The following is a 212,749-nucleotide window of genomic DNA, read 5'->3' as shown; positions in this document are numbered from 1 at the left end:
CAGTCGTTGCTTCACCCCTGGCTCGACGTATCGCTAGACGGGAACCTGTGCCGTCGGTCGAGCGGACCTCTGCGCGCACGTCATTCGCGTCCGCACACCCCTGCTGCCCGGTAAAGTGGGCCTGATTGTCGGCGTCAGCGAGGCTTGCCGTCCGCTCGGGCGTGCCGCTGATCTGATCCGTGCTCATCCGACCGCTCCCTTCGAGGGGCCCGGGCCACAGGTGGGCCTGCGTGAATCCATGTGTTCGAGGGGCCGAGCGGAACCGAAAGCGTCTCGATTAACCCGTGGTGAGTGATTCTTGCTCGAGCCTCGGGGCCCTGAGTCCGCCTCCGCCTATCGTCAGTTTGCTTTGGGGCTGCCCGTGCGCGCCGCATGAAATAGAGAATGGGGATCATCATGGAGTTACGAGATCTGCTCAGCGCGCTGCGGGCGGGTTGGTGGCTGCCCATGCTTGGTCTGGTCGTTGCCGCCGGCGCAGCCATCGGCTTGAGCCTGGCCCAGACGCCGATGTACACGTCGAGCAGCCGGTTCTTCGTCTCCACCGCCGAGTCGACATCCCCGTCAGACGTGTACCAAGGAAGCCAGTTCTCTGAGCAGCGCCTTACTTCGTATGCGCAAGTCTTGGAGGGCGGCTTCTTGCCAGCCGGGTGATTGAGCGGCTTGATCTGACCGTCTCGGAAGCGGAATTGAGCGATCGCATCACCGCTACTCCGGTGCCCGACACCGTACTAATTGAGGTCTCCGTTACCGATCCCTCGCCTGATCGTGCCCGCGAGATCGCCGAAGTCCTGGCGGAAGAGTTCATTGACCGTGTCGACCAGCTCGAGACACCACGAGATGGCCGCCCCTCGCCGGTAAAGGTGGAGGTCAGTGAGCCGCCGCTGGTTCCTGCGCTGCCTAGTTCTCCGCAGACCGTCCGCAACGCCGGGCTCGCCGGGCTGGTTGGTCTGCTGGTAGGCGCTGGATTGGCGATTCTTCGTGCTCGCCTGGACCGTTCGGTCAAGAGTGCTGAAGTGGCCAGGGACCTCGTGCGAGCGCCTGTGATCGGTGCCATCCTCCGCGATCAAGAGTTAGAGAAGCGCCACATGATGGACCGGAGCGCATCCAGCCGCACGGCGGAGGACTACCGGCAGCTGCGGAACAACCTTCAGTTCCTGAACGTCGACGAACCACCCAAGATCATCATGGTGTCGAGCGCACTCCCGTCGGAGGGAAAGACGACGACGGTGGTCAATTTGGCCCTTGCGCTGGCCGATGCTGGCCAGAGGGTCACTGTGGTCGAGGCGGATCTGCGGCGGCCGAAGGTTACGCGCTATTTAGGCATGGTGGCTGGGGTTGGATTGACAAACCTACTGGCGGGAACCGCCGACCTGGAGCAGGTCGTCCAAGGCTACGGAGACGGGCATTTGCAGGTGATCGGGAGCGGGCCGACTCCGCCGAATCCAGGCGAGCTTCTCGCCTCCAGCCACATGGGCGAGCTGCTCGACAAGCTGCGGGGCTCAACGACTTTGTTCTCATCGATGCGCCGCCGCTCCTTCCCGTGGCGGACTCGTCCGGTCTGGCAGTGCACACCGATGGTGTGCTGCTGTCGGTTCGCTACGGCACTACGCGCCGGGACCAGTTGCAGCAAGCCGCCGTCATCCTAGACCGCGTCGGGGCGAAGGTGCTCGGAGTCATCCTCAACATCGTGCCGCCAAAGGCGGACATGGCGACGGCGACTGGCTATGGATACAGCTACGCGCACGACAAGAGCTAACAGCGAGCCGTGAGCCGACTGCCGCGATCGGTCTGCGCCTTTCCGAGTTGGCGGAGGGCACACCCCTGACAGGAGCTGCGAGATGATGCGCATCCGGAGCGGAACACAAGTCCGCGCCGGGGCTCGCCGCCAGAGATGTCGCACAGCAACGACATTCCACTGCTCATCGCATTCGACAGACCGCCCGCGCGCGCATGAGGTATCTTGACCACCGCGCCGAGTGGGATCGGTTGTCGGAAGCATCTACCCCAAGCGCCTGTTGCAATTCGAGCAAGAATCGGAGAAGCGCAATTCGCAGGATGGTGGATCGTCTTCGGCCCGTGCGCCTTCGCGCTCGGATCGTCCTGGCGGGTTGGAAGGGCAGGCGGTGGGAACGTTGTCTAGGTTCGCTCGTCGTAATCCCATAGTGGCCGCGCCGTCAACCCGCCGCAGGCGTCGGCTACTTAGGGAAGGCCTGTGGGGGCCATCGACCAGGCGGTGATTTCGGCAACGAATCTGGGCCTTGCGGTAGCCGTGGCTCGGAACAGCACTCAATCGGAATTTGGCCTCTTCGCACTATGCCTTACCGTGCATGCGGTGGTCATTACGGTAGGGCGCAGCGGAATCGCGACAATGATTCAGCTTTACACGGCCAATAAGAAGCTACAGCCGGATGTTGTGAAGTCGGGCGCGCTAACTCTCACCCTCGTGCTCGTCGCCCCCGTGGCGGCAGGAGCCCTGCTGGTAGGGGGTGGCTCGACGGCGATGCCAGGATCACAGTGCTCGCATTCTCCCTCGCATACACGACGGTTCCGATTCAGGACTTGACTCGATATTTGGTTCAAGGGCAATACTCGACGGCAAGGGTTGCGGTCGCGGACATCGCGTTAGCCGCCATTATGATGGCTGCGTATGTTGCAATTACCGCAGGCGGGGCGTTGAGCGCGGCGAGTCTTGTACTTGTATGGGGCTGCTCCGCCGGACTTGTCTCGGTCGGTACCTTGATTCAACTCCGAGTGGCTCCAGGATTCATCGCCCTTCGCACATACTGGAAGGCGTCACGTCAGACCACGTTGGCTCTCTCCCTAGAGGGTCTGATCGCCAGTAGCTCCGGACAAGCCGCCATTTTTGCAGTGACGGCCACAGCTGGCCTGCAGGCAACTGCCGCTATCCGGGCAGCACAGGTCGCTTTCGGACCTGTCAATGTAGCTAACGGCGCAATAATGTTGGCCGCGCAACCCGCAGCCTTCGGCGCAAGCGACGAGCCGAGGCGCCTCCTCAGACTGAGCGCGAGCATAGGACTGGCTCTCGTGGCGGTTAGTGTCTGCGTCACCGTAGCGCTACTCTTCCTCCCTCGTGATTTCGGAGTGGCACTGCTTGGACCGAGCTGGGACGCCGCCAGGAGTGTCGTCCCAGCGGTCGGCGCGGCATCTGCCGCGTCCGGTATTGCGGTAGCCGCTCTCGTATCTCTGAGAGCGATCGGTCGTGCCACGACCACACTCAGGCTCCGCGTCGTCCTTTACCCTCTGGTCCCAGCTCTCGCTACGACAGGAGCCCTTTTCTGGGGTGCTGTCGGAGCTGCCACCGGCCTCGCGATGGGCACATTGCTCACGGCGGGACTCCTGTGGATCGTGGCTTACAGGCTCATAGGGGCCGTGCCCCGTGGGGTGGTGTAGCTCGTCCGCGTGCTGCTCTGCGGTGGTGCTGACTATGCCGTCTGCAGGGCGGGCTGGTCGATCACCTCGCTGGAGTCGGTGCGGCGGGGCTCGAGAGCGGTCGGCTCGGGCGGGTTGAGCAGGGCCATGGAGGCATCGGAGAGGTAGCGGCGGTCGGTGACCTGCCACTCGTCGTGGGCCTCGATCAGCACGCAGCTGGCGAGCCGGAGCAGGGCGGTGTCGTCGGGGAAGATGCCGACGACGTCGGTGCGCCGCTTGACCTCCTTGTTCAGCCGTTCCAGCGGATTGGTGCTCCAGATCTTCCGCCAGTGCGCCTGCGGGAAGTCGGCGAAGGCGGTGACCTCCTCGCGGGCGTCACGCAGCAGCGTGGCCACGGCGGGGAACTGCCGTTCCAGGGTGGTCGCGACGTTCTCCACGGCCTCACGAACGGTGTCGGCGGTGGGCTGGGCGAAGATCGTGCGGATCGCGGCGGCGACCATCTCGGCCTGCCCCTTGCTGACGCGGGCGAGCACGTTGCGCATGAAGTGCACCCGGCAGCGCTGCCAGGCAGTTCCGGCCAGCACGGTGTCGATGGCGTTGGTCAGGCCGCGGTGGGAGTCAGAGATGACCAGCTGCACCCCGGTCAGGCCGCGGTCGCGCAGGCCGCGGAGGAAGTCGGTCCAGAACACCTCGTTCTCGCTGTCTCCGACGTCGCAGCCGAGCACCTCGCGGCGGCCGTCGGCGGAGACGCCGGTGGCGATCACGACGGCCCGGGAGACGACCCGGCCGTTGACTCTGGCCTTGCAGTAGGTGGCGTCGAGGAACACGTAGGGGAACGCCTGCTCGTCCAGCGGCCGGGCGCGCCAGGCGGCGACCTCGGTGTCGAGCTGGCCGCAGATCCGGCTGACTTCGCTCTTGCTGATCCCGGACTCCACGCCCAGCGCGGCGACCAGGTCATCGACCTTGCGGGTGGACACGCCTTCCACCCAGGCCTGCATCACCACCGCGTGCAGCGCGACGTCGATCCGCCGGCGCGGAGCCAGCAGCGAAGGGAAGAACGAACCGGTCCGCAGCTTGGGGATCTTCACCGTCAGGTCACCGCTGGTCGTCGCGACGAGCTTGTCGCGGGTGCCGTTGCGCTGCGTCGTGCGGGTCTCGGTGCGCTTGTGCGGGCCGGCGCCGATCTGCGCGGTCGCCTCCGCGTCGATCAACGCCTGCAGCATGGTGAGCAGCAGCCGGCGCATCACCTCGCCGCCGTCAGCGCTGCGCAGTGCGTCGGTCAACTCGAGCAGGGCAGACTGATCCAGGGCCATCGTGTGAGTCCTCTTCTGTGAGTTCCTTGGCGGGTTCTCACAGAGCCTCACGCGGTGGCCCTCAACGTCGGTGACCGACAAGGGGCCCGATCTACACCACTCCAGGGGACTCACCCTCATAGGACCACGGGCGTAGGAAGGATGCACTCGGCCGTTGAGTGGCACGCTAGTTTAAGGATGGTCGCCACTATTCGTGCCCGCGACGCACTCACGAGTCTGCGTAAGCAATTTACGCGTATCAGCCCACCGGAATGACGCACTAGCGCCATCTTGATGTCCCCGCTCGAGCATCCCCCGCTCTGCCCGACGCTAGTGCCCTGACCACAAAGGTTGGCGGTGAAGCCGATGCTTGGGGGCATGGCTGTACGAGTGAGAGTGCGACGGCTCTCCGATGAGGAGGGCCAGCGACTGCAGCGGCTGGTGCGCCGGGGAGAGCCGAAGGCGCCGGCGACCGTGATCCGCTTCCGCCGCGCGACGGTGATCTTGGCTTCGGCCGGGGGAACAGCGTGCCGGGGATCGCCCGGTTGGTCGCCGCCGACGAGGACACCGTGCGGGAGGTGATCCACCGGTTCAACGAGCTCGGGATGAGCGCGCTGGACCCTCGCTGGGCGGGTGGCCGTCCCCGCCAGATCAGCACTGAGGACGAGAAGTTCCTCGTCACGACGGCCAAGACCCGCCCCGCAAGCTCGGCTGCCCATTCACCCACTGGAGCGTGCGCAAGCTGATCGACTACCTGGCCGATAACCCGCGCCGGGTAGTGCGGATCGGTTGGGAGCGGGCCCGCCAGCTGCTGGCCGACCACGAGATCACCTTCCAGCGCACCAAGACCTGGAAGGAGTCCACCGACCCGGAGCGAGACGCCAAGCTGGCCCGCATCGAGCAGGTGATCAACGACCATCCCGATCGGACGTTCGCCTTCGACGAGTTCGGTCCGCTGGCCTGCGTGCCGACACCCGGCGTGTGCTGGGCGCCGGCCAGGCGGCCGCAGCGGCTGCCGGCGAACTATCACAAGACCCAGGGGGTCCGGCAGTTCCACGGCTGCTATTCCGTCGACGCGGACCGGCTGTGGGGTGTGGTCCGGAAGCGCAAGAGCGCCGCCAACACCCTGGCGGCGCTGCGGTCGATCCGCGCGGCACGACCCGACGGCGAGCCGGTCTACGTGATCTTGGACAACCTGTCCGCGCACAAGGGCGCCCGGATCCGCCGGTGGGCCGAACGCAACAACGTCGAGCTCTGCTTCACCCCGATCTACGCCTCCTGGGCCAACCCCATCGAGGTGCACTTCGGACCGTTGCGCTCGTTCGTGCTGGCCAACTCCGAGTACGCCAACCATGTGGCGCTAACCCGGGGACTGCACGACTACCTGCGCTGGCGCAGCGCCCACGCCCGCCACCCCGACGTCCTGTCCGCCCAACGCCGGGAACGGGCCCGTGTCCGCAGCGAACGACATCGGCGCTGGGGCCAGCCACGACAGCGCTCGGCAGCATGAATCACAGCCCTGTCATTCACTTCCCGGCCAACGTTCGTGGTCAGGGCACTAGCAGCACAGACGTGTACCAGTCGTGCAAAAGGCGAGGTAGCCGTTCGGCGCGCCATCGGTCGGGGTCGTGCGGGACCGAGGGGAGCTCAGCGCAGCACCAATGCGCCGCGGAAGATCGCGACCCCGATAGCTCACGACGGAGCCGCCGCTATGGCGAAGCAGGTCCTGCGGTCCCCCAGGTCCAGGCAAACAACCGGACACCCGAGGGTTAACGCTTCTGCCACCGCCCACCCGGCGGAGTCGTGAAAGCTGGGAAATAGTAGCGCCCGGGCCGACGTCAGGAGCGCGAACACCTGGTCGCGTGGAAGGTGTCCCGCGAAACGAACTCGGTCAGCCACACCACGCCGCTGCGCGCGGGCGCGAAGGCGGCCCTCATCGGGTCCCGTCCCTACGAGCAACAGTCGGCTCCTAGGTTCCGGCATCGATGCGATTGCATCGATCGCAAGTGCCCAGCCCTTCAATGGAGCGAGCGTGCCGACACCCACTATCCATTCGCCGTCAGCCACGTCCATCGCAGGGCCCACCCCTGAGCAACTCGGATTGCCACGTTTGGCTCGACGGCAACCTTTGGCGCTATACCGCGAAAGTAGTTTCCGACATCCGAGTTGTTCGCGATCATCAGCGATGATCTAATTGCAGTACGGCGACCGACGAGTTTCCGACCCACCATCCCTCCAATCTCCCGGGTCGCCTCCCCGATGGCCCCCTAAGGCCGAGGTAGCGGTAGAGCCGGAGCGGGGTACCAGTCACACCCCGACAGGACCCCATACGAACGGCACCCCTTTCAGCGCACGGGCCACTACCGGCTGGTAGTCGGTCGCGAAGGTCACGTGGTGCGCCAAGTCGAACCGGTTTTGTTCGTGCAAGCGACGCACGACCGATCGGGCGCGGATCTGCCAGGCAGCGTAGTACGCCTGAGTACCTAGAGGGAGCCGCTTTTTCCATTGCTTGGCGCCTAGGCCTAGGTCGAAGCCGATGAGCCGACACCGCACCAACTGCTCATCAGACAGAGCCTCCCGGATTAGCTGGACGTTCTTCTGCCGGGTCAGAACATCAACATGCTCACAAACGCTCAACGCAGCCTTGAGGAACTCCCAGCCCACACCGGGCTCGGATCCTCGATGCGGATCACAGGCGTAGGCGCTGAAAAGGAGCCGAATCGGCAGCCGAGGCAAGCCCTCACACAAGTCCACGATAAGTTCCCGTCAACTGCCCCCGAGTGAGCTCGACCATCCCCCGCCACACCTTCTCGAGGAGCTCGGGGTCGTCCGCCGAGACCGAGATTCCGCCGGCACAGTGCATCCCCGGCGGGCGCAGGATCAACACCGGCCTGCGCGAGTCGATCGCCAGGAGAACCCTTCCGCGAACCCCTCTCCCCGCTACGGACGGAGACCGGCCGAGAACGGGTGAGTAACTTTCAGTCAATTCGGCCATAGCGGCCGATACAGCACGATCGTCCCCAGCGATGTTGATGTGGTGCGCGATTGGGTGACGAAGGCGATGCAGACCTCTGCGCGACAACTGACTTTGAAGTCGTGTTGCAGAGTTGCCCCAGGCAACCGGCTTCTTGCCAGCAAGAGCCCCTCGGAGGCGCCGATACCCGCGCCGTTGCAAGACCCGTGGCGCCAGGGCGGTAAGCGCCTCACAGTCGGCCCTCGCCAGGATGCCGCGCAGAGCGGTCGTATCCCCCTTAGCCCAGCGTTTTGAGATTAGGTAAAGGTCTTCGGCACACTCAGACAACCGCGACCACCGCTCGCCACGCTCCACGTGCGCCAAGAGGGGACCAGTCCTCACGGCATAGCGGGCGCGGCCGTGGGGATCGAAGACTAGGTCGATCTGGGTTCCCGACGAACTACCACATCTTGCCCAGAAGGTGTTTAGGTTGTTGCGATCCGAGGGCCACAACATGATGGGTCCTACGCCCGAGGGCTCCAACGTGTCGGCCAGATCCAATACGACGCTTGAAGGCAAGCGGTCGACGACCAGATCGACATCTGATTCCACATCTCCGGATGCAATGCGCTGTTCACCGTGAAGCACTGCGTAGCGCATCTTGCTGCTGTCGAGTGCGTCGAGGATCATGGCAGCCAATGACGGGTCCGTCGTTGGCACTAGTTCCTCCTTGCCCCGCGCGAGGCGCGGCCTATATGCACTTCCGCCAAGCGCAGGCACTGATGGTAGGTGACAGCCTCCGAAGCCGAGGATGTCACCGGATCGCCCTTAGCCGTGCTTTGGTTCGTGCTCGCTCATACACGCCGCCGATGCGCTCCAGCCAGATCTGCTCAGAGTACTCGGATTCGTACAGGTGGCGAGCGCGACTAATGAACCCCGACGCGCCCGCTCTCAAAGCGTCGATGGCATGGACCAAGGAAGACGAACTCACCCCCGCCTCGAACGTGATTCCCGCGCCAGCCGCTTCGAGAAGGTCGCCTTCCGCGACGGCGTTAGAAAGGAGTACAGGCGTTCCTGACGCTAGCGCCTCCAGCATCACTGTCGGTTTGCCCTCCCGCCAGAGGCTCGGGAGAATAAGGGCTTCAGCTCTTGCCACTGCCTTGGCCAGGTCCGCCTGAGGAATCTGCCCCTTGAAGGATATGCCGGAATGAGCAGTGTTCGCAGCAGCGGCCACGAGGCCCTTCAGGGGTCCGTCACCGTAGATTGTTAGGGGCTCCCCGCTTGGCCAATGCTCAAGGAGCCACTTGATGCCCTTCTCCGGAGTTAGCCTTCCGGCGAAGACGAATCCCGATCGTATCCGAGGATCAAGCGTTGGTTTTGAGACTTCAGGAAGTGGTGCAAAATTTGGGACGACGTCGATGACCATAGACGGAAACTGGGATGAGTAGATCGCTGCGGCGTCGCGGTTCAACGCGATGTAATGATCCACCTCGGACGTAATGGGGTTCTTTCGTCCCCCACTCCGCGTCGCGATGGCCAGCGGCACCGTAGCCGCTCTGCTGTCGCGGTAACAGCTGTGTCGCACCGCTTGGAAACTGCCCATCGTAAGGCAGTCACTGCACGACTTCCCGTCTCGGAAGAGAGTCGCCGCCGAGCAGAAGGGCCGAAAGTTGTGAAGCGTCGCCACTTTGGCTCCTCGGTACTGGCCCAACCAACGGGACCCCCAATTAGGAAAGAGGTTGTGCACGTGCACGACGTCTGCCTGGAATCCGCGCAGTTGTCCTCTTGGGTCAGCTCCCCAACCCGTGGATACAGTCCATGCCCTCGCAGAGCGGGGGCGAGGCCGTTATCAGTCGACTGCCGTGCCACAACCACGACCTCGTGACCTTGCCGTCTTAACGCATCCACTTGCGCTTTGACCACAATGTTCTCGCCGCTAGGTTGGCCAGGCCTGTAGAAGCTATGAACGAAGGCTATCCTCACCTGGCGCCTCGTTTCCAATGGTTGAGCCGTCTGACGCTATTGCAGCTACGAGGCCCACAGGCAGGCCTTTCGACAGACGACCAGTCCGTGCCCACAAGGGATGCCAGTTGGCCGCGTCCCCCAAAGCCGGACACTCAGTCACCCCACCAGCGGAAGTCCGTTCCGCGCTGGCGGGCGAGGATTCTCTCCCGGATGTAAGCACCGTTGCTAACCTTTCTCAGTGCATGCTCTAGGTGAGCCCAACCCCTTAACACTCTGCCCGTCGCGCCAACATGTCGCCCATAGGCGGTGTCCAGATGCCGATACTCCACCGCCGATCGTGATCGTTCGACATTTGTAACGTTAGAATCGTGGATCCGGAATGCTCCTAGCGGCACGCCAACGTAGGCGAAGCGCGCCCGGCGCGAAAGTAGTTTGAGCCAAAGGTCCCAATCCATGACCCGTCGCAGTTCCTCATGCCAAGAATCTCGCTCCGTGAGGAGAGAGCGCCGGATGAAGGTCGCACACGTGGGCATCAGGGGACCGTAGTACTTCATCACAGTGCTCGACATCGAGTGGCCAGCGACGAGTTCGAGAAGTCGACCATCTGCGTCCACTTGAACAAAGTCGCCATAGATGACATCCGCAGTCTCAAAGTGGGGCTGAATGACATTATAGATGCTGGGGAGATAGAACTCGTCCGCGTTCAGCCAGCCGATCCAGTCCCCCGAGGCCAGTCCCAAAGCCTTGTTTAACGCGTCGCTTTGCCCCCTGTCCGACTCGGACAGCCAAGACGCAAAGGACTGATTTTCAAGCAGTCCGACGGTATCGTCCGTCGAGCCTCCGTCTACGACAACGTGCTCGAACCTTCCAGCCTGAGATCTGACGCTCGCCAGGGCATCGGCCAAGAAGTGGCCGTACTGGTACGACGGTGTAAGGACTGAGACAACTTCGCCTGCCATGCGTGCATAGTACGTGAGTCATCGTCCACGGACGACGGCGCGCACTTGCGATGAACCTATGGCCATTGGACAGCGACTCATAGGACGGGCTAGACGAGAGCGTTTCCGCGGTCGATTGCTGCTCCTAGGCGTTGCACGCCACGTTCCTCCATATTCTCGTGACCATGCGAGAGCGGCTGTGTAGGTGGAGGGCCAGACCCGCCTGCGGTGCCGGCTCGGGATGGGACCTTTAGCTTCCACGCTCTCTTCTCTGGGAGCTGATCGGCTAAGGGGCTTCCCTAGGTTGATGGCCGCATTCGCACACCGGCCCTCTGCAGCTCCGGTATGCAGATGAAGCGCCCGGCGCGCATGCAGCTCGACGCCATCTCTCTCGTTGCCCCATCTACACATGGTTCATCATGGGTCGCTGCACCCGTCGGTGGCCGCACTATGGAGCACATCCGCACACACTTCGGAAGTGAGTCGGCGAACAGTCGCTAGGCGTCAGCTCTGTTACGCTCGTGCCGTGATCCGGGGCCGGCACAGACCCATGACGCCCTCAGGGTCGGTTGGCATCAGAGAGAAGACTGTCGCATTCGGTCCATACGTTGTTGCAGTCTGTTGCGCCTCGGTCTTTTAGCTTCGCCGATTGTCCAATCGGGAGAGTTGGCGACTGGCCTAGGCGCGGTCGCCTTGGCGTGCGCGTTTCTCGTCCTGTCCGCTTCTCGTTCTTGGCGCGACGTCTACCACAGGGCAGTGGGCTTGACTCTTGTAAGCATTGCCGGGGGCTAGTCGAACTAGCACCAACGTGGGTGCCGTACGGGATCGTGGCGTTCCTTATCGTTGGACGGGTGACACTCCCCGGGATGGTGTCGAAAGCCGGTTCGACAAGCCCCTTGCGGCGCTTGTTGCGCTCGGACTATGTGGAGCACTAGTTGGGCGAGCCTTTCTCGGCGAGGGCGCGAATGGGCTCGTGTTTTTCTCCCCTGCCTGCTCGCACTAGCACACCGGCGATCCGTTCTATCCAGAACGCATAGAGACGTTAAACGTCTGATAACGTCACTTCAGCTTTCTGGGTTTGCATACTTGATCATGGCCAACCTGTATTGGTATGCATCGTTGGAATTGGTGCCTTACCAGGCCATTTCTCATGAACGTGCATACCTAGTTGTGTTAGCGATGATAGGTAGCGTGGCGAGGAGGCAGTGGTGGCTCGTCGCGACGGCCTTCGCGTTAAGCGTGATGCAGTTCCTGGCCTATCCAGCGTTGACCACGGTGATCGCGATAGCCGTAGGCTTCACGACTTCAATGCTATCCGGGTCAACAGCCAGGCGGCTTGTCGCATCGACGCTGTTGCTTTCAGGCGCGGCGATCGCCGCAGCGGCGATTTCCTTGGAGGAAGCAGAGGGCTGGTTTCTAGCTACTTCGCCGCGGTTGGTAAGACTGACAATTCAAATGCTCGCCAAGCGCTCTTCGACAAGGGTGAAGAGCTCTTCTGGGACAGCCCCTGATCGGCTCGGTTTTTGCCGCCAATGTCACTGTAGACGCCCCGAGTTACATTGTGGGATACGACCGCGTGCCGCTCCACAATGACTACTTGCAGGTCGCAGTGCTCGGCGGCGTTCTCGGGTTCATCTTATTCGTCTACGCGATTGTCGGGCCAGTGTGCGGGTACCTCGTGTCTCGTTTCCGTCGAAGCGGGCAGGTGGCGACTCCCTCCGACGAGGTGGCCCCGATCGTCGCATCTGCCCTTGCTGCGGCGCTCGTCACGGCCGCGTTCAATCCAGTGATGTTCGAGATCGCGAGTGCGCTTTTCGTATGCCTCTTGCTCGATTTGCTATTGTGCGCCACGGGGCTGGCAAGGAGGCTTCCGCATCTAAGCGGGACAGGCTACGTACCATTCCGCACAACCAGTTCGCCGACGGGCGACGGGGGCACTCGCTTCAAACCGCGAGCGCGCATCCATGACATTTCGGAAGGGTGAGATACGCAGCAGTCGTACTCATGTTCCGTCCGTCGGATGACGAGGGTTCAGTGCAGCAATGCGACGACTCGTCTACCGTTCGCGCCGAGCCGATCTGTTCGGTCGCACAGTCTGGACAAGTAGATCCTAACTGATCCGGCCAGAGTCGAGCTATGGGTGTGCGTGCGAGTGGCCAACTCGGCCAACCAAGGCGAGTCCGTACTGAGAATGCTAGCCGCACGTGCTGCTGTAACGCCCGGGATGACTCCAATCGAACTCACAACATAATGAGCGAAGTCGCGACCCGAAACGAAGTCATCGGCGTCCTCCCAATCCACTAGCCAATTAGGTCCTATCCCATCGCCAACAACGTTCCAGGGGCGAGGTCGCCGTGTGTAATGCCCCCGTCGACCGCATGGTGAAGGCCGACGGAGAGTTCAAGTCCGTCCCTCACGGTGAGTCGTAATGGACGGCTCGAAACTGGGGCAGCCTCCAGAACAAGCACTTGTACATCGTCGGAACTAGCGTAGCTCAAAACCCGCGGCGTGTAGAACTGGCGCCTTGGACCGTCCAGTTGGCGAAGAATAGTCGCCTCTTTGAAGATCCTCCGGTCATCGAGCCCTGCAACCTTCACGACTGACATCAGCACTCCCTCGTTCGAGAGAGCCACCACCCATCGGTCCCGACCATGCGACCGAATCATGGAGACCCCATCGAACGGCGCCGGGACGGTCTCGAGAACCTTCTTGAGGTCAAACGGCCTGGTGTACGTGCCTGATCCGCGCCCCTCAACGTGGTGACCCACGAGGCGCCCATCTCAAGCGCCATCTGCCCTCGTAGTCGACCGGGGCGATACAAGGTGCGAATCGTTACCGTGTCTCTAGCGTTGCTCGTTAGCTCCAGCCTACGGGGAACGAACGGGACGACCCTCATACGGCCAGCCTCATCCGCGCCACCGACCAAGGTGATTTCCTCGGCCGCCGCTTGTGGCCTTCCCTGTTTCGCAATCACCCGGCGAACTGCATCTGATGCCAGGTCACGCGTCGTCTCTTCCCCGCCTTCCGTCGTATCGATTCGTGCGCAAGATGCCGCGAGCCCACGCGCATCCCGCCAGCGGCGCTGTTGCTCTCGAATAGCCGTTGCGGTGAGCTCGGGCTTCCGTGCTCTGATCGCGTCAGGTTCCGCGAACAACATGATTGCCAAGTCGGCCCTCATGAGAGAGCTCAGCCACTTCACGAGGATTCGGGACCACATGTGAAGTCGATACCTGTGCGGATCGACGAACATGTCGTACCACCCGCGCTCAACCACCACGGCGCAGTCTCTCTGCCTCCAGACGAACTGTGCGACTTTCCAGTCCAGCAGAGTCGCGAATACCTTGAGAATGCTGCTCCCGAGTGAATGCGGTGCGCCCGCATGCGGCATCGACACAGGCCCGGTGGGTCGCCTGCGATATGGAATGACGAGTCCCGGGCGATGGTGTACATGAATGAAAGGCATGCGAGCGGAACGCAGTGCGTCGCAGGCGCCGGCCGTGGCAGCGGACTTTCCAGCTCCATCCACCCCGGTAATAAGGATCAGGGGCGGCCGCGACCGGCGCCGCGGAAGTCGGCCCCACGACGCACGATGCTCATCGATCGACCGCAGCGCCTCTGAGGCGGCGTCGAGCGACGAGGGGAGAACGCGCCACAGAAACAAGCTGTTGCCCAGGACGTACCGCCGCCACAGCCTTCGGGGGTCGGCGCCAAGACGCCACAACCAATCGAGGCCGGCTCGTCGTACCCATAAAGGCGAAATCTGCTTCGCGCCAGCGAGGAAGTCGAAAGCGGAACCCAATCCTATCGCCATACATCCGATCTCGCCGACAACATTGCTCATCCAACTCTCTTGCTTCGGACAGCCAAGTCCCACGAACAGGATATCCAGCCGTGCGGCTTTTATCCGTTCGACGCTCTCATCCTGTGCTAAGCGTTCGGCATCCGCAAAAGGAGGCGATTCCGCGAATGCGACCCGCAGGTCAGGAAACTCCGTCTTGAGGCGCCGCTGTAAGTCTGCCAAGACGGCGTCGCCGCCGCCATAGAGTCCCACCTTGAGTCCGGAGGCTTCGGCGCGGTGACACAGCTGCCGGAATATATCAACACCGTACGTCACAGGGCTCGAGTAGGAAAAACCCAGCGCTCCTACCGTTAGCTCGAGAATTCTGCTGTCCGTGGACACGTACCTCGCCCGGTCCAGGACCGCTCGAAAGTGCGGACCCTTCCATGCCTCGGTCAACTGGTGCACGTTTGCTACGCAGACATAGCCGTGCACCCCGTCAATCGCTTCGCGGTGGACGGCATCCACCAAGTGGTCGCCAGCGATTAGAGAAAGGCGGGCGCCGCGTATGCGCAGTTCTGCGATGTCCGGACTGACACTCACGGAAGTTGCCGCTTCACCGTCGAGTATGCGTAGTCAAAGAGTGAAGGCAAAGGAATCTTCTCGACCACTCCGGCCGGTTCGCCACAGTCGATGAAGGTCCCCACGGTAGAATGGATTGCATTCTCGATTGAGACGTGAACGAAAAGAGAGTCTACATCGGCGATCTTCGTACCGTTCACAGATGCAGTTAGCCCGGGCTGCATCTCCTTTATGTACGCTACCTTCACGAAGAGAGTTCGCCCTCGGTTATCCACGGAAAAGAGTGGCGAGCCGTCCTCCATCGTGACGGAGCTCAATAATGCGCCACCTCGGCGCGTTGCCTCTTCTGTATCAAACTCCACGAGAAAATCCCGGGACATTCGGGGCTCTACTTTTGTTACACCCTGAACATTCAGAAGCTCCATCAGCCGTGAATGGTCAAGCGGTCGGTAGTAGTAGATGATCTCCGGATTGGCGACCTGGCTAAGTCCTGTCATGACGAGGAGTCGCACTTGGTGGGCATCAACGAGCTTAAACAATTCCCCAAGTGCGGCATCGTAGACACGATAGATGTCTCCGACCGGGTCTTCGCCTTCGGCGACGTACCAGCCGGGGTTTCGGTGGACGCCATCGTAGTGTGGTGAGGAGAACATGTAGTGGTGCTGCACATGCGCTGCGGCATTCAGCATCAGCGTGGCGTAAGTAGGTCGATGCCGGTTCCATTGAGTGATGAAAGTGTCGGTCAAGAGGAAGTCGAGAAATGCCGCCCTGAGCCACTTTCGAGACAGCGATCTGCGCGCGAGGGTCGCATAGCGCAACAGGTTCTTCCATTGGATATTGAAGGCTGCGCCCACCGCTAGGCGGATAAGGCTACCGACGCTAAAAGATCCTTCGGCATTGTTGTTAACGCTCGCCCGGATTGCTTTGTAAAGCAGTCTGAGATCCAGCGATCCATGGACCTCGGTCGTCGTCCAGGGATCGGGCACGAAGAACGCCGGTTGCTTGGCTGCGAGGCTGGCGTTCATAGGCGACAGCGCGGCGACCGTAACGCCTAATTCTCGCTCCAGTCGTTCCCAAATCTGCTCATATGGCGCGTCCGTAATGTCACCCAGGCGAAAGACGCCATGCTCTGCGAAATCTAGACCGGTGTGGACCGTAACCCACTGAATCCAAGGCTCGACGTGAGAGAACTCGGACTCCGCCACGGTGTCATACCGCTTATAATCGGACAGGAGTCGCTGGAAATGCAGGAGCTTGCCTTGAGTCACGTAGTGCTCTAGCAGGTCAAAGTTGAGCTCGTTCAACTCCAAGGAGATAACGCCCGGCATCGTCCAACCTTCCTATTCAAACTTCGCGGGTCGGCAGGGCCCCCTTGCGCCCAAGAGCGCAGTCGTGATCGTGCACTCTAGCAAAGGCTCGAGACGGCCCAGCTCCGTGGTAGAGGACAGCCCCGGATGGGCAACAGGGGCTCTTCGATCCCGAGGGGGAGAAGGGCATGATCCTTGTAGGGATCGCGGCTTCGGGCGAAAAGGCCCGCGGCCTCTCGATGCTGGCGATGGTTCGAGCCGGCAGCAGAGGGACCACGAGTAGTTCAGACGGTACGACGATCCTGTTCGGCCTGCCCGAAGTTGTGGTGCTAAAGGTGGTCCGCGCCGCGGACGGCGCCCGTGTGGTGCACGTAGTGACCGACGACGAGACCGCGGCGGCGTGCCCTAAAGCGGGGTCGTCTCGATCCGGCAGCGGCGGGTGACCCGGCCGCGGGATGCGCCCTACGGCGAAGCGCCGCTGGCGGTCCGCTGGCACAAGGTCCAGTACGCCTGCCGGGAGACCGCCTGTACGCGGCGGGCGTTCACCGAGCAGATCGCCGAGGTGCCGGCCGGGGCCCGGGTGACCGGGCGACTGCGGCGGCAAGTGGCCGACCGGATCGTCGAGGGCTGCCGGCCTCCTGGTCGCCTGCGCGGAGCTGCTGGGCTCAACGGCCGCACACGAAATGTTCATCGCCACCGCCACCGCCACCGCCACCGCCACCGCCACCGCCACCGCCACCGCCACCGCCACCGCCCAGCTGCCCGCCCCTGGGCCGTGCAGTCTCGCGATGGACCTGTGCGCTACCTACGGGCCGCCGTCGCCGCCGCACGCCCTGCTCGTCGCCGACCACTTCCACCTCGTGCGGCTGGCCAACCAGGCGATCACCGACGTCCGCCGCCGGGTCACCTGGGATCTGCACGGTCGCCGCGGACGAGCCACCGACCCAGCGTGGGCGGCCCGTCAGCGGCTGCTGCGCGGTCGCGAACGGCTGTGGCCCGAGCGGTTCCGTCGCACTTGGAACAAGCTGGTCGACGCCGACCCGACCAGCAACATCCTCACTCACCGCCTGGATCGCGAAAGAGGAACTGCGCGCTGCTGGCCTGCGCCCGCTCCGGCGGCCACCGGCACGAGATCTCGGCCCGGCTGCACCGGTTCTACGCCTGGTGCGCCGACTTCCGGCTGCCCGAACTCGGACGTCCGGCCGGCACACTCGAAGCCTGGTGGCCCGAGATACTCGGCTTCCTGCAAACCTGCACCACCAACGCCGGCACCGAGGGAACTGGAGTTGGCCCGCTTGCGTGGACACCTCGCTTCTGCGGTCTGAGACTCAGGCCGCGGTGGTGAGAGTGTGCCGTGCTTCGAACGTCGTCGGGGCGATCTGGCCGAGAGCCGAGTGCCGCCGGCGCGGGTTGTAGAAGGTCTCGAGGTGGTCGAAGACGGCGAGCTTGGCCTCTCGTCGGGTGGTGAAGCGGCCGCCGGGCTGCTGGTCGAACAGCTCACACTCCAGCGTGGCGAACACGCTCTCGGCCAGCGCGTTGTCGAAGCAGTCCGCGACGCTGCCACTAGGCGCCATCAAAGGCCTGGGGAGACTCGTTGGTGGGAAGATCCGACATACTGCATGGCCATCGGTCTTCACCCTCCGGGTCAGGACGCGACCATGCGACTGGACCCGCGAACTCCGCAACCATCCGGCTCAGGGCATGACGGAGCCGATTCATTCGTTATGCGCGGCCATCCGCTCGCGCTGTGGGATGACGGTGTACTTGGGGTCGCGGGCGCTGGCCATGCCGGCGTCGAACACCCCGAAGCGGGTGAGCAGCGACCCGGCCGCCAATAGCGTTCCTGACGTAACTGCGCCCACCCGGGTCCGCCCGGCGACCACGGTCAACCCAGCCCCGCAGCGGTGCACGTCTTCGCGGCCCGCATCAGCTTCCCGGCCCGGCCCTCGTGGTACGGCTCGGAGACGATGCTCTCGTCGTTCTCCACCTGGTGCACCACAGCCAGCTCGAGCGCCGCACCGGCCACCGCCATCTTCCGCGCCGGGCCCGCCTCCTCGACCGGCGTGAACACCATGCACAGCCCTCCCCGGCCGCCATCGCCGAGCCGGCGAAGACGAACGGCAGCTTGGTGTGGAAGTCGTGCCACGACGGCACCGCCGTGTTGGTCAGCAGCACCGCGGTGTAGGTCGCCATCGGCCCACCGAACAGACCGGCCACGATGCCGCCGAAGCGCTTCAGCCTCGGGAACCAGCCCAGCAGCTCCACCGCCGCCGTCGCCCCCGCCGCCGCGCTGAACGGCGACAGGATGTACGTGCCCACCGACAGCGGCGACGTCGGTTTGAACACCCGCAGCATGTGCAGGAACCGCTCCGGCCGCCCCAGGTCGTGGATCAGGAACCCCACCGAGGCGATCGATCCGCCACCGGCCACGTAGCGCGCCACCCGGGTCAGCGCCGGTCGGCCGGTGAGGTCGGCCATCGCCCCCAGCACCGACGACGTGCCCGCCGCTCCCCGAGGAACAGGTACAGCGGCACGTCCGGCGTCTTCCACACCGGCGGCTTGATGATCGGCCGGCCGTAGTAGGAGGTGAACTCGGCCTCCTCGACCATGGCGATCTCGGCGTTGCGGCCGCGCCGGCCGCCCTTGCGCCGCCGCTTCTGGCTCTTCTGCGCCGCCGGGCCGTCCGCCCGCCGCCAGCCCGCCCCCGGAGTGGTGATGCCACTGGTCACGCCGTCACCGCTTCCGCGAGCCGAGGATCGCCGACAGCGCGACCCCGACGATCATGGCCGCACCCGTGGCGGCCGCCTTCCACATGGCCGGCAGGTCGCGGGTGGTCACGATCGGGTCCGGCGGCAGGCCGTAGACCTCCGGCTCGTCGAGCAGCAGGAAAAACGCGCCCGCTCCCCGACGCCGTCGTTCTCGTCGCGCCCGTACAGCCGCGCGGTCTCCACGCCCTGCTCCTGCAACGTCGCCAGCCGGGCGTCGGCCCGCGCCTGCAGCTCGTCGAGGTCACCGAACTGGATCGACTGAGTCGGGCACGCCGTCGCGCACGCCGGCTGCAGCCCGTCGGTCAGCCGGTCGTAGCACATCGTGCACTTGAAGACCCGGCCGTCGTCCTTGCGCTGGTCGATGACCCCGTACGGGCAGGAGGGCACGCAGTAGCCGCAGCCGTTGCAGATGTCCTGCTGCACCACCACGGTGCCGAACTCGGTGCGGAACAGCGCCCCGGTGGGGCAGACGTCCAGGCAGCCGGCGTGCGTGCAGTGCTTGCAGACGTCGGAGCTCATCAGCCAGCGGATCTGCTTGTCCGCGCCGCTCTGGCCGGTCTGCGGGTCGAACTCGGCGAGCGCCTCCGCGTTGAGCACGCTGGCCTGCGCCTTGGCGGTGGTGTTCACGTCGCCGGTGTCCGGCGGCGGCAGCTCCGTCGTCTCCGGGCGGTTCTTCGCCCCCGGCAGGCCCACGGCCGGCATCGGCAGGTCGACGACCCGCGTCTGCTCGATGAAGGCCACGTGCCGCCACGAGTTGGCGCCCAGCATGCCGGTGTTGTCGTAGGACATCCCCGACATCCCGATGGCGTCGCGCTTGCCGTCCGCGTCGTCCATCGGCAGCGTGTTCCACTCCTTGCACGCCACCTCGCAGGCCTTGCAGCCGATGCAGACCGAGGTGTCGGTGAAGAAGCCGACCCGCTTCGGGTGCTCCTCGACGTAGCCGGCCTCCGCCGACACGTCGGGCAGCGGCCCGAACAACCGGTTCTTCGGATCGTTCTGGGCGAGCCCCGGGCTCGCCGAGCTGACGGAGGTCATGCCGGCCTCCTCTCGAGAAGCGTGGTCACAGCGTGGAGCCCTCGCCGGCCTTGGCGTCCACCGGGTCGCGGCCGTTCACGCCCACCCGGCCCGAGGGCACGTCGGCCCGCCGGCGGTAGGACTCGACGAACTCCAGCAGCTCCGGCCCGCGGGGGCGCCGTCCCGGCCGGATGTCGCAGGTGGACACCTTCGACTCCTGGATGTGGGTGTTGGCGTCCATCACGATGCCCAGCAGGTCGTTGGCGGCGTCACCGGTGGAGATGCCGCTGTAGGACCAGTGGTACGGCATGCCGATCTGGTGCACGACCGTGCCGTCGCGCAGCCTGATCGGCCGCACCCGCTCGGTCACCAGCACCTTGGCCTCGATCGCCGTCCGTGCGCTGACCAGCGTGGCGTAGTCGTTGTGCGTCAGGCCGCGGAGCTGGGCGAGCTCGGGGCTCACCTCGACGAAGAACTCCGGCTGCAGCTCGGCCAGGTAGGGCAGCGTGCGGCTCATCCCGCCGGCCGTGTGGTGCTCGGTCAGCCGGTAGGTGGTGACGGCGAACGGGAAGACGTCGCTGCGGGTCGGGTTGGCCCGGTTCCAGGGCCCCTCGATCATCTCCAGCGTCGGGTTCGCCTGCTGCTTGTACAGCCCGTTCTCCACCACCGACTCGGCCGGCTCGTAGTGCGTCGGCAGCGGCCCGTCGACGACGCCGGCCGGCGCGAACAGCCACGCCTTGCCGTCGCCCTGCATGACGAACGGGTCGTTGCCGGCCAGCGCGTCCTGCGCGCGGGCGCCCTCGGGCGGCACGTAGTCCGGGCGCTTGTTCTTCTCGAAATCCGGGATGTCCAGGCCGGTCCACTCGCCGGCGTCCTCGTCCCACCACACGTACTTCTTGCGCTCGCTCCACGGCTTGCCGTCAGGGTCGGCCGAGGCGCGGTTGTAGAGCATCCGGCGGTTGAGCGGCCAGGCCCAGCCCCACTCCGAGGCGACGGCGCCCTGCTCCTTGGCGGGCTTGCGGCGGGCGGCCTGGTTGACCCCGTCGGCGTAGACGCCGGTGTAGATCCAGCAGCCACCGCTGGTGGAGCCGTCGTCCTTCATCTGCAGATAGGAGTTCAGCAGCTCGCCGTCAGCACCGAAGCCGTTGATCTCGCGCAGCACCGCGTCGGCGCTCGGCTCGTGGTGTTCACCCTCCACCGGGTAGTCCCAGGTGAGGTCGAGCAGCGGGCGATCCCGCGGATCCGTCGAGTCCTTCAGCCGCTCGCGCAGGATCCGGCCGAGGTGGAAGTAGAACCACAGGTCGGCGCGGGCGTCGTTCGGCGGCTCGACCGCCTTGTGCCGCCACTGCAGCACCCGCTGGGTCTGGGTGAAGGTGCCTTCCTTCTCCACGTGCGTGGCCGCCGGCATGAAGAAGACCTCGGTGCCGATCGTCTCGGGGACATCTCCCCGTCTCGTGCTCCGGGCCCTCCTTCCAGAAGGTCGCCGACTCGATCATCTGCAGGTCGCGGACGACCAGCCAGTCCAGGTTGGCCAGGCCGAACCGGTTCATCCGGCTGTTCGGGTGCCCGACCGTGGGGTTCTCGCCGACCAGGAAGTAGCCGGACACCTTCCCCTTGATCATGTCGGCGATGGTCCGGTAGGAGCTGTGGTCGCCGTTGATCCGCGGCAGGTAGTCGAAGGCGAAGTCGTTCTCCGCCGTCGCCGCGTCGCCCCACCAGGCCTTGAGCAGGCTGACCATGTAGGACGGCTTGTTGCCCCAGAAGCCGGCCTTGCCGGCCGCGTCGGCCACGTACTCGTCGAGGTCGTGGTGCTGGTGGGCGTGCGGCATCGGCAGGTAGCCGGGCAGCAGGTTGAACAGCGTCGGCACGTCGGTGGAGCCCTGGATGCTGGCGTGCCCGCGCAGCGCCAGGATGCCGCCACCGGGGCGGCCGATGTTGCCCAGCAGCGTCTGCAGGATCGAGCAGGTGCGGATGTACTGCGCGCCGACGCTGTGCTGCGTCCAGCCCACGGAGTACACCCACGCCGTCGTCCGGTCGCGGCCGCTGTTGCTGGTGACCCACTTCGCGACCTGCTTGAACACCTCCGGCTCGATGCCGCAGACCTCCGACACCATCTCCGGCGTGTAGCGGTCGAAGTGCCGCTTGAGGATCTGGAACACCGAGCGCGGGTGCTGCAGCGTCTCGTCCCGCTTGGGCTTGGCCGGGATTGGCGGCCCGCCGCTGCCGGCGGCCTGCGCCCGGTCGGAGTGCTTGACCGACGGGTCGTCCTCGAGCTTGTCCTGCTCGGCGGCCTCGGCCGGGTCGTCGGCGCCGGACTGCGGCGGGTCCTGCGGCTCGTACTGCCAGCTGTCCTCGTCGTAGATCCGGTTCTCGGCGTCGAACCCGGAGAACAGGCCGTCGAGGTCCTCGGCGTCGACGAACTCCTCACCGACCAGGGCGGCGGCGTTGGTGTACGCGGCCACGTAGTCCTTGAAGTACAGCTCGTTGTCGAGCACGTACTTGATCAGGCCGCCGAGGAACGCGATGTCGGTGCCGATGCGCAGCGGGACGTGCAGGTCGGCGATCGCGCTGGTGCGGGTGAACCGCGGGTCGATGTGGATGACCTTGGCGCCGCGCGCCTTGGCCTCGGTCACCCACTGGAAGCCCACCGGGTGGCACTCGGCCATGTTCGAACCCTCGATGACGATGCAGTCGGAGTTCGCCAGGTCTTCCAGGAAGTTGGTTGCGCCACCACGGCCGAACGAGGCACCCAGACCGGGCACCGTCGCAGAGTGCTATATCCGGGCCTGGTTCTCGATCTGGATCGCGCCCAGGGCGCTGTAGAGCTTCTTCATGAGGTAGTTCTCCTCGTTGTCGAGGGTCGCCCCTCCGAGGCTCGCTATCCCCATGGTGCGGTTGACGCGCTCGCCGCCGTCCTCGTCCTGCCAGCCCTTCTTCCGGGCCTCGAGGACGCGGTCAGCGATCATCTCCATCGCCGTGTCGAGGTCGAGGTCCTCCCAGTCCGTGGCGTACGGACGGCGGTACTTGACCGTGGTGACCCGGCTGGGGCTGGTGACCAGCTGCTTGCTCGCGCTGCCCTTGGGGCACAGCCGGCCCTGTTGATCGGCGAATCCGGGTCGCCCTCGATCTGGACGATCTTCTCGTCCTTCACGTACACGTTCTGCGCGCAGCCGACGGCGCAGTACGGGCAGACGCTCTTCACGACCTTGTCGGCTGTCGCGGTGCGGGACACGGTGGCATCGGTCGCCTTGCTGCGCGCGGCCTTGCCGCGGCCCAAGGGATCCGTGCCGGTCAGCTGCCGGTACACCGGCCAGGCGTCGAGCCAGGTCTTCACTCCCGGAACTCTGCCACCCGAAACTGGGTCTGGCACCACGGAGTCGTGCGCGTGTCCGCGGTCGGTGCGGCCGAGGTCAGACGCGGACGCCGTTCTCGGTGCGGTGCTTGGCGCCGCAGTCGCGGCAGAGGTCGTGCGTGCGGGGCGCCGGATCGAACCGCGGGTTGATCCAGGCGGCGCCGCGGCGCACGGCATGGGACCTCATGGCCACCACGTTCGCGCTGCCGCAGACGCCGCACGGCTGGTCGCTGCGCCCCATCTGGGTGGCCCGTCGTTGTCGCACGTCCACGGTGATCATCCTGTCAGCCGTCCGAGCCCGGCGGTACCAGGTACGCGCCATGACCTGGAGCGCCCGGCGGCATGCGGAATCGGGCGGTACCGTCCCGGATGTGGCAAGGGCGCCTGACGGGCCGGGATTCTTCGCGCGCCTGCCGCTCCCTCCCGCACCGAGGGCCTGGTCATCCTCGTCGTCCTGTTGGTGACGGCGATCGCCGTCGGCGCCTCCGCCTGGTACGCGAGCACCCGCACCCCGCCGGCCTTCGACCCGCCGACGGACGCGGCCGGATCGAGCGAACCGACCAGCTCCGCCGCCTCCACGGCCCCCGCGACCGAGGACACTCCGGTCCTGGCCTTCTACGGCGACTGGCACGTCTCCGGCACCGAGCTCGGCGGCCAGGGCGCGGCCGGCTGGCCGGCGATCGTCAGCGAGCGGATCGGGGCCGAGGCCACGGTGGCGCACGCCGTGCCCTCCGCCGGGTACGTGGCGACGGCGGCCACCACCGGAGACACCTTCCCCACCCTCGTGCAGAACGGGCCGGAGCCCACCGCCGACGTGACGATCGTCTTCGGCGGCCGCAACGACTACCCCTTCCCGCCGGAGGAGATCGCCGCCGCGGCCACCCGCACGTTCGAGGCCATCCGGGCCGCCGCCCCCGAGACCGAGCTGCTCGTCATCGGCCCGGCCTGGAGCGACGCCGCCGTCCCGCCGGAGCTGCCGCCGGTGCGCGACGCCGTCCAGCAGGCCGCCGCGGCCGCGGGCGCGACCTTCGTCGACCCGCTCGCCGAGGGCTGGTTCTTCGACGGCACCGGGCTGATCGGCGCCGACCTGATCAGCCCGACCGATGCCGGGCACGTCTACCTGGCCGACCGCATCGAGCCCGTCGTCCGCCGGCTGCTCGCCGAGGTCCCCGGCACCGCGGCGGCGGCAACCCCCTGAGCGACTAAGGGCGGGCTTCGGGTCACTGCAGGCGGCCGCCGAAACCGCGCTCATACGCATCGATGCGGCTATCGGGGCCGGCATTACCGCGTTCTTGCGCATCAGCGCGGTTGGTCCCTGCGCAGCCAGGAGGAACGGGGAGGGCCATGGAGGCAGCCCAGAGGGGCCGCTTCGAGACAGCCGCAGGGCAAGGGCCGGCCGGGGTCAGGGCCGACCGCGGTCAGACCGTGAGCACGCGCCAGGAGCACGGCGAACTGCGCGTAGTCGTCGACGGTCAGGTGGACGCCCTCGACGAACAGGTCGGGGTTCTCCCAGCAGCCCAGCAGGACCGGGTCGATCACGGGCACGCCGCGTTCGACCGCCGCCTCGGTGAGGGGCGTCGGCGCAGCGGGCGAAGCCGGCGAGGTCGTAGCTCGGGGCGGGCACCGTGGCGCGCATCGACCCGCCGTCCGACAGCTCCTGGCAGATCGACGGAACGCCGCTGCCACCCAGCGGGACTGAGCACGCCGCTAGGCCGGCACCTCCTGGAAGGCGCGGACCTCGATCCGGGCCCCGAGCGCCTTGGAGGCCTTCGCGGCCCAGGCGACGGCGGCGTCCTTGTCCGGTGCCTCGACCACCCACAAGCCGCCGAGGTACTCCGGCGCCTGCGTGTACGGCTCGTCGGCGAGGGCGAGTTCATCGCCGGTGTGGTCGACGGTGACCGCCGTCGACGGCGGGTGCAGGCCGCCCGCGAAGACCAGGGCGCCGGACGCCGTCAGCTCCTCGATGAACGCGCCGGCCGCCGCCATCACGGCCTCCAGCTCGGCGGGATCCATGGTCGCCATCGTCGGCTCCTCAGCCGAGTCGTGCGGCATGGACAGCAGGTACTGCGTCACGGTGGTCCTCCACGATCGTCGCGGCGGCCCGTCCGGCCGCACTCACGACGAACTGACCTCGTGCGCTGCCGGATCTCATCGGTCCGGCCGGGGCGGTCAGGACCGGCCGTCGACCTCGAGGTCGAGCCCCAGGACGGCGGAGGCGCCGGCGGCCAGCAGCCAGAAGCCGACGGTGAGGCACTTCCGGACCGCATCGACGGAATGGTGCTCCGTGCGCCAGGTCGTCGTCATGGGATTCCCTCTCGTCGGTAGGCATCGAAAACTACTGACGAGGGGAGCCGGACAACCGACGGATGTGACTCGCGGGACGGATGTGACGTGACGTCCGGCATCCGTTATGTGTGCGCCGGCGGGAGCCGATAACTCCTCCCCGGCGCGCCCGGGTCAGCGGCGGCGCGGTGGCAGGCGCGGCTCGTGCGGGCCGGGCCGGTCCCAGGTGCAGGTGCAGGTGTCGCGCACGTAGCGCTCGCCGTCACCGTTGACCGGCGCATGGGCCACGCGCCCCGCGCCACCGCAGCGACAGAGGACGACGCGGTCGGCGTCACGCTGAACTCGATCCAACACCTCGGCGTCACCGATCACGGGCGAAGCTTCCGCCGCCCGCGGCCCACCGGCACGCACCGCGACGGTCACGACTCGGCAACCACGCGATCGGGCAAGGCGCGGCGATGACGCGGGTCACCGCTGGGGGCGCATGGACCGCAGGGCGAGCACCCCGGCGGCCAGCGCGACGACGAGCATCACCGCACCCGCGACGATGGTGCCGGTCGCGCCGAACCAGAACAGCGCCCCGGCGATGCCCAGGATGAGCACCAGCTCCACGATCACGACCACCGTCAGGAACACGGCCAGCAGCTTCGCCACACCGGGGAGGTTGCCACATCCGACGGGGCTCGTCTGCCCATCCAACGGGTGGCCGGGCTGTGGGCGGGCGATCAGCCGGGGAGCTGGATCGGCAGCGACTCGCTGACCGGCGCGACCGGCAGATCCGCCGGTCCCGGCAGCGCCTCGGCTACCGGAGGTGCCGCCTCGGCCACGGGAGGTGCCGCCTCGGCCACGGGAGCAGCAGCCTCCGTGGCGACGGGGAGACCGTCTCGGTGGCGACGGGGGCGACCGTCTCGGTGGCGACGGGGGCGACCGTCTCGACCGCCGGAGCCACCACCGGGGCAGCCTGCTCGACCACCGGAGCAACTTCCTCCACCACCGGGGCCGCCTGCTCGACGACCGGAGCCACGTCCTCGACCACCGGAGCCACGTCCTCGACCACCGGGGCAGCCTGCTCGACCACCGGAGCAACTTCCTCCACCACCGGGGCCGCCTGCTCGACCACCGGAGCAACTTCCTCCACCACCGGGGCCGCCTGCTCGACCACCGGGGCCGCCTGCTCGACCACAGGAGCCACGTCCTTGACCACCGGGGCAGCCTGCTCGACCACCGGAGCCGCCTGCTCGACGACCGGAGCCAGCTCCTGAGTCACGGGCGCAACCGGCTGCGCGACCGCGGGCACCACGTCCTCGGCCACCGGAGCCACTTCCTCGACCACCGGGGCAGCCTGCTCGACCACCGGAGCCGCCTGCTCGACCACCGGAGCCAGCTGCTGAGTCACGGGCGCAACCGCCTCCTCGACCGGAGCTACCGCCTCAGTCACCGGGGCGACGACGCGCTCCACCGGTGCTGTCACCTTTCCGACGGCCTCGGCCGCGGGTTCCAGCACCTGAGTGACCGGCCCGGCAACCGGCTGCACGACACGGGTCACCGGCTCCACCACCCGGGTCACCGGATCGACGACGGGCTCCACCACCGGGGTCACCGGATCGACGACGGGCTCCACCACCGGGGTCACCGGATCGACGACGGGCTCCACCACCGGGGTCACCGGATCGACGACGGGCTCCACCACCGGAGTCACCGGCTCCACCACCGGCTCCACCACCCGGGTCACCGGCTCCACCACCGGCTCCACCACCCGGGTCACCGGCTCCACCACCGGCTCCACCACCCGGGTCACCGGATCGACGACGGGCTCCACCACCCGGGTCACCGGATCGACGACGGGCTCCACCACCGGGGTCACCGGCTCCACCACCCGAGTCACCGGATCGACGACGGGCTCCACCACCGGAGTCACCGGCTCCACCACCCGAGTCACCGGATCGACGATGGGCTCCACCACCGGGGTCACCGGATCGACGACGGGCTCGAACGGCTCGACAACTGGATCCACCACGCGTGGATCCCGTTCCCCGCCCTGCGGTACCGGTGCGATCACAGGGCCGGCAGCCGGGGCCGCGCCCACCGGCGGCGGGCCGGCTTCTCCCTCGTCGGGCTGCTGCGATCCGCTCGCCCCTGCGCCGGAGCGACCGGGCCCTGCGGTGCGACGACCGGGCCCTGCGGTGCGATGACCGGGGCCTGCTGCGTCCCGCCGGACGGTGCGCTCGCCTGCTGCGCCGGTCCCGCCACGACCGCGCCTGCCCGCGATGCCTGCGGCGCCGCCGTGAACACAGGCAGCGCACTGCGGAACGCCAGCTGCGCCGCGGGGCGCGCACCGTTCCCCGTCGTGCAAGGCGTCGTCGTGCCGGCCAGGGCCGACCGGCTCAGCGCCGCGGCCCAGTCGCCTCCCGACCAGCTGTCGCCCATGCCGCCGACATCCGGGGAGAACCCTCGGCCGACGGGCGTGACACCCGGCTCGCCGGCGCCCCCGCCGCCCGGCCCCGCAGGCCCGGCCTCCGACGGCCCCATGTCGTACGGAGGGTCGGCGAGCCATCCGCCCGACTCCGACTGCCCCACGACCAGGAGGAGCGCCAGGGCGGCAGCGGCCAGCGACCCGTTCGCCCCTGACAGCACCGGGATCGCCCTCTCCCGGACCATCACCTCGTGGGCCTCGTGGGCCTCGTCGTCCTCCGGAGCGCGGTGCCGACCTGGGGGCGGCGCGAAGGCAGGCAGCACGGCCGGGGCGCGATGCCGACCCCCGTGGATCTCGGCACCGCCCCCATCGGATGCAAGCCGGTGCCGTCCGCCTGGTCCGCTCATGGTCACCCCTACCGACACGACTACGGTGTCGCTCCGCCGCCCCGGGTCGCTGCGGACGCAGCCCCTGACAGGAAGCAGGCGCGCCCCGCAACGGTCACGCGGAACTGGAACGGCTGCTACCCGCCCCTCTGGCGGTAAACACGCGACTCTCGGCGCGTCCGGCGCCGGCCGACCAGGACGAGGCGTTCCCCGGACGGGTGACAGATCGATAACGGTGCTGCAGCAGTTCCCGGCGGATCCCGATCAGACCCTGTGACCTCCGCCCCCGGCCTGGGGCAGCCCGCGGCTGCGTTCCCGGTCGCGCCCCCAGCGGGCGCGCCGGGCTCCTCGCCGTTCCCGGAGCCGGAGTCGCCCTCCCCGTGCTCGCCGTCGTCGCCGTCGTGGTCGGCCTGCTGGCCGTGCCCGCCGCGGCCGGCGTCGTCCTCGCCGGCACGGGGCTCGCCGTCCTGGTCGGCTTCCAGGCCGCCCTCTGGTCCCGCCAGCGGCGGCTCACCGGGCGCTGCAGCGCAGCCAGTACTCGTTCCAGACGCTGGTGAAGAGCAGCGTCGACCCCGTCGTCATCCTCGACGGCCGGTTCCGCATCACCTTCGCCTCGCAGGGCATCGCCGACCTGCTCGGCTTCGACGCCGCCGCAGTCGTCGGGCTGCCGCTGCTCGCCGCCGTCCACCCCGACGACCGCTCCGCCCTCTCCGGCGCCCTGGACGCCGACCGCGCCCGCCCCGGGGAACTCGCCGTCCGCACCGCCCGCGTGCGGCACGCCGACGGCCGGTGGCGGCTCATCCAGGCCACCGTCCGCGACCTGCGCGCCGACCCCGACGTCGGCGCGCTCGTCCTGTACTGCCGCGACGTCTCCTCGCGCGTGCCCGCCGCCGGCATCGACCCCGACCTGTCCGAGTTCACCCTCACCGACCCCGTCACCGGCCTGCCCAACCGCGCCGCCGTCGTCCGCAGCCTCGGGGCCGTCCAGCGGGAGGCGCACCACCGGTCGTTCTCCCTCGCCCTCGTGCGGATCAGCGGCCTGGCCTCCGAGGTCCTCACCCCCGACACCGAGACCGCCGTCCTGCGCGCCCTGACCGCCCGGCTCACCCGGGCCCTGCGCGGCGAGGACTGGCTGGCCCGCGGCAAGGACGGCGACTTCGTCGTCCTCGTCGACGGCAGCATCGCCGACGCCGAGACCGTGGGCGCGCGGCTGGTGGATGCCGTCGGCCCGGTGCCCATCCCCGGCGGTTCGCTCCGGCTGTCCGCCGTCGCCGGCGTGACCGCCCTCCTCCCCGACCTCGACACCGGCGAGGCCCTGCGCCGCGGCGAGCTCGCCCTGCGCAGCGCGGCCACCGCCGGCCCGGGCGCCGTGCACCGCTACGACGACGCCCTGCGCGTCGAGAAGGACCGCCGCGCCACCCTGCGCGCCGACCTCGACGGCGCCCTCGACCGCGGCGAGCTGCGGCTGGTCTTCCAGCCCGTCGTCGACGTCGTCATGCACCGCACCGTCTCCGTCGAGGCGCTGCTGCGCTGGCAGCACCCCACCTTCGGCGAGGTCTCCCCACCGAGTTCGTGCCCCTGGCCGAGGAGTCCCCGCTGATCACCGAGCTCGGCCGGTGGGTGCTGCGCGAGGCCTGCGCGACCATCGCCGGCCTGGGCGATGCGGACCTGGGCGTGGCGGTCAACGTGTCCGCCCGGCAGGTGCGCAGCGGCGAGCTCGTGCCCGACGTCCTCGGCGCCCTGGAGTCCAGCGGCCTGCCGTCCTCGCGGCTCATTGTCGAGATCACCGAGTCGGTGCTGCTCGACGACTCGCACGTGATCGAGGACCTGACCGTGCTCCGCCAGCTCGGCGTCCGGGTCGCCATCGACGACTTCGGCACCGGCTGGTCGTCGCTGGCCTACCTGGTCGGCATGCCCGTCGACATCCTCAAGATGGACCAGTACTTCCTGTCCGACGTCGAGCACGACCCGGCCCGCCGGGCCATGTGCCGCGCGGTGCTGCAGCTGGGCTCCAGCCTCGACCTGCCCGTCATCGTCGAGGGCGTCAAGGACGAGGCCGTCCTCACCCTGCTCCGCGACATGGGGCACCGCTACCTGCAGGGGTACGTGTTCGCCCGCCCGCTGGAGGCCGCGCAGCTCGCCGCCGGCGCCTGGGACGTGCAGCACGCGGACACCCCGGCGGTGCCGTCGTGATCGCCGTCGGCAGCATTCCGCGCAGCGTCCGCTGGACCGTTCCGCTCGGACTCCTCGGCCTGCTGGTCACCGTGCCGTTCAGCGCGCCCGACGGCACCGGCATGCAGTGGGACGAGCTCGTCCTCGGCGGGGTCGCCGCGAGCTCGGCCCTGGCCGCCTTCCGGATCACCCGCACCATGGACCGCACCGCCGGCCGGCCGTGGCGCATCGTCGGCTACGCCGCGCTGCTCTTCATGACCGCCCAGTGGCTGGCGGCCGCCTTCCCCGGCCCGGAGCTCGACGGGTTCGGCTTCGACGACGTGTTCCTCTTCGCCGGCGCCGTCTCCCCGCTGGTGATCTGCGGCCTGCTCGCCCGCCGGGTCAGCCGCACCCGCTGGCCCGCCCTCGTCGTCGACGGGCTGGTCATCACCGTCGCCCTGCTCGTCGTCACCGAGGTGCTCCGCGCCCCGCTGGTCAGCCCGGCCGACGCGCCGGAGGACCTGCGCTCCCTGGTCCTCCTGTACGGCGGCTACGCCGCGGTGATGCTCGGCGGGGCCGGCGCCATGTGCACCGTCTCGACGGCGGCGCTGCGCCGCTCGGTCAGCATCCTGATCGGCGCCGTCGCCTGGCAGGCCACCGCCGGTGTCGCCGAGGCCATGGCGATCGTCGACCCGTCGTCGGTCTGGACGGCGATCTCCGACGTCTCGGTCGCCATGGGCCTGCAGACCGTCGTCGTCGCCGCGCACGTCGCGCCCCGCCGGTTCGCCGACCACACCGCCCGGGCCGCCGCCCCGTGGTGAGCCCGCTGGGCATGGTGCTCGTCGTCGGCGCCCTGCTCTCGCTGCCGGGCGCCATCGCCCTCATGGAGTGGAAGGACCACTCGCACTCCACCGCCGCCGAGATGGGCATCGCCGTCGTCCTCACGCTGATGGCGCTGCGGCTGGCCCTGCGCATCCGCGAGGACGGCCGGATGACCGAGGACCTCGTGCGGTCCGAGGAGGACTTCCGCGAGCTCATCGAGGCCAGCTCCGACGGCATCGCGATCATGGACCGCGAGTTCCACCTCCTGTTCACCTCACCGGCCGCGCGCAGCCTGCTCGGCCTCGGTGCCGACGCCGAGGACGAGGTGTCGCTGCTCGACCTGGTCGACCCCGCCGACCGGGACGCCGTCCTGAGCGCGACCGTCGACCTCCCCGCCGGCGACGGCCCGCCCCTGCACTTCCGGGTTGCGCCCGCCGACGGCGCGACCCGCGAGCTGGAGGCCACCTCCACCGAGCGCCCCGGCAGCGGCCGTCGCGTCCTCTACCTGCGCGACGTCACCACCCGCCGCCGCCGCGAGCGCGAGCTCGAGCGCATGGCCTACACCGACCACCTCACCGGCCTGCCCAACCGCGCCCTGCTCTTCCGGGAGCTGGACGCGCCGTCCGCCGACCTCCGGTGCCTGCTGGTCCTCGACCTCGACGGGTTCAAGGCGGTCAACGACGTCGCCGGGCACGAGGCCGGCGACCAGCTGCTGGTCGAGGTGGCCCGCCGACTGCACACCGTCGTCCGCGAGGACGACCTGGTCGCCCGCCTGGGCGGCGACGAGTTCGCCGTCCTGGTCACCGGCAACCAGGCCGAGGCCGAGGACGTCGCCCAGCGCGTCGTCGACACCCTCGGCATGCCGCACCGGGCCGGCGACGGCACGTTCGCCGTCGGCGCCAGCGTGGGCGTCGCCCCGCTGGGCCCGGCCGGGGGCAGGTCGCCTTCCGGGAGGCCGACGCCGCCCTCCGCGCCGCCAAGCAGGCCGGCAAGGGCTGCGTGCGGAGTTCCGACACCCCGGCCCCTCCGACGTGGAGGCCCAGCCGGACTTCGACGACGTCGTCGCCCAGGGCGTGTTCTCGCTGCGCCTGGACGCCGCGTGCGCCCCCGACGGCCGCATCGACCTCGTGCACGCCCTGCCGGCCTGGAGCCACCCGGACCACGCCACCGTGCGCGGCCTCGACCTCTGGGGCTTCGCCGAGCGCCAGGGCCGCGCCGCGGAGCTGCAGACCTGGCTGCTGCACGAGGCGTGCCGGACGGCGGCGGCGCTGCCCGACGAGCGGGTCGGCGTCGCGGTGAGCCTGCCCGCCGGCCTCGTCACCGGCGAGGGGCTGGCCGCCGAGGTCGGCGCCGCGCTGGCGGCGTCCGCGGTGAGCCCCTCCCGGCTGGTGCTGTCGTTCACCGAGGAGACGCTGCTGACCGGTTCGGCCGCGCTGGTGCCCGAGCTGGAGGCCGTCCGCCGCACCGGGGTCCGCCTCTGCCTGGACAACTACGGCATGGGCCACAGCCTCTTCGCCCTGCTCGCCCGGGTCGGCCTCGACGTCGTGCGGGTCGACCTCAACGCGCTGTCCACCCGTGACGACACCGCACGCGCCCTCGAGGTGCTGACGGCCATGGTGCGCACCAACAGCGACTTCGGTCTGACCACGATCGCCGGCGGCGTCGGCACGTCGGCCGAGGCACGCGACGCCGTCGTCGCCACGGGGGTGCCGCTGCTGCACGGCCGCGGCGAGCCGCACGACCTGACCGTCGACGCGCTCGTGGCGCTGCTGCCGGCCCCTTGCCGAGTTGATCATCGCCTGCGGGCTCGCCTGGACGGCGCGTCGTGCCGTGTCCCGCGCACGCAGCCGATGATCAACAGCACGGACGCCGACGAACCGTCAGGGTTTCCCCCATTTCCGGTCGCGGGGTCCCCCATCAGGGCCTAAACGCCTGGGAACTGTCCCCGGCCGGGCGTTTACTGACGCGGTGACGAGCCCGGCGCTGCACTTCCTGGGCCACTCGACCGTCCGCGTCGAGCTGGCCGGGCGCACCGTGCTCACCGACCCCTCCTCGCGCCCACCGTGGGCCTGCTCCGCCGCGTCGTGCCGCTCCCCGACCCGGCGACGTGGGCCGGGGTCGACGTCGTGCTCATCAGCCACCTGCACGGCGACCACCTGCACATCCCCTCCCTGCGCACGGTCGGGCCGCGCACCCGGATCGTGGTGCCGCGCGGCGCCGGCGCCTGGCTGCGCGGGCGGGGCTTCCCGCACGTCGACGAGCTGTCGGCCGGGGAGTCCGTGCACGACGGCGACCTGCGCATCACCGCCGTCCGCGCCGAGCACAGCGGCCACCGCTGGGGTCCCCGGTCCACCCACGGGCCGGCCACCGAGTCGATCGGCTTCCTGCTCGAGGGCGGCGGTTCCTGCGTCTACGTCAGCGGCGACACCGGGCTCTTCGACGGGATGGGCGCGCTGCGGCCGCGCGACGTCGACATCGCCCTGCTGCACGTCTGGGGCTGGGGCGCCACCCTCGGCCCCGGCCACCTCGACCCGGTCGGCGCCGCGGACGCCGCCGCCCTCATCCGGCCGCGGATCGCCGTCCCGGTGCACTGGGGCACGCTCACCGTCGCGGGAATGGCGTCGGTCCCTCCCCGTTGCGCGCCCGCATGCGGCGGTTGCTGGTCGACCCGCCCCACGCGTTCGCCACCGAGGTGGCCGCCCGGGGCCTGCCGACCCGCGTCGTCGTCACCCCGCCCGGCTCCGCCGTCGACCTGTCGGTGGCGGCGACATGAACCTCGACGTCCTCGCCAACGCCTGGGACGGCACCACGTCCGTCGGCTACCCCCTGCTGTTCGGGCTGGTGCTGCTCGGCTCCGTCGTCCCGGTGGTGCCGACCGGCCTGGTGGTCGGCACGGCCGCGGCCTTCGCCATGACCACCGACAACCTGGGGCTGCCGCTGGTGCTCGCCGTGGCCACCCTCGCCGCGCTCACCGGCGACCTGATCACCTTCGCCATCGCCCGGTTCGGTGGCCCGTCGGCGGTGCGGTGGCTCATCCGCGGCCAGCACGCCGAGCGCGTCGACGAGGTGCGCGAGCAGTTCCGGGTGCACGGCTGGCAGATCGTCGTCGCCGGTCGGCTGCTGCCCGCCGGCCGCATCCCGGTCCTGGTCGCGGCGGGCGCGCTGGCCTACCCGTGGCGGCGGCTGGTCCCGGCCTCGCTGCTCGCCGCCTTCCTCTGGGCGCTGGCCTACGCGCTGCTCGGCGTCGTCAGCGGCGGCATCTTCGACTCCCCGCTGATCGCGATGCTGGTGGCCACCGTGCTGGTGCTCGCGGTCAGCGCGGCCATGAACGTGGTCAGCAGCCGGCGCCGCCGCGTCCCGGCCGCTCCCGAGCCCGAGCCCTGCGAGTCGGTGTGAGCGCCTCCCCGCGCACGGCCTCCCTCGGGATGCCCTGGGCCCCCACGGCCGGCTGCTGCGCACCGGCCGCACCCTCGCCCGCGTCGTCGTCACCTGGGCGGCGGTCACCGGGGCGCTGGTCGTGCTCAGCGATCGGCTCGACGGCTTCGAGCTCACCTCCTGGTGGCAGCCGCCGGTGATGGCGCTGTTGCTCGGCCTCCTGTCGGCGCTCGCCTGGCCGCTGGTGATGCGGGTCGCGCTGCCGGTCGCGTTCTTCACCCTCGGCCTCGGCAGCTTCCTGCTCTTCGGCGCGCTGGTGCTGGCCGTCTCCTACGCCATCCCCGGCGTGCAGATGAGCAGCCTCCAGGTCGCCGTCTGGGTGGCGATCGTGCTCGCCGTCGTCTCCGGCCTGGTCAGCAGCCTGCTCGCCGTCGACGAGGACGAGATCTTCTTCCGCCGGGCGCGCCGCCGGGCCGGTGCGCTCGCCGAGGACGCCGACCGGCCGCCCGGCGTGCTATTCCTGCAGATCGACGCGCTCTCCTACGACACCGCCCGCCGCGCGGTCCGCGACGGCTGGATGCCCAACCTCGCCTCCTGGCTGCGCACCGGCAGCCACGCGATGACTTCCTGGCACACCGACTGGAGCTCCCAGACCGGCGCCGCGGTGAGCGGCATCCTGCACGGCTCCAACCACGACATCCTCGGGTTCCGCTGGTACGAGAAGGACCGCGACCACATCACCCGCGTCTCGCACCCCACCGACGCCGTCGAGGTGGAGCGCCGGCACTCCGACGGCCGCGGGCTGCTCGCCCCCGACGGCGCCGGCCGCGGCAACCTGTTCACCGGCGACGCCGCCCACGTCAGCCTCACGATGAGCTCGCTCTCGCACGTCGTGCCGGCCCGGGCCCGCCGCACCCGGCGCACCCCGTCCCGGGTGGGCTCGGGCTACTACGCCTACTTCGCCAACCCGGTGAACGCGCTGCGCACCATCGGCGTCTCGCTCGTCGACGTCGTCCGGGAGCTGGTCGCCGCGGCCCGGGAGCGGCGGGACGACGTCCGGCCCCGGGTCAGCCGCGGCGGCATCTACCCGCTGGCCCGCCCCGGCGTCACCGTCATCTCCCGCGACGTCGTCGTCTTCGCGCTGCTGGAGGACATGCTGGCCGGCCGCCCCGCCGTGTACGCCGACTTCCTCGGCTACGACGAGGCCGCCCACCACGGCGGGCTGGAGCGGGCCGACAGCCTGGCCGTGCTGCGCACCATCGACCAGCAGCTCGGCCGCCTGCGCCGGGCCGCCACCCTGGCGCCGCGCGAGTACCACCTCGTCGTCCTCTCCGACCACGGCCAGACCCAGGGCTGGGCCTTCGCCGACCGGTTCGGGGAGTCGATCGAGGAGCTGGTGGGCCGGCTGTGCGGTGGGCCCGTCGGCGCCCGCCGCTCCACCGGCACCCGTGACAGCCGCCGTCCCGTGGAGAGCTGGCAGGTGGCCACCGCCCTCGCCGAGAGCGGCGGGCCGATCGCGCGCCGGCTGCGCGACCGGGTGGAACGGGCCGGGGCGGTCCGTCACGACCACGACTTCGAGCCGGGGACGACCGGTGACGTGCCGCGGGTGGCACCCGGCGTGGTGTGCGTGGTCTCCGGCCACCAGGCGATGGTGTCCTTCCCCGACCTCCCCGGCCGGGTGTCGCTGGAGGAGATCGAGCGGCACTGGCCCGGCCTGCTGCCCGGCCTGGTCGACCACGACGGCGTCGGCTTCCTGCTCGTGCACTCCGAGGAGTTCGGGCCGGTGGTCCTCGGCCGCGACGGGCTGCACCGGCTGGCGACCGGCGTCGTCATCGGCGCCGACCCGCTGCTGCCCTACGGCGAGCACGCCGCCGCGCTCGTCGCCCGCGTCTCGACGTTCCCGCACTGCGCCGACGTCGTGATCAACAGCCGCTACGACCCCGACACCGACGAGGCGTCACCGTTCGAGCCGCACGTCGGCTCGCACGGCGGCCTGGGCGGGCCGCAGCAGCACGCGCTGCTGGCGTATCCGCGGGCCTGGACGGCGCCGGGCGAGGTCGTCGGCGCCGAGCACCTGCACCGGGTACTGCGCGGCTGGCTCAGCGACCTCGGCCACCCGGAGCCCACCGGCGAGGGCGCCGCGATCGGCGAGCACAGCCCGACCGCGCTCGACGCAGCGCAGGTGCGCAGCTAGAGGTGAGCCGGCCGGCAGTGCGCCGCGCGGTGGGTCGACTTCTGAGGGCAGCGCCCGGTTCTGGACGCGCGACGACGGCGCGGCGCGAACGGTGGCACGCACGACCGTCGCTCGCGGACAGCACGAGGCGGCTCGGCGGCCGGTTTCTCGACCACCGAGCCTGGGGTGTGTGGTCTGCCGGCAGATCACACGCCCCTGCTCTCGGGTCTGCCGCGCGGCCTAGGGAACCGGAGGACCACCGATCAGTTCTCCGGTCGTCACCAGCTCGTCGGCCACGCTGCGCAGCTTGGTGTTCCGGCGCATCGATACCCCGGCCAGGATCTGGAAAGCCTGATCCGCGGTGAGTTTGTGCCGCTCCATGAGGATGCCCTTGGCCTGGTCGATGACCGCGCGGCTCTCCAGCGCCACCTGGAGGTTGCCCGCGAGGTTCTGCGCGCTCTGGTAGGCGTGCATGTTGGCCACGGCGACCCCGGCGTACGGCGCGAACCGCTGGCCGGCGGAGCGGCTCTCGTCGTCGAAGGCGTTCGCCTCACGGCCGTAGACGTTCATCGCCCCGTGTATGCCGTCGCTGACCGGCAGCGGGATGGACAGCGAGCTGAGCGCACCGTGCTCGGCGGCCCGTTGCACGTAGTCCGGCCACCGGGTCTCGGTCCGGGCATCGGCGATCTCGACCAGCTCACCGGTGCTGGCGGCGTGCAGGCACGGCCCGTACCCGCGGCTGAACTGGCTCTCGTCGCAGTCGAGGGCCAGCTGCCCGGTGAACACCGGGGTGGACGGCCGGTCGTCGATCAGCAGCGTGATCGACGCCTCGAGGTGCCCGGGCAGAACCACCGTGGTGAGGTCGACGACCCGTTGCAGGAGGCTCTCCATCGAGTGCTCCTGCAGGAGAGCCGGCCCAGTTCCTCGAGCGCCTGGGCGGTGGACGTGCCTGAGCTCCGGTCGCTGAACACCTTCGGCCTCCGGTGGATTCACCGGGGGCGGGCGTCCTCGGTGCACGGCACCCACGAGGTGCCGTGCTGCGACGCCGTTGTTTCGACGCACGCTGCGTGCCGGGCGCACCCGGCAGCTGTCCCGAACCTACGCCCCTGTCCAGGCCGCGGGGTGCGTTCACCCGTCGCTGCCGGGCCGTCGGCCGCGTGGCGCCGTGCCAGCAGGACCGCGACCACCCGTTCGACCAGGTCGTAGGGCACCGGCCGGTCGTAGCGGAGCTGCATCGCGTCCTTGGCCCCGCGGTAGGGGCCACCAGGGCCGCCAGCTCGTCGTCCATCGGCGGCAGCGGGTACAGGCCCAGGTGCTTCGTCCAGGCCGCGACGTGCACCAGTGGCAGGCCGTCGAGGACGAACGTGGGCATCCGGTAGCTGATCGTCTCGTCGACCGCCGGCACCACGCGGCGGACGATGCGGCGGACCTCCTCGAGCACCGGCCGGACGTCCTCGGGCAGCGCCGCCACGTACTCGTCGACGGTCGCGGCCATGCGCAGTTCCTACCGCGTGCTGACCGCCTCAGACAGCTCCACGGTCGTGATCCCGGGAGCCACGTCCCCGGGGCACCGGAGAGGTCGCCGAAGGCGCCGAGCCCGGCGAGCGCGAGAGCGCCGCCCAGGACCGCGGAGACGACGGTCACGCGCGCACGGAGGACGCGGCGGGTCAGGGCTGCGTCGGTGCGGTCCATCGCGTGTTCTCCTCGGTTCCGGGCGGCGGTTCCCCTCGTGGTGCAGCACCGACTCTGAGGGCTCAACCGCAGGCGGACCGCTCGGCAGCCGCAAGGAATCCACAAGAACCCGGGGCGGCCGGGAGGCCGGCTGTCGGTGACGAAGGCGTGAATTCGCCGGCGCCGTCCTGGCCTGGAGCCCGAGCCTGGACGACAGTGGGGTGGTGAGACCCGACGCCCGAGCCTGGTTCGAGCACCGCACGACGAGCGCCTCCGGCCCGGCGTCGGTCGACCTCGACGCGCTGCTGCGCGCCAAGCGCCGCGGAGGGCACCGCGTCAGCGTCGTCCTCCCCGCCCGCGACGAGGAGACCACCGTGGGGCGGCTGGTCGCCGACCTGCGCGAGCACTGGATGGTCCGGGCGCCGCTGATCGACGAGCTGCTCGTCGTCGACTCCGACTCCACCGATGCCACCGCCCGGGTCGCCCGCGACGCCGGCGCGGACGTGGTCGCGGCCGCCGACGTCCTGCCCGCCTACGGCACCCGGCCCGGCAAGGGCGAGGCGCTCTGGAAGTCGCTGGCCGCCACGACCGGCGACCTCGTCGTCTTCCTGGACGCCGACCTGCTGGGCGACGTCGCCCACTACGTCCCGGGGCTGCTGGCGCCGTTGCTCACCGACCCGCAGGTGCTCTACGTCAAGGGCTGCTACACGCGGCCGCTGGAGATCGGCGGGCACGCCCAGCCGGCCGGAGGGGCCGGGTCACCGAGCTCACCGCCCGTCCGCTGCTCAACGCGCTGTGGCCCGAGCTGGCCGGGTTCGTCCAGCCGCTGGGAGGCGAGTACGCCGGACGCCGGTCGGCGCTGGAGCAGGTGCCGTTCGTCTCCGGCTACGGCGTGGAGGTGGGCCTGCTCATCGACCTGCTGCGGCTTGGCGGGCTGTCCTCGCTGGCCCAGGTCGACCTCGGCGTCCGCCGGCACACGTCGCAGTCGCAGCAGGCCCTCGGCGGGATGGCCGGGGAGGTCGTGTCCACGGTGCTCGCCCGCGCCACCGACGACCGGCCCGGTCAGCAGCCGCTCCCGGCCAGCGGGCTGCTCACCCAGTTCGAGCACGACGGGACCGGCTTCGTGCCCCGCAGCCGCGCCGTCGCCGTCGCCGAGCGGCCCCCGATGGCGTCGGTCGCCGAGTACCGCGTCCGCCGCGCCGGCTGACGTCCCGACCAGCCACGTCGTCGCGGAAGGTGAGTGCGGCGTCGCCCGGACGCGCGGCACGGCGACGGGCAGGGAGGATCCCTGCGTGCCGCGCACTTGCTCCGCCCCTCCGTTGACCGTCCCCGAGGTCGTCGCCCACCGCGGCGCCACCGCCGCGGCGCCCGAGCACACGCTCGCCGCCTACCGGCAGGCCGCGGCCGTCGGCGCCGACGCCGTGGAGTGCGACGTGCGGCTGACCCGTGACGGCGTGCTGGTCTGCGTGCACGACCGGCAGATCCGGCGCACCTCGAACGGGCGCGGCATCGTCTCCGCGCTGCACCTGGCCGAGCTCGAGCAGTTCCAGTTCGGCGCCCGCCGGCCCAGGGGCCGCAACCGCTGGGCGGACGACGAGATCCTCTCGATCACCGACGAACCCGATGTCGAGAACGGCCTGGTGCTCACCCTCGACCGGCTGCTGGCGTACATCACCGCCACCCCCGGCTCGCTGCGCCTGGCGATCGAGACCAAGCATCCGACCCGGCACACCCGCAAGGTCGAGGAGGCGCTGGTCGACTGCCTGCGCCGCTACGGCCTGCTCGGGAACGGGCGCCCCGTCGAGTGGGCCGGCAAGCCCGCCGTCCGGATGATGAGCTTCTCCCAGCTGGCCGTGCGCCGGATGGCAGAGCTCGCGCCCGCCGTGCCCACCGTGCAACTGATCGGCAAGCGGCTGCGCCCGGTCCGTCGCGAGCTGCTGACCGGCAGCGCCTCCGCCGTGGGCCCCGGCATGGCGCTGATCCGCTCGGACCCGGAGTTCGTCGCCGAGGCGCACGCCGCCGGCAAGGAGGTGCACGTCTGGACGGTGAACCGGACCGCCGACATGGACCTCGTGCGGGACCTCGGCGTCGACGCGGTCATCACCGACCACCCCGACGAGCTGCTCCGCCGCCTCGGCCGGGACGCCGCCGCCTCCTGACCCCGGGCTGCCCGACCGTTGTGCTCTGCCCCGCTCACCGGGGCAGAGCACAAGCGTCCACGACCTACCCTGCCCTGCCCCGGCCCCGGCCCCGGCCCCGGCCCCGATCAGGCCAGGTCGGTGTCGTCCAGGGCGGCCATGAGGTCGGCCGGGGTGTCGTAGATCCCGACCGCCCCGGCGTCGCGCAGCTCGTCGTCCCCGAAGCCCCCGGACCGGACGACGACCGCCGGCATGCCGGCGTTCCTGGCGGCCTCCACGTCGTAGACCGAGTCGCCGATGACGACGGCCGGCGCATCCACGGGTTCGCCCAGCTTCTCCAGCGCCACCTGCAGCAGGTCCGGCGCGGGCTTGGTGTTCTCGACGTCCTCGCTGGTGGTCCAGGCGTCGGCGAGGTCGCGGGCCTCGAGCAGGTCCAGCGCGCGGTCGACGTGGTGCGGCTTGCCCGAGCTGGCCAGCACCACCCGGTGCCCGCGCTCCTTCAGCGCCACGACGAGCTCACGGGCACCCGGCAGCAGCGCCGTCTCAGCCAACAGCGGATCGGCCTCCCGCACCCACCGCTCGCGGGCCGCCTCGCCGATCCGCTCCTCGACGTCGTCCCCACCGAGCGCGGCCACCAGCTGGTCGCCGCCCATCCCGATCAGCCGGTGGATGCGCCAGATCGGATAAGTCTCCCCAGCGACCGGAAGGCCCGGTACCACGCGAGGGCGTGCTGGTAGTTGGTGTCGACGAGGGTCCCGTCCACGTCGAGGACGGCGATGCGCTGCTCACCATGCGCCCGGGGCTGCCCACGCCTCGAACCGCCCAACCGACCCCGCGACGGGACTTCGCGCACCGGAAGCCCCGGGTTCAGGAGCCGGAGTGCTCCAGCAGGCCGCGGACCGTCTCGCCGGCTGCCTGGTCGCGGTAGCCCTGGTTGAGATGGTCGAGCGAGTACCGCCGGGTGATCAGCCGGTCCAGCTCGAGGCGGCCCTCCTCGTGCAGACGCAGCAGCATCGGGATGTCGCGGAACGGGTTGCACGAGCCGAACAGCGAGCCCTGGATGCGCTGCTCGAACACGGTGGCCAGCTGCCCGCCGAGCTGCACGTTCCCGTCCTCGGGGCGGTCGGCCAGCGCGGTGAGGACCAGCGTGCCGCCCTTGCCCAGGGACGCCGCCGCGCCGGCGTACGCCTCGGCCGACATCGTGCCCACCGTCACGATGACGACGTCGGCGCCGGTGCCGCGCGACAGCTCGCGGGCCAGGCCGGCGGCCTCGTCCGTGCCGGCGACCGTGCGGGTGGCGCCCAGCGACTCGGCGAACTCCCGCTTCATCGCCACCGGGTCCACACCGACCACGTGCATCGCGCCGGCGTGCACCGCGCCCTGGACGGCGTTCATCCCGACCCCGCCCAACCCGACCACGACCACCGTGTCCCCGGGCCGGACCCCGCCGGAGTACACCGCCGAGCCCCAGCCGGTCGGCACGCTGCAGGCGACCAGCGCCGCGGTGTCCAGGGCGATCCAGGGGTCGATCCGCACGCAGGAGAACTCGCTGAGCAGGGTGTGCTGCGCGAAGGCGCCGACCATGCAGAACCCGCCGAGCGGCTCGCCGTCCAGCCGGAACGGATAGGTGCCGGTGGGCAGTTCGCCGCGGGCGATCGTCGCGCCCTTGTCGCACAGGTTGGACCGGCCCTGCGCGCAGAACCGGCAGTGCCCGCAGGCGGGCAGGAAGCTGGTGACGACGTGGTCGCCCGGCGCCACGGAGCTGACCCCGGGGCCCACGGCCAGGACGACGCCGGAGCCCTCGTGCCCGCCGACGATCGGGTAGCGGCCACCCGGGTTGGAGTGCCGCAGGTGCTCGTCGGAGTGGCAGAGGCCCGCGTAGGCCATCTCCACCAGCACCTCGCCCGAGCCCGGGTCGAGAACCTCGAGCTCGACGATCTCGTACTCGGTGTCCGGCCGGCGCAGCACGGCAGCTCTGGTTCGCACGCCGGTCATGGTGCCTCCCTGGCACCGAGTGCCGCACCGACCCCCTATCGAAGGCCACCGGATCCGCGCTCCGCCATCCACCCGCCTGATCCGCGCAGCCCGCCGGGGTGGGGCACCATCGGAGGAGTGCCGTCCGACGCCCCGCCTTCCCGCACCCAGATCTGCCCCGGGTGCGGCGCCGTCCTCGCCCAGGCCGACGGTCGACCGTCGCACCCCGGCGCCTCGTCCTCCTGTGCCCGCCTGTTCGAGGTGACCCTCCGCGGCCTGCGCGAGGACGCCGGGACGCACCCGGCGACGGCCACCGCCCTGCGACTGGCCGACGCGGCCTACGACGCCCAGCACCCGACCGCCGAGGACCAACGGCTGCGCACCGCGCTGGAGCTCCTCGGCGTGCCCGCGGAGGTCGACCCGGCGCGGCGCCCGGCCGCCTGGCGGACCACGATCGCCGACGTGGCCGCCGACCTCGACGTCATCGACCTGCCGGTGCTCGTCGAGTCCTGGGCGCGTTCGGTCGGCCAGGACTGGGCAGTCGCACCCGTGCGCTCCGAGTGATGAAACGCGTCGGTCACTTCATCCGGCGCCATGCACGTTCCGTGCTTATGCTGCAACAGTGAGTGAGATATTGGACCGCCGAGCACAGAAGAAAGCGCGCACGCGCGTCCACGTGCGGACGGTCGCCCAGCGGATGTTCGCCGAGGGCGGCTTCGACGCCGTCACGATCGCGGACATCGCCCGCGGGGCAGACGTCGCCGTCCAGACGATCTTCAACCACTTCGCCACCAAGGAAGAGCTGTTCTTCGACGGCCGCATCCCCTGGGTCGACGGCCCGGCCGACGCCGTGCGCCGCCGCCCGCCGGGGACGTCGCCGCTGACCGCGCTGCGCCGGCACCTGGTGGAGGGGCAGGCCACTTTGTCTCGCAGCACCTGTCCGCCGAGGGCCGGGCATTCACCGCCGCGGTCTCCGCCTGCCCGACCCTGGCCAGTCACGAGCAGCGGGTGATCCAGGAGGCCGAGCGGGCGCTGTCCGCGGCACTCACCGAGGCCTGGCTGACCGACCCGGAGCCGGGTGCCGACCACCTGTCGGCCTCGAGCATCGTCGCCCCGCTGACCGCGGCCATCTGGCTGGCGGCCGCCCGGGTGGTGTTCGTCGAGCAGCGTCGTTGCGCCCCGGTGGACGAGGACCTCACCGAGCGGGTGGCCAGGGTCGAGCGGCTGGTCGACCGGGTGCTGGCGGGGATCCAGTCCCAGATCGACACCGCCCCCATCGACACCGTCACCACCCCCACCCAGCAGACGCGCGCCCGCTCGGACACCGGGTGGCCGCCGGCCGGGATCCGCCGGGCGGGCTGACGCGCCGACCGAGGCGTCAGACGCTCGCGGGCTCCGGGCGCGCCGCGCACGCCGGCGCAGCCAGGGGCACCAGCACGTCGTCGACCACGCGCTCGACCGCGTCGGGGGTCATCGCGCCGTCCCCGGCCGCGGTGTACCGCTGCCACCAGAACGCCTGCAGCACCGAGCCCAGCAGAACCAGCCGCTGCGGCTGGATCGGTTCGCCCCGGGCGGCCGACCGCCTTCCCAGCTCGGTGACGACCGCGGCCAACGGGCGCACCAGGGCGTCGTCCAGGCCGGCCCGGAGCAGCTCCTCGTGCCGGGCCGCGCCCACGATGCTGGCGACGGCCCGCTCCTCGCGGTCCAGCGGACGGCTCCACCCGCTCGCGAGGGAGACGAGGTCGGCCCGCAGCGAGCCGCCGTCCTCCGGCAGGGAGACGAGCCGGAACCGGCCGACGGCGTGCCGGGCGAGCGCAGCCATGGTGGGCCACCGGCGGTAGATCCCGGCCTTCCCCGCCCGGGCGCGGGCGGCGACCCGGTCGCTGTTGAGCCGGCCCCACCCTTCCTCGGCGAGGATGTCCACGGCCACCGAGAGCAGCTGCTCGGACAGCTCCGAGCTGAGCGGCCGCCCCGGCGTTCCACTCATGACCGAATTCCGTGACGCGACGTCATACGCACCGCGACATCCTGGCCTGTTGAACCCTTCACCACAATGCCCGGCGGCGCAGAAGTATGGGTGACCTAAGGCGCTTGAAGGTTGATGGACCGCCCGGCGGCGTCCGTGCAGGTCGCGACGGCGGTTCGGCTCAGGCCCCGGCGGCGCTCTCCACGTGGACCTGCAGCCCGGACCCGTCCGCCGACAGCCACCCCTTGCTGCGGGCGTGGGCGATCATCTCGTCCCAGCGGGTCTGCCAGTCCGGCGCCGTCGCCCGCGGCTCGGCGGCGGCCCTCAGCGCAGCCACGTCGAGGACGGCGGTCTCGCTGTCGGTGAACCGGCCCAGCCCGGCCCGCTCCAGCACGTCGGCGGCCTCGTCGTCGGTCACCTGCCCCAGCGCCAGGTGCAGCCGCCCGAGGTCGTCGATGTCCACGACCCGCGCCTCCGGACGCTCGTCGGCGCCCGTCACGATCTCCACGATCATTTCGTCCTCCTCAGTACGTTCGGCCGGCCCCTGCAGGGTGCCGCCGCGAGCTTGCGAGTGGTGGGGCGCAGGGCGTCCTTCAGACATGCCAGGGAAGCGGGTGAAGTCCGGTTCGCGCCTCTCGAGGAAGGCGTCACGGCCCTCGACGGCCTCCTCGGCCATGTAGGCCAGCCGGGTGGTCTCCCCGCGAACAGCTGCTGACCGACCAGGCCGTCGTCGATGAGGTTGAACGAGTACTTGAGCATCCGCTGCGCGGTCGGGCTCTTCGCGACGATCCTCCGGCCCCAGTCCAGTGCCGTCGCCTCCAGCTCGGCGTGCGGGACGACGCGGTTGACCATGCCCATCGCGTGCGCGTCGGCCGCCGTGTACTCCTCGCCGAGGAAGAAGATCTCGCGGGCGAACTTCTGCCCCACCTGCCGGGCGAGGTAGGCCGACCCGAAGCCGCCGTCGAAGCTGCCGACGTCGGCGTCGGTCTGCTTGAACCGCGCGTGCTCGGCACTGGCCAGGGTCAGGTCGGAGACGACGTGCAGGCTGTGCCCGCCCCCGGCCGCCCACCCGGGGACGACGCAGAGCACGACCTTGGGCATGAAGCGGATCAGCCGCTGCGCCTCGAGGATGTGCAGCCGGCCCTGTCCTCCCCGCCCGAACCGCCCCCGGCCGCAGCCCCGCCGTACTCGTAGCCGTACTTCCCGCGCACCCGCTGGTCGCCGCCGGAGCAGAACGCCCAGCCGCCGTCCTTGGGGCTCGGGCCGTTGCCGGTGAAAATCACGCAGCCGACGTCGGTGGACAGCCGCGCGTGCTCCAGTGCGGTGATCAGCTCGTCGACGCTCTGCGGGCGGAAGGCGTTGCGCACCTCGGGCCGGTCGAAGGCGATCCGGACGACGCCGGCGTCCACGGCCCGGTGATAGGTGATGTCGGTGAAGTCGAAGCCGTCGACCTGCCGCCACGCGGAGCTGTCGAAGATCTCGGAGACGTCGTCGCGGGCGCTCATGCCTGGAACCTAACGCGGCCCGCGGGGGCCGGCGCCGGTGCCGTCACGGACGGAGCAGCCCGCCGACCGGTTCGGTGACGTCCTCGAGGACGCCGGTGACCGGGTCGGTGACCGAGTCCAGGTCCTCGCAGAGGCAGTCCGTGGGGGTCGACGCCGGCGGCGTGGGCGACTGACCGCCACCGCCACCGCCACCCGGCTTGGGCGCCGGCGCGGGAGCGGGCTTGGGCGCCGGCGCGGGGGCGGGTGCGGGAGCCGCCGGAGCGGGGGCCGGAGCCGGGGCCGGAGCGGGGCGGCGCCCCCGGGCGTCCGCCCGCCCGTCGACCCGCCGCCCCCGGGGGCGGGCGCGCCGGCCGCGGTGCCGCGGGTGCCGCCGGTGCCGTCACCGGCCTGGCCCGCCGCGGCGCCTGCCGGCAGGGGCTGTCACCGCCGACCCCGGTCAGGCCCGCGCCGCCGGCGGTGGCCGCGTCCCCTGCCGTGTCGACCGGGGGAGTCCGGGCGCCGGGGACTGCGCGGACTCCGTGGCCACGCCGGTGCCGCTCTCCGGGATGCCGGGGCCGCCCGGCGCACCGGTGCCGGGTCCGCCGGTGAAGACGCCCTCGGGATCACGGGAACCGCCGCCGTCGCCGCTCGGGCCGCCGCTCAGGAAGAGGGCGAGGGGAGCGGCGATCAGCAGCGCGCCACAGGCCATGCCCAGGACCAGGATGATCCGGGCGCGGCTGCGCCGGAGCGCGAGGCGGGCGTTCGCGAGCCGGGAAGCACCCAGTGCTGCGGTGCCGGGGGCACGATGGCGGCGGGACAGAGCCGGCTCCTTCAGTGGCACGAGAAGATCCGTGACCGCCTACCCACGCTCTGCGACCTCATGCGCCGACACGCCCGACTACCGCGCCGCGTCCTCCAGCAGCGGTCGCAGCCGGGCCAGCGACGCCGCGAGTCCGGGATGCAGCTCCACCTCGTCCAGCGCCGCCACCGGATGCCACGCGACGCCGGTGCTCTCGCCGTCCAGCTGCAGGTTCGCGGGTTCGATCGGGCGCACCGGGCGGGCGAGGACGGTCGTGTAGGACCAGCCGCCGTGGTCGTCGACCGACCGGACGCCGAGGACGAGGTCGTCCGCGGTGAGGCCGAGTTCCTCGCGCACCTCGCGCAGCGCGCCGTCGTCGACCGACTCGCCGTGGTGGAGAGCGCCGCCCGGCGTTCCCCAGGTGCCGCCGTGGTGCGACCACCAGGCCCGGTGCTGCAGGAGCACCTCGGGGCCGTCGGCGCCGTCGCGGTGCACCAGCAGTCCGGCGGCCCCGGCGCGACCCCAGTGGCGATGGCCCTGGGCGCAGGTGGTCCAGCCGTCGGTCGAGGCGAGCACCCGACCAGTGAACCCGCTCCGGCCGGACGACGGCGACCGCGGAGGGTGTCCCGCGGATGCTTGTGCTCTGCCCCGCTGAGCGGGGCAGAGCACAAGCGTCGGCGGATGCACCGTCGGGGCGACCGTCGAGGACCCGCCGCACGCTCGTGCTCTGCTCCCCTGGTAAGCAGAGCACGAGCGCGCACCAGACCCCTGGTTCCCGGAGGACACCCGCATGACCACGACGACGACCATGGCCGAGGTCCCCGGACTCGTCGGCACCGAGCTCGGCAGCAGCGACTGGCACGAGGTCACGCAGGAGCACGTCAACCAATTCGCCGACGCGACCGGCGACCACCAGTGGATCCACGTCGACGTCGAGCGGGCGAAGGCCGAGAGCCCGTTCGGCGGCCCCATCGCCCACGGCTACCTGACCCTGTCGCTGCTGGCGCCGCTGTCCTCGCAGGTGCTCGTCGTCACCGACACCGTCATGGGCGTCAACTACGGCCTGAACAAGGTCCGCTTCCCTCGCCGGTCCCGGTCGGCGCCAAGGTGCGGCTGACCGCTTCCCTGAAGTCCGTCGAGGAGGTCACCGGGGGCCTGCAGCTGACGCTGGCCGCCGTCATCGAGCGCGAGGGCGGCGACAAGCCCGTCTGCATCGCCGAGCCGGTCTACCGCTACTACGGCGGCTGACGGCGGCGTGCGACCTGTCCTGGAGCGCGTCGCCGTCTTCACCGGGTCCCACGCAGGACCGCCCGCTCACGCCGAGGCCGCCGCGGCTTTCGCCCGCGGTCTCGCCGAGGCCGGCGTCGGCATCGTCTACGGCGGCGGGCGCGTCGGGATGATGGGCGTGGTCGCCGACGCGGCGCTGGCCGCCGGCGGCGAGGTCGTCGGGGTGATCCCGCAGCACCTGGTCGACGACGAGGTCGCCCACCCCGGCCTTCCGCGGCTCGAGGTCGTGCAGTCGATGCACGAGCGCAAGGCGGTCATGGCCGACCTCGCCGACGCGTTCGTCGCCCTGCCGGGCGCCGCGGGCACCCTCGAGGAGCTGTTCGAGGCCTGGACCTGGGGATGCTCGGCCTGCACGCCAAGCCGGCCGCGCTGCTCGACGTCGACGGGTTCTGGCAGCCGCTGCTCGGCCAGCTGCGCCGCATGGTCGACGACGGCTACCTCGACGCCGTCCGGCTCGACGCGCTCGGCGTGGTGTCCGGCACCGAGGAGCTCCTGGCGTTCGTGGCGGGCTACGAGCACCCGCCCCGGAAGTGGACGGCCTCGCCGCCCCGGCCGTGAGGGACGGCCGCCCCAGAGGCTCGGATTCCGGGACAGGAACGGCCCTACCGGGGGTAACCACCCGCACCAGGTCCGTGGTGCACTGGGGGATGCCGCCCCGCCAGGTCTCCGAGGTCCGCGTGGTCCACGGCCACCGACGCGCGTTCATCCGGGCGGGCGAGGGGCCGGCGCTGCTCCTCCTGCACGGCATCGGGAACAACTGCCAGACCTGGGCCGGCGTCATCGACCGGCTCGCCGAGACGCACACCGTCATCGCCCCCGACCTCCTCGGCCACGGCAACTCCGACAAGCCCCGGGGCGACTACTCCATCGCCGCCTACGCCAACGGGATGCGCGACCTCCTGTCCGTCCTCGACATCGAGCGGGCGACGGTCGTGGGCCATTCGCTCGGCGGCGGGATCGCGCTGCAGTTCGCCTACCAGTTCCCCGAGCGGTGCCAGCGGCTTGCGGTGGTCGGCAGCGGCGGCCTGGGCCCCGAGCTCTCGGCCGGGCTGCGCGCGGCGACCCTGCCCGGCGCGGAGCTCGTCGTCACCGCGCTGGCGGGGGTGTCCGGCCCGCTCCGGCTGGGTCTGCAGGCTGTCGAGCGGGTCGGGCGCACGGTCGGTTGGCGGCGGGTCGGTGATCTGGCCGAGGCCGCCGACGCCCTGCTCGCGCTCAAGGACGTCGAGGCCCGCCGCGCCTTCCTGCGCACCCTGCGCGGGGTCGTGGACGCCCGCGGCCAGGCGGTCACCGCGCTCGACCGGCTCTACCTCGCCGACTCGGTCCCGATGCTGGTCATCTGGGGCAGCCGCGACCCGATCGTGCCCGCGGTGCACGCGGAGACCGTCCGGTCGCTGGTCCCCAGCGCCCGGATCGAGGTGTTCGACGACGCCGGCCACTGGCCGCACCTCGACGACCCCGAGCGGTTCTGCGACGTGCTCCTGGACTGGATCGCGGGCACCGAGCCCGCCGCCCACGACCTGGACAGCTGGCGCCGCCTGCTGGCCCAGAACCGGGACGGCGTCGCGCGCCCCGTCCGGCGCTGACCGCCCGGGCTGCCTAGCGTTCGGGGCATGGAGCACTGGGACGTCGTCGTCGTGGGTGGCGGGCCGGCCGGCGCCGCCTGCGCCACCGCGGCCCGTCGCGCCGACCCGGAGGCATGCGTGCTGGTGCTCGACCGCGCCGACTTCCCGCGCGACAAGGTCTGCGGCGACGGCATCGCCCCCGAGGCGCTCGACGTCCTGACCGGCCTCGGCCTCGACGCCGCCGCGCTGACCGAGGGCTACGCCGTCGTGCCCCGGCTGCGGCTGCGCTCGCCCGGCGGGACGACCGTCGAGCGCACGATGCACCGCCCGGCGCGGGTCGTCCCCGCGCGGTGCTCGACGCCCGGCTGCTCGCCGCCGCGCTCGGCTCGGGCGCGCAGTTCCGGCGGCACGCCGTCCGCCGCATCGCGGTGCACCCGACGCACGTCGAGATCGACGGCGCGCTCACCGCGGGGTCGTGGTCGGGGCCGACGGCGCGGAGTCCGTCGTCCGCCGGGCGCTCGGCATCGGCCCCAACCGGCCGGACCGGCTGGCGATCGCGCTCCGCGGCTACGCCCCCGTCCCCCGGGGCTCGAGGACGTCCAGCTCATCGCCACCACCGAGCAGCGCTGGCCGGCCTACGCGTGGTCGTTCCCACTCGGCGACGGGCGGGCCAACGTGGGCTACGGAGAGCTCGTCTCCGGCGGGGTCAACCGCGCCGGCCTGCTCGACGGGCTGGCGCGGCTGCTGCCCGGCGTCGCGGCCACGGAGCTGAAGGCCCACCGGCTGCCGCTGTCGACCGGCCGGCCCCGCCACCCCGACGGCCGGGTGCTGCTCGCCGGGGACGCCGCGTCGCTGATCAACCCGCTGACCGGGAGGGCATCTTCTACGCCGTCCTCTCCGGGGCGCTGGCAGGGACGGCGGCGGTGCAGGGGCGGCGGCCGGTCAGCGGTACCGGGCGGCGCTGCGCCGTCGGCTGGGCCGGCACCTGCGGCACTCCTCGACCGCGTCGTGGGCCAGCCGGTGGCCGGCGGTGATGGACGCGGTGTTCCGGGCCGCGGCCGACGACCAGCGGGTGTTCGACGACGTCGTCGACCTGGGGCTGGCCGACGGGCGGCTGACCGTGCGCACGCTCACGTCCGCCGCCCGGCGGCTGCGCTGACCCGCGTCCCCCGGTCGGGGCAGTCCGGCGCGGGAGCAGTGGCGACTGTTCCTGTGGGTGTCGTGTCGCCGTCACGTCCCGGTCACCGCCGTCCCGGACGCTGAGCCGCGTCAGGGCCGGTCCCGGCCCTCCGCCCCGAGGAGCGCCGTGACCGCCGCCCCGCCTCGTCCCGCCGTCGTCCCGGCGTCCGGACCCGTTGCCCTCCCGCCGTCCTCCGGCCGCACCACGCCGGCCACCCAGCACCAGCGCCGGCTGCGCTACCAGGCCACGCTGGCCGGGATCCGCGCCCGCGCCGCCGTGACGCCCGCCGGCTCGGCGCCGCGGCTGCAGGTGTGCGGTGCGGCCAACCTGCTCACCGCGCTCGGCGTCCGCGTCGACGTCGTCCGGCCGGCGACGCCGTGGCCGCGCGAGCGGCAGCACCGGCTGCTCGTCGAGAACTCCGCCGGGGCGCTCGGCGACCTGGCCCTGCTGGTCGGCGTCCCCCGGACCGCCGGGGGCTGGGCCGACGTCGCCGACCGGCTGCTCCCGGTGCGGACGGCGTCCCGCGCACCGCTCCGGGACGTCACCGACGCCGTCGTCTGCCCCGTCACGATCGCCTACCGCTCGGCCACCGGCCCGCTGCTGGTCCCGCCGCGCACCCTGGACGAGGTCGTGCAGCGGCGCGACCTGGTCATCGAGGTCCGGCTCCTCCCGGCGCGCGGGAGCCGGCAGCGTGCGGCCTGAACCCGCGCCGTCCGGGCATGTCCGGCCGGTTCCCAGTGTTGGGCTCCGTAGGGTCCGCGACAGCTGGCACCGCCGCGACGCGCAGCCGCCCGACCTCCGCCCCGCCCCGACCTCCGCCGACCAAAGGCCTGTTCTCCCCTGTGAGCGTTCCCCCGCAGCACCCCGCCCGTCGCCCTGACCCCCGGCGCCGCAACCGCGCCGACGCCCGTGAAGGCTCCCCCGTGACAGGGCGCGCGACGACGACCGCGCCGCCGCGCGCGTGGAGACGCTCGCCCAGCAGAGCTGGGTCGACGGCGCCGAGCCCGAGCTCCCGGTCCGCACCACCCGCCCCGAGGACGTGGTCTTCCACCTGGGCCCGACCAACTCGGGCAAGACCTACGAATCGCTCCTCGCGCTGGAGAAGAACGGCCGTGGCGTCTACGCCGCGCCCCTGCGGCAGCTGGCCCACGAGGCCTACGCCCGGCTGTCGGCCCAGCTGCCCGCGGGCACCGTCGGCCTCTCCACCGGCGAGGAGGAGATCGACCCCGACGCCCCCATCGTCTGCTGCACCGTGGAGAAGGCGCCCATGCGCGGCGACCTGCTGGTGCTCGACGAGTCGCACTGGGTCGCCGATCCCGACCGCGGGCACCACTGGGCCCGGCTGGTGCTGACCGGCGACTACCGCGAGATGCACCTGATCTCCGCCGCCGAGGCCTACCTGCTGCTCAAGCCGCTGGTCTCGGACGCGAAGAAGATCACCGTCGTCAACCACAAGCGGCTGTCGCGGCTCGATGTGCTGCGCACCCCGGTCCGCCCGGACGGCGTCCGGTCGCAGACCCTCGTCGTGGCGTTCTCCCGCAAAGCCGTCTACGCCGTCGCCGCGGCGCTGGACCCGCAGCGGCCCGGGAAGGTCGGCGTCCTCTACGGCGCGCTGCCCCCGGCCACCCGCCGCGAGGTCATCGACCGGTTCACCCGCGGCGAGACCGAGGTGCTGGTCACCACCGACGTCATCGGCCACGGCATCAACGTCCCGGCCGCCACCGTCCTGTTCGCCGAGACCACCAAGTTCGACGGCGTCGAGCGGCGGCCGCTGCGCACCTGGGAGACCGCGCAGATCGCCGGCCGGGCCGGACGCTACGGGCTGACCGGGCACGGCAGCGTCGGCGTCCTCGCCGGGGTGACGGGCCTCCGGGCCGACGCCGGGCTGCTCAAGGCCGGCGCCGAGGTGGCCCGCGGCGACGCGATGAGCGACCTGCCCAAGCGCGCACCGCGGCTGCGTCCCGAGCTCGACGACCTCGGCGCGTTCGAGCCGGTCGACCTGCCCGAGGCGCTGACCCGCTGGATGGCCTGGGCCCGGGCGGCGACCCGCGACCACGCGATGACCGCCGACGACGTGACGAGCCTGATCGTCCGCGTGCACGCCCTGCTGCCGCTGCTGCGCGGCCCGCTCGGCGCGGCCGGCGACCTCTGGACGGTCTGGCGGCTGATCAACCTGCCCATCGACTACAACCCGCCGCGGCGCACCCGCTGGCTGGTGCTGGCCACGGCGGCGCTGCGCTCGATGGCCGGCCTCCCCGTCGCGCCGGAGACGGTGCTCGAGCCGGTACCCGCGAAGGGCACCGTCGAGGACTACGAGCAGGCCGCCGCGGCCGCGCGCGACGCCCAGACGCTGCTCCGCTCCTTCCCCGGCGTAGCCGGTCTGACCAGCGACGACGCCGCCGACGTCGAGGACGCCTGCGCCGACCGGATCACCGAGCTGCTGCCCGACGCGATCAGCCTCTCGGCGTCCGGCCGCTGCACCACCTGCGGCGCCGGCATCGCCCCTGGTTCAGCACCTGCCGCGACTGCTCGGTGCGCTCCGCCGGCCGGGGCCCCGGCCGCGACGGGCAGAGCAGCGACCGGCACAGGGGCGACCGGCACCACGACGGGCACGACCGGCAGCCGCGGTCGCCGCGCGCCGGTGGCCGGTCGACCGGCGGTGGCCGGGCGTCCGGTGGCGGCCGGGCGGCGGCGTCCGAGGGCGGACACCGGGGCCGCGGGACGTCGGCTGGCCGCACGGGCGGCCGCCCCGGCACGGGACGGGCCGGCCGCAGCCGCTGACGTGCGAGGCGGCCCTCAGTCCGCCAGACGCGCGCCGTCGGCGCCGAACAGGTGCACCGACCCGGCGCGCGGCCGCAGGTGCAGGACGTCGCCCTTCTGCGGGGGCGGCGGGCGTCGACCCGCCCGGTCAGCGGCTGCTCCTCGCCCGCGAGCACGACCCGCCCGTAGGCGTAGGCGTCGGCGCCCAGCTCCTCGACGAGGTCCACCTCCATCCGGAGCCCGGAGTCGGCGATCTCGAGGTCCTCCGGCCGGACCCCGAGCGTCACCGTGCCACCGGCACCGGCGCGGGCCGCCGGGTGGACGACGTCGCCGAAGGCCACCCCGCCGTCGACGACCGGCAGCGGGTACAGGTTCATCGCCGGGGAGCCGAGGAAGCCGGCGACGAACACGTTCGCCGGGCGGTCGTAGAGCTCGCGCGGCCGGCCCACCTGCATGAGCAGCCCGTCCTTGAGCACGCAGACCCGGTCGCCCATCGTCATCGCCTCGACCTGGTCGTGGGTGACGTACACGGTGGTGACGCCGAGGCGGCGCTGCAGCTGGGCGATCTGGGTGCGCGTCTGCACCCGCAGCTTGGCGTCGAGGTTGGACAGCGGCTCGTCCATCAGGAAGACCTGCGGCTGCCGGACGATCGCCCGGCCCATCGCGACCCGCTGCCGCTGCCCGCCGGACAGCGCCTTGGGCTTGCGGTCGAGGTAGGGCTCCAGGTCGAGCACCTTGGCCGCCTCGCGGACGCGGGCGCCGATGTCGGCCTTGGGCAGCCCGGCGATCTTCAGCGCGAAGCCCATGTTGTCGGCGACGGTCATGTGCGGGTACAGGGCGTAGTTCTGGAAGACCATGGCGATGTCGCGGTCCTTGGGCGCCATGTCGGTGACGTCGCGGTCGCCGATGAGGATGCGGCCGTCGTGGACCGGCTCGAGCCCGGCGAGCATCCGCAGCGACGTGGACTTGCCGCAGCCCGACGGGCCGACCAGGACCAGGAACTCGCCGTCCTCGACCCGGAGGTCCAGCGCGTCCACCGCCGAGCGTTCGGCGCCGCTGTAGACACAGGTCGCGCGGTCGTAGGTCACTGTCGCCATCGGGCGCCCTCCGGGCGGTCGTGAAATCGATGCGCGGCCGTCGGGCACGCATTTTCCGGTGCGGCGAAGATACCGCCGGGCACCTCCGATGGAAAGGGCGGGCGGCGGCCTCCGTCGACCATTTCCCTGATCGCGCACACCGTCGTCGCACAATGGTCGCGACGGGTGCTCTAGTGTCGTTCCACCCGGCGCGTCGGAAATGGCCGCACCGGTCGGGGAGGACAGCCTCCGCGCAGCTGGCGTCGACGAAGCAGAGGACCATGTCGGAACTGGACGAACTCGTCAATGCCTGCCTGATGCCGGGATTCGCCGGCACCACGGTTCCGGCGTGGGTGACCGACTCCCTCGACCGCGGCCTGGCCGGGGTCTGCCTCTACGGCGCGAACCTCACCGGCGGTCCGGACGGCTCGGCCGCCGGTCAGGTGCGCTCCTCGGCGAGGCCGTCGTCCGGGCCCGTCCGGACGCCCTGGTGGCGCTGGACGAGGAAGGCGGGGACGTGACCCGGCTGGAGTACCTCACCGGCAGCAGCTACCCGGGCAACCTGGCCCTCGGGGTGGTCGACGACCCGGCGGTGACCGAGGCCGTCGCGGCAGCCATCGGTGCCGACCTGCGCCGGGCCGGCGTCACGGTGGACTTCGCGCCGTCCGTGGACGTCAACAGCGACAGCCGGAACCCGGTGATCGGCGTCCGCTCGTTCGGCCCGGACCCGGACGCGGTGGCCCGGCACGGCGTCGCCTACGTCCGCGGCCTGCAGTCGGCCGGCGTCGCCGCCACCGCCAAGCACTTCCCCGGGCACGGGGCCACGACCGTCGACTCGCACCTCGGGCTGCCCACCATCGACGCGGACGCGGCCACCTTCCGCCGCCGGGAGCTGCCGCCGTTCGCCGCGGCGGTCCGGGCCGGGGTCGACCTGGTCATGACCTCGCACGTGGTGTTCTCGGCCCTCGACGCGCGACCCGCCACGCTCAGCCGCCGGCTGCTGGTCGACCTCCTGCGCACCGAGCTGGGCTTCGCGGGCGTCGTCGTCACCGATGCCCTCGACATGGCCGGTGTGCGGGCGGCGCACGGCGTGGCCGGCGCGGGGTGCGCGCGCTGGCGGCCGGGGCCGACCTGCTGCTGCTGGGCGCGGAGGACGGCGAGGAGCACTGCGCCGCCCTGCGCCAGGGCATCGGGGACGCCGTCCGTGACGGAACGGTCCCCGAGGCCCGCCTGCAGGAGGCGGCCGGGCGGGTCACCGCGCTGCGCGAGCGGCTGGCCGCCTCCGACGGCGCACCGCCGACGGCGGGCAGGGACGCCGGGCTCGCGGCGGCGCGCCGGGCCGTCCGGTACCGCGGCGCGGTCGCCCTGCCCGGCCCCGCGCTGGTGGCGGAGCTCCGCGCGGGCACGAACATGGCGGTGGGCGACGCCCGGTGGAGCCTGGCCGAGCCCCTGGAACGCCGGGGGCTGCTCAGCGCGGTGGTCCCGGTGCGGGAGGGCGAGGGCCCGGTCGAGGTCCCGGTGGACCAGCTGCTCGCCCAGGCGTCCGGCGTGCCGCTCGTCGTCGCCGTCCGGGACGCCTACCGCAGCGAGTGGCAGCGGGCCTGGCTGCGCCGCCTGACCGAGCAACGGCCCGACGCCGTCGTCGTCGCCGTGGGCATGCCGGACGACGCCGAGCTCGTGCCCGGGCCCGTCGTCCTGACGCACGGCGCCGGCCGGGTGAACACCGAGGCCGCGGCGGAGGTCCTGGCCGGGCGGGCGGCACCGTGAGCGTGCTGCTGCACCACGCCCGGGCGCTCGACGCCGGCGGGATCGCCGATGGCGCCTGGGTGCTCTTCGACGGGCGGCGGATCGCCGCCACCGGCACCGGGGAGCTCCCGCCCGCCGACCGGTCCGTCGACCTGGGCGGCGCCTGGCTGACCCCCGGGTTCCTCGACCTGCACCTGCACGGCGGCGGTGGGCACGCCGTCGACGACGGCCCGGCCGGCATCGTCGGCGCGCTCCGCGCCCATCGCGCCCACGGCACGACCCGGGCGGTGGTGAGCCTGGTCGCGAGCCCCTCGAGGTGCTGGAGATCCGCCTGGACGAGATCGCCGCGCTGGCCGGGGGCGACGAGGGAGTCCTGGGGGCGCACCTGGAAGGGCCGTTCCTCGCGCCGTCGCGGTGCGGAGCGCACGACCCCGGCATCTCCGCGACCCGGCGCCGGCGGACGTCGGCCGCCTGCTGGACGCCGCACGGGGCACGCTGCGCCAGGTCACCGTCGCGCCGGAGCTGCCCGGGGCGTTCCTGGCGATCGAGCTGCTGACCGGGGCCGGCGTCCCCGTCGCGGTGGGCCACACCGAGGCCGATCTGGCCACCACCGCCCGCGCGTTCGACGCCGGGGCCCGCCTGCTCACCCACGCGTTCAACGCGATGCCCGGGCTGCACGCCCGGGCCCCCGGGCCGGTCATGGCGGCCGTCGCGGATCCGCGGGTCACCCTGGAGGTGGTCCTCGACGGCGTGCACGTGCACCCGGCGCTGGTGGGCCTGCTCGCCGGCGCCGCACCTGGGCGGATCGCGCTGGTCAGCGACGCGATGGCGGCCGCGGGCGCCGCCGACGGCCGCTACCGCCTCGGCGGGCTGGACGTCGACGTGCGGAACGGGCGGGCCCTGCTGGCCGGCACCGGCACCCTCGCGGGCTCCACGCTCACGCTGGACACCGCGCTGCGGCTGGCCGTCACCGAGGCCGGCCTGGACCCGGTGGCGGCCGTGACGGCGCTGACGGCCACGCCCGCGCGCGTCCTGGACCTGGACGACCGGTTCGGCCGGCTGGCCCCGGGCTACGCCGCGGATGCCGTCGTCCTCGACCGGGACTGGACCGTCCGGTCGGTCTGGGCCGACGGGCAGCCGGTCGCTCCCTGACGCGCCGGCGTTCTCGGTGCACACCCTCGTCACGGGTGCCGAGGTCGAGCGGGTCGAGCCGCGCGCCCGGACATTCGGCCGGGTCATGGCGCGGCCTACCGGTCGCTGGGGCGGCTCGACGTGCCGTCGTCGCGGCGGCGGCCGGTCGCTCCCTGACGTCTCGCCGGGAGCCGGGTCAGGGCCGCTGCCAGCGCGGCTTGTGCTCGTGCGTGAAGCGGTAGTAGTCGGCCAGCCGGAGCCGCGTGGCCGCCGCCTCGTCGACGACGACGCTCACCCGCCGGTGCAGCTGCAGGGCCGACGCGGGCCACATGCTGGTCAGCGGGCCCTCCACGGCCGCCGCGACCGCGTCGGCCTTGCGCTCGCCCTGCGCGACGAGGAGCAGCTCGCGGGCCTCGAGGATGGTGGCCAGGCCCTGGGTGAGGCAGTGGGTGGGCACCTCCTCGGGCGAGGCGAAGAACCGGGCGTTGTCCGTGCGGGTCCGGGGCGCGAGCGTCTTGATGCGGGTGCGCGAGGCGAACGACGACGTCGGCTCGTTGAAGCCGATGTGCCCGTTCGTGCCGATGCCGAGGATCTGCAGGTCCACCCCGCCGGCCGCCGCGATCGCCCGGTCGTGGTCCGCGGCCGCCGCCTCGAGGTCGGCGGCGCGCCCGTCGGGCACGCGCACGCGGGCCGGGTCCAGGCCGAGGGGCGCACCACCTGCCGGTCGAGCACGGCGGCGTGGCTCTGCGGATGGTCCGCCGCGATGCCGACGTACTCGTCCAGGGCGAACCCGCTGACCCCGGACAGGTCGAGCGTCCCGGCGGCCACGCGGCGGGCGAGCTCGGCGTAGATGCCCGTCGGGGACGACCCCGTGGCCAGGCCCAGCACCGCCCGCGGCGCGCGGGCCACCAGGGCGGCGATCCGGTCGGCGCCGAAGCGGCCCACCTCGTCGGCCCCGGGCAGGATGATCACCTCCACGCGGTCACGATCCCACCGGTTCCACCGACGCCCGCCGCGCGACGGCGCCGCGGGCGGTCAGCGCCGCGCCGATCGGCGCGACCGGCACGTCGCCGGGCACCACCTGGACGCGGTCGGCGATGCGCAGGCTGCGCAGGAACGACGACCCCTCCGCCTGGCAGCGGACCTGCCGGCGGACGGCGTCCAGCAGGGGAGCGCCCACCTCGGCCACCCCGCCCCCGAGGACGACGTGCTCGACGTCGCAGGTGAGGACGAGCAACCGCACGGCCGCGGCCACGGCGTCGGTGAAGCTGTCCCGGATGCCGATGGCGACGCGATCGCCCTCGGACGCGGCGGCGAACACCTCGGCGGCGGCCGGCCGCCCGGTGCGGCTGGGCCAGGCGGCGTCGATCGCCGACCCGGACGCGTAGAGCTCCAGGCAGCCGCGCTGACCGCACGGGCACAACGGGCCGGTGGACGCGTACGGCAGGTGCCCGATCTCCCCGCCCCACCCCGGTGGCCCCGGCGCAGCTCGCCGCCCAGCAGGAGCCCCGCGGCCACCCCCGTCCCCAGCGCGAGGAAGGCCAGGTCGCCGCGCAGCCCGAGGACCCTCGCCGCCCCCACCGCCGCCACGTTCAGGTCGTTCTCCACCGTCACCGGGACGCCCTGCAGCCGGGCCGCGAGCAGCGGCGCCAGCCGCACCCCCGGTCGTGGATGTCGAGGTTGAGCGCGTGGGAGACCTCGCCGGTGACCGGGTCGACCAGCCCCGGCACCCCGGCGCCGACGCCGGTCAGGTCGGCCGGCCCGATGCCCCCGGCCGCGCACAACCGCTGCACCACCTCCGCCGCCGCGGCCACGACACCCTCGGTGCCCAGCCGGGTCGGCACCCGGACGGTGGCCCGCACGCCGGCCTCGTCGTCCAGGAGCACGCCCAGGACCTTGGTGCCGCCGATGTCCAGCCCGATCGACCACTCGCCGGCCGCGTGCCCGTCGGCGGTCACCCTTCACCGCGCCCGCGACGAGCCCGGAGCTCATCCGGTTCTGGACGAAGAGGAAGAAGACGATCACCGGGATCGTGATGAGGGTCGCGCCGGCCATGACCAGCCCCCAGTCGGTGGCCCGGTTGCCCTCGACGAGCCCCTGCAGCCACAGCGGGAGGGTCTGCTTCTCCGGATCGGACATGACGACCAGCGCGAGGGTGTACTCGTTCCACGCCTGCAGGAACCCGTACACGCCGGACGCGACGAGCCCGGGCGCCAGCAGCGGGAAGGTGATCCGGAAGAAGGCGCCGGTGCGCGACAGGCCGTCCACCATCGCGGCCTCCTCGAGCTCGATCGGGATGCCGCTGACGAATCCGCGCAGCATCCAGATGGTGAAGGGAAGAATGGCGGCCACGTAGACGATCGTCAGCCCGAGAACAGCATTCACCAGACCCCAGTTGTCGAGCACCTGGTACTGCGAGATGAACAATCCCTCCGCCGGGATCATCTGCACCACGAGAATGGTGACGATGAATGACTTCTTGCCGCGGAAACGGAATCTGCTCACCGCCAGCGCGGCGACGAATGCGAAGAGGATCGCGGCCACCAAGGTGAGCCCCGTGACCGCCAGGGAGATCTTGAAGGAGGAGTAGAACGTCGGGTCGGAGAACACCCGCCGGAAGTTGCCCAGCCCGCCCTCGAGGGGAAGAACGTGGGTTCCGACGTCCGGAGCTCGTTGGTCGGCAGGAAGGCGCTGCTGATCATCCAGTAGACGGGGAACACCCAGACCAGCGAGACGGCGACGGCCAGGACGCCCAGCAGCCGGCGGCCGGCTGTCGGCCCCGCGGCCCCGCGCCGCCCGCGGCCCACCAGCGCGGCGCTCACAGCTGCTCCTCGCGCAGCATCCGGCGGATGTAGAAGACGGTGAGCGCCAGGGTGATCACCAGCATGATCGTCGCCATGGCGCCGGCCATCGAGAACTCCTTCGCCAGCGAGTAGATGTAGGTGCCCAGCAGGTGCGTCTCCCGGGTGGGCGCCCCGGCCCGCTGGAGGACGTGGATCTGGGTGAACACCCGCAGGTCCCAGATGACCTGGAGCAGCGCCACCACGAAGAGCACCGGCTTCACCATCGGGATCGCCAGGCTCCACAGCCGCTGCCAGGCGTTGGCGCCGTCCAGCTGGGCGGCCTCCATGCACTCCTCGGGCACCTGCAGGAGCCCCGCGTACACGGTGAACGCCACGAACGGCACGCTCATCCAGACGACGATGACGGTCGCCACCCCGTAGAACGACAGCGGCTCGATGAGCCAGGAGTGGTACCGCATCGACTCCATGCCCAGCGGCTCGGCCAGCAGCCAGTTGACGACGCCGTACTGCGAGTCGAACAGCCACTGCCAGACGGTCATGGTGGCCAGGACCGGCGTGCCCCAGGCCAGCAGCATGCCCACCTGCAGGGTGACCCGGGCGGCCCGGCCGACCTTGGTCATGAGCACGGCCAGCGCGATGCCGATGGCCATCGTGAGGCCGGCGTTGACCAGGCAGAAGGCGATCGACCGCGCGATCACCGCCCAGACGTAGGAGTCCGTCAGGAGGGCGACGTAGTTGTCCAGGCCCACCCACTCCGCCGGCCGGCCGAACTGCTGGGCCAGCCCGTACTCCTGGAAGGAGATGACGAACTGGCGGACCAGCGGGTAGCCGAGCCCCACCGCGATCGCGGCGAGCGCGGGCACGAGCAGGAGGTAGGGGCCCATCCGCGACCGGAACGGGGCCCGGCGCCGCGCCGGCGGGGTCCCCGGCGCGGCAGGAGGGACGGGAACGGGTGCACGAGGGGGCGCCGGGGGCGCCACCGCGGCCGTGGACAGGCGTGGAGCGGGCATCAGGAGGCTCCGGGGAAGGGGCTCCGGGCCGGGGGTGCGGCAGCCGCACCCCCGACCGCGGAGTCGGGCGGTCAGTTGAGCGTCTCGCCGATGAGCTGGTCCGCCTTCGCCGCCGCCTCGGCGGGGTCGGCCCCGCCGGCGATCTCCTGGAAGAAGTCCTCCAGGATCCGGGCACCCTCGACGTCGGCCCACTTCTCGGCGGCCGGCGTCAGCTTCGCGTTCTCCGCGGCCGCGAGGGCCGCCTGGGCGTAGACGTCGTCCCCGAGCGCGTCGGCGTAGTCCCGGTTGCCGGGGATCAGCCCGTTCTCGGCGAGCATCGTCTGGTACTCCTCGCTGAAGATGATCCGCATCAGCTCGCGGGCCAGCTCCTGGTTGCCCGACTTCGCGGGGATCGCGATGTTCGAGCCGCCGGCGAAGACGGTCGCCGCCCCGCCGTCGGTGCCGGGCAGCGCGAAGACCCCGGTCTTCTCTTCGTTGCAGGCCTGCTGCTCGGCCAGGAGCGCCGTGGCCTCCGCCGACTCGTCCTCGGCGTCGACGCCCTTGTTGCACTCGGGCAGGTCGATGCTCCAGCGCGCCCACGTCGGCGCGGAGAACATCGCGGCCTCGCCGTTGTTGAACGGGATCCACGGCTCCTCGGAGTCGGCGTCCCGCGGTGCGCTGGTGGCGGTGGTGAACAGCTCCTGCACCTGCGCCAGGCCGGCCTGCGACTCGGGGCTGGACAGCCCGCCGACCCACTCCTCGCCGTCGGAGACGGCGAGGTCGCCGCCCGCCTCGTAGATCCAGGCGGTGCCGTTGTACCAGTCCTGGCCGGGCAGCCAGAAGCCGGAGAAGCTGGGCGCCCCGGCCGGGTTGGCGGCCTGGAGGGCGACCGCGGCGTCGGAGAACTCCGCCAGCGTCGTGGGCACCTCCACGCCCGCGGCCGCGAACATGTCCTTGTTGTAGAAGACCGCGCGGGCGCCGGAGTAGTAGGGCACCGCGTACACGGTGTCGTCAGCCGTGCCGGCCTCGACGAAGCCCGGCAGCAGCCGGTCGCCGCCGATCTCCTCGTAGAGGTCGCTGATGTCGGCGAAGGCGCCCGCGTAGGTGAACGTCGGGCTCTGGGTGTTGCCGACCTCGACCAGGTCGGGGGTCTGCCCTCGGAGGCGAGCGCCGTCTGCAGCCGGGGTACCAGGCCGCTCCAGTCCTGCTCCTCGATCACGAGGGTCGCGCCGGTCTCCTCCTCGAAGGTCTCGACGAGGTAGTCGCGCAGCTCCTGCGGGGTGTCGGTGCCGTTGAGCCAGAGGCGGATCTCCTCGTCCCCACCGCCGCCCGCCGCGGCATCCTCCCCGCCGCCGCACGCGCTCACCGCCATGAGCGCCGCGGCCATGACGGCCACTCCGCCCTTCCGTACTGTGGTCATGTTGGGGTTCCTTCCCGATGCGCGGACGGTGCCGGACAGCGCCGCCATGAGGGTGTGGGTTCTCCGACCTGCAACTGGTCGGCTCGGGGTCCTCACGAGACCCCGAGCTGACCGGAGAGCACGAGCACGGCGGCCCCGGACAGGGCGCCGTCCTCGCCGAGCGAGGTCATCCGCAGCTGCAGATCGCTGCTGATGACCGGCATGGTGCGCTCGCGGAGGGCCGCCAGCGCCGCGGAGCGCAGGGGGCCGTCCAGGAGCTCCCGGGGTCCGCTGACCACGACCTCGGAGAGATTGAGCGCGCTGACCACCGGGGCCAGCACGATGCCCAGCCGCCGGCCGACGGACGCCAGGGCGGCGTCCCGGTCCGCGGGCGCCAGGCCATCGATGCGGCGGCGGATCGAGGGAACGGACAGCACGGTCTCCAGGCAGCCGCGGCGTCCGCAGGCGCACGGCTGCGGCCGGCCGAGCGGGGCGCCGTCGATGTCGTCGCGCTCGTCGACGGCGGTGACGTGACCGAGCTCGCCGGCCGCGTGCTCGTGGCCCTGGACGAGCGCGCCGTCCAGGACGATCCCGGCGCCGACACCCCCGCCGACGGTGAGCAGGAGCAGTCCTCCGCCGTCGGCCCCGCCGTAGGTGAACTCGCCGAGCGCCGCGGTGTTCGCGTCGTTCGCCACGTGCACGGGCAGGCCGAGGGCGTCGCCGAGGTCGGCGGCGAGCGGCACGTCGTACCAGCCGCGGTTGGGCGCCTGGACGACCGTCCCCGCCGGGTCGATGACACCCGGCGACCCGACACCCACGCCGAGCACGGGGCAGGTGGCGGCGGCGACGAGGTCGCGGCAGAGGGCCAGGAGGGCGTCGACCGCCGCCTGCCCGGTCCGGCCGGCGACGGCGGCCGAGCGCCGCTCGCGCACCTTCCCGGAGAGGTCCAGCACCGCGCCGTGCATGCGCTCGTCGTCGGCGAGGTCGACCGCCACGATCTGGAAGGCGTCGGCGCGCAGGCCGATCGGCGTGCCCGGCTTGCCGACCTTGCCCTCCGCCCGGAAGTCGAGCTCGGTGACCAGCCCGTCGGCCAGCAGCGAGGCGACCAGGTCGGAGACGGTCACCCGGGTCAGCCCCGTGGCGCGGGCGAGATCCGCCCGCGAGCGCGGGCCCGAGTGGAAGAGCTGCTGCAGCACCATGGAGCGGTTGTGCGCGCGGGCGTGCTCGGGCAGCACCTTGGACGTCGGGCGCAGGAGGCGCCGCTGGTGCTGGGTGTCCGTGCCGGCCGTCACATTTGTTAGGACACCGTCCTTACAAACACCTGTCAAGGGGTCGGCCCCGCCGTGACCCCATCGTGACCTGCGGGCGACCACCGCGTGGCCGTCCTCGCCGTACGAGCGCCGACCCCGTGCGGGGACATGAGGCCGGCGGCCCGACGGTGAGGTTGCCGGGGTCGTCGCTGCGGTCTCCCGTGCGCGCGGGCCCCCGTATCCGCACGGCCGCTGGCATCCTCCTGCCGGTACTGCCGAGACCGAGGAGAGACGACATGGCGGATCCGAGCTGACTGCCCGACCCGAGCCGGATGCACGAGCTCCGGTACTGGAACGGCAGTACCTGGACCGAGCACGTCTCCGACCAGGGGAGGACGGGGCAGGACCCCTCCCCGCCGAGCTCCCGCCGCCGTCCGCGGCCGCTCCCCGCCGCCCGTGCCGCCGCCCGCCGGACCGCCCGCCGGCGGAAAGGTGAGCTGGAAGGACCGGCTCAAGCAGGTCGCCGACCAGGGCAAGGCGATCGCCGACCAGGGCAAGCAGAAGCTTGCCGAGCAGAACGCCAGGCGCACCGAGCAGTGGGCCAACGACCCGAACACCCTGTGGTTCGGCGAGAGCAGGAACGCCGCCACCAGCGCGGCCGGCGTCTCGAAGGCCCGATACCGGATCACCAGGGACCGCGTCTGGATCGAGAGCGGCCTGCTGGGCACCCGCACCGAGAGCGTGCCGCTGTGGGCGGTCAACGACATGGACGTCCGGCAGGCGGTCTGGCAGCGGGGCAACGACATCGGCGACGTCGTCCTCAACCTGGAGGACCCGACGTACGGCGCGACGACGGACATGTTCAGCGTCAGCGGCACCGTGGAGGGGACGACGACGGGCCAGGTCGTGCTCGACGACGTCGAGGGCCCCTACGCGGTCATGGACCTGCTCGCCCCGCTGATCAGCGAGGCCCGGCAGAAGAAGACCGTCGAGCGGCAGTCGCAGTACCTGCACGTGAACCCCGGCATGGCGGGGCTGCGTTCGGCGCCCCGGCGGCTCCCCGCCCGCGGCCGAGCCGCAGCCCGACCTCGCCGACCAGCTGCGCAAGCTGGCCGACCTGCGCGACGCGGGGATCCTCACCGACGAGGAGTTCGCCGCCCAGAAGGCCAGGTTGCTCGCCTGACCCGACCCTCTCCCGCGCGATAGGTTGCATCCGATAGGACAACGCGTCGGAGGAGGGGCCCCGGAGTGACCGTGCGCATCGCCGTGCTCGACGACTACCAGGGCGTGGCCCTCCGCCACGGCGCCTGGGAGAGCCTGCCCCCGAGGTCGAGGTCACCCCGTTCCGGGACCACATCGCCGATCCCGACCGATTGGTCCGCGCGCTCGAGGGCTTCGACGTCGTGGTCGCGATGCGCGAGCGCACACCCCTGCCCGCCACGGTGCTGGAGCAGCTGCCACAGCTGCGCCTGCTGGTCACGACCGGCATGCAGAACGCGTCGATCGACATGACCGCCGCCGCGGGACGGGGCATCACCGTCTGCGGGACGCAGAGCGACGCCTCGGGCCCGGCCGAGCTCACCTGGGGACTGATCCTGGCCCTCGCCCGGCACCTCGTCCCGGAGGACGCCGCCACGCGGTCCGGTCGCTGGCAGCAGACCGTGGGCACGGGGTTGCGGGGTCGCACCCTGGGGCTGATCGGGCTCGGCCGGATCGGCGGTCTGGTGGGCCACGTCGGCCTCGCCTTCGGCATGCGCGTGCTGGCCTGGAGCCAGCACCTCACGGCGGAACGGGCGGCCGAGGTCGGCGCCGAGCTCGTCGGCAAGGACCGGCTGCTCGCGGAGTCCGACGTCGTCTCGCTGCACCTGCGGCTCAGCGACCGCACCCGCGCCATCGTCGGCGCCGCCGAGCTGTCCGCCATGAGGCCGGGCGCCGTCCTGGTCAACACCAGCCGCGCCGGGCTGGTCGACCAGGCCGCGCTGATCGACGCGCTCTCCAGCGGCGGCATCGCCGGCGCCGGGCTCGACGTGTACGAGGAGGAACCGGTCGGGACCGGCGCGGCGATCCTCGCCGCTCCGAACACGGTGCTCACCCCGCACCTGGGTTACGTCACCGACGCGACCTACGACGTGTTCTTCGGCCAGGCCGTGGAGGACGTCGCCGGCTTCCTCGCCGGCAGCCCGGTCCGCGTGCTGGCCGCACCGGAACCGCCCCGGTGAGCCGCAGCGATCAGGCCGGGACGTCCGTGGTCGGCCGGTGACCGAACAGCAGGCTGGTCTCCCGGGCGCACCGCAGGAGCGGGGCAGCACCCGCTGCTCGACGTCCTGGTGCGACAGGCGGTGGCCGTGCGCGGAGATGTTCAGCGCGGCGACGCAGCGGCCACCCACCCCGAACACCGGCGCCGACACCGACGTCAGCCCCTCCTCGAGCTCGTGCTCCACCAGCGACCAGCCCTGCTCGCGGACCTTCTTCAGCTCCGCGCGCAGCGCCTCCTTGTCGGTGAGCGTGAACGGGGTGACGCGCTCGAGGTCGGCCTCGGCCAGGTACGCCTCGACGACCTCGTCGTCCTGGAAGGCCAGGATCGCCCGCCCGATGGAGGACGCCGACGCCGGCACTCGCCCGCCGACGTACACCGCGACCGTGACGAGTCGCCGCGAGGTGCGGGCGACACAGACGACGTCGCTGCCTTCCAGGACCCCGGCGAGGCAGTTCTCCTCCACCTCGTCGCTGAGCCGCTCCATCAGGGGAACGCCGCGTCCCACGGGTGCACCGAGGAGAGGTAGGCGTACCCCAGCTCGAGCACCCGCGGCGACAGCGAGAACTTGCGGCCGTCGGAGCGGACGTAGCCCAGGTGCTCGAGCGTCATCAGGAACCGGCGGGCCGCCCCCGGGTCAGGTGCGTGCGCTCGGCCACCTCCGTCAGCGTCATGCTCGGGTGCTTGGGCGTGAAGCTCTTGATCACGTCCAGTGCCCGCTGCACCGACTGCACGTACTCCGTCGGCCGTTCCCGCTCAGCCACCGGCGGTCCCCGGCCGGGGCAGGTCGCGATGAGCTCGGCACCGCGGACCGGGCGTCCGGCCCCCGACCAGCCGGGTGCGCTCGAGCACGAACCGGACATCGGGGCCTCCGCGATCGCTGCCGTCGGGCGCGTGCGCGCCCAGGGAATGCACTTCTACGGGCAGATCCTAGGGATCACCCCGTCCCGGACCGGCGGCGGACCGAGGAGTCCGCACCTGGCCCCGGACCCGGCCGTCGTACCCGGACCGGTGCCGCCGGTCGCCCTGGCGGCGGTCGCGGACCTCGCGATGGGCTCGGCCGTGCGGACCGCCGTGGGGCCGGGCCGGCGGCTGGGCACGGTGAGCATGACCCTCCACCACATCGCGACCGAGGTCCGCGCCCCGGTGGTCCCGGAGGCCCGGGTGGTCTGGCTGGACGACGAGCAGCGGCACGCCCTGGCCCGCGTCGACTGCACCGACGCCTCCGGCGCGCTGGTGGCCGCCGGGCAGGGCTGGTTCATGGCGCTGCCCGTGCCCGAGGGGTGCACCTGCGGCTGCTCCCGTGGGAGCTCGACGACCTCCCCCGGTGCCGCCGCTCTCCGCGGACGACCTGGACCCGCAGGAACGGGCAGCGGTCGAGGCGACGATCCAGGCCGCGGAGCGGGCCCGCGCGCGCGGGACCTCCGTCGGCGAGGAGCTCACCGCACCGCACTGGGACACCGGGGCCCCGGAGGGCACCGCCCGCGGCACCCTGCGCATCGGGCCGGAGCTGACCAACCGCGTGGGACACCTGCAGGGCGGGGCGCTGTACGGGATCGGGCTGGCGGCCGCGGACCGGGCGGTGCAGACCACCGGGGACCCGCTCGATCCGGCCGACGGTTCCTGGCAGTTCCTGCGCCCCGGTGACGGCACCGACCTCGTCGTGGAGGCCACCGTCGCGCGCCGCGGCCGGGAGGCGGCCTTCGCCACCGTGACCCTGACCGTCGACGGGCGCGCCGTGGGTGCCGGCCAGTTCGCCTTCCGACGCGGGGCCTCCGCCTGAGGACTCCCTGGACAGGGCTGCCGTCAGCCGCGGTTCAGTCGTTGGAGTAGGTGCCGACGACGCGGGCCTGGTTGATCACGTGCGCACCGATGCGGTCCAGCACCTCCCTCGCGGGAAGGCCCTCCGGCAGGCCGAGGTCCTCGTCGAGCGCGTAGAGGTGGAAGAAGTAGTGGTGGGTGCCGTGTCCCGGCGGAGGCGACGCCGGACGCCACCCCGGTTCGCCCCGGCTGTTGAGGCCCTGCCGGTACTGCGCACCGCCGCCCTGCTGGATGGACGTGGCATCGGCGGGGATGCCGTAGAGGACCCAGTGCACGAAGCCGCCGACGAGCGGCGCATCGGGGTCGTCCACGACCAGCACGAAGGAGCGGGTCCCCTCGGGCACACCGGACCAGGAGAGCTCCGGGGACACCCCCTCGCCGTTGGCGGAGTGCGCGTCGGGCAGGCGCCCGCCGTGCGAGAACGCGGGGCTCGTGACGACGAGCTCTCCGAGGTTGAGCTTCATGTGACCTCCTCGTGGACGGGACGAACGGGACGCGACCCGGCCGGGACACGCGTGCCTCCGGCGAGGCCGCAGCGCTGTCGAGCAGCGTCGCAGGGAACGCGGGATCCCGCGGGTCCGCTCACAGCCTGCTCACCGCGGCGCAGGCGTCGGCGAACCCCTCCCACTGCGGGGAGAAGGGAACCGGGGCGGGCACCTGCACGGTGGTGACCAGGCCCGCCCATCGTCGCGCCAGCGCCGGGGCGAGCTCCTGGTAGGTGCCGGTCGTGCAGAACTCGTCCAGCACCTCGTCGGGCACCACCGCGGCGAGGTCGCCCCAGCGCTCCTGCCGCACCAGCTCCCGCAGCTCCGCGCGCAGCCCGCCCCAGCCGTGGTGCTCCAGCACCGGCAGGTAGGCCAGCGTGGAGCCGTAGAAGGCGACCCGGGCCCGGGCCCGCTCGCGGGCCTGCTCGGCGTCGGCCGCCGTCGCGCCGGTGGCGACGAAGCCGCCGCCGTAGACCTCGAAGCCCGTGCCGAGGTCGCGCCCGGCGCACGCAGCGCCGGCCTCCAGCCGCGGCCGGACGACGTCGCGCACGTATCCGGGCGTGCTGAACACGTGCAGGCGGACGCCGTCGCACAGCTCGCCGGCGAGCTCCAGGTTGTAGGGGTTGACGGCGGCGATGTCGACGGCGATCGGCCCGTGCGGGGCCGGCCCCGGGCTGAACTCCGGAGTCATGAGGTCCAGCGAGTAGAAGGGCCCCCAGTGCGCCAGCGGCTCGCCGGTGTGCCAGCTGCGCCAGACGGCGCGCAGCGCCTGCACGTAGTCGCGCAGGCGGGGCCCCGGCGAGTCCCACGCCACACCGAAGCGGTGCTCCATGTGCCGTTTCACCTGCGTGCCCAGACCGAGCCGGAACCGGCCCCGGTCTGGTCGTGCAGCATCCGCGCGCCGTAGGCCACCACCATCGGGCTGCGCGGGAAGGCGATCGTGACGGCCGTGGCGAGCCCGATCCGCTCGGTGGTGACCGCCGCCATCGCCATGGTGAGCAGCGGGTCCCGCGAGTTCTCGGAGTCGCACACCCCACCCGCGCCGGCCCGTTCCAGCTCGGCGGCGGTGAGGGCGACCTCGCTGGTCGGCGTGGTCCGCAGGCTGGCCTCAAGTCGCACGGCGGCCCTCCGCGGGGCGGCCGGTCGAGCGGGTCACCACGGCACTCCGGACTTCAGGAGCTGGCGGGCGACGGTGACCCGGTGGATCTCCGACGCCCCCTCGACGATGCGCCAGATCCGGACCAGCCGGTAGTAGTACTCGATGGGCAGGTCCTTGCCCAGGCCGAGCGCACCGTGGCCCTGCAGGCACTGGTCGGCCACGCGCTGCATGAGCTCGGTACCCAGTACCTTCGCCGTCGAGGACTCGTAGCGGATGTCGGTCTGCCCGGCGTCGAGCTTGCGGGCTGCGTCCATCGTCACCAGCCGCAGGGCGTGCAGGCCCATCGCACCGTCGGCGATCCAGTTCTGGACCGTCTGCCGCGAGGCCAGGGGTTCACCGAAGGTCACCCGCTCCTTGGCGTGCGCCATGAGCATGTCCAGCAGCCGGGCGGTGGCCCCGGAGCAACGCGCGGCGATCTCCAGGCGGCGGATGGCCAGCCGGTTCTGCATCGGGATGAACGCCTGCCCCACGTCGCCCAGCACCTGGGCGTCGTCGACCTGGACGTCGTCGAAACGCACCTCGCAGGGCCGGTAGTTGGAGATGGTCGGCAGCCGTCGCTCGACGACGACGCCCGGTGTCCCCCGGTCGACCAAGAAGGACGTCATGCCGCCGCGACTGCCCTTCTCCGGATCGGTGACGGCGACGACGATCAGGAAGTCGGCCCAGTCGGCCTTGCCGATCCACTTCTTCCGGCCGTTGAGCACCCACCGGCCGTTCGTGCGCTCGGCGCGGGTGCTGATGCCCGAGATGTCCGAACCCGCCCCGGGCTCGGTGATCCCGACGCCGGAGGTGATCTCCCCCGGGCGTAGGGCTCGAGGTAGCGGGCGCGCTGGTCGTCGTCCACCGCACTGCTGAGCCAGTGCAGGTTCGGCGACTCCGGCGGCAGGATGAACGGGACGACGGTCTTGCTCATCTCCTCGGTCACCAGCAGCTTCGCCAGCGAGCCGTGCCCCTGGCCGCCGAACTCGGTGGGCACGTCGATGCCCCACAGTCCGCGGTCGCGAGCGCTGTCCAGCAGCCGCTGGTACGTCTCCGCGGGCAGGTCGCCGGCCGGGTCGAACTGGTAGGAGCGGCCGGGCTCGGCCTGGAACGGCTCCGTGCGCTGGCTCGCCTGCAGTTCGAGCCGGATGGCCTCGGGCTCCAGCGGCCAGAGCTCCTCCTGGACGAAGGCGCGGACCCGGTCGCGCAGCGCGAGCAGCTCGGCGGGGATGTCGGTTCCGGTCATGGTGTCTCCGGTCGGTCGGGGGGTCAGGGCAGGCGGCGGGCGAGGACCGAGCGGACCGGCTGGTCGGCCCAGCCGAACACCGCGTCGGCGAAGGTCGACGTGCGCACGCCCAGCCCGCCGCGGCCGAAGCAGTCGGCCACCTTCTCCAGCAGCTCGTCGTCGGTCAGCGGGGTCTCGGCGCTGCCGCGGAGGACCTCCGTGCGGCGATGCACCGTCCGCCCGTCGGTCAGGTGCACGGTCACCTCGGCGAACCGGGGGAATGCCGGCCCGTCGTCCTCCGTCGGCGTGACCCGTGGCAGGAACTGCTGGATCTGCGGGCGGCGCACCTGCTCGTCGTCGAAGCTGCGCAGCTTGACCTCGCCGTCCAGCAGCGCCGCCGCCACGGCGAACTGCATGCTGAACTTCGCCTGCAGCCCCGTGGACGGCCGGTCGTGGAGGAGCGGGGCCAGACCGCCGCGATTGGCCCGCACCTCGACGCGCTCGACGTCGGCGAGCGTGAGCCCCAGCTCGCCGCGGAGGTCCAGCAGGGTGTCGATGGTGCGGTGCGTCGCGTAGCACAGCGGGTACTTCTTCACGTCGATGCCGCTGGCGACCAGCTCACCCGGGGCCTGTCCGAGCGAGGCCAGCTCGTCGTGCAGCGACGCCGCGGCGTCCGGGGTGGAGTACAGGCGGAGGAAGCCGCCGGTGCCGCCGTCGAGCGCCTCCGGTGCGGCGGTCATCCCTCCCCGGCCAGCGCCACCGACCGCAGCGCGGCCACGCCGCACGCGCCGGCCTGGAACGACTTGGCCATCGTGCCGAAGTTCTGGCGGGTCCCGGCGGCCTGGGCCACGGAGAGCCCGAGCGCGTCGCGGACGGCGTCGCGGGGCAGCCCGGTGAGGTGCGCGACCGCCGCCGTCGCTCCCAGCAGGCCGATGGTGGTCGTGGAGTGCCAGCCCCGGGCGTAGTGGTCCAGCGCGCAGGCCCGGGACAGCTTGACGATCACCTCGAAGCCCACCGCGTAGGCGGCGCTCAGCCGCCGCCCGTCAGCACCGATGGCCTCCGCCGCCGCGACCAGCGGCGGCAGCAGGGCGATGCTGGGATGGCCGCGCATCGGGCTGTTCACGTCGTCGTAGTCCAGGACGTGCCCGACCGCACCGTTCACCAGGGCGGCGTGCTCGGTCGTCGCCGTCCCGGTCCCCGCCCACAGGCTGGCCGGGCCGGTCGAGCCGGTCGCGTAGCCGCGCAGGACCGCGTCCACCGGGTCCCCGGACGCCGCGACGGCGACGGCGAAGGTGTCGAGGAACGCGCGGGCGACCGCGTGCACGGTCTCCTCCGCGGTCGCCGCCGGATCGACGGTGACGACGAAGTCGGCGATGCGCTCGCTCGCGGTCGGTGCGCCGGTCATGCGAGCACCCCCTCGGCCCGCAGCCGGGCGATCTCGGCGTCGTCGAGCTCGAGGACCTCCCGGCAGATCTCCTCGGTGTGCTGGCCGAGCATCGGAGCCGGGCGGGTGAGCGTGGCCGGCGTGCCGGTCAGCTGGAACGGCGGCGCGTTGTACAGCGTCTCCCCATCTCCGGGTGCTCGAGCCGCACCCAGTGCCCCCGGGCCTGCAGGTGCGGATCCCGCTCCACGACGTCGGCCGCGTCCTGCACCACTCCCGCAGGAACCCCGGCCTCCTGCAGCCGGGTGAACAGCTCGCCGGCGTCCCGGTCGGCGGTCGCCGCGGCCAGCAGCTCGTCGAGCGCGTCACGGTCGCGGTGCCGGGCGGCCTCGGTGGCCCACTCGGCCGGGCAGGCGTCGTCGGGCAGCCCGAGGACGGCACGCAGCGCCGGCCACTGCCGGTCCTCGGCCACGGCGATCGCGATCCACCGGTCCTCCCCGCGCAGCGGTACACCCCGTGCGGCGCGTGCCGGAGGTGGCCGTTGCCCAGCGGCTGCGGGTCGCGGCCGTTGACCGTCGCCTCCAGGAACGCCGCGCCGAGGACGGCGATGGTGGGCTCGGTCTGGGCGATGTCGAGGTACTGGCCGCGACCGGTCCGGCGGGCGTGCCGCAACGCGGCGAGCACCGCGAACGCGGAGTGGCAGGGGTTCGGGATGTGGTCGGGGTAGTTCGTGCCGGTGCCGGCCGGCTCGTGGCCGGGCAGGCCGCTGAGGTGGTGCATGCCGACCAGCGCACCGATGGTCAGGCCGTACCCCAGGAAGTCGCGCTCCGGGCCGCTGTCGCCCGACATCGACATGGCCAGGTACACCGCCCGCGGGTTGATCTCCCGCACGTCGTCGTAGCCGAGCCCGAACCTGGCCATCGTGCCGGGCGTGAAGTTGTTGGCCACGACGTCGCTGGTCGCCACGATCCGACGGGCCAGCGCGCGGCCCTCCTCCGTGCGCAGGTCGATGGTGATGCTGCGCTTGCTGGTGTTGCGGTCGGCGAAGTAGCCGCTGCGGTTGACGCCCTTGACGCCGTCCTTGAACGGCGCCGAGAGCCGGATGCCGTCGATCTTCGCGCTGCTCTCGATCTTGATGACGTCCGCGCCGTGGTCGGCCAGCATCTTGGTCGTGTACGACCCGGCGCCGACCCAGGTGAAGTCCGCGATCCGGATGCCGCTCAGCGGGAGCCGGCCCATCAGATCACCCCTCCTTCCGCAGCCCGGCCACCCGCTCGGGGGATAGCCCAACTCGTGCACGATCCCGACGCTGTGCTCACCGAGCCGAGGGGCACGGCCCGTCGACCGCCAGGGCGTCCCGGAGAGCGCGTACGGCGCGCCGGGCATGACCGCGGGCCCGCCGTCCGGGCCCTCGACCGACACGAAGTAGCCGCGATGCCGCAGCTGTGCGCTCTGCAGGATGTCCGAGGGCTTGGACACCGGGCACAGCGGAACGCGCCACTTCTGCGCGTCGCGGTAGAGCTCGGCCTTGGTCCGGCGCTCGGCGAACGGCTGGAAGACGGCGGCGAACAGGTCCCGGTTCTCCTCCGCCTCGACGAACTCCCGCTCGCCCCACTGCTCGCCGCGCAACTCGTCCACGCGCGGAGTCGACTCGCTGTCCAGCCAGGCGACCAGGTTGGGCCAGAACCGGTTGCCACCGATGCCCCCGGCGAGCAGGTAGACGTAGCCGTCCGCGCAGGGAAGACCCCGGCACCGGCCCGCCACTGCCGGCCACCGGTCCGCCGCCGGACCCGTCCCTCGAGGTCCTGGAACTGGGCGGCGTTCTCCAGCCCCATCACCACCGACTCCTGCACCGAGACGTCGACGTGCTGACCCTGCCCGGTGGTCTCGGCGGCGGTGACCGCCAGCATCGAGGCGACCGCGCCGAAGAGGTTCCCCGCGACGTAGGCCTGCTGCAGGCCGGCCTGGACCGGCGGGCCGTCGACGTAGCCGCCGAGGTACAGCAGCCCGCCCATCGCCAGGCAGACCAGGTCGCCGGCCTCGTACTCCGCGTAGGGCCCGGTCTGCCCGAACGGCGTGATGCTCGTCGTCACCAGGCCCGGGTGGTCCGCGCTGAGCTCCTCGTGCCCCAGACCCCGGGCGGCCATCCGGCCGGGGCTGTCGGTCTCGATGAGCAGGTCGGCACCGGCTGCGAGGTCGCGCAGCACCTGCTGCCCCTCGGGATGGTCCAGGTCCAGCCGCAGGCTGCGCTTGCTGGTGTTGTTGTAGAGGTAGGGCAGGCTGCGCTCGGGGTCCGGCCGGTCACCGGCGAACGGTGGCTGGTGGCGCAGCGCCGTCCCGCCGGGAGGCTCCACGAGCACGACGTCGGCACCGAGCTCGGCGAAGAGCTTCCCGCAGTAGTTGCCCATCGGCCCGGACAGGTCCAGCACGCGCAGGCCCGCCAGCGCCGCCTCGCCGTGCGCAGCCCGGTCCGCTGCGGGGGCGGTCACTGCTCCTCCGGCGTGAACCGCGGGATGGCGACCTCCTCGGTGACCCGGTCGAAGACGACCCGCACGCGCGCGCCCACCGTCACCTCGCTGGGCGGCACACCGACCACGTTGCTGAACATCCGCGGGCCCTCGTCGAGCTGGACCAGCGAGACGTTGTACGGGACGTCGTCGGCGAAGGCCTTGTCGTAGACCTGGTGGAAGACGATCGAGGAGTAGACCTCTCCGCGGCCGCTCAGCGGGACCCACTCGTGGCCCGGCTCGAGGCAGTCGGGACAGATGCGGCTGATCGGGTAGCGGATGTGCCCGCAGCGGGAGCACTTCTGCATCCGCAGCTCCTCGCGGAGCGCGCCGTCCCAGAACGGCCGCGTCTCGTCGTCGATGTCCGGCAGCGGCTTGCTGTAGTCGCTCACTCGCCCTCCTCGCTGGCGCTCGTCGGCCGCGTTCGCGGCGCTGCTCTGCCCATCGGTTCGCTCGCAAGCTCGCTCACCCGCCCTCCTCGCTGGCGCTCGTCGGCCGCGTTCGCGGCGCTGCTCTGCCCATCGGTTCGCTCGCACGCTCGCTCACTCGCCCTCCTCGCTGGCGCTCGTCGGCCGCGTTCGCGGCGCTGCTCTGCCCATCGGTTCGCTCGCACGCTCGCTCACTTCTCCCCTTCGTCAGCAGCATCGCGTTCGAGCAGTTCAGGGTCATGCCGCGGCCGGTGACCAGGCAGGTCTCGGCGCCCTGCACCTGGCGCGCGCCACCCTGGCCGCGCAGCTGGCGCACGCCTTCGACGATGTGCAGCCAGCCCTCCATGTAGGACTCCGAGAGGTTGCCGCCGGCGGTGTTCACGGGGAGCTCACCGCCGAGCTGGATCCGGCCGTTCTCCACGAAGGGGCCGGACTCACCCGGCTTGCAGAAGCCGGCGTGCTCGAGCCACAGCAGCACGCTGATGGTGAAGTTGTCGTACAGCTGCGCCACGTCGACGTCCTGTGGTCCCATGCCCGCCATCGCGTAGGCGCGGTCGAGTGCCTCCTTCTGGTGGGGCACGTACCACCAGTCCTCCCGCTCCAGGGTGCGGGTGGTGTAGGCCTGGCCCATGCCGGAGATGAGCACCGGCGGCTGCTTGGCGTCCTTGGCCCGCTCCGCCGAGGTGACGATCACGCAGACGCCACCGTCGCTGATCAGGCAGCAGTCCAGCAGGCGCAGCGGCTCGACGATGAACCGGGACGCCTGGTGGTCGGCGACCGTGATCGGCTCGCGCATCACCGCGTCCGGATTCATCGAGGCGTGCTTCCGGCAGGCGACGGCCACCTCGGCGAGCTGCTCGCTGGTGGTGCCGTACAGCGCCATGTGCCGGCTGGCGGCGACGGCGGAGTTCGCGGCGGCGCCCATCATCCCCCAGATGCCCCAGGAGTCGCCCCATCCGGACGCGCGATTGAACCGCGACCCCCGGTCTTGGCGGCGTCCCCGAAGACGCAGGCGACCGCGGTGGCGTGGCCGGACTCCACGGCCATCGCGGCCATCTGGACCAGCGCACCGGCCGTGCCGCCACCCATCGCCATGCTGCCGGTGAAGGCCGGGTCGATACCCAGCGCCTCGCCGACCCGCAGGTAGTTCAGCGCCCCTCCGGCGCGGTGGTGCCGGGGAAGGTGAGCAGCCCGTCGATGTCGTCCTTCTCCAGGCCGGAGTCGTCGAGGGCGGCCGTGAAGGCGTCCACCGCGAGCGAGAGCTGGGTCGAGCCCGGCACCTTGCCCTGCGGTGTCGCCCCGACCCCGATGATCGCGGTGCGGTTCTTCAGCGAGTGCATGCGTGCGCCCTCTCCTCGTCGTGTGCGGGGCCGGTGTCCGTCGTCGGCCGGGTCATCGCCCGCGGTACTCGGGTGATCGCTTCTCCTGGAAGGCCCGACGCCCTCGAGCCGGTCCTCGGTGTCGCGCAGCAGGCCCCAGACGTAGTTCTCGAGCTCCATCGCGGTGTCGAGGGGCAGCGCGGCGCCCTGTTGCACGAGGCGCTTGACGGCCCGGACCGCCAAGGGCGCGTTCGCGGCGATCCGCCCGGCGATCTCCCGCGCGCGCGGCAGCAGGTCCTCGGGGGCGCACAGTTCGCCCACCAGTCCCACCCGCCAGGCCTCGGCGGCGTCGATGCGGTCACCGGTGAGCAGCATCTGCATCGCCGTGGACGTGTTGATCATCCGGGGAGCCGCTGCGTGCCACCGGCTCCAGGGATGCTGCCCACGCGCACTTCGGAGAGCCCGAACGAGGCGGTCTCGGAGGCGATCCGGATGTCGCACGCGAGCGCGATCTCCAGGCCGCCGCCGACGGCCACACCGTTGATGGCGCAGACCAGTGGCTTGTCGGTCCGCAGACCCGCGAGCAGGTGGTCCGAGGTCGCCTGGCCGAACGCCCGCTGGGCGTAGGACTCCGGTGGGGGCGGCGTCCGCTTCAGGTCCGAACCCACGCAGAACGCCCGGTCGCCGGCCCCGGTGAGCACGGCGACGTGGATCTCGTCGTCCTCGTGGACGCGGGTCCAGATGCGGCCCAGCTCCGCGCGCATGTCCGGGTCGATGGCGTTGAGCGCTTCGGGTCGGTTCAGCACGATCTCCGCGATCCCGTCGCGCACCGTGAGATCGATGGTCATGGGTGGTCCAGCCCTTCTGTGCGGCGCCGCGGCACGCGTCCCTCACGGGACGAGCGCGCGGATGGCCTCGAGGTTGCCGTCGGTGTGCTCGGCGGTGCGCAGGATGACGTCGTCGAACCCGAGGTCCCGGAGCCGGGCGAGCCGCTCGCGGGCCTGCCGCGGCCCGCACTCGAGGGAGAAGGGCGCCCCTGTGCGGGCGGTTCCTCGGGACGGCCGAGGTCGACGGAGATGTTGGTGACCATCGCGCGGCGACCACCCGCGGCGCGGTAGAGCGCGATGCCCTCGGCCAGCCGCCCGCCCTTGGCCGCCGAGCAGATCCAGCCGTCGAACTCCTCGGCCGCCCGGCGGATCCAGTCGCTGCCGGCCCAGGCGCCGATCAGCATCCGCGGGCCGCCGGCGGTGGCCGGCCAGGGGTGAGGTCGATGCCCTCGGGCGGATCGCCGCCGAGGATGCCGCGCAGCAGGTCCACGGAGTCGGCGAAGGTGGTGAATCGGTCCTCGTAGGAGGCGCCGCAGGCGAGGAAGTCGTTGCGCGTGGACCCGGCGCCGACGCCGAGGGAGAGCCGGTCGCCGCAGACCAGGTGGGTCGTCATGACCCGATGAGCCACCTCCACCGGCTGGCGGATGCCGAGCTGGAGGATGCACGTGCCCAGCTCGATCCGCTCGGTCACCGTGCCGGCGACGGCCAGCGCGGTGAGCGGGTCCGGGAGGACGAAACCCCGGTTGAGGGCGTCGAAGACCCACGCGCCGTCGAAACCGACGCGCTCGATCCGGCGGGCACCTTCGGCCAGGCTCGTCGAGGTGAGCGGCCCGCCCCCGGGTTCGTTGCGCGGAAGAATCATCCCGACCCGCATTGGTCTCCGTCCTCGTTCCTGCTGCGGTGCGCGCCGACCGGTGCGGCCGGGGGTGGGCGCGGTGCCCGGCCCCCGGCCGCGCCGGGATCACTCCCGATGATGTCCAGCAGGGGCTGGTACCGGTCCCGGTAGTCCTGGATGTCCTCGCGGACCTCGTCGGTGGTGATGGGGTCGTAGATGTAGCCCTGCGCCTCGGAGAAGGACTGGAACTCCTCGCTCGCCAGGACGTCCTCCGAGCAGGAGACCAGCTCCTCGAGGACGTCGTCCGGCAGGCCGTTCGGAGCGACCGAGTAGTAGCCGACCGGCAGCGCCGCGTTGTCGTAACCGGCCTCGCTGGTGGTCTGTGCGTCCGGGAAGGCGTAGTACTCCTCGTCGTAGAAGACGCCGATGACCCGCAGATCTCCCGCCTCGACCTGCGCCTGCACGCTGGGCGCGTACCCGGCGTTCGCCTCCACCTCGCCGCCGAGCAGTGCGACGAGGGCCTCACCACCGCCCCCGGAGAAGGGCACGCTGGTGAGCTCGATCCCGGCCGCCTGGTTCAGCTGCTGGACGTTGAGGTCGGGGGTCGTGCCGGCGCCGGAGACCGAGACACGGATGCCGCCGGGGTTCTGCTCGGCGGCCGCCACGAGGTCCTCGATGTCCTGCCACGGCGAGTCGGCGCGGACGGTGAGCACGGTGGGCAGGTCGGCCAGCTTGATCAACGGCTGGTAGTCCTCGGCCGTGTCGTAGGGCAGATCTTCCATGACCAGCGGCTGCAGCCCCACGGCGCTGCTGGTGGTCATGCCGATCGTGTACCCGTCGGGGTCCGCGGTCACGACGCCGCCGGTCCCGATCGTCGCCGAGGCGCCGGGGCGGTTCTCCACGACGACCGTCTGGCCCAGGCACTCCTCGAGCCCGGCGGCGTGCTGTCGGCCGATCGGGTCGGTCGAGCCGCCGGTGTCGTAGGGGATGATGTAGGCGACGTCCCGGGTGGGGTAGTCGCTGCCCCGCCGGAGGCGTCCTCCGAGCCGGAGCCGTCGTCGCTCCCGCAACCCGCGAGCAACAGTGCCCCCGTCGCCGTCGCGGCAGTCAGCAGGCGGTATCGAGTCATCAGGTCTCTCCTCATCGGGCCGCTGGCGGCCGTTCGCACGGATGCATGCTGATGGCGGCGAAGGGATGCCGGTCGATCACCCTCGAACAGCGATCGGTCCGAAATGTGGACTTTTGTCCGGTATTCGGACTATCTGTAGAGTAAAGGTGGTCCAAATCACGTGTCAACACCCGGTCCGGTCACGGTCCGGCAACGACGACGAGAGGAACCGGATGTCCCCGCTCCCTACTGGGTGGCCGGCCGAGCGGCCCACGGCGACCGGACGGTGACGGTGACCGGCCCGCACGGGGACGTGGCCGGGACGACGACGTCCGCGTCACCGGCCGACGTCGAGCGCGCCGTCGCTGCCGCCGACGCGGTGCGCGACGACTTCGCCGCGGCCTCGGCGGCTGTGCGGTCCGCGGCGCTCGACCACGTCTCCCGGCGCCTCGCCGAGCGGAGCGAGGAGTTCGCCCGGTTGATCACGGCCGAGTCCGGCAAGCCGCTGAAATGGGCACGGGTGGAGGTCTCGCGGGCGGTGGCCACGTTCCGGTGGGGCGCGGAGGAGGCCCGCCGGTGGTCGGGCAGCCTGCAGCGGCTGGACACCGAGCCCGCGGCCGCCGGGCGGATGGCGCTGCTGCGGCGCGTCCCCGGGGGCCGGTCCTGGGCATCGCCCCGTTCAACTTCCCCTCAACCTGGTCGCGCACAAGGTGGCCCCGGCACTCGCCGTGGGGGCCCCGATCGTCCTCAAGCCGGCACCGGCGACACCGCTGAGCGCGCTGCTGCTCGGCGAGCTGCTCGCGGAGACCGACCTCCCGGAGGGCTCCTGGTCGGTGCTGCCGGTGCCGAACGAGGTGGCGGGCGCGCTGGTCCGGGACCCGCGGCTGCCGGTCGTGTCGTTCACGGGGTCGGTCCCCGTCGGGTGGTCGATCCGCGAGGCCGTACCGCGCAAGCACGTCACGCTCGAGCTCGGCGGGAACGGCGCCGTCGTCGTCGGGCCCGACCAGGGCGACGAGCGCGCGCTGGACTGGGCGGCCCAGCGGATCGCCACCTTCGCCATGTACCAGGCGGGGCAGTCCTGCGTGTCGGTGCAGCGGGTCTACGCGCACCGGGAGGTGGCCGGGCCGTTGACCGCACGGATCGTCCAGGAGGTCGAGAAGCTCCGGACGGGCGACCCGGCGGACCCCGCGACCGACGTCGGCCCGCTCATCGACGAGGCGGCCGCCCGCCGGGTCGAGACCTGGGTCGGGGAAGCCGTCGCCGCCGGTGCGCGGATCCTGACCGGTGGCGTGCGCAGCGGATCCAGCTACGCGCCCACCGTGCTCACCGGCGTGCCCGCGGACGCCCGGGTGTCGTGCGAGGAGGTGTTCGGCCCCGTGGTGCTCGTCGACTCCGTGGACTCGGTCGACGAGGGCTTCGCCCGCGTGAACGAGTCCCGGTTCGGCCTCCAGGCCGGCGTCTTCACCGCCGATCTCCGGGTGGCCTTCCGCGCCGCGCGGGTGCTCGAGGTCGGCGCGGTCGTCGTGGGCGACGTCCCCACCTACCGCGCCGACCAGATGCCCTACGGCGGGGTCAAGGACTCCGGCGAGGGCCGCGAGGGCGTCCACGCGGCCATGCTGGACCTGACCGTCGACCGGGTGCTGGTGCTGACCGGCATCGACGTCTGAGCACCGCGTCGGAGGAGGCACCGAGATGACAGGACCCGCACCCGATCCCATGGAGCAGGTGCACCGCTACCTGCGCGGCGAGGTGGACGTCGCCGCCCCGCGGGACGCGGCCACCGTCGTCCTCCTCCGGGACGGCGCGGACGGCCCGGAGGTCTACCTCCTGCGCCGCCGCTCCTCCATGGCCTTCGGCGCCGGCATGCACGTCTTCCCCGGCGGCTCGGTCGACCCGCGCGACCGGGACGCCTCGATCGGCTGGGCGGGGCCGGCGGCGGCGGAGTGGGCCGAGCGGCTGTCCTGCGATGCCGACCTGGCCCGCGCACTGGTGTGCGCCGCCGTCCGGGAGACCTTCGAGGAGTCCGGCGTCCTGCTGGCCTCCACCGGCGACGGCGCCATGGTGCGCGACACGACCGGCGAGGCCTGGGAGGCCGACCGGCTGGCGCTGATCGACGGCGCCGTGTCCCTCGGCGAGTTCCTCGCCCGCCGGTCGCTGGTGCTGCGGGCCGACCTGCTGCGCCCCTGGTCGCAGTGGATCACCCCGGAGTGGGCGCCCCGCCGGTTCGACACCCGGTTCTTCGTCGCCGCGCTCCCCGAGGGCCAGCGCACCCGTGACGTCGGCGGGGAGGCCGACTCCGTCACCTGGCTCCCGGTCGCCGAGACCCTGGACCGCCACCGCGACGGCGCGCTGGAGCTGATGACGGCCACCGCGACCACCCTGCGCGAGCTGGCGGAGTTCGCTGACGTGGCCTCGGTGCTGGCCGCCCAGCGCCGGGTGCGCCCGATCATGCGGCGCGCGGTGGTGGTCGACGGCGAGGTGCGCCTGGTCCACGACCGGTCCTGAGTCAGTCGCAGCGCGCGGACATCCCGCCGTCGACGATCAGCTCCGTGCCGGTCACGAACCGCGCCTCGTCCGAGGCGAGGAACAGCGCCGCCGCCGCCGTGTCGCGGCCGTCGCCCATGAAGCCCAGGGGATGCGCTTCGCCGCGTGGCGAGCAACGCCTCGACGTCCCCGCCGGCGCGCTGGCCGGCCAGCCGGACCTCGACCATCGGCGTGTGCATCTGGCCGGGGACGACGGTGTTCGCCCGGATGCCGTCGGGCGCGTGGTGCACGGCCAGCGCACGGGTGAAGCCGATGACCCCGGCCTTGGACGCCGAGTAGCCGACCTGCGCGGCGCCGGTCCACCGGATGCCGGACGTGGAGGCGGTGTTGACGACGGCGCCGCGCCCGGCCTCCACCATGAAGGGCAGCACCGCCTTGCAGGTGAGGAAGGTGCTGGACAGGTTGAAGTCCAGCTGCTCGTGCCACAGCTGCTCGGACATGTCGATCGCGCCACCCGCCCGCGAACCGCCGACGTTGTTCAGCAGCACGTCCGGGACACCCAGCGTCTCGACGCAGGCCTGGGCCATGGCGGCGACCGCGTCGGCGTCGGTCACGTCGCAGATGTAGGGCACGGCCGTCCCTCCGCGCTCGGCGACCTTCTCGAGCGTCTCGACCAGCGACGCCTCGTCGCGGTTGACGGCGAACACCCGGGCGCCCTCCTCGGCGAAGCGCACCGCGGCGGCGCGGCCGTTGCCCCAGCCCGGCCCGACGCTGCCCGCGCCGGTCACGATCGCGACCTTGCCGGCCAGCCGGCCCGACCCACTCGCTGCGCTTCCCATGGTGGGGACCATACTCAACATCCTGTAGGAAACGATCCCCGGCGGGAGGACCGACAGCATGCGCGTGCCCCGCCCCGGTCGTCGCGCGCTGCGGCTGCTGCTGGTCGCCGTGGCCGTCGCCGGTGTGGCGCTGGCGCTCGAGCAGGTCGGTCTTCCCTCGCCGCACCTGTTCGCCGGGCTGCTCGTCGGGCTCGCCTACGCCTTCCTCGTCAAGGACGAGCTGCGGACGCCGACCTGGCTGAGCACGGCGGCACAGGCGGTCATCGGCGTCGTCATGGGCGTCCTCGTGCAGCCGGACACCCTCGCGACGGTGGCCGGCTACTGGCTGCCGATCACGCTGATCACCCTCGCCACCCTGCTGCTGACCGTGCTGGCCGGCGTGCTGCTCGCCCGGTTCGCGCCCGTCGACCGGACCACGGCGACCTTCGGGATGATCGCCGGCGGGGCCGCGGGCATCGTCGCCGTGAGCAACGAGCTCGGCGCCGACGGGCGGCTCGTCGCGGTGCTCCAGTACCTGCGCGTGCTCCTCATCGTGGTGCTCATGCCGCTGGCCGTGGTCGTGCTCTTCGACGGCAGTGGCGAGCAGGGGGCGCTGGCCGCGGGTGGCTCTACGCCGTGGCCGCTGTCCACCCTCGCCGTGGCCGCGGTCGCCGCGGTCGGCGCGCTGCTCGGCCGGCTGGCGCACCTGCCGGCGCCGTCCCTCCTCGGCCCGCTGATCCTCACCGCCGTGGTGGCCGGATTCGACGTCCCCCTGCTCGAGGGCGTGCCCGGGCCGATCACCGCCGCGGCGTTCGCCGTGATCGGCGCCCAGGTGGGGCTGCGGTTCACCCCCGACACCCTCCGCACGCTGCGCAAGGTCCTCCCGGCCGGCCTGGCCCTCATCGTCGGGCTGATCGTGGTGAGCGGCGGGCTGGGCGTCCTGCTCAGCGAGCTCACCGGGCTCAGTCCCCTCGACGGCTACCTCGCGACCACGCCCGGCGGGATCTTCGTCGTCCTCGCCGTCGCGACCGGATCGGGTGCCGACGGCACCGTCGTGCTCGCCGTCCAGGTGCTGCGCATGCTGGTCATGCTGCTGGCCGGACCGCCACTGGCCCGCCTGCTGCGCAACCGCTGAGGCCGCCCGAAGACCCACCCGACGCAGTCAGGCGACCACCGCAGACCTCCCGCAGCTGACGGTCTCCCGCACAGTTGTGCTCTGCCCCGCTGAGCGGGGCAGAGCACAACTGTGCGCGACGGGCCCTTCCCGGCGGCCCCTTCAGGTCGCCTGCGGTGGTCGCCCGACGCAGTCAGGCGACCACGCCCCGCTCCCTCAGCTCCGACAACCGGTCGGCAGGGATGCCCAGCTCTTCCCCGAGCACGGCGTCGGTGTCGGCCCCCAGGCGCCGCCCGGTCCACCGGATCGAGCCCGGCGTCTCCGACAGCCGGGAGATGACGTTCTGCATCCGGACCGGACCCAGGTCCTCGTCGGGCACCTCGGGGATCATGTCGGTGGCCCGCACGTGCGGATCGGCCATCAGCTCGGCCACGTCGTACACCGGGGCGGCCGCGGCCTCGGCCTCCTCGAAGGCCGCGACCACCTCCTCGCGGGTGCGGGCGGCGATCCACCCGCCGACGTACTCGTCGAGCAGGTCGGCCCGGAGCGCACGCTCGCGGCCGCTGTCGAACCAGGGCTCGTCGACGACCTCCGGATGCCCGACGAGGCGGAGCACCCGCTGGGCGATGACGGTGGCGCTCGTCGAGACGGCCACCCACCGGCCGTCGCTGGTGCGGTAGGTGTTGCGGGGCGCGTTGTTGCCCGACCGGTTCCCGGTGCGCGTCTGGACGTGCCCCAGCTGGTCGTACCAGATCGGCTGCGGACCGAGGGCCGTGACGATGGGCTCGAGGATGTTCTGGTCGATGACCTGCCCCCGGCCGCCCCGCGCGTCCCGGTGGTAGAGCGCCATCGTGATCGCCGACGCCAGGGCCATGCCCGCGATCCCGTCGGCCAGGCCGAAGGGCGGCAGCGTCGGTGGGCCGTCGGGGGCCCGGTGATCTCGGCGAAGCCGCTCATGGCCTCGGCGAGCGTGCCGAAGCCCGGCCGGTTCCGGTAGGGCCCGGTCTGCCCGAAACCGGTGACCCGGGCCAGGACCAGGCCCGGGTTGCGCTCGCTGAGCACGTCGTAGCCCAGTCCCCAGGACTCGAGCTTCCCCGGGCGGAAGTTCTCGACGACGACGTCGGCCGTCTCGACCAGGCGGAGGAAGATCGAGGCGCCGTCGGGATCCCCGAGGTAGCACCCCACCGTCCGCTTGTTGCGGGACAGCATCTTCCACCACAGCGGCACGCCGTCCTTGGCCAGGCCGTGGTTGCGGAGGGTATCGCCGCCCCTCGGATGCTCGATCTTGATCACGTCGGCGCCGTAGTCGCCCAGGATCTGGCAGGCCAGCGGTCCGGCGAGCACCGTCGAGACGTCCAGCACGCGCAGACCGGCGAGCGGCCCGGCCGGCGGGTCGGTGCTCACGCCCGGCTTCCGAGCTCGCGAACCACCGCGTCGGCGAACTCCGCCGTCCCCGCCGAGCCACCCACGTCGGCGGTGGCCACCCCGGAGGCGAGCACCGAATCGATCGCCCGCTCGATCGCGGCGCCGGCCCGGCCCGCGCCCGCGTCGTCGTGACGGGCGCCCAGCCAGGTCAGCAGCATCGCCGCGGAGGCGATCATGCCGACCGGGTTCGCGACGCCCCGCCCCGCGATGTCGGGAGCCGAGCCGTGCGCCGCCTGCGCCATCGCGTGCCGGTCACCGGCGTTCAGGCTGCCCGACATGCCCAGCGCGCCGGCCAGCTCGCCCGCGAGGTCGGACAGGGTGTCGCCGAAGAGGTTCTCCGTCACGACCACGTCGAAGGCCTCCGGGGAGCGCACCAGCCGTGCGGCCATCGCGTCGAACAGCACCGTCTCCAGCCGGACCCCGGGGTGCTCGCGGGCCGCGGCCGCGCACTCCTCCAGCCAGAGGCCGAACGACAGGTGGAGCACGTTGGCCTTGTGCACCACGGTGACGTGCCGGCGCCGTCCCTCGGCCAGGGCGAACGCCTGCCGCACGACCCGGCGCACCGCCTCGCGGCTGAACACGCCCACCACCAGCGCCAGGTCGGGCGTCGGCATGAACTCCCCGCTGCCGACCGCCATGTTGCGGTCGGCGTAGAAGCCCTCGGTGTTCTCCCGCACGATCAGCAGGTCCATCCCCGGAACGCGCCCGGTCACGCCCGGGCGGGTGCGGCACGGGCGCAGGTTGGCCCAGAGGTCGAACACGTGCCGCAGCTCGCCACCCGGCGCCCGCTCGCCCGACGCCCGCCACGAGGGCGGGTAGGACTCGTTGTCGTGCGGCCCGGCCAGCCAGCCGTCGCAGTCGGTCAGCGCGGCCTTGGTGGACGCCGGCACGGCGGCTCCGTGCTCGGCCAGCGCCGCTGCCCCCATCGGCAGGTCGACCCAGTCGACCGGCGGAGCGCCCGCCGCGGCCAGGGCGGCGTCGGCCACCCGGCGCGCGGCGGGCACGATCTCCGGTCCGATCCCGTCGCCGAGCAGGCAGCCCAGCCGGTAGGTGCGGGTCATCGAGCTTCCTCGTCGTCGGGCAGGTCGCGCCGCGGCGGACCGTCGTAGGGCGCGGTGAAGGACGGCGGCAGCGGCCCTTGATGCGGGTACCGGCCTGCGTCTCCTCCCAGGCGTGGGCGAGCACGCCGACCGAGCGGGCCAGCACGAACAACCCGCGGGCCAGCGCGGGGGCGAAGCCGAGCTCGCAGTAGAGCGCGGCGGTCACCCCGTCGACGTTCACCGGCACCGGCCGCCCGCGCCGCTGCGACAGCTGCCGTTCGACCTCGAGCAGGACGGCGAGGTGGTCCCCGGGCACGACGCCGTCGTCGACCGCGGCCGCTCCCAGCCGCACGAGCGGGTCGCGGCGGGGGTCACGGGCGTGGAAGCGGTGCCCGAAGCCGGGCACGTAGCCGCCCCGCTCGCGCACCGCGGCCAGCTCACCGGCCACCGCGTCGGCGAGCCCGGCGCCGTCGTCCGCGGCTCCCCGCACCCGCACCAGCAGCTCCATGCACTGCTGGCCGGCGCCGCCGTGCACGTCGCCGAGCAGGCTCACCCCGGTGGCAACCGCCGAGTTCAGCCCCACCCCGCAGGTCGCCGCCATGCGGGCCGCCGCGATCGACGGCGCCTGCGGCCCGTGGTCCACCGACGCCACCAGCGCCGCCTCCAGCAGCCGGGACTGCGCGTCCGTCGGCAGCTCGCCGCGCAGCAGCAGCCATGCCGTCTCCACGAGGGAGAGCCGGCCGATCAGCTGCTCGACCGGGTAGCCGCGGAACCGGATCACGTCCGGCGCGGTCTCCGACACCGCCGTCCGCCACCAGCCGGCGGCCTCCTCGGCAGTACCCGTCACAGCGCCGGTCGGTTCGCTCCCGCGGGGCGCTCCGCTCCTCGCGACGGCGCCCAGACCGCCTCCGCGGTCGGTCCGCTCCTCGCTCGTTCCTCGCTGCGATGCTCCCTCCCTGTCGCCGGCCGCCTCGCTGCGATGCTCACGCCCTTGTCCGCTCACAGCGCTCCCTCCGTGTACAGCTCGTCGATCTCCTGGTCGCTGAACCCGAGCCGGACCAGTTCGGTCCGCGTGTGCTCTCCGAGCAGCGGCGGCGGCCCGGCCGGGCCGACCGCGGCGCCGTCGACGTGCACGCTGCTGCCGAGCACCCGCACCGCGGTCTCCTCGACGCGCACCTCGTGCAGCAGACCGCGGTCGCGCACCTGGTCCAGGCCGAGCGCCTGGGGGACGGTCAGCACCGCCGCCGCGGGCACGCCGCTGCCCGCCAGCCGTCGCACCCACTCGTCGGTGCCGTGCTCGACGAGGGTCCCCTCCAGCGCCGTCCGCAGTTCCTCGCGGTGCAGCTTGCGCTGCTCGCGGACGCCGAAGCGCGGGTCGGCGAGGAGCTCCTCCCGGCCGAGCACCCGCAGCAGCGCCTCGAACTGCTCCTGCTTGTTCGCCGCGATGTTCAGCCGGCCGTCCGCGGTCCGGAAGGTGCCGGAGGGGCCGCGGTCTTGTTCTCGTTGCCCATCGGCACCGGCTCCTGACCGGCGATCACGTAGTCCGACACCACCCAGCCCATCGCGACCAGCGCCGTCTCCAGCATCGAGACGTCGAGGTGGCAGCCCTCGCCGGTGCGCTCCCGGCGGACCAGGGCCGCGGCGACGGCGAAAGCGGCCGCGAAGCCGCCGAGGGTGTCGCAGACCGGGAACCCGGTGCGCAGCGGCGCGGTCTCCGGTGTCCCGGTGGTGCTCATGACACCGGAGAGTCCCTGCACGATCTGGTCGTAGGCGGGCAGGTCGCGCATCGGCCCGGTCTGCCCGAAGCCGGACACGGCGCAGTAGACCAGCCCGGGCTGCAGCGCATGGAGCTCGTCCCAGCCGAAGCCGAGCCGCTCCAGCACGCCGGGCCGGAAGTTCTCCAGCAGCACGTCGGCGGAAGCGACCAGCCGCCGGAAGACCTCCTGCCCCGCGGGTGCTTGAGGTTCACCGTCACCGAGCGCTTGGCCGCGTTCTGCGCGAGGAAGGAGACGCCCAGCCCCCGGGCCGAGAGCGCGGGGTCCGCGCCCAGGTTCCGCGCCAGGTCGCCGGTCCCCGGCACCTCCACCTTCACCACGTCGGCGCCCATCAGCGCCAGCTGGTACCCGGCGAAGGGACCGGCGAGGACGTTGGTGAGGTCGAGCACCCGCACGCCGTCCAGGAGGTTCACGCCCCGCTCCCACCCGGCACCCGGTGGAACGCGAACTCGCCGGTCGCCACCAGCCGGTCGCCGGCGCGCAGCCGAGACTCGGCGAAGCTGGTCCGCCGGCCGTGCCGGAGCACCCGCGACTCGACGACGAGGAGGTCGCCCTCGGCGGGCGCGAGGAAGGACAGGTGCCCCTCGGCCAGCGACATCCCCTCGGCGACCACCCGCTGCGCGCCCAGGGCCGCGGCGCCGTAGAGGACCCCGCCCTGGACGTGTCCTCCCCGGTTGCCGTGCGCCGGCCCCATCGGCAGCTCCCCGCGCACCGCGTCGTCCCCGGCCGGCGTCCAGCGACCGCCCAGCAGCTCCTCGACCACCGACGTGCCGCCGGCGGCCGCGCGCCGGCCCGCCTCCTCGCACGCCGCGACGGCCTCCCGTTCCGCGGCGGTGAGCTCGGCGTCGGTCACCGGCGGGACGGGGACGTCGTCGGGAAGCTCCCACGGCACCGGGCCCAGGGTCCGGCCCGGTGGCGTGGGCATCGCGACGAACCAGGCCTCGACGGCGGCGACCACGACCCCGCGCGGATCCCGCAGGTCGCAGCGGGCGAAGCCGCGCTCCTCCTCGACCTCGACCCGCGTCGCGACGGCGTCGGTGGCGAGCGGCCCGTGCACGACCGGCTCCAGGTGGTGCAGCGCCATCGTGATCGTGCCCAGGCGCCGCTGGGGGCCGAGCACCGCCCGGATGGCGGCGCTCATCGTCAGGTCCGCGACGGTCGCGACGGCGGTCGGCGCGATCCGGCCGCCGGTCGGGTCGCCGGGCTCCAGGTCCAGGTGCAGCCCGGCCCGGCCGTCGACCGCGCCCGCGCCGCTGATGCCGACGAAGTTGCCGAAGAAGTGCGGGCCGACCGCGCGGGTGCGCGCCACCGATTCCAGGGCCCGCGCCCGGACGGCGTCCACCACCCCGCCGGCACCGTCCGACCGTGCCACGCGGGTCAGGCGCGCCGTCAAGACGCGGCGCCCTGGCGGAAGCGGGGGCCACCTCCCGGGCGAACAGCCGCATCCCGGTCAGCGCCGTCTCCAGCGGCATCCCGGGCCAGTTGGTCCGCAGGTGCATGCGGTCGACGCCGAGGTCCTGGTACCGGGCGATCTCGCGGGCGCAGTCGTCCGGGTCGCCGATGATGAACCGATCCCCGGCCAGCTCCTCGAGCGGGATCTGGAAGCTCTCGTCCCCCGGCAGCTGCTTGTCCTGACCCCAGCTGCCGTAGGCGGCGTACTTCTGGCCGAGGTAGGGGAAGGCCAGCCGGACGGCGTCCTCGCGGGTCTCGGCGCAGAAGACCTCCCGGCTGATCGGGAACGTCGGGTCGCCCTCGTGGCCGGCCTCGCGCCAGGCGTCCTTGTACAGCTCCACCTGCCGAGCCACGGTCTCGTGGGTGGCGTGCGGGTTGATGTTCCACTTCAGGCCCCACTGCGCGGCCCGGACGACGGCGGCGTCGGCGTTGGCCGCGATCCAGATCGGCGGGTGCGGCTTCTGCACGGGGCGGAGGGTGACCGTCTGCTTCTCCAGCCGGAAGTTCAGCCCTCGGCGGTGACGTCGTCCTCGGTCCACAGCCGGCGCAGCGTCTCGATGGTGTCCCGCTGCCGGCGGAGGCGGGTCTTCGGGTCCACCCCGAAGGCCGCGTACTCCTCGTCCCGGTAGCCCAGCGCCAGGCACATCCCGACCCGGCCCCCGGAGAGGACGTCGAGGCTGGCCCAGCTCTCGGCGAGCTCGACCGGGTTCTGCAGCGGGACGATCAGCGTGCTGTACATCTGCATGGACCCCGTCTCGGGGATCAGCCGCGCCAGCAGCGGAACGGGCTGGAACTGCTGGAAGGGCGCGGTCAGGTAGTGCTGCCCCATCGTGAAGTGGTCGTAGCCCGCATCCCGGACCGCGTGCACCCACTCGAGCAGCTCGGCGAACCGTTCCTGCATGTCCTGGTCGCGGGGCTGCTGGGCCAGGCCCAGCAGGTTGACGCCGAAATACATGCGTGCTCCGTTCTCGGGGGATCAGACGTGCGCGGCCATGCCGCCGTCGACGCCGATGGTCTGACCGGTCGTGTACGTGTTGCGGGGGAGCCGAGGAGGATCGCCACCGGGGCGAGCTCCTCGGCGGTACCGAAGCGGCCCAGCGGGATGTGCTGTGCGGCGAAGGCGGCCCGCGCCTCGTCGGAGTAGTTGCGGTCCAGCTGGCGGCTGCGCACCCGGCCGGGTGCGATGGCGTTGACCAGGATCCCGTCGGCCGCCCACTCCCGGGAGAGCGTCTTGGCCAGGGCCGTGACGCCGGCCTTGCCGACGTTCGACACCACGTGACCGGCCCGCGGCTCCGAGGCCGACAGCGCGCTGAGCAGCACCACCCGGCCGGCCGTGCTCTCGCGCAGCAGCGGCAGCGCGGCCCGCAGCAGGCGCACGGTGCTGCGCACGTTCAGCTCCAGTCCGGCGTCCCAGACGTCGTCGTCGAGGTCGTCGAACCGGCCGCGCACGGCGGCGCCGGCCGCCGCGACGACGGTGTCCAGCCCGCCGAGCTCGCGGACCGCGGCCTCGGCGAGCATCGTCCCCGCCTTCGGTGCGGTGAGGTCCAGCCGGACCTCACCGGCGACCCCGGGCGGGAAGGTGTGCTCGGGGCTGCGGCCGGCGGCCAGCACCCGCGCGCCCTCGGCCACGAAGCCGGCCGCGATCGCCGCACCCAGCCCACCGCTGGCACCGGTCACCAGCACGCGCCGGCCGTCGAGTCCCAGATCCACGGTCAGCGCCGCTCGAACGTCGGGGTGCGGCGGTCGAAGAAGGCGTCGAGGGCCTCGTGGTGGTCGCGGGTGGCGAGCATCTCGAGGAACTTCTCCTCTGCAGGGCGGCCAGCTCGTCGTCGTCCAGGCCGAAGGCCCGGTTGGCGCAGGCCTTGGTGTTCTCGACGCTCAACGGGGCCCGGGAGGCGATCCGCTCGGCCAGGGCCACCGCGGCCGGCAGCAGCTCGTCGGGCTCGTGGACGGCGGTGACCAGCCCCCAGCGCTCGGCGGTCGCGGCGTCGCAGGGAGCGCCGGTCAGCAGCAGCTGCTTGGCCCGGCCCAACCCGACGATGCGCGGCAGCCGGTACCAGCTGAGGATCAGGCCGACGTTGACGCCGGCCGCCACGAAGCGGGCGCCGGGCGCCGCCAGCCGGAGATCGCAGGCCAGCGCGAACTCCAGCCCGCCGCCGGCGACGTCGCCGTTGATCGCGGCGATCACCGGCATCCGCGCCTGCTCCATCCGCAGCATGGCGGCACTGAGGCTCTCGGGATGGGCGACGTAGGCCTCGTTGTCCTCGGCGGTCCGGAGCGACTGCTGCAGCTTGAGGTCGCCGCCGGCGAGGAACGCCGTCCCGGTGCCGGTGATCACCACGCAGCGGACGTCGAGGTCGGCCTCCAGCGGCTCGAACGCGGCGAAGAACGCGGTGCCGACGTCCCGGGTGAAGGCGTTGCGCGGCGGGGCGTCGACGGTCAGCACCGCCACGCCCGGCGCGGGGCGGTCCGTGCGGACGAGGGGTCGGTCGCTCACGTGGTCTCCTCCGCCGCGCGGACGCTGCCCCGGGCGAGCAGCCGGTCCACGCGGTCCTGGTCGTAGCCGAGCTCGCGGAGCAGCTCGACGGTGTGCTCGCCCTGCAGCGGCGCGGCCCGGCGCAGGCTGCCCGGCGTCCCGCTGAGCTTGGCCGGGATGCCGAGCGTGCGCACCCGTCCTTCCACCGGGTGGTCGAGCTCCTGCACCATGTCGCGGGCGAGGGTGTGCGGATCGGTCAGCGACTGGCCGTAGTCGAGGATCGGGCCGGCCGGCACGTTCGCCGCCAGCAGGGTGTCGACCCAGTCGGCCACGGTGCGCCCGGCCAGGGCGGCCTCCAGCTCGGGCACCAGCTGGTCGAGATTGCGCAGCCGGTCGGGGTTGGTCGCGAAGCGGGGTCCTCCTCCAGGTCGGGCCGGCCCAGCACCGCGCAGAGGTTGCGCCAGAAGTGCGGCTTGTTGGCCGCGACGATCAGGTGCCCGTCGGCGGCCCGCAGGGCCTGGTACGGAGCGGAGCCGCGGTGGGCCGAGCCGAGCGGGCCCGGCACCACACCGGTCGCCCAGACCTGGGCGCTCTCCCAGACCGACATCGCCATCGCGGCGTCGAAGAGCGAGGTGTCGATGTACTGGCCTTCGCCGGTGCGCGCCCGGGACAGCAGGGCGGCCAGGACGGCGTTCGCGCCGATCAGCCCGGCGGCGAGGTCCGCGACCGGCAGGCCGGCCTTCATGGGCGGTCCACCGGGGGCGCCGGTGACGCTCATGATCCCGGTCATCCCCTGCGCGATGATGTCGTAGCCGGGCCGCTGGGCGTAGGGGCCGGTCTGCCCGAAGCCGGAGATGCTGGCGTAGACCAGCCGGGGGTTGACGGCGCTGAGGGCGGCGAAGTCGATGCCCAGCCGGGTGGTCACGCCGGGCCGGTAGTTCTCGACGAAGACGTCGGCGGTGGCCACCAGGTCCAGCAGGGCGGCGCGGCCGTCGTCGTCCTTGAGATCGACGGTGAAGCTGCGCTTGTTGCGGTTGAGGGCCAGGAACGCGGCGCCGTCGTCGCCGGTCATGGCGAACCCGAAGCGGCGCGCGGTCCGGTCGGGGCCCTCCACCTTGATGACGTCGGCACCCATGTCGGCCAGCGTCATGGTGCAGAACGGCCCGGCCAGGACCTGCGTCATGTCGAGGACGCGGTAACCGTCCAGCGCCGGCACGGCACTCCCCCGTCGTTCTGGTTGTCGTCCTCGGTCCCGTCCTGGTGGTGATCCGTACCATAGTCCACATCCTGTAGGAAAAGACGCCGAAGCCGGACACCCCGAGGAGCACCCCATGGCCCGCCTGCCCGACGTCGACCCGACCGGTGAGGTCGCCGAGCGGGTGCGCGCCCGCCGAGGCGGCTCGCTGACCCCGCTGGACCGCATGCTGCTGCACAGCGAGCCGCTCGCCGACGGGTGGAACACCCTGCTGGGCGCCGTCCGGTCCCGGTTCGAGCTCGCCGCCGACCTGCGCGAGCTGGCCATCTGCCGGATCGCCGTGCTCAACGACGCGGACTACGAGTGGCGCGCGCACGCGCCGCTGCTGGTCGCGGCCGGCTTCCCCGACGACCAGCTCGACGCGCTGCGGAACGGCGGGGACCTCGCCGTCCTGACCTCCGAGCAGCGGTGCGTCGTCGCCTACACCGACGCCATGACCCGCGGCCTGCGCGTGCCGGATGCCCTGTTCGCGGAGGTGCGGGAGCTCCTCGGCGAGCGCGCGACGGTCGAGCTCACCGCGACCGTCGCCGCGTACAACATGGTGTCCCGGTTCCTCGTCGCCCTCGAGATCGGCGGCGACGAGCACTGACCCCGCGGCGCGATGGGAGCGTCCGCTCAGCCCGGCGGCGCGGCGGCGACGGCGCGTGCCATCTGTGCCGCCAGTCCGGTGTAGCGCAACGGGTCCAGGTGCTGGTCGATCGCTTCCGCGCCGAGGACGGAGGAGACCGTGGCGTCGGCCTTGAGCGCGTCGGCGAACGACATGCCCGTCTCCGCGCAGCGCATGGAGATGTCGTAGACCAGGTCGTGGGCCTTGTCGCGGCCCACCACCTCGGCCAGCTTCAGCATGATCGACTCGGCCATGATCAGGCCACCGGTCAGGCCGATGTTCTGGCGCATCCGGTCGCCGTTGACGACGAGCCCGTCGAGCACCTTCCGGCTGTCGGCGGTGATGCCCCCATGAGCATGAACATCTCCGGAAGGAACTCCCACTCGGTCGCCCACAGGGCCTTGTCGCGCTCGTGCTCCTGCATCATCACGTCGTAGCCGAGCTGGGCCTGCGCCTTGAGGATCGTCGCCTTCGCGGCGATCGACTCGCTGATCGACGGATTCCGCTTCTGGGGCATGGTGCTGGAGCCGACCTTGCCCTCGGCGAAGGGTTCCTCCAGCTCGCCGAACTCGGTCTTCTGCAGCTGGTAGACCTCCCGGCCGATGCGGCCCAGCGTGGTGCCGGCCATCGCCAGCCAGCCGGCCATCTCGGCCACCCGGTCCCGGGAGGAGTGCCAGCAGATCTCGGGCACCTCCAGCCCGAGGTCGCCCAGGGCCCGGGCCTGGACCTCCAGACCCACCTCCCCACGAACGCCATCGTCCCGACGGCGCCGTTGAGGTTGCCCACGAGCACACGGGGCCGCAGCTGGGCCAGTCGCTGGAGGTGGCGGTCCACCTCGGCGAGCCAGGTGGCGGCCTTGTAGCCGAAGGTGATCGGCAGCGCGTGCTGGCCGTGCGTGCGCCCGGGCATGACCGTCTCGGCGTGCTCCTCGGCGAGCTGCCGCAGCCGCTCCCGGATGGCGGCGAGGTCGTCGGCGATGATCTCGAGCGCGCGCTTCATCCGCAACGCCGTTCCGGTGTCGGCGATGTCCTGCGTGGTCGCGCCCCAGTGCAGCCAGCCGCGGGTCTCCTCGGAGCACAGCTCCTGGTAGCGCCGCAGGAACGGCATCAGGGGTGGGACGTCGCCTTGATCCCCGCCGCGAGCGACGCGAGGTCGAAGTCGTCGACGACGCCGCGTTCGGTGATGTCGTCGGCGGCCTCCTGCGGCACCAGGCCCAGGGTCGCCTGGGCGCGGGCGAGCGCGCTCTCGGTGTCGATCCAGGACTGCAGGACGCTGCGCGAGGAGAACACCTCGCGCATCTGCGCCGTGGAGTAGCTGTTGCCGAACAGCTCCGAGTCGATGACGTGCCCTGACATGGGGATCTCCTCCGGTCGGTGCGGGCGCTGATCAGACCGGCTCGCCCTCACCGGGCATAGGTACCTTTACCCCCGTTCTGGGGCGCCGGGACGGGGGTAAAGGTTCCTATGCCTGGGGGCGGGTCGGGAGGACGGGCTACCTGCGCTGGTCGAACCGCCGGTCGAACACCGTCTCGGCGATGCGATTGCGCAGCATCTCCAGAGAGCCACCGGCGATCATCCAGCCGCGGGTGCGGCGCAGGCAGTACTCCACCAGCGAGTCGGTGCTGTAGCCCAGCCCGCCCATCACCTGGAGCGCCTCGTTGGCGCACTCGAAGCCGGCGGTGTTGCACGCGAGCTTGGCCACCGACGTGTCGTAGGCCGAGGGCAGCCCGTCGTCGGCGCTCGTCGCGGCGCGGTAGAGCAGCAGCTGCGCGGAGTCGAGCTTGACCGCCATGTCGGCGAACTTCCACTGCAGGCCCTGGAACTCGCACAGCGCCTTGCCGAACTGCTCGCGGACCAGTGCGTGCTGGCGGGCCTCCTCGTAGGCGTAGCGGCCCAGCGCCAGGGCGCGCGCGGAGTTGCCGATCCGCTCGACGTTGAAGCCGGAGATCTGCTTCTTGAACCCGCCGGGCCCCAGCAGCACGTTCTCGGCCGGGATCCGGCAGTCCTCGAAGACCAGCTCGGACCACTCCTCGCCGCTCATGTACTCGTGCTTGGCGCCGACGGTGAAGCCCGGGGTGTCCCGCTCCACCAGCACCGAGCCGATGTTCGACGTCCCGGGACCGAACCGGACGTAGACCAGGTAGAGCGTGGCCTCGGGGCTGTGCGTCCCGAAGATCTTCGTCCCGTTGATGACGTACTCGTCGCCGTCCTGGACGGCGCTGGTACGCAGCTCCGTGACGGCGGAGCCGGCCTCGGACTCCGACATCCCCAGCGAGATGAGCTTCTCGCCGGACAGCAGGCCGGGGAGGAAGCGCTCCTTCTGCTCGGGGGTCGCGTACTCCGCCAGCGTCCGGATGGCGCCGAAGCTGCCGGCCTGCACGATGTCGGCGGCCTTCGGGGAGGCGTAGGCGACCTCCTGGATGGCGATCACGGCGTCCATGAGCGACGCGCCCTGGCCGCCGTCCTCCTCGCGCAGCGTCAGGCCGAGCAGGTTGTTCTTGGCCAGCTTCCTCGCCACGTCCCACGGGTAGCCGGGCGCGTGCGCGAGCTCCACGGCCGAGTCCCGCAGCTCGGAGCGGGCGAAGTCCCGCACCGCGGCGGCGAACGCCGCCTGGTCCTCGTCGAGCCGGAAGTCCACGATGGTCCCCTCATTCGATCGGTCGTCGATGTTCTGCGGAAGACGCCGGGGCGTCGGTCCCCGCCGACCGCCGACGGGCGGGTCGACGGGGCGGAGCTCAGTCCTCGACCTCGAGCTTGACCTTGTCGGCCTCCGGCGGCACCAGCCTGCGGCGGACGAGGTTCCACAGCGGCCCGCCGAACATCACGAGGAGCGCGACGCACCAGATGCCGATGGCGATGCCGCTGTGCCAGAAGAACGAGATGTCCCCCGGCTGAGGAACAGCCCCTCCCGGAAGTGCTTCTCGATGAACGGTCCGAGCACCAGCCCGACGATCATCGACGCGAGGGCGAAGTCGAGTTTTCGCATGATCCAGCCGATGGCGCCGAGCACGACCAGCACGTAGACGTCCAGCATGCTGAACCGCGTGCTGTAGGCGCCCAGCACCGCGATCACGATGATGCCGGGCATCAGCATGCTCTTCGGGATGCGCAGCACGCTGACCCAGACACCGACCATCGGCAGGTTCAGGATCAGCAGCATCACGTTCGCGACGTACATCGACGCGATGAGGCTCCAGAAGATGTCCGGGCGTTGCTCGATGAGCAGCGGGCCGGGCTGGATGCCCTGCACCACCATCGCCGCCAGCATGAGCGCGAACGTGGCCGAGAACGGCAGGCCCAGCGACAGCAGCGGGACCAGGCTGCCCACCGCGGCGCTGTTGTTGGCCGCCTCCGGGCCGGCGACGCCCTCGACCGCGCCGGTCCCCATCTCGTCGCGGTGCTTGGAGACCGACTTCTCCAGGCGGTAGGACGCGAAGCTGGAGAGCGTGGCGGAGGGCCCCGGGAGCAGGCCGAAGAAGAAGCCGACGAGCGATCCGCGGCCCCAGGGCGCGAACGACCGCCGCCACTCCTCGCGGCTGGGCAGCAGCTCCTTCAGCTTGACGCTGCGGACCTTCGCCGCCCGGTCGGGGTCCTCGATGATCAGGAAGATCTCGGCGATGCCGTAGAGGCCGATGGCCACCGGCACCAGCGAGAACCCGAGCGCCAGCTCCTGGATGCCGAAGGTGTAGCGGAAGATCCCGGTCACACCCTCGACCCCGACCGTCCCGAGCATCACGCCGAGCACCATCGGGAAGAACCCGCTGGCCGGGCTGCCGCCCGACACGCGGGCGAGGATCAGCAGACCGCCACCGGTGAGCGCCAGGTACTCGGCCGGACCGAACAGCAGCGCCACGTTCGACAGCAGCGGCGACATGAGCGTCACCAGGATGATGGCGATGGTGCCGGCGATGAACGAGCCCACCGCCATGATCGACAGCGCCGGCCCTGCCCGGCCCTTCCGGGTCATCTCGTAGCCGTCGATGGCGGTGACCACCGAGGCCGCCTCGCCGGGCATGTTCATCAGCACCGACGTCGTCGACCCGCCGTACATGGAGCCGGCGTAGACGCCGGCGATCATGATCAGGCCGGCCGCGGGGGCAGGCTGAAGGTGAGCGGCAGGATGAGCGCCGCGCCGGCCACGGGGCCGAGACCGGGCAGGACGCCGATGGCCGTGCCGGCCGCCGCGCCGATGAACGCGGCGAGCAGGAGCTCGACGGTGAAGACGAGCTCGAGCCCGTAGAGCAGCCCTTCCCACGAGTTCACAGGAACAGCCCCCGATCAGCCCCGTCGGCCCGAGCAGGCCCTCGGGCAGCCGCACCTCGAGAAGTTCCATGAAGAACGCCGAGATGCCGATCCCGATCGCCGCGCCGTAGACGACGTTCCGCAGCATCGACCGCGTGCCGAGGATGCTCAGCGCCGCGATCAGGAACAGCGACGAGGCGATGTACTGCCCCAGGACCTGGTACAGGGCGACGAACACGACCACCGCCGCCGCCATCAGCAGCACGGTGCGGAGCTTCGCCCCTTGGGCAGGTTCAGCTCGCCGGTGACCCGGTCGGTGAACCAGGCCTCCACGAGCGTGAGGACCGACACCGCGATCATCGCGATGCCGATGATGAGCGGGAACACCCCGGCACCGGGTCGCTCCCGGGTGCCCATGGGCACGTTCCCCACGTGTACCAGGTGAACCAGAGACCCAGTAGGAGGCCGAGGCCCCCGACCACGAGCCGGCCCTTGCGCTTGCTGTCAAGGGCCGGCCGCGTGGTGGGTGGGGCGTCGGCCGGACTCTGCCGGCTCATACGTTCCTTCCTGAGGTCGCTGGCGACGGATCAGGCGTCGGAGCCCTCGATCTCCTCGAAGACCGGCCGGTAGTTGTCGATCTCCTCAGCCAGCTCGTCGAGCTGGATCGGGTCGACCACGTAGCCGTTCTCCTCCGCGAAGGCGCGGTACTCGTCGGACTCCACGATCTGCTTGGACACCTCGACCAGCGTGTCCCGGCACTCCTCGTCGAGGCCCGCCGGTGCGATCGTGTAGTAGGCCGCGGGAGTCACAGCATCATCGATGCCCTCGCCGATCAGGGGCAGGTCGGGCAGGAGGTCGTACGCCTCGTCGTAGAAGACGCCCAGCGGCCGCAGGTCACCGGAGTCCACGAAGCCCTCCATCGACGGGTAGAAGGTGCCGATCGACTCGATCTCGCCGGCGACGACCGCGGTGAGCGCCTCACCGCCGCCCCCGCTGAACGGCACCCGGTTGAGCTCGATGCCCGTGCGGATCTCCAGCAGCTTGGCGTTGGTGTCCGGGGTGCCGCCGGCCCCCGAGGTGGCGTAGCCGATGCCGTTCGGGTCGGCCTCGGCCGCGGCGAGGAACTCGTCGAGCGTCTGCCACGGGGTGTCGGCGTTGACGGCGAGCACGACCGGGATGTCGGCGAGCTTGACGAGCGGGGTGTAGTCGTCCGTCGTCTGGAAGGGCAGGTCGGGGTTCAGGGCCGGCTGGTTGGCCAGCGCGGTGTGGTTGGACAGACCGAGGGTGTAGCAGTCGGGCTGGGCCGTGACGATGCCGGTGGTGCCGATCGTCGCCGCGCCACCCTCGCGGTTCTCGACGTTGACGTCGACGCCGAGGATCTCGGAGAGCTGGCCGGCGAACTGGCGCCCGATCGGGTCGGTCGAGCCACCCGTGCCGTAGGGGATGATGTAGGTGATGGGCCGGTTGGGCTCCCACGCCGCGGCGTCGCCGCCACCGGCGTCGGCCGTGTCGCCGCCGTCACTCCCACCGTCACTCCCACACGCCACCAGGGCCAGGGCGCTGACCGCGGCAATGGTGCCTCGCAGAGCGTGCTTCTTCATCGTCGAACTCCTCGTCGTCGAACAGGTCATCGGATGTGTCCAGGTGCTGTGCCGGTCCGCCGCCGGGGGCCCGGCGGCGGAAGGAGAGGTGCGGGGTTCACCCACCGGCGTCTCCCGGGGGCGTGCCGGGGAGACGTCGACGGTGACCGCCTCGGTCGTGCCGAAGGTCGGCACGAGCATCGAGTGCTTGCCGGGACCGCCGGCCACCATGACCAGCAGGCTCTCCGGCCCGTCGAGCATGGGGACGACGGCGTCGTCCGGGATGCCCTCGAAGACGTGCGGCGCGGTGCGCCGGTAGCGGTCGAGGTTGCCCGCGGAGACGCCGGCCAGGCTGACCCGCGCACGCGGATGGGCGTGCACCGCCTCCTGGATCTGTCGCCGGTCGTAGCCGTCGCGGGCCAGCACCTCGGCGTGCTCCGGGCCCAGCACGAGCAGCAGCTGACCCCGCAGGTACAGGTTGTTGCTGCCCAGGCTGGCCACCGTGCCGGCGATGGTGGTGAGGAGGCCGGCGGCGTCGGTGCTGCCGTGGTCGTTGATGTTGTGCGGCCCCTCGCCCCCGAGAACGGTCACCGCACCCTCGGGACCGCCGCCGCGCTCTTCGTGGAACGTGCCGAGCGGAGAGGTGGCGTCCTCGGCGATGCAGTACGCGTACTTGCCCGGCGTCCCGTGGGTGGCCCGGTCGGTCTCCCCGGTCGCGCCTCGCCGATGTTCTGCAGCACGAGCCGCAGCGCGCGCCCCACGCCGGCGTTGGCGCGGTTGCCCTGGCCGAACACGTTCGCGCCGCCGTTGAAGCCCAGCCGCTCGGCCACCGGTCCGTGCACGATCACGAGCGGCGTCACCGGGTGCGTCGTGGTGGTGAGCGCCTGCAGGTTGAAGCTCGGCACCAGTGCGGCCTCGACCGCGGCCACGACCACCGGCATCAGCTCCGGTGGGCAGCCGGCCATGACGGCGTTGGCCGCGACCGCCCCCACGGTGGCCCCGCGGTTGGACGGCGGGACGAGACCGAGCACCTCGCCCGCCGCGCGCCCGGTCGCGGCGACCGCCCGGGCCACGAGCTCCTCCGTGGGCGGCACGAGCGGCAGGCCGTCGCTCCACCGCCGCCCGTCGGCGAAGGCGAGGAATTCCAGCACGTCACCCGGGGCGTCGTGGACAGCCGGCACCGACACCGTCCGCACCTCCTCGGGCGAGGAGAGCAGGGCCTCGGCCACGCGGTCGACAGCGGCGGCGAGCCGCTCGTCGAGCACGTGCGGCTCCACGCCACCGACCGGGTGCGAGACGGTGACGACGGCCATCGACTCCAGCCCCTCCTGGCGTGCGACCGCACGCGCCAGAGGCAGGAACAGGTCCGTGGCGATCATGACGGTCGGGATTCCCCGGCGTTCGAGCTCAGCTGAGTCATGGACACTCCACGACGTGCAGGAGCCCTAGTCACCGACGCCGACGATCGCGGCGTCGAAGTTGCGGAACCGGTCCAGGACCTCCGGCTCGAACGGGCGCGAGGAGTTCGGCTTCTCGGCCGCCACCGGCTGCTCGGCGCCGAAGCGCTCGGCCAGGTGGCGGCCCAGCGTGCCCACGATGTGCGAGGCGTTGGGCTTGCCGTTGTCCAGCACGGCGATGCGGGCCCCGGCCAGCGACGACGGGCGCGGCGAGGTGGTCAGCCGTTGGGTGGGGGCTCACTGCCCGACGGGTCGACGATCCGAACGACCATCCCGGAGCTCTCCGTTTCCGGCGCGTGCGCCTGGCGGTTCATCGGTGATCGGCGCCACAGCGGGACGCCCGGAATGGACGGTATAGGATGTATGTGATGCCGACAACAGCCGACGACAGTCGATAGCAAGCCGTGATGCGGAGCCGCCCGGTGCCGATTCACCGCGCTCGCGTTCGTCCTGGCCGCCCCGTGCGGTCGGCCGGTCGGGGATCTCTCGTCCGTCGGAGCCTGTGCGCGCGGGCAACCCGTATCGTGTATAGCCTGCCGCGAGGCGTCGTTCGCGCGTTCGGCGCGCGCCGTGGCCCGCCGGCAGCTCCGGCCGTCGACTCTCCGGTCGGGAGACGGACGGCCCACGACCAGGACGGTGCCCGGATGACCGACGTCAGCACGATGCAGGACGAGGGACTCACCGGTCCCCCGCTGAGCAAGACCGAGTACGTCCTCAAGCGGCTGCGCGAGGACATCGCCAGCGGACTCGTCGTCCCCGGAACGTCGCTGCGGCAGAGCGAGATCGCGGCCCGCTACGGCGTGAGCGCCACCCCGTGCGGGAGGCACTGCGCCTGCTCGAGGCTGGCGGCACGATCAGCTATGCCCCGCACCGCGGCGCCACGGTCCGCGAGCTGTCCCCGAGCGCGTGCGGGACGTCTACCTGCTCCGCGCCGAGATCGAGGCGCTGGCCACCGCTGTGGCCTGCGAGCGGATGACCGACGAGCAGTTCGACCGCATCGAGGCGGTCCACGAGGAGATCCGCAACCACCGCGGTGGCGACGGCGAGGACCTCGCCGTCCTCAACCGCCGCCTGCACTTCACGATCTACCACGCCGGTTCGGAGCTCATCGCCTCGCACGCGTCCAGCCTGTGGCAGCTGTTCCCGCCCCGGGTGACCATCTGGGCCGACCCCGACGCGGCGCGGGCACTAGCCGCCGACCACGACGAGATCATCGCGGCGCTGCGCGACCGCGACGCCAAGCGGGCGCAGAACTGCGCCCGTGACCACGTGCTGCACGCGGCGAAGCTGCGCGAGCACCTCTAGGCACGAAGGAACAGGAGCAGTCATGGCCGCAGACGCCGCCCTCCCCACCGCCAAGGCCGAGGCCGAGGAGGAACTCACCGCGATGCTCGACGAGGGCGTCAGCGTCGAGCTCGCCGACGTCGAGGCGGGCGTGTACGAGCTGCGCCTGTCCTTCGACGACGCGGCCTGCGCGGACTGCCTCGTCCCCGAGCCCACCCTGATCGCGATCGCGACCGACGCGCTGGAGCGGCGCGGTGCCCCGGTCTCAGCGATGACGGTGCTCCGGCCCGCCTGACCGCAGCGCCGCCCATGATCAGCTGACCTGATCGTGGCGGGTCCTCCCTCAGCGTCGACGGCGAGGGAGGACCCGCCACGGTGAGGGAGGATGCCGCCGATCCGCCGCGTCCTCAGGCGCCCAGCGACCCCGGCCCCGCCCGGCGGGAGACCACCGCCGCCGTTGCCAGCACCACGCAGGACAGCCACCAGGCGCCCGCCGCCCCTGCCGCGCCCGCCACGACGCCGGCCGTGCCGGGCACCGCCACCTGCCCGACCCGGTTGGCGACCATGCGCAGCGCCAGCACGCTGCTGCGCGCGTTGCCCGGCACGGCCATGGCCAGCATGCTCATCGTGAGCGGCTGGCCGACGCCGAGCAGGAAGCCGCCGACCACCATCGCGGCAGCCATCCCGACGAGGCCGATCCCCTCGACCGGGACGACCGCGAGCGCGACCGCGGCGCCGCCGGCGCTGATCACGATCAACCGTTCCCGGCTGCGCCACCGGAGCATCACGTCGAGCAGCAGGCGGGAGGAGATGGTCGCGGCCGAGCGCAGCGCCAGCAGCACCCCGACCGCCACGGGCGAGATGCCCCGCTGCTCGCCGAGCAGGGGCAGGTAGGCGGTGAGGATGTCCACCGTCGACAGCAGCGCCATGCTGGCGTACATCGTCGTCTTCACGCCGCGGTAACGCATCAGGGTCAGGCTGGAGTCGATCGGCTCCCGGGTTTCGCCCTCGGGACGTCGAGGGGTCCGCGGCACGCGCAACGCCACGACCCCGCCACCGGGACCGACAGCAGGGCGATGCCGGCCGCGACCCAGAGCGCGACCCGGCTGGCCTGGAGCAGCGCGGTCCCGCTGGCGTCGCCGAGCAGCGCCCCGACCAGGAGCGGCCCCAGCAGCTGACCGACCGCGACCGCGGCGGTGAACAGGCCGAAGCCCCGGTCGAGCCGGTGATCGCCGGACCAGCGGGCGATGATGCCCTGGGCCGACAGCATGAAGACCAGCTGGCCGAGGCCCAGGATGGCGCTGGTCGCGGCGAGCGCGGTCAGGCTGCCGGTCGTCGACATGGCGAGCGTGCCACCGGCCGACAGGACCATGCCGACCGTGAGGATCCCGACCAGCCCGCGCAGCCGGTCGGTCAACCGGCCCAGGGGCATGGCCGCGGCCAGCGGCAGGATCGCGAACGCGGCCGCGACCAGCCCGACGGCGAGGGCGTCCCCACCGAGACCGATCACCCGGTAGGTGACCAGCGGCCGGGCAAGGTTCAGCGCGGTCTGCACGAGCACCGCGGAGAGGAGCAGCGGGAGCAGCCACCGCGGAAGGCGGACGTCCGTCACCGCGACACCACCGCTGATCTCCTCTCCCCGCGCCACCTCCCGCCGTCAGTCCCGTCGCGTGCTCAGGTGACCAGGAACTCGCCGCCGTTGACGTGCACGGCCTGGCCGCAGATGTACTCGCCCTCGGCCACCAGGAAGCGGACGGTGCGGGCGATGTCGTCGACGTCGCCCGCGTGCCGCACCGGGATGCCCTTCTCCCGCTCCTCGTAGGACAGCGTCGGGTACCACTCCGCCGGGCGCGTGGTGCGGATCAGCCCGGGCACGACGGTGTTCGTGGTGATGCCGCTGGGCCCGAACTCCAGGGCGAGGGCCTTGGTGAAGCCGTGGATGCCGGCCTTCACCGTCACGCCGTGGGCGCGGTTGAGGATGCCGGAGAACCCGTCGCGGCCCGAGATGTTGATGATCCGGCCCCAGCCGGCCTCGACCATGCCGGGGATGGCGGCCTGCGCGCAGTGGAAGGCGCCGGTGAGACCGACGCCGAGCACCCAGTTCCAGTCCTCGGGGGTGATCTCCAGGAAAGGCTGGTGCGGTCGGACGGCGGCGTTGTTGATCAGGATGTGCACGGGGCCGAACTCGGCGGCGGCGTGCTCGAAGATCGCGCGGACGTCCTCGACCTTCGCGACGTCGCCGGTGACGACGGTGGCCTTCCCGCCGAGGGCGCGCACCTCGTCGGCGGTCTGCTCGCCCTCCTCCTTGTTCTGGCGGACGTTGACCACGATGTCGGCCCCGGCCTCGGCGAGCCGGCGGGCCATCGCGCGGCCGATGTTGCGGCCGGCGCCGGTGATCAGCGCCGTCCTGCCCTCGAGCGGCTTTCCACTGTCTGCCATGACACTCCTCGTGCTCGAGGCCGGACCGTTCCGGCCAGGCCGATCTCATACTCTATAGGTTTGCTCGTCGCGGCGATCCGCCTCCGCGAGGGGTGAGGGGTCAGCTCGCCTTGACGGCCAGGACGGGCACGGTGGCGTCGAGCAGGATCCGCTGCGCGTTGCTGCCCATGATCAGTTTCCCGACCAGGCTGCGCTGCCGGAGGCCGATGACCAGCAGCGGAGCCTCGACCTCCTCGGCGAGCTCGACCAGGTGCTCGCTGGGGCTGCGCTGCGAGCCCAGCTGCCGCACCTCGAAGGGGACGCCGGCGGCGGCCAGCTCGGTCCGGAGCGCCGCGTCGTCCTCGTCGCCGATCCGCTTGGCATCGGCGAATCCGTCGGAGCCCGCGGAGTTCGCGACCAGCACGCCCGTGCCGCGCAGGCGGGCCTCGGCGATGCCGTGGTGCAGGGCGGCCCGCCCCTGGGCGTTCGGCACGTAGCCGACGACGACGGGCGGGGTGGTGAGCGGTGCGGTCATGGCGTGCTCCCGGTCAGGCGTCCCCGGTGCGGCACCGGGTGGCGGTGGATCCGGCCCGGCGTCGTCGCCGGCCCGGGCGGCTAGGAATCCCGCTGGCTCCCGTCCGCGGTTCCGCCGCGGCCGAGGCGGCGCCGGAACATCGTCAGGCGGACGTTGAGCAGTGTGGCGATCCCGAGCACGAGGAGTGCCCAGACCGCCTCGCCGGCCACGAGCAGCACGCCGGCGATCGCCAGCAGCGCCACGAGGATCCCGTAGACGACCCTGAGTCGAGGCTGTCGAGGTGCGGTCACGGGTCGATCCTGCCCCGGAGCACCGCCCGGCCCGGTCACGCCTCGCTCCACTCGTAGAAGCCCTGCCCGCTCTTGCGGCCCAATTCACCGCGCGCCACCTTGTCGACCAGCAGGTCCGGTGGGTGGAACCGAGCGCCCAGGGTCGCCGCCAGGTGGCGGGCGATGCCCAGCCGCACGTCGAGGCCGACCAAGTCGGTGAGCCGCAGCGGCCCGGTGGGGTGCTTGTAGCCCAGGGTCATGGCGGCGTCGATGTCCGCGGGCGAGGCGACGCCCTCCTCCACCATCCGGATCGCCTCCAGGCCCAGCGCCAGCCCCAGCCGGCTGCTGGCGAAGCCCGGGGCGTCGCGGACGACGACCGGCGTCTTTCCGAGCGTGGCCACCCAGCCGGTGGCCCGCTCGACCACCGCCGGGTCGGTGGCCTCCCCACCACGACCTCGACCAGCAGGCTGGCGGGCACCGGGTTGAAGAAGTGCAGCCCGAGAGCCCGGTCGGGGCGGCGCAGGGCACCGGCCAGCCGGGTGATCGGCAGGCTGCTGGTGTTGCTGGCGATCACCGCGTCGTCGCCTACGGCGGCCTCCACGGCGGTGAACACCCGCGCCTTCAGTTCGACGTCCTCCGGCACCGCCTCGACCACCAGGCCGCAGCCGGTGAGGGCGTCGGCGGCGGTGGCCACCTCCAGCCGGGCGACGACGTCGTCCACGGCGCCGTCGAGTGCGCCCCGCTCGGCGCTGCGCCGTACCGCGTCGACCACCCGCTGCCGGGCTGCCGGGGCCGCGCTCGCGTCGGCCTCCACCAGCACGACCTCGCTACCGGCGAGCAGCAGCGCGTGCGCGATGCCGGCGCCCATCCGGCCGCCGCCCACGACGCCGCTGCGCGCGGGCAGCGGGACCGGGGCGCTCACCGGGCCCGCCACCGCGGGGCGCGCTTCTCGGCGAAGGCCCGGACACCCTCGACCCGGTCCTCGCTGGAGTAGGGGTCGGGGCGGACGTCCAGGCGCAGCGCGGCCGCCGGCGCCTGGTGCAAGCTGCTCTGGATGATCTGCTTGTACCGCCGGATCGTCAGCGGCGCGTTGGCCAGCAGCGTGCGCAGATACTCGTCGGTCGCGCCCGGCAGGTCGGCCGCGGGGACGACGCGGTTGACCAGGCCCCAGCGCGCCGCCTCGTCCGCGGTGACCGTGCGGCCGGTGTAGAGCATGTCGTACGCGATGCCGAGCGGGACCAGACGCGGCAGCATGACCGAGCCGAAGATGGCGCCCATCCCGCGCAGCGCCTCCGGCAGCGCGAGCGTGGCCGTGTCCGCGGCGAGCCGGACGTCGCAGGCCAGGGCGAGCTCGAGGCCACCGCCGAGCGCCGCGCCGTTGAGCGCCGCGACCGTGGGCTTGCGGCACTCGAGGACGACCTCGAACGGATTGCGCATCGGCTCGCGCATCGGCGACGGCGGACGCGCGCCGGCCGAGTCCCGGCCCGCGAGCTCCTTGAGGTCACGTCCGGCGGAGAAGGCCTTGTCCCCGGCGCCGGTGACGACGACGGCCCACACGTCGTCGTCGGCGTCGAAGCGGACGAACGTCTCGACGAGAGCCGCCATCTCCGCCGAGCCCAGCGCATTGCGCCGTTCGGGCCGGTCGATCGTCACGTAGCCCACCCGGTCGCGGACCTCGACCCGCAGTCCGCCGGTGGTTGGCGCCTCGGTCATGCCCGGCCCTCCTGGACGGTGCTGGCCGCGTCCAGCGCCAGCGCGGCCGTCGGGTTCGCCACGGTCATCGTCTCGATGTCGGCCTGTGAGAAGCCGCGGTCACGCATCCCGGCGACGTACTGCTGCAGCCCCACCACGGGGAGACGTTGTGCGCCTGACCGAAGTCGGTCGCCATGACCGTGCTGTCGACGCCGACGGTGCGGATGTTCTCGGCGTACACGTCCAGGGGGACGTCGATGCTCGTGGGCAGCGTGAGCGCGAACACGCGCTCGAACCACACGCCGCCGAGCTCGGCGAGCTGCAGCTGGTCGTCGAGGCCCAGCCCGATGCAGTCGTGCTCGGGGTGCGTGATCAGCACGTTCGGGACGCCGCGGCGGCGGGCCTCGGGGACGACGGCCATGATCTCGGGGACGCCGATGTGCCCGGTCGCCAGCGTGGCCCCGGCGGCGGCGATCAGGTCCAGGACCGCGCACACGTCGTCGGTCGGCCGGCCCTCGTCGTCGATGCACGACAGCCCCGGCCCGCCGATCGAGCCCAGCGCCGTGAGGTTGCCGCTGCTGGTGCCCTTCTGCGCCACGTGCCGGACCTGGTTCGACGAGGTGATCGTGGGCAGCCAGATCACCCGGCCGCCGAGCTTCAGCACGGTGTCGACCGCGTGCGGGTTGATCCCGCCGGTGGCCTGCACGTTGAGGACGGCGCCACCGAGGATCTGCGTCGTCGCGGCGTGCTCCTGCGCCATCGTCGCGCGGGCCGCCGTGACCGTGTGGTGGCTCTTGAGCACCACGGCGCGGTACCCGGCCTCGTCGGTCGCCCGGGCGAACTCCGAGTCGGTCATCAGCCGCGGGATCACGTCCGGCGCGGTGTGCACGTGGGTGTCGACCACGCCTGCGGGCCAGGTGCGGTTCACAGCACACGCTCCTCGAGGGGCTGCCCGGACCAGAACCGCGCGATGTTGTCGAGCACGGCCTGCGCCTTGAGCGCGGCGGTCTGCCGGGTGCCGGCGCCCGCGTGGGCGGTGACCACCACGTTCGGCAGCTCGAGCAGCGGGCTGTCGGGGGCACCGGCTCCTGCTCGAAGACGTCGAGACCGGCGGCGGCGGGCCGGCCCGCACGGAGCGCGTCCACGAGATCGCTCTCGACGACGAGCTCGCCACGGGCGGTGTTCACGAACACCGCGTGCGGTCGCATCAGCGCCAGCCGGCGGGCGTCGACCATGCCGCGGTTCTCCGGCAGCAACGGACAGTGCAGGGTCACGACGTCGGACTCGGCGAACACCTCGTCGAGGCTCCCGGCGAGCCGGACGGGCAGGCCTGCCCATTCCTCCCCAGCGGCGTGTCCGTGCGCCGGTGGACCAGGACGTCGCTGCCGAAGGCGAGCACCGCCCGGGCCACGGCCTGGCCGATGCGGCCGAAGCCGACGATGCCGACCGTCGACCCGTCGAGGCCGAGGGAGATGTTGCGGTACTCCCACTTCGGCCAGAGCCCGCGCCGCGTGTCGTCGTGCTGGCGCACGAGGTGCCGGCTGGCCGCCAGTATGAGCAGGACGGTGTGCTCGGCCATGGTGGACGCGGTCCCCGCCGAGCAGAGGGCCACTGCCACGTCCCGCTCGCGCATGAGCTCCAGGTCGACGGCATCGAGGCCGACGCCCTGCCGGTGCAGCAGCCGCAGCCGGGGCGCCGCGTCCAGCTGAGCCCGGCTGAGCGGGGTGCTGTCGGTGTGCACGACGACGTCGGCGTCGGCCAGCAGCCGGAGCTTGCCCTCCTCGTCGTCCCGGTCCCGCGGGGCGCTGAGCCGCCACCCTCGGGCAGCCGTTCGCGGTACAGCGCGCTGATCGGGCCCTCGCCGCCCCAGAAGACGATGTGCGGCCCGGCCTGCGCCGTCACCGCCGGGCCTCCGTGCCCAGCAGCGCGAAGAGCCGGCCGGGATCGTCGAAGGCCCAGATGGCCGCGGCGATGTCGGCGACCCGGTCGGCGCCCACCACGGGATCGGCCAGCCGGTGCAGCTTGGCCTCGAGGTCCTCGTCGAGCACCGGGTTGCTGGGCTCGCCGTAGGGTTGGTCGATGCGCAGGGCGCGCTCCTTCCCGTTCGCCCGGACGGTGACGCGGGCGGGACGCATCGCCGGGAAGTCGCGGACGCAGTCCGCGGCCTCCTCGGTCTCGACCACGCCCACGATCCGGCGGAGCCGGGGTCGTCGCGGTACTCGTCGCCGAAGTGCTCGAGCCCGGGGATGCCGTGCAGCATCGTGACGGCGACCGCGTAGGGGATGCTCATCTGGGCGTCGAGGAACTCGTCGATCTTCTTCCCGCCGTGCCGGGAGGCAGCGGTGAACGTCTCCACCCGCACGGAATCGACGGCGTCCGGATCGATCGCCTCCTCGCGCTGCAGCGCCAGGATCGCGTCGATCGGGCCGTGCAGGTGCCGGCAGCACGGATAGGGCTTGACGTACATGCCGAGCATCCGCCACGTGCCGCCCAGGTCGCCGACGAGGTGGTCGGGGTCGTAGTCGTCGTCGGCGAAGGCCCGGAAGTAGCCGCTCGGCCCCTCGAGCACCGTCGTCGGGCCGGTGAGACCCCGGACGGCGAGCTCCGCGCTGACGATGCCGTCCCGGGCCGCCTTCCCCGGGTGCAGCCGTTTCACCTCGCCGCCGCCGTGCAGGAACTCGAACAGCCCCCGGCGTGCGACCCGGCCAGCCCGAGGGCGTTCGCCAGGTCGGTGCGGTCGCCCCCGAGCAGCCGGGTGACGGCCGCCGCGGAGCCGAAGACTCCGTTGAGGGGGTGTTGTGGAAGCCCCGGCGCCACGTGGCCGGGTGCCCGGCACCGCCGATGCGGCAGGTCAGCTCCAGCCCGATCGCCGTCGCGAGGAGGATCTCCTCCGGGCCGGATCCCCGCGCCTCGGCCACAGCGAGGACCGCCGAGCCGATCGGGCCGCCCGGATGGGTGCTGCCCGGCGTGTAGCCGTCGTCGACCTCCAGGCCGTGCGTCGCGGTGCCGTTCACCAGCGCGGCGCTCGGCGGGGAGACCCGCAGCGACGTGCCGATGACGGTGGACGGCCCGGGACCCTCGGTGTCGGCCACGTAGCGCCGCAGGATCTGCGCGGCGTCGGACGTGGTGCCGACGAGGGCTGCCGCGACGTAGTCGAGGAGCACCCGTTTGGCCTGGTGCACCACCTCGGGCGGGAGGTCGGCGAAGGTGACGTCGGCGGCCCAGTCGACCAGTTGGGCGGTCAGCGGAGGGCGGGTACCGGCGCTCATCGCGCGGCCGGCGCGGTCGGACGCCGCAGCTGGCGGGCGCCGGCCATGACGGCGGCGATCGCGAGCGTGGCCCGGTCCGGCGCGTCCATGACGTGCACGCCGGCCTCCCGGTAGACCGCCAGGGCCTTGGGCGCGAGCTGCTCGCCACCGAAGCGCGAGATGTACAGCGGGATGCCCAGCCGCCGGCGCATCTCGACCACCTTCTCGGCGAGCTTCTCGGCGTAGGGGTCGGCGTTGGTCGTGAACTGCAGCAGCAGCGCGTCGTACTCGCCGCGTTCGGTGAGCGCGATCAGCAGCCGCTCGAACGCCTCGGGCTGGGTGATCATCTGGTAGCTGCAGTCCAGGGGTTGCGGACGGCGGCGTAGGACGGGACGTGCGGCCGGACGGCCTCGCGGGTCTCCGGGGAGAGGTCGGGCAGCTCGATGCCGGCGACCTCGCCCTCGTCGGCGATGATCGAGCAGGCGCCGCCGGAGAAGGTGACCGCGACCAGGCGGTCGCCGGCCGGGAGCGGCTCCTGGGCGGCGAGTGCGACGGCGTCCTCGAGCACCCGCAACGACGGCACGCTGACCATGCCGGCCGCCTCGACCACCGCCTCGCGGACCGCGAACGACCCCACCATGGCACCGGTGTGGCTCAGCGCCGCCTCCCGGCCGCGGTCGGACCGCACCATGTTGTAGGCGAACATCGGCTTGCCGGCCTCGGCCATCCGCCGGCCGGCCGCGATGAACCGGGGGCCGTCCTTGATGTCCTCGAGGAGCAGCGCGACCGACCGGGTCTCCTCGTCCCCGGCGAGCCACTCCAGGTAGTCGGCGATGACGAGGTCGGCCTCGTTCCCCGCGTGGATCCAGTAGGAGAGGCCGATCCGCTCGCCCATCAGGCGGGTGCCGAGACAGCTCCCGAGGGCGCCCGAGCTGCTGAGCAGCGCCACGCCGCCCTTGACCAGCTCCTCCTCGAGCCCGCCGGAGATGGACGCGGTCAGTTCCCGGTACGGCGCCACGATGCCCATGTCGTTCGGCCCGGCCAGGGGATTCCGCCCTCGATGAGGATCTGCGCGAGCTCCTCCTGGGCCGCGCGGCCGGCCTCGCCCACCTCCGCGAAGTCGGAACTGTGCACGATCACGCCGCCGGCCTTCTTCTCGACGGCCTGCCGGGCGACGTCCGGGACGAAGCGCCCCGGGACTGTGACGCACACCAGGTCGGGCGAGCCCTCCACCTCGGCGAGGGAGGCGTAGCGCCGCCGTCCCCGGATCTCACCGCCGGACGGGTGCACCGCGTCCAGCCGGCCGGGGAAGCCGTGGTCGTCCAGGTACCGGAACAGCCGCGCGCCGACCTTGTGCTCGTCGTCGGACACGCCCACGACGACCACGTGCTCGGGCCGCAGCATCCGGTCCAGGTCGTGGCGCGGACGCGCCGCCAGCGCCGGCTCGTCGGTACGGATGATCCTGGCGTCGACGACGACGACGCCGTGCCCTCGACGCCCACCATCACGGGGTTCAGGTCCAGCTCCACGATGCCGGGATCGTCCTCCACCAGCCGGGACACCGCCACGATGGTCTCGACGAGGGCGCCCACGTCGCGCCCGGCGTCACCACGGAAGCCGTCCAGGAGGGGCCACGCCCGCAGCCGGCGCAGCGCGTCGAGGGCCTGGGACGGCGAGACGGGCGCCATCGTGGTCACGACATCGGCGTGCACCTCGGTGGCGACCCCCGAGCCCCACGACGAGCGCGGCACCGAGCTGCGGGTCGCGCCGCGCGCCGACGAGGATCTCGAGCCCGCTCACCTGCTGCTGGAGGAGCAGCGGGTAGGCCTCCGGGCCGACCTTGGCCACCATCTCGCGGGCCGTCTCCGCCGCGGTCTCCGCGTCGCGCAGCCCGAGGACCACTCCTCCTGCGTCGGTCTTGTGCAGAAGACCCCCGGCCTTGAGGACGACGGGCCGGACGCCGAGACCGGTGAAGGCTGCGGCGACGTCGTCCGCGGAGTCGACCGCGACGATCCGGGCCTGTGGCACACCGACTCCGTCGAGGAGAGCGGCTACCTGGGCGGAGGGTAGGGCCTGCATCGGCACGTCGGATCTCTTTCCCGTGGAAGCGAGCGGCGTAGAACACATCCTATACAGTGTGGCAATGCCGCCGGAACCGGAGACGCGTGCCGCGGATTCCCTGCCGCTGGTCGTCCGGGAAGGCACGGACGCCGTCACCGTGCTGTTCGACCGGCCGGAACGCCGCAACGCCCTCTCGGTGGACATGAGCCGCGCTCTCGGCGAGGTGGTCGACCGGTACGCCACCACTTCCCTCCCCTGGTCCTCCGCAGCGGCACACCGGGCATGTTCGTGGCCGGCACCGACATCGCCTCGCTCAAGGCGCGAACGGTCGACGACAGCCTCGGCCGCGTGAACAGCTCCCTGTTCCAGCGCCTGCACGACCACCCGTGGCCCACCGTCGCACTGGTCGAGGGAGCGGCCCTCGGCGGCGGGTGCGAGCTCGCGCTGGCCTGCGACTTCCGGATCACCAGCGAGGACGCGCAGTGGGGACTTCCGGAGGTCCGCCTGGGCATCATCCCGAGTGCCGGCGCCCTGACCCGGCTGGCCGCACTCGTCGGTACCGGTGCGGCGACCGATCTGGTCCTCACCGGCCGGCGCATCCGGGGCGTCGAGGCCGCAACCATGGGGCTGGCGTCGCGGGTCGTCCCCGCCGACCTCCTCGACGCCACGCTCGAGGAGCTGCTGGCGGAGCTGGCGAAGGGCGCCCCCTGGCCCAGCGCCTGGCCAAGGAGGCCATGCGGGTCGGGGGCGACCGGCACCGCCTGGTCGACGCGGCGGCCCAGGCCCTGTGTATCGCCACCGACGACGCCCAGCAGCGCCTCCAGGCCGTGCTCGACCACACGGGCTGAGGCCACCGAGCACGGGGCGGCGCACTCCAGCCGCCGAGATGAGGAGAGTCGTGGACGAGCGTCAGATACGGAACACCATCGTCATCGGATCGGGCCCGGCGGGCTACACGGCGGCGATCTACCTCGCGCGGGCCAACCTCGGGCCGCTGGTGTTCGAGGGCGCCGTCACCGCAGGCGGTGCCCTCATGACCACGACCGACGTCGAGAACTTCCCCGGCTTCCCGGACGGGATCATGGGACCGGAGCTCATGGGCCACCTGCGCAGCCAGGCCGAGCGGTTCGGCGCGGAGCTCGTCACCGACGACGTCACCTCCGTGGACCTGACCGGCCCGGTCAAGGAGGTCCGGGTCGGCGAGGAGACCTACCGGGCGAAGACGGTCGTGCTGGCCATGGGGTCGGCCTACCGGGAGCTGGGCATCCCGGGCGAGAAGGAGCTCTCCGGCCACGGGGTGAGCTGGTGCGCGACCTGCGACGGGTTCTTCTTCCGGGACCAGGACATCGCCGTCGTCGGCGGCGGCGACAGCGCCCTGGAGGAGGCCACCTTCCTCACCCGGTTCGCGCGGAAGGTGTTCCTCGTCCACCGGCGGGACACGCTCCGCGCGAGCAAGATCATGCAGGAGCGGGCCTTCGACAACCCCACGATCGAGATTGTGTGGGACACCGAGGTCGAGGAGGCCGTCGGCGAGGACGGCCGGCTGGCGACGGTGCGCACCCGCAACCGACGTACGGGTGAGGACGGCGAGCTGGCGGTCACCGGCCTGTTCATCGCCGTCGGACACGACCCGCGGTCGGAGTTGGTGCGCGGCCAGGTGGACCTGGACCCGGAGGGGTACGTCCGGACGACGACCGGCACCGCCACCGACCTCGACGGCGTGTTCGCCTGCGGGGACCTGGTCGACCACGTCTACCGGCAGGCGATCACCGCTGCGGGGACCGGATGCATGGCCGCCCTCGACGCGGAGCGGTGGCTGGCCGCACGCGAGGGCGAGACGGCCACCGATGCCGGCGCCGGCTCGACCCCGCAGGAGCTCGGCCACACCGAGCACCCGCACGAGCCCGGACCGCTGGAGCGCCTCCACCCCTGACCGCCCGGGTCAGCCCTGGGCGCGGTACCACCGCGGCGACGTGGTGAGCGGCGGCGTGAAGGCCGCCTCGAGCACCAGCAGCGACGGCCCGCCGGACGCGAGGCCGTCGGCCATGGCCGGCCCCAGTTCGCCGACGGTGACCCGGCGCGCCAGCACGCCGAAGGACCGCGCGAGGGCCACGAAGTCCGGCGATCCGAGGTCGCACCCCAGCGGCTCCTCGTCCCGGTGGGTGAAGTCGTACCGCAACATGCCGTACCCGCCGTCGTCCACCAGCACGACGGTCACCGGGAGCCGTTCCTGGGCAGCGGTGGCGAGCTCGCCGCAGGCGTAGAGGAACCCGCCGTCCCCGACCAGCGCCACCGTGGGCCGGCCGGACAGCGCAGCCCCGAGCGACGCGGGAAGCCGAAGCCGAGCGTCCCCCACCCGACCGGGTAGGCCAGCCCGCGGGCGGCGGCGACCGTGCCGAACGCCGCGTACCAGTACCCCGGGATGCACATGTCCGCCACCACGACGGCGTCCGGTGGCAAGCCGGACTCGAACGCCGCCAGGAAGTCGACCTCCGGGCCCGCGTGGGCCGACCGTCCCGCGGGCCGCGCCCACCACGCCGCCCGCGGCTCTCCGGGGAGCGCTGTGAGCAGCCCGCGCAGCGCGTCCGCGGCGTCCGCCTCGACCCACACGTCCGGCGGATAGGTCACCGGCCGGGCGAGGTCGAGCGCGATCAGCCGGGGCGGCCGCGGCTGCCGGAAGCCCTGGGTGTTCATCGCATCCAGGTCGCTGCCGACGACGAGCACCACGTCGGCGTCGTCCCACAGCCGCCCCGCCTCGGGGGCGTGCGGGGAAGGGGCACCAGCCAGGGTGAGTCCGGCGACAGGAGTCCACGCCCGCCGTAGGAGGTCAGCACCGGCGCCCCGAGCCGCTCGGCGACCCGCGCGACCAGATCGCCGGCCCCGGCCGCGGTGGCGCCGCCGCCGGCCCACACCAGCGGTCGACGGGCGGCCGCCAGCTCCGTGACGGCCGCGCCGAGGACACCTCGTCGAGGGACACCTCGCCTGCCCGGCCAGTCGGCTGCTCGGGCTCCGCGACGGGTTCCGGCACCTCGGCACCCAGCAGATCGGTGGGGATCTCCACGTACACGGGGCGCCGGGGGCCGTCATCGCCAGCCGGCCGGCGCGGAGAACCTCGGCGTGGATCCGGTCGGCCCGGTCGATCCGCACGACCGCCTTCGTGACCGGCCGGAAGAACCCCGCCTGGTCCGTCGTCTCGTGCAGCACCCCCGGTACTCGCCGGCGCGACGATCGGTCGTGGGGATGTCGGTGGCGATGACGAGAACCGGGGAGTGGCAGGCCCAGGCCTCACCGGTCGCCGCGACCGCGTTCGCCGCGCCCGGACCGGTCGTGGTCAGGGCGACCCCCAGCCGTCCGGTCGCCCGGGCATACCCGTCAGCGGCATAGGCGGCCGTCTGCTCGTGCCGGACGCCGACCAACCGGACACCGCTGCCGGGGAACGCGCGCCAGGCCGCGAGGTTGTGCACCCCGGGAGCCCGAAGGCGGTCTCCACTCCCAGTGCGCGCAACGCTTCGACGAGTGCTCGGCCGCCCGTGGGCATCGGACCTCCTGGTCAGGGCACGCGGTCGGCCCGGGCTGCTGGTGGGCCGGCGGGCCGCTGTCCTGGACCGGAGACTATCCACCGCTCTCCTCGGTCGAGGTCGGGCCGAGTCAGGACGGCGCGGCCGGTTCGGCCTCGGGGGACGGCGCGGAGGTGGCCGTCGGCGGCTCGGGGGCGGTCAGGAAGCTGGCGTAGTCGGCCGCGGTCAGCGGTGACGACGTCAGTTGCCCACCGGGCAGCGGCGCCTCCACCGGGTCGCCGGCGATGGTGAGCCGGACGGCGTCGACCCCGCGAATGCTCGTCGCCGTCAGCACGATCTGCGCGACCGCCCGTCGGCCCGCCCCACCGGAGGGCGCCGCCGACGGCTGCCCGAGGTCGATCGTCGCGACCCGGTCGGTCAGGTCGCTCACCGACAGCCGCACCTCCGGCGTCAGGACGGTGGACAGCTCGTCCTCGAGCTCCGCGGCCGTCGGACCCGCCTCCAGGGAGGCGAGGAGGTCGGCCAGCCGCTCGCGCAGCGAGCCCCCTCCACCTCCCGGGGACGACCGACCAGGACGTCGCCCGCGGCGACCAGGAACACCTGGGACGGCGCCTCGGCCGGGGCGGACGTGGTCGGACCGGTCGCCTCCGGGCTCGACTGCGCCAGCCCGTAGGGCACCTCCGACGACGGGATGGCCCGGGGCGCCCCCGGCGGGCACGCCGCACCCCCGACGCCAAGGACCACGAGCCCCACCAGGCCGATCAGCACGGCCCGCCGACGCCCGGTCACGACTGCGCCGCCGGGAGCGAGAGGGTGAAGCGCGCGCCGCCCTCCGGCGCGTCCGAGCACCACGCGGCGCCACCGTGCCGGGCCGCGGTCTCCGCCACGATCGCCAGCCCGAGGCCCGCGCCGGGCAGCGACCTGCGGGCGGCCCGCGGGCCCCGGGCGAAGCGCTCGAAGATCCGCTCGCGGTCCTCGGGGACGACCCCGGGCCGGCGTCGTCGACGGTCACGAGGACGGCGCCGTCGTGGCGTTCGACGCAGACCGCGCGGGCTCCCCTGCGTGCCGGTCGGCGTTGTCCATGAGGTTGCGGACCGCCCGCTCGAGGCTGGTCTTGTCACCCTGCACCGTCGTGTCGGCGTCGTCGTCCACGTCGAGCAGCTCCTCCGGCCGACCGCTGGCGGCCAGCACCTCGCGCACCAGCATGGTCAGGGACACCCGCTGGGCCGCCCCTCCACGGGCGCGCCGTCCAGCCGGGCCAGTTGCAGCAGGTCCTCGAGGGTGCGCTGGAAGCGCGTCAGCTCGCCCTCCACCATGGCCAGCGCCTCGCGGCCCCGGGGTGACAGCTCCTCGCGCCGGGCGCCGAGCACCTCGACGCTGGTGACCAGCGTGGTCAGCGGGCTGCGCAACTCGTGGCTCACGTCGCCCACGAAGCGGGCGTCCCGCTCGATCCGGGCGGCCAGCGCGTCGACCATGCTGTTGAAGCTGGCCACGATGCCGACCAGGTCCGGGTCGTCGGTGACCGGCAGCCGCGTGGTCAGCTCGCCGCCGGCGATGCGGGTGGCGGCCCCCGCCACCTGCTCCAGCGGCTGCACCGCGCGGCGGCTGGCCCACACGCCGAAGGCCGACCCGGCGGCGGTCGCGGCCAGCGCGCCGGCCCCGAGCACCGCCGCCAGGGTGTTCAGCACCTGCCGCAGCTCGGTCAGCGGGGCCACCTCGTAGAACTCGACGTCGGCGCTGGGGAGGGTGAGGCCGACGACCAGCCGTGGGCCGTCGTCGGTCTCGACGACGACGCTGGCGGCCGGCTCGGTCCCCACCAGCTCCTGGAGGTCCTCGGGGATGTCGCGGGCGCCGACGTCCAGGCTGGAGGAGTACCAGGCGTCCGCGCTGCGCAGCACGACGTCCGCGCTGCCCGACGGCACCAGCTCGCCGAGCACCTCGCCCACCTCTGCGCCCGCCGTCGCCAGCCGGCTGTCCAGCACGTTCGCGTCGGCGAAGGCCTGCCGGGTGAGCGAGGCCTCGCGCTGGTCCAGCAGGTAGCTGCGGGCCAGCAGGAACGTGACGACCACCAGGACGACGGAGACCAGCAGCGTGCCGGCGGCGTAGCCGAGGACGATCCGGGCCCGCAGTCCCTTTCCCCAGAACGTCGGCCCCCGGAGAGCCACCCCCGGAGGGCGGTGCTCACTGGGGGTCCAGCCGGTACCCCAGGCCGCGGACGGTGACCACCACACGAGGCGTGCTCGGGTCGCGCTCCACCTTCGTGCGCAGCCGGCGCACGTGGACGTCGACCAGCCGCTCGTCGCCGAAGAAGCCGTGCTGCCAGACCCGCTCGAGCAGCGCCTGACGGCTGAACACCCGGCCCGGGGCGGCGGCCAGCTCGCACAGCAGGCGGAACTCCGTCAGCGTCAGGGGCAGCTGCTCCTCACCGCGGTGCACCGTCCCGCTGGCCTCCCGCAGGACCAGGGGCGCCACCGGGTCGGCGTCCAGGACCACGGCCTCGGGCTGGGCGTCGGCCTGGGCGCCCGGTGTGACCCGCCGGCGCAGCGCCCGCAGCCGCGCGCTGATCTCCTTGACCGCGAACGGCTTGGTCACGTAGTCGTCGGCGCCGGCGTCGAGTGCTGCCTCGATGTCGCTGGTGTCGGCGCGGGCGCTCACCACGATGATCGGCAGGTCCAGGGTTCGGCGGACCTGCCGGATCACCTCGAAGCCGTCCATCGACCCGAGCATCAGGTCCACGATCATCAGGTCCGGCGCGCTCACCGCGACGGCCTGCAGCGCCTCCTCACCCGAGCCGGCCTCCGCGACGTCGTAGCCCTCGTCCTCGAGCGCCCACCGGAGCGCCGTCCGGATGTGGTCGTCGTCCTCCACCACCAGCAGTCGCAGCGCCATCGCAGGACATGGTGCCACCGCCGTCGCCGTGCCCGCGCAGCCACCGCAGTGCCGTCATCGAATCGCAAAGCCGCTCCCCGGCCCATCGCAATGTCGGCGGTCCACGCTCGGGGCCCGCCATCGACCGCCCGCAGCCAAGGAGATGCCGATGCCCGCAGCACCTGCGGTCCGCGCCGCCGCGCACAGCCGGCTGGACGCCGACCGCGACCGCGTGACGATCCGGCTCAGCGACGATCTCCTCGCCGACGGGCTGGCCGACGTCCGCTGGCTGCTGCACGACGCCCTGCTCGCCGGCGCGCGCCGGCTGGTCGTCGACCTCAGCGCGGTGCAGCACCTGTCCAGCCCCGCCGTCGCGAGCTTCCTGTCCGCGCACCGCACGTGCCGGGCCCGCGGCGGCTCCGTCGTCCTGCGCGGCGCCAACCGGCGCACCCTCGACCTGCTCCACCGGACCGGTCTGTGGCGGGTCCTGGAGCTCGAGACCGCCCGTCGGGCGGCTTGATGCTCCGCGAGACCATTGACCGCCGGACCGGTTCCATCCGCGCCAGCGGCCGTCTCACCCTGCTCGGCGCCGACCTGCTGCGGGGTACCGCCGAATCCCTCCACGAGGACGGCCACGTGCGCGTGGTCCTCGATCTGCGGGACGTCCGGGACGCCGACGCCGCCGGCCTGGACCTCCTGCGCGGGCTGGGGCAGGAGTTCGCGGCCCGGGGCGGAGAGCTCGTCGTCCGGCACGCCCCGGTCACCGTCTAGCGCGGGCTCACCCCAGAGCGGTCACGAGCGAGCTGCCCGTCCCGCCGCACGGGTGGACGACGAAGCCCAGGTTGGCGAGGACCTCGGCGATCGCGGCGTTCATGGACCGCTGCACGGTGGCGTCCGCCGCGGCGCCCCGCAGGTGGTGCATGCTCAGCCGGTCGTGGGCCCGCCAGCTGACCACCACGCCGCTGAGGTCGAGGTCGGGCACCAAGCACACCCCGCCCGCGGTCTGCGCGGCGTCGTGCAGCGGCAGGCCGGCCTCCACCAGCGCGGCCGCGACCTCGACCACCAGCGTGGTCAGCGGGTCGGTGTCGGACAGCAGCTCGTCCCAGTCCCGCGGGAGCCGATCCAGCTGGTCACCCAGCTCACCGAGCCACGCCCGCTCCTCGGGCGAGGGGCGCAGGGCCACGCCGTCGTCGGGACGCCGGATGCCGTGCACGGAGACGGCGGACAGCTCGCCGGACAGCGCCGCCCAGTCCGCGTCGACCCGGTCGGCGAACGGGCCGGCCACCACCTGGGCGCGGTCGTCGATCAGCCACCAGTGGGCACCGCCGGTGGGCTGCGCCGGTGCCGTCCGGACGGCGACATCGACAGCCTGGGGCCGCCCCTGCGCCGCCGCGCCACCGGCCGGCGCGGACGGGGCGGCCGGGGCCCGGCGTCCGGCGGGGTGCGTTCCGGACGAGCGGGCATGGGCACGCTCCTGGACCCGGGCACCGTTCCGTTCGAACTCGTAGCGGGCGGTCGAGCTCGCGCCCAGGACCACCACCAGACCGGTCAACAGCAGAAAACCCAGCACCGCCATCGCCGGCGAAGCCAGCGTCGCGCCCATCGTCACCCGTGGACTCCTCAGCACCCGTCGCCGCGGTGGGGAAGTACCGCGGACAGGTGCAATGGTCAGGTCCTGGGCCGGCGCTGCCGATGACTTCCGACTGCCGGAGCCGGGCCCGTCACCGGATCGTTGCGCGGGGCCTCCAGCGCGACCGGTGACGTGCCTCACGGGCCGCCGCCTTGTCGACATGCGGTGCGCTCACCTGCGCAAACGCGGGAGATCGGCGCTCGATCATCCCTCGGCGGGGTCTCGACGCGGCGTGTCGGGCGCCCGGGACGGGGCGATGTGCACCCATGGCGGGTTCCGGCGTCAGAACGCGCCACGGTCGCACATCGCCTCTGACGACCGGCTGCCCGGGACGGCACTCGGAGGCGAGCGGAGGGCGTGGGATTCGAACCCACGAAGAGGGGTTACCTCTTAGCGGTTTTCAAGACCGCCGCCATCGGCCACTAGGCGAGCCCTCCTGGCCCGGTCGAGGTTAGTGCGTCATTCGTCCACGCCGGCGGCCGTGTGTGCCACCCGGCCGCTGTTGCCCTGCCCCGGGACCGACCGGAGCGACTCCCGTGCCGCCTCCTCGGCGTCGTAGGAGTAGAGCCAGGAGTTGTGTGCCAGGGGTCGTCCGCGGCGAATGCGGCATCGCGGTCACGCTGCTCGGGGCCGTCCGGCAGATGGTGGTGACCGCGTCGTCCCCGGCTGGCCACCTGCACGCGGGCCGCCCGCCCACCGCGGACCGCCTCGTAGCGGGCCAGCGCGTCCGGCGCCGGCAGCCCTGGGTCGCTGAGGCAGACGGCAAGGGCCGCGGCATCCTCGATGGCCTGGCCGGCGCCCTGTGCGAAGAACGGGAACATCGGATGCGCGGCGTCGCCGAGCAGGGCCAACCGACCTGCGGTCCAGGTGTCGACGGGGTCGCGGTCGAGCAGTGCCCACCGGCCGACCTCGCCGGCGCCGGCCACGAGCGCCAGCAGCCGCGAATCCCAGCCCTCGAACTCGGCGGCGAGGTCCTCGACGCGGCCCCGGGACTCCCAGGATTCGACGTCGAAGTCGCCGGCGGGCGTGAAGGCGACCAGGTTGATCAGCCGGCCCCGGGAGACGGGATAATGCACGAGATGCCGGTGAGGGCCCAGCCACAGGGTCTGCACCGGCCGCCGGGCCAGGTCCGGCGCCGCCTCGGCAGGGACCAGGGACCGCCAGGCGCAGACGCCGGAGTACCGCGGCGGCTCCGGCCGCGTGACGACGCCGCGCAAGGCCGAGTGGATACCGTCGGCGGCGATCACCACGTCCGCGTCCACCGTATTGCCGTCGGCAAAGTGCAGCCGGATGCCGTCGGCGTCCTGATCCACACCGACCGCGCGGGCACCGAGGTGCACTGCGGTCGGCTCGACGGCCGAGCGGAGGAGCGCGAGCAGGTCCGCCCGGTGGACCACCCAGGTGTCCTCCCCGTACATCTCCGCGGAATCGTCGAGGCACTGACCGAACAGGACCTCGCCGTTCTGCCACCTGCGGAACTCCCAGCCCACCTCCAGCCGCACGCCCGACGCCGCCAGGCCCTCGTGCAACCCGAGGCGGCGCAACAGCCGTCCCATGTTGGGGGCGACCACCAGCCCGGCACCGATCTCCTCGAATGCACGCGCCTGCTCGAAGACCGACACCTCCAGGCCGGCCCGCCTGAGAAACGCGGCCGCGGCCAAGCCCCCGATGCCCCCACCGGCGACCGCCACCCGTCTGACCGCTCGCGGCACCACGGCTCCTCCCGTCGCAGGTTCCTGGCGGACCAGCGGACCGCCCGGTGCCAGCATGGCGCTCGCGCAGGGAAGAGTGATCCCCGTCTCTCGCCGGGTGAGAAGACCAGGCGCGCATGCGCAGGAGTCGATCGACACTCCCGGCATGAGGGGCACGGACGGCATTCAGACACACGAGATCGACGCGGGGGCTACCACACCCGCTACTGGGAGGCTGGTGATCCGGCTGCCGCACCGGTCGTCCTGCTGCACGACGGGGCATGGGGAGCCGACGGCTACGTGACCTGGTCCGACGTCATGGCCGACCTGGCCGCCGACCATCACGTCCTCGCACCCGACCTGCTCGGCTTCGGGGGCACCGACAAGGTCGTCTACTTCGACCGACCGCCCTACCCCTTCCGGATCACGCACGTCGGCGCCTTCTGCCGGGCCGTCGGGTTGACCCGGCCCGCTCATTTCGTCGGGACGTCGTTCGGTGGCTCGATGGTCCTGCGCGCCTGCCACGGCACCGACTGGGAGATGGCGTCGGTGACGAGCATCGGCGGCACCGGCGGGCCGTGGCGACTGGAGCTCGGCAAGCAGGTGCTCACCGAGTTGCAGCCGGGACGGGAGTACATCGAGCGGGTGGTGGAGCTGCTGACCAACGATGTCACGGGCTTCGAGGACAACGTCGACCGGCGACTGGCCAACAGCCTGCTCCCCGGCCACTACGGCGCCATGGTGTCGCTGCGCCTCCAGCATCCTCAGGCGCCGCCGGTGACCCGCGTGGACGACTATCCGGCCACCCTGGCCTCCGCGCGCTGCCCCGTCACCGTCGTCGAGATGAGCGAGGACCGGCTGATGGAGGCGGGCTGGACCGCGCACGTGAAGGCGACCGCTCCCCAGGTCGACGTCGTCCACATGGCAGGGCCGCACTGCCCCAACCTGACCGCCCCCGCCAAGACCGCCGACCTCTTGCGCCGCATCTTCGCCCGCGCCGCCTGACGCCCGCGTCGCCGGAGCCGCGGCCCCTGCGACGGGGACCGCGGCTGCGGCGTCACGGGCGCGATCAGTCGCTCTGCTCCGCGATCAACTGCTCCACGTCCACCTCGTCCTCGATGAAGCCGTGGGCGCGCATGAGCTCCTCGACCTGGCTGATGTCCTCGAGGTTGCTCTCGACGGCGAAGTTGATCGGGTTCAGCTGGGCCGCGACCTCGGGTGTGAGCTGGGTATAGGTCGGCACGATCTCGGCGACCATGGACGGGTCCTCGTCGATCATCTCCATGGCGGCGTCCATCGCGCGGGTGAAGGCCGCGAGCGTGTTCGGGTTCTCCTGCGCGAACTGGGCGCTCGTCGCCCAGCCGGCGACGGGGAGGTCCTCGGTGGACCCGGAGAAGACGTCCAGCACCGCGACGGCGTCGGTCGTGTTGTCCGCGATGGTGACGAACGGCTCCGCCAGCCAGGCGGCGTCCACGTTGCCCGTGCCCAACGCCGCCAGCATGTCCGGCGGTGGAAGCTCCACGAACTGGACGCTGTCCGGGTCGACGCCGGCCTCGTCGAGCGCGGCCCGGGCGGTGAGCTCCATGATGTTGCCCAGCCCGTTGATGGCCACCGTCTTGCCCGCCAGGTCGGCCGGCTCGGCGATCCCGCTGGACGGCATGGAGTACAGCGCCTGGGGTCCGGGGCGGTCGTTCTCCCGGACCATCTTCAGGGGCAGCCCTCGGAGGCGGCCTGCACGACAGAGACGTAGTTCGTGTACACGATGTTCAGGTCCCCGGACACCAAGCCGGCGACGAGGCCGGCACCCCTCCGGCACCCACCTGCGGGGTGACCGTCAAGCCCTCCTCGTCGAACAATCCCTCCTCGACGGCGACGTAGAGGGCGGCGACCTCGGCGAACGGCTGCACGCCAACGGTCAGTTCCGTGGTCTCGGGGGCACCGTCGCCACCGCCGCCCGCCGCCGGTGTCCCCTCCTCGTCGGATGACCCGCCGCAGGCGGCGACGGACAACGTGCACAGAGCGGCGGCCATCGACATGGCGGCCTTCGCCCGGAGGGATCTCTTCACGGCGTACCTCTTCCTTTTCTCGGGGTGAGGGTGCGGGGCGCACGTCAGCTGAGGGCGAAGCCCTCGTAGTCCTTCGCCGCCACGTCGTCGGCCTTCTGGCGGTAGGTACCGACACCGCCGACGTACGGCATGAAGACCCGCGGCTTGCCGGGGGTGTTCGCGCCGAAGAACCAGGAGTTGGGCGACCGCGGGTAGAGCGTCCGCTCGGCCACCTCGTTGACGTGCTCGATCCACTGCTGCTCGGCGTTCTCGGTGGCCTCGGCCCGGGAGAGGCCCCGCAGTGAGAGCTCCTCGATCAGCGTGGCGATCCACTCGACGTGCTGCTCGATGCTGTTGACCATGTTGCTGAACACCGAGGGACTGCCGGGACCTGCGACGATGAACAGGTTGGGGAAGCCGGCCGGTGCGACACCGAGGTAGCTCCGCGGCCCGTGTGCCCACTTCTCCTGCAGGCTCTGCCCGCCGACACCGTGGATGTCGATCTTCAGCATCGACCCGGTCATGGCGTCGAAGCCCGTGGCGAAGACGATCACGTCGACGTCGTACTGCGCCTCTGTGGTGGCCAGCCCGGTCGGCGTGATCCGCTCGATGGGTGCGCTGCGGACATCCACCAGGGTGACGTTGTCCCGGTTGTAGGTCTCGTAGTAGCCGGTGCCCGAGCACAGGCGCTTGGTGCCGAAGTGGAAGCCGCGCGGCGTGAGCTTCTCAGCCACCTCGGGGTCCCGGACGATCTCGCGGATCTTGCCGCGGACGAACTCGGCGCACTCCTCGTTCGCGACCGGGTCGACCAGGATGTCCGAGAACGCCCGCATCATGTACAGGCCGCCCAGTTGCCACCGCAGCTCGAACTCCGCCGACCGCTCCTCGGCGGATACCTCCATCGCCTTCTGCGGGTTGGAGAGCTGGTTGTGGCCGAAACCAGACACCCGGGCGAACGCGCGGCGCTGCGGATACTCGGCCTTCCACTCGCGCTCGACCTTTTCGATCATGGCGTGGTTCTGCGCGGGCATGCAGAAGTTCGGGGTGCGCTGGAAGACCGTCAGGTGTGCCGCCTGCTCGGCCACCAGCGGGATCAGCTGGGTACCGGACGAGCCAGTACCGATGACCGCCACCCGCTTGCCGGTGACGTCGACGCCCTCGTGCGGCCAGTCACCGGTGTGGTACCACTCGCCATGGAAGTCCTCCAGGCCGTCGATCGCCGGCACCTGGGCCACCGAGAGCACGCCGGTGGCCAGCACGCAGAACTGGGCCGACACCACCTCGCCGTCCTCGGTGCGGACCGACCACCGTGACGCGTCGGCGTCGAAGGTGGCGCTGAGGACCCGAGCATCGCAGCGGATGTCGCGGCGCAGGTCGAAGCGCTCGGCGACGTGGTGGATGTAGCTCAGCAGCTCCGGCTGAGAGGCGTAGCGCTCGGTCCAGTGCCATTCCTGCTGCAGGTCGTCGTCGAACGAGTACGAGTAGTCGAGGCTCTCGATGTCGCACCGCGCCCCGGGTAGCGGTTGTGGAACCAGGTGCCCCCGATGTCGCTGCCGGCCTCGAACACCTGCACCCTGAGGCCGAGCTTGCGGAGCCGATAGAGGGCGTAGACCCCGGCGAAGCCCGCTCCCACCACGACCGCGTCGACGTGCCGGGGCTCGCCCTCGTCCACCCCGAGCAGGTGCCTGTGCACGCGTTGGTCATCGCTCATCCGTCGTCCTCCCACCACGCCGCGCCCGTCGGCAGCTCCGTCGGGCCTGCTCGATCGACGGCTTCGACTGTGCGCGCGACGACATGACGAGGACCACGTCCTTTCTCACGCGGCGAGAGAAGTACCGTGCTCCAGATCACCCCTCGGGCCACCATGGACCCATGGACGCGCTGGTCACGGGGCAGGCTCATCGCAGCGGCAGCACTCCGAGGGACAACCTGCTCACCAGAGCGGTGCGAATCCTCGAGGCCTTCGACGCGGGGCACCCGAGCCTGCCGGTGGCGGCGATCGCGCGACGAGCCGAGATCCCGGTGCCCACGACGTACCGGCTGGTCGGCGAGCTCGTCGACCTGGGGCTCCTGGAGCGTGGCGCGGACCGCCGGGTACGCGTCGGGGTGCGCATGTGGGAGCTTGCCTCACGGTCGTCGGCAGCGGTCAGCCTGCGTGACGTCGCCATCCCGTTCATGGACGACCTGCATGCGGCCGTCCGCCAGCACACGCAGCTCGCCGTCCTCGAGGGGACGGAGGTGCTCTACCTCGAGCGCAAGTCAGCCCGGGGAGCCGAGGTCGTCAACATCACACGCACCGCCAGCCGGCTGCCGTGGCACAGCTGCTCGTCAGGGCTGGTGATGGTGGCCCACGCGCCGGTCGCCACGCAGGAGAAGCTGCTCGCCGGCCACCTGGAGCCCTTGACGCGGTTGTCGGAGACCGACCCCGCAGAGCTGCGCCGGCACCTCGCCGAAACCCGCTACCGGGGCTACGCGGTCGTGCACGGCTGGGTCCACGAGGAGGCCGCCGGTGTCGCCGTCCCGGTGCGCGGGCCTGGCGATCAGGTGGTCGCGGCGCTGTCGGTGATCATCGCGAACGAGGAGGGCCGGGTGGCGCCGATGGTGCCCGCCCTGCTGACCACCGCACGTGGCATCGGCCGCGCCCTGGGCGCGGGAGCCGTCGCGACGCCCTCCCCGGGGGCTGACGGGCCGGCACGCCCCCGCGCCCCGGCTGGACGTCGAGGCGGCCGGGTCAGGCTCCGGCGCCCGTGCGACCGTGGTCGGCCGACGGGGTCGCCGCGGTCGCCCCGGCCGCGACCGGCTCGTCGGCGGCCGCCGTCTTGGCGCGGTGGATCTGCTCGTAGACGCGGGCGCGCAGCTCGGCGAAGCGCGTCGAGGACCGGGTGGTGAGCTGGTCGCGCTCGTCGGGCAGGTCGATCGCCAGGTCGTCGCGGATCACCGTCGGCGAGTTCGACAGGATCAGCACCCGCTGGCCGAGGTAGACCGCCTCGTCGATGTCGTGCGTGACGAACAGCGTGGTGACCTTGAACTTGTGCCACAGGTCGCGGATCAGGTCCTCCAGGTCGGCGCGGGTCTGCGCGTCGACGGCGGCGAACGGCTCGTCCATCAGCAGCACGTGCGGCTCGTAGGCGACGGCGCGGGCGATCGCGACGCGCTGCTGCATGCCGCCCGAGAGCTGCCAGGGGTAGGCGGCGTGCGCCTCGGCGAGCCCGACCGCAGCCAGCGACTCGTCGACGAGCTCCTTGCGTCGCGCCGTCGGCAGCTTCTTCTGCTTGAGCGGCAGCTCGACGTTCTCGGCGACGGTCATCCAGGGAAGAGGCTGCGGCCGTACTCCTGGAAGACGACGGCCATGCCCGGCGGCGGGCCCTCGACGCGGTCGCCCTCCATGAGCACCTCGCCCGACGTCGGCTCCAGCAGCCCGGACATGATCTTGAGCAGGGTCGTCTTGCCGCACCCGGAGGGGCCGACCAGGCAGGCGAGCTCACCGGCCTGGAGGGTGAACGTCAGGTCGCGGACGGCCTCGACCGTGCGGTCCTTGCTCTCGTACACCTTCTTGATGCCACGGACGTCGAGCACGGGTCAACCTTTCGAGAGGGTCAGGAGGAGCGCTGGGCCTGGCGCAGGCCGTGGTACCAGCGCAGCTGGCGGTTCTCCACGAAGCGGAACAGCAGTGCCAGCAGGAAGCCGAGCAGACCGAGCATCAACATGCCGGCCCAGGTCTCGGCGATGGCGAAGCTGCGCTGGGCCTGCACGACGGCGAAGCCGAGTCCGTTGGTCGCCGCGAACAGCTCGCTGATGACCATCAGGATGATCGCCACCGAGAGCCCCTGCCGCAGCCCGGCGAAGATCTGCGGGCTGGCGCTGGGCAGCACCAGGTACCGCAGCCGGGACCAGCCCGCGACGCCGTACACCCGGCCGGTGTCGCTGAGCACCTCGTCGACGGCACGGACGCCCTCGACGGTGTTCAGCAGGATCGGCCACATGCAGCCGAAGGCGATGACGACGACCTTCATGCCGTCGCCGATGCCGAACAGGAGGATGAAGATCGGCACCAGGACCGGCGGCGGGATGGCGCGGAAGAACTCGAACACCGGCTCGGTCAGCCCACGCACCGTGCGGGAGGTGCCGATCAGCACGCCGAGCGCGAGGGAGACGGCGGCGGCGAGGGCGTAGCCGGCCGCCAGCCGGTACAGGCTCGGCCAGACGTCGTCGACCAGGCGGGGCCCGAACCACTCCTCCACCAGGCTGTCGAGGATCTCCGACAGCGGCGGGAAGAAGAAGTTGGTGCTGCCGGCGCTGAGGAACCACCAGGCGGCGAGCAGGATGACCGGCAGCCCGAGAACCATCCCGACGCGACGCAGCGCGCTCATGCCGGCACCTCCCCGCTGGGACGGGTGCCAGGACAGCGCCCGTCGCTCGACGGTCCGGAAGATGATGTTGACCAGCACGCCGAGGATGCCGGTCACCACGACGATCGCGTAGGTCGCTGCCACGGCGCCGCTGCTCTGCGCGTTGCTCAGCAGCTTGCCCAGCCCGGGGTTGCCGATGACCAGCTCCGCCGTCACCGCCAGGATCAGCGCGACCGCGGCCGCCAGCCGCAGCCCGGTCATGACGTAGGGAAGCGCCGTGGGCCAGGTGACGTGCCGGATCCTGGCCCACCGCCCGAGGCCGTACGCCCGCGCGGTGTCCTGCGCCACGGGGTCGACGTCCTGGACGCCGTAGAGGACCTGGATGAGCACCTGCCAGAACGAGGCGTAGATGACCAGCATCAGCTTGCTCTCGATGTCGGACCCGAAGAGCAGCACGGCGATCGGGATCAGCGCCACCGACGGGATGGGCCGCAGGAACTCGATGGTCGACGCGGTGAACTCCCGGGTGAACCGGGAGGTGCCGATCAGGATGCCCAGGACGACGCCCGCCACCGAGGCGATGGCCAGACCCAGCGCCCAGCCCTGCAGCGTGTCCAGCACCGCCGTCCAGAACTCCGACCGGCCCAGCTGCTCGGCCAGGGCCGACCCGATCTCCGACGACGTCGGGAAGTACCGCCGGGGCAGCACGCCGATCCGCGGCAGGATCTCCACGAGCGCCACCAGGCCGACCAGCCCGATCAGCCCCAGCACCGCCTGCGGCACACTGCGCCGGCGCGGGGTCCGGGGCGGGGCCGCGGGGTCGTCCACCGGTGCGCTCGGCCCGCCGGGTGGGGTCGCCACCGCCGGGGGCCGCTCACGGCAGCACCGTGCACGGACAGCATGCGTGCAGCGTCATCGCTCCGACCACCTCTTCGATCCGATCCGCATCCTGCCCCCGGGGTCGCGCTGCGGAGTGCACCGGGCGGTCGTGCAGCCCACCATCCAGAGCATCCGGTGTTCTCGCGCGATCCGCACCCTTGTGCAGAACAGTTCGCTCTGCGAACGTTTGTGTGCCTGGTGAACGTTTCCAGGTGGGGATCGTCACGTCAACCGGCCTGTAGATTGTCGATCGGATTGTGAACACTCGCCCGGCACCGGTGCTCCGCCAGCTGCCGCCGTCGAGCGGGCCGCACCGCGCCGGCACCCTGTCGCACCCGGTGGGATCGAGGAGCACATGGACCTGGCAGCTGCCGACGGGACGGCCGAGCCACCCGTCCGGGACGCCACCTTCGTGCAGTCCCTCGACCGCGGGCTCGCCGTCATCCGGGCCTTCGACGCGCAGAACCCACGGCTGAACCTGAGCGAGGTCGCCCGCGCGACGGGCCTCACCCGCGCGGCGGCCCGCCGATTCCTGCTGACCCTGGTGCAGCTCGGCTACGTACGCGTCGAGGGCGGGAGTTCTCGCTCCGGCCGCGGGTGCTGGAACTCGGTTACTCCTACCTGTCCGGGCTCACGCTGCCCGACGTCGCCCAGCCGCACCTGGAGTCCCTGGTGGGCCGGGTGGACGAGTCCTCGTCCATCTCGGTGCTCGACGGCGACGACGTCGTCTACGTGGGCCGCGTGCACACCAAGCGGATCATGACCGTGCTGATCACCGTCGGCACCCGGTTCCCGGCCTACGCGACCTCCATGGGTCACGTGCTGCTCGCCGGCCTGCCCGACGACGAGCTGGCGGCGTACCTGGGCCGGGCGCAGCTCGCGACGCTGACGCCGCGAACGGTGACCGATGCCGGCACCCTCCGGGACCGGCTGGACCAGGTGCGCAGCCAGGGCTACGCGCTGGTCGACCAGGAGCTGGAGGAGGGGCTGCGGTCGGCGGCCGCCCCCGTCCGCGACCGGACGGGCGCGGTGGTCGCAGCGGTGAACCTGTCGGTGAGCGCCAGCCGGACGTCGCTGCGCCGGCTCGAGGACGAGTTCCTGCCACCGCTGCTCGAGACGGCCGCCCAGATCTCCCGCGACCTCGGTCGCCCCGCCTCGGCGTGACGACGACCCGCCGACTCGGCTGGACGGTCGTCGCACCCGCGGCGGCGCTCGTCCTCACCGCGCTGTGCCTCCGGGGCCCGTTCGCCGCCGTCGGCCCGGTGCTGGGCGACGTCGGGGACGAGCTGGCCCTGTCCACCGGCGCCCTGGCCGTGGTCACCTCGCTGCCCCTGGTCTGCTTCGGCCTGCTCTCCCCTTCGCGCCGGCGCTCGCGGCCCGCATCGGGCTGCACCGCGCCGTCCTCGCCGGCGCCGTGGTGCTCGCGCTCGGCATCGGTCTGCGCTCGGCCGGCACCGTCGGCCTGTTCGCCGGCACCGTCGTCCTGAGCGGCGGGATCGCTGTCGCGAACGTGCTGCTGCCGGCCGTCGCCCGGGCCGAGTACGGCAGCCGCAGCGCCGCCGTCGTCGGCGCGGTCGTCGGGTCGATGGCGCTCTCGGCCAGCCTCGGCGCGGGCCTGGCCCAGCCGCTGACCGGCCTGACCGGGAGCGCGATGGGCGGACTGGCGCTCTGGCTGGCCCCCGTGGCGCTGGCCATCGCCGCGCTCGCCCTGCTGGTCCGCAGACGTCCCCGACCCCTGCTCCGCCCCCGGCCTCGGGTCGGCGCACCGCGATCCTGCGCGACCGGGTGGGCCTGGCCGTGATGGCGTTCTTCGGTCTGCAGTCGCTGTCGTTCTACGCGCTGCTCACCTGGCTTGCCGCGATCCTCGAGGACGACGCGGGCGCCAGCCCCGTCACCGCCGGAACGCTGGTGGCGGTCGCCGCGCTCGTCGGTGCGCCGCTGTCCCTGCTCGTCCCGCCGCTCGCCGCCCGCCGGCCGAGCCAGGTCGCCTGGGTCGTGGGGGCCGCCGTCCCCATCGCCGCCGGCATCCTGGGCCTCCTGATCGCCCCGCAGGCCGCGCCGGCCCTGTGGTCGGTCCTCTACGGCCTGGGCACCGGCGCGTCGTTCCCCCTGGCCATGACCCTGGTCCTCCTGCGCAGCCGCGACCCCGCCCAGACCGGGCGGCTGTCCGCCGCGTCGCAGAGCCTGGGCTACCTGCTGGCGGCGTCCGGACCGCTGTTCGTCGGCCTCCTGCACGAGCTGACCGGCGGCTGGACCGCCAGCCTCCTCCTGCTGCTGGTCGCGCTGGCCGGTCAGGTGGCCGCGGGTCTGGTGGCGGGCCGCCCCTCCTGGTGCGCGCCGACGCCTGACGCCGCACCTCGGGTCGAGTGAGCAGTTCCGGTCGTCGACACGCCCGGACGCGCCGGGACGAGCGACCGCAACCGCTCACTCGGCGGGGACTGCGTCCTTCGACGCGTCGGTGCCCTCGACGGGCGTGCCGACGACCCCGTGCAGGTGGCAGGCGGCCAGCTGCCCCGGCGCCCCCGCCGGCTGCAGCGCCGGGTCGACGGTCGGGCAGGGCTCGAAGGCGTGCGGGCAGCGGGTCCGGAACCGGCAGCCGCTGGGGACGGCGGACGGCGAGGGCACGTCGCCGGTGAGCACGATCCGCCGCCGCTCCCGCTCGAGCGCCGGGTGCGGGACGGGGACGGCGGACAAGAGGGCCTGCGTGTAGGGCATCTGCGGGTCCGATCCCACGGCCGCGGCAGGGCCGATCTCCACGACCCGCCCCAGGTACATGACCGCGATCCGGTCGGAGAGGTGCCGGACGGCGGACAGGTCGTGCGAGATGAACAGCAGGGTGAGCCCGAGCTGCCGCTGCAGCCGCCGCAGCAGGTTGAGCACCTGCGCCTGCACGCTCACGTCGAGGAGGCGATCGCCTCGTCGCAGACCAGGAAGTCCGGCTCCCCGCCAGCGCCCGGGCGATGCCCACACGCTGGCGCTGGCCGCCGGAGAACTCGTGCGGATAGCGGCCGGCGACCGCCGGGGCCAGGCCCACCAGCTCCAGCAGCTCGCCGACGCGAGCAGCGCGCTCGCGCTTGCCCGAGCGCAGGCCGTGCACCTCCAGCGGCTCGGCCACCGTCTGCGCGACCGTCCGCCGGGGGTCGAGGGAGGCGAACGGGTCCTGGAACACCATCCCGGCCCGGCGGCGCATCTCCTTGAGGCCGCGGCGGTCCAGCGAGGTGACGTCGCCGCCGTCGAACGTCACGGTCCCGCCGGTGGGCGGGACCAGGCGCAGCAGCGCGTTGCCGAGCGTCGACTTCCCGCAGCCGGACTCCCCGACCAGCCCGAGCGTCTCGCCGCGGAGGATGTCGAGGTCGACGCCGTCCACCGCCCGCAGCACCCTGGCCGGCTTGCGGCGGAGCCCTCCGCCGCCCACCGGGAAGTGCACCTCCAGGCCTCGCGCGGAGACCAGCACGTCGCCGGACGGCGTGCGGTCGGCGCCCTGCGCGCCCATCGCGGTGCTCATCGGCCCTCTCCCTCCGTGCACCAGGTTGCCGCCCGGTGCGGCAGCTCCGCCGGCCCGCTGCCGACCTGCACCAGGGAGGCTGCTCGGTCTCGCACCGCGCGTCCCCCGCACCGGGCAGCGCGGCCAGAACACGCAGCCCGGGGGCAGGTCGGTGGGCGGCGGCGGGAGGCCGGGCACCGTGGTGAGGTCGGGGATCTCGCCGTCGGGCCCGGCCGGCGCGGCCAGGTCGGGCAAGGAGCCCAGCAGCCCGCGCGTGTAGGGGTGCGCGGGGTGCTCGAGGACGTCGTCCGCCGTGCCGTCCTCCACGCAGCGGCCGCCGTACATGACCAACACCCGGTGGGCGATGCCGGCGACGACGCCGAGGTCGTGGGTGATCCAGATGACGCCGGTGCCGTGGTCGGCCTGCAGCTTCTCGATCAGGTCGATGATCTGCGCCTGCACGGTGACGTCGAGGGCGGTGGTCGCCTCGTCGGCGATCAGCAGGGCCGGCGAGTTGCTCAGCGCGATGGCGATGACCACCCGCTGCCGCATGCCGCCGGACAGCTCGTGCGGATACCGGTCCAGCGCACCCTCGGGATCGGGCAGCCCCACCTCGCCGAGCAGCTCGGCCGCGCGGCGGCGTGCCACCGCCTTGGACATGTCGGAGTGCGCGCGCAGCCCTCGACGATCTGCCGGCCGACGGTGAGCACCGGGTTCAGCGACGTCATGGGGTCCTGGAAGACCATGCCCGCTCCCGGGCCGCGCACCTGCCGCAGCCGGTCCGGGGACATCGTCAGCAGGTCCTCGCCCTGGAGCAGCGCGCGGCCGGTGACCGTGGCCACCCGCGCCGGCAGCAGACCGAGCAGGGCCAGCACCGAGACGCTCTTGCCGCTGCCGGACTCGCCGACGACGGCGACGGTCTCCCCTGGCCGACGCGGTACGTCAGCCCGTTGACCACGTCGGCCGGGCCGCGCGGGGTCCGCAACTGAACCCGCAGGTCCTCGACCTCGAGCACCGGCTCCGATGCGTGCACCGATCCGCTCCCGCCCGGCGGAGCCTGCGAGGCGGCTGAGTCGCTCACTTGCCCCTCCCGCCATCTGCGTCCGCTGCCGCGGATCCAGGACGTCGCGCAGCCCGTCACCGAGCAGGTTGAAGCAGAGCACGGTCAGGAAGATCGCGATCCCGGGGAAGAAGGCGATCCACCAGGCGAGCTCGATGTAGCTGCGCCCTCGGCGAGCATCAGCCCCCAGGACGGGTCCGGCGGCTGGGTGCCCAGCCCGAGGAAGGACAGGGCCGCCTCCGCGAGGACGGCGAAGGCCAGGCTGATCGAGGTCTGCACGATGATCGGCGGCGCGGCGTTCGGCAGGATGTGCCGGGTCAGGATCCGCCAGTCCGAGGCGCCCACCGAGCGGGAGGCGCGGACGTAGACCTCCTCGCGGACGCCCAGCACGCTCGCGCGGGTCACCCGGGCGAAGATCGGCGTGTAGACGATGCCGATCGCCAGGGCGGTGTTGCCCGAGCCCGGCCCCCGGACGGCGAGCACCGCGATGGCCAGCAGCACCGCCGGGAAGGCGAACAGCATGTCCATGAACCGCATGAGGACGTCGTCGACCCAGCGGCCGTAGTAGCCGGCGAGCAGGCCGATGAGGGTGCCGACGACGAGCGCGAAGCCCACGGCCAGGAAGCCGACCTTCAGCGACACCGAGGCGCCGAGGATGATCCGGCTCAGGATGTCCCGGCCGAGGTCGTCGGTGCCGAACGGGTGCGACCAGCTGGGCGACTGCAGCCGCTCGGCCACGTCGATGTCGTTCGGGCCCTCGGGCGCCAGCGTGTCGTCGAAGATCGCGATCAGCACGATGGCCAGCAGCAGCAGCGACGCGATCGCGGCGGTCGGGTTGTGCGCGAGGAGGCTCAGGGTCTCCCGCCACCGGGGGCGGGCAGGGCGCAGCGTCGCCTCCGGCGACGTGCCGGGAGCCCCGCTGGGGTGTCCGGGGAGTTGCCGGGCTCCGGGACGGGCGCGCCGGTCATGACAGCAGGACTCGGCTGGATGTCATCGTCGGATCCTCGGGTCGATCGCCGTGTAGAGCAGGTCGACCACCAGGTTGATCACCAGGAACACCAGTGCGAACAGCAGCACGGCCCCCTGCAGCACCGGGTAGTCGCGGGCCTCGACCGCCTGCAGCGCCAGCTGGCCCAGCCCCGGCCAGGAGAAGACGATCTCCACGACCACCACGCCGGACAGCAGGTACGCGAGCTGGACACCGGTCACCGTCACCAGCGGCAGCAGGGCGTTGCGCAGCACGTGCCAGGAGAACACCTGGCGGGTGGGCAGCCCCTTCGCCTGCGCCGTCCGGACGTGGTCGGAGCCCAGCGCCTCGAGCATGCTGGACCGGACGAACCGGGTGATCACCGAGCCGGAGACCACGCCGGTGACCACCGCCGGCATGACCAACCGCTGCAGCCAGCCGAGCGGGTCCTCGCCGAGCGGCACGTAGCCGCCCGACGGGAGCCAGCCCAGGGTCCCGGCGAAGACCAGGATGAGCACGATGCCCATCCAGAAGTCGGGTACCGAGATGCCGAACTGGCTGATCACCGTGGCGAACCGGTCGACGAGCGAGCGGGGGCGCAGCGCCGAGATCGTGCCGAGCGGCACGGCGATGAGCAGCGCCACCACGATCGAGGCGAACGCGAGGGTGAGCGTCGCGGGCAGCCGCTCGCCGATCAGCGAGGTCACCGTCTCCCCGCTCCGGAAGCTCACGCCCAGGTCACCGGTGAGCGCCCGGCCGAGCCAGCCGAAGAACTGCTCGATCAACGGCTGGTCCAGGCCCGACCGCTCCCGCAGGGCGTCGTAGGACTCCTGCGAGAAGCGCGTGCCCAGCGCCAACCGCACCGGGTCGCCGGGGACGAGGTGCACCAGGGAGAAGACGATGACGCTCACCCCGGCCAGCACCACCGCCGACTGCCCGATGCGGCGGAGCAGGTAGGTGGTCAGGGCAGCTCGACTTCCTCGAAGTTGATCGCCTTGTCGGCGCGGATCTGGTACCCCTCCAGCCCCGGCACCCAGGCCTGCACGACGTCGGGGTTGTAGAGGTACAGGTAGGAGACGTCGTCGACGATGAGCGTCGCCGCCTGGTCGTAGAGCTCCTTGCGGGCGTCCTCGTCGGTCTCCGTCGCCGCCTCGTTCAGCAGCCGGTCGACCTCGGGGTTGCTGTAGCCCTGGTAGTTGCTGGAGCCGTCGGTGATGTGCTGGGCGTGGTAGTAGTCGAACGGGTCGATGTTGCCCAGCCAGCCCAGCAGGAAGGCGTCGAAGTCGCCCTGCGCCTGGCGGTCGAGCCAGGTGGCGAAGTCGACGGTCTGCACGTCGACGTCGATGCCGATCGGGCTCAGCTGGCTCTCGATGACCTGCGCCGCGGTGACCGTCTCCGGGAACTCGTCGGTGACCATCAGGCCCATGGTGATCGGGGTCTGCACCCCGGCCTGCTGCATGAGCGCCGTCGCCGCCTCCGTGCTGGGGTCGAACGGCGCGTAGTCGTAGTGGTAGAAGCTGTCCTCGGGGATCGCCGTCTGGTTCGGCACCGCGGCGCCGAACCGGGCCGCCTCGGTGACCGCCTCGCGGTCGACCGCGGTGGCGATGGCCTGCCGCACCAGCGGGTTGTCGAACGGCGGCCGCGCGTAGTTCATGGACATGTACCAGTAGTCGACGCTCGGCGTGGTCGCGAGCTCGAGCGCGTCGTCGCCCTCGAGCGACTCGATCTGCTGCGGCGGGATGTTGTCGGTCCACTGCACTTCGCCGTTCTCCAGCGCCGTCAGCGCCGCGGCCGGCTCGGTGATGTAGCGGAACTCGACGCCGTCGATGCTCGGCGCGCCGCCCCAGTAGTCCTCGTAGGCGGCCAGTTCCGTGCTGCTGGCGTCGGAGCTCTCCAGCGTGAACGGACCCGTGCCCACGGCCTCGGTGGTGAGGTCGAACTCGTCGGCCGCGCCCTCCGGCAGGATCGCCATGCCCTTGAACCCGCCGATCAGGGCCGGCAGGTTGGGGGTCGGCTGGCTGACGGTGATCTCGACCGTCTGCGGGTCCACGGCCTCGACGCTCTCGACGGTGGCGAAGCGGTAGGAGTTGTTCAGCTCCTCGTCGATGATCCGGTTGTAGGAGTAGACGACGTCGGCGGCGTCGAACTCGCTGCCGTCGTGGAACGTGACGTCCTCGCGCAGGGTGAACGTCCAGGTCAGCCCGTCCTCGCTGGTCTCCCAGTCGGTCGCCAGGCTCGGCTCCATCGTGAGGTCCTCGGCGTTCGGGACCACGAGCGTGTCGTAGACGTTCTCCAGCACCTGGAAGCTCGGGTAGGCGCTGGTGACGTGCGGGTCGAACTGGTCGGGCTGCGCGGCCACCGCTGCGACGAGGACGTTGTCGCCGCCGCCACCGCCACCGCCGGTGTCGACGCTCTCGCCTCCCCTCCGCAGGCGGTCAGTGCGAGGGCGCCGGTTGCGGCGAGGGCGAGTGGTCGGGTGGCGCGCACGGTGGTCCTCCGGGGCTCGGAAAGCAGGTCCGCCCTCGACCCTCCCGCCGTCGGCACGCCTCGTCCACCCGAAGTGCCTGCTCAACGCGATCGTTGCCGCTTCGAGACCTCCCTCCGGTGCCCCTGCTCCCGCAGGAACTGCCGTTTCTGCGTCGGGACCGGCCGGCACCGGCAGACTTCCTCCCGTGGACCTCATCTGCCGGACCGAGACGTTGCACCTGCGGGACACCTTCGCCATCGCCCGGTCGTCGGTGGACACCGAGGAGGTGCTCGTCGTCACCGTCGACGACGGCGGCGTCCGGGGTTCCGGCGAGGGGGCACCGGTGGGCTACTGGGGCGAGTCGGTGGCCTCGATGGCCGACGCCGTGGCCGCCGACGGCGCCGCCCTCCTCGGGGACGACCTCCGGGACCTGGAGGCCATCGCCCGCCGACTGCGCGCCTGGGACGGTCCGCAGGGCGCCAAGATGGCCCTCGACGGCGCCGTCCACGACTGGGTCGGCCGCTCCTACGGACTGCCGGTGTGGCGGCTGCTCGGGCTGTCCCGGCGGTTGCCCCCGACGAGCTTCACCATCGGCATCTCGACCGTGGACGAGACGGTCGCCCGCGTGCGCCGGGCACCCGGGTTCGAGGTCTACAAGGTCAAGGTGGGCGGACCGGACGACGTCGAACGGCTCACCGGGGTCCGGTCGGTCACCACCGCCGCGCTGCGCATCGACGGCAACGAGGGCTGGACCCTCGACGGCGTCCGGGAGCTGCTGCCCCGGCTGCGCGAGCTGGGTGTGGAGATGATCGAGCAGCCGTTCCCCGCGGCCGACCTCGACTCCTTCGCCCGGTACCGGGAGCTGCCCGGCCGGCTGCCGGTCTTCGTCGACGAGGGATGTCGCGACCTTTCCTCGGTCGCCGACGTGGCGGGCTACGCCGACGGCATCGTGGTCAAGCTGGCCAAGTGCGGGGGCATCCGGGAGGCGCAGCGGATGCTGGCCGCGGCCGCCGCGCTGGACCTGCGGGTCATGCTGGGCTGCATGATCGAGTCCCAGCTCGGCATCGCCCAGGCCGCCCAGCTCGGCGCGCTGGCCGACCTGATCGACCTCGACGGCCACCTGCTGGTCACCGACGAGCCGTTCACCGGCCTCGGGCTCGCCGACGGGCGGGTGCTGCTGCCCGACGCCCCCGGCCTCGGGCTGCTGCCGGCGGGAGCCGCGGCGTGACCGGCGAGCGGCTGGCCGTCCTGACCGGAGGCCAGCTCACCGAGTCCTTCGCCAAGACCGCGCACGGCGTCTTGCGCTACGGCACCCGTGAGGTCGTCTGCGTGATCGACGCCGCGCACGCCGGGCAGCGAGCCGTCGACGTCGTCCCCTTCTGCGCCTCTCCGGCGCCCGTCGTCGCCGACGTGGGCGCGGCGCGCGACCTCGGGGCGACGACGGTGCTGCTCGGGGTGGCGCCCTTCGGCGGGCAGCTCACGGCCGCCTGGCGGGACACGCTGCTCACCGCGATCGGGCTCGGTATGCACGTCGAGGCCGGCCTGCACACCGACCTGCGGGCCGATCCGGAACTGGCAGCCGCCGCGCGGGCGGCCGGCGTGGAGATCCGGGACCTGCGTGCGGTGCCGGCCGATCTCGGCGTCCCGCTCGCCGCGCCGGTCGCAGCGCGGGTGGTGCACACGGTGGGCTCGGACTGCGCGATCGGGAAGATGAGCGTCGTCCTCGAGCTCGACCGCGCGGCGCGGGACCGGGGGCTCGGCTCGGTCTTCGTGGCCACCGGCCAGACCGGCGTGGCCATCTCCGGCTGGGGCATGGCCGTGGACCACGTGATCTCCGACTTCGTCGCCGGTGCCGCCGACCGCCTGGTCCGCGAGGGGCGACCCGCGGCGACCTGCTCTGGCTGGAGGGCCAGGGCTCGATCTACCACCCGGCCTACTCCGGGGTCACCCTCGGCCTGCTGCACGGGTCGTCGGCCGATGCGCTCGTGCTGTGCCACCGCGCGGGGCGCACCGCCGTCGTCGACTACCCCGGCACGCCGCTGCCGCCGCTGGCGGAGATCGTGCGCGGCTACGAGCAGGCGGCCGGCTGGGTCCGCCCCGCGCGGGTCGCGGCCGTCGCCCTCAACACCGCCGGGCTGGACGACGACGCCGCGCGGCGCGCGGTCGACGACGCCGCGGCGCAGACCGGGCTGGTCGCCGACGACGTCGTCCGCTTCGGCTCCGGCCGGGTGCTGGACGCCGTCCTCGCCGCGCTCCCGGGATGACCCCGCACCGGGACGGCCGACGGCGGGCAGCGCCCAGTGATCCACCCCACACTGAAGGGTGACCGCCCCGACGTCCCCCGAGGTGCCCCATGACCGACGTCCAGTCCCCGCACCGCACGCGCATCCCCGCGACCGCGAGCACGACTACACCGACGAGATGGCGCACAAGCGACAGGCCTTCGTCGCCGAACGGACCGGCGCGCACCTCGAGCACGTCGGCGCGTACTCCTTCGACCCCGCCGTCCTGCCGGGCAACGTCGAGAACTTCACCGGCGTCGCGCAGGTGCCCATCGGTCTCGCCGGGCCCCTGACCGTGCGCGGGGAACACGCTCAGGGCGACTTCTTCATCCCGCTGGCGACCACCGAGGGCACGCTCGTGGCCAGCTACAACCGCGGGATGCGGCTGATCGGCGAGTGCGGCGGGGTACGGACCACGGTCGTCGACGACCACATGCAGCGGGCACCGGCGTTCATGTTCGACAACGCCCTCGACGCCCGGGAGTTCGGCACCTGGGTGGACGAGCACCTCGACGAGATCCGCGCGGCCGCCGAGTCGACCACGAGCTCGGGGAAGCTCACCTACATCGGCCAGCACCAGATCGGCCCGCTGCGCTACCTGCGGGTCAACTACACGACCGGCGACGCGGCCGGCCAGAACATGACCGGCAAGGCGACGCTCGCCGCGTGCGAATGGATCAGGGAGAACCACCCCGACCACCCGCGCTACGTGCTCTCCGGCGCCATCGACACCGACAAGAAGCACTCGCAGATCAACATGCTCATGACCCGCGGCAAGCGGGTGGTGGCCGAGGTGACCATCCCGAACGAGGTGCTGAAGCGGATCACCGGCGTGGACACCCGGCAGCTGTTCGAGTACCGGCAGATCGGCATGGCCGGAGCCTTCATGTCGGGTGCCGCCTACAACGGCGCGCACGCCGCCAACGGCCTGACCGCGATGTTCATCGCCACCGGCCAGGACGTCGCCAACATCGCCGAGTCGCACTCCGGCGTCACGTACGCGCAGCTGCGGGAGAACGGCGACTACTACTGGTCGACCACGCTGACCTCGCTCATCGTGGCGACCTACGGCGGCGGCACCGGACTGGCCACCCAGCGCGAGTGCCTGGAGGTGCTCGGCTGCTACGGGGCCGGGAAGGTCGGCAAGTTCGCCGAGATCTGCGCCGGGGTGGTGCTGGCCGGCGACATCTCGCTCACCTCGGCGATCCTGGCCGGTGACTGGGTGACCAGCCACGACGCGCTCGGCCGCAACCGCTGACCCTCACCTAGGCATAGGTACCTATACCTGCGGCCTAGGCGCCGCGATGGGGGTAAAGGTTCCTATGCCTGGGCGGATCAGTCGACGGTCACGTCGTTGAAGGGCAGGTGGGGCTCCACCCACGGGAAGACGACGAACAGCAGCAGCGCCACGACGGCGAGCACGAGGACGAGCGCCTGCAGCGCCTTGACCCCTCTGCCACCGGGCAGGTGCTGCCAGATCCAGCCGTACATGCGGTGCTCCTTCCTCAGCGCTCGGACAGCGCGGCGGGCCCGTTCGGCATGTCCGCCTTGCTGATGGCCGCACCGTCCAGCGACGCGTGGATGATCAGCCGTTGCTCCGCGGAGTATCGGGGGTGGCAGGTCGTCAGGGTCAGGTAGGCGCCGGTGGGTGCTGCATCCTCGGCGCCGTTCGGGGTCGGGGAGATGACCTCGACGTCCTCGGGACGGACGATCTGCCGGCCGGGGATGCCGCTCGGGTCGGCAGCGATGTCGCCCGTCGCCACGTTCCCGAGCATCCGGTAGACGAACCAGCTGTCCGCCGTCTCGACGACGATCGGGTCGCCCGGTACGAGCAGGTCCAGCTCCAGGAACGGCGAGCCCTTGCCCACCCGGTGGCCGGCGAAGGACACGTTGCCCTGCTCCCCCGGCATCGCGGTGTCGGTGTAGTGCCCGGGGCCCTGCGAGAGCTGCTTCTCCTGCGTCCCCTCGAGGACGACCCGCTCGTAGTCCAGCCCGAGGCGCGGGATGTGCAGGACGGCGAACGCGTCGCCCAGCTTGCTCTCGTGCACGGGCACCACCTCCGCGGGCGGGCGGTTCCAGTCCTCCTGGAGCTGCTGGGAGAGCTCCCCTGCTTGCGGTCGGCGAGCAGGTCGGTCACGAAGAGCTCGTAGACGACGAACAGGAGCACCACCAGGCCGAGGGTCATCAGGACCTCGCCCGCGATCTGGAGAGCGCCGGGCCGGCGCGCGACGGCGCGTTCCGTCCCAGGCCCTGCCGGTGGCGGGGGCACTCGTTCCATGGGCTGCGTCATCGTCATGCGGCTGTCCGTTCGAGGAGCGGGTGACCCGGTGGAGAAAATGCAGGGACCCGGGATCCGAGCCGAATGGCTCGGATCCCGGGTCGGTTGGATCAGGCGGCGTTGCGGCGCCGCGCGGCGACGATGAGGCCACCACCGAGCGCGAGCACGGAGAGGCCGGCGATGGCCGGGACGGTGACGTCCGCACCGGTCGCGGCCAGCTTCGCCCCGGTGGCCGCACCGGACGCGGACACCGTGACCACCAGGTTGACGTACCGCGGGTTCCCGGCGTTGTCGACGCCGGCGGCGACGAGCGTGTGGTCACCGGCGGCCAGCCCCGCGGGCACCGTGACGGTGACCGTGAAGTTGCCGGAGGCGTCGGCGACGACGGTCGTCAGGACCTGCGGGGTGGAGTAGATCGCCAGAGTGACCGTCGAGCCGGGCTGGTAGCCCGAGCCGTTGACGGTGATCGTCTTGCCGGCGGCGACGGTGCTCGTGGCGCCGGCGGGGAGGGTCAGGTCGGCGGACTTGGTCGGCACGGTGGCCGGGACCGTAAGGGCCGGGACGGTGACCTGGGCGGACGCCTCCGACTCGTAGCCCCAGTTGTCGTCGGCGTCGTACGCGCTGACCAGCACCGTGTACTTCCAGCCGGGGGTGACCTTCGCGCTGCAGGTCAGGGCGCCGGTGGTGGTGCACAGGTCCACGGGGCCACCGTTGTCGCCGGTGTCGACGTAGGCCATGACGTCGTAGCCGGCGACGTCGAAGGTGCCCGGCTGGGTCGGCGCGGTCCAGCTGACGTCCAGCGTGCCGTTGCCTACCACGACGGTGGGCGTCCCGGGGGCGCCGACGGGCAGGAACGGGGTCCCCGTCCCCGCCGCCGACCAGGCGCCGAACTCGTCGTCGGCGGGGTCGTTCGCGTCCAGGCCCTCGCTCACGCCGCGGACGACGACCGAGTAGTCGTCACCGTTGATGAGGCCCTCGATGAGGAGGGCAGCGTCGAAGCCGTTGGTGTACCCGGGGTCCGAGGCGTCGTCGAGCGGGGTGACGCCGGCGTCGAAGGAGTACTGCCAGCGGTCGACGGCGGGCAGAGCGGCGTCGTACCCTCGGAGAGGAAGAGCACGAGCGACTCGTCGCCCCCTCGACGGCCTCGATGGTGGGTGCCGCCGGGCCGGAGGGCGCAGCCTGGGCCACGCCGGCGATGCCGACCAGTGCGGTGGAAAGCCCGACCGTGCTGGCGGCCAGGAGACCGAGCGCACGACGGGGTGATGACGTGAGCTGCACGTCGACTCCCTCAGGGGAACCCGGAATCGCCGGGGCGGTGGCCCGGTGGTCCGGACGCGGCAGACAAGACCACGCCTGGTCCGGTCGAAACGCGCCGCCGCGCGACTCGCGACCACTGGGGTGCGGCGTTACCTGTTCGTTATCGGGCAGGCGAAGACGCAGGTCAGCCATGCGGCGCGTACACCCTAAACCTCACAGATCATGGACCCGGTTGTTGTGTACAACCGTTGACGGCCCGCCGGCGGCGCCCGTCAGCGGACGTGGACTCCGGAGATCGTGCGGGCGATGACCAGCCGCTGGATCTCCGACGTGCCCTCGAAGATCGTGTAGATCTTCGCGTCGCGGGCCATCCGCTCCACGGGGTACTCGCGGGTGTAGCCGTTGCCGCCCAGGATCTGCATGGCCTTCTCCGTCACCCGGACGGCGGTTTCGCCGGCGACGAGCTTGCTCATCGAGCCCTCGGCGGCGGTGAACTGCTGACCGTTGCGGGCCATCCACGCCGCGCGCCACACCAGCAGGCGGGCCGCGTCGATCGAGGTCTTCATGTCGGCGAGCAGAAAGGCGATGGCCTGGTTCTCGATGATCGGCCGGCCGAACTGCACCCGCTGCTTGGCGTACTCGAGCGCGTAGTCGTAGGCGGCCCGCGCCACCCCGACGGCCTGCGCACCCACGGCGGGCCGGGTGCGCTCGAACGTGGCCATGGACGGCTGCGTGCGCCCACTCTTCACGCCTTCCCGTGCCCGGGCCAGCCGCTCCTCGAGCTTCTCCCGCCCGCCGAGGAGGCAGTCGCCCGGGATCCGGCAGCCGTCGAGGACGACCTCGGCGGTGTGCGAGGCGCGGATGCCGTGCTTGAGGAACTTCTGCCCCTGGCTGATGCCTGTCGTGCCGGGCGGGACGACGAAGCTCGCGTGCCCGCGCGCCTTCAGCTCGGGGTCGACCACCGCGGTGACGACGTGGATGTCGGCGATGCCGCCGTTGGTGGCCCAGGTCTTGGTGCCCGTGAGCACCCACTCGTCGGTGGCCTCGTCGTAGACCGCCCGGGTGCGCATCGCGCCCACGTCGGAGCCCGCGTCGGGCTCCGAGGAGCAGAACGCGGCGACCTTCGGCTCCGCCTCCGTGCCGAACATGCCCGGGACCCACTGGCCGACCTGCTCGTCGGTGCCGTTGGCCCGGACCGACGCCGCGGCGAGCGTCGTCCCCACGATCGCCAGGCCGATGCCGGCGTCACCCCAGAACAGCTCCTCCATGGTGAGCGGGATCCCGAGGCCGGACTCGTCGAACCACTGGGTGGCGAAGAAGTCCAGCGAGTACAGCCCGATCTTCGCGGCCTCCTGCAGGACCTCCCACGGGAAGGCCTCCCGCTCGTCGTACTCGTGCGCCGCCGGGCGGACGACGTTCGCGGCGAACTCGTGCACCCACTTCTGCAGCTCGAGCTGGTCCTCGGTCAGGTCGAACGAGACGGCCAACGGGCTCTCCTCTACTGCGGGGGTTCAGAGCGGGCGGACGGTCCCGACGAGGTGCTCGGTACCGCTCGTGGCGTTGCGGACGGCGACGTCCCAGCCGTCGTCCTGCTGCTCCGTCGCGAGGGCGACGGTCGACGGGAGGAACAGCGGCTTCGTGAACTGGACGTCGACGGCCACCGCATCGGGCAGCCGCCCGGCGAGCGCGCCGAGCACGCGGGCCTTGACCCACATGCCGTGCGCGATGGCCCGCTTGAACCCGAACGCCTTCGCGGTCAGGCCCGACAGGTGGATCGGGTTCACGTCGCCGGAGACCGTGGCGTAGCGGCGGCCGGCGTCGTCCGGGATGCGCCAGGTGGCCGCCACCCGCTCCAGGTCGCCGACGGACACCGCGACCTCGGCCTCCGGAGCTCCCTCCGGCGCCTTCGCCCCGCGGGCCAGGTAGCTGGACGTCGACCGCCAGACCTCCTCGGCCCCGGCGGTGACCGTGGCGCGCAGGTCGACGACGGCGCCGCTGCGGTGGCCGGCGAAGTGCTCCGCCCAGACCTCGAGGTCGAGCGGCTCGTCGGACCGTACGGCCCGCAGCACCTCGATCCGGTTGCGCACGTGCACCAGACCGGGCGTGGCCAGGGGGAACGAGCGGTCGGTCATCAGCGCCATCTGCAGCGGGAAGGTGAGCATGTGCGGGTACGTCACCGGCAGGACGTCGTTCAGCGGCAGCCGGCACACCCGCGCGTACCCGGCCAGGTGGTCGGCGTCGACCGCCACTCCCTTCCGCGCCAGGTGGGTCCCGGGCAGGTCGCCACCCCGGCCCCGCGCGGTGAGCGCTGCCTTCGCGTACAGCCTGCCGAGGTTCGGTGCGTCATCGAGAACCGTGACGGCCATCAGGCCCCCAGCATCGACTGGCCGCAGACCCGCACGGTCTGGCCGTTCACGCCGGCACTGCCCGGCTGCGACAGCCAGGCGATCGTCTCGGCGACGTCGACCGGCAGCCCGCCCTGCTGCAGCGAGTTGATCCGGGAACCGACCTCGCGGGTACCGAAGGGCATCTTCGCCGTCATCTCGGTGACGATGAAGCCCGGCGCGACGGCGTTGATCGTCGCGCCGCGCTCGGCGAACTGCGGCGCCCACGCGCGCACCATGCCGAGGACACCGGCCTTGGACGCCGCGTAGTTGGCCTGCCCGCGGTTGCCGGCGATGCCCGACTGCGAGCTGACGCAGACCACGCGGGCGTCCGGCTTCAGCACACCGTCGGCGTGCAGCAGGGCCTCGGTGATGTCCAGCTGCGCCTGCAGGTTCACCGCCATCACCGAGTTCCAGCGGGCGGCGTCCATGTTGACCAGCAGCTTGTCGCGGGTGATCCCGGCGTTGTGGACGACGACGTCCACCCCGCCGTGCCGCTCGCGCAGGTGCTCCACCAGCCGCTGCGGAGCGTCGGGGGCGGTGATGTCGAGCTGCAGCGCCGTCCCGCCGATCTCGTTGGCGACCTCGGCCAGCTTGTCGCCGGCCGCGGGGATGTCCACGGCGACGACGTGGGCGCCGTCCCGGGCCATGACCTTCGCGATGGCCGCACCGATGCCGCGCGCGGCACCCGTGACGACGGCGACCTTGCCGGCCAGCGGCCGCTCGGCGTCCGCGGCGGCCGGGATCTCCGCGGCGGAGACGCTCGTGACCTGACCGTCGACGTAGGCCGACCGGCCGGAGAGGAAGAAGCGGACCGGCGAGGCGATCGAGGCCTCGGCACCCTCGGGGACGAAGACGAGGTTCGCGGTCGACCCGTTCAGCAACTCCTTGCCGATGGAGCGGACCAGTCCGTCCAGCGCCTGCCGGGCCGCGGCCTGGGCCGGGGAGTCGGCGTCGGACGGCGGGTCGGCCAGGATCAGCACCCGGCCGGTGGCCCGGAGCCGCTTGACGGCGGGGCTCAGGAAGTCGTGCGCGCTGGCCAGGTCGGCCGGGGTGCGCAGGCCGGTGGCGTCGAGGATCACCGCGGCCGGCTTCTCGCCGTCCGTCGCGCCGTCGGCGGTGACCGGCGACTGCACCTGCACGCCCTCTGCCCGCAGGAGCTCGGTCAGCGCGTCGCGCAGCCGCCCCTCCCCGCCGAGCCGATGACCGCCGGGCCGGGCAGCAGGGGCTGACCGGGCTCGAAGCGGCGCAGCACGGCCGGGCGGGGCAGCCCGAGGTTCTTGGTGACGGTCGTGCCGAAGCCGGAGTTCGCGAAATCGCGGTACCAGTCACTCACTGCGTGTGCCTCCAGAAGGGATGTCGGGGTGGGCGCCGTCCGGGTCAACCCGCCGGACCGGACCTGTAGCCGCGCCACGGCCCGGCTCCACGTCCGGCGAACGGGGTGGAGCCGGACGGCGGCGACGGTCAGGACTCGAGGATGGCGACGACGCCCTGGCCGCCGGCGGCGCAGACGGAGATGAGGCCGCGCTTGCCGGGGCCGGCCTCGTGCAGCTGCTTGGCGAGCTGGGCCACGATCCGGCCGCCGGTCGCGGCGAACGGGTGCCCGGCGGCCAGCGACGAGCCGTTGACGTTGAGCTTCGCCCGGTCGATCGAGCCCAGCGGGGCGTCGAGGCCCAGCTTGGTCTTGCAGAAGTCGGCGTCCTCCCAGGCCTTCATCGTCGACAGCACGGTGGACGCGAACGCCTCGTGGATCTCGTAGAAGTCGAAGTCCTGCAGCGACAGGCCGTTGCGGACCAGCATCACCGGCATCGCATAGACCGGTGCCATGAGGAGGCCCTCGCCGCCGTGCACGTAGTCGACGGCGGCGGTCTGGGCGTCGACCAGGTGCGCGAGCACCGGCAGGCCGTTCTCGGCGGCCCACTCGTCCGACGCCAGCAGCACGGTCGAGGCGCCGTCGGTGAGCGGGGTGGAGTTGCCCGCCGTCATCGTGGCGCCCTCGCCCTTCCCGAAGACCGGCGTGAGCGTCGCGAGCTTCTCCACGCTCGAGTCCGGCCGCAGGTTGTTGTCGCGGCTCAGGCCCAGGAACGGGGTGACCAGGTCGTCGAAGAAGCCGCGGTCGTAGGCGGCGGCCATGTTCCGGTGCGAGCGGACGGCGAGCTCGTCCTGCTCCTCGCGGCCGATCGCCCACTCCTTGGCGGTGATCGCGGCGTGGTCGCCCATGGCCAGGCCGGTGCGCGGCTCGGCGTTGCGCGGGATCTCCGGCGCGATCATGCCGGGACGGATCTTCGCCAGCGCCTTCAGCCGGTCCTGCACCGTCCTGGCGTTGTTCAGCGAGATGAGCACGCGGCGCAGGTCGTCGCCGACCGCGAGGGGCGCGTCGGAGGTGGTGTCGACACCGCCGGCGATGCCGGACTCGATCTGGCCGAGAGCGATCTTGTTGGCCACCAGGATCGCGGCCTCGAGGCCGGTTCCGCACGCCTGCTGGACGTCGTACGCCGGGGTGGTGGCCGACAGCTTCGAGCCGAGCACCGACTCGCGCGTCAGGTTGAAGTCGCGCGCGTGCTTGAGGACGGCGCCGGCGACGACCTCGCCCAGCTGCTTGCCCTGCAGACCGAAGCGGGCGACCAGCCCGTCGATCGTCGCGGTCAGCATGTCCTGGTTGGACGCCTGGGCGTAGGCGGAGTTGGACCGGGCGAACGGGATCCGGTTACCGCCGACGATCGCGGCCCGGCGAACAGGGGTGGAGCGGGTCGGGGCTGCCATCGGGACCTCCAGGGTCGGGTAGGTGGCCGGCTTGGTCGGTACTCAGAGTACGCGGTACTCTGCTTCACATGAAAGCCGAGGCGGTGAGACGCTCGTCGCAGGTCACTGCAATGCCCGACCGGGCTGCGGACAACCTCCGCGCCCCAGAAGGGGTGACGCACGCACGTGACCGACGCGACTCGAGGTGGGACCAGCATCGGCAGGAGCGCCGGGAGCAACTCGTCCAGGCGACCCTGGCCGCCGTCAGCAGGCACGGGGCCGGGGTCGGCATGGACGAGATCGCGGCGGAGGCCGGCACCAGCAAGACCGTCGTCTACCGGCACTTCGCCGACCGCGCCGAACTCTACGTGGCCGTCTGCACCCGGGTCGCCGCACAGCTGCTGCCCAAGCTGCGGGACGCGATGGAGAGCAGCGGGCACCCGCGCGGGATGGTCGCCGCCGCCATCGACACCTACCTCACGTTCATCGAGGCCGACCCGGAGCTCTACCGCTTCGTCGTCGACCAGCAGACCCTCGACCGCCCGGCCACCGACCCGCTCACCAGCCTCTCCGAGCTCATCGGGGCGCAGGTCGCGGCCGCGATCAGCGTCACCCTGACACAGGCGGGCGCCGATCCGGGCCCCGCAGCACCCTGGGGGCACGGCGTGGTCGGGATGGTCCGCGCGGCCGCCGACTGGTGGCTGCGCGCCGAGCGCCCCATGCTGCGCAGCGAACTCGCCGCGCACCTGACCGATCTCGCCTGGGCCGGACTGTCCGGCGTCGTCAGCACCAAGGAGGACAAGTGACGAGCACCGTTCCCACCCCCGTGGACCCGCGGCAGCTCCGCGAGGTGATGGACGGCCGCTGGGCCCACGTCCGACGTGATGCCCGCGAGAACCTCCGGGACCCCGACTTCCTCCCGGTCTACGGCGAGACGATGCAGGAGGCCCGCGAGCGCGTCACGCGGGCGGCCAAGAAGCTGGCCGACTCCGGTCGGGTCGGCCTCGGGTTCCCCAAGGAGTTCGGCGGCGAGGCCGATTCCGGCGCCTCGGTGACCTCCATCGAGATGCTGGCCTTCGGCGACCTCTCGCTGATGGTGAAGGCCGGCGTCCAGTGGGGGCTGTTCGGCGGCGCCCTGGAGCTGCTCGGGAACCGCCGCCAGCACGAGAAGTACCTGCGCGACGTCATGAGCTTCCAGCTGCCCGGCTGCTTCGCGATGACCGAGACCGGCCACGGCTCCGACGTCCAGCAGCTGCGGACGACGTGCACCTACGACCCGGCCACCGAGACCTTCGACCTGCACACCCCGCACCAGGCCGCCCGCAAGGACTACATCGGCAACGCGGCCAAGGACGGCCGCATGGCCGTGGTCTTCGCGCAGCTGATCAGCCGGGGACGAACCACGGCGTGCACGCCTGGCTGGTGCCGATCCGGAACGAGGACGGCACCCCTGCGAGGGCGTCACCATCGGCGACGACGGCCCGAAAGCCGGCCTGCCCGGCGTGGACAACGGCCGGCTGACCTTCGACCACGTGAAGGTCCCGCGCGACATGCTGCTGGACCGGTACGGGCAGGTCGCGGCCGACGGCACCTACACGTCCTCGATCGAGAACGAGACCCGCCGCTTCTTCACGATGCTCGGCACGCTGGTGCGCGGCCGGGTCAGCGTCGGGGGTCGGCGTCCTCGGCCACCAAGCTGGCCCTCGACATCGCCGTCCGGTACGGCGACGTGCGCCGCCAGTTCGCCGCCCCCGGCGAGGACCGCGAGATCGTCATCAACGACTACCTGGTCCACCAGCGCAAGCTGCTTCCCGCGCTCGCCAAGACCTACGCCCTGCAGTTCGCGCAGAGCACGCTCGTCGAGACCATGCACGACGTCCAGACGGCGGTGCACGTGCACGGCCAGGAGGTCGACGAGGCGGCCCAGCGCGAGCTGGAGTCGCGCGCCGCCGGGCTGAAGGTGGCGCAGACCGCGCACGCCACGCAGACCATCCAGATGTGCCGCGAGGCCTGCGGCGGCGCCGGTTACCTGCAGGAGAACCGGCTGCCGCACCTCAAGGCCGACACCGACGTGTTCACCACCTTCGAGGGCGACAACACCGTCCTCCTTCAGCTGGTCGCCAAGGGGCTGCTCACCGGGTACCGCGACGCGTTCGGCTCGCTCGAGGGCTGGGGCAAGGTCGGCTTCGTCGCCGACATGGTCCGGGAGACGGTCCTGGAGCGCACGGCGGCCCGCGCGCTCATCGCCCGCCTCGTCGACGCCGTCCCCGGGGTGGACGACGTCCCGATGCTCGACCGCGGCTGGCAGCTGAAGATGTTCGAGTTCCGCGAGAAGCACGCACTCGAGGGCGCCATCCGGCGGCTGCGCAAGAACTCGACGACCGACGGCATGGCACCGTTCGACATGTTCAACGACGTCCAGGACCACGTGCTCAAGACGGCACAGACGCACATCGACCGGGTCGTGCTCGAGGCCTTCGTCGCCGGCGTCGACCGCACCGAGGACCCGGACGCCCGGACGCTGCTGGACACCGTCTGCGACCTCTACGCGCTGTCGACGATCGAGGCGGACAAGGCCTGGTTCCTCGAGCACGGGCAGCTCACGCCGTCGCGGGCCAAGACGCTGACCAGCACGGTCAACCAGCTGCTCAAGGAGCTGCGGCCGCACCTGATCACCCTGGTCGACGGCTTCGCCATCCCGGCGGAGTGGAAGGCCGCGCGGATCCTCGAGGAGGAGCCCGACCGCCAGGAGGCGATGGCCGCGCGCGACGCCGAGCTGAGGGCCGGCTCCGGCGAGGCCGCTCCGGAGGGCACCGCGACCGACCTGGACGTCGCCCCCGCCCAGTAGCAGGCCCGATCCCGCCAGGCATAGGTACCTATACGTGCGTTTCGGGCCCGAAAACGCATGCATAGGTACCTATGCCCCGGGGGTCAGGCTTCGGTGTCGGCCTCGGGGATGACGTCGGGCATGGGCCGGATGCTGGCCGGGACCACCTGCGGCCCGGCCTCCGGGGGCGCGGCTGGTCCTGTGGGTGCAGCCGGACGGCGAGGATGGCGACGTCGTCCTCCGCGTCGGGCAGGAACAGCCGCTCGAGCACCTCGTCGCACAGTTCGTCGAGGGACATGCCGGCGCAGGTCTCGAGGACGGCGACCAGCTCGGCGGTGCCGGTATCGACGTCCCGGTCGCGCCGCTCCACCAGCCCGTCGGTGTACAGGAACACCGTCGCACCGCGCTCCAGGACGATGGTGTGCTCGTGGCGCTCCCGCTCCGGGGCCACGCCCAGCAGCAGGTCGGCGTGCTCGTCGAGCAGGTGGGCCTTTCCCTCGGCGGTCAGCACCGCGGCCGGCGGGTGCCCCGCACTCGACCAGCGGAGCACGGTGCGGCCGGCCCGGAAGTCGGCGTCGTCCTGCTCGAGCCGGCCGACCAACGCCGTGGCCATCGTGTCCAGCGCCAGGCCCTCGACGGCGCGGTCGAGGCCGGAGAGGACGTCGGCCGGCCCCTCGCCGCTGGAGTACGCGATGCCACGGAGCAGGCCGCGCACCTGACCCATCGCCGCCGCCGCACGGGTGTCGTGGCCGACGACGTCGCCGATCGCCAGCACGGTCGCCCCGTCGGACTGCAGGAACGCGTCGTACCAGTCGCCGCCGATCTCAGCGCCTTCGGCGGCCGGCACGTAGCGGACGGCGATCTCGCTGTGGTCGGGCTCGGGGGTGCGGTCAGCATGCTGCGCTGCAGCGCGACGGCGAGGTCGCGCTGCTGCAGGTACAGCTGCGCCTGGTGCAGGGCGAGGCCGGCCCGGCGACCGATCTCCAGCGCGGTCTCGATCTCGTCGGCGGTGTGCGGCCCCGCTCGGCACCGTTGAGCAGGCACAGCACGCCCAGCGTCTCGCCGCGCACGGCCAAGGGCACGGCCACGACGGCGGTGGGCGCCAGCGACCGCAGAGCCTCCCGCGCGGCGGGATCGGACAGCGACCGGGCGATGCGCTCCGGCCGCAGCTCGGGGATGACCAGCGGCTCGCCGGTGCGGTAGACGATGCGCGGTGCGCTCTCGTCGGTGGCCGTCGCCAGCATGAGGCTGACGTAGGCGGCCACCTCGTCCGCCCGGGACGGGTCCCGGTGCGCCGACGCGGCCTCGCGCATCTGGCCGTGCTCGTGGCCGGCCACGATCCAGCACCAGTCGCCGAGGGACGGGACGACGAGGGAGGCCAGGCGCCCCAGCTGCTCGGAGATGTCCAAGGTGTTCGACAGCAGGCGGCCGGCATCGGCCAGCAGCTGCAGGCGCTGGTTGGCCGCGGTCATCGCCGCGACGGCGGCGGCCCGCTCGGCGGCGGCCTGCAGACGCGAGGCGGTGAGGGCGATCTGCGCGGCCAGGGCCTCGAGCACCTCGATGTCGTCGGCGGTGAACTGGTGGGGCGTGCTCCAGACCGCGACGAAGCTGCCGACCAGCCGGCCCTCGACGCGCAGCGGCAGTGCGGCCAGCGCCTCGACGTCGAGAACCGTCGCCCCTCCGCGCTCTCGGGGAAGCGCTCGATCAGCGCCTGCCGGTCGCTGAACAGCAGGCGCGCTCCGCGCCGGGCCACGTACTGGGTGGGCCCCGCATCGTCGAGCGGGATCGGCACGCCCTGCGGCGACACCTCCAGGTCCGAGTCCCGGTCCGCCGCCGCCGTCCGCACGGCGTCGGCCAGATCGCTGGAGAAGTGCATCCGCAGGTCGTCGTCGGAGGCGAACACGGCGAGGGCACTCGAGGACGCGCCCAGGACCTGGGCTCCTCGCAGCGTGACGCCGGCCAGCTGATCCACCCGGTTGGCGTTGGCCAGCTCCGCCGCGACCTCGGCGATCGCCGCCGCCCGCTGCACCGCCGACAACCGCTGCGCCGCCTGCCGGCGCGCGTCGGTGACGTCGAGCATCGTGCCGAGCATCCGCACCGGCTCGCCGTGGGCATTGCTGATGATGCGACCGCGGGCGACCATCCACCGTTCCGCCCCGTCGGCCCGCAGCGCGCGCAGCTCGCTGGTGTACAGACCGCCCTCGGCGCGCGCGGTCTCCATGGGCGCGACGACGGCGGCCCGGTCGTCGGGATGGACGTAACCCTCGAGCAGCTCGTCCAGGGTGGCGAACTGGGTGGCGCCGTCGAGCCCGAAGAGCGCAGCGCAGCGCCCGTCCCAGGTGACGGCGCCGGTCGTCAGTTCGCTCTCCCAGATGCCGATCGAGCTGGCCTCCAGCGCGACCTCCAACCGGGCCAGCGACGTGCCGATCGCGGACCGGGCGGCCGAGAGCTCGAGCTCGGCGGTGACCGACGTGGCGAACTGCAGGAGCAGCTCCGCGTCGTCGTCGGTCCACGACCGGGGCACGGGGTCGTAGACGGCCAGGGCGCCGATCAGGTGCCCGGATGCGGCGACGAGCGGTGATCCGAGGTAGGCGCGCACCTGGCCCGACGTCACGGCCGGCAGATCCGCGACGCGCGGGTCGGACCCCGCGTCGGGCATGTTCAGCGGGCTGCCCTGGCGCACGACGATGGCCGACAGAGCGCCGGTCAGCAGCGCCGGCCCCCGATCACGCCGGGAGGCAGCCCGTAGCCGCCGATGACGGTGTCCTGGTCGGTGAAGATCGTCACCTTGGCGTGGTCGGCGCCGACCAGCCTGGCGGCCAGCCTCGAGAGCCGGTCGAACGCCGCCGGCCCGGGCACCTCGACGAGGAGCCGGCGGGCGGCCGCCACCCGGTGCGGGTCGTGGAGCGGGTCGGTACCGGGCACGTCCCAGGCCACAGCCGTCGACATCGCGCCCCCCACCCCGCTCAGGACGGCCCCCGGACGGGCAGGCGTCGGACCTGATGCTGCCACGCCCCGCGCCTCGCGCCCGCGGAACGCCGCCTCCTGCGCGGGCGCGCCTCCCCGGCGGGATGAGGGCCGGAGCCGCGTGGCTCAAGGAACCGCCGCCCCGGACCGACAGATAACCCATGCTCGGCACGCGTACGGCGCGCCTCCCGGACTGCCGTCCGCTGCTGGCCGACCCCGACGACCTGACGCTGGTCTTCCAGCCGATCGTCGACCTCGCCGGTGCCACCATCGCCGGCTACGAGGCGCTGGCCCGGTTCCCGGGCACGGCGGGGCCCGACGTCTGGTTCGCGGCCGCAGCGGAGGCCGGCGTCGCCGCCGAGCTCGAGGCGCTGGCCATCCACAAGGCACTCGTCGCCGTCGACAGCCTGCCGTCGGACACCTTTCTCACCGTCAACGTCAGCCCGCACATCCTGGGCTCGGCGCCGGTGCAGGACGCGCTCTCCAGCCGCCCCGACCTGCGCCGCGTCGTCGTCGAGCTCACCGAGCACACCCCCGTCCACGACCTGGCCGCGCTGCGCCGCCAGTGCGACGAGCTGCGCGCCCGTGGCGCACTCATCGCCCTCGACGACGCCGGCAGCGGCTACTCGGGGCTGCAGCAGCTCGCCGCGCTGCGCCCCCAGGTCGTGAAGCTCGACCGGGCGCTGGTGAGCGACGCCGACACCGACCCGGTGCGCGTCGCCCTCGCCGAGATGCTCGGGGAGTTCGCGGGACGCATCGACGCCTGGTTGCTCGCCGAGGGCATCGAGACCCCGCAGAGCTCGCCGCGTTCGCCCAGCTCGGCGTCCCGCTCGCCCAGGGCTGGCTACTGGGTCGGCCCTCAGCCGGCTTCGCGCCGCTGACGGCGGAGGTCACCGACCTGGTCCGCGCGCAGGTCGCCCGGGCACGACTCACCGACAGCGTCGCCGGCCTCGTCCGCCCCGTCCGTCAGCACACCCATGACGAGGAACTGCCCGTCGTCCCGCCGGTCGTGCTGCTCGGACCGCAGGGCGAACCGACGGGGCTGGTCCTCCACGACCCGCGGACCGGCGAGGTCTACGAGGCGCCGGTCTCGCTCCGCGTGCACCCGACGACCGACGTCACGGAGGCGCTGCAGCGGGCCCTCACCCGGGTCCCCGCCGTCCGCTTCGACCCCGTGCTCTGCACCGACCCCTCGGGGCACGTGCTCGGGCTGATCCGCATCGAGGATCTCGCGTCCGCGGCCCGGAAGAGCCGCTGACCCCCACGACCCGGCCGCCCGCCGGCCGGACGCACGACCCACCCCCGACGACAAGGAGTCCACCCATGAAGACCTTCGCCTGCGGAGACGTCATCCCCGGCTGCGGCGCGCGGTTCTCCGCCGCCGACGAGAACGGCATCTTCAGCCAGGTCGCCGGCCACGCGGCCGCCGACCACGGCGTCACCGACATCACGCCCGAGCTGGTCCAGGCCGTCCGGGACCGCATCGTCAGCGTGTGACGAGAGATCCCCGCCCCTGGCAGGGAGCCGAACGACCACGGCCGGGCTGTCCGCAGCCCGGCCGTGGTCGTTCCGGCAGTGGTGCGGGTGTGGTCAGCGGGTCGCCTGGAGGCCTTGCGGGGACCCCTGGGTGGCCAGACCCGGGGGCGGCATGGCACGGTGCCCGGGGCCCGCTTTCCCGGAATCCCGGGGGACGAGCCCCGCCGCGCGCTCTGCGCACGGGCACCGGGAGATCCCCGCCGGGGACTGGAACCGGCCGCGTGCCGAGCCCTGGCACCTGCCACCGCACACACGAGAGGAACCTCATGAACAAGGCCGAACTGGTCTCCGCCATCGCCAAGCGCGCCGACGTCCCGGCCTCGACCGTGGACTCGGTCCTCGCCGGACTCCAGGAGGAGCTCGTCGAGGCGATCACCCGCGGCGAGAAGGTCGCCGTCTCCGGCCTCCTGACCGTCGAGCGCACGCAGCGCTCCGCGCGCACCGGCCGCAACCCCCAGACCGGTGAGTCGATCGACATCCCCGCCGCCAACACCGTCAAGGTGACCGCCGGCTCGAACCTCAAGAAGGCCGCGAGCTCCGTTCCGGTCTGAAAAGGACCCCTTGCCCCCACCGTGTAAGGACCCCGTCCTCCTCACGCCTCGCACGCTCGGCGCGAGCCTCTGGACGGGGCCGGCGGCGGGGCCCTGCAAGGGGCCGCGGTCCGCCGTCGGGCGGCTGCCTGACCCGTGTGGTCCGGCCCACAGCGTCGTGGGTCAGGATGCGGGTGCAGGCGCCGCCCGACGGCGGACGGCGTTCCAGGCACCGGAGGTCCCAGTGAGCAGTGATCTGACCGTCAGGACCGACCCGGCCGAGGTCGGCTTCGACCCGGCGCGACTCGGTCGGATCGACCGGCGGCTGGCCCGCTGGGTCGACGACGGGCAGCTGCCCGGGTTCCTGGTCACCGTCGCGCGGCACGGCACGCTGGTGCACGTCGGCCGCACCGGTCTCCGGGACGTCGAGAACGCCCTGCCGGTCGAGGATGACACCCGCTGGCGGATCTTCTCGATGACGAAGCCGGTCACCTCGGTCGCGGCGATGATGCTGTACGAGGAGGGCGCCTTCGAGCTCTCCGATCCGATCGCGAAGTGGCTGCCGGAGTTCGCCGAGACGCGCGTGTACGTGGCGGGCTCGGCGATGAAGCCGGTCACCGCCCCGCAGGTCGAGCCGATCCGGGTCTGGCACCTGCTCACGCACATGTCCGGCCTGACCTACGGTTTCCACCACGCGCACCCCGTCGACGCGATGTACCGGGCGATGGGGCACGAGTGGGGCACCCCGCCGGGTGCGGACTCCGCCGAGGTCGTCCGGCAGTGGGCCTCGGTCCCGCTGGTCTTCCAGCCCGGCAGCGAGTGGAACTACGGCGTCAGCACCGACGTCCTCGGCCGGCTGGTCGAGGTGCTCTCCGGGCAGCCGCTCGACGAGTTCTTCGAGCAGCGCATCTTCGCGCCCCTCGGCATGCGCGACACCTCGTTCGGCCTCCGCCCGCAGGACGACCCCGAGTCGCTGGCCAAGCTGTACCTCGCCGCGCCCGGGCAGCCCGGCGGGGCGGCGACCGGGATGACCTTCAACGAGCCGTTCGACGCGGCGGCGCGCAGCAAGCCCGCGTTCCTGTCCGGTGGCGGGGGCTCGTCTCCACCGCCGGTGACTACCTGCGGTTCATCGAGCTGCTCCGTCGCGGAGGTTCCTACGACGGCGGCCGGTTGCTGGGCCGGCGCACGATCGCGCACATGACCCGCAACCACCTCCCGGGCAACACCGACCTCGAGACGTTCGGCCGCCCACTGTTCGCCGAGACGCCGCTGCGCGGGGTCGGCTTCGGCCTCGGGTTCTCGATGATCATCGATCCGGTCCGCTACGGCGTGGTCGCCAGCCTCGGTGACTACAGCTGGGGCGGAGCGGCGTCCACGGCGTTCTACGTCGACCCGGTCGAGGACGTGACCGTCAGCTTCTACACCCAGCTGCTGCCGTCGAGCACGCTGCCGATCCGCAACCACCTGCGCCAGCTGGTCAACCAGGCGCTCGTCGACTGAGGAGAGAACGACGATGTCCACCGAACCCACCCCGCAGGCCGGCACCGACTGGCGGACGACGGGTATCCGCGTCGTCCGCGCCGGCGACCTCGACACGAACACGGCCCAGACCGAGGGGATGAACCGCGCCGCGGCGATCAACGCGGCGCGGGCCGGTGCCGAGAAGCTGTGGGCGGGCACCGTGGTGATCCACCCGGGCGCCAAGACGGGCGCGCACCACCACGGCGACCTGGAGAGCGTCATCTACGTGGTGAGCGGTCGCGCGCGGATGAAGTGGGGCGAGCGCCTGGAGTTCACGGCCGAGGCCGGCCCCGGTGACTTCATCTACGTCGCGCCGTGGGCGCCGCACCAGGAGCTGAACGCCAGCGAGGACGAGCCGCTGTCCTGCGTGCTGGTCCGCAGCGGGCAGGAGCCCGTGGTCGTCAACCTGGACCTGCCCGACGTCGAGGCCGCCCCCAGGAGATCCGCTGGGTCGACGACCTGCACCGCTGAGCGTCGCCCTGCCGTGTCAGAGGTAGCGGCGGGTGACGCTCGTCGCGACCATCGCCGGCTTGCTGCCGCCCTCGATCTCGATGGTCACGGTGACCAACATCTGGACGCCGCCGTCGATCGGCTTGGCCTCGTCCATGACGGCGCTCGCCCTCACCCGGCTGCCGACCGGCACCGGCGCGGGGAAGCGCACCTTCTCGGTGCCGTAGTTGACGCCCATGCGAAACCCGGTGATCTCGACGATCTGCGGCACGAGCATCGGCAGCAGCGACAGCGTCAGGTAGCCGTGCGCGATCGGACCGCCGAAGGGGCTCTCCTTCGTCGCCCGGTCGACGTCGACGTGGATCCACTGGTGGTCGCCGGTCGCCTCGGCGAACAGGTTCACCCGCTCCTGGGTGATCTCCACCCAGTCGCTGTGGCCGAGGTGCTGGCCGACCAGCCCCTGCACGCCCTCGATGCCCTCGACGGTGGTCTGCGCCATGTGGTCTGTCCCCTTCGACTCGGTCTGGTTGGCTGACTCCACCACATCGGCGCGGGCGAGGAGGGCACGGGTTGCTGCGGATCGGTGCGCGGGACGTCCCCGACGGCGCGTTCGTGCTGATGGCGATCGTGAACCGGACACCCGACTCGTTCTACGACCGCGGCGCCACCTTCGGAATGGCCGCCGCCATGGAGCGGGTGGACCGGGTGGTGGCCGAGGGCGCCGACATGGTCGATGTCGGCGGCGTGAAGGCGGCGCCGGGCGAGGACGTCTCCCCGGCCGAGGAAGCGCGCCGCACCGTCGACCTGGTGGCCGCGATCCGGGCCGCGCACCCGACGCTGCCCATCTCGATCGACACGTGGCGTGCGTCGGTCGCGAAGGAGGCGCTGGCGGCGGGCGCCGACGTCGTCAACGACGCCTGGGGCGGGGTGGACCCCACGCTGGCAGCGGTCGCCGCCGAGGCCGGCGCCGGCCTCGTCTGCACCCACGCCGGCGGCCTGCCACCGCGGACCCGCCCGCACCGCGTGCAGTACGACGACGTCGTCGCCGACATCGTCGGGCGGACGACGGCGCTGGCAGCTGCCGCGGTGGCCGCCGGTGTCGAGCGGGAGCGGGTGCTCATCGACCCCGGCCACGACTTCGGCAAGAACACCCGGCACTCGCTGGAAGCCACGCGGCGCCTGGACGAGCTGGTCGCGACCGGGTGGCCGGTGCTCGTGGCGCTGTCCAACAAGGACTTCGTCGGCGAGACCCTCGACGTCCCGGTGGAGGAGCGGCTCACCGGCACCCTGGCCGCGACCGCCGTCAGCGCCTGGCTGGGTGCCCGGGTGTTCCGCGCGCACGACGTCGCAGCCACCCGGCAGACGCTGGACATGGTGGCCTCGATCCGCGGCACCCGCGCGCCCGTCCGCACCGTCCGCGGCCTCGCCTGAGAGCCCCCTGATGATCAGGGAACCTGATCACCAGGGGTCCTACCTCGCGGTCGACCGTGGGGAGGTCCCTGAACGGTGAGGGGGACGTCGTCGGGCCGCCTCGCCACGGCCACACGGCCCCAGGGACGACGACGCTAGGTTGCCGGGCATGGCCGCCACCGGGTTCCACACCGCCGACGAGCTCAACGCCCTCCTCCCGGGCACCTTCCCCGGGCTCCTCGGCATCGTCATCGACACCCACGAGCGTGGGCGGCTGACCAGCCACCTCGACGTCCGGCCCGAGCTGCTCGCCCCCAACGGCTTCCTGCACGCGGGCACCGTCGTCACGCTCGCCGACACCAGCTGCGGGCTGCCCACGCGGGCACTGCTGCCCGAGGGGTCGAGCGGCTTCACCACCATCGAGCTGAAGAGCAACCACCTGGGCACGGCCCGCGAGGGACGGATCGACTGCACGGCGACGAACGTCCACGCCGGCCGGACGACGCAGGTCTGGGACGCCGTGGTGACCAACGCAGCGACCGGGAAGACCATCGCGCTGTTCCGCTGCACCCAGTCGGTGCTCTGGCCGCGCTGATCGATGTGAACCGGGCGAACCGGCGGGTAACCCCGTGTGGCGCCCGACACGCCAGGTGTGAGACTGGCGCCACACCTGCACTGAGGAGGAACCCCGTGGCCCTGGCCAGCCCGTATCCCGATGTCGAGATCCCGAACCTGTCGGTGCCCGAGTTCGTCCTGTCGGCCGGCAAGGACCGCCCGGACGCGCCCGCGCTGATCGACGGCCTCAAGGGCGACGTGATCACGCACGGCCAGCTGGCCGCGTACGTCGACCGCGTCGCCGCCAACCTGCACGCCCGCGGGCTGCGCAAGGGCGACGTCGTCGCCGTCTTCTGCCCGAACACCCCTGGTTCCCGGTGGTGTTCCACGGCATCGCGGCCGCCGGTTGCGTGATGAGCCCGATCAACTCGCTCTACACGCCCGACGAGATCGCCTTCCAGTTGAAGGACTCCGGCGCGAAGATCCTGATCACGATCTCGCTGTTCCTGGACCGCGCCACCGCTGCGGCCGAGAAGTCCCCGCTCGACGAGATCGTGGTGCTCGACGGCGCCGAGGGGCACGCCAACCTGTTCGACCTGCTGGGCGCCGACGCCCCGAGCGTGCAGGTCGACATCGACCCCGGGACCGACCTGGTCACGCTGCCGTACTCCAGCGGCACGACAGGACTGCCCAAGGGCGTCATGCTCACCCACCGCAACCTGGTGGCGAACGTCGCGCAGTGCCGGCCGCTGATCAGCCTCGGCGAGGACGAGCGGATCATCGCCGTCCTGCCGTTCTTCCACATCTACGGCCTGACCGTGCTCATGAACCAGGGCCTGGCGTGGGGCGGCGCGGTGGTGACCCTCCCCGCTTCGACCTCGAGGACTTCCTGCGCACCATCCAGGACCACAAGATCACCCGCGCGTTCGTGGCGCCCCCGATCCTGCTGGCCATGGCCAAGCACCCGCTGGTCGACTCCTACGACCTCTCGTCGCTGACCTCGATCCTCTCCGGCGCCGCCCCGCTCGACGAGCAGCTGGCCCTGGCCGCCCAGACCCGGCTGCGCAAGGGCGCCGAGGACGGCGTCACGGTGGGCCAGGGCTACGGCATGACCGAGCTGTCGCCGGTCTCCCACACCACCCCCGACCCCGGCTGCGAGCCGCCGGGCGCGCAGACCGACGTCCCCAAGGGGCGGTCGGCTACGCGGTGCCCAACACCGAGTGCCGGCTGATCGATCCGGGCACCGGCGAGGACGCCGCCCCGGGCGAGCGCGGCGAGCTGTGGATCCGCGGCCCGCAGGTCATGAAGGGCTACCTGAACAACGCCGAGGCGACGGCGAACACGGTCGACCCCGACGGCTGGCTGCACACCGGTGACGTCGCGGTCGTCGACGACGAAGGCCGCTACACGGTGGTCGACCGGGTCAAGGAGCTGATCAAGTACAAGGGCTACCAGGTGGCCCCGGCCGAGCTCGAGGCCGTGCTGATCGGCCATGACGAGATCGCCGACGCCGCCGTGATCGGTGTTTCGGACAAGGAGAGCGGGGAGGAGCTGCCCAAGGCCTTCGTCGTCCGCGCGCCCGGCTCGGAGCTGACGGAGGAGGCGGTCATGGAGTACATGGCCGTCAAGGTGGCCCCGCACAAGAAGGTGCGCTTCGTCGAGTTCATCGACGCCGTGCCGAAGTCGGCGGCCGGCAAGATCCTGCGCAAGGACCTCAAGGCCCGCTGAGGCCGACCGCGGCGCCGTGCCCTCACCGGGGCACGGCGCCGTCGTCGTCCGGGGTGGGCGGGGTTCAGCCCGCCGCCTCGCCCGCCCGTGCCCGGACCGATCCCGGGGACACGCCCACGACCCGCTTGTAAGCCCGCGCGAAGGCCGCCTCGGAGTCGTAGCCCAGTTGCCGGGCCAGTTCGCCCACCCGGGCGCCCCGGCCGAGCGCGACCGTCGCCAGGTGCATCCGCCAGCGGGTGACGTAGCGGAGCGCGGGCTCGCCGGCGAGCTCGGTGAACCGTGCAGCGAACGCCGACCGCGACATCCTGGCCTCGCGCGCCAGCCGGTCCAGCGTCCACGGGCCGCCGGGCTCGCGGTGGACCAGCGACACCGCCCGGCCCACCTGTGGATCGCGCAGGGCCCGCAGCCAGCCGGGACCGGTCCCGCCGGTGTCCAGCCAGCCGCGGATGGCCTGGACGACGATGACGTCGGCCAACCGCGTCACCACCGCCTCGGCGCCGGGGCGGTCCTCGCGCACCTCGTCGGCGATCATCCCGAGCAGCACGGTCAGCCAGCCGCCTAGCCCGGTGTCCCGGGACTCCACGACGAGCACCGGGGGCAGCAGGTCGAGCAGGTGCGCGGCACCGGCCCGCTCCGGCTCCACCACCCCGCAGACCAACCGGGACGTCGCCCCGCCGCCCGGCAGCCGCAGCACCGAGTAGTGCTCGCCCAGGTACTCCTGGGGCAGCACGTCGGCCCGCCCCGCGACCGCGGCGCCCGGGCCGCTGCGGAGGACGTGGCCGCGGCCGTGCGGGACGAGCGCGAGGGCACCCGCGCGCAGCTCGTGCACGGCGCCCGCCACCTCGAGCCGGCAGCCACCCTCGACGACGACGTGGAAGCTCATGCAGCCGAGGATCGCCGGCATCTCGACGCCCCACGGCGCACTGGCCTCGGCCCGGCAGTAGAAGGTGCCGCGCATCCGCAGATCGCCCAGGAGGACCCCGAGCGGGTCGACGGGCGACCACGGGGCGGGGGCGCGGTCACCGGACCAGCCTGGCCCAGTACCGATCCGTCGTCCAGGTCCGGTGGACGATCGGTCATGGAATGCGGATCCACAGCCCTTCTACGGCACCTGTCGTCCGCTGCAGGGTGGATGCACGCCGATCGACGGCATCGGCACACCGGTGAGGGAGCACGGTCATGCAGGTTCTGGTCATCGGCGCCACAGGCGGATCCGGGCGGGCGGCGGTCGACGCCCTGGCCGACGGAGGGCACGAGGTCACCGCGTTCGCCCGGCACGCGAGCGACGCGTTCGCCGGGCGCGACGCGGTCCGGGCGCTGGACGGCGACGCGACGAGGGCGCGGGACGTCGCGGCCGCGGTCCAGGGTCAGGACGCCGTCGTGGTGACGCTGGGCATCAGCGAGAGCGCCCTGCGGGTGCGGCTGCGCGGTAGCTCCGGCACGCCCCTGGACGTGCGGTCGCGGGGCACGGCCACGGTGGTCGAGGCGATGGCGCGGCACGGCGTGCGCCGGCTCGTCGTCCAGTCGTCCTACGGGGTGGGCGAGACGCGGGACCGGCTGCCCTTCTCCTCACGCGTGGTCTTCGCGCTCGTCCTCCGCCCGCAGATCGCCGACCACGAGCGCCAGGAGGAGATCGTGCGGGCGAGCGGGCTGGACTGGACGCTCGTGCAACCGGTCAACCTGACCGACGGCGACGAGGCCGCCACCGCGTCCCGTACGGGCGACGTGGACGGGATGAGGGTGTCCCGCCGCGCCGTCGGGGAGATCCTCGCCCGCCTGGCGACCGGGACCGGTGACGTCGGTTCCAGCGTCTCCGTGTCCGGCGCGGCGCGGGTCCCGGTCTGACGGGCCCTGGGCCCCGGAGCCGGCGGGCCCTAGGGTCGAGGTCATGCATGCGGTCACGATCTCCGAGCCCGGTGGTCCCGAGGTGCTCAGCTGGGCGGAGGTGCCGGATCCGGTCTGCGGCCCGGGCGAGGTGGTCGTCGACGTCGCGGCGACGGCGGTGAACCGGGCGGACCTCCTCCAGCGGCAGGGGTTCTACCCACCGCCGAAGGGCGCGAGCGAGATCCTCGGCCTGGAGTGCAGCGGCGTCATCAGCGAGGTGGGCGAGGACGTGGCCGGCTGGTCGGTGGGCGACGAGGTGTGCGCGCTGCTGTCGGGCGGCGGGTACGCCGAGCGCGTCGCCGTCCCGGCCGGGCAGCTGCTCCCGCGCCCGTCCGGCGTCGAGCTGGCCACCGCGGCGGCCCTCCCGGAGGTCACCTGCACGGTCTGGTCCAACGTCTTCCTGCTGGCCGGGCTGCGGCGGGGCGAGCTTCCTCGTGCACGGCGGGTCCAGCGGCATCGGCACGATGGCGATCCAGCTGGCCGCCCGCGCCGGTGCGCGCGTGTTCACGACCGCGGGGACGGCGGCCAAGCTCGACGTGTGCCGCGAGCTCGGCGCCGAGGTGGGCGTCAACTACCGCGACGAGGACTTCGTCGAGCGGGTCCGCGAGGCGACCGACGGCCGGGGCGTCGACGTCGTCCTGGACAACATGGGCGGCAAGTACCTGGGCCGCAACGTCGATGCCCTCGCCGTGGGCGGTCGGCTGGTGATCATCGGCATGCAGGGCGGCACCAAGGCCGAGCTGGACATCGCGAAGCTGCTGGGCAAGCGCGCCTCGGTGCACGCCACGACGCTGCGCTCGCGGCCGGCCACCGGCCGGGGCGGCAAGGCCGAGATCGTGGCTGCGGTCCGGCACGACGTGTGGCCCGACGTCGAGCGTGGCGTCATCCGCCCGATCGTCGACCGTCGGCTGCCGATGTCCCGGGCCGCGGAGGCGCACCGGGTGGTCGAGGCCAGCGAGCACATCGGCAAGGTGCTGCTGCTGCCCGAGGACTGAGCCCTCAGAGGTCCAGCCGGACCAGCTCCCGGCCGCCGTCACCGAGGAGCACCAGCTCGTCCACCTCCCCGGGCCCGACCGCGCCCGGCCCACCCAGCGGCCGCCCCCGTCGGACGACGCCGGCCACTCCCCGCCGGGTGCCGTACGCCGTCGTCGTCGACGGCGACCAGTGTGCAGGTCTTGCCGGGGCGCAGGCCGGCGACCGTCACGTCCAGCGCGCTGCCCTCGCCGTCCGCACTCGCCGTGACACTGGCCTGCACCGGCCCGGCGGTGGCCGAGCGGGTGAGCCCGTCGTCGCCGGTGAGCCAGGAGGTCACACCGGCGCCGAGGCCGAGGGCAGCGACCGCCGCCGTCACGAGCCACCGACGGGCGCGGTGCCGGGGCCGCAGGGCCGCGGCCGTCACCCGGTCGACCCTGTCCGGTCACGTCGCCAGATTCGGAGTCCCCGGCGTAGGTGTACCGGGGCAGTCCGCCGAGGGTCACCTGGCGCGTGCCGTCGTCCCGCTCGATCATGCCCACGTCCCCCTCACGCCGTCGTCGGATGCGCAGCCGGACAGTGGGAGCACGCCGACGGCCACGAGAGCCGTCACTCCCGTCGTCCTGCGCACGGTGCCGCTCCTCCCGGAGGGTCGACCGGCCCACCTTCCCCACATCACGGCGCCCGCCGGTCCGCGGTTCACCGGGACGACCGGCGACTCTCCATCGTCGTCTCGGGACCAGGCGTCCGGCGCGGAGGCCGGACGGGGAGGATGGGGTCATGACTGCACCCGGGAACGGCAGCGAGCGCCCCCAACAGGTCGTCGTCGTGGGCCCCGACGGGCAGCCGGTCGGCGCCCTCGCCCTGCCCCACGGCGACGACGACGGAGACGGTCCGCCCGGTGTCGGCGAGATGGTGGAGCAGCCGGCGAAGGTCATGCGGATCGGCACGATGATCAAGCAGCTGCTGGAGGAGGTCCGGGCGGCTCCCTGGACGACGCCAGCCGCAACCGGCTCCGCGACATCCACGCCGCGTCCATCCGGGAACTGGAGGACGGACTGTCGCCGGAGCTCCGGGAGGAGCTGGAGCGGATCACGCTGCCGTTCACCGAGGGCGAGACGCCGTCCGACGCCGAGCTGCGGATCGCCCAGGCGCAGCTGGTCGGCTGGCTCGAGGGCGTGTTCCACGGCATCCAGACCGCGATCTTCGCGCAGCAGATGGCCGCCCGCGCGCAGCTGGAGGAGGTCCGCCGCAAGGCCCTGCCCGGTGGTTCCGCGCCCGGGGGCCAGCAGCCGGACTTCCGCCCCGGCGGCGGCCAGTACCTATAGGCCCTCCGCAGTCGATCATGGGGCGAGAGAGGAGTGCTCGTGAGTTCACGCGACGGTGAGGTCCGTGCGTCGGACGCCGACCGCGAGGAAACCGTGCGCCAGCTCCAGCGTGGACTCAGCCAGGGTCGGCTCACCGTCGACGAGTTCGACGAGCGGGTGCAGGCGGCCTACGCCGCCCGCACCCTCGGTGAACTCGCCGAACTCACCCACGACCTGCCGCGGAGTCTCTGGTGACGGGGACGCCGTCCGCCTGACCGCCGGGTAGTCCGGGCGCCCCGCCGTCCGAGGCCGGCAGCTCGGCCGGCGACGTCGTCGGTCCGGCAGCCGTCGGCCGCTCCGCGCCCGCCGCCTCCGGGTTGCCGCCGGTGGCGTGCTCGAAGAAGCGCAGCAGCTCCACCGGAAAAGGCATGACCAGCGTGCTGTTCTTGTCCGACGCGACGTCGGCGATGGTCTGCAACAGCCGCAGTTGCAGCCCTCCCGGGGTGGCGCTCATGGCCGCGGCCGCCTCTGCGAGCTTGGCCGACGCCTGCAACTCTCCCTCGGCGTCGATGACGCGCGCTCGCCGGTCGCGCTCTGCCTCGGCCTGCCGCGACATCGACCGGCGCATCCCCTCGGGCAGGGATATGTCCTTCACCTCGACCCGATCGATCTTGATGCCCCAGTCCTCGGTGGGGCTGTCGATCACGGCCCGGAGCTCGCTGTTGATCTGCTCCCGGTCCGAGAGCAGCGTGTCCAGATCGGCCCGGCCGATGACCGACCGGAGCGATGTCTGGGAGACCTGCGACGTGGCGATCATGTAGTTCTCCACGTTGATCACCGCCCGGACCGGGTCGACCACGCGGAAGTACACGACGGCGTCGACGCCGACGGTCACGTTGTCCCGGGTGATGGTCCCCTGGGACGGCACATCGAGGACCAGCGTCTGCACCGGCACCTTCGTCATCTGGTCGACGAAGGGAATGATCAGGCGCAGCCCCGGTTCCCGGACATTCGGAAGCAACCGGCCGAAGCGCAGCACGATGCCGCGCTGGTACTGCTGAACCGCTCGGACGCTCGCACCCAGCACGACCACTGCGAGCACTCCGACGATCGCGAGAACGATGAGCAGGATCTCCATGCGGAGCCACCTCCACGGCCGGCGCGGTGGCGTCAGGACATTCCCACGGCACCTGCGGCGCCGACCCGTCCCCGACCACTCTCCCACCAGCGCCTCGCCGGCGCCGTGACCTGCTCTGGCCCCGGCCACCTGCACAACGGACGGCGGCCGGTCAGAAGGTGCTCATGGGCTGTCTCCGTGCTCACGTGAGCCAGGCCGGCCGCTGCGAGCCGGGCGTCCTCGACCCGCTGGTTGGTCTCCGCGACGGCGGATGGCTGTCGTTGTGGCGGCCAGTGCTCGAGAAGCGCAACTCGACGGTCCCCCGACCAGGTGAACAGGCCCACCTCCTGTTGCCGCTGACCACGAGCGATCCCACGTTCGTGATCACGGCCGGAGACGCCGGCCGCTCGGAAGCGGAGGAACCGTGACCACCGAACAGCACTCGCCCACTCCCGCGAAGCAGCAGAACGGCCTCGCGGTCGCCTCCCTCGTCACCGGCATCGTGGGCATCGTCTTCGCCGTCCTGTTCGCCGTCATCGGGCTGGCCCTCGGCGTGGTGAGCGTCGCCCTCGGTGCGGTCGCCCGCCGCAACGGCGCCCGCAGCGGGAAGGCGACCGCCGGACTGGTCACCGGTGCCGTGGCGATCGTCGTGGCGATCGTGAACATGGTGATCGCCTACAACGTCCTGACCTGACCCATGGACGCACGACGGCGCCGGCTCCCCGAGGGGTCCGGCGCCGTCGTGCGTGACGGGGCCTCATTGCAGGGCGTCCTCGCTCGTTCCTCGCTGCGATGCTCCCAAGGCTGTCGTCAGACGGAGCTGACGGTCTGACTCCGCGCGCCGGTCCGCTCCTCGCTCGTTCCTCGCTGCGATGCTCCCAGGGCTGTCGTCAGACGGTGAAGCGTGCCACCGCGTCCTCCAGCTCCCCGCTCATCCGCGCCAGCTCGCCGGCCGCGCGCTGGGCGTCGGCGACCCGCTGGTTGGTCTCCTGCGTACCGGCGGCGAGCCCGGTGATCGCCGCGGCGATGCCCTGGGTGCCGCTGGCCGCCTCGGCGACGTTGCGGTTCATCTCGTTGGTGGTCGCCGTCTGCTCCTCGACCGCCGCGGCGATGGTCGCCTGGAAGTCGTTGATCTCGCCGATCACCGTGCTGATCTGGCTGATCGCGTCCACGGCGCCCGCGGTGTCGGCCTGGATGGCCTCGACGCGCTTGGAGATGTCCTCGGTGGCCCGGGCGGTCTCCTGCGCCAGCTCCTTGACCTCGCTGGCCACGACGGCGAAGCCCTTGCCGGCCTCGCCCGCCCGCGCCGCCTCGATGGTGGCGTTGAGCGCGAGCAGGTTGGTCTGCTCGGCGATGCCGTTGATCAGCTTGATGACCGTGGCGATCTCCTGGGAGGAGTCGCCGAGCTTGCCGACCGTCCTCGTGGTGTTCTCGGCGACCGAGACGGCCTGACCGGCGACGCGCGCGGCCTCGGTGGCGTTGTGCGCGATCTCCCGGATCGCGGACTCCATCTGCGAGGAACCGGTGGCCACGGTGTCGACGCTGGAGGCGACTGCCCCGGCGGAGGCGACGACCTCGTCAGCCTGGCCGGCCGCGGTCTGCGCGTTCGTCCGCATGCCCTCGGCCGCTGCGTTGAGCTGCGTCGACGCCGCCGCCAGTCGGGTGGACGAGTCGTTGACCAGGACCAGCACGGTGCCGATCGCGTCGAGCGTCTCGTCCAGCGACTCGGCCATCTCGCCGAGCTCGCCGCCGCCGGTGCGGCCGGCGCGGACGCTGAGGTCGCCGGCGGCCACCTGGCCGAGGACCTCGCGGATCCGCTGAACCGGGCGGGTGACGCTGCGCGACACCAGGACGGCGAGGACGACGGAGACGACCAGGCCGACGACGATGATCAGTAGCGTGAGAGTGCGGCCGGTCTCGTACGCGTTCTGCGCCTCGGTGGTCGTCACCTGGGCGGTGGCGGACGCCGCCTCCGTGGCCGTGACGAGCGACTCGACGATGGTCGCCTCGAACTCGTTCATCGGCTGGATGATCGCCATCTGCTGGACGGGGGTCAGTGTGCCCGTGCCTGCGACGAGCTGGCCGAGCAGCTCCAAGTATCCCTGTGACGCGGAGGCGAACTCATCGAACGCGGCGCGCGTCTCCGCCGACATGGGCAGCTCGACGGCTGTGGCGGTGTTCTCCGCGAGCGCCTGCGCGGCGAGCCCGGCCTTCTCCTGCGACGACGCACGGCTCTCAGCCGGCAGCGTCTGGATGTTGGCCCGAGCGGTGTAGGCGGACAGCTCCCACCAGTTCACCTGGAGCTCGCGCAGAGCATCGACCGGCACGGTGCCCTCGGCGTAGACCTTCTCGGCCTGGTCGCTCAGGACGGACATCCGCTGGATCCCGAAGGCACCGACGCAGACGGTCGTGAGGGCGACGACCAGGATGGCGCCCAGCATCCGCGAGCGCAGTCCCCAGGAGCGGCCTCGGCCGGCAGGCTGCTCGCTGCTCACGTCCTCGGCCACCGTGAAGTCAGCTGCCTGCGTCGAATCCATCGTCGTGATCACTCTCCCGAGATCGGCACCGTCCGTGCCTGTCACATTCCTTTCGGCAACGAGCTGCCGAGGTTCAGCCGGACGTCAGCGGCCGGCCCGATCACTGATCGGGCCGGTCGCGTCGGTGCAGATGAGGGGCGCTCAGAAGCGGAAGCCGCCCAAGAGCTCTTGCAGCCGCCCGGACACCTGCGCCAGCGCGTCGGCGGTCTCCTTCGACGCCTCCACGTGCGGACGCCCCTCCGACCTGCGGCTTTACAGCGCCCGGAGGAATTGCGCCACGCCGTCGTCCTCGTTGGTGCCGGTGACATCCGTGGCCACGGCCATGAGATCGGGATGGGCGTGGGCCATCGCCACCGCCCGGCCGCCGGCGGCGCGCACCCACTCGAAGGCGGCGATGTCGTTGGGCATGTCCCCGAAGACGACGACGTCCTCCGGGCCGATCCCGTGCCGGGCGGCGACCGCGGCGAGACCTGACGCCTTGGTCACGCCGGCGGCGGAGATCTCGGCCAGGGCGTCGGTGGAGGAGTTGGTGACCGTGGCCCGGTCGCCGACGACGTCCTCCACCAGCGCCACGAACTCGTCCCGCGGCAGGTCCTCGTGGCGGGCCAGCAGCTTGGCCACGGGCTGGACGACCATCTCCGCCAGGGTGGCCTCGGCGACCCCGGGGGCGTCGACGTCCCACCGTGGCTTGTAGATCGGCTCGTGACGGAACTCCAGGCCGTACTCGACCGCGAACCACGTGTCCGGCTGTCGCCGGCGCAGCTCGGCCGTGACCGTCCGGAGGACGTCGGGGTGCACCGGCTCCTCGTGCAGGATCTCGAAGGTCCCGAGGTCCAGGAGCACCGCGCCGTTGCAGCAGACCGCCGTCCCGGAGCCGAGCACCTCGCGGATCCGGTGCATCCAGCGCGGCGGGCGGCCGGTGGCCAGCACGACCGGGACGCCGTCACCGCGCCAGCGGTCCAGCTCGGCGACCGTGGCCTCGCTGACGGTGTCGTCCCAGCGCAGCAGCGTGCCGTCCATGTCGCTGGCGATGAGGCGCGGCTTCCAGTCAGACATCCGCGATCACCGCTTCCAGGTAGCGCGCGACGCCGTCGGCGTCGTGCCCGCTGGTGACGCCGGTCGCCACCGCGTGGACGGCGGGGTGCGCGTTGGCCACCGCGATCGCCCGTCCCCGGCCTCGGCCACCGTGGTGAGCATCGGCAGGTCGTTGGGCATGTCGCCGAACACGAGCACGTCACCGAAGCCGACGCCGTACCGCTCCAGTGCGATCGCCAGGCCGGTGGCCTTGGTGATGCCCGGCGGCAGCACCTCGATGAAGCCCAGCCCCGCGTGCGTCACCTCGGCGTCCGCCGGATCCACGACGGCCTTCGCGCGGGCCAGCAGCTCGTCCTGCCCCAGGGCGGCCGAGCGCAGGAAGACCTTGAGGACGGCGCCCGGCGGCAGGACCTCGTGCTTGGGCAGCAGGTGGGCGGGCTCGGGGTAGGGCCAGTCGAACCCGTGCTGCACGCGGAGCGGGCCGGAGATCTCGCTCTGCTCCGAGGCGTCCTCGACCGCCATGATCAGGTCCCCCGCGACCGCCTCGATCCGGTCGATCACCGCCTGCGCCTGGTCGCGGGGCAGGCCGACCGTGCGCAGCACCTCGTCGCGCTCGAGGTCGACGACGAACCCGCCCTGGGCGAGCACCGCGATGCCGCGGCCGTCGAGCGCGACCCGGACGCTGTCGAACAGCCGGGGACCGCGGCCGGTGACGCCCACGACCGGGATCCCGGCGTCCCAGCAGCCCTCGAGCGCCGCCCGCGTCCGCGGGCTCACCTCGCCGTCGCTGTCCAGCAGCGTGCCGTCGAGATCGCTGGCGACCAGCTTGGGCCGCCAGGGGCCCAGCTCGCCGAGGTCGATCACCCGGTCCCTGTCGGGCAGGACGCCGTAGGCCTTGAGGGCCTTCGGTCGTTCCCGGCTCATGCGGGGGCACCGCGGCCGAGAGCGTCATCCCGGGGTGAGCTCCTCCACCCCGCCGAGCCACGGGCGCAGCACCTTCGGGACGTGCACGGCGCCGTCGGCCCGCTGGTGGACCTCGAGCAGGCACGCGATGGTGCGGGCGATCGCGCACAGCGTGCCGTTGAGCGTCGCCGCCGTCTGCGGCTTCCCGTCCTCGTCGCGGTAGCGGATGTTCAGCCGCCGCGCCTGGAAGGTGGTGCAGTCGGAGGTGCTGGTCAGCTCGCGGTAGGTGCCCTGCGTCGGGAACCAGGCCTCGATGTCGTACTTGCGGGTGGCACTGGTCCCCAGGTCGCCGGCCGCGATGTCGACCACCCGGTAGGGCAGCTCCAGCGCCTGCAGGAACTCCTCCTCCCAGGCCAGCAGCCGCAGGTGCTCGGCCTCGGTCTCCTCCGGCCGGCAGAAGCTGAACATCTCGACCTTGTCGAACCAGTGGACGCGGATGATGCCGCGGGTGTCCTTGCCGTAGGAGCCGGCCTCGCGGCGGAAGCAGGAGGACCAGCCGGCGTAGCGCCTCGGGCCCGCGGAGAGGTCGAGGACCTCCTTGGCGTGCATGCCGGCGAGCGCGACCTCCGAGGTGCCGACGAGGTACAGGTCGTCCCGCTCGATCTTGTAGACCTCCTCGTCGTGCTCGCCGAGGAAACCGGTGCCCTCCATCGCCTCGGGCTTGACCAGCGCGGGAGCGATGACCGGGGTGAAGCCGGCGGCCACGGCGCGGCTGATCGCCAGCTGGGCCAGCGCGAACTCCAGCAGCGCGCCCGGGCCGGTGAGGAAGTAGAACCGGGCGCCCGAGACCTTGGCCCCACGCTCCATGTCGATGGCGCCGAGTGCCTCGCCGATCTCGATGTGGTCGCGCACCGGGAAGTCGTAGGTGGGCACCTCGCCGGCGGTCCGCAGGGTCACGGCGTCGTCCTCACCGCCCGGCGGCACCTCGTCGGCGACGACGTTCGGCAGCTTGAGGTGCGCCTCGCGCAGCGCGGCGTCGGCGGCCCGCTGCTCCTCCTCGGCCTCCTTGACCTCCGCGGCCAGCGCCTTCGCCCGCTCGAGGACCGCGGGCCGCTCCTCGGGGTGGCCTTCTTGACCGCCTGCGAGGCGTTCTTCTGCTCCCCGCGCAGATCGTCGGCCCGCTTGACAGCCTCGCGCCGCGCGGCGTCGGCGGTCAGCAGCGCGTCGACCAGGGACTCGTCGCCGCCCCGGGCGCACTGGCTGGCACGGACGAGGTCGGGGTTCTCGCGCACGAGTCGCAGGTCGATCACGCCACGATCGTAGGTGGCGGGCAGGGGCCGGCCGCATGAGCGGACGTGGAGCCGAACCACGGCGCGGCTGCACGTCCGGTCCTCCGGCTGGACCGGCTCCGCGCATGGTCTGGTCAACCAGACCATGCGCTCCATACACTTGTGGCATGACTGGGACCGATCCGGTGAACGTGTACGAAGCGAAGACACAGTTGTCCCGCCTGATCGACCGCGCGCTCGCCGGTGAGGACGTCGTCATTTCCCGGGCCGGGAAGCCGATGGTGCGCCTGGTCCCCGTGCCGCCGAAGCCGGCACGACGAACGCCGGGAAGCGCGCGGAGCCAGATCCGGATCGCGCCCGATTTCGACGAACTGCCGGAGGACATTGCCGCGGCCTTCCGTGGCGGTCGGGCGTGAGGTTGCTCCTGGACACCCACGCCCTGCTCTGGTGGCTGGCGGACGACCCGCAGCTGGACCGGTCCGCCGCAGAGGCCATCGCGGAGGCCGACGTCGTCGCGGTCTCCGCGGCATCTGCGTGGGAAATCGCGATCAAGCAGGCCATCGGAAAGCTCAGCGGACCCGACGACCTGCCGGGTGAGCTGGTGTCGAACGGCTTCACCGAGCTGCCGGTATCCGTCGTGCACGCGGTGACCGCCGGAGCACTCCCACCGCACCATGCAGACCCGTTCGACCGGATGCTGATCGCGCAGGCCCGCATCGAGGCCCTGACGCTGGTCACCCGCGACCCCCGCCCGGTCGATTACGGGATCGCCTGGCTGCGCGCCTGAGACGTCGCGTACGCCGTCGCCCGCGCCGCGCGTCAGGGACAATGGGTTCCATGCGGTTCCTGCAGCGGCCTGACCACGACCTGACCTACGCCGACGTCTTCATGGTGCCGGCGCACTCCTCGGTCGGGTCCCGACTCGAGGTCGACCTGACCACGCCCGACCGGGTGGGGACGACGATTCCGATCGTCGTCGCCAACATGACGGCGATCTCCGGGCGGCGCATGGCCGAGACCGTGGCCCGCCGCGGGGGCTGGCCGTGCTGCCGCAGGACATCCCGGTCGACGTCGTCGGCGAGGTCGTCGCGTGGACGAAGTCCCGGCACCCGGTGTACGACACCCCGATCACCCTCGGCCCGACGTCCACCGTCGGCGAGGCGCTGGCGCTGCTGACCAAGCGGGCGCACGGGATCGTCGTGGTGGTCGAAGGCCGCGGCCCGGACGGCTTCACCCCCGTCGGCGTGGTCACCGACGGGCAGTGCCAGGGCGTGGACCGGTTCACCCAGCTGTCCGAGGTCATGACCCGCGAGCCGCTGACGGTTCCCGCGGGCACCGACCTCACCAAGATCTTCGACGTCCTCTCCGGTGAACGGGTGAGCGCGGCCCCGGTCGTCGAGGGTGACCGGCTGGTCGGCGTGATCACCCGCAAGGGCGCGCTCCGCTCCTCGCTCTACACCCCGGCGGTGAACGCCGAGGGCCACCTGCTCACCTCGGCCGCCGTCGGCATCAACGGGGACGTCGCGGGCAAGGCGGGCGCGCTGCTGGCCGCCGGCGTCGACGTCCTCGTCGTCGACACCGCGCACGGCCACCAGGAGAAGGCCATCGAGGCGCTGCGGGCGGTCCGATCGGTGGCCGGCTCCGTGCCGGTGGTGGCCGGCAACGTGGTGACGGCGGAGGGCACCCGCGACCTGATCGAGGCCGGCGCCGACGTGGTGAAGGTCGGCGTGGGCCCGGGCGCCATGTGCACCACGCGGATGATGACCGGCGTCGGGCGGCCGCAGTTCTCCGCCGTCGAGGAGTGCGCGGCCGCCGCGCGCGGGCTGGGCAAGCACGTGTGGGCCGACGGCGGCGTGCGGCACCCCGCGACATCGCCCTCGCGCTGGCCGCCGGCGCAGCCAACGTCATGGTCGGCTCGTGGTTCGCCGGCACCTACGAGTCGGCCGACGACATCCACGACGACGGGTCGGGCCGGCTCTACAAGGAGAGCTTCGGCATGGCCTCCGCGCGCGCGGTCAAGGCACGGACGGCGACCCAGTCGGGCTTCGAGCGGGCGCGCGCCGGGCTGTTCGAGGAGGGCATCTCGTCGTCCCGGATGTACCTGGACCCGGCCCGCCCGGGCGTCGAGGACCTGATCGACGGCATCGTGGCGGGCGTCCGCTCCTCCGCCACCTACGCCGGCGCCCGCACCATCGACCAGCTGCACGAGCGGGCGGTGCTCGGCGTGCAGAGCTCGGCCGGGTACGAGGAGGGTCGGCCCCTGCCGACGAGCTGGTGAAGCCGCTCCCGCTCCCGGTCTTCGAGCAGCTCGTCGCCGACGCGCTCGACGAGGTGCCGCCGGAGCTGATGGAGCTCGTCGACAACGTCGTGTTCCTGGTGGAGGACCGCAACCCCGAGGAACCGGACCTGCTCGGGCTCTACGACGGTTTCGCGCTGACCGAGCGCGGCTGGGAGTACGGCGGAGCGCTGCCGGACCGGATCATGATCTACCGCGAGGCCATCTGCGCGGTCTGCGAGACCGCCGACGACGTGGTCGACGAGGTCACGATCACCGTCGTCCACGAGATCGCGCACCACTTCGGCATCGAGGAGGAGCGCCTGCACGAGCTCGGCTGGGGATGAGGACCCTCCGGCCCAGCACGTCACCACGGGTAGCGTTTCGGGACGTGCCCGACGACACCGCCCCCGCGGTCGGCAAGCTGCCGATCAAGATGCTGCACGACCGCATCCTGGTGGCCCGGCGCACGGAGGACGGCGACCGTCGCTCCAGCGGCGGCATCCTGATCCCGGCGACCGCGCAGGTGGCCAAGCGACTGGTCTGGGGCGAGGCCCGCGGCGTCGGCGCCTCGGTCCGGCAGGTGAAGGTCGGCGACCAGGTGCTGTTCTCCCCGAGGACCAGCACGAGGTCGAGGTGCACGGCGAGGACCTGATCATCCTGCGCGAACGCGACGTGCACGCCGTCGCGGCCGAGCGCATCGAGGAATCGACCGGCCTCTACCTCTGACCCGGGCATAGGTACCTATACATGCGTTCTGAGCCCCGAGACGCACGTATAGGTACCTATGCCTCGGGTGGGCCGGGACGGCGGGAGTGCCGCATGGTCGCCTCGGTCATGTCGAGCAGGAACCGGCGGACGACGGCCAGCTCCTCCTCCGAGTAGGCCTCCATCGCGGCGCCGAGGTCCTTCGCCAGCCCGCCGAAGTGCTCCGCCCCCGCCGCCATCGCGGAGTCCGACATCTCCAGCGCCACCCGCCGCCGGTCCTCGACATCGCGCACCCGGCGCAGGTGGCCGACCTTCTCCAGCCGGTCGACCAGTGCCGTCACCGACGCCGACCGCAGCTCCACCGCCTCCCCAGCCGGCCGGCGGTCAGCGCCTCCCGCGGCGCGCGGCGTCCATGATCGCCACGAGCGCGCGGACGTCGGTGCGGTTGAGGCCGTGCAGCTGGGCGAATCGCTGGCCGACTGCATCCAGCTCGACGGTCAACCGGCGAAGGAGCAGTGCCAGCTCCTGTCGCTCACCCGCCTCCGCCATGTCCCTCCCCCATTCGCCCCGCGCCCGCTCCCGTCATAATCTCTCGACGATCGAGATTATCGAGCATCAAGGGAAATCATGCCTCGTCGCACCCCCGCCCTCCGCTGGCTGGTCCCGGCCTTCATCGCCGTGGCCTGGCTGGCCCTCGCCGGGCCGCTCGGATCGTTCAGCGGCAAGCTCGCAGAGGTCTCGGAGAACGATTCCGCCGCCTTCCTCCCCGACAGCGCCGAGTCCACGCGGGTCACCGAGCTCCAGCGGACCTTCCAGACCGAGCGCACGCTGCCGGTGATCCTGCTCTGGGAGAGCGAGGACGGCGCCCTCGACCCGGCCGCACTGGCCGGGGCCCAGGAACGCGTCGACGAGGCGGTCGGCATCGCCGAGGGCGCCGGCGCGCTCGAGGGCGAGCCGTCCCCGGCCATCCCGTCGGAGGACGGCGAGGCCGTGCAGGCGGTGCTGCCGTTCGACCCGGCCCTGGGGGATGCCCTGCCGGATGTGATCGGCGAGCTGCGCGCTCTCCCCGCCATCGACGGGACCACGGCCTACGTCACCGGCCCGGGCGCGATCTTCTCCGACTTCGCCGAAGGGTTCTCGGGCATCGACGGGCTGCTGCTCCTGGCCGCGTTCGGCGTCGTCCTGGTGATCCTGCTCGTCGTGTACCGCAGTCCGCTGCTGCCGTTCCTGGTCATCGGGACGGCGGGCATGGCGCTGGTCGTCTCCCTCGCCGTCGCGTACTTCCTGGCCGACCAGGGCTGGATCGCGGTCAACGGCCAGAGCCAGGGCATCGCCTCGATCCTGGTCGTCGGCGCGGCCACGGACTACGGCCTGCTCCTGGTCGCCCGCTACCGCGAGGAACTGCGTCGCGAGCAGTCGAGGTTCACCGCGATGCGGGTGGCGCTCCGGCAGTCGTGGGAGCCGATCCTGGCCTCGGGCGGGACGGTCATCCTCGGCGTCCTGTGCCTGCTGTTCTCCGACCTGGGCTCCAACCGGGGGCTCGGGCCGATCTCCGCGGTGTCCATCGCGTTCGCGATGCTCGCCGCCCTCACCTTCCTGCCGGCGGTGCTCGTGCTGTTCGGCCGCGCCGCCTTCTGGCCGTTCCGCCCGAAGCACGGGGAGGAGCACGCCTCCGGGCGCGGCTGGGAGGGCGTCGCGACCTCGGTCGGCCGCCGTCCGGGGCGGTACCTGCTCGGCAGCGTCGGCGCGCTCGTCGTCCTCGCGCTGTTCCTCCCCACCTTCGACTCCGACGGGATCCCGCTGTCGGAGGCCGTGCGCGGCGGCTCGGAGTCCGGTGCGGGGCAGGAGGCCCTGGCCCGGCACTACGAGGCCGGCGCCGCCAGCCCTGCGGTGATCATCACCCCGGTGGACGGCTGGGAGGACGTCGCCGACGCCGCGGCCGCCACCGAGGGCGTGGCGGAGGTCGAGCCGTTCACCGGCGAACGGGGTGGCCCGCCCGGCGCCGGCGCGACCCAGCCGGTCGAGGTCGACGGCCTCGTGCGGCTGGACGCCACCCTGGACGACGCCCCCGACAGCGAGGCCGCCCAGAGCACCGTCGCGGACCTGCGGACCGCCGTCGGCGACGTGGACCCCGATGCCCTCGTCGGCGGCTCCAGCGCCAGCGACCTGGACACCCAGGAGACGGCGGCCCGCGACCTGCTGGTGATCGTGCCGCTGGTGCTGCTGGTCATCACCGTCGTGCTCGCCCTGCTGCTGCGGGCGATCGTGGCGCCGCTCCTGCTCGTCGGCACTGTCGCGCTGAGCACGGCGGCGACCGTGGGCGTGGCCGCGCTGGTGTTCGACCACCTGTTCCAGTTCCCGGGCAGCGATCCGCAGGTGCTGCTGATCGGGTTCGTCTTCCTCGTCGCCCTCGGCATCGACTACAACATCTTCCTGATGACCCGGGCCCGGGAGGAGTCCATCCGGCACGGGGCGAGGGACGGCGTGCTGCGGGCACTGGCGGTCACCGGCGGCGTCATCACGAGCGCCGGGCTGGTCCTCGCGGCCACGTTCGGCGCGCTGACCGTGCTGCCGCTGGTGATCCTCATCCAGCTCGGGTTCCTGGTCGGCTTCGGCGTCCTGCTCGACACCTTCGTCGTCCGGACCCTGCTGGTGCCCGCCGCCGTCCACCTGATCGGCGACAGGGTCTGGTGGCCCAGCGCGCTGGCGAAGGGTCCGACGGCACCCGAGCCGGAGCAGCGCGAGCTCGAACGGGTGTGAGGGGCACCCCTCCCGCCGAGTGAGCAGTTGTGGTCGCCGACACGCGCCGACGCGCCGTGGCGAGCGACCACGACTGCCCACTCGGCCCGGGAGCGGGCGGGGCAGCGGGGCCGATGACGTCGCGACAGGATGGCGGCGTGAGCACTCTGCGCGTGGCCGTCCTGGGACCGGGTGGTGTCGGCGGGATGCTCGGCGCGCTGCTGGCGCAGGCGGGGTGCGCCGTCACCTGCGTGGCCCGGCCGGGGACGGCGGAGCGGATCGACGCGCACGGCCTGCACCTGTCCAGCGACCGGTTCGGGGAGGTCACCGCCCCGGCCCGCGGAACGACGCAGCTCGACGGCCCCGTCGACGTCCTGCTGGTCACGGCCAAGGCCCCCAGCTCGACGACGCCCTGGCCCGCGTGCCGGCCGACGTCCTGGGAACGGCGGTGCTGGTCCCGCTGCTCAACGGCCTGGACCACCTCCAGCTGCTCCGCGAGCGCTATCCGGCCGCGCGGACCGTGGCGGGCTCGATCCAGGTGGCCGCGCACCGGACCGAGCCCGGGAGCGTGCGGCACGAGGGCACGCTCGCCGAGGTGACCCTCGCGCCCGGCGCCGAGGACCTGGCCGCAGCGCTGAGTGGAACCGGGCTGACCGTGGCCGAGCACCCGGATGAGTGCCGGCTGCTCTGGGCCAAGCTCGCCTTCCTCGCCCCGCTGGCCCTGCTGACGACCGCGACGGGCGGGCCGCTCGGGCCGGCCCGCGAGCAGCGGGCCGAGCAGCTGCGCGCGGTCGTCGACGAGGTGGCCGCGGTGGCCCGCGCCGACGGCGCCGACCCCGATCCGGTCGCCGTCCTGCAGCAGCTGAACTCGCTGCCGGCGCAGATGCGCTCGTCCATGCAGCGGGACGTCGAGGCCGGGCAGCCTCCGGAGCTGGACGCGATCGGCGGCGCCGTGCTGCGGGCGGCCGCGCGCCACGGGGTCGACGTCCCCGTCACCCGGCAGCTGGTGGAGGAGATCCGCGCCCGGCCGAGTTGATCATCGCCCGTGTGCTCGGCCGGTCGGCGCGCCCGCGCGCGTCCCGTGCACGCAGCCGATGATCAACTGCAGCGGGAGCCGCGGATCCGCGCCAGCCAGTCCTCGGCCTCGGCGAAGGCGGCGTCGGCGGCGACCTCGGGCACCGGCACGTTCTCCCGCCCGTCGGCGCGCGCGTACGAGCCGAGGAAGCGGACGTCGTCGCAGACCCGGTGCAGCGCAGCCAGCGCCTCGCCCACGCGGGCGTCGGCGACGTGCCCCTCGCAGTCGAGGCTGAAGGAGTAGACGCCCAGCCGCTCCCGGGTCGGACGGGACTCGATGCGGGTCAGCGAGATGCCGCGGACGGCGAACTCGCTCAGCAGCGCGAGCAGCGCGCCGGTGCGGTCGCCGACGACGGCCACCAGCGAGGTCTTGTCGTTGCCCGTGGGGGCCGGCAGCGCACCCGCCGGCTCCACGAGCACGAAGCGGGTGACTGCGCCGGGGTTGTCGGCGAGGTCCTCGACCAGCGGCGCCAGCCCGTACCGCTCGGCCGCGATCGGGGCGCACACGGCGGCGTCGAAGTCCCCTGCCGCGACGGCCGCGGCGGCCCCGCCGTCGAGGACACCGGCAGCGGGACGACGTCCGGGAACAGCTCGGCCAGCCGCCCCGCGGTCTGCGCCAGGGCGTGCGGATGACTGGCCACCGAGCGCACCCCGGCCAGCGCGGTGCCGGGCCGGGCCGCGAGGACGAAGGAGACGTCGAGGAAGACCTCGCGGGTGATCACCAGCGGGGCGCCGTCGGCCAGTCCGTCCATCGTCGCGGGCACCGAGCCCTCGACGGAGTTCTCCAGCGGGACCAGCGCTGCGTCGACGTCCCCGTTCGGACGGCGGCCAGCGCCGCCGGAACACTCGGCTGGGGGTACCGGGCTCCCTCCGAGGAGGCAACGGCGGTGCGGAGCGCCGCCTCGGCGAAGGTACCCTCGGGCCCGAGATAGGCGAACCGCGTCGGAGACGTACTGGGTGGCATCCCGGGCATCCGACGAGGGTAGTGCGGTCGGGTCCGGGGCGTGTCCCGACCCGGGGAACCGAGTCGTCACCGACAGACCCGGCCGCGCGCAGGCTGGCCCGACGCGTCAGTGGGGAGGCAAGGGGTGAACCCCAGCCCGGCACGGGTCGCCGTCGGCGACCTCGCGGTCGTGCTCTGGCGCCTGCTGGACGCCAGCTCCCGGGAGGACTCCACCACCTTCGTCAGCCTCCTGGACGACGCCGACGCCGCGCTCGCCGAGTCCACGGATCCGCGGTGGACCGCCTGGCGGCACACCCTCGCCGCCCGGCGGGCGCTGTTCGAGAGCGACCCGGACGTCGCCGTCGACCGCGTCGCGGCCGCCCGCGAGGCGCTGGACACGTGCCCCCGTCGGCCGACACCGCGCTGACGCTGGCCTACCTCGCCCACGTGGAGGTCACCGCCGACCACTTCGACGCCGCGATGCTGCTCGCGGTCGACGCCAGCCTGCTCACCGAGGGGCCCAACGCCGGCGAGCCGAGCCGCGCCCTGCACCAGGCGCACCGCTGGCTGTCGCTGACCCTGTCGGGGCTGGACCTGGAGGAACTGGCCGTCTCGCACGCCGTCCGCGGGCACCGGATCGCCGCCGTCCTGCCCGACCTCGCCGACCAGTGGCAGCTGCTGCAGCTCTCGGCCCAGCAGCACGCCGAGCTGGCCCAGACCCTGCGCCGCCGCGGCGACTCCGAGCGGGCCCGGGCCCTGGCCGCCGTCGCGATCGCCCAGGCGACCGAGGCCCGCGAGATGGCGTGGGACCCGGACCCGGCCGACGCCGACCTGCTCGACGTCGTCCAGGCCTGGGCCATGAACAGCTCCGACGACCTCGACAGCGCCATGGGCCCGCTGCGCCGGGTCCGCCGGCGAGTGCAGGAGCACGGCGGCCTGTGGCTGCGCGGCTACACCGACCTCGTGCTGGCCCGCCTGCTGGTCCGCGTCGCCCAGCGGGACGAGGACGAGGAGTACGGCGAGGAGGCGATCGGGCTGCTGGTCGACGCCGCGGGCGCCTTCGTGGCCTCGGGTGACCGCCGCCGCTACCGGCAGTGCCTGCTCGAGCTGGGCCAGAACTCCGCCGACCTGGGCCGGCCCGCCGACGCACTGCACTGGCTGGAGGCCTACCGCGCCGACACCGGGCGGGCGCACTCGCGCGGCCGGGAGATGTGGGCGGAGATGTTCATCCGGCGCAGCCGGCTCCGCGAGGCCGAGCGCCAGGCCGCGCTGCTGCGCCGGCACGCGCTGGAGGACCCGCTCACCGGCCTCGGCAACCGGCGCAGCGCCGAGCGGCGGCTGGGGGCCATGCGGCTGGGCGAGGAGCCGCTGTCGCTGGCCGTCGTCGACGTCGACCGGTTCAAGCTGGTCAACGACGAGGCGTCGCACACGCACGGCGACGCCGTCCTCCGGCGGGTGGCCGACCTGCTGCGCGAGCACAGCCGCACCGGTGACGAGGTGTACCGCTGGGCGGGTGACGAGTTCCTCGTCGTGCTGCCGACGGCGACCGAGGCCCAGGCGGTCGTGGTGATGGAGCGGCTGCGCGCGGCCGTGGCCGCCGCGGACTGGAGCGACCTCATCCCCGGCCCGGTCACCGTCAGCATCGGCGTGGCGACCGCACCGGCCGTCGACGAGGACCAGCCGCCGGTCGATCCTCCCCGCGGGACATCCGGCTGGCGGGCGCTGTTCGACACCGCCGACCTGCACCTGTTCTCCGCGAAGCGCAGCGGCCGCAACCGCGTGCGCGCTCCCGGCGGCGAGCCCGCTCCGGAGACCGCCTCCGGGCCCGCCGCCGACGCCGGCGAGACTCCCGGGGACACCGCGTGACCCGCGCCGCCTGGGACGCGTGGGACGCGTCGGGCGGGGACGGCGCGTTCCCGACCATGTGCTCGACAGCGGTGCCGACGCGGTGCACAGTGCGCTGGTGCCGCCCGGAACCCTGCACCGCCGGGTGACCGCTGCGCTGGCGAACTGGCAGCTCGACGACGCCGAGGAACTCCTCGCCGACGTGGAGCAGGAGCCCTCGCCCTACGTCGCTGCGGACCCGGTGGCCGACGCCTCCGGGGACGCCCCTGTCTCGCTCGGCAAGGCGTGGGCGGACACCCTGCGCGCCGAGCTGCTCGTGCGCCGGCTCCGGGTGGCCGGCTTCACCCTCGTCGGCGACCCGGTCGCCTCCGACGACTCCGCGGGCGACCCGCTCGACCTGCACGCCGGCGTCGCCGACCTCATCGAGGGCACCGGCGGATCCGGGCAGGGGTCGGGCCAGCACGGGGAGGCAGATCCGCGGTCGGAGTCCGCCTCCCGCGCGGCCCTGGCCATCGCCCTGGTGCGGTCGGCGAAGGCCGCCTTCGACGCGTCCGACGACGACCTGCAGCGCGCCGCCGGTCTGGCCCGGCACGCCCGGATCGAACTGCTCTCGAGGCGCATCGACGCCGCCATGGACGAGGCCGTCGAGGCCGCCAGCCTGCTCGACCCCGTCCTGCCGCCGAGCGCGCTGCTGGTCGACACGCTCGGCACGCTCGCCGGCGTGCTCGCGGACCTCGAGCTGATGCCACTGGCGCTGGACTACCAGCGACGGGCCCACGAGGCGGCGACCATCGCCGCCGCGGACCCCGACGTCCTGGCGTCGACCGGCGAGGGCGACGCCGCTCTCGACGGCGACGTCCTGGTCGCCACCACGGCCACCTGTCTCGGCGAGCTCTGCGCGGAGCTGGGCGAGAGCCTCATGGACGACGGCGTCCCCGAGGCGGCCGGATCGCACTTCGCCGAGGCCCGCCGGCTGGCCGAGCAGGCCCTCGCGCTGCTCCCCGGAGAGCCGCGGGATCGTGACCGCGCAGGTCGTGCACGGCTGGGCGCTGGTGGGGCTGGGCGAGCACGCCGCGGCCATCGGTCCCCTCCGCGCCGCCGTCCGGATCACCTCGGCGACCGCCGACCGCGCGCAGCTGGCGTCGGCGCAACTGGCCCTCGGACGCGCGCTGCGCCGGCAGGGCGACGTGTCCGAGGCCGACGAGCACCTGGTCTCCGCGCTGAACCTGGCCACCGAGCACGGCCTGCCCGGCTGCGCCGGGCCGCGCTGCGCGAGCTGTGCACCCTGCACGCCGAGCTGGACGACGCAGGCCGGGCGCTGCCCTACCTGCAGGCCTACCTGTCCGACGAGCTGGACCGGGTGGACGAGCGACGCACCCGCTGGGTCGAGCTGTTCGGCCGGCGCAAGAGCCTGCTGGAGACGGAGCGGGCCGCGGGCCAGCTCCGCCGCCAGGCCTACGAGGACCCGCTCACCCACCTGCCCAACCGGCGCTACGCCGAGGCCCGGCTCGACGGGCTGCTGGCCACCGGCGGTTCGCCGGCGCTGGCCGTCGTCGACGTGGACCGCTTCAAGTCGATCAACGACGCCTTCGGGCACCCGGCCGGCGATGCCGCCCTGCGCACCGTCGGTGAGCTGCTGGTGGCCGGCGTCCGCGACACCGACGAGGTGTGCCGCTGGGCCGGCGACGAGTTCGTCATCCTGCTGCCCGACACGACCGCCGAGCAGGGCGAGCGGGCGCTGGAGCGGATCCGCCGGTCGGTGGCGACCTACGACTGGTCCTCGCTCGGGATCGAGGCGCCGGTCACCATCAGCGTCGGCATCGCGTCGGCGGCCCGCGGCGACGACCGGCGGACGCTGTTCGCGGCGGCCGACGGCGTCCTCTACGACGCCAAGCGCAGCGGCCGCGACCGCGTCGTCCGGCTGTCGGGCGTGACCCAGACCCGGGCGGCCGGCACCAGCCCCTCGATGCCCTGTTCGGCCCTCCGCCCGTGACGCCGGACGAGGGCGAGGTCGTCCGCGACGATGCTCCGGACGACGAGCCGGTTCGCGCCGCCGCGCCGCCCGCGCCGGCGGACGACCGGAACGACGGGTTCGCCGCGCTCCTGGACGCGCCTCGTCCGGCCGACCCGCCGCTGGGCCTCGGCAGCCCGCTCGAGCCCCTGCTGGGCCCGGCGATCGAGGTCGTCGTGCCCGAGCTCGTCCCCGTCGCCGAGCCGGTCCAGCCGACCGTCGTCGCGGAGCCGGCCCAGCCGACCGTCGTCGCGGAGCCGGCCGCCCCGGCCACGCGCCGCGCGGCCTCCGTGGAGCCGGAGGTCGTGTGGGCCACCGGCCGCACTACCGAGCAGGTCCTCGCGCTCGTCCGCGAGGCCCGTCGCGAGCACCCCGACCGCCCGGCGCTCGTGCTGCGCGCCGCCGCGGAGACGCTGGTCGCGCTCGCCTCGGAGCACGACGCCTACACGACGATGGACGCCGCCGCGATGGCCGCGGCCGTCGGGCCCGTGCCGGAGCCGGTGGGGCGCGTGCACGTGCTGTGCGCCGGCGGCGCCGACGGCCCCGTCGCGGCCGAGGTGGGCTTCGTCGCCCGGATCACCGGCACCCGGGTGGTCCGCGTGGACGACGTCGCCGGGAGCCGCCTCCAGGATCTGCTCTCCGACGGTTCGGCCCTCGCCGACGCCGACTGCCTGGTGGTCGTCGCCGGGATGGACGCCTCCCTCGCGGCGACGGTCGGCGCCATGGCCGATGTCCCCGTGGTGGCGGTCCCGACGTCGACCGGGGCGGTGAACGCCTTCGCCGGCCTCGGCGCGCTGATGACGATGCTGAACTCGGCCGCGCCCGGCGTCGCCGTCACCACCATCGACAACGGCTACTCCGCCGGTGTCTTCGCCGCCCGCGTCGCCCGCCGCTCCGGGCGCGGCTGACCCGCGCCGCCAGCCGCCCTCGACCCGCCCTAGGGGCAGGGCTCGCCCGCAGGAACGGCGTCCAGATGGACCCGGTCGGTCGCGGTGCCGCCGTCGGCCACCAGGGTCTGGGTGCACACGTCCCAGTCGGGCTGGATCTCCCGCCCTCGGCACGGGCATCGGACGCGCTCACCTGCGCGCCGGCCTCCTTCAGCCCGGCGATCGCCTCACCCAGCGGCAGCGCCGACAGGTCGGGGAACGCGACCACCTCCTCGACGGGGGACTCGACGGCGGTGGCCGGAGCGGCCGACGACGTGGCCGCACCGTCGGCCTGCGCCGTCGTGTCGTAGGACACGACCATCAGGACCGTGGCCGCGAAGGCCACGGGGATCGCAGCGCCGACGAGCAGGGCGGCCACCCCGGCGAACCGGGTGCGAGCCGGCTCCGGTCGACGGTCTCGGTTCCCTGCACTGCCGGTCATCCCACTCCTCCGCGATGGGGAGACCCGAGCGTATCGGCGCGTGAACGGCAGCGCTGACGTCGTCATCCAATCGTCGGACGTCGTCATCCGACCGTCGCGGACCTGCGCCCCCGCCTGTCCCGGCCCGGACGCCGGTAGGAGGATCGGCGGGTGACCATCGGCTGGTTGGATCTCTCGGCGGGTGCCTCGGGCGACATGCTGCTGGGCGCGCTGGCCGACGCCGGGGTGCCGCTGGAGGTCCTCGCCGGCGCGGTGGGGGCGCTGCCGGTGGAACGGATCCGGCTGGGAACCGAGCGGACCACCCGTCACGGGCTCGGGGCCACCCGCGTGCACGTCTCCGCACCGCCGTCGTCGGAGCACCGCACCTGGGCGTCCGTCCGCGCGCTGCTGACCGATGCGGACCTCTCCGCCCCCGTCCGGGACGGCGCGCTCGCGGTCTTCGAACGGCTGGCCGTGGCGGAGGGCCGCGTGCACCGGGTGTCCCCCGACGACGTGCACTTCCACGAGGTCGGGGCCCTGGACGCCCTGGCCGACGTCGTGGGCGTGGTCGCCGGCTTCGAGCACCTCGGCCTGACCCGCCTGACCGCCTCGCCGGTGACCCTGGGCAGCGGCTCGGCGCGCGGCGCGCACGGCGTCGTCCCGATCCCCGGCCCGGCGGTGCTCGAGCTCCTGGCCGGGGTGCCGGTGGTCGCGGGCCCCGTCGCCGCCGAGATGTGCACCCCACCGGGGCGGCCCTGCTCGCCGCCCGCGTGGACGAGTGGACGGCGCTGCCGCCGATGCGGGTCGCGCGCGTCGGCACCGGCGCCGGCGGCCGCGACCCCGTCGAGCTGCCCAACGTCGTGCGCCTGGTGCTGGGCGAGGCCGCGGACCCGGCGCCGGCCGGTCCCCTGGTGCTGGAGAGCCCCGTCGTCCTCGAGACCAATGTCGACGACCTGGACCCGCGGCTGTGGCCCGGCGTCCTGGAGGCGCTGTTCGCGGCCGGCGCGTCCGATGCCTGGCTGACGCCGATCCTGATGAAGAAGGGCCGCCCGGCCCACACGCTCTCGGCCCTGTGCGCGCCCGACGACGTGGCCGCGGTGCAGGCGGCGGTCTTCGCGACGACGTCGAGCATCGGCCTGCGGATCGTCCCGGTCGGGAAGGTCGCGCTGGAGCGGGTGCACAGCTCGGTCGAGGTGCTCGACGGCGCCGTCGGGGTGAAGATCGCCGTGCACGGCGGGCGGGTGGTCAACGTGAGCGTCGAGTACGCCGACGTCGCGGCGCTGGCCGGCCGGCTGGGCCTGCCGGTCAAGGAGGCGCTGCGGGCCGCCACCGCCGCGGCGGAGGCCGCCCATCCGGTCGGTCGGCCCGCCCGGTGACCGCGACCAGGCCACTGGGGGCCGGTGGCCTGCCGCGGCCGGGCAGGTGGTGGCGCAGGATGGTGCCGTGCTCGCCCCTCCCCCGGAACCACGTCCGGGAGACGGCTCCCCCGCCGGCTGACCCAGCTCTCGCCGGCCTGCTGCTCTACGGCGTGTCCATGGCCCTGATCATCCGGTCGGCGCTGGGCAACATGCCGTGGGACGTGCTGCACCAGGGGCTCGCCGACCGGCTGGACCGCTCGATCGGCACCGTCGCCATCGCCGTCGGGGCGCTGGTGCTGCTGGCCTGGATCCCACTCCGCCAGCGGCCCGGGCTGGGCACCGTCAGCAACGTCGTCGTCCTCGGGCTGGCGCTGGACGCGACGCTCGCCGTCGTCCCGGCGCCGTCGTCCCTGCCGCTGCGGGTCGGTCTGCTGCTGGCCGGCGTCCTGCTCAACGGGGTCGCCACGGCCGCCTACATCGGTGTGCAGATGGGGCCGGGCCCGCGCGACGGGCTCATGACCGGCCTCGTCCGCCGCACCGGCCGCTCGGTGCGACTGGTGCGCACCACCATCGAGGTGGCCGTCGTGGCCTGCGGCTGGCTGCTCGGGGGCACGCTCGGGCTGGGCACCGTGCTGTACGCGGTGGCGATCGGCCCGCTGGTGCAGGTCCTGCTGCCGGGGCTCTCCGTCGGGCCGGCGGTCAGCCCTGCTGCGCGCCCCACTCCGCCAACCGTCGCTCCTGCTCCTCCGGGCTGACGTCCTCCACCTTCGTCATGACCGCCCAACGGTGGCCGAACGGGTCGTAGATCGAGGCGAAGCGGTCGCCGGTGACGAAGGTGTCGGGCTTCTCCCGGACCGTCGCCCCGCGCTCGACCGCCGTCGCGAAGACGGCGTCGACGTCGGGTACGTAGATGCAGGTGGAGCCGCTGACCGCGTCGGTCGACCGGTCGGGGACGACGAGGCCGTACTGCTCGTTCGGGTCACTGAGCTGCAGCCGCCCGTCGCCGAGGTCGAGCTCGGCGTGCAGCACCGTGTCGCCGGGCCCGTCCATCCGGCTCACGACGGTCGCGCCGAAGACGTCGGCGTAGAAGCGGATGGCCTCGGCGGCGGGCGAGCAGACGAGGAACGGCGTCAGGGTGGTGTAGCCCGCAGGCTTGCCATGCGTGATCGTCATGTCGCCCAGCCTGCCTAGGCTGCGGGGGTGGCGTCTTGGAAGAACGCGACAGTCCTCGACCGCGCGGCCACCCTCCGCGGGGTGCTGCGGCCGGCCGAGACCGCGCAGCGGGCGGGCCTGCGCCGCGACGCGCCGGTCAGCGAGGCGTTGCGGCCCTTCGTGGAGCGGTACTGGTCGGTGCGGTGGGACCTGACCGGCCGGCCCCCGTTCCGGTCGGAGGTGCTCAGCCATCCCAGCGTGAACGTGTCCGTGGAGACCGGCACCGAGCCGCGCTTCGGCTTCGCGCTGCCCGCCGTCCTCGTGCACGGGGTCGTCACCCGACGGTTCAGCGTCGACCTGACCGGCGCCGGCCGGGTGACCGCGGTGAAGTTCCGGCCCGGCGGGTTCACCGCCCTCACCGGCATCCCGCCCGCGCGCAACACCGTCGAGCCGCTGGGCGCCGAGCTCGGGGTGCCGGCTGACCGGCTCCTGGCCGACGTCCTGGCGCCGGAGGACGACGACGCGCGCGCCGCGGCACTCGACACGGCAATGCTCCCCTCGCGTCGGAGCCGGTCGACGCCTACGTCGACCTGCTCGGGCTGATCGGCGCGATGATCGCCGACCGCGGGCTGGTCCGCGTCGACCAGGTCGCTGCGCTGGGCGGACTCAGCGCGCGGTCGCTGCAGCGGCTCTTCGCCGGGTACGTCGGCGTCAGCCCCAAGGCGGTGCTGGCCCGCTACCGGCTGCAGGACGCCGCCGCCGCGATGGACGCCGGCGAGGTGGTCGACCTGGCCGGCCTGGCGGCGTCGCTGGGCTGGTTCGACCAGGCCCACTTCAGCCGCGACTTCCGCGCCGTCGTCGGCGTCACTCCTTCGGCCTACCTGCAGCGGGCGCGCTCGGCTCCCTAGTCCGGAGCCCGGCCCGGACGACGGGCACCACGGCCAGCACCAGCAGGGCCACCGCGACGGGCCCGCCCAGCGCCCAGGCGGCGAACACCAGCAGCGAGGCGACCTCGATGCCGAGGCCGGCGACCGAGGTGATCGTGGCCCGGTGGGTGCTGGCGATCCCGTCCTGCAGGCGTGCCTCCGCCACGACCAGGACCGCGAGGTAGAGCGCGTAGAACACCGCGACGACGCCCAGGGCCGCCGGCCGGGCCCAGACGGCGGCCACCGCCAGGCAGCCGGCCGCCGCGACCAGCAGACCCAGCAGGGCTCGGCCCGGCAGCCGGTCCGCCCGTCCACCCAGCGCGGCACCGGCGGCTCCGGCGAGCGCGATCACCAGCACCGCGACCGGGACAGCGGTGGTCGGCACCCCCAGCCGCCGGCGAGCACGGGGAAGTACTCCTCCACCGCGTCGAGACCGCCGATCAGCGCGGCGGCGAGCACCAGCACGCGCAGCGCCGGCGATCGCAGCGCCTCCACGACGCCCGCCCGCAGCGACATCTCCTCCTCGTCGTCGTCGGCCCGTGGCGCTTCCGGGAAGCGCAGGGCGAGCGCGGCGGCGGCCAGGCAGACGGCCACGCTCGCCCAGCCGACCAGGGCGTATCCGCCCACCGCGAAGAGGACGCTGGCGGCGAGCGCCGTGGGCACCTGGACGACGAGCTCGGCCGACGTCATCCAGCCGTTGACCCGCACGTAGGAGTCGCTCGCGCCCAGCGCGGCCAGACCGTCGTACACCAAGGCCTCGCTCGCACCCGAGACGAGCGCGCCCGCCACTCCCCACACCACGAACCCGACCGCGAACGCCTCCAGCTGCGGCGCCGCCGTCCACACGGCGAACGCGACCGCCTGCAGGATGCCGGCCAGGACCACGACCCCGCGCCGGGACCACCGGTCGGCGAGCACGCCCGCCGGCACCTCGGCGACGAAGGCGGTGATCGACCAGACGGCGAACAGCGCGGAGATCTGCCCGGCGGAGAGCCCGGTGTCGAGGAAGAGCAGCGCGTAGAGCGGGTACAGCGGCACCAGCTCGGACAGCGCGGCCCAGCCCACGGCCAGGCGGGCCAGCGGCCGTGCGGCAGGCGGGAGGGCGTTCGGCGAGGGGCGTCAACGGAACGGCATGTGCGGAGGCTAACGCGCAGCGCCGCGTCCCCGCGACGGCTTTGCCGACGGGGTCCTCGATTACCGTGGCCGGGACGAACTGAACTGTCCGAGCACCGCCCGGCAGTGCCGAGCGGAGGAGAGTTCTCGTGGTCCTGTCGGTCATCGCGACGGCCTTCATCCTGGTGCTGCCGGTCGAGCTGCCGGACAAGACGCTGTTCGCCAGCCTCGTCCTCGCCACCCGCTTCCCGCCGCTGCCGGTCTTCGTCGGCGTCGGCGCCGCGTTCGGCCTGCAGGTCGCGATCGCCGTCACCGCCGGGTCGCTGCTCTCCCTGCTGCCAGAGGCCCTGGTGAGCGGCATCGTCGCGGCGCTGTTCCTCGTCGGCGCGGTCATCCTGTGGCGCAGCGCCTCGGAGGAGCCCGAGGAGGAGGACCTGGACTACGCGAAGCAGGGCACCTCGTTCCTGCGCGTCGCGGCGATCTCCTTCGGCGTCCTGTTCGCCGCGGAGTGGGGGACCTGTCGCAGCTGGCCACCGCCGGCCTCGCCGCTCGCTACGACGAGCCGCTGTCGGTGTTCGTCGGCGCCTGGGCAGCGCTGCTCGTGGTCTCCGGCCTGGCGGTCTTCCTCGGCAAGAAGCTCGCCGACCGGCTGCCGATCGCCCTCATCCGGCGCGTGGCGGCCGGTCTGTTCGTCGTGTTCGCGGTGTTCGCGATCGTGGAGACGGTCCGCGCGCTGACCGGCTAGGAAACCACCGCGATCCGCGACCGGCGACGATGGGAGGATGCCCGGTGATGGAGCCGGCCGTGCAGGTGAGCGAGCTGGTCAAGCGCTACCCCGGCCGGCCGACCAACGCCGTCGACGGCATCTCCTTCACCGTCGCGCGGGGCGAGGTCTTCGGGCTGCTGGGACCCAACGGCGCCGGGAAGACGACGACGATCGGCGTTCTCACCACCCGCGTGCTGCCCACGTCGGGCACCGCGAGCGTCGCGGGCGTCGACGTCGCGGCCGATCCGGTGACCGCGCGCAGCCGGCTCTCCGTCGTCCCCCAGCGGCCCAACCTCGACCGCGCGCTGACCGCGCGGCAGAACCTCGTCTTCCACGCGGCGTACCACGGCATCGGGCGAGCCGATCGCAACCGCCGGGCCGACGCCCTGCTCGAGCAGCTCGGCCTGGCCGATCGCGGCAACGACAAGGTGGACAACTACTCCGGCGGCCTGGCCCAGCGGTTGCTCATCGCCCGCGCCCTCATGCACGCCCCGCAGGTGATCTTCCTGGACGAGCCGAGCACCGGCCTCGACCCGCAGGCCCGCCTGTTCGTCTGGGACCGGGTCCGCGAGCTCAGGGACGGCGGCGTGACCGTCGTGCTCACCACGCACGACATGGACGAGGCGGCGGCGCTGACCGACCGGGTCGGGATCGTGGACCACGGGCGGCTGCTGGCCCTGGACACCCCGGCGGCGCTCACCCGGTCGCTGCCGGGCAGTGCCACCCTGGACGTCGACGTGGAGCCGGCCGCCGGCGACACCGACGACGACGTGCTGACGGCGCTGTCCGCCCTGCCCGCCGCCGAGCGGGTGGAGCCGGTCGCCGACGCCGGCGGGCTGCGCGCCCGCATCTACCTCTCCGGTGACGCCGCCGCGCTGGTCGGCCCGGTGGCGGACACGCTGACCGCCCGCAGGGCCCGTCTCAGCGGCGTCCGCATCGGGGAACCCAGCCTGGAGGACGTCTTCCTCAGCCTGACCGGACGGGAACTCCGATGAGGTCCGTCGCCGACGCCGCGACACCGACGACACCGGCGGCACCGGACGTCGGACGCGCGTTCCGGGCCCTGCTGTGGCGCGACGTATTCGTCACCGGCCGGGAGCTCGTCCCCTTCCTGCTCCAGGTCGTGCTCCAGCCGGTCTTCCTGCTGTTCGTGTTCGGCAAGGTGCTGGTCGAGCTCGGGTTCACCACGAGCGAGTACTCCGACGTCCTGCTGCCCGGCGTGATCGCGCTGGCCGCCTTCCTCACGGCCCTGCAGACCACGGCGTTCCCGCTGGTCATCGACTTCTCCTTCACGAAGGAGATCGAGGACCGGCTGCTGGCGCCGCTGCCGACCCACCTGGTGGCGGTGGAGAAGATCGTCTTCTCCCTGCTCCGGGCGCTGATCGCCGCGGCGGCCATGTTCCCGATCAGCCTGTGGGTGCTGGGCTCGCTGCCGGTGACCTGGTCCGACGTCCCGGTCCTGCTCGTGTTCCTCGTGCTGGGCTCCCTGGTCGGGGCCTGCGTCGGGATGACCATCGGCACGTTCGTCACCCCCAACCGGATCAACGTGGTGTTCGCCGTCGTCCTCACGCCGCTGCTGTTCACCGGGTCCACGCAGTTCCCGTGGCAGTCGCTGGACTCGCTGCGCTGGTTCCAGGTGGTCTGCGCGGTCAACCCGCTCACCTACGTGAGCGAGGCCCTGCGCTCGGAGATGGCCCCCGGCGTGCCCCACCTGCCGATGTGGGTCTGCGCGCTCGCGCTGCTCGGGTTCCTCGCCGTCTTCGGCGCCGCCAGCCTGATCGGTTTCCGTCGCCGAGCGCTGGACTGAGCCCCTACGCCTGCGGGCGTGGACTTCCGGGCGACGGTCATCCTCCGCGGCCGGACGGCGACCGGTATCCAGGTGCCCGACGACGTCGTCGAGGCGCTGGGCGGGGGCAAGCGCCCCCGTCGTCGTCACAGTCGGCGGCCACACCTACCGGACCACGGTGGCGCCGATGGCCGGGGCGTTCTGGATCCCGCTGGCCGCGGAGCACCGGGTGGCCGCCGGGGTGGCGGCCCACCAGGAGGTCGACGACATCGTCGAGTGGGACACCGCACCGCGGAGGTGCCGGTGCCCGACGACCTCGCCGCCGCCCTCGACGGTCCGGTCCGGGCCACCTTCGACGCGCTCGCCCACTCCCACCGCAAGGAGTGGGTGCACTGGGTCGAAGAGGCCAAGAAGCCCGAGACCCGGGCGGCGCGCATCGCGAGGACGGTCGAATCGCTGCGCGCGGGCAAGAAGGTCCGATGACGCTTGACCCTGACGCTACGTCAGGCTGTTCCCTTCTCCTCGTCACGGAAGGGAGGACCCGATGAACGTGGGCCAGGTCGCCGCACTCGCCGGGATCACGGTGCGCACGCTGCACCACTACGACCGGATCGGGCTGCTGTCGCCGTCCGGGCGGACGTCGGCCGGCTACCGGCAGTACGCGCCGGCCGATCTGGACCGGCTGCACCAGGTGCTGCTCTACCGCGAACTCGGGTTCCCCTCGACGAGGTCGCGACCCTGCTGGACGACCGGTCCGCCGACCCCGCCGAGCACCTGCGCCGGCAGCACCGGCTGCTCCGGGACCGGCTGGAGCGGACGTCGGCGATGGTCGCGGCCCTGGAGAAGGAGATGGAGGCACGGAACATGGGGATCTCACTGACCCCGGAGGAACGGTTCGAGGTGTTCGGCGAGCACGACCCGGCGCAGTACGACGCCGAGGTGGAGGAGCGCTGGGGCGACTCCGACGCGTACGCGGAGTCGAAGCGAAAGACCGCGGCGTACTCCACCGACGACTGGGTGCGGATCAAGGCCGAGCAGGAGGAGATCGGCGCCCGCTTCGTCGCCACCATGCGGTCCGGCGCCGCGGCCTACTCCGAGGAGGCGATGGACGTGGCGGAGGCGCACCGGCAGTCGATCAGCCGCTGGTTCTACGAGTGCTCCCCGAGATGCACGCCGGTCTCGGCCGGATGTACGTCGAGGACGAGCGGTTCACGGCGACCTACGAGGCGATGGCCCCGGGGCTCGCGAAGTACGTGAGCACGGCGAACCAGGCCAACGCCGCCCGGCAGGGATAGGCCGCCCGGCCGGTCGTCCAGCCGGGCCGTGGCCCGGCTGGACGGCCGGTCCCGCGGCTGGACCCCGAGGGAGGCGGACGTCACCCGTCGGGCGGGTGCGCCGGGCGGGTGCCGGCCCGCATCCTGGCGGGGTGGGATGCGTGATCGCAGGGCTCCAGCAGCCGTGGGTGCAGCGGGCGGTCCGGGCGGCGCTGGCAGCGGGACTGGCGTGGCAGGTGGCCCTGCTGCTGCCCGCCGGCCTGTCCGACTACGCGTACTACGCCCCGCTCGGCGCAGTGATCGCGGTCAGCCCGACGGTCGCGGACTCGGCGAGCGCGGCCTGGCGCAGCATCCTGGCGATCCTGCTCGGGTTCGCGCTCGCCGTCACGGTCTACGAGTTCACCCGGTCCGTGCCCAACGCCGTGACCATCGCGCTCATCGTGCTCCTGGCGATCGTCGTGGAGCAGTGGCGCTACCTGCGGGAGCAGGCCAGCTGGGTGAGCTTCGCCGCGGTCCTCATGATCACGGTGGGGACGGCGGACCCGGCCGACTACGCCGTCCGTTACGCCGGCCTCACGTTCCTGGGCGCCGTGATCGGCGTCCTGGTGACCACCGTCCTGTTCCCGCCGCTGCAGCTCACCTCGGCGACGCAGCGGGTGAGCACGGCGCGGGCGCTGGTCGCCGCGCACCTGGAGACGATGGCGTCCGCGTTGCGCAGCGGCCGGGTGCCCGACCCCGAGGAGTGGAACGACCGGGGCAACCACCTCGACCGCGCCCTCGAGCGCATGCGGCACGCGGAGCTGGTGGTCGAGCGGGCGCGCCGGGCCAATCCGCGGGCGCGGAAGTGGCAGGGGACCGCGGCGAGCATCCGGGAGCAGTCCCGCGCCCTGGACCGGGTGGCCGTGCTGATCGACGACCTCACCACGCTGGTCGTCGAGTTCCACCCGCACCGCCGCGGCCTGGACCGGGTCGACGACGGCACCGGCTGGGTGCTCGCCGACGCGCTCGACGGGCTGGCCGGCGTCGTCCGGATGCCGTACCACGCGACGGACACCGAGCCCGACGATCGGGACCGGGCGATCGACGCCGCCCTGTCGGCGGCCGGGCGGCTGACCGCGCTGTTGCGGGAGTCCGCGATCGGCGACGACGAGGGCTTCTTCGCGCTCGGGGCGGTGGCGGTGGGGATGCACCGGGCGCTGAACGTGCTCGAGGCGCAGCTCCGCTGGCCGCAGCCGTCCGGATCCCCGGGGATTGACTGGCGGTCGGCCGGGCACCTCCTGCATTCGTGAGGGATCTGTCGGCACCGCTGCGCCACCCGGTCGTCCAGCGCGGCATCCGCGCGGCGCTCGCCGCGGGGGTGTCCTGGCAGCTCGCCGTCCTGCTGCCCGGGGCGTTGTCCGAGTACGCGTACTACGCCCCGCTCGGCGCGGTCATCGCCTGCCTGCCGACCGTGGCGGATTCGGCGAGCGTCGCCTGGCGCACGGTGCTGGCGATCCTGCTGGGCGGTGGGATCGCGGTCGGCGTCCACGAGATCGCCCGCCCGGTGCCGACCGCGCTCACCCTGGCGCTGGTCGTGGCCCTCGGGATCGGCGTGGAGCAGTGGCGGGTGCTGGGTTCCAACGCGAGCTGGGTGACCGTGGCCGCGCTGTTCACCCTGACGCTGGGGAAGCCGATGATCCCACGACGTACGTCCTGCCCTACGCCGGGCTGGTGCTGTTCGGCGGCGTGATCGGCGTGCTGATCACGACCCTGCTGTTCCCGCCGCTGCAGCTCACGCACGCCCGCCGGCAGATCGAGCGGGTGCGCGAACAGCTGGCCGAGCACCTCGAACTGGTGGCGGGGAACTGCGCCGTGGGGACCTGCCCACCGCCGAGGAGGAGGAGCAACGCGTCGCGGCGCTCGGCGCGCCCCTGGACCACATGCGGGACGCCGAGCGGACGGTGGAGCGGGCCCGGCAGGCCAATCCGCGCGCCCGGAGGTGGCAGGAGCCGGCCGCCCGGCTCCGGGCCCAGTCGCGATCCCTGGACCGGGTCGCCGTCCTCGCCGACGACGTCACGACCCTCGTCGCCGAGTACCGGCCGGACGACCCGGGCGGCGACGGGCCCGAGCTGGGGACGGCCGAGCGGCTGGCCGACGCCCTGGACGGGCTGGCCGGGGTCATCCGCACCCCGTACCACGACGACGACGCCTCCCGGCCGGATGCGCGCGACCAGCGCATCGACCTCGCCCGGGACGCGCTGGACAACCTCACCGACCGCCTCCGCCGCACCACGGTCGACGACGATCCGGGCTTCCTCGCGCTCGCCGCCGTGGCGGTCGGGGTGCAGCGCGCCCTGCTCGCCCTGGACGCCGAGCCCCGCGAGGCCTCCACGACGTGACTCAGACGCGGACGAGCAGCTCGCCGTGCAGCATGCCGAGCCAGCCGTCGTCGGACTCCGACCAGCGCAGCCAGGCCGCGGCGATCTCCGCGAGCTCCTCCGGAGCGGCCAGACCGTAGGACACCGCCTGGTCGGCGAAGGCCGACGTCGTCGCCCGCCCGGCCCAGGACCGGCCCCACCACCGCCGCTCCTCGGGCGAGGCGTAGCAGTAGGTGCTCGCCGTCGCCGTGACGTCCCGCAGCCCCGCCGCGTGCGCCCACGACAGCAGCCGCCGCCCCGCATCGGGCTCGGCACCGTTGGCCCGCGCCACGCGGTGGTAGAGGTCGAGCCACCGGTCCAGCAGCGGGTCGACGGGGAAGGTGACGACGGCGGCGTAGTCCACGTCGCGGACGGCGACCACGCCCCCGGGGCGGCACACCCGCGCCATCTCGCGCAGGGCCGCCACCGGATCGGTGAGGTGCTGCAGCACCTGGTGGGCGTGCACGACGTCGACGCTGTCGTCCTCGGCGGCCAGGGCGTAGACGTCGCCGACCTCGAACGACGCCGGCACATTCGCACGCCCGGCGGCGGCCCGCGCCTCGTCGAGCGGGTCGGCCGAGACGTCGATGCCGACGACCCGGCCCGGCGCCACCCGCGCGGCGAGGTCGACGGTGATCGTGCCCGGGCCGCAACCGACGTCGAGCAGGTCCAGCCCCGGCCGCAGCGCAGGGATCAGGTAGGCGGCGGAGTTCTCGACGGTGCGCCAGCGGTGTGACTGCAGCACCGGGTCGGCGTGCCCGTGCGTGTAGGTGTCCACGGCACAAGTCCTACTCCGCGCATCCCACCATGCGAAACAGTTGTCTCATCAGGTGGGAGCAGCTCCGATGGTCACGACTCCTCGGCGAGCAGCCGCTCGGCCACCCGGACGGCCCGCTCGCGATCAGCCGGGACCAGCCCGATCCGGGTGCGGCGGTCGAGCAGGTCGGCCACGGTCCGCGCGCCCTCGTGGCGGACGCCGAAGCGCAGCTCCCCTCGGTCTCCGGCCGTCCCGCCACGACCGCCGCGGTGCCCAGCGCCTCGACCACGGGCGCCTCGGTGCCGTACCGGGCCACCAGCCGGCGGGGCGCCGCCACCCGCTCGAGGGCCGGCCGGGGCGCGGCCCCCACCAGCGGCAACCGCCCGGTGATCGAGCGCGCCACCCCCGGCCCAGCCGCCCGACCACCGCGTCCACGGTCTCCTCGGCCATCGCCCGGTACGTGGTCAGCTTCCCGCCGACGACGGAGAGGACCGGTCCGTCCCAGTGCAGCAGATGCGTGCGGGAGAGGTCGGCGGTGGCACCGCCCGGTCCCGCCCCCGCCGACACCGGGAGCACCAGCGGCCGGAGGCCCGAGTAGGCGCCCACCAGGTCGTCGCGGGTCACTGGCACCGCCAGCACCTGGTTCACCGTCTCCAGGAGCTGCTGCACCTCGGCGTCCGACGGCACCGGGTCGTCGTCGGGGACCGGGCCCTCCACCGGCTCGTCGGTGAGCCCGAGGTAGACCAGCCCGTCGGCCTGCGGCAGCGCGAACACGTACCGCGAGCGCGAGCCGGGCAGCGGCACGGTCAGCGCGGCCGTCGGCGAGCCGAGCGCGGAGCCGGGCACGACCAGGTGCGACCCGCGCGAGGGCACCAGCCGGATGGACGGCGCCAGCCGCTGCGCCCACACCCCGTCGCGTTGACCACCACACCGGCCCCTAGCACGAACGCCTCGTCGTCCACCCGCACGTGCACGTCGGCGCCGTCGACCGCCGTCACGGCCGCACCGGTCAGGATCCGCGCGCCGTAGGCGGCCGCCGTCCGGGCCAGGCCCACCACCAGCCGGGCGTCGTCCACCAGCTGCCCGTCCCAGAAGACGACGCCGCCCCGGCCGGGTCGCACGCCGGGGACCAGCCGCGACACCTCGTCGGGCGACACCCGCCGCGTGGACGGCAGGGAGCCGCGGCCGCCGGGCACCGACAACCGGACGGCATCCCCGAGCCGCCCGCCCGCCGCCGCCAGCGCGGTCACGTCCCGTCCGGCGACGTCGGGCACGAGGAACGGCAGCCGGCGCACCAGGTGCGGCGCGGTCGCGCCCATGAGGACGGCGCGCTCGCGGGCGCTCTCCCGCGCCAGCCCGATCTCGCCGTGCGCCAGGTAACGCAGCCCGCCGTGCACGAGCTTGGACGACCACCTGCTGGTGCCCGCCGCGAGGTCCGTGCGCTCGAGCAGGATCACGGACAGGCCCCGGGTCGCCGCGTCCAGCGCGACCCCGGCGCCGGTCACCCCGCCACCCACGACGACGACGTCCACGTCGGAGCGGGCGAGCTCCGCGAGGTCGCTCGCGCGGCGGGCCGGGGAGAGCGTTCCGGGCAGGGACGCGGTCACCATGATCGCTCCGGCAGCAGCACCGGCAGACTGTAGCGGTGGCAACGCAGCCGGAACTGACGATCCAGGGCTGGGGACCGCCGTCCCCGCCGAGGCACCACACGCGGCCGACCTGGACAGCACGCTGCCCAAGGCCGCCCGCCGCTACCTCACGGGCGAGCTCGGCTGGACCCCGCGCGTGACCCCGCCCGTCGCCGTCGACGCGATCCGCCTGGCGCCCTCCCGGCTCTCCGAGGAGATCCGCACCCGGCTGGTCGACCTGCTCGGCGCGGACAACGTCCGCACGGACCGGGAGTCGAGGCTCCGGCGGGCCGGTGGCAAGAGCTACCTCGACCTCGTCCGCCGCCGCGAGGGGACGCCTCCGACGCCCCGGACGCCGTCGTCCTGCCGGGCACGACCCAGGAGACCGCGGCGCTGCTGGCCGCCTGCAGCGAGCTCGGCGTCGTCGTCGTGCCGTTCGGCGGGGGCACCAGCGTGGTGGGCGGGCTGGCGGGCGTGGACGCCGACGACCGCCCGTCGGTCGCCGTCGACCTCTCCCGGATGTCGTCGGTGCACGCGCTCGACGTCCCGTCGTCGCTGGTCACGGTCGGCCCCGGGATGCGCGGCCCGGCGCTGGAGCAGGAGCTGGGCCGCGAGGGGCTCACCCTGGGGCACCTGCCGCAGAGCTGGGAGTTCGCCACGCTCGGCGGATACGCCGCCACGCGGTCGGCCGGCCAGAACTCCACCGGCGTGGGGCGCTTCGACGAGCTGGTCACGGGGCTGACCATGGCCACCCCGACCGGGGTGCTCGAGCTCGGGCATCCGCCGGCGTCCGCCGCCGGGCCCGACCTGCTGGGCCTCGCGCTGGGCTCGGAGGGGACGCTCGGCATCATCACCGAGCTGACGCTGCGGGTCCGCCCGACACCGGTCGCCTGCTCCTACGAGGGCTGGTCGTTCCGCTCCTGGGCCATCGGGCTGGCCGCCCTGCAGCAGCTCTCCCGCCACGAGCTGCTGCCCGACATCGTCCGCCTCTCCGACACCGACGAGACCCGCGCCAACCTGCTCATGGCCTCCGGGACGGGCGCCCGCGCCCTGCGCGCCAGCCTGCGGGCCCGGGGTCACGGGGACGCCTGCATGCTCGTGCTCGGCTGGGAGGGCCTGCCCGCGATGGTCTCCGCGCGGATGAAGGCCGCCGCCTCGGTGCTGCGCGACGGCGGGGCCATCCGGCTGGGCCGCAAGGTCGGCGAGTCGTGGAAGAGGAACCGCTTCCACGGCCCCTACCTGCGCGACACCCTCATGGACGGCGGCCTGCTGGTCGAGACCCTGGAGACGGCGGCCACCTGGTCGGCGCTGCCGACCGTCTACGACGCCGTCCGCCGGGCATTGCGGGAGTCGCTGACCCGGCAGGGAAAGCGTCCGCTGATGATGAGCCACCTCTCGCACGCCTATCCGACCGGCGGCTCGCTGTACGTGACCGTGCTCGCCGACCGCGACGACGAGCTGCCCCTCCAGCAGTGGCTGACCGCCAAGCGGGCCGCGACCGACGCGCTGCTGGCCGCCGGCGGCACCCTCACCCACCACCACGCCGTGGGCGCCGACCACCGGCCCTGGATGGAGCGCGAGATCGGGCCGCTCGGCGTCGAGGTGCTGCGCGCGGTCAAGGAGCGCCTGGACCCGAAGGGCATCTGCAACCCCGGCGTCCTCCTCCCCGACTGAGGAAGGACCCCTCTGCCCCCACGCCTCGCAGGCTCGGCGCGGGCCCCTGCAGAGGGGCCGGGCCGAGCCTGCCAGGCAGTCGGGTCCTTTCTCAGATGGCGTGGCCGAAGGTGAAGACGCCGCCCGGGTCGACCGCGGCCTTCACCGCGCGCAGCCGCTCGAGGGTCTCCGGCGGGTAGGCCGCGGCGACCTCCTCCGGGCCGGAGACGTCGCCCAGGAAGTTGATCATGGTCTCCGCGGCCCGCCACGGGGCCAGCGCGGCGAGGGCGCCGCGGACGATCGCCGGCACCACCTGCGCCAACTCCGGCACGCCGGGGCCGATCGCGTACACCGCGTAGGCCCCGCTCCGCCCGGGCACGGCGTTCGGCACCGTCGCGGGCCGCCCCAGGGCGCCACCCATCAGCCGGATCTCCAGCATGATCAGCGGGATGTCGAGCTGCGGCCCGACGGCCGCCAGGAGCCCGTCCACCCCTCCGGGGTCAGGTCGGTGAGCAGCACACCCTTCTCCCACGCGGGCATCGGGTCGACCGGGTCCATGTGGATGCTGTCCATCTCCGTGGTCCGGATCGGGCCGACGTAGCCCAGCACGATCCGCCCGGCCTCCTTCATCGGCGCGAGCAGCCGCTCGGCCTCGGCCTCGTCGGTGCCGGAGGAGGCGAACCGCAGGTGGACGACGGTCTGCCCGCGCAGCGGCGGCGGCAGCTCCTCCATCGGCGGCAGCCGGAGGATCGCGATCGAGGTGCTGACGTGCTCGGGCAGCGTCGGCGCCCACTGCCGGAACCGGTGCAGCAGCGCGGGAGCGTCCTCGGCGGCGAAGAAGATGCCGCCGGCGTACAGCGCGGACACCGGGACCAGCTCGATCTCCAGGGCCGTGACGATGCCGAAGTTGCCCTTGCCGCCGCGGACGGCCCAGAAGAGCTCGGCGTCGGAGTGCGCGGTGAGGCGGCGCAGCCGCCCGTCGGCGGTCACCATCTCGACCGCCTGGACGTGGTCGGCGGCGAACCCGTACTGCCGCCCGAGGAGCCCATCCCGCCGCCCAGGGTGTAGCCGACGACGCCGACGTCGGACGACGAGCCGCACAGCCCCGTGAGGCCGAACTCGGCGGCCGCCTCCAGCACCCGCACCCACTTCGTGCCGGCCTCGACGCGGGCGGTCCGCCGCTCGGGGTCGATCTGCACGCCCTGCATGCGGCGGGTGGTGATCATCAGGGAGCCGGCGGCGTTGCGGACCGGGCCGTGGCCGGTGGCCTGGACGGCGACGCGCAGGTCGTGCGCGACGGCCCAGGTGACCGCGGCGACGACGTCGGCGGCGCAGGTGGCCCCGACGGCGACGGCGGGGGTGTGCTGCACGGCCACGTTCCAGGTGGCGACCTCGGCGGCCATGCCGTCGTCGCCGGCCACGTAGACCGGGCCGTGCACCTGGCTGCGCAGCTCGTCGACGGCGCCGGCGGGGAAGGCGGGGACGAGCGTGTCGAGCACCGTGTCGCTCAGGACTGCGGAGGACAGCTCGGACTTCTCGGTGAGACTCATCTGCGGGGATTCCTCTTTCGCGGCCGCGGCAGTGGCCGCGGATCGTGGTGGCTGGCGGCGGTGGCCGGGCAGCTCGAACGGATGCGAGGAAGAGTCGCGACGGCCTCTTGCCGGATACTTGGGCGCGACTTGCAGCCGACCGCGGCGAAAGGGGTGCCGCCCCGGCGCCCACGCTGGGAGCATCCCGGCTCGTGCGCTTCCGAGTCCTCGGCCCGCTCGAGGTCACGGGTCCTGACGGCCGCCCGCTGGACGTCGGCGGGGCCAAGCCCCGCGCGCTGCTCACGCTGCTGCTGGCCGAACCCGGCCGGGTCGTCGGCATCGACCGCATCGTCGCCGCGCTGTGGGGCGACGACCCGCCGCCGACGGTCACCGGCACGCTCCAGGCCTACGTCTCCCACCTGCGGCGCGTCCTCGAGCCGGAGCGCGGCCCCCGCGAGGCACCCACGGTGCTGCTCACCCGCCCACCCGGCTACCTGCTGCGCGCCGACGCGTCCGACCTCGACCTGCTCCGCTTCGCCGACCTGGTCGAATCCGGCGATCGAGCGGTCGCGGCCGGCGCCGCGACCTCCGGCATCGCGTTGCTCGACGAGGCGCTCGCGCTGTGGCGCGGTGAGCCGCTGGCCGAGCTCGGCGACCTGCCGGGTGCCGCCACCGACCGGCTGCGGCTCACCGAGCTGCACGTGCGGGCGCGGGAACGGCGCTGCGATGCTCTCCTCGCGACGGGCCGGGCGGAGTCGGCGGTCACGGACCTGCAGCGTCTGGTCGCCGAGAACCCCTGCGCGAGCGGCTCTGGGCGCGGCTGGTCACCGCCCTCTACGCGGCCGACCGGCAGGCCGACGCGCTCGACGCGCTGCGCCGGTGCGCGGAGCTGCTCCGGGACGAGCTGGGCATCGACCCCGGGCCCGAACTGCGCGATCTCGAGCGGGCGGTGCTGCGGCAGGACCCGAAGCTGCTGGACCGGGTGCCCCGTCCGGTCCTGCCCGCGGCCCCGGCACCGGCGCCGGCCCTCGTCCCGGGCGACGAGCTGCTCGTCGGGCGTCGCTCCGAGCAGGCCCGGCTGCAGGCGGTCGCCGAGCAGGTGCGCACGGGGCGCGCGGCCGTCGTCGTCATCGAGGGCGAGGCCGGGATCGGCAAGACCCGGCTGGCCGAGGCCGCCGCCGGAGCCGCCCGGGCCGCCGGCTGGTCGGTGGCGTGGAGCCGGTGCGCCGACGACACGGGCGCACCCGCGCTGTGGCCGTGGACACAGGTGCTCGAGCAACTCGACCAGGAGGAGCTCACCCCCTCCCCCAGGCCGCCGACGACGACCCCGACGCCGCGCGCTTCCGGCTGTTCCAGGACCTGCGAGGCCGGCTGAGGACGGCCGCCGGCCCGGCGCCGGTCCTCGTGGTGCTCGACGACCTGCAGGGGCCGACACCACCTCGGTGCAGCTGCTGGGCCTCCTCGGCCGGCACCTGCCCCGGGCGCCGGTGCTGGTCGTCGTCACCGCGCGCACCGTCGGCGAGCAGGTGCCGGAGGCGGTCGCCGACTGCCTGGCCCGGCTGGCCCGCGAGCCGTCGGCCACCTGCCTGCGGCTGTCCGGCCTCGACGCCGACGACGTCGCCGCGCTCCTGACCGCCCAGCTCGGCAGCCCGGGCGACCGCTCGCTGGCCTCGGCGGTGCACGACCGCACCGGCGGCAACCCGTTCTTCGTCGTGGAGCTCTCCCGGTGGATGGTGGGCGCGCACGACCTGCACCTGGACCACGCCCCCGTCCCACCGTCCGTGGGGAGGTGCTCCGGACGCGGCTGGATCGGCTGCCGCCGACGACCCGGGCGGTGCTGGAGCTCTGCGCCGTGGCCGGGCGCGAGGTGAGCCTGGACCTGCTGGAGGCGGCGCGGACCCCGGCCGAGGAGGCGCTCGGCGCGCTGGACTCCGCCGTCGCCGTGGGCCTGGTCGTGGAGGGGCGCGCCCGTGGAGCTGGCGGTTCGCGCACGCGCTGGTCCAGGAGGTGCTGGTCGGCGATCTCCCGGCACTGCGCCGCGCCGGCCTGCACGCGCGCCTGGGCGAGGCGCTGGAGCGGCGGATCGCCCTGACCACCGACGACTCGCTGGTGGAGCGGCTGGCGCACCACTTCGTGCACGCGCTTCCGGTCACCGGGCCGGCCCCCGCGCGGATGTACTCGGCCGCCGCCGCCCGGGCCGCCCGCGCGCGGCTGGCCCACGGCGAGGCCGCGGTGCACACCCGCCGGGCCCTGGACCTGGTCGACCCTGCCGAGCCGGACGCCGCGCGCACGCGGCACGACCTGCTCACGGCGCTCGGCAACGACCTGCTGCGCAGCGGTTCGCGCACCGAGGCGCGGGAGGTGGTCGCGGCGGCGATCACCGTCGCGCAACAGCTCGGCGACCGGACGTGCCTGGCCCAGGCGGCGGCCGTGTGGGGCAGCGTCACGGTGTGGAACTGGCGGCCGCACGGGATGGTGGCCCACGAGATGGTGGCGCTGCTCGAGGACCTGCTGGCCGACGGCTCCGCCGACGAGCGCGCCACCGTCCAGCTGCTCGGCACCCTGGGCGTGGAGCTCGCGTTCAGCCCGGACGACCGCGGGGTCCAGGCCGCTCGGCAGGCGGCCGAGCTCGCCCGGCGCACCCGCGACCCCGAGCTGCTGGGCCGGGCGCTGAACAACTTCTGCCTGGCCGTCTGGGGCCGGCCCGGCGCCGCGGAACTGCGGCTGGCGGCGACCGACGAGGCCCTGGCGATGGCCGGGCGGGGGCTGCCGCGGTGGACGGAGTTCGTGGCGCACCTGCACCGGGCGGCCCTCCGGCTGCACCTGAGCGACCTGGCCGGCTTCGAGGCCGACCACGAGGAGGCACGGCGGCTGGCGGTCTCCCTGAGCGGTCCGGAGATCCGCCCGCACGTGCTCTGGCAGGCCGGCGGGCTGGCCTGGCTGCGCGGCGACGCCGAACGGGCCGAGGCGCTGACCACCGAGGCCTACGAGGTCTACCGCCGGGTCACCCCGCACGCCCGGCACGCCTACGCGGCGCACCAGTTCACGCTGCGCCGGGCCGACGGCCGGCTGGCCGAGACCATCCCGCTGCTGGTCGAGACCGGCGACGAGGGCAGCCCGCTGCTGCAGGAGATGGCGGTGCTGGCCGCGGCCGAGTCGGGCGACCTCCGCGAGGCGCGGCGGCTGCGTGCCCGGTGGGGGCGCACCCGGATCCGCGACTGGGCCAGCGACGTCGCCGTCCTCCTGCAGGCGGAGTCCGCGTTGCGGCTGGGTGACGAGCCCGAGTGGGCGTCGGCGGTGGAGGCCCTGCTGCCCTACTGCGGTCGGCAGGCGGTGCTGGGGACGCCGTCCCTCACCCTCGGCGCCTACGACGAGCTGCTCGGCCGGATCGCCGAGCGCCGGGGCGACCGGGCCGGCGCCCGCCGGTGGTGGGCGGCCGCCCGGGAGCAGGGCGTGCTGGTCGGCTCCCGCACCAAGTGGCGCTGGCCGACGCGCACCTGGCCCGGGTGGGCGCCGTCCCGACGCCCCAGCGGACGGTCGGGGTCGCCCGGGCCCTCGGGACGCCGTCCTGACTCACCGCCGCGCGCGTCCTCCCTCACCGTCGCGGGTCCTCCCTCACCGTCGACCACGAGGGAGGACTGTGAGTGTGGCCGGGTCGGTACATCGGTGATGGGCTGACGGCCGACAGCAGTGGGTGTGACTCCAGGGAGGACTGGCTTCGTGCCTTGCATGGGACCTGTCCGCCTGCTGCTGTCGGCACCGGCCCGGCGGGAGACGTTGGCCTGATCAGGAGCTTGACCGCCAGTAGCTGCTGGCGTGTCTCATCACAGTCCTGCCATCTCCGCACCGGACCGGGACCTGCCGCGTCCCCCGGTCAAGGAGAAGAACGCATGTCCATGCTGGCAGAACTGGTCGAGGTCGTCATCGGCGTCGACACGCACAAAGACACCCACACCGCTGCCGTGATCGACACCGGCACCGGCGGGGTGCTGGCCCGGATCACCGTGCCGGCTGACCCGGACGGTTATGCCCGGCTCAGCGCGGTGGCGCAGGAGCACTCCGGGCTGCGGGCCTGGGCGATGGAAGGCTCTGGCGGCTACGGCGCCGGCCTGGCCCGGCACCTGGCCGAGCTCGGTGAACTGGTCATCGAACTGGACCGCCCCAAGCGCCCGGCGCGCAAGGCCGGAGCGAAGTCTGATCCGATCGACGCCGAACGCGCCGCCCGGGATGCGCTGGCCCGCACCCACCTGGCCCAGCCCAAGACCGGTGGCCAGCGCGCGGCGCTGCAGATGCGACTGACCGCCCGCCGGGCCGCGATCGAGGCCGCCACAGCCGCCCAGCGGCAGCTGCACGCGCTGGTCACCACCGCCCCCGAGGTGGTCCGGGGCAAGTTCCGCGGACAGTCCACCCGCACCATGATCACCACCGCTGCCCGGCTGCGACCGACGGCGGCCACCGGGGAGCTGGAGGTGATCACGGCGTTGACGGTGCTGCGCGATCTGGCCCGCCGGATCCGGTTCATGGAGAAAGAAGCCCGCGGGCACGAGACCCAGATCCGCGCCATCGTGCGGTCCTGGCGGCCCGATCTGCTCGAGCTGACCGGAGTCGGCCCGATCGTCGCCGCCACCGCGCTCACCGCCTGGTCCCACCCCGGCCGCTGCCGCGACGATGGCGCCTTCGCCATGCTCGCCGGCACCGCACCGATCCCGGCGTCCTCGGGCAAGACCGTCCGCTACCGACTCAACCGAGCAGGCGACCGACAGCTCAACCGCGCCCTGCACACCGTGGCCCTCGTCCGGCTACAACGCGACGCACGCACCCGCGCCTACGCCGACCGCCGCCGCGCCCAGGGCAAGACCGACCGAGAGATCAAACGCATCCTCAAGCGCTACATCGCCCGCGAGCTCTACCGCCGCCTCGAAACAGTCCCCACGACGCCTTGACACGTCATAGGAGCGTCCCCCGATGATCAGGGACCCTGATCATCGGGGGCGGCCGCTCAGGCGGTGGTGGCGATCCCGCCGTCGACGGGGATGACCGCGCCGGTCACGTAGGCGCCCGCCCGGCTGGCCAGGTACACCACGACGCCGGCCATGTCGTCGGGGCGGCCGATGCGGCCCAGCGGCGACTTGGCGGCGATATCGGCGCCGAACGCGTCGAGGGTCGCGGCCATCATCTTCGACTCGAACGGGCCGGGGGCGACGGCGTTGACCGTGATGCGGCGGGGCCCGAGCTCCTTGGCCAGCACACGAGTGAGGTGGTGCAGCGCCGCTTTGCTGGAGGAGTACGAGTAGGTGTGCATGGGCGGGACGTGCAGGCCGTCGATGCTGCCGACGTTCACGATGCGCGCCGGGTCGTCGTCGGTGCCGGCCTCCTCCAGCAGAGGCAGGAACGCCTGGCTGAGGAAGAACGGCGACTTGAGATTGAGGTCGACGACCTTGTCCCACGCCGACGGCGGGAACTCCTCGAGCGACGGCGCGCCCCAGGTCGCGCCCGCGTTGTTGACCAGGATGTGCAGCTCGTCCTCGCGCTCGCGCACGGCGGCGGCCAGCCGGACGCACTCCTCCTCGCGGGAGAGGTCGGCCGGGATCGAACGCACCTGACCGAACTCGGCCAGCTCGGCGACGGCGGCATCCCCTGCCTCGGCCTTGCGGGAGCTGATGTAGACGCGGGCCCCCGCCTGGAGCAGGCCGCGGGCCATCATCAGGCCGATGCCGCGGGTACCGCCGGTGACGACGGCGACCTTGCCGGTCAGGTCGAACAGGTCCACGCGATACCTCCGCATCAGGGCGGCCCGCCTCGCTGCCGGCCGTCTCGCACCCTAGCCAGCGGGTCGCCGGGCACCGACGGGCGGCAGAGGCCTCCCTGTGCCAGCCTCTGGGCATGATCGAGTCTGCATCCCAGGCGGCGCCGCTCATGGGCGCGACCAGCGAGGTGGGCCGGTTGCGGACCGTGCTGCTGCACCGCCCCGGAGCCGAGCTGCGCCGGCTCACCCCGCGCAACAACGACGAGCTGCTCTTCGACGGCGTCCCGTGGGTCGACCGCGCCCAGGAGGAGCACGACGCGTTCGCCCAGGCGCTCTCCGACCGGGGCGTGGAGGTGCTGCACCTGGACCGGCTGCTGGCCGAGGTGCTGTCCTTCCCTCCGCCCGGGCCGAGCTGATCGCCGCGGCGGTCGACGACCCGCGCCTGGGCGCGACGCTGCAGCGCTCCACCACCACCCATCTCACCGGCCTGGCAGCCGAGGACCTGGCGCGCACGCTCATCGCCGGCCTGGCCCACGACGAGCTGCGCGGCGGCAAGGGGCTGGCCTACGAGGTGATGGACCGCGGTGACTTCGTCGTGCCCCCGCTGCCGAACCTGCTGTTCACCCGCGACTCCTCGGTCTGGGTGGGCGACGAGGTCGCGGTGACGTCGCTGGCCATGCCTGCCCGGCACCGCGAGAGCACGATCACCGCCGCCGTCTACGCCCACCACCCGCGGTTCGCCGGGGTGGAGCAGCTCTACGGGGCGCGCCTGGAGCACCTCGAGGGCGGGGACGTCCTGCTGCTCGCCGAGGGCGTCGTCGCGGTCGGCGTCGGCGAGCGGACGACGCCCGGCGGGGCCGAGCGCCTGGCGCGGCGGCTGTTCGCCCGCCGGCTGGCGCACACGGTCCTCGTCGTCCCCATCGCCCAGCAACGGGCGACGATGCACCTGGACACCATCGCCACGATGGTCGACGTCGACGCGATGGTCATGTACCCGGCGGTCGCCGATTCGCTGGTGGCCTGGACGGTCACCGCTCCCGACGGCGTGGCCGACGACGCCGACACCACCGAGCTCGCGGTCGCCGGCCCGCAGCCGTTCCTCACCGCCGCGGCCGCCGCCATGGGCATCGACCGGCTCCGGGTCATCGACACCGGCCTGGACCCGGTGACCGCCGAGCGCGAGCAGTGGGACGACGGCAACAACACCCTCGCCCTGGCGCCGCGGCTGGCCGTCGCCTACGAGCGCAACACCGTGACCAACGCCGCGCTGGAGGCGCACGGCATCGAGGTGATCCGGATCGCCGGGTCGGAGCTGGGCAGCGGCCGCGGCGGACCGCGCTGCATGTCCTGCCCGGTGGCCCGCGACCCGTTCAGCTGAGTCCGGAGCACTACAGCGCGTGGCGGCGCGCGGTCGCGTGACGGAACGGTTCTCCCGGTACCTGGAACCCGTGCCGGCGATTACCTGTTACCCGTGATACAGCTCACCTCTCTGCTGCGTGAGCTCTCGGGGGATCCATGTCGAAACGTCTACGCCTGCTCGCCGTTCCGGTGGCCCTCGGCCTGGCCCTGGTGCCTGCCGGCGTCGCCCTGGCCGATCCGACGGACACCCCGCTCGACACGGCGATCGGGGCGCTGACGTCCGCGCCCGCCGAGACGACGGAGCACGACCCAGCGGAGACGACGCAGTCCTCGTCGACCGGCACGGCGTCCTCCACGCCGACCCGGACGTCCGCGCCGGCGCCGGCGAACCGGCTCGGGGACCTCGCGGAAGACCTCGGCGCGCTGATCACCGAGTCCACGGCCACGGAGTCGACGGCCACGGAGTCGACGGCCACGGAGTCGACGGCCACCGGGACCACGACGTCCAGCAGCACGCCCACCAGCTCCAGCCCCCGGCCGACCCGCCGGCGTGCGTCGCGGCCGTCGTCGAGCAGCTGATCACCGATCTGCAGGCCGCGCTCGGGGCCGGCGGCGGGGAGCTCGTCACGGCGATCGAGGAGGCGTTGCTGGACCCGACCACGCTCCCCGCGTTCCTCGCGGAGCTGCCCGAGCTCGTCGAGAACGCCGGGGGTGAGCTGGCGACGGCGGGCGAGGCGCTCCTGACGGCGGCCGGGGAGGACCTGCAGAAGTGCCTGCCGGCTCCCCCGACCGGCGGCGGGACCCAGACGCCGCCTCCGACCCCGCCGACCACGACGCCGCACCCGCAGCCGGTCCAGCCGGCCGCCGTCCACTACGAGAACTGCGACGACGCACGGGCCAAGGGCGCCGCACCGGTCCACGCCGGGCACCCGGGCTACGGCGCGCACCTGGACAGCGACTCCGACGGCATCGGCTGCGAGGTGGACACCGTCGCCTACACCCACCCGACGTACGACAGCACGGGCACGCTCGCCTACACGGGCGTGGCGACCGAGCCGCTGGTCGCGTGGGGCGCGGCACTCCTCGCCGCCGGCGCGTGGCTGATCGCCTCCGCGCGCCGCACGGCCTGACCTCGACCGTCCGGGCGGCCTTCCCCGGCAGGGGGTCCGCCCGGACGTCCCGGGCCACTACGCTCCGGACCTTCCGCGCCACCACCCGTGGCGCAGCGGGAAGGGACGTCGGCGTGGCGGGGACGGCGCGGGGAACCCGGCGCATCGCGGGCATCGGCGGGGGCCTCGTCGGCTTCCTCGTCTTCGTCGAGTTCACCAGCGGCGTGCTGCAGGGGTACTACATCCCGCTGCTGACCGACGTCGCCCGGCACCTCGACATCCACGACGCCGACGTCAACTGGCTCGAGGCCGCGCAGCTCATGCTGTCGGCGATCGCCGTGCCCATCCTGGCCAAGCTGGGCGACCTGCACGGTCACCGCCGGATGCTGCTGCTGTCTGCGGCGGTGGTGGCCGCGGCCACGGTCGTGCTCGCCTTCGCGTCGTCCTTCCCGGTCTTCCTCATCGCCTGGGCGGTGCAGGGCATCTACGCCGCCTGGCTGCCGCTCCAGGTGGCGCTGATCTACAACCGGTCGCGAGGGCTGGCCGATCCGGCGGCGCAGACGCGGCGGGCCACCGGGCTGATCGTCGCCGCCCTGCAACTGGGCGCCATCGTCGGCGCGCTCGGCGGCGGTCAGGTCGGCAGTGCGCTCGCCGAGCAGTTCTGGCTCGTGCTGCTGGTCCCGGGGTTCCTGGTGGTGGGCGTCTGCGCGGTCGTGGCGCTGCGCGTGCCCGAGAGCGAGGACCGCCAGGGAGGATCCGTCGACGCGACCGGCGCGGCCCTGCTCACCGTCGTCCTGCTGGTCGTCACCGGCGGCCTGACGTTCGTCCGGATCAACGGCGTCGGCGAGGTCTGGCCGTGGCTGGTGACCGCGGTCGGCCTGCTCCTGGCCGTCCCGTTCGTCCGCTACGAGCTCGGCCGCCCGGACCCGCTGGTCGACTTCCGGGTCCTGCGCAGCCCGTCCATGTGGCCGGTGCAGCTCACCGCCGGACTCTTCGGCGTCAGCGTCCTCGGCGCCCAGGGCCCGCTCTCGACCTTCGCGCGCACCGACCCCGAGGAGTACGGCTACGGGCTGGGCCTGTCGACCAGCATGGTGTCGATCGTCATCGGTGGTTACGTCATCTCCATGCTCATCGGCGCCAGCCAGTTCTCCCGCATCTCCACGCGCACCAGCCCCCGGACCACGCTCATCGGGGCCGCGATCCTCGTCGGCACCGGCTACCTGCTGCTCGTGCCGTTCCACGACTCCCTGCCGCAGGTGCTGGCCTGCATGGTGGTGGCCGGGCTGGGGTCCGGCGCGCTGGTGGCGGCTCTCCCTGCCGCCGCGGCCGCCGCCGCACCGGCCGGGCGCACCGGGGTGGCCACCGGCCTGACCAACACCACCAAGGTCCTCGGCGGGAGCTTCGCGTCCGCGACCTTCGCCGTCGCCCTGGCCGCGAACGCGCCCCGCTGGCCGACGGCTCCGAGGGGACGGCGGGATCGCTCGGCGGCTACCTCACCGTCTGGATTCTCTGCGGCACGACGGCGCTCGCCGCCGCCGTGGCGCTCGTGTTCGTGCCGCGCCTCGCGTTCTCCGACGCACCCGCCGCGACCGACCTCCGCTCGGTCGCCCCGGCGACGGAGCCCCGGCCATGAGGCGGGCTCTGCTCGCCGCCGCCTGCGGCGCCGCGGGGGCCGTCGCGGCCCGCCGGGTGGCCCGCTTCCGCCCGCCCGAGGGGGCACCGGGGCCGGCCGACCTCGACGGTCTGGACGCCGACGCCGCGGCGGCCCGCCTGGCCGAGCTGGTCCGCATCCCGACGATCTCCACCCGCGACCGCGACGAGCTCGACACCGCCGCGTTCGAGCGGTTCCGGCAGCGGTTGACCGAGCTGTACCCGCACACGCACCGGGTCCTGGCGCGCGAGGTGCTCGGCGACGGCGCGCTGCTCTACCGGTGGTCCAGCGGCGTCGACCTCCCGCCGTTGGTGCTCATGGCGCACTACGACGTCGTGCCGGTGGCCGGCCAGGAGTGGTCCCGCGACCCGTTCTCCGGGCTGGTCGAGGACGGCGTGGTGCACGGCCGCGGCGCCAT

Annotated in this window: 236 protein-coding genes, 1 tRNA gene and 50 pseudogenes (1 of these 287 cut by a window edge); 121 read left to right on the top strand and 166 right to left on the bottom strand. The window is 72.8% G+C overall.

Translation table 11 applies throughout. The annotated features are described in order from the left end of the window. The first annotated feature begins 384 nt into the window (after positions 1–384). Together U6N30_RS32935 and U6N30_RS32930 are read left to right on the top strand one after the other, a co-directional pair. The gene (locus U6N30_RS32935; protein WP_324275621.1) at positions 385–651 is read left to right on the top strand and encodes a YveK family protein; all 267 of its coding nucleotides are present in this window, start codon (positions 385–387) and stop codon (positions 649–651) included. Further along, complete coding sequence (locus tag U6N30_RS32930; RefSeq protein WP_324275620.1) at positions 648–1,646, top strand: division plane positioning ATPase MipZ; 999 nt, start codon at positions 648–650, stop codon at positions 1,644–1,646. Before U6N30_RS32935 ends, U6N30_RS32930 begins: the two co-directional genes overlap by 4 nt. A gap of 1,797 nt (positions 1,647–3,443) precedes the next feature. On the opposite strand, the gene U6N30_RS32925 is transcribed toward U6N30_RS32930, so the two are convergent. Continuing rightward, positions 3,444–4,703 carry an IS256 family transposase gene (locus U6N30_RS32925; protein WP_324275619.1) on the bottom strand — a complete coding sequence of 420 codons (1,260 nt, stop codon included), beginning with the start codon at positions 4,701–4,703 and terminating at the stop codon, positions 3,444–3,446. Between the two features lie 506 nt (positions 4,704–5,209). On the opposite strand from U6N30_RS32925, the gene U6N30_RS32920 reads away from it, so the two are divergent. Together U6N30_RS32920 and U6N30_RS32915 are read left to right on the top strand one after the other, a co-directional pair. Next, the gene (locus tag U6N30_RS32920) at positions 5,210–5,428 is read left to right on the top strand and encodes a helix-turn-helix domain-containing protein (RefSeq protein ID WP_324275618.1); all 219 of its coding nucleotides are present in this window, start codon (positions 5,210–5,212) and stop codon (positions 5,426–5,428) included. Further along, positions 5,416–6,192, top strand: coding sequence for an IS630 family transposase (locus tag U6N30_RS32915; RefSeq protein ID WP_324275617.1), 777 nt, complete (start codon positions 5,416–5,418; stop codon positions 6,190–6,192). The genes U6N30_RS32920 and U6N30_RS32915 overlap by 13 nt, the downstream gene beginning before the upstream one ends. 182 nt (positions 6,193–6,374) lie before the next feature. Here U6N30_RS32915 and U6N30_RS35215 read toward each other — a convergent pair whose 3' ends face one another. The 4 genes from U6N30_RS35215 to U6N30_RS32900 all read right to left on the bottom strand — a co-directional run bounded on the left by U6N30_RS35215 (position 6,375) and on the right by U6N30_RS32900 (position 10,559). Further along, positions 6,375–6,755, bottom strand: coding sequence for a glycosyltransferase (locus tag U6N30_RS35215; RefSeq protein WP_422678011.1), 381 nt, complete (start codon positions 6,753–6,755; stop codon positions 6,375–6,377). 234 nt (positions 6,756–6,989) lie between these two features. Further along, on the bottom strand, positions 6,990–7,346 hold the full coding sequence (locus tag U6N30_RS32910; RefSeq protein WP_324275616.1) for a hypothetical protein: 357 nt from the start codon (positions 7,344–7,346) through the stop codon (positions 6,990–6,992). Positions 7,347–8,449: 1,103 nt separating this feature from the next. Beyond that, positions 8,450–9,124, bottom strand: coding sequence for a glycosyltransferase family 4 protein (locus U6N30_RS32905; RefSeq protein WP_324275615.1), 675 nt, complete (start codon positions 9,122–9,124; stop codon positions 8,450–8,452). A gap of 628 nt (positions 9,125–9,752) precedes the next feature. Continuing rightward, complete coding sequence (locus tag U6N30_RS32900; RefSeq protein WP_324275614.1) at positions 9,753–10,559, bottom strand: glycosyltransferase family 2 protein; 807 nt, start codon at positions 10,557–10,559, stop codon at positions 9,753–9,755. 1,187 nt (positions 10,560–11,746) lie between these two features. Here U6N30_RS32900 and U6N30_RS32895 point away from each other — a divergent pair. Continuing rightward, on the top strand, positions 11,747–12,049 hold the full coding sequence (locus U6N30_RS32895; protein WP_324275613.1) for a hypothetical protein: 303 nt from the start codon (positions 11,747–11,749) through the stop codon (positions 12,047–12,049). Between the two features lie 1,151 nt (positions 12,050–13,200). Here U6N30_RS32895 and U6N30_RS35210 read toward each other — a convergent pair. Continuing rightward, entirely contained in the window at positions 13,201–14,718 is a 1,518-nt protein-coding gene (locus tag U6N30_RS35210) for a WecB/TagA/CpsF family glycosyltransferase (protein WP_422678172.1), read from the bottom strand. 197 nt (positions 14,719–14,915) lie between these two features. Then, entirely contained in the window at positions 14,916–16,226 is a 1,311-nt protein-coding gene (locus U6N30_RS32890; RefSeq protein ID WP_324275612.1) for an alkaline phosphatase family protein, read from the bottom strand. Between the two features lie 662 nt (positions 16,227–16,888). On the opposite strand from U6N30_RS32890, the gene U6N30_RS32885 reads away from it, so the two are divergent. After that, positions 16,889–17,530, top strand: coding sequence for a transposase (locus tag U6N30_RS32885; protein ID WP_324275611.1), 642 nt, complete (start codon positions 16,889–16,891; stop codon positions 17,528–17,530). Between the two features lie 3 nt (positions 17,531–17,533). Here the strand turns inward: U6N30_RS32885 and U6N30_RS32880 are convergent. The 10 genes and pseudogenes from U6N30_RS32880 to U6N30_RS32850 form a co-directional block, all read right to left on the bottom strand. Then, positions 17,534–17,788: pseudogene (locus U6N30_RS32880) on the bottom strand (integrase core domain-containing protein); the annotation flags it as partial. Positions 17,789–17,920: 132 nt separating this feature from the next. Further along, positions 17,921–18,115 (bottom strand): hypothetical protein, encoded by a 195-nt coding sequence (locus U6N30_RS32875; RefSeq protein ID WP_324275610.1) that lies wholly within the window; start codon positions 18,113–18,115, stop codon positions 17,921–17,923. Positions 18,116–18,131: 16 nt separating this feature from the next. Then, positions 18,132–18,683: an NrfD/PsrC family molybdoenzyme membrane anchor subunit gene (nrfD, locus tag U6N30_RS32870; protein ID WP_324275609.1), complete on the bottom strand. Its 552-nt coding sequence runs from the start codon at positions 18,681–18,683 to the stop codon at positions 18,132–18,134. After that, entirely contained in the window at positions 18,653–18,934 is a 282-nt protein-coding gene (locus U6N30_RS32865; RefSeq protein ID WP_324275608.1) for a hypothetical protein, read from the bottom strand. Before U6N30_RS32865 ends, nrfD begins: the two co-directional genes overlap by 31 nt. A gap of 105 nt (positions 18,935–19,039) precedes the next feature. Then, positions 19,040–20,008 (bottom strand): 4Fe-4S dicluster domain-containing protein, encoded by a 969-nt coding sequence (locus U6N30_RS32860; RefSeq protein WP_324275607.1) that lies wholly within the window; start codon positions 20,006–20,008, stop codon positions 19,040–19,042. Between the two features lie 25 nt (positions 20,009–20,033). Beyond that, positions 20,034–21,341 (bottom strand): molybdopterin dinucleotide binding domain-containing protein, encoded by a 1,308-nt coding sequence (locus U6N30_RS35930; protein ID WP_479690569.1) that lies wholly within the window; start codon positions 21,339–21,341, stop codon positions 20,034–20,036. Between the two features lie 151 nt (positions 21,342–21,492). Continuing rightward, a pseudogene (locus U6N30_RS35925) lies at positions 21,493–22,749 on the bottom strand (molybdopterin-dependent oxidoreductase); the annotation flags it as partial. A gap of 12 nt (positions 22,750–22,761) precedes the next feature. Then, positions 22,762–22,953, bottom strand: a complete 192-nt coding sequence (locus U6N30_RS35920; RefSeq protein WP_479690568.1) for a hypothetical protein — start codon at positions 22,951–22,953, stop codon at positions 22,762–22,764. After that, positions 22,950–23,321 (bottom strand): hypothetical protein, encoded by a 372-nt coding sequence (locus tag U6N30_RS35915; RefSeq protein ID WP_479690567.1) that lies wholly within the window; start codon positions 23,319–23,321, stop codon positions 22,950–22,952. Before U6N30_RS35915 ends, U6N30_RS35920 begins: the two co-directional genes overlap by 4 nt. A 76-nt stretch (positions 23,322–23,397) precedes the next feature. Next, on the bottom strand, positions 23,398–23,619 hold the full coding sequence (locus U6N30_RS32850; RefSeq protein WP_324275606.1) for a hypothetical protein: 222 nt from the start codon (positions 23,617–23,619) through the stop codon (positions 23,398–23,400). 180 nt (positions 23,620–23,799) lie between these two features. Here U6N30_RS32850 and U6N30_RS32845 point away from each other — a divergent pair, with 180 nt between their 5' ends. Beyond that, positions 23,800–24,537 carry an SGNH/GDSL hydrolase family protein gene (locus tag U6N30_RS32845; protein WP_324278578.1) on the top strand — a complete coding sequence of 246 codons (738 nt, stop codon included), beginning with the start codon at positions 23,800–23,802 and terminating at the stop codon, positions 24,535–24,537. Between the two features lie 101 nt (positions 24,538–24,638). Here U6N30_RS32845 and U6N30_RS32840 read toward each other — a convergent pair whose 3' ends face one another. The 7 genes from U6N30_RS32840 to U6N30_RS32810 form a co-directional block, all read right to left on the bottom strand. Beyond that, the gene (locus U6N30_RS32840) at positions 24,639–24,878 is read right to left on the bottom strand and encodes a hypothetical protein (protein ID WP_324275605.1); all 240 of its coding nucleotides are present in this window, start codon (positions 24,876–24,878) and stop codon (positions 24,639–24,641) included. A 168-nt stretch (positions 24,879–25,046) separates the two neighbouring features. Continuing rightward, positions 25,047–25,412, bottom strand: a complete 366-nt coding sequence (locus U6N30_RS32835; RefSeq protein ID WP_324275604.1) for a YciI family protein — start codon at positions 25,410–25,412, stop codon at positions 25,047–25,049. 96 nt (positions 25,413–25,508) lie between these two features. Continuing rightward, a complete protein-coding gene (locus tag U6N30_RS32830) occupies positions 25,509–25,643 on the bottom strand; it encodes a hypothetical protein (RefSeq protein ID WP_324275603.1) in 135 nt (44 codons plus the stop codon). A gap of 153 nt (positions 25,644–25,796) precedes the next feature. Continuing rightward, complete coding sequence (locus U6N30_RS32825) at positions 25,797–26,045, bottom strand: hypothetical protein (protein ID WP_324275602.1); 249 nt, start codon at positions 26,043–26,045, stop codon at positions 25,797–25,799. Between the two features lie 45 nt (positions 26,046–26,090). Continuing rightward, a complete protein-coding gene (locus tag U6N30_RS32820; RefSeq protein WP_324275601.1) occupies positions 26,091–26,276 on the bottom strand; it encodes a hypothetical protein in 186 nt (61 codons plus the stop codon). A gap of 148 nt (positions 26,277–26,424) precedes the next feature. Beyond that, positions 26,425–27,639, bottom strand: a complete 1,215-nt coding sequence (locus U6N30_RS32815; RefSeq protein WP_324275600.1) for a hypothetical protein — start codon at positions 27,637–27,639, stop codon at positions 26,425–26,427. Positions 27,640–27,677: 38 nt separating this feature from the next. Next, positions 27,678–28,358 carry a hypothetical protein gene (locus U6N30_RS32810; protein WP_324275599.1) on the bottom strand — a complete coding sequence of 227 codons (681 nt, stop codon included), beginning with the start codon at positions 28,356–28,358 and terminating at the stop codon, positions 27,678–27,680. Between the two features lie 443 nt (positions 28,359–28,801). Between U6N30_RS32810 and U6N30_RS32805 the strand changes: the two genes are divergently transcribed. The 9 genes and pseudogenes from U6N30_RS32805 (at position 28,802) to U6N30_RS32760 (ending at position 36,963) form a co-directional block, all read left to right on the top strand. Next, positions 28,802–28,978, top strand: coding sequence for a hypothetical protein (locus tag U6N30_RS32805; protein ID WP_324275598.1), 177 nt, complete (start codon positions 28,802–28,804; stop codon positions 28,976–28,978). After that, positions 28,975–30,614: pseudogene (locus U6N30_RS35205) on the top strand (putative bifunctional diguanylate cyclase/phosphodiesterase). The gene U6N30_RS32805 and the pseudogene U6N30_RS35205 overlap by 4 nt, the downstream one beginning before the upstream one ends. After that, on the top strand, positions 30,611–31,393 hold the full coding sequence (locus U6N30_RS32790; protein ID WP_324275595.1) for a hypothetical protein: 783 nt from the start codon (positions 30,611–30,613) through the stop codon (positions 31,391–31,393). Before U6N30_RS35205 ends, U6N30_RS32790 begins: the two are co-directional and overlap by 4 nt. Before the next feature lie 11 nt (positions 31,394–31,404). Then, positions 31,405–32,274, top strand: a pseudogene (locus tag U6N30_RS35200) (diguanylate cyclase domain-containing protein); the annotation flags it as partial. Between the two features lie 151 nt (positions 32,275–32,425). After that, positions 32,426–33,322 (top strand): EAL domain-containing protein, encoded by an 897-nt coding sequence (locus tag U6N30_RS32780; protein WP_324275593.1) that lies wholly within the window; start codon positions 32,426–32,428, stop codon positions 33,320–33,322. Positions 33,323–33,457: 135 nt separating this feature from the next. Then, positions 33,458–33,928, top strand: a pseudogene (locus U6N30_RS35195) (MBL fold metallo-hydrolase); the annotation flags it as partial. 113 nt (positions 33,929–34,041) lie between these two features. Continuing rightward, positions 34,042–34,167, top strand: a complete 126-nt coding sequence (locus U6N30_RS32770; RefSeq protein WP_324275591.1) for a hypothetical protein — start codon at positions 34,042–34,044, stop codon at positions 34,165–34,167. Continuing rightward, positions 34,164–34,790, top strand: a complete 627-nt coding sequence (locus tag U6N30_RS32765; RefSeq protein WP_324275590.1) for a DedA family protein — start codon at positions 34,164–34,166, stop codon at positions 34,788–34,790. The genes U6N30_RS32770 and U6N30_RS32765 overlap by 4 nt, the downstream gene beginning before the upstream one ends. A 34-nt stretch (positions 34,791–34,824) precedes the next feature. After that, positions 34,825–36,963 carry a phage holin family protein gene (locus U6N30_RS32760; protein ID WP_324278577.1) on the top strand — a complete coding sequence of 713 codons (2,139 nt, stop codon included), beginning with the start codon at positions 34,825–34,827 and terminating at the stop codon, positions 36,961–36,963. A gap of 219 nt (positions 36,964–37,182) precedes the next feature. Here U6N30_RS32760 and U6N30_RS32755 read toward each other — a convergent pair whose 3' ends face one another. Both U6N30_RS32755 and U6N30_RS35190 read right to left on the bottom strand, forming a co-directional pair. Further along, on the bottom strand, positions 37,183–37,833 hold the full coding sequence (locus tag U6N30_RS32755) for a GAF and ANTAR domain-containing protein (protein ID WP_324275589.1): 651 nt from the start codon (positions 37,831–37,833) through the stop codon (positions 37,183–37,185). 442 nt (positions 37,834–38,275) lie between these two features. Beyond that, a pseudogene (locus U6N30_RS35190) lies at positions 38,276–38,437 on the bottom strand (hypothetical protein); the annotation flags it as partial. Between the two features lie 397 nt (positions 38,438–38,834). Between U6N30_RS35190 and U6N30_RS32750 the strand changes: the two are divergent. Then, complete coding sequence (locus tag U6N30_RS32750) at positions 38,835–40,772, top strand: glycerophosphodiester phosphodiesterase family protein (RefSeq protein ID WP_324275588.1); 1,938 nt, start codon at positions 38,835–38,837, stop codon at positions 40,770–40,772. A gap of 107 nt (positions 40,773–40,879) precedes the next feature. On the opposite strand, the gene U6N30_RS32745 is transcribed toward U6N30_RS32750, so the two are convergent. Together U6N30_RS32745 and U6N30_RS32740 are read right to left on the bottom strand one after the other, a co-directional pair. After that, positions 40,880–41,404: an HAD family hydrolase gene (locus tag U6N30_RS32745; RefSeq protein ID WP_324275587.1), complete on the bottom strand. Its 525-nt coding sequence runs from the start codon at positions 41,402–41,404 to the stop codon at positions 40,880–40,882. 214 nt (positions 41,405–41,618) lie between these two features. Continuing rightward, complete coding sequence (locus U6N30_RS32740; protein ID WP_324275586.1) at positions 41,619–42,746, bottom strand: NDMA-dependent alcohol dehydrogenase; 1,128 nt, start codon at positions 42,744–42,746, stop codon at positions 41,619–41,621. Between the two features lie 117 nt (positions 42,747–42,863). Here U6N30_RS32740 and U6N30_RS32735 point away from each other — a divergent pair, with 117 nt between their 5' ends. From U6N30_RS32735 to U6N30_RS32725, 3 genes are read left to right on the top strand one after another with little or no spacing between them, the layout of a single operon-like run. Then, positions 42,864–43,289, top strand: a complete 426-nt coding sequence (locus U6N30_RS32735) for a DUF5946 family protein (protein ID WP_324275585.1) — start codon at positions 42,864–42,866, stop codon at positions 43,287–43,289. Between the two features lie 58 nt (positions 43,290–43,347). Then, positions 43,348–43,737 (top strand): TetR/AcrR family transcriptional regulator, encoded by a 390-nt coding sequence (locus U6N30_RS32730; RefSeq protein WP_324275584.1) that lies wholly within the window; start codon positions 43,348–43,350, stop codon positions 43,735–43,737. Further along, positions 43,734–44,087 (top strand): hypothetical protein, encoded by a 354-nt coding sequence (locus U6N30_RS32725; protein ID WP_324275583.1) that lies wholly within the window; start codon positions 43,734–43,736, stop codon positions 44,085–44,087. The genes U6N30_RS32730 and U6N30_RS32725 overlap by 4 nt, the downstream gene beginning before the upstream one ends. A 16-nt stretch (positions 44,088–44,103) precedes the next feature. Here U6N30_RS32725 and U6N30_RS32720 read toward each other — a convergent pair whose 3' ends face one another. The 6 genes from U6N30_RS32720 to U6N30_RS32700 form a co-directional block, all read right to left on the bottom strand. Then, positions 44,104–44,712 (bottom strand): TetR-like C-terminal domain-containing protein, encoded by a 609-nt coding sequence (locus U6N30_RS32720; RefSeq protein WP_324275582.1) that lies wholly within the window; start codon positions 44,710–44,712, stop codon positions 44,104–44,106. Positions 44,713–44,872: 160 nt separating this feature from the next. Beyond that, complete coding sequence (locus U6N30_RS32715; protein WP_324278576.1) at positions 44,873–45,205, bottom strand: hypothetical protein; 333 nt, start codon at positions 45,203–45,205, stop codon at positions 44,873–44,875. Next, entirely contained in the window at positions 45,202–45,792 is a 591-nt protein-coding gene (locus U6N30_RS35185; RefSeq protein ID WP_422678010.1) for an enoyl-CoA hydratase-related protein, read from the bottom strand. Before U6N30_RS35185 ends, U6N30_RS32715 begins: the two co-directional genes overlap by 4 nt. Positions 45,793–45,800: 8 nt before the next feature. Then, entirely contained in the window at positions 45,801–46,196 is a 396-nt protein-coding gene (locus U6N30_RS35180; RefSeq protein WP_422678009.1) for an enoyl-CoA hydratase-related protein, read from the bottom strand. A 436-nt stretch (positions 46,197–46,632) separates the two neighbouring features. Beyond that, on the bottom strand, positions 46,633–47,016 hold the full coding sequence (locus U6N30_RS32705) for a hypothetical protein (RefSeq protein WP_324275581.1): 384 nt from the start codon (positions 47,014–47,016) through the stop codon (positions 46,633–46,635). A 57-nt stretch (positions 47,017–47,073) separates the two neighbouring features. Next, the gene (locus tag U6N30_RS32700) at positions 47,074–47,550 is read right to left on the bottom strand and encodes an NUDIX domain-containing protein (RefSeq protein ID WP_324275580.1); all 477 of its coding nucleotides are present in this window, start codon (positions 47,548–47,550) and stop codon (positions 47,074–47,076) included. Between the two features lie 214 nt (positions 47,551–47,764). On the opposite strand from U6N30_RS32700, the gene U6N30_RS32695 reads away from it, so the two are divergent. From U6N30_RS32695 to U6N30_RS35170, 7 genes and pseudogenes are all read left to right on the top strand, one after another. Beyond that, positions 47,765–48,091 carry a MaoC family dehydratase gene (locus tag U6N30_RS32695; protein ID WP_324275579.1) on the top strand — a complete coding sequence of 109 codons (327 nt, stop codon included), beginning with the start codon at positions 47,765–47,767 and terminating at the stop codon, positions 48,089–48,091. Then, positions 48,082–48,222 (top strand): hotdog family protein, encoded by a 141-nt coding sequence (locus U6N30_RS32690; RefSeq protein WP_324275578.1) that lies wholly within the window; start codon positions 48,082–48,084, stop codon positions 48,220–48,222. Before U6N30_RS32695 ends, U6N30_RS32690 begins: the two co-directional genes overlap by 10 nt. A gap of 7 nt (positions 48,223–48,229) precedes the next feature. Further along, positions 48,230–48,819 (top strand): annotated as a pseudogene (locus U6N30_RS35175) (LOG family protein). 89 nt (positions 48,820–48,908) lie between these two features. Continuing rightward, positions 48,909–49,844, top strand: coding sequence for an alpha/beta fold hydrolase (locus U6N30_RS32675; RefSeq protein ID WP_324275576.1), 936 nt, complete (start codon positions 48,909–48,911; stop codon positions 49,842–49,844). Between the two features lie 27 nt (positions 49,845–49,871). Then, entirely contained in the window at positions 49,872–51,086 is a 1,215-nt protein-coding gene (locus U6N30_RS32670) for an NAD(P)/FAD-dependent oxidoreductase (protein ID WP_324275575.1), read from the top strand. 43 nt (positions 51,087–51,129) lie between these two features. Then, entirely contained in the window at positions 51,130–51,705 is a 576-nt protein-coding gene (locus tag U6N30_RS32665; RefSeq protein WP_324275574.1) for a hypothetical protein, read from the top strand. Positions 51,706–51,964: 259 nt separating this feature from the next. Then, a pseudogene (locus U6N30_RS35170) lies at positions 51,965–52,765 on the top strand (helicase-related protein); the annotation flags it as partial. Between the two features lie 691 nt (positions 52,766–53,456). Here U6N30_RS35170 and U6N30_RS32655 read toward each other — a convergent pair. Then, the gene (locus tag U6N30_RS32655) at positions 53,457–54,860 is read right to left on the bottom strand and encodes an ABC transporter ATP-binding protein (protein WP_324278575.1); all 1,404 of its coding nucleotides are present in this window, start codon (positions 54,858–54,860) and stop codon (positions 53,457–53,459) included. A 260-nt stretch (positions 54,861–55,120) separates the two neighbouring features. On the opposite strand from U6N30_RS32655, the gene U6N30_RS32650 reads away from it, so the two are divergent. The 4 genes from U6N30_RS32650 (at position 55,121) to U6N30_RS32635 (ending at position 57,737) form a co-directional block, all read left to right on the top strand. Further along, complete coding sequence (locus U6N30_RS32650) at positions 55,121–55,360, top strand: hypothetical protein (RefSeq protein WP_324275573.1); 240 nt, start codon at positions 55,121–55,123, stop codon at positions 55,358–55,360. Beyond that, positions 55,330–56,457 (top strand): glycoside hydrolase family 3 protein, encoded by a 1,128-nt coding sequence (locus U6N30_RS32645; RefSeq protein ID WP_324275572.1) that lies wholly within the window; start codon positions 55,330–55,332, stop codon positions 56,455–56,457. Before U6N30_RS32650 ends, U6N30_RS32645 begins: the two co-directional genes overlap by 31 nt. Beyond that, a complete protein-coding gene (locus U6N30_RS32640) occupies positions 56,388–56,606 on the top strand; it encodes a hypothetical protein (protein WP_324275571.1) in 219 nt (72 codons plus the stop codon). The genes U6N30_RS32645 and U6N30_RS32640 overlap by 70 nt, the downstream gene beginning before the upstream one ends. A gap of 393 nt (positions 56,607–56,999) precedes the next feature. Further along, the gene (locus U6N30_RS32635) at positions 57,000–57,737 is read left to right on the top strand and encodes an N-acetylglucosamine-6-phosphate deacetylase (RefSeq protein ID WP_324275570.1); all 738 of its coding nucleotides are present in this window, start codon (positions 57,000–57,002) and stop codon (positions 57,735–57,737) included. A 175-nt stretch (positions 57,738–57,912) separates the two neighbouring features. Here U6N30_RS32635 and U6N30_RS32630 read toward each other — a convergent pair whose 3' ends face one another. The 8 genes and pseudogenes from U6N30_RS32630 to U6N30_RS32595 all read right to left on the bottom strand — a co-directional run bounded on the left by U6N30_RS32630 (position 57,913) and on the right by U6N30_RS32595 (position 64,200). Then, a complete protein-coding gene (locus U6N30_RS32630) occupies positions 57,913–58,401 on the bottom strand; it encodes a glucosamine-6-phosphate deaminase (protein ID WP_324275569.1) in 489 nt (162 codons plus the stop codon). A gap of 297 nt (positions 58,402–58,698) precedes the next feature. Next, positions 58,699–59,291: pseudogene (locus U6N30_RS32625) on the bottom strand (ROK family protein); the annotation flags it as partial. A gap of 35 nt (positions 59,292–59,326) precedes the next feature. Next, positions 59,327–59,674 carry an ROK family protein gene (locus tag U6N30_RS32620; protein ID WP_324275568.1) on the bottom strand — a complete coding sequence of 116 codons (348 nt, stop codon included), beginning with the start codon at positions 59,672–59,674 and terminating at the stop codon, positions 59,327–59,329. Positions 59,675–59,768: 94 nt separating this feature from the next. After that, a pseudogene (locus tag U6N30_RS35165) lies at positions 59,769–60,221 on the bottom strand (carbohydrate ABC transporter permease); the annotation flags it as partial. Continuing rightward, positions 60,218–60,538: a hypothetical protein gene (locus U6N30_RS32610; protein ID WP_324275566.1), complete on the bottom strand. Its 321-nt coding sequence runs from the start codon at positions 60,536–60,538 to the stop codon at positions 60,218–60,220. The pseudogene U6N30_RS35165 and the gene U6N30_RS32610, both read right to left, overlap by 4 nt. Next, entirely contained in the window at positions 60,535–61,404 is an 870-nt protein-coding gene (locus U6N30_RS32605; RefSeq protein WP_324275565.1) for a carbohydrate ABC transporter permease, read from the bottom strand. The genes U6N30_RS32610 and U6N30_RS32605 overlap by 4 nt, the downstream gene beginning before the upstream one ends. Positions 61,405–61,601: 197 nt before the next feature. Then, complete coding sequence (locus U6N30_RS32600) at positions 61,602–62,867, bottom strand: extracellular solute-binding protein (protein WP_324275564.1); 1,266 nt, start codon at positions 62,865–62,867, stop codon at positions 61,602–61,604. A gap of 154 nt (positions 62,868–63,021) precedes the next feature. Beyond that, on the bottom strand, positions 63,022–64,200 hold the full coding sequence (locus U6N30_RS32595; protein ID WP_324275563.1) for an ROK family transcriptional regulator: 1,179 nt from the start codon (positions 64,198–64,200) through the stop codon (positions 63,022–63,024). Positions 64,201–64,472: 272 nt separating this feature from the next. Between U6N30_RS32595 and U6N30_RS35160 the strand changes: the two are divergent. The 3 genes and pseudogenes from U6N30_RS35160 to U6N30_RS32585 all read left to right on the top strand — a co-directional run. Next, positions 64,473–64,541: pseudogene (locus U6N30_RS35160) on the top strand (DUF2510 domain-containing protein); the annotation flags it as partial. Between the two features lie 109 nt (positions 64,542–64,650). Then, positions 64,651–65,364 (top strand): PH domain-containing protein, encoded by a 714-nt coding sequence (locus U6N30_RS32590; RefSeq protein WP_324275562.1) that lies wholly within the window; start codon positions 64,651–64,653, stop codon positions 65,362–65,364. A 167-nt stretch (positions 65,365–65,531) separates the two neighbouring features. Further along, positions 65,532–66,377: a D-2-hydroxyacid dehydrogenase family protein gene (locus U6N30_RS32585; RefSeq protein ID WP_324275561.1), complete on the top strand. Its 846-nt coding sequence runs from the start codon at positions 65,532–65,534 to the stop codon at positions 66,375–66,377. 147 nt (positions 66,378–66,524) lie between these two features. Here the strand turns inward: U6N30_RS32585 and U6N30_RS35155 are convergent. The 3 genes and pseudogenes from U6N30_RS35155 to U6N30_RS32575 all read right to left on the bottom strand — a co-directional run. Continuing rightward, a pseudogene (locus tag U6N30_RS35155) lies at positions 66,525–66,899 on the bottom strand (IclR family transcriptional regulator domain-containing protein); the annotation flags it as partial. Next, positions 66,899–67,024 (bottom strand): hypothetical protein, encoded by a 126-nt coding sequence (locus tag U6N30_RS32580; protein WP_324275560.1) that lies wholly within the window; start codon positions 67,022–67,024, stop codon positions 66,899–66,901. The gene U6N30_RS32580 and the pseudogene U6N30_RS35155, both read right to left, overlap by 1 nt. Then, positions 67,024–67,275, bottom strand: coding sequence for a helix-turn-helix domain-containing protein (locus U6N30_RS32575; RefSeq protein WP_324275559.1), 252 nt, complete (start codon positions 67,273–67,275; stop codon positions 67,024–67,026). Before U6N30_RS32575 ends, U6N30_RS32580 begins: the two co-directional genes overlap by 1 nt. Positions 67,276–67,739: 464 nt before the next feature. On the opposite strand from U6N30_RS32575, the gene U6N30_RS32570 reads away from it, so the two are divergent. Then, a complete protein-coding gene (locus U6N30_RS32570; RefSeq protein ID WP_324275558.1) occupies positions 67,740–68,195 on the top strand; it encodes a PaaI family thioesterase in 456 nt (151 codons plus the stop codon). 34 nt (positions 68,196–68,229) lie between these two features. Here the strand turns inward: U6N30_RS32570 and U6N30_RS32565 are convergent, their stop codons facing one another. From U6N30_RS32565 to U6N30_RS32500, 15 genes and pseudogenes are all read right to left on the bottom strand, one after another. Beyond that, complete coding sequence (locus U6N30_RS32565) at positions 68,230–68,697, bottom strand: YbhB/YbcL family Raf kinase inhibitor-like protein (protein ID WP_324275557.1); 468 nt, start codon at positions 68,695–68,697, stop codon at positions 68,230–68,232. Positions 68,698–68,815: 118 nt separating this feature from the next. Continuing rightward, on the bottom strand, positions 68,816–69,562 hold the full coding sequence (locus U6N30_RS32560; protein WP_324275556.1) for an LLM class flavin-dependent oxidoreductase: 747 nt from the start codon (positions 69,560–69,562) through the stop codon (positions 68,816–68,818). Beyond that, entirely contained in the window at positions 69,559–69,837 is a 279-nt protein-coding gene (locus tag U6N30_RS32555; protein ID WP_324275555.1) for an LLM class flavin-dependent oxidoreductase, read from the bottom strand. The genes U6N30_RS32560 and U6N30_RS32555 overlap by 4 nt, the downstream gene beginning before the upstream one ends. A 33-nt stretch (positions 69,838–69,870) precedes the next feature. After that, entirely contained in the window at positions 69,871–70,617 is a 747-nt protein-coding gene (locus U6N30_RS32550; protein WP_324278574.1) for an acyl-CoA dehydrogenase family protein, read from the bottom strand. Continuing rightward, a complete protein-coding gene (locus U6N30_RS32545) occupies positions 70,527–71,102 on the bottom strand; it encodes an acyl-CoA dehydrogenase family protein (protein WP_324275554.1) in 576 nt (191 codons plus the stop codon). Before U6N30_RS32545 ends, U6N30_RS32550 begins: the two co-directional genes overlap by 91 nt. A 23-nt stretch (positions 71,103–71,125) precedes the next feature. Then, the gene (locus tag U6N30_RS32540) at positions 71,126–71,821 is read right to left on the bottom strand and encodes an MmgE/PrpD family protein (protein WP_324275553.1); all 696 of its coding nucleotides are present in this window, start codon (positions 71,819–71,821) and stop codon (positions 71,126–71,128) included. Beyond that, complete coding sequence (locus U6N30_RS35150) at positions 71,818–72,486, bottom strand: MmgE/PrpD family protein (RefSeq protein ID WP_422678171.1); 669 nt, start codon at positions 72,484–72,486, stop codon at positions 71,818–71,820. Before U6N30_RS35150 ends, U6N30_RS32540 begins: the two co-directional genes overlap by 4 nt. 127 nt (positions 72,487–72,613) lie before the next feature. Then, positions 72,614–72,934 (bottom strand): CoA transferase, encoded by a 321-nt coding sequence (locus U6N30_RS35145; protein ID WP_422678170.1) that lies wholly within the window; start codon positions 72,932–72,934, stop codon positions 72,614–72,616. Positions 72,935–72,981: 47 nt separating this feature from the next. Then, positions 72,982–74,870, bottom strand: a pseudogene (locus U6N30_RS35140) (CaiB/BaiF CoA transferase family protein); the annotation flags it as partial. A 77-nt stretch (positions 74,871–74,947) separates the two neighbouring features. Next, on the bottom strand, positions 74,948–75,361 hold the full coding sequence (locus U6N30_RS32525; protein ID WP_324275550.1) for a Zn-ribbon domain-containing OB-fold protein: 414 nt from the start codon (positions 75,359–75,361) through the stop codon (positions 74,948–74,950). Positions 75,362–75,434: 73 nt separating this feature from the next. After that, positions 75,435–76,325, bottom strand: a complete 891-nt coding sequence (locus tag U6N30_RS32520) for a thiolase family protein (RefSeq protein WP_324275549.1) — start codon at positions 76,323–76,325, stop codon at positions 75,435–75,437. Between the two features lie 220 nt (positions 76,326–76,545). Beyond that, positions 76,546–77,564 (bottom strand): annotated as a pseudogene (locus U6N30_RS32515) (enoyl-CoA hydratase/isomerase family protein). After that, positions 77,561–77,947: a hypothetical protein gene (locus U6N30_RS32510; protein WP_324275548.1), complete on the bottom strand. Its 387-nt coding sequence runs from the start codon at positions 77,945–77,947 to the stop codon at positions 77,561–77,563. Before U6N30_RS32510 ends, U6N30_RS32515 begins: the two are co-directional and overlap by 4 nt. After that, a complete protein-coding gene (locus U6N30_RS32505) occupies positions 77,941–78,417 on the bottom strand; it encodes an LLM class flavin-dependent oxidoreductase (protein ID WP_324275547.1) in 477 nt (158 codons plus the stop codon). The genes U6N30_RS32510 and U6N30_RS32505 overlap by 7 nt, the downstream gene beginning before the upstream one ends. After that, positions 78,402–79,448: a Bug family tripartite tricarboxylate transporter substrate binding protein gene (locus tag U6N30_RS32500; RefSeq protein ID WP_324275546.1), complete on the bottom strand. Its 1,047-nt coding sequence runs from the start codon at positions 79,446–79,448 to the stop codon at positions 78,402–78,404. The genes U6N30_RS32505 and U6N30_RS32500 overlap by 16 nt, the downstream gene beginning before the upstream one ends. A gap of 219 nt (positions 79,449–79,667) precedes the next feature. On the opposite strand from U6N30_RS32500, the pseudogene U6N30_RS32495 reads away from it, so the two are divergent. The 3 genes and pseudogenes from U6N30_RS32495 to U6N30_RS32485 all read left to right on the top strand — a co-directional run. Continuing rightward, a pseudogene (locus tag U6N30_RS32495) lies at positions 79,668–80,084 on the top strand (aldehyde dehydrogenase family protein); the annotation flags it as partial. Between the two features lie 112 nt (positions 80,085–80,196). Then, the gene (locus U6N30_RS32490; protein ID WP_324275545.1) at positions 80,197–81,153 is read left to right on the top strand and encodes an aldehyde dehydrogenase family protein; all 957 of its coding nucleotides are present in this window, start codon (positions 80,197–80,199) and stop codon (positions 81,151–81,153) included. Between the two features lie 25 nt (positions 81,154–81,178). Continuing rightward, positions 81,179–81,991 (top strand): NUDIX hydrolase, encoded by an 813-nt coding sequence (locus U6N30_RS32485; protein WP_324275544.1) that lies wholly within the window; start codon positions 81,179–81,181, stop codon positions 81,989–81,991. A 1-nt stretch (position 81,992) separates the two neighbouring features. Here U6N30_RS32485 and U6N30_RS35135 read toward each other — a convergent pair whose 3' ends face one another. Both U6N30_RS35135 and U6N30_RS35130 read right to left on the bottom strand, forming a co-directional pair. Continuing rightward, positions 81,993–82,271, bottom strand: a complete 279-nt coding sequence (locus U6N30_RS35135; RefSeq protein WP_422678008.1) for an SDR family oxidoreductase — start codon at positions 82,269–82,271, stop codon at positions 81,993–81,995. Then, a pseudogene (locus U6N30_RS35130) lies at positions 82,213–82,809 on the bottom strand (SDR family NAD(P)-dependent oxidoreductase); the annotation flags it as partial. The pseudogene U6N30_RS35130 and the gene U6N30_RS35135, both read right to left, overlap by 59 nt. A 58-nt stretch (positions 82,810–82,867) precedes the next feature. On the opposite strand from U6N30_RS35130, the gene U6N30_RS32465 reads away from it, so the two are divergent. After that, positions 82,868–83,923, top strand: coding sequence for an AbrB family transcriptional regulator (locus U6N30_RS32465; protein ID WP_324275542.1), 1,056 nt, complete (start codon positions 82,868–82,870; stop codon positions 83,921–83,923). Positions 83,924–84,095: 172 nt separating this feature from the next. On the opposite strand, the pseudogene U6N30_RS32460 reads toward U6N30_RS32465, so the two are convergent. The 10 genes and pseudogenes from U6N30_RS32460 to U6N30_RS32420 all read right to left on the bottom strand — a co-directional run bounded on the left by U6N30_RS32460 (position 84,096) and on the right by U6N30_RS32420 (position 93,220). After that, positions 84,096–85,246, bottom strand: a pseudogene (locus U6N30_RS32460) (CaiB/BaiF CoA transferase family protein). A 56-nt stretch (positions 85,247–85,302) separates the two neighbouring features. Beyond that, on the bottom strand, positions 85,303–86,388 hold the full coding sequence (locus U6N30_RS32455) for an isocitrate/isopropylmalate dehydrogenase family protein (protein ID WP_324275541.1): 1,086 nt from the start codon (positions 86,386–86,388) through the stop codon (positions 85,303–85,305). Positions 86,389–86,497: 109 nt separating this feature from the next. Then, positions 86,498–87,148: pseudogene (locus tag U6N30_RS35125) on the bottom strand (citryl-CoA lyase); the annotation flags it as partial. A 218-nt stretch (positions 87,149–87,366) separates the two neighbouring features. Next, a pseudogene (locus U6N30_RS32445) lies at positions 87,367–88,486 on the bottom strand (CaiB/BaiF CoA transferase family protein); the annotation flags it as partial. A 65-nt stretch (positions 88,487–88,551) separates the two neighbouring features. After that, the gene (locus U6N30_RS32440) at positions 88,552–89,514 is read right to left on the bottom strand and encodes a PaaI family thioesterase (RefSeq protein ID WP_324275539.1); all 963 of its coding nucleotides are present in this window, start codon (positions 89,512–89,514) and stop codon (positions 88,552–88,554) included. Positions 89,515–89,653: 139 nt separating this feature from the next. Further along, positions 89,654–90,133: pseudogene (locus U6N30_RS35120) on the bottom strand (LLM class flavin-dependent oxidoreductase); the annotation flags it as partial. After that, positions 90,100–90,495 carry an LLM class flavin-dependent oxidoreductase gene (locus tag U6N30_RS32435; RefSeq protein WP_324275538.1) on the bottom strand — a complete coding sequence of 132 codons (396 nt, stop codon included), beginning with the start codon at positions 90,493–90,495 and terminating at the stop codon, positions 90,100–90,102. The gene U6N30_RS32435 and the pseudogene U6N30_RS35120, both read right to left, overlap by 34 nt. Beyond that, positions 90,405–91,223, bottom strand: coding sequence for an SDR family NAD(P)-dependent oxidoreductase (locus U6N30_RS32430; RefSeq protein ID WP_324275537.1), 819 nt, complete (start codon positions 91,221–91,223; stop codon positions 90,405–90,407). The genes U6N30_RS32435 and U6N30_RS32430 overlap by 91 nt, the downstream gene beginning before the upstream one ends. Beyond that, positions 91,150–92,091: an enoyl-CoA hydratase/isomerase family protein gene (locus tag U6N30_RS32425; RefSeq protein WP_324275536.1), complete on the bottom strand. Its 942-nt coding sequence runs from the start codon at positions 92,089–92,091 to the stop codon at positions 91,150–91,152. The genes U6N30_RS32430 and U6N30_RS32425 overlap by 74 nt, the downstream gene beginning before the upstream one ends. After that, positions 92,088–93,220 (bottom strand): annotated as a pseudogene (locus tag U6N30_RS32420) (CaiB/BaiF CoA transferase family protein). The gene U6N30_RS32425 and the pseudogene U6N30_RS32420 overlap by 4 nt, the downstream one beginning before the upstream one ends. A 181-nt stretch (positions 93,221–93,401) precedes the next feature. Between U6N30_RS32420 and U6N30_RS32415 the strand changes: the two are divergent. Continuing rightward, positions 93,402–93,914 carry a carboxymuconolactone decarboxylase family protein gene (locus U6N30_RS32415; RefSeq protein WP_324275535.1) on the top strand — a complete coding sequence of 171 codons (513 nt, stop codon included), beginning with the start codon at positions 93,402–93,404 and terminating at the stop codon, positions 93,912–93,914. 26 nt (positions 93,915–93,940) lie between these two features. Here U6N30_RS32415 and U6N30_RS32410 read toward each other — a convergent pair whose 3' ends face one another. The 9 genes and pseudogenes from U6N30_RS32410 to U6N30_RS32370 form a co-directional block, all read right to left on the bottom strand. Further along, positions 93,941–94,222 (bottom strand): hypothetical protein, encoded by a 282-nt coding sequence (locus U6N30_RS32410; protein WP_324275534.1) that lies wholly within the window; start codon positions 94,220–94,222, stop codon positions 93,941–93,943. Further along, entirely contained in the window at positions 94,201–94,671 is a 471-nt protein-coding gene (locus U6N30_RS32405; protein ID WP_324275533.1) for a lyase family protein, read from the bottom strand. Before U6N30_RS32405 ends, U6N30_RS32410 begins: the two co-directional genes overlap by 22 nt. Before the next feature lie 77 nt (positions 94,672–94,748). Further along, positions 94,749–95,039 (bottom strand): annotated as a pseudogene (locus U6N30_RS35115) (lyase family protein); the annotation flags it as partial. After that, the gene (locus U6N30_RS32395) at positions 95,039–95,287 is read right to left on the bottom strand and encodes a hypothetical protein (RefSeq protein ID WP_324275531.1); all 249 of its coding nucleotides are present in this window, start codon (positions 95,285–95,287) and stop codon (positions 95,039–95,041) included. The pseudogene U6N30_RS35115 and the gene U6N30_RS32395, both read right to left, overlap by 1 nt. A gap of 136 nt (positions 95,288–95,423) precedes the next feature. After that, positions 95,424–96,569: an acyl-CoA dehydrogenase family protein gene (locus tag U6N30_RS32390; RefSeq protein WP_324275530.1), complete on the bottom strand. Its 1,146-nt coding sequence runs from the start codon at positions 96,567–96,569 to the stop codon at positions 95,424–95,426. Positions 96,570–96,752: 183 nt separating this feature from the next. Beyond that, positions 96,753–98,429, bottom strand: a complete 1,677-nt coding sequence (locus U6N30_RS32385; protein ID WP_324278573.1) for a tripartite tricarboxylate transporter permease — start codon at positions 98,427–98,429, stop codon at positions 96,753–96,755. Continuing rightward, entirely contained in the window at positions 98,429–98,590 is a 162-nt protein-coding gene (locus U6N30_RS32380) for a hypothetical protein (RefSeq protein WP_324275529.1), read from the bottom strand. The genes U6N30_RS32385 and U6N30_RS32380 overlap by 1 nt, the downstream gene beginning before the upstream one ends. A 170-nt stretch (positions 98,591–98,760) precedes the next feature. After that, positions 98,761–100,344 carry a Bug family tripartite tricarboxylate transporter substrate binding protein gene (locus U6N30_RS32375; protein ID WP_324275528.1) on the bottom strand — a complete coding sequence of 528 codons (1,584 nt, stop codon included), beginning with the start codon at positions 100,342–100,344 and terminating at the stop codon, positions 98,761–98,763. Then, a pseudogene (locus U6N30_RS32370) lies at positions 100,341–101,432 on the bottom strand (UGSC family (seleno)protein). The gene U6N30_RS32375 and the pseudogene U6N30_RS32370 overlap by 4 nt, the downstream one beginning before the upstream one ends. A gap of 185 nt (positions 101,433–101,617) precedes the next feature. On the opposite strand from U6N30_RS32370, the pseudogene U6N30_RS35110 reads away from it, so the two are divergent. The 3 genes and pseudogenes from U6N30_RS35110 to U6N30_RS32355 all read left to right on the top strand — a co-directional run. Further along, positions 101,618–102,013: pseudogene (locus tag U6N30_RS35110) on the top strand (hypothetical protein); the annotation flags it as partial. Between the two features lie 103 nt (positions 102,014–102,116). Further along, positions 102,117–102,515: a GntR family transcriptional regulator gene (locus U6N30_RS32360; protein ID WP_324275525.1), complete on the top strand. Its 399-nt coding sequence runs from the start codon at positions 102,117–102,119 to the stop codon at positions 102,513–102,515. 22 nt (positions 102,516–102,537) lie between these two features. After that, positions 102,538–102,789, top strand: a complete 252-nt coding sequence (locus U6N30_RS32355; RefSeq protein WP_324275524.1) for a hypothetical protein — start codon at positions 102,538–102,540, stop codon at positions 102,787–102,789. 112 nt (positions 102,790–102,901) lie between these two features. Here U6N30_RS32355 and U6N30_RS32350 read toward each other — a convergent pair whose 3' ends face one another. The 18 genes and pseudogenes from U6N30_RS32350 to U6N30_RS32280 form a co-directional block, all read right to left on the bottom strand. Next, on the bottom strand, positions 102,902–103,462 hold the full coding sequence (locus tag U6N30_RS32350) for an MFS transporter (protein ID WP_324275523.1): 561 nt from the start codon (positions 103,460–103,462) through the stop codon (positions 102,902–102,904). 5 nt (positions 103,463–103,467) lie between these two features. After that, complete coding sequence (locus tag U6N30_RS32345) at positions 103,468–104,106, bottom strand: MFS transporter (RefSeq protein ID WP_324275522.1); 639 nt, start codon at positions 104,104–104,106, stop codon at positions 103,468–103,470. A 62-nt stretch (positions 104,107–104,168) separates the two neighbouring features. After that, complete coding sequence (locus U6N30_RS32340; protein ID WP_324275521.1) at positions 104,169–104,933, bottom strand: SDR family NAD(P)-dependent oxidoreductase; 765 nt, start codon at positions 104,931–104,933, stop codon at positions 104,169–104,171. Positions 104,934–105,033: 100 nt separating this feature from the next. After that, entirely contained in the window at positions 105,034–105,447 is a 414-nt protein-coding gene (locus U6N30_RS32335; RefSeq protein WP_324275520.1) for a universal stress protein, read from the bottom strand. Positions 105,448–105,527: 80 nt separating this feature from the next. Then, positions 105,528–105,689, bottom strand: coding sequence for a hypothetical protein (locus tag U6N30_RS32330; protein WP_324275519.1), 162 nt, complete (start codon positions 105,687–105,689; stop codon positions 105,528–105,530). A gap of 83 nt (positions 105,690–105,772) precedes the next feature. Next, on the bottom strand, positions 105,773–106,021 hold the full coding sequence (locus U6N30_RS32325; protein ID WP_324275518.1) for a 3-hydroxyacyl-CoA dehydrogenase family protein: 249 nt from the start codon (positions 106,019–106,021) through the stop codon (positions 105,773–105,775). Next, on the bottom strand, positions 105,973–106,638 hold the full coding sequence (locus U6N30_RS32320; protein ID WP_324275517.1) for a 3-hydroxyacyl-CoA dehydrogenase family protein: 666 nt from the start codon (positions 106,636–106,638) through the stop codon (positions 105,973–105,975). Before U6N30_RS32320 ends, U6N30_RS32325 begins: the two co-directional genes overlap by 49 nt. After that, a complete protein-coding gene (locus U6N30_RS32315; RefSeq protein ID WP_324275516.1) occupies positions 106,635–107,429 on the bottom strand; it encodes an enoyl-CoA hydratase/isomerase family protein in 795 nt (264 codons plus the stop codon). Before U6N30_RS32315 ends, U6N30_RS32320 begins: the two co-directional genes overlap by 4 nt. Before the next feature lie 64 nt (positions 107,430–107,493). Next, a complete protein-coding gene (locus U6N30_RS32310; RefSeq protein WP_324275515.1) occupies positions 107,494–108,336 on the bottom strand; it encodes a DUF6282 family protein in 843 nt (280 codons plus the stop codon). After that, complete coding sequence (locus U6N30_RS32305) at positions 108,333–108,455, bottom strand: hypothetical protein (RefSeq protein ID WP_324275514.1); 123 nt, start codon at positions 108,453–108,455, stop codon at positions 108,333–108,335. The genes U6N30_RS32310 and U6N30_RS32305 overlap by 4 nt, the downstream gene beginning before the upstream one ends. Positions 108,456–108,532: 77 nt before the next feature. Further along, positions 108,533–108,682: pseudogene (locus U6N30_RS35105) on the bottom strand (NAD(P)-dependent oxidoreductase); the annotation flags it as partial. After that, positions 108,679–109,176 (bottom strand): annotated as a pseudogene (locus U6N30_RS35100) (NAD(P)-dependent oxidoreductase); the annotation flags it as partial. The pseudogenes U6N30_RS35100 and U6N30_RS35105, both read right to left, overlap by 4 nt. A gap of 130 nt (positions 109,177–109,306) precedes the next feature. Next, positions 109,307–110,244, bottom strand: a pseudogene (locus tag U6N30_RS35095) (MmgE/PrpD family protein). Further along, a pseudogene (locus tag U6N30_RS35090) lies at positions 110,213–110,677 on the bottom strand (MmgE/PrpD family protein); the annotation flags it as partial. The pseudogenes U6N30_RS35090 and U6N30_RS35095, both read right to left, overlap by 32 nt. Next, entirely contained in the window at positions 110,674–111,003 is a 330-nt protein-coding gene (locus tag U6N30_RS32295; protein ID WP_324275512.1) for a hypothetical protein, read from the bottom strand. The pseudogene U6N30_RS35090 and the gene U6N30_RS32295, both read right to left, overlap by 4 nt. After that, positions 111,000–111,683: a hypothetical protein gene (locus U6N30_RS32290; RefSeq protein ID WP_324275511.1), complete on the bottom strand. Its 684-nt coding sequence runs from the start codon at positions 111,681–111,683 to the stop codon at positions 111,000–111,002. The genes U6N30_RS32295 and U6N30_RS32290 overlap by 4 nt, the downstream gene beginning before the upstream one ends. Next, positions 111,653–112,060, bottom strand: coding sequence for a CoA-binding protein (locus U6N30_RS32285; RefSeq protein ID WP_324275510.1), 408 nt, complete (start codon positions 112,058–112,060; stop codon positions 111,653–111,655). Before U6N30_RS32285 ends, U6N30_RS32290 begins: the two co-directional genes overlap by 31 nt. 143 nt (positions 112,061–112,203) lie before the next feature. Next, a pseudogene (locus U6N30_RS32280) lies at positions 112,204–112,735 on the bottom strand (acetate--CoA ligase family protein); the annotation flags it as partial. A 64-nt stretch (positions 112,736–112,799) separates the two neighbouring features. Here U6N30_RS32280 and U6N30_RS32275 point away from each other — a divergent pair. The 3 genes and pseudogenes from U6N30_RS32275 to trxB all read left to right on the top strand — a co-directional run bounded on the left by U6N30_RS32275 (position 112,800) and on the right by trxB (position 114,650). After that, a complete protein-coding gene (locus U6N30_RS32275) occupies positions 112,800–113,069 on the top strand; it encodes a hypothetical protein (RefSeq protein WP_324275508.1) in 270 nt (89 codons plus the stop codon). Beyond that, positions 113,000–113,365: pseudogene (locus U6N30_RS35085) on the top strand (enoyl-CoA hydratase/isomerase family protein); the annotation flags it as partial. The gene U6N30_RS32275 and the pseudogene U6N30_RS35085, both read left to right, overlap by 70 nt. Before the next feature lie 250 nt (positions 113,366–113,615). Further along, positions 113,616–114,650, top strand: a complete 1,035-nt coding sequence (gene trxB, locus U6N30_RS32270) for a thioredoxin-disulfide reductase (RefSeq protein ID WP_324275507.1) — start codon at positions 113,616–113,618, stop codon at positions 114,648–114,650. A 9-nt stretch (positions 114,651–114,659) separates the two neighbouring features. Here the strand turns inward: trxB and U6N30_RS32265 are convergent, their stop codons facing one another. The 10 genes from U6N30_RS32265 to U6N30_RS32220 all read right to left on the bottom strand — a co-directional run bounded on the left by U6N30_RS32265 (position 114,660) and on the right by U6N30_RS32220 (position 119,124). After that, entirely contained in the window at positions 114,660–115,010 is a 351-nt protein-coding gene (locus U6N30_RS32265; protein ID WP_324275506.1) for a thiamine pyrophosphate-dependent enzyme, read from the bottom strand. Continuing rightward, positions 114,932–115,444, bottom strand: coding sequence for a hypothetical protein (locus tag U6N30_RS32260; RefSeq protein ID WP_324275505.1), 513 nt, complete (start codon positions 115,442–115,444; stop codon positions 114,932–114,934). Before U6N30_RS32260 ends, U6N30_RS32265 begins: the two co-directional genes overlap by 79 nt. Continuing rightward, positions 115,408–115,629, bottom strand: a complete 222-nt coding sequence (locus U6N30_RS32255) for a hypothetical protein (RefSeq protein ID WP_324275504.1) — start codon at positions 115,627–115,629, stop codon at positions 115,408–115,410. Before U6N30_RS32255 ends, U6N30_RS32260 begins: the two co-directional genes overlap by 37 nt. A gap of 171 nt (positions 115,630–115,800) precedes the next feature. Beyond that, positions 115,801–116,181 carry a thiamine pyrophosphate-binding protein gene (locus U6N30_RS32250; protein WP_324275503.1) on the bottom strand — a complete coding sequence of 127 codons (381 nt, stop codon included), beginning with the start codon at positions 116,179–116,181 and terminating at the stop codon, positions 115,801–115,803. Positions 116,182–116,365: 184 nt separating this feature from the next. After that, positions 116,366–116,740, bottom strand: a complete 375-nt coding sequence (locus U6N30_RS32245; RefSeq protein WP_422678169.1) for a GerMN domain-containing protein — start codon at positions 116,738–116,740, stop codon at positions 116,366–116,368. After that, positions 116,686–117,024, bottom strand: a complete 339-nt coding sequence (locus U6N30_RS32240; RefSeq protein ID WP_324278635.1) for a hypothetical protein — start codon at positions 117,022–117,024, stop codon at positions 116,686–116,688. Before U6N30_RS32240 ends, U6N30_RS32245 begins: the two co-directional genes overlap by 55 nt. Beyond that, positions 117,021–117,278, bottom strand: coding sequence for a sensor histidine kinase (locus tag U6N30_RS32235; protein WP_324278571.1), 258 nt, complete (start codon positions 117,276–117,278; stop codon positions 117,021–117,023). The genes U6N30_RS32240 and U6N30_RS32235 overlap by 4 nt, the downstream gene beginning before the upstream one ends. Continuing rightward, positions 117,244–117,453 carry an ATP-binding protein gene (locus tag U6N30_RS32230; protein WP_324275502.1) on the bottom strand — a complete coding sequence of 70 codons (210 nt, stop codon included), beginning with the start codon at positions 117,451–117,453 and terminating at the stop codon, positions 117,244–117,246. The genes U6N30_RS32235 and U6N30_RS32230 overlap by 35 nt, the downstream gene beginning before the upstream one ends. Next, positions 117,444–118,400 (bottom strand): histidine kinase dimerization/phospho-acceptor domain-containing protein, encoded by a 957-nt coding sequence (locus tag U6N30_RS32225; RefSeq protein ID WP_324275501.1) that lies wholly within the window; start codon positions 118,398–118,400, stop codon positions 117,444–117,446. Before U6N30_RS32225 ends, U6N30_RS32230 begins: the two co-directional genes overlap by 10 nt. A 16-nt stretch (positions 118,401–118,416) precedes the next feature. Next, complete coding sequence (locus U6N30_RS32220; RefSeq protein ID WP_324275500.1) at positions 118,417–119,124, bottom strand: response regulator transcription factor; 708 nt, start codon at positions 119,122–119,124, stop codon at positions 118,417–118,419. 148 nt (positions 119,125–119,272) lie between these two features. Between U6N30_RS32220 and U6N30_RS32215 the strand changes: the two genes are divergently transcribed. Further along, entirely contained in the window at positions 119,273–119,623 is a 351-nt protein-coding gene (locus tag U6N30_RS32215) for an STAS domain-containing protein (RefSeq protein ID WP_324275499.1), read from the top strand. Beyond that, positions 119,623–119,874: an STAS domain-containing protein gene (locus tag U6N30_RS32210; protein ID WP_324275498.1), complete on the top strand. Its 252-nt coding sequence runs from the start codon at positions 119,623–119,625 to the stop codon at positions 119,872–119,874. The genes U6N30_RS32215 and U6N30_RS32210 overlap by 1 nt, the downstream gene beginning before the upstream one ends. A gap of 7 nt (positions 119,875–119,881) precedes the next feature. Here U6N30_RS32210 and U6N30_RS32205 read toward each other — a convergent pair whose 3' ends face one another. From U6N30_RS32205 to U6N30_RS32195, 3 genes are all read right to left on the bottom strand, one after another. Continuing rightward, positions 119,882–120,706, bottom strand: a complete 825-nt coding sequence (locus tag U6N30_RS32205) for a hypothetical protein (protein WP_324278570.1) — start codon at positions 120,704–120,706, stop codon at positions 119,882–119,884. A gap of 376 nt (positions 120,707–121,082) precedes the next feature. Continuing rightward, positions 121,083–121,170, bottom strand: a tRNA-Ser gene (locus U6N30_RS32200). Further along, positions 121,156–122,445 (bottom strand): FAD-dependent monooxygenase, encoded by a 1,290-nt coding sequence (locus U6N30_RS32195; RefSeq protein WP_324275497.1) that lies wholly within the window; start codon positions 122,443–122,445, stop codon positions 121,156–121,158. Before U6N30_RS32195 ends, U6N30_RS32200 begins: the two co-directional genes overlap by 15 nt. Between U6N30_RS32195 and U6N30_RS32190 the strand changes: the two genes are divergently transcribed. Then, positions 122,338–123,429, top strand: coding sequence for an alpha/beta fold hydrolase (locus U6N30_RS32190; protein ID WP_324278569.1), 1,092 nt, complete (start codon positions 122,338–122,340; stop codon positions 123,427–123,429). The two genes, U6N30_RS32195 and U6N30_RS32190, sit on opposite strands and share 108 nt — an antisense overlap. A gap of 64 nt (positions 123,430–123,493) precedes the next feature. On the opposite strand, the gene U6N30_RS32185 is transcribed toward U6N30_RS32190, so the two are convergent. From U6N30_RS32185 to U6N30_RS32170, 4 genes are read right to left on the bottom strand one after another with little or no spacing between them, the layout of a single operon-like run. Beyond that, positions 123,494–124,240: an ABC transporter substrate-binding protein gene (locus U6N30_RS32185; RefSeq protein ID WP_324275496.1), complete on the bottom strand. Its 747-nt coding sequence runs from the start codon at positions 124,238–124,240 to the stop codon at positions 123,494–123,496. After that, the gene (locus tag U6N30_RS32180; RefSeq protein WP_324275495.1) at positions 124,191–124,490 is read right to left on the bottom strand and encodes a substrate-binding domain-containing protein; all 300 of its coding nucleotides are present in this window, start codon (positions 124,488–124,490) and stop codon (positions 124,191–124,193) included. Before U6N30_RS32180 ends, U6N30_RS32185 begins: the two co-directional genes overlap by 50 nt. Positions 124,491–124,534: 44 nt before the next feature. After that, positions 124,535–125,869 (bottom strand): flavin-containing monooxygenase, encoded by a 1,335-nt coding sequence (locus U6N30_RS32175; RefSeq protein WP_324278568.1) that lies wholly within the window; start codon positions 125,867–125,869, stop codon positions 124,535–124,537. A 5-nt stretch (positions 125,870–125,874) separates the two neighbouring features. Next, complete coding sequence (locus U6N30_RS32170) at positions 125,875–126,180, bottom strand: FAD-dependent oxidoreductase (RefSeq protein WP_324275494.1); 306 nt, start codon at positions 126,178–126,180, stop codon at positions 125,875–125,877. Between the two features lie 83 nt (positions 126,181–126,263). Between U6N30_RS32170 and U6N30_RS32165 the strand changes: the two are divergent. Continuing rightward, positions 126,264–127,037: pseudogene (locus U6N30_RS32165) on the top strand (IclR family transcriptional regulator); the annotation flags it as partial. A gap of 163 nt (positions 127,038–127,200) precedes the next feature. Here U6N30_RS32165 and U6N30_RS32160 read toward each other — a convergent pair. Genes U6N30_RS32160 through U6N30_RS32150 form a run of 3 tightly spaced genes read right to left on the bottom strand, consistent with a single transcriptional unit; the run spans position 127,201 to position 129,646 of the window. Beyond that, positions 127,201–127,776, bottom strand: a complete 576-nt coding sequence (locus U6N30_RS32160) for an ABC transporter ATP-binding protein (RefSeq protein ID WP_324275493.1) — start codon at positions 127,774–127,776, stop codon at positions 127,201–127,203. Next, positions 127,773–128,045, bottom strand: a complete 273-nt coding sequence (locus U6N30_RS32155) for an ATP-binding cassette domain-containing protein (RefSeq protein ID WP_324275492.1) — start codon at positions 128,043–128,045, stop codon at positions 127,773–127,775. Before U6N30_RS32155 ends, U6N30_RS32160 begins: the two co-directional genes overlap by 4 nt. A 20-nt stretch (positions 128,046–128,065) precedes the next feature. Continuing rightward, positions 128,066–129,646, bottom strand: coding sequence for an ABC transporter permease (locus U6N30_RS32150; protein WP_324275491.1), 1,581 nt, complete (start codon positions 129,644–129,646; stop codon positions 128,066–128,068). A gap of 406 nt (positions 129,647–130,052) precedes the next feature. Between U6N30_RS32150 and U6N30_RS32145 the strand changes: the two genes are divergently transcribed. Genes U6N30_RS32145 through U6N30_RS32125 form a run of 5 tightly spaced genes read left to right on the top strand, consistent with a single transcriptional unit; the run spans position 130,053 to position 132,067 of the window. Then, entirely contained in the window at positions 130,053–130,460 is a 408-nt protein-coding gene (locus tag U6N30_RS32145) for a helix-turn-helix domain-containing protein (protein WP_324275490.1), read from the top strand. Next, positions 130,370–130,861 (top strand): IclR family transcriptional regulator domain-containing protein, encoded by a 492-nt coding sequence (locus U6N30_RS32140; RefSeq protein WP_324275489.1) that lies wholly within the window; start codon positions 130,370–130,372, stop codon positions 130,859–130,861. The genes U6N30_RS32145 and U6N30_RS32140 overlap by 91 nt, the downstream gene beginning before the upstream one ends. Continuing rightward, positions 130,858–131,184: a hypothetical protein gene (locus tag U6N30_RS32135; RefSeq protein ID WP_324275488.1), complete on the top strand. Its 327-nt coding sequence runs from the start codon at positions 130,858–130,860 to the stop codon at positions 131,182–131,184. Before U6N30_RS32140 ends, U6N30_RS32135 begins: the two co-directional genes overlap by 4 nt. Continuing rightward, complete coding sequence (locus U6N30_RS32130) at positions 131,112–131,498, top strand: MFS transporter (RefSeq protein ID WP_324275487.1); 387 nt, start codon at positions 131,112–131,114, stop codon at positions 131,496–131,498. Before U6N30_RS32135 ends, U6N30_RS32130 begins: the two co-directional genes overlap by 73 nt. Next, a complete protein-coding gene (locus tag U6N30_RS32125; RefSeq protein ID WP_324278567.1) occupies positions 131,468–132,067 on the top strand; it encodes an MFS transporter in 600 nt (199 codons plus the stop codon). The genes U6N30_RS32130 and U6N30_RS32125 overlap by 31 nt, the downstream gene beginning before the upstream one ends. A gap of 54 nt (positions 132,068–132,121) precedes the next feature. Here the strand turns inward: U6N30_RS32125 and U6N30_RS32120 are convergent, their stop codons facing one another. From U6N30_RS32120 to U6N30_RS32095, 6 genes and pseudogenes are all read right to left on the bottom strand, one after another. Further along, on the bottom strand, positions 132,122–132,595 hold the full coding sequence (locus tag U6N30_RS32120) for an ABC transporter ATP-binding protein (protein WP_324275486.1): 474 nt from the start codon (positions 132,593–132,595) through the stop codon (positions 132,122–132,124). 100 nt (positions 132,596–132,695) lie between these two features. Next, positions 132,696–133,793: pseudogene (locus U6N30_RS32115) on the bottom strand (oligopeptide/dipeptide ABC transporter ATP-binding protein); the annotation flags it as partial. Continuing rightward, a complete protein-coding gene (locus U6N30_RS32110) occupies positions 133,700–134,056 on the bottom strand; it encodes a hypothetical protein (RefSeq protein ID WP_324275485.1) in 357 nt (118 codons plus the stop codon). The gene U6N30_RS32110 and the pseudogene U6N30_RS32115, both read right to left, overlap by 94 nt. A 290-nt stretch (positions 134,057–134,346) precedes the next feature. Continuing rightward, the gene (locus U6N30_RS32105) at positions 134,347–135,048 is read right to left on the bottom strand and encodes an ABC transporter permease (protein ID WP_324278566.1); all 702 of its coding nucleotides are present in this window, start codon (positions 135,046–135,048) and stop codon (positions 134,347–134,349) included. 183 nt (positions 135,049–135,231) lie between these two features. Further along, positions 135,232–136,161 (bottom strand): ABC transporter permease, encoded by a 930-nt coding sequence (locus tag U6N30_RS32100; protein WP_324278565.1) that lies wholly within the window; start codon positions 136,159–136,161, stop codon positions 135,232–135,234. Positions 136,162–136,169: 8 nt separating this feature from the next. After that, positions 136,170–137,567: an ABC transporter substrate-binding protein gene (locus U6N30_RS32095; protein ID WP_324275484.1), complete on the bottom strand. Its 1,398-nt coding sequence runs from the start codon at positions 137,565–137,567 to the stop codon at positions 136,170–136,172. A 313-nt stretch (positions 137,568–137,880) separates the two neighbouring features. On the opposite strand from U6N30_RS32095, the gene U6N30_RS32090 reads away from it, so the two are divergent. From U6N30_RS32090 to U6N30_RS32080, 4 genes and pseudogenes are all read left to right on the top strand, one after another. Beyond that, the gene (locus tag U6N30_RS32090) at positions 137,881–138,903 is read left to right on the top strand and encodes a dipeptide epimerase (RefSeq protein WP_324275483.1); all 1,023 of its coding nucleotides are present in this window, start codon (positions 137,881–137,883) and stop codon (positions 138,901–138,903) included. Further along, positions 138,900–139,538, top strand: a pseudogene (locus tag U6N30_RS35080) (DUF1611 domain-containing protein); the annotation flags it as partial. The gene U6N30_RS32090 and the pseudogene U6N30_RS35080, both read left to right, overlap by 4 nt. Then, positions 139,481–139,939: a DUF1611 domain-containing protein gene (locus U6N30_RS35075; RefSeq protein ID WP_422678168.1), complete on the top strand. Its 459-nt coding sequence runs from the start codon at positions 139,481–139,483 to the stop codon at positions 139,937–139,939. The pseudogene U6N30_RS35080 and the gene U6N30_RS35075, both read left to right, overlap by 58 nt. A gap of 157 nt (positions 139,940–140,096) precedes the next feature. Beyond that, a complete protein-coding gene (locus U6N30_RS32080) occupies positions 140,097–141,215 on the top strand; it encodes a hydroxymethylglutaryl-CoA reductase (RefSeq protein ID WP_324275481.1) in 1,119 nt (372 codons plus the stop codon). 77 nt (positions 141,216–141,292) lie between these two features. Here U6N30_RS32080 and U6N30_RS32075 read toward each other — a convergent pair whose 3' ends face one another. From U6N30_RS32075 to U6N30_RS32040, 8 genes are all read right to left on the bottom strand, one after another. Beyond that, positions 141,293–141,448, bottom strand: coding sequence for a hypothetical protein (locus U6N30_RS32075; protein ID WP_324275480.1), 156 nt, complete (start codon positions 141,446–141,448; stop codon positions 141,293–141,295). Positions 141,449–141,462: 14 nt separating this feature from the next. Further along, positions 141,463–142,011, bottom strand: a complete 549-nt coding sequence (locus tag U6N30_RS32070) for a class E sortase (protein WP_324275479.1) — start codon at positions 142,009–142,011, stop codon at positions 141,463–141,465. A gap of 334 nt (positions 142,012–142,345) precedes the next feature. Continuing rightward, entirely contained in the window at positions 142,346–143,488 is a 1,143-nt protein-coding gene (locus U6N30_RS32065) for an LPXTG cell wall anchor domain-containing protein (protein WP_324275478.1), read from the bottom strand. Positions 143,489–143,764: 276 nt separating this feature from the next. Beyond that, positions 143,765–144,979, bottom strand: a complete 1,215-nt coding sequence (locus U6N30_RS32060) for an acyl-CoA dehydrogenase family protein (protein WP_324275477.1) — start codon at positions 144,977–144,979, stop codon at positions 143,765–143,767. A 24-nt stretch (positions 144,980–145,003) separates the two neighbouring features. After that, positions 145,004–145,858, bottom strand: a complete 855-nt coding sequence (locus U6N30_RS32055; RefSeq protein ID WP_324275476.1) for a MaoC family dehydratase — start codon at positions 145,856–145,858, stop codon at positions 145,004–145,006. Next, complete coding sequence (locus U6N30_RS32050; protein WP_324278564.1) at positions 145,858–147,033, bottom strand: 3-oxoacyl-ACP reductase; 1,176 nt, start codon at positions 147,031–147,033, stop codon at positions 145,858–145,860. Before U6N30_RS32050 ends, U6N30_RS32055 begins: the two co-directional genes overlap by 1 nt. An 8-nt stretch (positions 147,034–147,041) precedes the next feature. Continuing rightward, positions 147,042–147,212, bottom strand: a complete 171-nt coding sequence (locus U6N30_RS32045) for a hypothetical protein (RefSeq protein WP_324275475.1) — start codon at positions 147,210–147,212, stop codon at positions 147,042–147,044. 128 nt (positions 147,213–147,340) lie between these two features. After that, a complete protein-coding gene (locus U6N30_RS32040; protein WP_324275474.1) occupies positions 147,341–148,639 on the bottom strand; it encodes an acetyl-CoA C-acetyltransferase in 1,299 nt (432 codons plus the stop codon). Positions 148,640–148,749: 110 nt separating this feature from the next. On the opposite strand from U6N30_RS32040, the gene U6N30_RS32035 reads away from it, so the two are divergent. Both U6N30_RS32035 and U6N30_RS32030 read left to right on the top strand, forming a co-directional pair. After that, on the top strand, positions 148,750–149,424 hold the full coding sequence (locus U6N30_RS32035; protein WP_324275473.1) for a TetR/AcrR family transcriptional regulator: 675 nt from the start codon (positions 148,750–148,752) through the stop codon (positions 149,422–149,424). Continuing rightward, a complete protein-coding gene (locus U6N30_RS32030) occupies positions 149,421–151,466 on the top strand; it encodes an acyl-CoA dehydrogenase family protein (RefSeq protein ID WP_324275472.1) in 2,046 nt (681 codons plus the stop codon). The genes U6N30_RS32035 and U6N30_RS32030 overlap by 4 nt, the downstream gene beginning before the upstream one ends. 28 nt (positions 151,467–151,494) lie before the next feature. On the opposite strand, the gene U6N30_RS32025 is transcribed toward U6N30_RS32030, so the two are convergent. The 5 genes and pseudogenes from U6N30_RS32025 to U6N30_RS32005 form a co-directional block, all read right to left on the bottom strand. Then, positions 151,495–152,292, bottom strand: coding sequence for a PP2C family protein-serine/threonine phosphatase (locus U6N30_RS32025; RefSeq protein WP_324275471.1), 798 nt, complete (start codon positions 152,290–152,292; stop codon positions 151,495–151,497). A 43-nt stretch (positions 152,293–152,335) separates the two neighbouring features. After that, positions 152,336–153,001, bottom strand: coding sequence for a GAF domain-containing protein (locus U6N30_RS32020; RefSeq protein WP_324278563.1), 666 nt, complete (start codon positions 152,999–153,001; stop codon positions 152,336–152,338). Between the two features lie 27 nt (positions 153,002–153,028). Continuing rightward, positions 153,029–153,592: pseudogene (locus tag U6N30_RS32015) on the bottom strand (hypothetical protein); the annotation flags it as partial. Beyond that, positions 153,553–154,128, bottom strand: a pseudogene (locus tag U6N30_RS32010) (GAF domain-containing protein); the annotation flags it as partial. The pseudogenes U6N30_RS32010 and U6N30_RS32015, both read right to left, overlap by 40 nt. Positions 154,129–154,151: 23 nt before the next feature. Next, on the bottom strand, positions 154,152–154,406 hold the full coding sequence (locus tag U6N30_RS32005; protein WP_324275470.1) for a hypothetical protein: 255 nt from the start codon (positions 154,404–154,406) through the stop codon (positions 154,152–154,154). A gap of 167 nt (positions 154,407–154,573) precedes the next feature. Between U6N30_RS32005 and U6N30_RS32000 the strand changes: the two genes are divergently transcribed. From U6N30_RS32000 to U6N30_RS35070, 7 genes and pseudogenes are all read left to right on the top strand, one after another. Beyond that, entirely contained in the window at positions 154,574–155,293 is a 720-nt protein-coding gene (locus U6N30_RS32000; RefSeq protein WP_324275469.1) for an EAL domain-containing protein, read from the top strand. A gap of 128 nt (positions 155,294–155,421) precedes the next feature. Continuing rightward, positions 155,422–155,670, top strand: coding sequence for a CBS domain-containing protein (locus U6N30_RS31995; RefSeq protein WP_324275468.1), 249 nt, complete (start codon positions 155,422–155,424; stop codon positions 155,668–155,670). 65 nt (positions 155,671–155,735) lie between these two features. Further along, positions 155,736–155,909, top strand: a complete 174-nt coding sequence (locus U6N30_RS31990) for a DUF1059 domain-containing protein (RefSeq protein ID WP_324275467.1) — start codon at positions 155,736–155,738, stop codon at positions 155,907–155,909. A gap of 305 nt (positions 155,910–156,214) precedes the next feature. Further along, complete coding sequence (locus U6N30_RS31985; RefSeq protein WP_246981507.1) at positions 156,215–156,499, top strand: HU family DNA-binding protein; 285 nt, start codon at positions 156,215–156,217, stop codon at positions 156,497–156,499. A gap of 223 nt (positions 156,500–156,722) precedes the next feature. Continuing rightward, entirely contained in the window at positions 156,723–157,679 is a 957-nt protein-coding gene (locus U6N30_RS31980; RefSeq protein WP_324275466.1) for a serine hydrolase domain-containing protein, read from the top strand. Then, on the top strand, positions 157,676–157,978 hold the full coding sequence (locus tag U6N30_RS31975; RefSeq protein WP_324275465.1) for a hypothetical protein: 303 nt from the start codon (positions 157,676–157,678) through the stop codon (positions 157,976–157,978). Before U6N30_RS31980 ends, U6N30_RS31975 begins: the two co-directional genes overlap by 4 nt. Positions 157,979–157,991: 13 nt before the next feature. Next, positions 157,992–158,363 (top strand): annotated as a pseudogene (locus U6N30_RS35070) (cupin domain-containing protein); the annotation flags it as partial. A 123-nt stretch (positions 158,364–158,486) separates the two neighbouring features. Here U6N30_RS35070 and U6N30_RS31970 read toward each other — a convergent pair. Then, positions 158,487–158,948: a MaoC family dehydratase gene (locus U6N30_RS31970; RefSeq protein ID WP_324275464.1), complete on the bottom strand. Its 462-nt coding sequence runs from the start codon at positions 158,946–158,948 to the stop codon at positions 158,487–158,489. A gap of 71 nt (positions 158,949–159,019) precedes the next feature. On the opposite strand from U6N30_RS31970, the gene folP reads away from it, so the two are divergent. From folP to U6N30_RS31940, 4 genes and pseudogenes are all read left to right on the top strand, one after another. Continuing rightward, positions 159,020–159,880 carry a dihydropteroate synthase gene (gene folP, locus U6N30_RS31965; protein WP_324275463.1) on the top strand — a complete coding sequence of 287 codons (861 nt, stop codon included), beginning with the start codon at positions 159,020–159,022 and terminating at the stop codon, positions 159,878–159,880. Between the two features lie 148 nt (positions 159,881–160,028). Continuing rightward, positions 160,029–160,454 carry a PaaI family thioesterase gene (locus U6N30_RS31960; RefSeq protein ID WP_324275462.1) on the top strand — a complete coding sequence of 142 codons (426 nt, stop codon included), beginning with the start codon at positions 160,029–160,031 and terminating at the stop codon, positions 160,452–160,454. Between the two features lie 5 nt (positions 160,455–160,459). Beyond that, positions 160,460–161,645, top strand: a pseudogene (locus tag U6N30_RS35065) (AMP-binding protein). After that, positions 161,621–162,142, top strand: coding sequence for an AMP-binding enzyme (locus U6N30_RS31940; RefSeq protein ID WP_324275458.1), 522 nt, complete (start codon positions 161,621–161,623; stop codon positions 162,140–162,142). The pseudogene U6N30_RS35065 and the gene U6N30_RS31940 overlap by 25 nt, the downstream one beginning before the upstream one ends. Positions 162,143–162,206: 64 nt before the next feature. Here the strand turns inward: U6N30_RS31940 and U6N30_RS31935 are convergent, their stop codons facing one another. After that, on the bottom strand, positions 162,207–163,100 hold the full coding sequence (locus U6N30_RS31935; RefSeq protein ID WP_324275457.1) for an AraC family transcriptional regulator: 894 nt from the start codon (positions 163,098–163,100) through the stop codon (positions 162,207–162,209). Between the two features lie 221 nt (positions 163,101–163,321). On the opposite strand from U6N30_RS31935, the gene U6N30_RS31930 reads away from it, so the two are divergent. The 3 genes and pseudogenes from U6N30_RS31930 to U6N30_RS31915 all read left to right on the top strand — a co-directional run bounded on the left by U6N30_RS31930 (position 163,322) and on the right by U6N30_RS31915 (position 165,021). Beyond that, positions 163,322–163,987, top strand: a complete 666-nt coding sequence (locus tag U6N30_RS31930) for an NAD(P)-dependent oxidoreductase (RefSeq protein ID WP_324275456.1) — start codon at positions 163,322–163,324, stop codon at positions 163,985–163,987. Positions 163,988–164,030: 43 nt separating this feature from the next. Next, a pseudogene (locus tag U6N30_RS31925) lies at positions 164,031–164,297 on the top strand (alcohol dehydrogenase catalytic domain-containing protein); the annotation flags it as partial. A gap of 163 nt (positions 164,298–164,460) precedes the next feature. Continuing rightward, complete coding sequence (locus tag U6N30_RS31915) at positions 164,461–165,021, top strand: zinc-binding dehydrogenase (protein WP_324275454.1); 561 nt, start codon at positions 164,461–164,463, stop codon at positions 165,019–165,021. A gap of 38 nt (positions 165,022–165,059) precedes the next feature. On the opposite strand, the gene U6N30_RS31910 is transcribed toward U6N30_RS31915, so the two are convergent. After that, complete coding sequence (locus U6N30_RS31910; RefSeq protein WP_324275453.1) at positions 165,060–165,425, bottom strand: hypothetical protein; 366 nt, start codon at positions 165,423–165,425, stop codon at positions 165,060–165,062. 19 nt (positions 165,426–165,444) lie between these two features. Further along, positions 165,445–165,534, bottom strand: a pseudogene (locus U6N30_RS35060) (hypothetical protein); the annotation flags it as partial. Between U6N30_RS35060 and U6N30_RS31905 the strand changes: the two are divergent. After that, positions 165,533–166,326: pseudogene (locus U6N30_RS31905) on the top strand (bacterial proteasome activator family protein). The pseudogenes U6N30_RS35060 and U6N30_RS31905 sit on opposite strands and share 2 nt — an antisense overlap. Before the next feature lie 39 nt (positions 166,327–166,365). Further along, a complete protein-coding gene (locus U6N30_RS31900; RefSeq protein WP_324275451.1) occupies positions 166,366–166,560 on the top strand; it encodes a DUF1707 SHOCT-like domain-containing protein in 195 nt (64 codons plus the stop codon). On the opposite strand, the gene U6N30_RS31895 is transcribed toward U6N30_RS31900, so the two are convergent. Beyond that, a complete protein-coding gene (locus U6N30_RS31895) occupies positions 166,529–167,443 on the bottom strand; it encodes a slipin family protein (protein ID WP_324275450.1) in 915 nt (304 codons plus the stop codon). The genes U6N30_RS31900 and U6N30_RS31895 overlap by 32 nt on opposite strands. A 185-nt stretch (positions 167,444–167,628) precedes the next feature. Here U6N30_RS31895 and U6N30_RS31890 point away from each other — a divergent pair, with 185 nt between their 5' ends. After that, positions 167,629–167,850 carry a hypothetical protein gene (locus tag U6N30_RS31890; protein ID WP_324275449.1) on the top strand — a complete coding sequence of 74 codons (222 nt, stop codon included), beginning with the start codon at positions 167,629–167,631 and terminating at the stop codon, positions 167,848–167,850. Beyond that, positions 167,847–168,116, top strand: coding sequence for a DUF4190 domain-containing protein (locus U6N30_RS31885; RefSeq protein ID WP_324275448.1), 270 nt, complete (start codon positions 167,847–167,849; stop codon positions 168,114–168,116). The genes U6N30_RS31890 and U6N30_RS31885 overlap by 4 nt, the downstream gene beginning before the upstream one ends. Before the next feature lie 196 nt (positions 168,117–168,312). Here the strand turns inward: U6N30_RS31885 and U6N30_RS31880 are convergent, their stop codons facing one another. The 6 genes and pseudogenes from U6N30_RS31880 to U6N30_RS31855 all read right to left on the bottom strand — a co-directional run. Next, positions 168,313–169,959, bottom strand: a complete 1,647-nt coding sequence (locus U6N30_RS31880) for a methyl-accepting chemotaxis protein (protein WP_324275447.1) — start codon at positions 169,957–169,959, stop codon at positions 168,313–168,315. A 252-nt stretch (positions 169,960–170,211) separates the two neighbouring features. Continuing rightward, positions 170,212–171,015 carry a Cof-type HAD-IIB family hydrolase gene (locus tag U6N30_RS31875; RefSeq protein ID WP_324275446.1) on the bottom strand — a complete coding sequence of 268 codons (804 nt, stop codon included), beginning with the start codon at positions 171,013–171,015 and terminating at the stop codon, positions 170,212–170,214. After that, positions 171,008–171,085, bottom strand: coding sequence for a hypothetical protein (locus U6N30_RS31870; protein ID WP_324278562.1), 78 nt, complete (start codon positions 171,083–171,085; stop codon positions 171,008–171,010). The genes U6N30_RS31875 and U6N30_RS31870 overlap by 8 nt, the downstream gene beginning before the upstream one ends. Positions 171,086–171,201: 116 nt before the next feature. After that, a pseudogene (locus tag U6N30_RS31865) lies at positions 171,202–171,918 on the bottom strand (HAD hydrolase family protein); the annotation flags it as partial. A gap of 24 nt (positions 171,919–171,942) precedes the next feature. After that, entirely contained in the window at positions 171,943–173,154 is a 1,212-nt protein-coding gene (gene serS / locus U6N30_RS31860) for a serine--tRNA ligase (protein WP_324275445.1), read from the bottom strand. After that, positions 173,073–173,333: pseudogene (locus U6N30_RS31855) on the bottom strand (hypothetical protein); the annotation flags it as partial. The gene serS and the pseudogene U6N30_RS31855, both read right to left, overlap by 82 nt. A gap of 44 nt (positions 173,334–173,377) precedes the next feature. Here U6N30_RS31855 and U6N30_RS31850 point away from each other — a divergent pair. The 7 genes and pseudogenes from U6N30_RS31850 (at position 173,378) to U6N30_RS31820 (ending at position 176,116) form a co-directional block, all read left to right on the top strand. After that, on the top strand, positions 173,378–173,602 hold the full coding sequence (locus U6N30_RS31850; protein WP_324275444.1) for a type II toxin-antitoxin system Phd/YefM family antitoxin: 225 nt from the start codon (positions 173,378–173,380) through the stop codon (positions 173,600–173,602). Further along, positions 173,599–173,973 (top strand): type II toxin-antitoxin system VapC family toxin, encoded by a 375-nt coding sequence (locus U6N30_RS31845; RefSeq protein ID WP_324275443.1) that lies wholly within the window; start codon positions 173,599–173,601, stop codon positions 173,971–173,973. Before U6N30_RS31850 ends, U6N30_RS31845 begins: the two co-directional genes overlap by 4 nt. A gap of 50 nt (positions 173,974–174,023) precedes the next feature. Next, positions 174,024–174,362 (top strand): IMP dehydrogenase, encoded by a 339-nt coding sequence (locus U6N30_RS31840; protein WP_324275442.1) that lies wholly within the window; start codon positions 174,024–174,026, stop codon positions 174,360–174,362. Continuing rightward, positions 174,299–174,988, top strand: a pseudogene (locus U6N30_RS31835) (IMP dehydrogenase); the annotation flags it as partial. The gene U6N30_RS31840 and the pseudogene U6N30_RS31835, both read left to right, overlap by 64 nt. Before the next feature lie 104 nt (positions 174,989–175,092). Beyond that, positions 175,093–175,464, top strand: coding sequence for an IMP dehydrogenase (locus U6N30_RS31830; RefSeq protein ID WP_324275441.1), 372 nt, complete (start codon positions 175,093–175,095; stop codon positions 175,462–175,464). Next, positions 175,461–175,808: a metallopeptidase family protein gene (locus U6N30_RS31825; protein WP_324275440.1), complete on the top strand. Its 348-nt coding sequence runs from the start codon at positions 175,461–175,463 to the stop codon at positions 175,806–175,808. The genes U6N30_RS31830 and U6N30_RS31825 overlap by 4 nt, the downstream gene beginning before the upstream one ends. 44 nt (positions 175,809–175,852) lie before the next feature. Next, positions 175,853–176,116 (top strand): hypothetical protein, encoded by a 264-nt coding sequence (locus tag U6N30_RS31820; protein ID WP_324275439.1) that lies wholly within the window; start codon positions 175,853–175,855, stop codon positions 176,114–176,116. A gap of 130 nt (positions 176,117–176,246) precedes the next feature. Here U6N30_RS31820 and U6N30_RS31815 read toward each other — a convergent pair whose 3' ends face one another. Both U6N30_RS31815 and U6N30_RS31810 read right to left on the bottom strand, forming a co-directional pair. Beyond that, positions 176,247–176,531 carry a MarR family transcriptional regulator gene (locus U6N30_RS31815; RefSeq protein WP_324275438.1) on the bottom strand — a complete coding sequence of 95 codons (285 nt, stop codon included), beginning with the start codon at positions 176,529–176,531 and terminating at the stop codon, positions 176,247–176,249. Between the two features lie 22 nt (positions 176,532–176,553). Next, entirely contained in the window at positions 176,554–176,718 is a 165-nt protein-coding gene (locus U6N30_RS31810) for a hypothetical protein (protein WP_324275437.1), read from the bottom strand. A gap of 78 nt (positions 176,719–176,796) precedes the next feature. Here U6N30_RS31810 and U6N30_RS31805 point away from each other — a divergent pair, with 78 nt between their 5' ends. The 3 genes and pseudogenes from U6N30_RS31805 to U6N30_RS31795 all read left to right on the top strand — a co-directional run bounded on the left by U6N30_RS31805 (position 176,797) and on the right by U6N30_RS31795 (position 179,944). Next, a complete protein-coding gene (locus U6N30_RS31805; RefSeq protein ID WP_324275436.1) occupies positions 176,797–178,929 on the top strand; it encodes an MMPL family transporter in 2,133 nt (710 codons plus the stop codon). 113 nt (positions 178,930–179,042) lie between these two features. Beyond that, a pseudogene (locus tag U6N30_RS35055) lies at positions 179,043–179,458 on the top strand (ketopantoate reductase family protein); the annotation flags it as partial. Further along, entirely contained in the window at positions 179,447–179,944 is a 498-nt protein-coding gene (locus U6N30_RS31795; protein ID WP_422678167.1) for a ketopantoate reductase family protein, read from the top strand. The pseudogene U6N30_RS35055 and the gene U6N30_RS31795, both read left to right, overlap by 12 nt. 62 nt (positions 179,945–180,006) lie before the next feature. Here U6N30_RS31795 and U6N30_RS31790 read toward each other — a convergent pair whose 3' ends face one another. Both U6N30_RS31790 and U6N30_RS31785 read right to left on the bottom strand, forming a co-directional pair. Then, entirely contained in the window at positions 180,007–180,342 is a 336-nt protein-coding gene (locus U6N30_RS31790; protein ID WP_324275434.1) for an ACT domain-containing protein, read from the bottom strand. Further along, complete coding sequence (locus U6N30_RS31785; RefSeq protein WP_324275433.1) at positions 180,297–180,746, bottom strand: prephenate dehydratase domain-containing protein; 450 nt, start codon at positions 180,744–180,746, stop codon at positions 180,297–180,299. Before U6N30_RS31785 ends, U6N30_RS31790 begins: the two co-directional genes overlap by 46 nt. A gap of 324 nt (positions 180,747–181,070) precedes the next feature. On the opposite strand from U6N30_RS31785, the gene U6N30_RS31780 reads away from it, so the two are divergent. The 4 genes from U6N30_RS31780 to U6N30_RS31765 are packed head-to-tail and all read left to right on the top strand — an operon-like array spanning position 181,071 to position 185,689. Beyond that, on the top strand, positions 181,071–181,352 hold the full coding sequence (locus U6N30_RS31780) for a hypothetical protein (RefSeq protein ID WP_324275432.1): 282 nt from the start codon (positions 181,071–181,073) through the stop codon (positions 181,350–181,352). After that, complete coding sequence (locus U6N30_RS31775) at positions 181,325–182,791, top strand: GGDEF domain-containing protein (RefSeq protein WP_324275431.1); 1,467 nt, start codon at positions 181,325–181,327, stop codon at positions 182,789–182,791. The genes U6N30_RS31780 and U6N30_RS31775 overlap by 28 nt, the downstream gene beginning before the upstream one ends. 58 nt (positions 182,792–182,849) lie before the next feature. Continuing rightward, entirely contained in the window at positions 182,850–184,763 is a 1,914-nt protein-coding gene (locus U6N30_RS31770; RefSeq protein ID WP_324275430.1) for a GGDEF domain-containing protein, read from the top strand. After that, positions 184,760–185,689: an AIR carboxylase family protein gene (locus tag U6N30_RS31765; protein WP_324275429.1), complete on the top strand. Its 930-nt coding sequence runs from the start codon at positions 184,760–184,762 to the stop codon at positions 185,687–185,689. Before U6N30_RS31770 ends, U6N30_RS31765 begins: the two co-directional genes overlap by 4 nt. On the opposite strand, the gene U6N30_RS31760 is transcribed toward U6N30_RS31765, so the two are convergent. After that, positions 185,616–186,086, bottom strand: a complete 471-nt coding sequence (locus U6N30_RS31760; RefSeq protein WP_324275428.1) for a hypothetical protein — start codon at positions 186,084–186,086, stop codon at positions 185,616–185,618. The genes U6N30_RS31765 and U6N30_RS31760 overlap by 74 nt on opposite strands. Before the next feature lie 258 nt (positions 186,087–186,344). On the opposite strand from U6N30_RS31760, the pseudogene larC reads away from it, so the two are divergent. Then, a pseudogene (larC, locus tag U6N30_RS35050) lies at positions 186,345–187,504 on the top strand (nickel pincer cofactor biosynthesis protein LarC). Positions 187,505–187,662: 158 nt separating this feature from the next. Further along, a complete protein-coding gene (yczE, locus tag U6N30_RS31745; RefSeq protein WP_324278561.1) occupies positions 187,663–188,241 on the top strand; it encodes a membrane protein YczE in 579 nt (192 codons plus the stop codon). Here the strand turns inward: yczE and U6N30_RS31740 are convergent. After that, on the bottom strand, positions 188,186–188,659 hold the full coding sequence (locus U6N30_RS31740; RefSeq protein WP_324275426.1) for a VOC family protein: 474 nt from the start codon (positions 188,657–188,659) through the stop codon (positions 188,186–188,188). The two genes, yczE and U6N30_RS31740, sit on opposite strands and share 56 nt — an antisense overlap. Positions 188,660–188,686: 27 nt before the next feature. Here U6N30_RS31740 and U6N30_RS31735 point away from each other — a divergent pair, with 27 nt between their 5' ends. Together U6N30_RS31735 and U6N30_RS31730 are read left to right on the top strand one after the other, a co-directional pair. Next, positions 188,687–189,241 (top strand): DUF6597 domain-containing transcriptional factor, encoded by a 555-nt coding sequence (locus tag U6N30_RS31735; RefSeq protein WP_324275425.1) that lies wholly within the window; start codon positions 188,687–188,689, stop codon positions 189,239–189,241. Between the two features lie 8 nt (positions 189,242–189,249). After that, on the top strand, positions 189,250–189,546 hold the full coding sequence (locus U6N30_RS31730) for a helix-turn-helix domain-containing protein (protein WP_324275424.1): 297 nt from the start codon (positions 189,250–189,252) through the stop codon (positions 189,544–189,546). Here U6N30_RS31730 and U6N30_RS31725 read toward each other — a convergent pair. Together U6N30_RS31725 and U6N30_RS31720 are read right to left on the bottom strand one after the other, a co-directional pair. Further along, positions 189,503–189,949, bottom strand: coding sequence for a hypothetical protein (locus tag U6N30_RS31725; RefSeq protein WP_324275423.1), 447 nt, complete (start codon positions 189,947–189,949; stop codon positions 189,503–189,505). The genes U6N30_RS31730 and U6N30_RS31725 overlap by 44 nt on opposite strands. Next, positions 189,913–190,629, bottom strand: a complete 717-nt coding sequence (locus tag U6N30_RS31720) for an MFS transporter (RefSeq protein ID WP_324275422.1) — start codon at positions 190,627–190,629, stop codon at positions 189,913–189,915. Before U6N30_RS31720 ends, U6N30_RS31725 begins: the two co-directional genes overlap by 37 nt. Positions 190,630–190,826: 197 nt before the next feature. Here U6N30_RS31720 and U6N30_RS31715 point away from each other — a divergent pair. From U6N30_RS31715 to U6N30_RS31665, 10 genes and pseudogenes are all read left to right on the top strand, one after another. Next, a pseudogene (locus U6N30_RS31715) lies at positions 190,827–191,000 on the top strand (TMEM165/GDT1 family protein); the annotation flags it as partial. A gap of 74 nt (positions 191,001–191,074) precedes the next feature. After that, a complete protein-coding gene (locus U6N30_RS31710) occupies positions 191,075–191,422 on the top strand; it encodes a TMEM165/GDT1 family protein (protein WP_324278560.1) in 348 nt (115 codons plus the stop codon). Positions 191,423–191,469: 47 nt separating this feature from the next. Continuing rightward, the gene (locus tag U6N30_RS31705; RefSeq protein ID WP_324278559.1) at positions 191,470–192,438 is read left to right on the top strand and encodes an ABC transporter ATP-binding protein; all 969 of its coding nucleotides are present in this window, start codon (positions 191,470–191,472) and stop codon (positions 192,436–192,438) included. Further along, entirely contained in the window at positions 192,435–193,250 is an 816-nt protein-coding gene (locus tag U6N30_RS31700) for an ABC transporter permease (RefSeq protein WP_324275421.1), read from the top strand. Before U6N30_RS31705 ends, U6N30_RS31700 begins: the two co-directional genes overlap by 4 nt. A gap of 10 nt (positions 193,251–193,260) precedes the next feature. Next, a pseudogene (locus tag U6N30_RS31695) lies at positions 193,261–193,434 on the top strand (hypothetical protein); the annotation flags it as partial. Between the two features lie 71 nt (positions 193,435–193,505). Then, positions 193,506–193,712: a YdeI/OmpD-associated family protein gene (locus tag U6N30_RS31690; RefSeq protein ID WP_324278558.1), complete on the top strand. Its 207-nt coding sequence runs from the start codon at positions 193,506–193,508 to the stop codon at positions 193,710–193,712. A 61-nt stretch (positions 193,713–193,773) separates the two neighbouring features. Further along, positions 193,774–194,109, top strand: coding sequence for a MerR family transcriptional regulator (locus U6N30_RS31685; protein ID WP_324275420.1), 336 nt, complete (start codon positions 193,774–193,776; stop codon positions 194,107–194,109). Then, a pseudogene (locus U6N30_RS35045) lies at positions 194,055–194,524 on the top strand (TipAS antibiotic-recognition domain-containing protein). The gene U6N30_RS31685 and the pseudogene U6N30_RS35045 overlap by 55 nt, the downstream one beginning before the upstream one ends. 140 nt (positions 194,525–194,664) lie before the next feature. Further along, positions 194,665–195,792, top strand: a complete 1,128-nt coding sequence (locus U6N30_RS31670; protein ID WP_324275418.1) for an FUSC family protein — start codon at positions 194,665–194,667, stop codon at positions 195,790–195,792. Continuing rightward, positions 195,789–196,232, top strand: a complete 444-nt coding sequence (locus tag U6N30_RS31665) for an aromatic acid exporter family protein (RefSeq protein WP_324275417.1) — start codon at positions 195,789–195,791, stop codon at positions 196,230–196,232. The genes U6N30_RS31670 and U6N30_RS31665 overlap by 4 nt, the downstream gene beginning before the upstream one ends. On the opposite strand, the gene U6N30_RS31660 is transcribed toward U6N30_RS31665, so the two are convergent. After that, positions 196,201–196,422, bottom strand: a complete 222-nt coding sequence (locus tag U6N30_RS31660) for a hypothetical protein (protein ID WP_324275416.1) — start codon at positions 196,420–196,422, stop codon at positions 196,201–196,203. The genes U6N30_RS31665 and U6N30_RS31660 overlap by 32 nt on opposite strands. On the opposite strand from U6N30_RS31660, the gene U6N30_RS31655 reads away from it, so the two are divergent. Further along, positions 196,423–196,881 (top strand): hypothetical protein, encoded by a 459-nt coding sequence (locus U6N30_RS31655; protein WP_324275415.1) that lies wholly within the window; start codon positions 196,423–196,425, stop codon positions 196,879–196,881. Position 196,882: 1 nt separating this feature from the next. Here the strand turns inward: U6N30_RS31655 and U6N30_RS31650 are convergent, their stop codons facing one another. The 3 genes from U6N30_RS31650 to U6N30_RS31640 form a co-directional block, all read right to left on the bottom strand. Further along, on the bottom strand, positions 196,883–197,677 hold the full coding sequence (locus U6N30_RS31650; RefSeq protein ID WP_324275414.1) for a methyltransferase domain-containing protein: 795 nt from the start codon (positions 197,675–197,677) through the stop codon (positions 196,883–196,885). A gap of 123 nt (positions 197,678–197,800) precedes the next feature. Further along, positions 197,801–198,502, bottom strand: a complete 702-nt coding sequence (locus U6N30_RS31645; protein WP_324275413.1) for a hypothetical protein — start codon at positions 198,500–198,502, stop codon at positions 197,801–197,803. Further along, positions 198,463–199,266, bottom strand: a complete 804-nt coding sequence (locus U6N30_RS31640; protein ID WP_324275412.1) for an FAD-dependent oxidoreductase — start codon at positions 199,264–199,266, stop codon at positions 198,463–198,465. The genes U6N30_RS31645 and U6N30_RS31640 overlap by 40 nt, the downstream gene beginning before the upstream one ends. A gap of 162 nt (positions 199,267–199,428) precedes the next feature. Here U6N30_RS31640 and U6N30_RS31635 point away from each other — a divergent pair, with 162 nt between their 5' ends. Then, on the top strand, positions 199,429–200,958 hold the full coding sequence (locus U6N30_RS31635) for an FAD-binding oxidoreductase (protein ID WP_324278557.1): 1,530 nt from the start codon (positions 199,429–199,431) through the stop codon (positions 200,956–200,958). A gap of 91 nt (positions 200,959–201,049) precedes the next feature. On the opposite strand, the gene U6N30_RS31630 is transcribed toward U6N30_RS31635, so the two are convergent. Genes U6N30_RS31630 through U6N30_RS31620 form a run of 3 tightly spaced genes read right to left on the bottom strand, consistent with a single transcriptional unit; the run spans position 201,050 to position 202,487 of the window. Continuing rightward, complete coding sequence (locus U6N30_RS31630) at positions 201,050–201,427, bottom strand: BBE domain-containing protein (RefSeq protein WP_324275411.1); 378 nt, start codon at positions 201,425–201,427, stop codon at positions 201,050–201,052. Then, the gene (locus U6N30_RS31625) at positions 201,379–201,930 is read right to left on the bottom strand and encodes an FAD-binding oxidoreductase (RefSeq protein ID WP_324275410.1); all 552 of its coding nucleotides are present in this window, start codon (positions 201,928–201,930) and stop codon (positions 201,379–201,381) included. Before U6N30_RS31625 ends, U6N30_RS31630 begins: the two co-directional genes overlap by 49 nt. Continuing rightward, positions 201,924–202,487 (bottom strand): FAD-binding protein, encoded by a 564-nt coding sequence (locus U6N30_RS31620; protein ID WP_324275409.1) that lies wholly within the window; start codon positions 202,485–202,487, stop codon positions 201,924–201,926. Before U6N30_RS31620 ends, U6N30_RS31625 begins: the two co-directional genes overlap by 7 nt. 44 nt (positions 202,488–202,531) lie before the next feature. Between U6N30_RS31620 and U6N30_RS35040 the strand changes: the two are divergent. The 6 genes and pseudogenes from U6N30_RS35040 to U6N30_RS31600 all read left to right on the top strand — a co-directional run. Next, positions 202,532–203,361, top strand: a pseudogene (locus U6N30_RS35040) (AfsR/SARP family transcriptional regulator); the annotation flags it as partial. Positions 203,362–203,415: 54 nt separating this feature from the next. Beyond that, positions 203,416–203,841: an AAA family ATPase gene (locus tag U6N30_RS35035; RefSeq protein ID WP_422678166.1), complete on the top strand. Its 426-nt coding sequence runs from the start codon at positions 203,416–203,418 to the stop codon at positions 203,839–203,841. A gap of 67 nt (positions 203,842–203,908) precedes the next feature. Then, on the top strand, positions 203,909–204,337 hold the full coding sequence (locus U6N30_RS35030) for a hypothetical protein (RefSeq protein WP_422678005.1): 429 nt from the start codon (positions 203,909–203,911) through the stop codon (positions 204,335–204,337). Beyond that, positions 204,301–204,558 (top strand): hypothetical protein, encoded by a 258-nt coding sequence (locus U6N30_RS31610; protein WP_324275407.1) that lies wholly within the window; start codon positions 204,301–204,303, stop codon positions 204,556–204,558. The genes U6N30_RS35030 and U6N30_RS31610 overlap by 37 nt, the downstream gene beginning before the upstream one ends. Then, positions 204,474–206,144, top strand: coding sequence for an ATP-binding protein (locus U6N30_RS31605; RefSeq protein ID WP_324275406.1), 1,671 nt, complete (start codon positions 204,474–204,476; stop codon positions 206,142–206,144). The genes U6N30_RS31610 and U6N30_RS31605 overlap by 85 nt, the downstream gene beginning before the upstream one ends. A 212-nt stretch (positions 206,145–206,356) precedes the next feature. After that, entirely contained in the window at positions 206,357–207,409 is a 1,053-nt protein-coding gene (locus U6N30_RS31600; RefSeq protein WP_324274675.1) for an IS110 family RNA-guided transposase, read from the top strand. A gap of 56 nt (positions 207,410–207,465) precedes the next feature. Here U6N30_RS31600 and U6N30_RS31595 read toward each other — a convergent pair whose 3' ends face one another. Further along, positions 207,466–208,236, bottom strand: a complete 771-nt coding sequence (locus U6N30_RS31595; RefSeq protein WP_324275405.1) for an SDR family oxidoreductase — start codon at positions 208,234–208,236, stop codon at positions 207,466–207,468. Between the two features lie 113 nt (positions 208,237–208,349). Here U6N30_RS31595 and U6N30_RS31590 point away from each other — a divergent pair, with 113 nt between their 5' ends. From U6N30_RS31590 to U6N30_RS31565, 6 genes and pseudogenes are all read left to right on the top strand, one after another. Continuing rightward, positions 208,350–208,628 carry an arginine deiminase family protein gene (locus tag U6N30_RS31590; protein WP_324275404.1) on the top strand — a complete coding sequence of 93 codons (279 nt, stop codon included), beginning with the start codon at positions 208,350–208,352 and terminating at the stop codon, positions 208,626–208,628. A gap of 158 nt (positions 208,629–208,786) precedes the next feature. Then, entirely contained in the window at positions 208,787–209,590 is an 804-nt protein-coding gene (locus tag U6N30_RS31585) for an arginine deiminase family protein (protein WP_324278556.1), read from the top strand. 170 nt (positions 209,591–209,760) lie between these two features. Further along, positions 209,761–210,150, top strand: a complete 390-nt coding sequence (locus U6N30_RS31580; protein ID WP_324275403.1) for a hypothetical protein — start codon at positions 209,761–209,763, stop codon at positions 210,148–210,150. 65 nt (positions 210,151–210,215) lie between these two features. Then, positions 210,216–210,701 (top strand): excalibur calcium-binding domain-containing protein, encoded by a 486-nt coding sequence (locus U6N30_RS31575; protein WP_324275402.1) that lies wholly within the window; start codon positions 210,216–210,218, stop codon positions 210,699–210,701. Next, positions 210,638–212,026: pseudogene (locus tag U6N30_RS35025) on the top strand (MFS transporter); the annotation flags it as partial. The gene U6N30_RS31575 and the pseudogene U6N30_RS35025, both read left to right, overlap by 64 nt. 283 nt (positions 212,027–212,309) lie before the next feature. After that, positions 212,310–212,749: the 5' portion of a M20/M25/M40 family metallo-hydrolase gene (locus tag U6N30_RS31565; RefSeq protein ID WP_324275400.1), read on the top strand. It continues 814 nt past the right edge of the window; 440 of the gene's 1,254 nt are visible here — the first part of the coding sequence; the start codon lies at positions 212,310–212,312; the stop codon falls past the right edge of the window.

This window comes from Blastococcus brunescens (assembly GCF_035320885.1).
Classification (GTDB): domain Bacteria; phylum Actinomycetota; class Actinomycetes; order Mycobacteriales; family Geodermatophilaceae; genus Blastococcus_B; species Blastococcus_B brunescens.
Note: the sequence above shows the minus strand (reverse complement) of the source record. Positions and strands in the feature narration are given on the sequence as shown.

Coding starts and splice junctions, on each gene's coding strand:
- U6N30_RS32935 (WP_324275621.1), top strand. CDS start 385: ATGGGGATCATCATGGAGTTACGAGATCTGCTCAGCGCGCTGCGGGCG.
- U6N30_RS32925 (WP_324275619.1), bottom strand. CDS start 4,703: ATGGCCCTGGATCAGTCTGCCCTGCTCGAGTTGACCGACGCACTGCGC.
- U6N30_RS35215 (WP_422678011.1), bottom strand. CDS start 6,755: ATGGACGTGGCTGACGGCGAATGGATAGTGGGTGTCGGCACGCTCGCT.
- U6N30_RS32900 (WP_324275614.1), bottom strand. CDS start 10,559: ATGGCAGGCGAAGTTGTCTCAGTCCTTACACCGTCGTACCAGTACGGC.
- U6N30_RS32890 (WP_324275612.1), bottom strand. CDS start 16,226: ATGCCGGGCGTTATCTCCTTGGAGTTGAACGAGCTCAACTTTGACCTG.
- U6N30_RS32885 (WP_324275611.1), top strand. CDS start 16,889: ATGTTCATCGCCACCGCCACCGCCACCGCCACCGCCACCGCCACCGCC.
- nrfD (WP_324275609.1), bottom strand. CDS start 18,683: ATGGCCGACCTCACCGGCCGACCGGCGCTGACCCGGGTGGCGCGCTAC.
- U6N30_RS32860 (WP_324275607.1), bottom strand. CDS start 20,008: ATGACCTCCGTCAGCTCGGCGAGCCCGGGGCTCGCCCAGAACGATCCG.
- U6N30_RS35920 (WP_479690568.1), bottom strand. CDS start 22,953: ATGATCGCTGACCGCGTCCTCGAGGCCCGGAAGAAGGGCTGGCAGGAC.
- U6N30_RS32850 (WP_324275606.1), bottom strand. CDS start 23,619: ATGATCACCGTGGACGTGCGACAACGACGGGCCACCCAGATGGGGCGC.
- U6N30_RS32830 (WP_324275603.1), bottom strand. CDS start 25,643: ATGACGACGACCTGGCGCACGGAGCACCATTCCGTCGATGCGGTCCGG.
- U6N30_RS32770 (WP_324275591.1), top strand. CDS start 34,042: ATGCGGCGGTTGCTGGTCGACCCGCCCCACGCGTTCGCCACCGAGGTG.
- U6N30_RS32765 (WP_324275590.1), top strand. CDS start 34,164: ATGAACCTCGACGTCCTCGCCAACGCCTGGGACGGCACCACGTCCGTC.
- U6N30_RS32755 (WP_324275589.1), bottom strand. CDS start 37,833: ATGGAGAGCCTCCTGCAACGGGTCGTCGACCTCACCACGGTGGTTCTG.
- U6N30_RS32745 (WP_324275587.1), bottom strand. CDS start 41,404: ATGGGCGGCGACCAGCTGGTGGCCGCGCTCGGTGGGGACGACGTCGAG.
- U6N30_RS32740 (WP_324275586.1), bottom strand. CDS start 42,746: ATGACCGGCGTGCGAACCAGAGCTGCCGTGCTGCGCCGGCCGGACACC.
- U6N30_RS32720 (WP_324275582.1), bottom strand. CDS start 44,712: ATGAGTGGAACGCCGGGGCGGCCGCTCAGCTCGGAGCTGTCCGAGCAG.
- U6N30_RS32715 (WP_324278576.1), bottom strand. CDS start 45,205: ATGATCGTGGAGATCGTGACGGGCGCCGACGAGCGTCCGGAGGCGCGG.
- U6N30_RS35185 (WP_422678010.1), bottom strand. CDS start 45,792: ATGCCCAAGGTCGTGCTCTGCGTCGTCCCCGGGTGGGCGGCCGGGGGC.
- U6N30_RS35180 (WP_422678009.1), bottom strand. CDS start 46,196: ATGAGCGCCCGCGACGACGTCTCCGAGATCTTCGACAGCTCCGCGTGG.
- U6N30_RS32695 (WP_324275579.1), top strand. CDS start 47,765: ATGACCACGACGACGACCATGGCCGAGGTCCCCGGACTCGTCGGCACC.
- U6N30_RS32675 (WP_324275576.1), top strand. CDS start 48,909: ATGCCGCCCCGCCAGGTCTCCGAGGTCCGCGTGGTCCACGGCCACCGA.
- U6N30_RS32670 (WP_324275575.1), top strand. CDS start 49,872: ATGGAGCACTGGGACGTCGTCGTCGTGGGTGGCGGGCCGGCCGGCGCC.
- U6N30_RS32655 (WP_324278575.1), bottom strand. CDS start 54,860: ATGGCGACAGTGACCTACGACCGCGCGACCTGTGTCTACAGCGGCGCC.
- U6N30_RS32650 (WP_324275573.1), top strand. CDS start 55,121: ATGTCGGAACTGGACGAACTCGTCAATGCCTGCCTGATGCCGGGATTC.
- U6N30_RS32605 (WP_324275565.1), bottom strand. CDS start 61,404: ATGGGCCCCTACCTCCTGCTCGTGCCCGCGCTCGCCGCGATCGCGGTG.
- U6N30_RS32580 (WP_324275560.1), bottom strand. CDS start 67,024: ATGACGCTCGAGCACCTGGGCTACGTCCGCTCCGACGGCCGCAAGTTC.
- U6N30_RS32575 (WP_324275559.1), bottom strand. CDS start 67,275: ATGTCCGGTTCGTGCTCGAGCGCACCCGGCTGGTCGGGGGCCGGACGC.
- U6N30_RS32565 (WP_324275557.1), bottom strand. CDS start 68,697: ATGAAGCTCAACCTCGGAGAGCTCGTCGTCACGAGCCCCGCGTTCTCG.
- U6N30_RS32545 (WP_324275554.1), bottom strand. CDS start 71,102: ATGACCGGAACCGACATCCCCGCCGAGCTGCTCGCGCTGCGCGACCGG.
- U6N30_RS32540 (WP_324275553.1), bottom strand. CDS start 71,821: ATGACCGCCGCACCGGAGGCGCTCGACGGCGGCACCGGCGGCTTCCTC.
- U6N30_RS35150 (WP_422678171.1), bottom strand. CDS start 72,486: ATGACCGGCGCACCGACCGCGAGCGAGCGCATCGCCGACTTCGTCGTC.
- U6N30_RS32520 (WP_324275549.1), bottom strand. CDS start 76,325: ATGATGGGCGCCGCCGCGAACTCCGCCGTCGCCGCCAGCCGGCACATG.
- U6N30_RS32510 (WP_324275548.1), bottom strand. CDS start 77,947: ATGCTGATCGGCGCCTGGGCCGGCAGCGACTGGATCCGCCGGGCGGCC.
- U6N30_RS32505 (WP_324275547.1), bottom strand. CDS start 78,417: ATGCGGGTCGGGATGATTCTTCCGCGCAACGAACCCGGGGGCGGGCCG.
- U6N30_RS32485 (WP_324275544.1), top strand. CDS start 81,179: ATGACAGGACCCGCACCCGATCCCATGGAGCAGGTGCACCGCTACCTG.
- U6N30_RS32465 (WP_324275542.1), top strand. CDS start 82,868: ATGCGCGTGCCCCGCCCCGGTCGTCGCGCGCTGCGGCTGCTGCTGGTC.
- U6N30_RS32455 (WP_324275541.1), bottom strand. CDS start 86,388: ATGACCCGCACCTACCGGCTGGGCTGCCTGCTCGGCGACGGGATCGGA.
- U6N30_RS32435 (WP_324275538.1), bottom strand. CDS start 90,495: ATGCAGGAACGGTTCGCCGAGCTGCTCGAGTGGGTGCACGCGGTCCGG.
- U6N30_RS32415 (WP_324275535.1), top strand. CDS start 93,402: ATGGCCCGCCTGCCCGACGTCGACCCGACCGGTGAGGTCGCCGAGCGG.
- U6N30_RS32410 (WP_324275534.1), bottom strand. CDS start 94,222: ATGCGCCAGAACATCGGCCTGACCGGTGGCCTGATCATGGCCGAGTCG.
- U6N30_RS32395 (WP_324275531.1), bottom strand. CDS start 95,287: ATGTCAGGGCACGTCATCGACTCGGAGCTGTTCGGCAACAGCTACTCC.
- U6N30_RS32385 (WP_324278573.1), bottom strand. CDS start 98,429: ATGGCGGCGGCGGTGGTCGTGTTCGTCGCCCTGTACCAGGTCCTGGGG.
- U6N30_RS32380 (WP_324275529.1), bottom strand. CDS start 98,590: ATGGGCACCCGGGAGCGACCCGGTGCCGGGGTGTTCCCGCTCATCATC.
- U6N30_RS32355 (WP_324275524.1), top strand. CDS start 102,538: ATGGCCGCAGACGCCGCCCTCCCCACCGCCAAGGCCGAGGCCGAGGAG.
- U6N30_RS32350 (WP_324275523.1), bottom strand. CDS start 103,462: ATGCGTTACCGCGGCGTGAAGACGACGATGTACGCCAGCATGGCGCTG.
- U6N30_RS32340 (WP_324275521.1), bottom strand. CDS start 104,933: ATGGCAGACAGTGGAAAGCCGCTCGAGGGCAGGACGGCGCTGATCACC.
- U6N30_RS32335 (WP_324275520.1), bottom strand. CDS start 105,447: ATGACCGCACCGCTCACCACCCCGCCCGTCGTCGTCGGCTACGTGCCG.
- U6N30_RS32325 (WP_324275518.1), bottom strand. CDS start 106,021: ATGGTGGAGGAGGGCGTCGCCTCGCCCGCGGACATCGACGCCGCCATG.
- U6N30_RS32315 (WP_324275516.1), bottom strand. CDS start 107,429: ATGACCGAGGCGCCAACCACCGGCGGACTGCGGGTCGAGGTCCGCGAC.
- U6N30_RS32295 (WP_324275512.1), bottom strand. CDS start 111,003: ATGATCACCCAGCCCGAGGCGTTCGAGCGGCTGCTGATCGCGCTCACC.
- U6N30_RS32290 (WP_324275511.1), bottom strand. CDS start 111,683: ATGGGCATCGTGGCGCCGTACCGGGAACTGACCGCGTCCATCTCCGGC.
- U6N30_RS32285 (WP_324275510.1), bottom strand. CDS start 112,060: ATGCTGCGGCCCGAGCACGTGGTCGTCGTGGGCGTGTCCGACGACGAG.
- U6N30_RS32275 (WP_324275508.1), top strand. CDS start 112,800: ATGCCGCCGGAACCGGAGACGCGTGCCGCGGATTCCCTGCCGCTGGTC.
- U6N30_RS32220 (WP_324275500.1), bottom strand. CDS start 119,124: ATGGCGCTGCGACTGCTGGTGGTGGAGGACGACGACCACATCCGGACG.
- U6N30_RS32215 (WP_324275499.1), top strand. CDS start 119,273: ATGCCCGCAGCACCTGCGGTCCGCGCCGCCGCGCACAGCCGGCTGGAC.
- U6N30_RS32210 (WP_324275498.1), top strand. CDS start 119,623: ATGCTCCGCGAGACCATTGACCGCCGGACCGGTTCCATCCGCGCCAGC.
- U6N30_RS32205 (WP_324278570.1), bottom strand. CDS start 120,706: ATGGGCGCGACGCTGGCTTCGCCGGCGATGGCGGTGCTGGGTTTTCTG.
- U6N30_RS32170 (WP_324275494.1), bottom strand. CDS start 126,180: ATGAGCGATGACCAACGCGTGCACAGGCACCTGCTCGGGGTGGACGAG.
- U6N30_RS32160 (WP_324275493.1), bottom strand. CDS start 127,776: ATGACCGTCGCCGAGAACGTCGAGCTGCCGCTCAAGCAGAAGAAGCTG.
- U6N30_RS32145 (WP_324275490.1), top strand. CDS start 130,053: ATGGACCTGGCAGCTGCCGACGGGACGGCCGAGCCACCCGTCCGGGAC.
- U6N30_RS32080 (WP_324275481.1), top strand. CDS start 140,097: ATGGCGCACAAGCGACAGGCCTTCGTCGCCGAACGGACCGGCGCGCAC.
- U6N30_RS32075 (WP_324275480.1), bottom strand. CDS start 141,448: ATGTACGGCTGGATCTGGCAGCACCTGCCCGGTGGCAGAGGGGTCAAG.
- U6N30_RS32055 (WP_324275476.1), bottom strand. CDS start 145,858: ATGGCCGTCACGGTTCTCGATGACGCACCGAACCTCGGCAGGCTGTAC.
- U6N30_RS32040 (WP_324275474.1), bottom strand. CDS start 148,639: ATGGCAGCCCCGACCCGCTCCACCCCTGTTCGCCGGGCCGCGATCGTC.
- U6N30_RS32035 (WP_324275473.1), top strand. CDS start 148,750: ATGCCCGACCGGGCTGCGGACAACCTCCGCGCCCCAGAAGGGGTGACG.
- U6N30_RS32000 (WP_324275469.1), top strand. CDS start 154,574: ATGCTCGGCACGCGTACGGCGCGCCTCCCGGACTGCCGTCCGCTGCTG.
- U6N30_RS31990 (WP_324275467.1), top strand. CDS start 155,736: ATGAAGACCTTCGCCTGCGGAGACGTCATCCCCGGCTGCGGCGCGCGG.
- U6N30_RS31985 (WP_246981507.1), top strand. CDS start 156,215: ATGAACAAGGCCGAACTGGTCTCCGCCATCGCCAAGCGCGCCGACGTC.
- U6N30_RS31975 (WP_324275465.1), top strand. CDS start 157,676: ATGACCCGCAACCACCTCCCGGGCAACACCGACCTCGAGACGTTCGGC.
- U6N30_RS31970 (WP_324275464.1), bottom strand. CDS start 158,948: ATGGCGCAGACCACCGTCGAGGGCATCGAGGGCGTGCAGGGGCTGGTC.
- U6N30_RS31960 (WP_324275462.1), top strand. CDS start 160,029: ATGGCCGCCACCGGGTTCCACACCGCCGACGAGCTCAACGCCCTCCTC.
- U6N30_RS31935 (WP_324275457.1), bottom strand. CDS start 163,100: ATGCGCGGCACCTTCTACTGCCGGGCCGAGGCCAGTGCGCCGTGGGGC.
- U6N30_RS31930 (WP_324275456.1), top strand. CDS start 163,322: ATGCAGGTTCTGGTCATCGGCGCCACAGGCGGATCCGGGCGGGCGGCG.
- U6N30_RS31895 (WP_324275450.1), bottom strand. CDS start 167,443: ATGGAGATCCTGCTCATCGTTCTCGCGATCGTCGGAGTGCTCGCAGTG.
- U6N30_RS31880 (WP_324275447.1), bottom strand. CDS start 169,959: ATGGATTCGACGCAGGCAGCTGACTTCACGGTGGCCGAGGACGTGAGC.
- U6N30_RS31875 (WP_324275446.1), bottom strand. CDS start 171,015: ATGTCTGACTGGAAGCCGCGCCTCATCGCCAGCGACATGGACGGCACG.
- U6N30_RS31840 (WP_324275442.1), top strand. CDS start 174,024: ATGCGGTTCCTGCAGCGGCCTGACCACGACCTGACCTACGCCGACGTC.
- U6N30_RS31830 (WP_324275441.1), top strand. CDS start 175,093: ATGGTCGGCTCGTGGTTCGCCGGCACCTACGAGTCGGCCGACGACATC.
- U6N30_RS31810 (WP_324275437.1), bottom strand. CDS start 176,718: ATGGCGGAGGCGGGTGAGCGACAGGAGCTGGCACTGCTCCTTCGCCGG.
- U6N30_RS31805 (WP_324275436.1), top strand. CDS start 176,797: ATGCCTCGTCGCACCCCCGCCCTCCGCTGGCTGGTCCCGGCCTTCATC.
- yczE (WP_324278561.1), top strand. CDS start 187,663: ATGGCCCTGATCATCCGGTCGGCGCTGGGCAACATGCCGTGGGACGTG.
- U6N30_RS31740 (WP_324275426.1), bottom strand. CDS start 188,659: ATGACGATCACGCATGGCAAGCCTGCGGGCTACACCACCCTGACGCCG.
- U6N30_RS31730 (WP_324275424.1), top strand. CDS start 189,250: ATGATCGCCGACCGCGGGCTGGTCCGCGTCGACCAGGTCGCTGCGCTG.
- U6N30_RS31705 (WP_324278559.1), top strand. CDS start 191,470: ATGGAGCCGGCCGTGCAGGTGAGCGAGCTGGTCAAGCGCTACCCCGGC.
- U6N30_RS31700 (WP_324275421.1), top strand. CDS start 192,435: ATGAGGTCCGTCGCCGACGCCGCGACACCGACGACACCGGCGGCACCG.
- U6N30_RS31685 (WP_324275420.1), top strand. CDS start 193,774: ATGAACGTGGGCCAGGTCGCCGCACTCGCCGGGATCACGGTGCGCACG.
- U6N30_RS31655 (WP_324275415.1), top strand. CDS start 196,423: ATGCGGGACGCCGAGCGGACGGTGGAGCGGGCCCGGCAGGCCAATCCG.
- U6N30_RS31640 (WP_324275412.1), bottom strand. CDS start 199,266: ATGGTGACCGCGTCCCTGCCCGGAACGCTCTCCCCGGCCCGCCGCGCG.
- U6N30_RS31625 (WP_324275410.1), bottom strand. CDS start 201,930: ATGGTGACCGCCGACGGGCGGCTGCGCCGCCTCACCGCGCACTCCGAC.
- U6N30_RS31620 (WP_324275409.1), bottom strand. CDS start 202,487: ATGAGTCTCACCGAGAAGTCCGAGCTGTCCTCCGCAGTCCTGAGCGAC.
- U6N30_RS31600 (WP_324274675.1), top strand. CDS start 206,357: ATGTCCATGCTGGCAGAACTGGTCGAGGTCGTCATCGGCGTCGACACG.
- U6N30_RS31590 (WP_324275404.1), top strand. CDS start 208,350: ATGATCGAGTCTGCATCCCAGGCGGCGCCGCTCATGGGCGCGACCAGC.
- U6N30_RS31585 (WP_324278556.1), top strand. CDS start 208,787: ATGGACCGCGGTGACTTCGTCGTGCCCCCGCTGCCGAACCTGCTGTTC.